The organism is Emticicia sp. CRIBPO, from assembly GCF_009905725.1.
Classification (GTDB): domain Bacteria; phylum Bacteroidota; class Bacteroidia; order Cytophagales; family Spirosomataceae; genus Leadbetterella.
Genome location: NZ_JAAAKV010000005.1, coordinates 1 through 230,686 on the forward strand (window position 1 = coordinate 1; position 230,686 = coordinate 230,686).

200 protein-coding genes and 1 tRNA gene (1 of these 201 cut by a window edge) are annotated in these 230,686 nt (G+C 42.8%); 100 read left to right on the forward strand and 101 right to left on the reverse strand.

The window, feature by feature from the left end; translation table 11 throughout:
- Nucleotides 1-453 precede the first annotated feature (453 nt).
- The 5 genes from GVN16_RS11205 to GVN16_RS11225 are packed head-to-tail and all read right to left on the reverse strand — an operon-like array spanning nt 454 to nt 7,255.
- Complete coding sequence (locus GVN16_RS11205) at nt 454-2,493, reverse strand: ComEC/Rec2 family competence protein (protein ID WP_166563992.1); 2,040 nt, start codon at nt 2,491-2,493, stop codon at nt 454-456.
- 24 nt (nt 2,494-2,517) lie between these two features.
- Nucleotides 2,518-3,333: a 3-methyl-2-oxobutanoate hydroxymethyltransferase gene (gene panB, locus GVN16_RS11210; protein WP_166563993.1), complete on the reverse strand. Its 816-nt coding sequence runs from the start codon at nt 3,331-3,333 to the stop codon at nt 2,518-2,520.
- 24 nt (nt 3,334-3,357) lie between these two features.
- Nucleotides 3,358-4,632 carry a murein hydrolase activator EnvC gene (locus GVN16_RS11215; protein WP_166563994.1) on the reverse strand — a complete coding sequence of 425 codons (1,275 nt, stop codon included), beginning with the start codon at nt 4,630-4,632 and terminating at the stop codon, nt 3,358-3,360.
- A gap of 23 nt (nt 4,633-4,655) precedes the next feature.
- Nucleotides 4,656-5,507: a DUF4292 domain-containing protein gene (locus tag GVN16_RS11220; RefSeq protein ID WP_166563995.1), complete on the reverse strand. Its 852-nt coding sequence runs from the start codon at nt 5,505-5,507 to the stop codon at nt 4,656-4,658.
- A 20-nt stretch (nt 5,508-5,527) separates the two neighbouring features.
- Nucleotides 5,528-7,255, reverse strand: a complete 1,728-nt coding sequence (locus GVN16_RS11225) for a tetratricopeptide repeat protein (protein WP_166563996.1) — start codon at nt 7,253-7,255, stop codon at nt 5,528-5,530.
- Between the two features lie 201 nt (nt 7,256-7,456).
- Between GVN16_RS11225 and GVN16_RS11230 the strand changes: the two genes are divergently transcribed.
- Nucleotides 7,457-9,460, forward strand: a complete 2,004-nt coding sequence (locus GVN16_RS11230; RefSeq protein WP_166563997.1) for a tetratricopeptide repeat protein — start codon at nt 7,457-7,459, stop codon at nt 9,458-9,460.
- Here GVN16_RS11230 and GVN16_RS11235 read toward each other — a convergent pair.
- The 7 genes from GVN16_RS11235 to GVN16_RS11265 all read right to left on the reverse strand — a co-directional run bounded on the left by GVN16_RS11235 (nt 9,457) and on the right by GVN16_RS11265 (nt 13,907).
- Nucleotides 9,457-10,284, reverse strand: a complete 828-nt coding sequence (locus GVN16_RS11235) for a tol-pal system YbgF family protein (RefSeq protein ID WP_166563998.1) — start codon at nt 10,282-10,284, stop codon at nt 9,457-9,459. The two genes, GVN16_RS11230 and GVN16_RS11235, sit on opposite strands and share 4 nt — an antisense overlap.
- Nucleotides 10,259-11,095, reverse strand: coding sequence for a lipopolysaccharide assembly protein LapB (locus tag GVN16_RS11240; RefSeq protein ID WP_166563999.1), 837 nt, complete (start codon nt 11,093-11,095; stop codon nt 10,259-10,261). The genes GVN16_RS11235 and GVN16_RS11240 overlap by 26 nt, the downstream gene beginning before the upstream one ends.
- A gap of 9 nt (nt 11,096-11,104) precedes the next feature.
- Nucleotides 11,105-11,539 (reverse strand): membrane protein insertion efficiency factor YidD, encoded by a 435-nt coding sequence (gene yidD, locus GVN16_RS11245; protein ID WP_229244138.1) that lies wholly within the window; start codon nt 11,537-11,539, stop codon nt 11,105-11,107.
- Nucleotides 11,484-12,215: a hypothetical protein gene (locus GVN16_RS11250; protein WP_166564001.1), complete on the reverse strand. Its 732-nt coding sequence runs from the start codon at nt 12,213-12,215 to the stop codon at nt 11,484-11,486. The genes yidD and GVN16_RS11250 overlap by 56 nt, the downstream gene beginning before the upstream one ends.
- A gap of 28 nt (nt 12,216-12,243) precedes the next feature.
- On the reverse strand, nt 12,244-12,705 hold the full coding sequence (locus GVN16_RS11255; protein ID WP_166564002.1) for a hypothetical protein: 462 nt from the start codon (nt 12,703-12,705) through the stop codon (nt 12,244-12,246).
- A 126-nt stretch (nt 12,706-12,831) separates the two neighbouring features.
- Nucleotides 12,832-13,263, reverse strand: a complete 432-nt coding sequence (locus GVN16_RS11260) for a hypothetical protein (protein WP_166564003.1) — start codon at nt 13,261-13,263, stop codon at nt 12,832-12,834.
- 152 nt (nt 13,264-13,415) lie between these two features.
- Nucleotides 13,416-13,907 (reverse strand): hypothetical protein, encoded by a 492-nt coding sequence (locus GVN16_RS11265; RefSeq protein WP_166564004.1) that lies wholly within the window; start codon nt 13,905-13,907, stop codon nt 13,416-13,418.
- Nucleotides 13,908-14,143: 236 nt separating this feature from the next.
- Between GVN16_RS11265 and GVN16_RS11270 the strand changes: the two genes are divergently transcribed.
- The 3 genes from GVN16_RS11270 (at nt 14,144) to gldJ (ending at nt 19,836) form a co-directional block, all read left to right on the forward strand.
- Nucleotides 14,144-15,034, forward strand: a complete 891-nt coding sequence (locus GVN16_RS11270; RefSeq protein ID WP_166564005.1) for a PPK2 family polyphosphate kinase — start codon at nt 14,144-14,146, stop codon at nt 15,032-15,034.
- 113 nt (nt 15,035-15,147) lie between these two features.
- The gene (mfd, locus tag GVN16_RS11275) at nt 15,148-18,510 is read left to right on the forward strand and encodes a transcription-repair coupling factor (protein ID WP_166564006.1); all 3,363 of its coding nucleotides are present in this window, start codon (nt 15,148-15,150) and stop codon (nt 18,508-18,510) included.
- Between the two features lie 57 nt (nt 18,511-18,567).
- A complete protein-coding gene (gene gldJ / locus GVN16_RS11280) occupies nt 18,568-19,836 on the forward strand; it encodes a gliding motility lipoprotein GldJ (RefSeq protein ID WP_166564007.1) in 1,269 nt (422 codons plus the stop codon).
- A gap of 36 nt (nt 19,837-19,872) precedes the next feature.
- Here gldJ and GVN16_RS11285 read toward each other — a convergent pair whose 3' ends face one another.
- Nucleotides 19,873-20,280, reverse strand: a complete 408-nt coding sequence (locus tag GVN16_RS11285; RefSeq protein ID WP_166564008.1) for a ComF family protein — start codon at nt 20,278-20,280, stop codon at nt 19,873-19,875.
- A 303-nt stretch (nt 20,281-20,583) separates the two neighbouring features.
- Here GVN16_RS11285 and GVN16_RS11290 point away from each other — a divergent pair, with 303 nt between their 5' ends.
- The 8 genes from GVN16_RS11290 to accD all read left to right on the forward strand — a co-directional run bounded on the left by GVN16_RS11290 (nt 20,584) and on the right by accD (nt 32,999).
- On the forward strand, nt 20,584-20,943 hold the full coding sequence (locus GVN16_RS11290; RefSeq protein WP_166564009.1) for a hypothetical protein: 360 nt from the start codon (nt 20,584-20,586) through the stop codon (nt 20,941-20,943).
- Nucleotides 20,944-20,948: 5 nt separating this feature from the next.
- Nucleotides 20,949-21,716 carry an exodeoxyribonuclease III gene (locus GVN16_RS11295; protein ID WP_166564010.1) on the forward strand — a complete coding sequence of 256 codons (768 nt, stop codon included), beginning with the start codon at nt 20,949-20,951 and terminating at the stop codon, nt 21,714-21,716.
- A gap of 11 nt (nt 21,717-21,727) precedes the next feature.
- A complete protein-coding gene (locus GVN16_RS11300; protein ID WP_166564011.1) occupies nt 21,728-25,045 on the forward strand; it encodes a DUF4175 family protein in 3,318 nt (1,105 codons plus the stop codon).
- A gap of 102 nt (nt 25,046-25,147) precedes the next feature.
- On the forward strand, nt 25,148-27,010 hold the full coding sequence (gene mnmG / locus GVN16_RS11305) for a tRNA uridine-5-carboxymethylaminomethyl(34) synthesis enzyme MnmG (protein ID WP_166564357.1): 1,863 nt from the start codon (nt 25,148-25,150) through the stop codon (nt 27,008-27,010).
- A gap of 2 nt (nt 27,011-27,012) precedes the next feature.
- A complete protein-coding gene (locus GVN16_RS11310; protein ID WP_166564012.1) occupies nt 27,013-28,614 on the forward strand; it encodes an Ig-like domain-containing protein in 1,602 nt (533 codons plus the stop codon).
- A gap of 395 nt (nt 28,615-29,009) precedes the next feature.
- A complete protein-coding gene (locus GVN16_RS11315) occupies nt 29,010-30,803 on the forward strand; it encodes a tetratricopeptide repeat protein (protein WP_166564013.1) in 1,794 nt (597 codons plus the stop codon).
- A gap of 104 nt (nt 30,804-30,907) precedes the next feature.
- Complete coding sequence (locus tag GVN16_RS11320; RefSeq protein WP_166564014.1) at nt 30,908-32,059, forward strand: M48 family metalloprotease; 1,152 nt, start codon at nt 30,908-30,910, stop codon at nt 32,057-32,059.
- Nucleotides 32,060-32,153: 94 nt separating this feature from the next.
- Entirely contained in the window at nt 32,154-32,999 is an 846-nt protein-coding gene (accD, locus tag GVN16_RS11325) for an acetyl-CoA carboxylase, carboxyltransferase subunit beta (RefSeq protein WP_166564015.1), read from the forward strand.
- A gap of 345 nt (nt 33,000-33,344) precedes the next feature.
- Here accD and GVN16_RS11330 read toward each other — a convergent pair whose 3' ends face one another.
- Nucleotides 33,345-34,265, reverse strand: a complete 921-nt coding sequence (locus tag GVN16_RS11330; RefSeq protein ID WP_166564016.1) for a DUF4249 domain-containing protein — start codon at nt 34,263-34,265, stop codon at nt 33,345-33,347.
- Nucleotides 34,266-34,269: 4 nt separating this feature from the next.
- Complete coding sequence (locus GVN16_RS11335) at nt 34,270-36,633, reverse strand: TonB-dependent receptor (protein WP_166564017.1); 2,364 nt, start codon at nt 36,631-36,633, stop codon at nt 34,270-34,272.
- Between the two features lie 380 nt (nt 36,634-37,013).
- Here GVN16_RS11335 and GVN16_RS11340 point away from each other — a divergent pair, with 380 nt between their 5' ends.
- The 7 genes from GVN16_RS11340 to GVN16_RS11370 all read left to right on the forward strand — a co-directional run bounded on the left by GVN16_RS11340 (nt 37,014) and on the right by GVN16_RS11370 (nt 47,311).
- Nucleotides 37,014-38,483: a sodium:solute symporter gene (locus GVN16_RS11340; protein WP_166564018.1), complete on the forward strand. Its 1,470-nt coding sequence runs from the start codon at nt 37,014-37,016 to the stop codon at nt 38,481-38,483.
- 44 nt (nt 38,484-38,527) lie between these two features.
- Nucleotides 38,528-41,692 (forward strand): SusC/RagA family TonB-linked outer membrane protein, encoded by a 3,165-nt coding sequence (locus GVN16_RS11345; protein ID WP_166564019.1) that lies wholly within the window; start codon nt 38,528-38,530, stop codon nt 41,690-41,692.
- Nucleotides 41,693-41,714: 22 nt separating this feature from the next.
- A complete protein-coding gene (locus tag GVN16_RS11350; protein ID WP_166564020.1) occupies nt 41,715-42,989 on the forward strand; it encodes a RagB/SusD family nutrient uptake outer membrane protein in 1,275 nt (424 codons plus the stop codon).
- 124 nt (nt 42,990-43,113) lie between these two features.
- The gene (locus GVN16_RS11355) at nt 43,114-43,872 is read left to right on the forward strand and encodes a DeoR/GlpR family DNA-binding transcription regulator (protein WP_166564021.1); all 759 of its coding nucleotides are present in this window, start codon (nt 43,114-43,116) and stop codon (nt 43,870-43,872) included.
- A gap of 117 nt (nt 43,873-43,989) precedes the next feature.
- On the forward strand, nt 43,990-44,808 hold the full coding sequence (gene murQ / locus GVN16_RS11360; protein WP_166564022.1) for an N-acetylmuramic acid 6-phosphate etherase: 819 nt from the start codon (nt 43,990-43,992) through the stop codon (nt 44,806-44,808).
- 255 nt (nt 44,809-45,063) lie between these two features.
- Nucleotides 45,064-46,983, forward strand: coding sequence for a glucosamine-6-phosphate deaminase (gene nagB, locus GVN16_RS11365; protein WP_166564023.1), 1,920 nt, complete (start codon nt 45,064-45,066; stop codon nt 46,981-46,983).
- A gap of 172 nt (nt 46,984-47,155) precedes the next feature.
- A complete protein-coding gene (locus GVN16_RS11370) occupies nt 47,156-47,311 on the forward strand; it encodes a hypothetical protein (RefSeq protein ID WP_166564024.1) in 156 nt (51 codons plus the stop codon).
- Here the strand turns inward: GVN16_RS11370 and GVN16_RS11375 are convergent.
- Together GVN16_RS11375 and GVN16_RS11380 are read right to left on the reverse strand one after the other, a co-directional pair.
- Nucleotides 47,308-48,045, reverse strand: coding sequence for an RluA family pseudouridine synthase (locus GVN16_RS11375; RefSeq protein WP_166564025.1), 738 nt, complete (start codon nt 48,043-48,045; stop codon nt 47,308-47,310). The two genes, GVN16_RS11370 and GVN16_RS11375, sit on opposite strands and share 4 nt — an antisense overlap.
- Nucleotides 48,046-48,052: 7 nt before the next feature.
- Complete coding sequence (locus GVN16_RS11380) at nt 48,053-49,204, reverse strand: 1-deoxy-D-xylulose-5-phosphate reductoisomerase (protein ID WP_166564026.1); 1,152 nt, start codon at nt 49,202-49,204, stop codon at nt 48,053-48,055.
- A gap of 190 nt (nt 49,205-49,394) precedes the next feature.
- Here GVN16_RS11380 and GVN16_RS11385 point away from each other — a divergent pair, with 190 nt between their 5' ends.
- Complete coding sequence (locus GVN16_RS11385; protein ID WP_166564027.1) at nt 49,395-51,113, forward strand: M3 family oligoendopeptidase; 1,719 nt, start codon at nt 49,395-49,397, stop codon at nt 51,111-51,113.
- Between the two features lie 360 nt (nt 51,114-51,473).
- The gene (locus GVN16_RS11390) at nt 51,474-54,437 is read left to right on the forward strand and encodes a S9 family peptidase (protein ID WP_166564028.1); all 2,964 of its coding nucleotides are present in this window, start codon (nt 51,474-51,476) and stop codon (nt 54,435-54,437) included.
- A gap of 55 nt (nt 54,438-54,492) precedes the next feature.
- Here GVN16_RS11390 and GVN16_RS11395 read toward each other — a convergent pair whose 3' ends face one another.
- Nucleotides 54,493-55,314, reverse strand: coding sequence for a CPBP family intramembrane glutamic endopeptidase (locus GVN16_RS11395; RefSeq protein WP_166564029.1), 822 nt, complete (start codon nt 55,312-55,314; stop codon nt 54,493-54,495).
- A 169-nt stretch (nt 55,315-55,483) separates the two neighbouring features.
- On the opposite strand from GVN16_RS11395, the gene GVN16_RS11400 reads away from it, so the two are divergent.
- Complete coding sequence (locus tag GVN16_RS11400; RefSeq protein ID WP_166564030.1) at nt 55,484-56,983, forward strand: M28 family peptidase; 1,500 nt, start codon at nt 55,484-55,486, stop codon at nt 56,981-56,983.
- Between the two features lie 45 nt (nt 56,984-57,028).
- On the opposite strand, the gene GVN16_RS11405 is transcribed toward GVN16_RS11400, so the two are convergent.
- Nucleotides 57,029-57,931 (reverse strand): NAD(P)/FAD-dependent oxidoreductase, encoded by a 903-nt coding sequence (locus GVN16_RS11405; RefSeq protein WP_166564031.1) that lies wholly within the window; start codon nt 57,929-57,931, stop codon nt 57,029-57,031.
- A 318-nt stretch (nt 57,932-58,249) separates the two neighbouring features.
- Between GVN16_RS11405 and ahcY the strand changes: the two genes are divergently transcribed.
- Nucleotides 58,250-59,563 (forward strand): adenosylhomocysteinase, encoded by a 1,314-nt coding sequence (gene ahcY / locus GVN16_RS11410; protein WP_166564032.1) that lies wholly within the window; start codon nt 58,250-58,252, stop codon nt 59,561-59,563.
- Nucleotides 59,564-59,656: 93 nt separating this feature from the next.
- A complete protein-coding gene (locus tag GVN16_RS11415) occupies nt 59,657-60,226 on the forward strand; it encodes a GNAT family N-acetyltransferase (RefSeq protein ID WP_205748842.1) in 570 nt (189 codons plus the stop codon).
- Here the strand turns inward: GVN16_RS11415 and bshC are convergent.
- Nucleotides 60,223-61,773: a bacillithiol biosynthesis cysteine-adding enzyme BshC gene (bshC, locus tag GVN16_RS11420; RefSeq protein WP_166564033.1), complete on the reverse strand. Its 1,551-nt coding sequence runs from the start codon at nt 61,771-61,773 to the stop codon at nt 60,223-60,225. The genes GVN16_RS11415 and bshC overlap by 4 nt on opposite strands.
- 97 nt (nt 61,774-61,870) lie before the next feature.
- Here bshC and mnmD point away from each other — a divergent pair, with 97 nt between their 5' ends.
- The 4 genes from mnmD to GVN16_RS11440 all read left to right on the forward strand — a co-directional run bounded on the left by mnmD (nt 61,871) and on the right by GVN16_RS11440 (nt 65,364).
- Nucleotides 61,871-62,503: a tRNA (5-methylaminomethyl-2-thiouridine)(34)-methyltransferase MnmD gene (gene mnmD, locus GVN16_RS11425; protein ID WP_166564034.1), complete on the forward strand. Its 633-nt coding sequence runs from the start codon at nt 61,871-61,873 to the stop codon at nt 62,501-62,503.
- A gap of 105 nt (nt 62,504-62,608) precedes the next feature.
- Nucleotides 62,609-63,304, forward strand: a complete 696-nt coding sequence (locus GVN16_RS11430) for a CoA transferase subunit A (protein WP_166564035.1) — start codon at nt 62,609-62,611, stop codon at nt 63,302-63,304.
- A 5-nt stretch (nt 63,305-63,309) separates the two neighbouring features.
- Nucleotides 63,310-63,966 (forward strand): 3-oxoacid CoA-transferase subunit B, encoded by a 657-nt coding sequence (locus tag GVN16_RS11435; protein WP_166564036.1) that lies wholly within the window; start codon nt 63,310-63,312, stop codon nt 63,964-63,966.
- A gap of 51 nt (nt 63,967-64,017) precedes the next feature.
- Nucleotides 64,018-65,364, forward strand: a complete 1,347-nt coding sequence (locus GVN16_RS11440; protein WP_166564037.1) for a sugar porter family MFS transporter — start codon at nt 64,018-64,020, stop codon at nt 65,362-65,364.
- A 67-nt stretch (nt 65,365-65,431) separates the two neighbouring features.
- On the opposite strand, the gene GVN16_RS11445 is transcribed toward GVN16_RS11440, so the two are convergent.
- Nucleotides 65,432-65,653 (reverse strand): DUF2795 domain-containing protein, encoded by a 222-nt coding sequence (locus GVN16_RS11445; protein WP_166564038.1) that lies wholly within the window; start codon nt 65,651-65,653, stop codon nt 65,432-65,434.
- Between the two features lie 166 nt (nt 65,654-65,819).
- Here GVN16_RS11445 and GVN16_RS11450 point away from each other — a divergent pair, with 166 nt between their 5' ends.
- Nucleotides 65,820-66,563, forward strand: a complete 744-nt coding sequence (locus GVN16_RS11450) for a copper homeostasis protein CutC (protein WP_166564039.1) — start codon at nt 65,820-65,822, stop codon at nt 66,561-66,563.
- Here GVN16_RS11450 and GVN16_RS11455 read toward each other — a convergent pair.
- Genes GVN16_RS11455 through GVN16_RS11465 form a run of 3 tightly spaced genes read right to left on the reverse strand, consistent with a single transcriptional unit; the run spans nt 66,550 to nt 69,016 of the window.
- Nucleotides 66,550-67,251: a porin family protein gene (locus tag GVN16_RS11455; protein ID WP_166564040.1), complete on the reverse strand. Its 702-nt coding sequence runs from the start codon at nt 67,249-67,251 to the stop codon at nt 66,550-66,552. The genes GVN16_RS11450 and GVN16_RS11455 overlap by 14 nt on opposite strands.
- On the reverse strand, nt 67,224-67,949 hold the full coding sequence (ubiE, locus tag GVN16_RS11460) for a bifunctional demethylmenaquinone methyltransferase/2-methoxy-6-polyprenyl-1,4-benzoquinol methylase UbiE (RefSeq protein ID WP_166564041.1): 726 nt from the start codon (nt 67,947-67,949) through the stop codon (nt 67,224-67,226). The genes GVN16_RS11455 and ubiE overlap by 28 nt, the downstream gene beginning before the upstream one ends.
- 29 nt (nt 67,950-67,978) lie before the next feature.
- On the reverse strand, nt 67,979-69,016 hold the full coding sequence (locus GVN16_RS11465; RefSeq protein WP_166564359.1) for a quinone-dependent dihydroorotate dehydrogenase: 1,038 nt from the start codon (nt 69,014-69,016) through the stop codon (nt 67,979-67,981).
- 292 nt (nt 69,017-69,308) lie between these two features.
- Between GVN16_RS11465 and GVN16_RS11470 the strand changes: the two genes are divergently transcribed.
- From GVN16_RS11470 to GVN16_RS11510, 9 genes are all read left to right on the forward strand, one after another.
- Entirely contained in the window at nt 69,309-69,911 is a 603-nt protein-coding gene (locus tag GVN16_RS11470) for a TetR/AcrR family transcriptional regulator (RefSeq protein ID WP_166564042.1), read from the forward strand.
- A gap of 11 nt (nt 69,912-69,922) precedes the next feature.
- Complete coding sequence (locus tag GVN16_RS11475; protein ID WP_166564043.1) at nt 69,923-71,254, forward strand: TolC family protein; 1,332 nt, start codon at nt 69,923-69,925, stop codon at nt 71,252-71,254.
- Nucleotides 71,255-71,286: 32 nt separating this feature from the next.
- Nucleotides 71,287-72,435 carry an efflux RND transporter periplasmic adaptor subunit gene (locus tag GVN16_RS11480; RefSeq protein WP_166564044.1) on the forward strand — a complete coding sequence of 383 codons (1,149 nt, stop codon included), beginning with the start codon at nt 71,287-71,289 and terminating at the stop codon, nt 72,433-72,435.
- Between the two features lie 125 nt (nt 72,436-72,560).
- Nucleotides 72,561-75,947 carry an efflux RND transporter permease subunit gene (locus GVN16_RS11485; protein WP_166564360.1) on the forward strand — a complete coding sequence of 1,129 codons (3,387 nt, stop codon included), beginning with the start codon at nt 72,561-72,563 and terminating at the stop codon, nt 75,945-75,947.
- 165 nt (nt 75,948-76,112) lie between these two features.
- A complete protein-coding gene (locus tag GVN16_RS11490) occupies nt 76,113-76,805 on the forward strand; it encodes a thioredoxin family protein (protein ID WP_166564045.1) in 693 nt (230 codons plus the stop codon).
- A gap of 27 nt (nt 76,806-76,832) precedes the next feature.
- On the forward strand, nt 76,833-77,648 hold the full coding sequence (gene mazG / locus GVN16_RS11495) for a nucleoside triphosphate pyrophosphohydrolase (protein WP_166564046.1): 816 nt from the start codon (nt 76,833-76,835) through the stop codon (nt 77,646-77,648).
- Between the two features lie 55 nt (nt 77,649-77,703).
- The gene (locus GVN16_RS11500) at nt 77,704-78,540 is read left to right on the forward strand and encodes a DUF3667 domain-containing protein (protein ID WP_166564047.1); all 837 of its coding nucleotides are present in this window, start codon (nt 77,704-77,706) and stop codon (nt 78,538-78,540) included.
- Nucleotides 78,541-78,568: 28 nt separating this feature from the next.
- Nucleotides 78,569-80,281, forward strand: a complete 1,713-nt coding sequence (locus GVN16_RS11505) for a hypothetical protein (RefSeq protein ID WP_166564048.1) — start codon at nt 78,569-78,571, stop codon at nt 80,279-80,281.
- A 213-nt stretch (nt 80,282-80,494) separates the two neighbouring features.
- Nucleotides 80,495-80,803 carry a hypothetical protein gene (locus tag GVN16_RS11510; protein WP_166564049.1) on the forward strand — a complete coding sequence of 103 codons (309 nt, stop codon included), beginning with the start codon at nt 80,495-80,497 and terminating at the stop codon, nt 80,801-80,803.
- Between the two features lie 162 nt (nt 80,804-80,965).
- Here the strand turns inward: GVN16_RS11510 and GVN16_RS11515 are convergent, their stop codons facing one another.
- Nucleotides 80,966-81,649, reverse strand: coding sequence for a helix-turn-helix domain-containing protein (locus GVN16_RS11515; protein ID WP_166564050.1), 684 nt, complete (start codon nt 81,647-81,649; stop codon nt 80,966-80,968).
- A 118-nt stretch (nt 81,650-81,767) separates the two neighbouring features.
- Between GVN16_RS11515 and GVN16_RS11520 the strand changes: the two genes are divergently transcribed.
- The 3 genes from GVN16_RS11520 to GVN16_RS11530 all read left to right on the forward strand — a co-directional run bounded on the left by GVN16_RS11520 (nt 81,768) and on the right by GVN16_RS11530 (nt 85,792).
- Nucleotides 81,768-82,769, forward strand: coding sequence for an SMP-30/gluconolactonase/LRE family protein (locus GVN16_RS11520; RefSeq protein WP_166564051.1), 1,002 nt, complete (start codon nt 81,768-81,770; stop codon nt 82,767-82,769).
- Nucleotides 82,770-83,030: 261 nt separating this feature from the next.
- A complete protein-coding gene (locus GVN16_RS11525; protein ID WP_166564052.1) occupies nt 83,031-85,157 on the forward strand; it encodes a peptidylprolyl isomerase in 2,127 nt (708 codons plus the stop codon).
- A 65-nt stretch (nt 85,158-85,222) separates the two neighbouring features.
- Nucleotides 85,223-85,792, forward strand: coding sequence for a bifunctional precorrin-2 dehydrogenase/sirohydrochlorin ferrochelatase (locus tag GVN16_RS11530; RefSeq protein WP_166564053.1), 570 nt, complete (start codon nt 85,223-85,225; stop codon nt 85,790-85,792).
- Here GVN16_RS11530 and rnc read toward each other — a convergent pair whose 3' ends face one another.
- The 3 genes from rnc to GVN16_RS11545 form a co-directional block, all read right to left on the reverse strand.
- Nucleotides 85,793-86,533 (reverse strand): ribonuclease III, encoded by a 741-nt coding sequence (rnc, locus tag GVN16_RS11535; protein WP_166564054.1) that lies wholly within the window; start codon nt 86,531-86,533, stop codon nt 85,793-85,795.
- A 58-nt stretch (nt 86,534-86,591) separates the two neighbouring features.
- Nucleotides 86,592-87,839: a beta-ketoacyl-ACP synthase II gene (fabF, locus tag GVN16_RS11540; protein ID WP_166564055.1), complete on the reverse strand. Its 1,248-nt coding sequence runs from the start codon at nt 87,837-87,839 to the stop codon at nt 86,592-86,594.
- A 93-nt stretch (nt 87,840-87,932) separates the two neighbouring features.
- Complete coding sequence (locus GVN16_RS11545) at nt 87,933-88,169, reverse strand: acyl carrier protein (protein ID WP_166564056.1); 237 nt, start codon at nt 88,167-88,169, stop codon at nt 87,933-87,935.
- Between the two features lie 134 nt (nt 88,170-88,303).
- Here GVN16_RS11545 and kdsA point away from each other — a divergent pair, with 134 nt between their 5' ends.
- From kdsA to GVN16_RS11575, 6 genes are all read left to right on the forward strand, one after another.
- Nucleotides 88,304-89,116, forward strand: a complete 813-nt coding sequence (kdsA, locus tag GVN16_RS11550; RefSeq protein WP_166564057.1) for a 3-deoxy-8-phosphooctulonate synthase — start codon at nt 88,304-88,306, stop codon at nt 89,114-89,116.
- A gap of 132 nt (nt 89,117-89,248) precedes the next feature.
- Nucleotides 89,249-91,714 carry a DNA translocase FtsK gene (locus GVN16_RS11555; RefSeq protein WP_166564058.1) on the forward strand — a complete coding sequence of 822 codons (2,466 nt, stop codon included), beginning with the start codon at nt 89,249-89,251 and terminating at the stop codon, nt 91,712-91,714.
- 78 nt (nt 91,715-91,792) lie between these two features.
- Entirely contained in the window at nt 91,793-92,437 is a 645-nt protein-coding gene (locus GVN16_RS11560) for an outer membrane lipoprotein carrier protein LolA (RefSeq protein WP_166564059.1), read from the forward strand.
- 66 nt (nt 92,438-92,503) lie between these two features.
- Complete coding sequence (locus GVN16_RS11565; RefSeq protein ID WP_166564060.1) at nt 92,504-93,178, forward strand: thiamine diphosphokinase; 675 nt, start codon at nt 92,504-92,506, stop codon at nt 93,176-93,178.
- A 358-nt stretch (nt 93,179-93,536) separates the two neighbouring features.
- The gene (locus tag GVN16_RS11570) at nt 93,537-96,008 is read left to right on the forward strand and encodes a ribonucleoside-diphosphate reductase subunit alpha (protein WP_166564061.1); all 2,472 of its coding nucleotides are present in this window, start codon (nt 93,537-93,539) and stop codon (nt 96,006-96,008) included.
- A 182-nt stretch (nt 96,009-96,190) separates the two neighbouring features.
- A complete protein-coding gene (locus tag GVN16_RS11575) occupies nt 96,191-97,534 on the forward strand; it encodes a flavin monoamine oxidase family protein (protein WP_166564062.1) in 1,344 nt (447 codons plus the stop codon).
- 62 nt (nt 97,535-97,596) lie between these two features.
- Here GVN16_RS11575 and GVN16_RS11580 read toward each other — a convergent pair whose 3' ends face one another.
- From GVN16_RS11580 to GVN16_RS11590, 3 genes are read right to left on the reverse strand one after another with little or no spacing between them, the layout of a single operon-like run.
- The gene (locus GVN16_RS11580) at nt 97,597-98,079 is read right to left on the reverse strand and encodes a hypothetical protein (RefSeq protein ID WP_205748844.1); all 483 of its coding nucleotides are present in this window, start codon (nt 98,077-98,079) and stop codon (nt 97,597-97,599) included.
- A gap of 22 nt (nt 98,080-98,101) precedes the next feature.
- On the reverse strand, nt 98,102-99,535 hold the full coding sequence (locus GVN16_RS11585) for a SusD/RagB family nutrient-binding outer membrane lipoprotein (protein WP_166564063.1): 1,434 nt from the start codon (nt 99,533-99,535) through the stop codon (nt 98,102-98,104).
- A gap of 29 nt (nt 99,536-99,564) precedes the next feature.
- Entirely contained in the window at nt 99,565-102,669 is a 3,105-nt protein-coding gene (locus GVN16_RS11590) for a SusC/RagA family TonB-linked outer membrane protein (RefSeq protein WP_166564064.1), read from the reverse strand.
- 295 nt (nt 102,670-102,964) lie between these two features.
- Between GVN16_RS11590 and GVN16_RS11595 the strand changes: the two genes are divergently transcribed.
- From GVN16_RS11595 to GVN16_RS25995, 3 genes are all read left to right on the forward strand, one after another.
- On the forward strand, nt 102,965-103,462 hold the full coding sequence (locus GVN16_RS11595; RefSeq protein WP_166564065.1) for a DinB family protein: 498 nt from the start codon (nt 102,965-102,967) through the stop codon (nt 103,460-103,462).
- 237 nt (nt 103,463-103,699) lie between these two features.
- Entirely contained in the window at nt 103,700-103,831 is a 132-nt protein-coding gene (locus tag GVN16_RS26205; RefSeq protein WP_255490265.1) for a hypothetical protein, read from the forward strand.
- Nucleotides 103,832-103,935: 104 nt separating this feature from the next.
- A complete protein-coding gene (locus GVN16_RS25995; protein WP_205748854.1) occupies nt 103,936-104,496 on the forward strand; it encodes a collagen-like protein in 561 nt (186 codons plus the stop codon).
- Nucleotides 104,497-104,575: 79 nt separating this feature from the next.
- Here the strand turns inward: GVN16_RS25995 and leuB are convergent, their stop codons facing one another.
- The 5 genes from leuB to GVN16_RS11625 all read right to left on the reverse strand — a co-directional run bounded on the left by leuB (nt 104,576) and on the right by GVN16_RS11625 (nt 111,346).
- Nucleotides 104,576-105,637, reverse strand: a complete 1,062-nt coding sequence (gene leuB / locus GVN16_RS11605; RefSeq protein WP_166564066.1) for a 3-isopropylmalate dehydrogenase — start codon at nt 105,635-105,637, stop codon at nt 104,576-104,578.
- 48 nt (nt 105,638-105,685) lie between these two features.
- Nucleotides 105,686-107,203, reverse strand: coding sequence for an alpha-isopropylmalate synthase regulatory domain-containing protein (locus GVN16_RS11610; RefSeq protein ID WP_166564067.1), 1,518 nt, complete (start codon nt 107,201-107,203; stop codon nt 105,686-105,688).
- A gap of 141 nt (nt 107,204-107,344) precedes the next feature.
- A complete protein-coding gene (gene leuD / locus GVN16_RS11615; RefSeq protein WP_166564068.1) occupies nt 107,345-107,941 on the reverse strand; it encodes a 3-isopropylmalate dehydratase small subunit in 597 nt (198 codons plus the stop codon).
- 56 nt (nt 107,942-107,997) lie between these two features.
- Nucleotides 107,998-109,395: a 3-isopropylmalate dehydratase large subunit gene (gene leuC / locus GVN16_RS11620; protein ID WP_166564069.1), complete on the reverse strand. Its 1,398-nt coding sequence runs from the start codon at nt 109,393-109,395 to the stop codon at nt 107,998-108,000.
- 148 nt (nt 109,396-109,543) lie between these two features.
- Nucleotides 109,544-111,346, reverse strand: a complete 1,803-nt coding sequence (locus tag GVN16_RS11625) for a MutS-related protein (protein WP_166564070.1) — start codon at nt 111,344-111,346, stop codon at nt 109,544-109,546.
- 84 nt (nt 111,347-111,430) lie between these two features.
- On the opposite strand from GVN16_RS11625, the gene recG reads away from it, so the two are divergent.
- Nucleotides 111,431-113,524, forward strand: a complete 2,094-nt coding sequence (gene recG / locus GVN16_RS11630; RefSeq protein WP_166564071.1) for an ATP-dependent DNA helicase RecG — start codon at nt 111,431-111,433, stop codon at nt 113,522-113,524.
- 98 nt (nt 113,525-113,622) lie between these two features.
- Here recG and GVN16_RS11635 read toward each other — a convergent pair whose 3' ends face one another.
- Entirely contained in the window at nt 113,623-114,714 is a 1,092-nt protein-coding gene (locus GVN16_RS11635) for a glycoside hydrolase family 130 protein (protein ID WP_166564072.1), read from the reverse strand.
- A 73-nt stretch (nt 114,715-114,787) separates the two neighbouring features.
- Nucleotides 114,788-116,284, reverse strand: a complete 1,497-nt coding sequence (gene glpK / locus GVN16_RS11640; protein WP_166564073.1) for a glycerol kinase GlpK — start codon at nt 116,282-116,284, stop codon at nt 114,788-114,790.
- Nucleotides 116,285-116,499: 215 nt separating this feature from the next.
- On the opposite strand from glpK, the gene nadC reads away from it, so the two are divergent.
- A complete protein-coding gene (gene nadC / locus GVN16_RS11645) occupies nt 116,500-117,354 on the forward strand; it encodes a carboxylating nicotinate-nucleotide diphosphorylase (protein WP_166564074.1) in 855 nt (284 codons plus the stop codon).
- A 79-nt stretch (nt 117,355-117,433) separates the two neighbouring features.
- Here nadC and GVN16_RS11650 read toward each other — a convergent pair whose 3' ends face one another.
- Nucleotides 117,434-118,015 carry a TIGR00730 family Rossman fold protein gene (locus tag GVN16_RS11650; RefSeq protein WP_166564075.1) on the reverse strand — a complete coding sequence of 194 codons (582 nt, stop codon included), beginning with the start codon at nt 118,013-118,015 and terminating at the stop codon, nt 117,434-117,436.
- A 104-nt stretch (nt 118,016-118,119) separates the two neighbouring features.
- On the opposite strand from GVN16_RS11650, the gene GVN16_RS11655 reads away from it, so the two are divergent.
- A complete protein-coding gene (locus GVN16_RS11655; RefSeq protein ID WP_166564076.1) occupies nt 118,120-119,214 on the forward strand; it encodes a Gfo/Idh/MocA family protein in 1,095 nt (364 codons plus the stop codon).
- Nucleotides 119,215-119,311: 97 nt separating this feature from the next.
- On the opposite strand, the gene GVN16_RS11660 is transcribed toward GVN16_RS11655, so the two are convergent.
- From GVN16_RS11660 to GVN16_RS11670, 3 genes are read right to left on the reverse strand one after another with little or no spacing between them, the layout of a single operon-like run.
- On the reverse strand, nt 119,312-120,154 hold the full coding sequence (locus GVN16_RS11660) for a DUF2911 domain-containing protein (RefSeq protein WP_166564077.1): 843 nt from the start codon (nt 120,152-120,154) through the stop codon (nt 119,312-119,314).
- A gap of 54 nt (nt 120,155-120,208) precedes the next feature.
- Nucleotides 120,209-121,003, reverse strand: a complete 795-nt coding sequence (locus GVN16_RS11665) for an HpcH/HpaI aldolase/citrate lyase family protein (protein WP_166564078.1) — start codon at nt 121,001-121,003, stop codon at nt 120,209-120,211.
- Between the two features lie 2 nt (nt 121,004-121,005).
- The gene (locus tag GVN16_RS11670) at nt 121,006-121,860 is read right to left on the reverse strand and encodes a DUF1080 domain-containing protein (protein ID WP_166564079.1); all 855 of its coding nucleotides are present in this window, start codon (nt 121,858-121,860) and stop codon (nt 121,006-121,008) included.
- 169 nt (nt 121,861-122,029) lie between these two features.
- On the opposite strand from GVN16_RS11670, the gene GVN16_RS11675 reads away from it, so the two are divergent.
- From GVN16_RS11675 to GVN16_RS11690, 4 genes are all read left to right on the forward strand, one after another.
- Nucleotides 122,030-122,893, forward strand: coding sequence for an esterase family protein (locus GVN16_RS11675; protein ID WP_166564080.1), 864 nt, complete (start codon nt 122,030-122,032; stop codon nt 122,891-122,893).
- An 18-nt stretch (nt 122,894-122,911) separates the two neighbouring features.
- Entirely contained in the window at nt 122,912-123,433 is a 522-nt protein-coding gene (locus tag GVN16_RS11680; RefSeq protein ID WP_166564081.1) for a gluconate 2-dehydrogenase subunit 3 family protein, read from the forward strand.
- A gap of 3 nt (nt 123,434-123,436) precedes the next feature.
- Nucleotides 123,437-125,143, forward strand: a complete 1,707-nt coding sequence (locus GVN16_RS11685) for a GMC oxidoreductase (protein WP_166564082.1) — start codon at nt 123,437-123,439, stop codon at nt 125,141-125,143.
- Between the two features lie 75 nt (nt 125,144-125,218).
- Nucleotides 125,219-126,931, forward strand: coding sequence for a GMC oxidoreductase (locus tag GVN16_RS11690; RefSeq protein WP_166564083.1), 1,713 nt, complete (start codon nt 125,219-125,221; stop codon nt 126,929-126,931).
- 55 nt (nt 126,932-126,986) lie between these two features.
- On the opposite strand, the gene GVN16_RS11695 is transcribed toward GVN16_RS11690, so the two are convergent.
- Nucleotides 126,987-127,841, reverse strand: coding sequence for an AraC family transcriptional regulator (locus GVN16_RS11695; RefSeq protein ID WP_166564084.1), 855 nt, complete (start codon nt 127,839-127,841; stop codon nt 126,987-126,989).
- Between the two features lie 147 nt (nt 127,842-127,988).
- Here GVN16_RS11695 and GVN16_RS11700 point away from each other — a divergent pair, with 147 nt between their 5' ends.
- Nucleotides 127,989-128,972 (forward strand): phytanoyl-CoA dioxygenase family protein, encoded by a 984-nt coding sequence (locus GVN16_RS11700; protein ID WP_166564085.1) that lies wholly within the window; start codon nt 127,989-127,991, stop codon nt 128,970-128,972.
- A 120-nt stretch (nt 128,973-129,092) separates the two neighbouring features.
- Here the strand turns inward: GVN16_RS11700 and GVN16_RS11705 are convergent, their stop codons facing one another.
- From GVN16_RS11705 to GVN16_RS11715, 3 genes are all read right to left on the reverse strand, one after another.
- A complete protein-coding gene (locus GVN16_RS11705; RefSeq protein WP_166564086.1) occupies nt 129,093-131,603 on the reverse strand; it encodes a M14 family metallopeptidase in 2,511 nt (836 codons plus the stop codon).
- Nucleotides 131,604-131,739: 136 nt separating this feature from the next.
- Complete coding sequence (locus GVN16_RS11710; protein WP_166564087.1) at nt 131,740-132,996, reverse strand: Ca2+-dependent phosphoinositide-specific phospholipase C; 1,257 nt, start codon at nt 132,994-132,996, stop codon at nt 131,740-131,742.
- A 177-nt stretch (nt 132,997-133,173) separates the two neighbouring features.
- Entirely contained in the window at nt 133,174-134,931 is a 1,758-nt protein-coding gene (locus GVN16_RS11715; protein WP_166564088.1) for a hypothetical protein, read from the reverse strand.
- A 198-nt stretch (nt 134,932-135,129) separates the two neighbouring features.
- Between GVN16_RS11715 and GVN16_RS11720 the strand changes: the two genes are divergently transcribed.
- The gene (locus GVN16_RS11720; RefSeq protein ID WP_166564089.1) at nt 135,130-136,596 is read left to right on the forward strand and encodes an ATP-binding cassette domain-containing protein; all 1,467 of its coding nucleotides are present in this window, start codon (nt 135,130-135,132) and stop codon (nt 136,594-136,596) included.
- 9 nt (nt 136,597-136,605) lie between these two features.
- Nucleotides 136,606-137,982: a glycoside hydrolase family 30 beta sandwich domain-containing protein gene (locus GVN16_RS11725; protein WP_166564090.1), complete on the forward strand. Its 1,377-nt coding sequence runs from the start codon at nt 136,606-136,608 to the stop codon at nt 137,980-137,982.
- Between the two features lie 4 nt (nt 137,983-137,986).
- On the opposite strand, the gene GVN16_RS11730 is transcribed toward GVN16_RS11725, so the two are convergent.
- Complete coding sequence (locus GVN16_RS11730; protein ID WP_166564091.1) at nt 137,987-140,266, reverse strand: FUSC family membrane protein; 2,280 nt, start codon at nt 140,264-140,266, stop codon at nt 137,987-137,989.
- Between the two features lie 193 nt (nt 140,267-140,459).
- On the opposite strand from GVN16_RS11730, the gene GVN16_RS11735 reads away from it, so the two are divergent.
- Together GVN16_RS11735 and GVN16_RS11740 are read left to right on the forward strand one after the other, a co-directional pair.
- Entirely contained in the window at nt 140,460-140,969 is a 510-nt protein-coding gene (locus tag GVN16_RS11735; RefSeq protein ID WP_166564092.1) for a hypothetical protein, read from the forward strand.
- Nucleotides 140,970-141,054: 85 nt separating this feature from the next.
- Nucleotides 141,055-141,588, forward strand: coding sequence for an META domain-containing protein (locus GVN16_RS11740; protein WP_166564093.1), 534 nt, complete (start codon nt 141,055-141,057; stop codon nt 141,586-141,588).
- A 54-nt stretch (nt 141,589-141,642) separates the two neighbouring features.
- Here GVN16_RS11740 and GVN16_RS11745 read toward each other — a convergent pair whose 3' ends face one another.
- On the reverse strand, nt 141,643-142,554 hold the full coding sequence (locus GVN16_RS11745; RefSeq protein ID WP_166564094.1) for a YEATS-associated helix-containing protein: 912 nt from the start codon (nt 142,552-142,554) through the stop codon (nt 141,643-141,645).
- 220 nt (nt 142,555-142,774) lie between these two features.
- Here GVN16_RS11745 and gcvT point away from each other — a divergent pair, with 220 nt between their 5' ends.
- Nucleotides 142,775-143,869, forward strand: a complete 1,095-nt coding sequence (gene gcvT / locus GVN16_RS11750; protein WP_166564095.1) for a glycine cleavage system aminomethyltransferase GcvT — start codon at nt 142,775-142,777, stop codon at nt 143,867-143,869.
- A gap of 75 nt (nt 143,870-143,944) precedes the next feature.
- On the opposite strand, the gene GVN16_RS11755 is transcribed toward gcvT, so the two are convergent.
- The 4 genes from GVN16_RS11755 to GVN16_RS11770 all read right to left on the reverse strand — a co-directional run bounded on the left by GVN16_RS11755 (nt 143,945) and on the right by GVN16_RS11770 (nt 147,603).
- Entirely contained in the window at nt 143,945-144,514 is a 570-nt protein-coding gene (locus tag GVN16_RS11755; protein ID WP_166564096.1) for a hypothetical protein, read from the reverse strand.
- 13 nt (nt 144,515-144,527) lie between these two features.
- Nucleotides 144,528-145,715: a molybdopterin molybdotransferase MoeA gene (locus GVN16_RS11760; RefSeq protein ID WP_166564097.1), complete on the reverse strand. Its 1,188-nt coding sequence runs from the start codon at nt 145,713-145,715 to the stop codon at nt 144,528-144,530.
- 23 nt (nt 145,716-145,738) lie between these two features.
- Nucleotides 145,739-146,857, reverse strand: a complete 1,119-nt coding sequence (locus GVN16_RS11765) for an XdhC family protein (RefSeq protein ID WP_166564098.1) — start codon at nt 146,855-146,857, stop codon at nt 145,739-145,741.
- Between the two features lie 116 nt (nt 146,858-146,973).
- Nucleotides 146,974-147,603, reverse strand: coding sequence for a hypothetical protein (locus GVN16_RS11770; RefSeq protein WP_166564099.1), 630 nt, complete (start codon nt 147,601-147,603; stop codon nt 146,974-146,976).
- 326 nt (nt 147,604-147,929) lie between these two features.
- Here GVN16_RS11770 and fabD point away from each other — a divergent pair, with 326 nt between their 5' ends.
- From fabD to GVN16_RS11800, 6 genes are all read left to right on the forward strand, one after another.
- On the forward strand, nt 147,930-148,814 hold the full coding sequence (fabD, locus tag GVN16_RS11775; protein ID WP_166564100.1) for an ACP S-malonyltransferase: 885 nt from the start codon (nt 147,930-147,932) through the stop codon (nt 148,812-148,814).
- A gap of 124 nt (nt 148,815-148,938) precedes the next feature.
- Nucleotides 148,939-149,009: transfer RNA gene (locus GVN16_RS11780), tRNA-Gln, on the forward strand.
- A 132-nt stretch (nt 149,010-149,141) separates the two neighbouring features.
- Nucleotides 149,142-150,104 (forward strand): sulfite exporter TauE/SafE family protein, encoded by a 963-nt coding sequence (locus GVN16_RS11785; RefSeq protein WP_166564101.1) that lies wholly within the window; start codon nt 149,142-149,144, stop codon nt 150,102-150,104.
- 270 nt (nt 150,105-150,374) lie between these two features.
- Entirely contained in the window at nt 150,375-151,889 is a 1,515-nt protein-coding gene (purH, locus tag GVN16_RS11790) for a bifunctional phosphoribosylaminoimidazolecarboxamide formyltransferase/IMP cyclohydrolase (protein ID WP_166564102.1), read from the forward strand.
- Nucleotides 151,890-151,918: 29 nt separating this feature from the next.
- Nucleotides 151,919-153,316 carry an MBL fold metallo-hydrolase RNA specificity domain-containing protein gene (locus GVN16_RS11795; RefSeq protein WP_166564103.1) on the forward strand — a complete coding sequence of 466 codons (1,398 nt, stop codon included), beginning with the start codon at nt 151,919-151,921 and terminating at the stop codon, nt 153,314-153,316.
- A gap of 47 nt (nt 153,317-153,363) precedes the next feature.
- Nucleotides 153,364-153,828, forward strand: coding sequence for a protein-disulfide reductase DsbD domain-containing protein (locus tag GVN16_RS11800; RefSeq protein WP_166564104.1), 465 nt, complete (start codon nt 153,364-153,366; stop codon nt 153,826-153,828).
- On the opposite strand, the gene GVN16_RS11805 is transcribed toward GVN16_RS11800, so the two are convergent.
- Both GVN16_RS11805 and GVN16_RS11810 read right to left on the reverse strand, forming a co-directional pair.
- Nucleotides 153,829-154,575, reverse strand: a complete 747-nt coding sequence (locus tag GVN16_RS11805) for an ABC transporter ATP-binding protein (RefSeq protein ID WP_166564105.1) — start codon at nt 154,573-154,575, stop codon at nt 153,829-153,831.
- Nucleotides 154,572-155,303 carry an ABC transporter permease gene (locus tag GVN16_RS11810; protein WP_166564106.1) on the reverse strand — a complete coding sequence of 244 codons (732 nt, stop codon included), beginning with the start codon at nt 155,301-155,303 and terminating at the stop codon, nt 154,572-154,574. Before GVN16_RS11810 ends, GVN16_RS11805 begins: the two co-directional genes overlap by 4 nt.
- A 274-nt stretch (nt 155,304-155,577) precedes the next feature.
- Between GVN16_RS11810 and GVN16_RS11815 the strand changes: the two genes are divergently transcribed.
- Nucleotides 155,578-157,800, forward strand: a complete 2,223-nt coding sequence (locus tag GVN16_RS11815) for an alpha-galactosidase (protein ID WP_310587429.1) — start codon at nt 155,578-155,580, stop codon at nt 157,798-157,800.
- Nucleotides 157,801-157,834: 34 nt separating this feature from the next.
- Here GVN16_RS11815 and GVN16_RS11820 read toward each other — a convergent pair whose 3' ends face one another.
- The 4 genes from GVN16_RS11820 to GVN16_RS11835 are packed head-to-tail and all read right to left on the reverse strand — an operon-like array spanning nt 157,835 to nt 160,964.
- The gene (locus GVN16_RS11820; protein ID WP_166564107.1) at nt 157,835-158,599 is read right to left on the reverse strand and encodes a bifunctional 2-polyprenyl-6-hydroxyphenol methylase/3-demethylubiquinol 3-O-methyltransferase UbiG; all 765 of its coding nucleotides are present in this window, start codon (nt 158,597-158,599) and stop codon (nt 157,835-157,837) included.
- The gene (locus tag GVN16_RS11825; RefSeq protein ID WP_166564108.1) at nt 158,583-159,500 is read right to left on the reverse strand and encodes a glycosyltransferase family 2 protein; all 918 of its coding nucleotides are present in this window, start codon (nt 159,498-159,500) and stop codon (nt 158,583-158,585) included. Before GVN16_RS11825 ends, GVN16_RS11820 begins: the two co-directional genes overlap by 17 nt.
- On the reverse strand, nt 159,500-160,588 hold the full coding sequence (locus tag GVN16_RS11830) for a DegT/DnrJ/EryC1/StrS aminotransferase family protein (protein WP_166564109.1): 1,089 nt from the start codon (nt 160,586-160,588) through the stop codon (nt 159,500-159,502). The genes GVN16_RS11825 and GVN16_RS11830 overlap by 1 nt, the downstream gene beginning before the upstream one ends.
- Nucleotides 160,536-160,964, reverse strand: coding sequence for an FdtA/QdtA family cupin domain-containing protein (locus GVN16_RS11835; RefSeq protein ID WP_166564110.1), 429 nt, complete (start codon nt 160,962-160,964; stop codon nt 160,536-160,538). Before GVN16_RS11835 ends, GVN16_RS11830 begins: the two co-directional genes overlap by 53 nt.
- 393 nt (nt 160,965-161,357) lie before the next feature.
- On the opposite strand from GVN16_RS11835, the gene GVN16_RS11840 reads away from it, so the two are divergent.
- Complete coding sequence (locus tag GVN16_RS11840; RefSeq protein WP_166564111.1) at nt 161,358-163,112, forward strand: SMP-30/gluconolactonase/LRE family protein; 1,755 nt, start codon at nt 161,358-161,360, stop codon at nt 163,110-163,112.
- Between the two features lie 52 nt (nt 163,113-163,164).
- Here the strand turns inward: GVN16_RS11840 and GVN16_RS11845 are convergent, their stop codons facing one another.
- On the reverse strand, nt 163,165-165,924 hold the full coding sequence (locus tag GVN16_RS11845; RefSeq protein ID WP_166564112.1) for a pitrilysin family protein: 2,760 nt from the start codon (nt 165,922-165,924) through the stop codon (nt 163,165-163,167).
- 200 nt (nt 165,925-166,124) lie between these two features.
- On the opposite strand from GVN16_RS11845, the gene GVN16_RS11850 reads away from it, so the two are divergent.
- The 14 genes from GVN16_RS11850 to GVN16_RS11915 all read left to right on the forward strand — a co-directional run bounded on the left by GVN16_RS11850 (nt 166,125) and on the right by GVN16_RS11915 (nt 179,877).
- Nucleotides 166,125-166,931 (forward strand): mechanosensitive ion channel family protein, encoded by an 807-nt coding sequence (locus GVN16_RS11850; protein WP_166564113.1) that lies wholly within the window; start codon nt 166,125-166,127, stop codon nt 166,929-166,931.
- A gap of 142 nt (nt 166,932-167,073) precedes the next feature.
- Entirely contained in the window at nt 167,074-167,250 is a 177-nt protein-coding gene (locus GVN16_RS11855) for a DUF6496 domain-containing protein (protein ID WP_166564114.1), read from the forward strand.
- Nucleotides 167,251-167,471: 221 nt separating this feature from the next.
- A complete protein-coding gene (locus GVN16_RS11860) occupies nt 167,472-169,025 on the forward strand; it encodes an MFS transporter (protein ID WP_166564115.1) in 1,554 nt (517 codons plus the stop codon).
- Nucleotides 169,026-169,035: 10 nt separating this feature from the next.
- Nucleotides 169,036-169,263, forward strand: coding sequence for a DUF6814 family protein (locus GVN16_RS11865; RefSeq protein WP_166564116.1), 228 nt, complete (start codon nt 169,036-169,038; stop codon nt 169,261-169,263).
- 15 nt (nt 169,264-169,278) lie between these two features.
- Nucleotides 169,279-170,445 carry an exo-beta-N-acetylmuramidase NamZ domain-containing protein gene (locus tag GVN16_RS11870; protein ID WP_166564117.1) on the forward strand — a complete coding sequence of 389 codons (1,167 nt, stop codon included), beginning with the start codon at nt 169,279-169,281 and terminating at the stop codon, nt 170,443-170,445.
- 2 nt (nt 170,446-170,447) lie between these two features.
- Complete coding sequence (locus GVN16_RS11875; protein WP_166564118.1) at nt 170,448-171,014, forward strand: Crp/Fnr family transcriptional regulator; 567 nt, start codon at nt 170,448-170,450, stop codon at nt 171,012-171,014.
- Between the two features lie 101 nt (nt 171,015-171,115).
- Nucleotides 171,116-171,538 (forward strand): hypothetical protein, encoded by a 423-nt coding sequence (locus GVN16_RS11880; protein ID WP_166564119.1) that lies wholly within the window; start codon nt 171,116-171,118, stop codon nt 171,536-171,538.
- A 197-nt stretch (nt 171,539-171,735) separates the two neighbouring features.
- Nucleotides 171,736-172,551 (forward strand): 3'-5' exonuclease, encoded by an 816-nt coding sequence (locus GVN16_RS11885; protein WP_166564363.1) that lies wholly within the window; start codon nt 171,736-171,738, stop codon nt 172,549-172,551.
- A gap of 135 nt (nt 172,552-172,686) precedes the next feature.
- Entirely contained in the window at nt 172,687-173,016 is a 330-nt protein-coding gene (gene nuoK, locus GVN16_RS11890; protein ID WP_166564120.1) for an NADH-quinone oxidoreductase subunit NuoK, read from the forward strand.
- Between the two features lie 40 nt (nt 173,017-173,056).
- On the forward strand, nt 173,057-175,009 hold the full coding sequence (nuoL, locus tag GVN16_RS11895; RefSeq protein WP_166564121.1) for an NADH-quinone oxidoreductase subunit L: 1,953 nt from the start codon (nt 173,057-173,059) through the stop codon (nt 175,007-175,009).
- Between the two features lie 31 nt (nt 175,010-175,040).
- Nucleotides 175,041-176,489 (forward strand): NuoM family protein, encoded by a 1,449-nt coding sequence (locus GVN16_RS11900; protein WP_166564122.1) that lies wholly within the window; start codon nt 175,041-175,043, stop codon nt 176,487-176,489.
- Between the two features lie 63 nt (nt 176,490-176,552).
- The gene (locus GVN16_RS11905) at nt 176,553-177,944 is read left to right on the forward strand and encodes an NADH-quinone oxidoreductase subunit N (RefSeq protein ID WP_166564123.1); all 1,392 of its coding nucleotides are present in this window, start codon (nt 176,553-176,555) and stop codon (nt 177,942-177,944) included.
- Between the two features lie 332 nt (nt 177,945-178,276).
- The gene (locus tag GVN16_RS11910; protein ID WP_166564124.1) at nt 178,277-178,453 is read left to right on the forward strand and encodes a hypothetical protein; all 177 of its coding nucleotides are present in this window, start codon (nt 178,277-178,279) and stop codon (nt 178,451-178,453) included.
- A 149-nt stretch (nt 178,454-178,602) separates the two neighbouring features.
- Nucleotides 178,603-179,877 (forward strand): pitrilysin family protein, encoded by a 1,275-nt coding sequence (locus tag GVN16_RS11915; protein ID WP_166564125.1) that lies wholly within the window; start codon nt 178,603-178,605, stop codon nt 179,875-179,877.
- Between the two features lie 4 nt (nt 179,878-179,881).
- On the opposite strand, the gene GVN16_RS11920 is transcribed toward GVN16_RS11915, so the two are convergent.
- The gene (locus GVN16_RS11920) at nt 179,882-181,126 is read right to left on the reverse strand and encodes a DEAD/DEAH box helicase (protein WP_229244140.1); all 1,245 of its coding nucleotides are present in this window, start codon (nt 181,124-181,126) and stop codon (nt 179,882-179,884) included.
- 222 nt (nt 181,127-181,348) lie between these two features.
- Here GVN16_RS11920 and GVN16_RS11925 point away from each other — a divergent pair, with 222 nt between their 5' ends.
- The 3 genes from GVN16_RS11925 to GVN16_RS11935 are packed head-to-tail and all read left to right on the forward strand — an operon-like array spanning nt 181,349 to nt 183,669.
- Entirely contained in the window at nt 181,349-182,059 is a 711-nt protein-coding gene (locus tag GVN16_RS11925) for an ATP-binding cassette domain-containing protein (RefSeq protein ID WP_166564126.1), read from the forward strand.
- An 18-nt stretch (nt 182,060-182,077) separates the two neighbouring features.
- On the forward strand, nt 182,078-182,410 hold the full coding sequence (locus GVN16_RS11930; RefSeq protein ID WP_166564127.1) for an RNA-binding protein: 333 nt from the start codon (nt 182,078-182,080) through the stop codon (nt 182,408-182,410).
- A gap of 20 nt (nt 182,411-182,430) precedes the next feature.
- Entirely contained in the window at nt 182,431-183,669 is a 1,239-nt protein-coding gene (locus GVN16_RS11935) for a DEAD/DEAH box helicase (protein WP_166564128.1), read from the forward strand.
- A gap of 73 nt (nt 183,670-183,742) precedes the next feature.
- On the opposite strand, the gene GVN16_RS11940 is transcribed toward GVN16_RS11935, so the two are convergent.
- Nucleotides 183,743-185,206 carry a tagaturonate reductase gene (locus GVN16_RS11940; protein ID WP_166564129.1) on the reverse strand — a complete coding sequence of 488 codons (1,464 nt, stop codon included), beginning with the start codon at nt 185,204-185,206 and terminating at the stop codon, nt 183,743-183,745.
- A gap of 257 nt (nt 185,207-185,463) precedes the next feature.
- On the opposite strand from GVN16_RS11940, the gene GVN16_RS11945 reads away from it, so the two are divergent.
- The 3 genes from GVN16_RS11945 to GVN16_RS11955 all read left to right on the forward strand — a co-directional run bounded on the left by GVN16_RS11945 (nt 185,464) and on the right by GVN16_RS11955 (nt 187,132).
- Entirely contained in the window at nt 185,464-186,246 is a 783-nt protein-coding gene (locus GVN16_RS11945) for a (Fe-S)-binding protein (protein WP_166564130.1), read from the forward strand.
- A 178-nt stretch (nt 186,247-186,424) separates the two neighbouring features.
- Nucleotides 186,425-186,568: a hypothetical protein gene (locus GVN16_RS11950; protein WP_166564131.1), complete on the forward strand. Its 144-nt coding sequence runs from the start codon at nt 186,425-186,427 to the stop codon at nt 186,566-186,568.
- A gap of 69 nt (nt 186,569-186,637) precedes the next feature.
- Nucleotides 186,638-187,132 (forward strand): hypothetical protein, encoded by a 495-nt coding sequence (locus GVN16_RS11955; protein WP_166564132.1) that lies wholly within the window; start codon nt 186,638-186,640, stop codon nt 187,130-187,132.
- Nucleotides 187,133-187,163: 31 nt separating this feature from the next.
- On the opposite strand, the gene prfB is transcribed toward GVN16_RS11955, so the two are convergent.
- The 6 genes from prfB to GVN16_RS11985 form a co-directional block, all read right to left on the reverse strand.
- Nucleotides 187,164-188,241, reverse strand: a protein-coding gene (prfB, locus tag GVN16_RS11960; RefSeq protein ID WP_166564133.1) for a peptide chain release factor 2 whose coding sequence is annotated in 2 segments (ribosomal slippage) — nt 187,164-188,189 and nt 188,191-188,241 — 1,077 coding nt in all. Because the reading frame shifts where the segments join, the coding sequence is not laid out codon by codon here.
- A gap of 134 nt (nt 188,242-188,375) precedes the next feature.
- On the reverse strand, nt 188,376-189,635 hold the full coding sequence (locus GVN16_RS11965) for a Na+/H+ antiporter (protein WP_166564134.1): 1,260 nt from the start codon (nt 189,633-189,635) through the stop codon (nt 188,376-188,378).
- Between the two features lie 21 nt (nt 189,636-189,656).
- A complete protein-coding gene (locus GVN16_RS11970) occupies nt 189,657-190,694 on the reverse strand; it encodes a bestrophin family protein (RefSeq protein ID WP_166564135.1) in 1,038 nt (345 codons plus the stop codon).
- Nucleotides 190,695-190,805: 111 nt separating this feature from the next.
- Entirely contained in the window at nt 190,806-191,216 is a 411-nt protein-coding gene (locus tag GVN16_RS11975; protein WP_166564136.1) for a transcriptional regulator, read from the reverse strand.
- Between the two features lie 114 nt (nt 191,217-191,330).
- Complete coding sequence (locus tag GVN16_RS11980) at nt 191,331-191,729, reverse strand: amino acid-binding ACT domain-containing protein (RefSeq protein WP_166564137.1); 399 nt, start codon at nt 191,727-191,729, stop codon at nt 191,331-191,333.
- 7 nt (nt 191,730-191,736) lie between these two features.
- Nucleotides 191,737-192,084, reverse strand: coding sequence for an antibiotic biosynthesis monooxygenase (locus GVN16_RS11985; protein WP_166564138.1), 348 nt, complete (start codon nt 192,082-192,084; stop codon nt 191,737-191,739).
- Between the two features lie 71 nt (nt 192,085-192,155).
- On the opposite strand from GVN16_RS11985, the gene GVN16_RS11990 reads away from it, so the two are divergent.
- A complete protein-coding gene (locus tag GVN16_RS11990; protein ID WP_166564139.1) occupies nt 192,156-192,842 on the forward strand; it encodes a helix-turn-helix transcriptional regulator in 687 nt (228 codons plus the stop codon).
- Between the two features lie 329 nt (nt 192,843-193,171).
- The gene (locus tag GVN16_RS11995; protein WP_166564140.1) at nt 193,172-195,601 is read left to right on the forward strand and encodes a TonB-dependent receptor; all 2,430 of its coding nucleotides are present in this window, start codon (nt 193,172-193,174) and stop codon (nt 195,599-195,601) included.
- A gap of 164 nt (nt 195,602-195,765) precedes the next feature.
- On the opposite strand, the gene GVN16_RS12000 is transcribed toward GVN16_RS11995, so the two are convergent.
- The gene (locus GVN16_RS12000) at nt 195,766-196,740 is read right to left on the reverse strand and encodes a hypothetical protein (protein WP_166564141.1); all 975 of its coding nucleotides are present in this window, start codon (nt 196,738-196,740) and stop codon (nt 195,766-195,768) included.
- Nucleotides 196,741-196,915: 175 nt separating this feature from the next.
- Between GVN16_RS12000 and GVN16_RS12005 the strand changes: the two genes are divergently transcribed.
- Together GVN16_RS12005 and GVN16_RS12010 are read left to right on the forward strand one after the other, a co-directional pair.
- The gene (locus GVN16_RS12005) at nt 196,916-197,377 is read left to right on the forward strand and encodes a YdeI/OmpD-associated family protein (protein ID WP_166564142.1); all 462 of its coding nucleotides are present in this window, start codon (nt 196,916-196,918) and stop codon (nt 197,375-197,377) included.
- Nucleotides 197,378-197,517: 140 nt separating this feature from the next.
- The gene (locus GVN16_RS12010; protein ID WP_166564143.1) at nt 197,518-197,889 is read left to right on the forward strand and encodes a DoxX family protein; all 372 of its coding nucleotides are present in this window, start codon (nt 197,518-197,520) and stop codon (nt 197,887-197,889) included.
- A gap of 29 nt (nt 197,890-197,918) precedes the next feature.
- On the opposite strand, the gene GVN16_RS12015 is transcribed toward GVN16_RS12010, so the two are convergent.
- Nucleotides 197,919-198,092: a hypothetical protein gene (locus GVN16_RS12015; protein WP_166564144.1), complete on the reverse strand. Its 174-nt coding sequence runs from the start codon at nt 198,090-198,092 to the stop codon at nt 197,919-197,921.
- A 6-nt stretch (nt 198,093-198,098) separates the two neighbouring features.
- Here GVN16_RS12015 and GVN16_RS12020 point away from each other — a divergent pair, with 6 nt between their 5' ends.
- Nucleotides 198,099-198,248 (forward strand): winged helix-turn-helix transcriptional regulator, encoded by a 150-nt coding sequence (locus tag GVN16_RS12020; protein WP_310587430.1) that lies wholly within the window; start codon nt 198,099-198,101, stop codon nt 198,246-198,248.
- Nucleotides 198,249-198,270: 22 nt separating this feature from the next.
- Here the strand turns inward: GVN16_RS12020 and GVN16_RS12025 are convergent, their stop codons facing one another.
- The 8 genes from GVN16_RS12025 to GVN16_RS12060 form a co-directional block, all read right to left on the reverse strand.
- On the reverse strand, nt 198,271-198,708 hold the full coding sequence (locus GVN16_RS12025) for a DUF5990 family protein (protein WP_166564145.1): 438 nt from the start codon (nt 198,706-198,708) through the stop codon (nt 198,271-198,273).
- Between the two features lies 1 nt (nt 198,709).
- Nucleotides 198,710-199,195, reverse strand: coding sequence for a hypothetical protein (locus GVN16_RS12030; protein WP_166564146.1), 486 nt, complete (start codon nt 199,193-199,195; stop codon nt 198,710-198,712).
- A 44-nt stretch (nt 199,196-199,239) separates the two neighbouring features.
- Nucleotides 199,240-200,658, reverse strand: coding sequence for a serine hydrolase (locus GVN16_RS12035; RefSeq protein WP_166564147.1), 1,419 nt, complete (start codon nt 200,656-200,658; stop codon nt 199,240-199,242).
- A 73-nt stretch (nt 200,659-200,731) separates the two neighbouring features.
- On the reverse strand, nt 200,732-201,307 hold the full coding sequence (locus GVN16_RS12040; RefSeq protein ID WP_166564148.1) for a Crp/Fnr family transcriptional regulator: 576 nt from the start codon (nt 201,305-201,307) through the stop codon (nt 200,732-200,734).
- A gap of 220 nt (nt 201,308-201,527) precedes the next feature.
- Nucleotides 201,528-202,292, reverse strand: coding sequence for an alpha/beta hydrolase (locus tag GVN16_RS12045; protein ID WP_166564149.1), 765 nt, complete (start codon nt 202,290-202,292; stop codon nt 201,528-201,530).
- Between the two features lie 75 nt (nt 202,293-202,367).
- Nucleotides 202,368-203,084, reverse strand: coding sequence for a hypothetical protein (locus GVN16_RS12050; RefSeq protein ID WP_205748845.1), 717 nt, complete (start codon nt 203,082-203,084; stop codon nt 202,368-202,370).
- A gap of 4 nt (nt 203,085-203,088) precedes the next feature.
- The gene (locus GVN16_RS12055) at nt 203,089-203,691 is read right to left on the reverse strand and encodes a hypothetical protein (protein ID WP_166564150.1); all 603 of its coding nucleotides are present in this window, start codon (nt 203,689-203,691) and stop codon (nt 203,089-203,091) included.
- 17 nt (nt 203,692-203,708) lie between these two features.
- Nucleotides 203,709-204,056 (reverse strand): helix-turn-helix domain-containing protein, encoded by a 348-nt coding sequence (locus GVN16_RS12060; protein WP_166564151.1) that lies wholly within the window; start codon nt 204,054-204,056, stop codon nt 203,709-203,711.
- A 120-nt stretch (nt 204,057-204,176) separates the two neighbouring features.
- Here GVN16_RS12060 and GVN16_RS12065 point away from each other — a divergent pair, with 120 nt between their 5' ends.
- Complete coding sequence (locus GVN16_RS12065) at nt 204,177-205,121, forward strand: NADP-dependent oxidoreductase (RefSeq protein WP_166564152.1); 945 nt, start codon at nt 204,177-204,179, stop codon at nt 205,119-205,121.
- Nucleotides 205,122-205,188: 67 nt separating this feature from the next.
- On the opposite strand, the gene GVN16_RS12070 is transcribed toward GVN16_RS12065, so the two are convergent.
- The 10 genes from GVN16_RS12070 to GVN16_RS12115 form a co-directional block, all read right to left on the reverse strand.
- Nucleotides 205,189-205,812, reverse strand: coding sequence for a hypothetical protein (locus GVN16_RS12070; RefSeq protein WP_166564153.1), 624 nt, complete (start codon nt 205,810-205,812; stop codon nt 205,189-205,191).
- Between the two features lie 77 nt (nt 205,813-205,889).
- Nucleotides 205,890-206,765, reverse strand: a complete 876-nt coding sequence (locus tag GVN16_RS12075; protein WP_166564154.1) for a PD40 domain-containing protein — start codon at nt 206,763-206,765, stop codon at nt 205,890-205,892.
- A gap of 31 nt (nt 206,766-206,796) precedes the next feature.
- Nucleotides 206,797-207,405 carry a hypothetical protein gene (locus GVN16_RS12080; RefSeq protein ID WP_166564155.1) on the reverse strand — a complete coding sequence of 203 codons (609 nt, stop codon included), beginning with the start codon at nt 207,403-207,405 and terminating at the stop codon, nt 206,797-206,799.
- Nucleotides 207,395-207,874 carry an RNA polymerase sigma factor gene (locus tag GVN16_RS12085; protein ID WP_166564156.1) on the reverse strand — a complete coding sequence of 160 codons (480 nt, stop codon included), beginning with the start codon at nt 207,872-207,874 and terminating at the stop codon, nt 207,395-207,397. The genes GVN16_RS12080 and GVN16_RS12085 overlap by 11 nt, the downstream gene beginning before the upstream one ends.
- On the reverse strand, nt 207,871-208,737 hold the full coding sequence (locus GVN16_RS12090) for an alpha/beta fold hydrolase (protein ID WP_166564157.1): 867 nt from the start codon (nt 208,735-208,737) through the stop codon (nt 207,871-207,873). Before GVN16_RS12090 ends, GVN16_RS12085 begins: the two co-directional genes overlap by 4 nt.
- Nucleotides 208,738-209,066: 329 nt before the next feature.
- On the reverse strand, nt 209,067-210,935 hold the full coding sequence (locus tag GVN16_RS12095; RefSeq protein ID WP_166564158.1) for a serine hydrolase: 1,869 nt from the start codon (nt 210,933-210,935) through the stop codon (nt 209,067-209,069).
- 88 nt (nt 210,936-211,023) lie between these two features.
- A complete protein-coding gene (locus GVN16_RS26295) occupies nt 211,024-212,112 on the reverse strand; it encodes an AraC family transcriptional regulator (RefSeq protein WP_166564159.1) in 1,089 nt (362 codons plus the stop codon).
- Nucleotides 212,109-212,594: a hypothetical protein gene (locus tag GVN16_RS12105; protein WP_166564160.1), complete on the reverse strand. Its 486-nt coding sequence runs from the start codon at nt 212,592-212,594 to the stop codon at nt 212,109-212,111. The genes GVN16_RS26295 and GVN16_RS12105 overlap by 4 nt, the downstream gene beginning before the upstream one ends.
- Nucleotides 212,595-212,670: 76 nt before the next feature.
- The gene (locus tag GVN16_RS12110) at nt 212,671-213,396 is read right to left on the reverse strand and encodes an Ig-like domain-containing protein (protein WP_166564161.1); all 726 of its coding nucleotides are present in this window, start codon (nt 213,394-213,396) and stop codon (nt 212,671-212,673) included.
- Between the two features lie 142 nt (nt 213,397-213,538).
- Complete coding sequence (locus GVN16_RS12115) at nt 213,539-214,147, reverse strand: PH domain-containing protein (RefSeq protein ID WP_166564162.1); 609 nt, start codon at nt 214,145-214,147, stop codon at nt 213,539-213,541.
- Between the two features lie 184 nt (nt 214,148-214,331).
- Between GVN16_RS12115 and GVN16_RS12120 the strand changes: the two genes are divergently transcribed.
- Nucleotides 214,332-216,602, forward strand: coding sequence for a glycosyl hydrolase family 95 catalytic domain-containing protein (locus tag GVN16_RS12120; RefSeq protein WP_166564163.1), 2,271 nt, complete (start codon nt 214,332-214,334; stop codon nt 216,600-216,602).
- Here the strand turns inward: GVN16_RS12120 and GVN16_RS12125 are convergent, their stop codons facing one another.
- From GVN16_RS12125 to GVN16_RS12155, 7 genes are all read right to left on the reverse strand, one after another.
- A complete protein-coding gene (locus GVN16_RS12125; RefSeq protein ID WP_166564164.1) occupies nt 216,603-217,019 on the reverse strand; it encodes a VOC family protein in 417 nt (138 codons plus the stop codon). It abuts the gene before it with no gap.
- Nucleotides 217,020-217,078: 59 nt separating this feature from the next.
- Nucleotides 217,079-217,654, reverse strand: a complete 576-nt coding sequence (locus tag GVN16_RS12130) for a Crp/Fnr family transcriptional regulator (RefSeq protein ID WP_166564165.1) — start codon at nt 217,652-217,654, stop codon at nt 217,079-217,081.
- A gap of 67 nt (nt 217,655-217,721) precedes the next feature.
- The gene (locus GVN16_RS12135) at nt 217,722-218,570 is read right to left on the reverse strand and encodes a DUF5694 domain-containing protein (RefSeq protein ID WP_166564166.1); all 849 of its coding nucleotides are present in this window, start codon (nt 218,568-218,570) and stop codon (nt 217,722-217,724) included.
- 192 nt (nt 218,571-218,762) lie between these two features.
- Nucleotides 218,763-219,536 carry a DJ-1/PfpI family protein gene (locus GVN16_RS12140; RefSeq protein WP_166564167.1) on the reverse strand — a complete coding sequence of 258 codons (774 nt, stop codon included), beginning with the start codon at nt 219,534-219,536 and terminating at the stop codon, nt 218,763-218,765.
- A 64-nt stretch (nt 219,537-219,600) separates the two neighbouring features.
- Nucleotides 219,601-220,542 carry a GlxA family transcriptional regulator gene (locus GVN16_RS12145; RefSeq protein WP_166564168.1) on the reverse strand — a complete coding sequence of 314 codons (942 nt, stop codon included), beginning with the start codon at nt 220,540-220,542 and terminating at the stop codon, nt 219,601-219,603.
- Nucleotides 220,543-220,556: 14 nt separating this feature from the next.
- A complete protein-coding gene (locus GVN16_RS12150) occupies nt 220,557-221,408 on the reverse strand; it encodes an isocitrate lyase/phosphoenolpyruvate mutase family protein (protein ID WP_166564169.1) in 852 nt (283 codons plus the stop codon).
- A gap of 23 nt (nt 221,409-221,431) precedes the next feature.
- Nucleotides 221,432-221,890, reverse strand: a complete 459-nt coding sequence (locus tag GVN16_RS12155) for an SRPBCC family protein (RefSeq protein ID WP_205748846.1) — start codon at nt 221,888-221,890, stop codon at nt 221,432-221,434.
- A gap of 172 nt (nt 221,891-222,062) precedes the next feature.
- Between GVN16_RS12155 and GVN16_RS12160 the strand changes: the two genes are divergently transcribed.
- Nucleotides 222,063-223,799, forward strand: a complete 1,737-nt coding sequence (locus tag GVN16_RS12160; RefSeq protein ID WP_166564170.1) for a M14 family zinc carboxypeptidase — start codon at nt 222,063-222,065, stop codon at nt 223,797-223,799.
- Between the two features lie 16 nt (nt 223,800-223,815).
- On the opposite strand, the gene GVN16_RS12165 is transcribed toward GVN16_RS12160, so the two are convergent.
- The 5 genes from GVN16_RS12165 to GVN16_RS12185 all read right to left on the reverse strand — a co-directional run bounded on the left by GVN16_RS12165 (nt 223,816) and on the right by GVN16_RS12185 (nt 228,253).
- On the reverse strand, nt 223,816-224,754 hold the full coding sequence (locus tag GVN16_RS12165) for an alpha/beta fold hydrolase (RefSeq protein WP_166564171.1): 939 nt from the start codon (nt 224,752-224,754) through the stop codon (nt 223,816-223,818).
- A 149-nt stretch (nt 224,755-224,903) separates the two neighbouring features.
- Entirely contained in the window at nt 224,904-226,451 is a 1,548-nt protein-coding gene (locus GVN16_RS12170; protein ID WP_166564172.1) for a right-handed parallel beta-helix repeat-containing protein, read from the reverse strand.
- A 2-nt stretch (nt 226,452-226,453) separates the two neighbouring features.
- Nucleotides 226,454-227,128, reverse strand: coding sequence for a hypothetical protein (locus GVN16_RS12175; protein ID WP_166564173.1), 675 nt, complete (start codon nt 227,126-227,128; stop codon nt 226,454-226,456).
- Nucleotides 227,125-227,736 carry a hypothetical protein gene (locus GVN16_RS12180; protein WP_166564174.1) on the reverse strand — a complete coding sequence of 204 codons (612 nt, stop codon included), beginning with the start codon at nt 227,734-227,736 and terminating at the stop codon, nt 227,125-227,127. The genes GVN16_RS12175 and GVN16_RS12180 overlap by 4 nt, the downstream gene beginning before the upstream one ends.
- A gap of 10 nt (nt 227,737-227,746) precedes the next feature.
- A complete protein-coding gene (locus GVN16_RS12185) occupies nt 227,747-228,253 on the reverse strand; it encodes a hypothetical protein (RefSeq protein ID WP_166563991.1) in 507 nt (168 codons plus the stop codon).
- Between GVN16_RS12185 and GVN16_RS26340 the strand changes: the two genes are divergently transcribed.
- Entirely contained in the window at nt 228,231-228,299 is a 69-nt protein-coding gene (locus GVN16_RS26340; RefSeq protein ID WP_409013169.1) for a hypothetical protein, read from the forward strand. The genes GVN16_RS12185 and GVN16_RS26340 overlap by 23 nt on opposite strands.
- Nucleotides 228,300-228,718: 419 nt before the next feature.
- Here GVN16_RS26340 and GVN16_RS12195 read toward each other — a convergent pair whose 3' ends face one another.
- Both GVN16_RS12195 and GVN16_RS12200 read right to left on the reverse strand, forming a co-directional pair.
- Nucleotides 228,719-229,246, reverse strand: coding sequence for a hypothetical protein (locus tag GVN16_RS12195; RefSeq protein ID WP_166564176.1), 528 nt, complete (start codon nt 229,244-229,246; stop codon nt 228,719-228,721).
- A 121-nt stretch (nt 229,247-229,367) separates the two neighbouring features.
- Nucleotides 229,368-230,686: the 3' portion of a C13 family peptidase gene (locus tag GVN16_RS12200; protein WP_166564177.1), read on the reverse strand. It continues 67 nt past the right edge of the window; only the last 1,319 of its 1,386 coding nucleotides appear in the window; its start codon lies beyond the right edge, outside the window; the stop codon is at nt 229,368-229,370.

Below are 230,686 nucleotides of genomic sequence, written 5' to 3' on the forward strand. Positions count from 1 at the left end.
TGCAAGTTCCTGACTTTTCGAAAGTCCGTCTATATCTCCAACAAGTTAATGAACTTTATCCTACTCTCTCGTAGGCTCGTTGATACTCCATGTATCTGATGTGATCACTTCTTCTTCGATCACTCTTTTCTGTTTTTCCGTTTTTGATTCGTTGTAAAAACTTATCGAAACGGATTGCAAAGTTACTGCTTAATTCTTTTCAAAACAAGAAAAATTTTAATTTTATTTTTTGTTTCTTTCTGCCGTACTTTTCAAAAAACTATCTCCGTGCTGAACGGGAGTGCAAAGGTAGAAGCTTTTTTTACAAATGCAAAACCCCGCCAAATAATATTTTGTAGCCCTTTTCCCTTATTTTCTTGTTATCAGCATTTTGCGTAAAACAGGGTGTTAATAAATACAGAAGATTCTTCGAATAATGCCATGCTTTTTTTACCGGCTGATATAAATAATGGTTTATTCCCTCCCAGAAATTATCAATGATCCATGGTCATAAAGTGAAATTAAGTCCATTTTGTAGGCCCTGGCCTGGTTTTTTAGTTTTTCCACCACCCATTTTTTGTTGGATCCATCTAAAATAATCTTCCCTCTAAAGCTAAATTCTTTAAAATCCTTCAAATCTTTAACCGCATTGTTTGAAATTAAGACAATCTGAGCAGGTACCGGGGTCCATTTTATCCGCTTAAGAATCCAGACCACGGCATGTTTTCCATCTGATATCTGATTTGCTCCCACATCCGGAACAGGTATTTTCTCTGTTTTGTGAATTCCTGCATGATCATAATAGTTCTTTAAGTGAAACTGATAAACCATGGGGTCGTTTAAAACAGAATCTGCAGCAATGGTTTTCACCTCCCTCCCGTCAATAATACTGACGGCAGAACTGTTGGGTATATAATGAATGGCCATTTCGTGTTGGGATGCCTGCCTGTAAAAACCAAAGATCTTCATCATACACAGTACGGCCGTACTAACAGAAGCCAGCTTGAGGGCACGGATGTCTGATTTCAGAAAGAAGTATGTTAATGATCCTATAAACAGGTAAAGAAGTGCGAGCCCCGGCAAGCTCATACTAAACCCTTTCAAAGAAGAAAAAGGAAGGGTTGTCGTAAAAATAACGAAATCGTTCAGCCATTGTATAAGGTATTTCAAAGCCATTCCCAGGGCATCAGCAAGGAAGGGCACCTTTGCAAAAACAATGAGGAGTAATCCGACAGGTAAAATCGGGGTGGCTAAAATGGCTACGGCAGGATTGGAAAGAAGGAAGTACGTCGGAAACTGGTGGAAATAATAGATACTTAAAGGAAAAGTAAATAACTGGGCGACAAATGAAACGACCGAGATCTCCCACAGCCACCGGAGTGCCCGGTTTTTAATCTCAAGTTGGTTGCGAATGGGATTATAAAGCATGATTATCCCTAACACCGCCAGATAGGAAAGCTGGAATCCGACATCAAACAGCCAGTTGGGATTAATCAGCAACAATACAAAAGCCGAAAACGCTATAATATTATAGGAATTGGCATCGCGGTTAAGTGCCTGGCCGATCTGAATAAGAGAAAACATAAGGGTGGCCCGGCAAACACTGGGACTTAATCCGGTATACAGGGCATAGATCCATAAGAGGCCAATAAGAATAATAGTAGGAATCAGCTTCTTGTTCTTCTCTTTGTTCAGAAAGCCTGCCATCCAGTTTAAGACCAGAAACAATATTCCAACGTGCATACCCGAAACGGAAAGAACGTGAATCGCCCCGGAAACAGAATAGGCATTGACAATGTCCTGGTCCAGTTCGCTCCTTATGCCGGCAATCAGGGCTTCGGCCACCCCCAACTGATCAGGAGTCTCCAGGTGTTTTCTAAAACTTTGGTCAGAATACCGGTTAAGACTTTGTGCCCATTCAAAAAGCGGATGAATGGTTTTATGGCCTGCCCTGACAAAATCGCCCGTTCTGAGGAAGTGGTGTGTGTATACATTTTTCCTCCGCTGATATTGCCGGTAATCAAATTCGAAGGCGTTTTTCGGGGGTTCTATTTCCCTCGGTTTTCCTCTTATTATATATACATCTCCAAAAGACGGAATACTGTTGCTGGATTTGGTGAAATAAAGGAGTGTCTTACCTTTTACTTTCTTCCACTTATTCCCGGTTCTAATGGCTTTTATTTCGGCGGTGCACTTGTAGGTCTTAGGCTTAGGCTCTGTTGCAGAATTTATGCTTACCAGGTAAGAAGAATAATCACCATGGTTTAAAAAATGTGCGGGTGATGTTCTCTCATTATGAACAACGGCCATCCAGCATCCCAGGATAAATAACATCGGAAAAAGCATATACCTCAAATAGCGTTTGCGGTAAATTATGCCGGCGATATAAACCAGTGAAAACAAGAGAAGGGCCGTCAAAAGAAATTCCGGCTGAGTGCTGCAGTATTCATTGAGGACAATTCCTGGTATAAGGAAAAGTAAATACCTCAGAAATGGGTATGGTTTAAAATTCATAGTTGTGTGAAAAGTTCGGCTTAATTAATAGGACTCTTTCTCGTTCGGGAAATCGCCTTCTTTTACATTTTTTATATATTCTGTAAAGGCATTGATCATAACGCCATACAAATCTGCGTATCTTCTTAAAAACCTTGGCGAGAAGTTCTGGTTGATGCCAAGCATATCATGAACGACCAGGATTTGTCCGTCGCACCCGGCCCCTGCTCCAATGCCTACTGTGGGGATATCTATAGAGTCCGTGACTTCCTGGGCGAGTTTTCCCGGGATTTTTTCCAGCACTACAGCAAAACAGCCTAATTCTGTTAATAGTTTGGCATTGCTTTTTAAAAGCATGGCCTCCTCCTCTTCCTTAGCCCTGACAGAATACGTTCCGAATTTATAGATAGATTGCGGGGTAAGCCCCAGGTGGCCCATTACCGGAATACCCGCACTTAAAATCCTGACAATGGATTCTTTGATTTCCTCTCCTCCTTCCAGCTTAACAGCATGTGCCCCTGATTCTTTCATGATCCTGATGGCAGACCTGAGTGCTTCCTCGGAGTTTCCCTGATAACTTCCGAAAGGCAAGTCTACAACAACCAATGCCCTCTTTACCGCCCTCACAACAGATTGGGCGTGGTAAATCATCTGGTCCAATGTAATAGGCAAGGTGGTTTCATGACCCGCCATGACATTAGATGCCGAGTCTCCGACCAAAATGAGCTCAATGCCTGAAGCATCCACAAGCCTCGCCATAGAATAATCATAGGCTGTAAGACAGGCTATTTTTTGTCCTTTTGATTTTAATTCTTTTAAGGTACTTGTGGTAACTCGTTTGATTTCAGAATGAACAGACATTGCTTTTAATTATTTTGTTGTTTCCTATCTTGAACTTAACCAGGGTTCCGGATTAAGTTTCTCAAAGTTATGCCAAATTTGAAAATTTATTTCAGAAGATCCATCTTTTCTTGCGGCAGATCCTATGATATCTTTAGCTCCCACTTTCTGATTGATTCCCACATTGACTGAGTTGAGGTTGGCATAGACGGTATAATAATCGCCATGCTGAATAGCCACAACCTTATTTAAACCCGGAATCTCAGATATATCCAGGACCACCCCATCAAAAACGCTGAAGACTGTTGCGTTTTCAGTCGTTTGGATATCTATTCCATTATTATCGATCATTACTCCTTTTAACAAAGGGTGACTTTTTACGCCAAAGTGATCCGAAACAAACCCTTCACTTACCGGCCACGGGAGTCTTGCCCTGTTGGCACGGAAACTCCCTGAAACCAGTTTTATATCAGCTTCCTCTTTAGGTGCTTTTACTACCCTGACGGCCGTTTCTTCTTTTTTCCTGTTTTCTATCGCTTCTTTTCTTGACTTCGGCGGGGTTTTCCTGCTGGCCACTTCTTTCGAAATCACAGACGAAATCAGGTTATTCAGGTCTTTAACTGCAGCACGGGTACTTTCTATCTCCTTTTTTATTTCTCCTTCTTTTTTAGAGAGCTCGTCCACAATGGCATTCTGCTGTTTTACCAGCTCTTCCAGGTTTTTCGTTTCCTGGTTGATCTCAGCGGCCAGGCCTTCTTGTTTTTTCTTTTTATCGACCAATGCCTTTTGCCTCTGGGACAGCATTTCAGAGATTCTGTTGATCTGCTGCAATTGCGACTTCCGGTTTTCTGAGTACTGCTTAAGGTACTTGTATCGCATAAAAAGCTCATTGAAGGAGCCGGAAGAAAACAAAAAGCTCAGTTTGGTAATCTTGCTACTGCTCTTGGAGGCTTTATAGATCATTTCAGCATATTCCTTCTGAAGGGCTGCCAGTTGATTTTTCAGGTCTTCCCTTGCCTTGATCAGCTCTCTCATTTCCAAAGAAATGAGCTTGACATCATCATTAATCAAAGCAATCTGCTGTTCTTTATTGGCTATCTGATGATTGAAGGCCTTTACCTGGCCCAGGGTGCTGGATTTTTCTTTCTGTGTGCTGGCAAGGATCTTCCTGGCCTGGTTGATCTTCGCAAGGTTCTGTTTCTTCTCCTTTTCTAACTGACTTCTGGATTTGGCAATCTGAGATTGTCCGAAAACAACCGAAGTCACCAGCATGAGAGCGGCTAAAAAAAACTTGCTTTTATTTAAGGTCTTAAGGGACATCCGGTAATGGGTCTTCGAATACTCTAAAATTTGATTTTCCCTTCACTATATGATTTAGGGATACTAAACGGAAACTTTAACTCCTTGTCTGAAAAATCGAACTTCGAATGTTGAAATGTTATCGTTGTGTTTTTCGGTTGTTCTCCTCCTCCTTTTACAATCACAGAGATGATCTGCGGCAGGATCTTCTCACTCACAGAGACAAACTCCTTGTACTTTATCGACATCTGAGAATTTGACTTCTGATCGTTGGCTTCGATCTCAAACAGCTGGTTATTGCTGCTGTCGAATTTGTTGTCGATGCTTACCTCATTCCTCTTCTGAGCGATTGTATTAAATGATGCCTCTTTCTTATATATATCTGTGTTATCCGGCCTGACGGGCATGTTTCCTAAAATAAGAGATTGCAGCAATCCGAAATTCAGGTCGAAATTCAGCTGCCTGCTTAAATCCGCAAAACTCAGCTTATAATATTTCCTGTTGAGTCTGTCCAGCAAAAATACAGAATCCTGGTTAATGGTCGCTCTTGCAGCTTCAAGCCCGAAAACGACGGAAATCCAGATGACACTGTCTTTCTTTATATTAATATTGGCCGGAAAAGCCTGGTTAAGCTGACTTGACCTGATATCTATCTGGGTTTTCAGTTTTGCTGTTTCAAAAGTGGTTTCAGCTACTTCGAAAAACACCTTCGGCTCATCAGAAGCATTGGTAGTATTTACGATTTCTTTCTCCGGTGCATTGGCAGAATCCTGACTGATGGTTGTGGTAGCGGTCACCGACGGTCCGACCTCCACTCTTGCTTTTTTTAGTTTCTGAGATCTGCAGGAGATAGAAAATATGACGACAAGACCGAGTATAATTTGTTGTAATCGCATTCAATGTTTTTTAAAAATTCTTATTCTATTAATTCGCCGGTGGTGATCTTTTTCCCGATAGTCTGGTTTTCCGGGCTTTTGGAAAGTGCTTTTTTCCATTGTTCAATAGCCCTGGCCTTATCTCCCAGTTTGTACAAAACATCACCATAATGATCATAAACAGCGGCACTGGAGTTTGGATTGATGGTCAGGGCCTGCTCAATGATTTTTTTGGCATTCTGGTAGTCATTTTGCTGATAAAGGACCCAAGCATGGGTGTCCAGGTATGAGGCATTATTAGGATATTTCGAAATCAGGGTTGTTGACAGTTCTTTGGCCCTGTCAAGCTTCTGCTTTCTTAAGGCCAGGAAATAACTGTAATTATTCAGTACATATTCGAAGTCAGGAGCGTCTTTTAAAACCGTTTCATAAGCCGCATCCGACTTGGTGTATTGTTTCAATTCATTCCAGGCATCGCCCAGCAGGGCATTCACATGGTTTTTCAGATCCGGGTTTCCGGATGCCAGTCTTCCGGCTTCCTGCAATGAAGCAACGGCATCTTCATAGTTTTTTAAAACATAGTTTCCCATCCCGTTCTGGTGCCACAGAAAAGCCTGGTTAGGAAAATACTCCAATGCCTTTTCTGAATGTTTCACGAGCTCTTTCATCTGGTTGAGCTTGGAATCGAGCTCTATAATGGCCAGCCACACTTCAAAAATGGAACTGTCATATTTTACAGCCTGCAGGTAGGCCTCTCTCGCTTTTTCAGGCTCTCCTTTTTTAACCAGGATGTCTGCGAGGAAAACATAGGCCTTAGCCTCCTGAGGAGCCTGTTGAATTACGCTTTCTGTCAACGAAAGCAACTGATTATAGTCTATCGGTTCTTTTCTTTCGTCAATGGAAAGGATATAATTACCCAATATCTTAAGTTTGATATCGGCTGTGAGGCTCTTGTTGGCAAATGCCTTCTGAAGTTGCTCATTACTTTTGGCGATGTCTCCCTTTTTTCTGTAAATTTCCGAGAGGAGTACATTGGCTTCGCCGATGGCAGGGTTATGTTTCAGGTTTTCTGTCAGCAAATCTATAGCTTCATTCAGCCTGTTGTTGGCCATCATGATCTGAGCCTGCTGAATTAAAAACTCCGGCTCCAGGGGTTCAGACTTCATCAGTTTATCCCCTTCTTTTAAAGCGGCATCCACCTTATTCTGATTCAGGAAAATCAACTGTTTTTGCCTGGTAATTTCTTCGTTGACGCCGATGGTCCTTTCCAGGTCATCAAAAACCTTGATGGCTTCAGAACTTTTATTCTGAACCATATAGGCGTCTGCCAGGGCCAGATAGTTTTCAATGTCTCCGGGGTGCATTTTTTCGATTTTCCGGAATACTTCAACGGCCTCTTTATATCTTTTGGATTTTACCAGCAACTCTCCGTACTGTTTCTGATAAAACACGTTTTCCTTATCTATACTCTGGGCTTTCTCAGCATATGAGGTTGCCTTATCCAGGTTATTCTGCAGGTTTTCAATCCGCGACAGCATGAAGAATGCCCCGGCATTTTCTCCGGATTTGTCAACTATCACCTTGAAGTTTTTCCCAGCATTGGCGTAATCCTCCGCAATAAAGTACTTCATCCCCTCCACAAACACCGCCTCAGTCTGAAGATCTTTCTCACTTACTGTGCCATCCTTTTTGTCAGGACGTCCCTTTTGAGCCATCCCCATCAGTGGAATAAAACACAGAAAGTATATTTTAATAATACCTGTTTTCATGTCTGGTGAGCACCTGCTAATTAGTAATTTATTATTTTTGATCTCGGTGATTTCTGGTTTATCTGAAATTAGCTTAAAACTACTTCAAAAACCATTAGAAAACGTAAAAATGAGTAATTTGTTACAAAAACACAAACTATTGCGTATTTTGTGTGCCTTATTACAAAGCCCTGATAAAGTAAAAGCTTAAAACCCTTAAAAATGGCCAAAAATAAAAAAATCTCTCAGCCTGTCATTGAGACAGCCCTGCCAATAAAGCCTTTTCAAATCAACCCGTATCTTGTCCTTTCCTTGCTTGGTGTCCTGGTTTTCATTTCGTATTCCCTGGTGTGGGACAATGGCCTCGTGTGGGATGATGAGATCTATATTCTACTGAATGATAATGTAAAAGACTTTAACCTTAAAGGCATTTTCACAGATTTTGCCGCGGGTAATTACCACCCCCTGACCATGCTTTCCCTGGCCATAGACTATACGATTGCAGGTAAAAGCCCCTCTGTCTATCATTTTACGAACATCATCTTTCATATTCTGAACTCCTGGCTGGTTTTTATTATCTTCCAGAAACTCCGTCAGTCTTTTAATGTTTCGATTTTATCTGCTTTGTTATTCGCTATTCACCCGCTACATGTTGAGTCTGTTGCCTGGGCGGCCGAACGCAAGGATGTTTTATACACGTTCTTCCTGTTGCTTTCCCTGATCAACTACCTGAAATTCGATGATAGCAACAGCAAAAAGTATTATGTCTACTCGATCCTGTTCTTTCTGGCGTCCTGTCTTTCCAAGGGTATGGCCGTTGTTTTGCCTGCTTTGCTGATTATTACAGACCTCTGGATGCTGAAGAAGCCGTTGAAACCCGCTTTGTTGATCAACAAAATCCCTTATTTCGTCCTGACGCTTATCTTTGCTTACATCGCTACAACGGCACAAAAAGATGCCGGAGCCGATGCTTCCCAGGTGATAAGCGATGCATATACCCCATTTGAACGTGTTCAAATGGTGGCGTTTGCCTTTTTGTTTTATTGGGTAAAGACTTTCTTCCCCATCAATCTTCTGCCTTTTTATCCTTATCCTACCAAGATCGACGGTGCCATGCCTTCTGTTTATGCGTCTGCTCTGGTTGGTATAGTCATTTTTACAGTCCTGGTATGGTGGCTTGGCCGAAAAAAACCAAAGGTGTTTTGGGCTGCAGCATTCTTCCTGATTGCGGTTTCCACTGTTTTACAGGTTTTCCCTGTCGGAAGTGCCGTGGTGGCCGACAGATATTACTACCTGTCTTCTATAGGACCTTTGTTTCTGATTGCTTCTGTTTTGGCAAGGTTTATTGACAAAAGCAGCTTAGGTTATATTGTTTCGGGGCTTATTATTGTGATATTATCGGTGATGTCGTTTTTCCAGGTGGGCCATTGGAAAAACGGGTTTACCCTTTTTAAGCCTGCAGAGAAATTCTATCCGGCAAGTCCCATGGTTTTAAGCAATATTGGCTGGTATTACCTGGCTCAAAAAGACTTTGTAACCACCAAAAAATACATGCTGGCTGCTGATGGTAATAATTTTCAGAACGCCGACGTTTGCCGTACCATCGGCTCTATCCTTATTGATGAAGGGGATTACAAAGGGGCCCTGGAGTATCTCCGGAAATCCGAGCAGTTTCTCCCTAAAAACAACCGTGTGTACTGGCTCATGTCACTGGCCTATTACAAAAGCAATGACTTTGATAATGCGATGAAATTCAATCTTATTGCGACAAAAAATGATCCAGACAACGCCGAATACCTCATTACCCAGGGCTCTATCCTGATGGGCCAGAAAAAGTATGACGCTGCGAGAGCTGTTTTTGACAGCATTATTAAAAAAGATCCGAAGAACTGGGACGCTCATTTAAACCGGGCCCTGTCTTTTGGTCTCGAAGGTGATGCAGCCAGAGAAGTCCGGGACCTGGAAGCCCTGATTGCCAAAAACCCGCAGTTTATGCCGGCATATAAAAACATCGGGATTTCATTTATCAATACCGGCTCAGACAGCAAAGCCATTGAGTTCTGGCAAAGGGCTGCTGTTTATGACACTACCGGTGATTTTGAATACAATATCGGGGTAAATTACGCCATCAGGAACAATGCCCAGCTAGCAAGGGAATGGCACACCAAAGCTGCCCGTAAAGGCAAGAAAGAGGCGATTGAAGCTTTAAAAGTAAAACAACCTTAATGTGATCCCGGCTGTTTTTCCAGCTCATCAAGCAACTGGTTATATACTTTATACCTTCTTTCTTTGATTTTAGTCTGGGCTATTTTTTCGGCTTTGGTAAATCCTCCGGTATAGTACCTTTGAAACCACGGTAAGGTTGAAATACCGGCCTCCCAAAACGAATTGTTCAAGCCCGCACGGATGCCGAGATAGAATAAACCACCGGTAAGGATCATCGAATTAAGTCCGTTTTTTATGTCTCCCACGTAAAATTGACCAAGGCCGGGAATGATCATGCTCAGGATTTTGGCCTTTTTGGGGCTGATGCGGCTGATCCTGTCGTTCTTTCTGAAGAGTTTGTGTATGATTGTTGTATCAGAAACCTGGCTTTTAAAGCTCTTTTCAGAGGCAGCAAACTCATCTTTTGCAAAATAAACCATCCCTTCGTAATAGTCTCTTTTCCTGCTCTGGCCTGAATACAAACTATCGGTAAGGTTAAGCAGCTCTATCTGGGCATAGTCATATTGCCTCAGAATAAGATAGCAGGAGGCCTTCAGAAAGTTAATCTCATTTTTGACACTGTCAGAGCTTTCTGAAAAAAACGCGAGTTCGTAATAATTGGCTGCGTCCTCAAATTTCTCCGTATTATAAAGACAATCGGCTATGTTTTTATAGATTTCCCGGCCGTATTCACCGTTCTGGTCAAAAAACAGCACTCTCTTGTAAACTTCCACAGCATTACTGTACTCTTTCTTTTCAAACAGAGTATTGGCAAAGCTTAACGTCTGGTCTATGGTCTGCCCATGGACGGCTACGCTGCTAATAATAAGTATTAAACAAAGCACTCGCCTCATGTTGCAACGTATTAATCTTTTTCCTGTTATAGTCATTCGCCGATTTCGCAGATCCGTAGATATTCCCGATGTAAAACCCGGTTCCGATCGTTCCATAAATCCATCCACGGGCGTCATTTATCCCATGTTTATTAAACATCCTGTAAGACTGAAACGCCATCACCCCCACAAATACAAAGGAAATCAGGCCGTCCTTCCAGTTTTTGGTATAGGCTTTTCCTGTTCCGGGAACAATCGTCGATAATGCGGCTGCCAGGAACGGGCTTTTCTTCTTGCCGTTCAACCCCCTGTCCAGGATAGATTGATAACCGGCTGCCAAAGGGTTCTGAACATTTCCGAACTGGGACAACTGAGCCTGTGCATTTTTGAATTTTGAGTCAAATATCAGGGTGGTGGTCTTCAGTAATATTTTATCTTCTGCCGGTATCGATTTGCTTTCATTCCAAAAACTTACAGCTTCTGGAAAGCTCCTTTTGTTCATCAGTATTTTGGAATACTCCATCGCATGCGGAAAGGGCATTTCAGCCGTTTCAGGATACAATTGTGACACCCTGAGCAAGCCCGTGTCAAATTTACCGGATAAACGATAGGCTTTGATAAGATTGAGTTTGAGACTGTCGTTGGATGAATTTAAAAATACCAGACGCTCATATTCTTTGGTAGCCAGGTCAAATTGCCCTGACTTAAGCAGGTATTCTCCGAATTTTTTTGAATTTTCGTAAGTATAAAGATCCTGGGAAAACCCGTTGCAAAATGGAAAAAGCAAGACAACCGTCAAAACTTTAAATAGTTGTTTTTTCATAACAAGGCACTAGTTGACGATCGAAACAATGGGTACATATTTTTTTTCTCTCGGATCATCTTTTAAAAGCATGGTCTTTTTTTCAAGTTCATAATTTGAAGGGGATAATCCGTTACACCTTGTAAGCCTGTCCATGGTCATCATACCCCCTCTGATCATTCCATACTGCTTAACCGACAATATCCCGAATTCCGAGCAGGAAGGTGTAAAAGTACAGACTGACTGATCCTGTGATGAAACGAAGGTTTTATAAAACAAAAAGAGTCCGGAGAACAGAACCTGTATTTCGTTTTTATTATTTTTTGCTTCTGTATACTCTCTTTTGACGTTTCCGTCATCAATAATGTTGCGATGACGACCGATCTCCGATTTTGTCTGTGCTTTCAGGTCATTTTTTAGCAGTAACAGACTTAGTAATAGGAATCCTGTAACGATATATTTCATCTTCATTATTTTGATCTATTAAAACGTTTTTATAGGTCGTCAATTGTGTATTGACCCTCCCGTCTTCAGCATAACTGATCATGGTCACTTCCGTTGGGAACTCCACTCCTTTTACGTTGACGTACTTCTTGAAAAACTGACGACTGACAATTTTCCCTTTGGCATTGTAAAAGATCATGGCATCCAGTTTCTTATTGATAGTCAGCATTTTGATGTCCCCAAATACCTTTTTAAATTCTTTTTCTGCCGGCACCCATGTTGTGGTCAGACCCTTCTCGTCCTTTTCCACTTTCCCGATCTTATAGATGGCCCGGTCATTGGCGGCGGCTTTTAAGCCGTAATCAGACAGTTTTCCTGTCAAAGCCAGGTGAAACACCGTAAAATCAGGGATAAGGAATGTCCTCGATGACTCAATAAGTTTATTTGTCTTGTCGATTTTAAAAAGCGTGGTATCCTGGATGACCATGGTTTCGATGTTAGGGAAATTCAGCTTATAAACGATCTTTTTGTAGAGTTTATCATAATATACTTTCCCCATCGTCAGACGGTAGGTTCCGTCTACCAACTTATCTTTCACCGAAATATCGGCTTTGAATCTGTAAAACTGCTGTGCCTGGCCATATTGCGAACCGGCAATCAACAGAAATACAAACAGGAATATTTTTATTGGATTCATTACTCTTTTTTTAAAGCTCCGAGTGTAATCAGTATGTCACACTTGCCGCTGTGGTTGCCAGAAACAAGAAATAGCCCAGATATAGTACCGCTGCTGTAGCCCCGCTTACCAGGCAGCCATAGAAGGCTTTTTTGGTTTGCTCTTTATCTTCATCGGAAAAGATATATACCAAAAGAATACCAAGACCGCCTAAACAGCATCCCCACCAAAAACTCGGAACCCCCAGAGGCAATTCATCTTTGGTATCAAATGTCATCGTTGCCTCTTGTCTCATTTCAATATCTGATAACAACTGTGGGTTTACTTTTTCAAGCTCTTTTATATCAAGGCCCTTGTTTTTCGACACGAATTCTTCGATCCGGTTAAGTTTCTCAAACTCCTGTGTCATTTGATTTTCATCATAATCAAAGGGCTGTGCAGTTTCTTTTGCAATGGAAAATAAAGAAATGGAACAAAACAATAGTACCAGGCCGGTGTATCTGATTTTCATCTGTTTTTAAAAATTATTCTTGGGATGGGGATAACGACGGGTTTCCCTTACAAATTGGGTATTTACTTATAAATAAAAATAGTCTAACCCTTTTGAAGGGTTAGACTATTTTCTGATTTCTTATTATTACCAGAACAGGCTGTTAATAAAGACCGCGTAAAGGATCCAGATACCAGTCCAGATCAAACAACCAAAAAGGGCTTTCTTGGTTTGATCTTTGTCTTTATCAGTAACAAGGTAAACGATAAGGATACCTATGATACCCAGTACACATCCCCACCAGAACGCCGGGATTCCAAGAGGAAGCTCGTCCGCCATTAGTGAAGCAGATGCATCTGCACTTAGGTTGATGCCTGAAACAAGTTCAGAGTTTTGAGATTTAAGGCTCTCTAAAGTAGTACCTTCGTTTTTCTGAACGTACTTCTCGATTTTTTCTAATTGCTTAAAGTCTGCATTGATTTTTTGTTCATTATAGTTGAACGTCTCTTTTGCTTCTTCAGCGAAAGACAATGAGATGCTTAAGCTGAATAATGCGATAAGGGAAAGAATTTTCTTCATAATTGAAAGATTTTATTGTTAAAAGAAAGTGACAATATTAAACTATTTTCGTTTGCTTTTCAAAGAAATTAATCAAAACATTTTGTCTGTTTTGAAAATAGTTCATTAAAAGACATTTTTATTTAAAAATCACTCCGGATTCTTCGCTTTTGTTAAAACTTAAGTGTTATACCTACCGTAGAAAAAGGAGAGCCAAGTTCCGCATAAACGCCCAGGCTGCCTTTCAGCTGATATCTTAAGCCCACATAACCACCCAGCATAACCCCGGTGCCTGCTCCGCTGTATCCAACATAACCATCTGTGTAAGAAACCCTTCTGAAACCACCCGTTAAACCTACATACGGATCGAATTTATCTGCATCCATTCCAAGCGGTTCTTCCAGGAATTTACCAAAGTGAACAGCTCCGCGTCCACCCAATACTAAATAGTTGTATCCGTATCCGAAGTAAGATCTTCTTGAAAAACCGGCCATCGCACCAACACTGATCAGATCTGACACCCCATAGTCAAGAGAAGCATTTGCTCCGAGACCGTAACCATAACCAACACCCACATTCAGATTTTTTGTTCCTTTATCAAATCCCTGAGCCTGAACCAAACTCACTGAAAGGCAAAAAACGGCAAAAAACAATAGTTTTTTCATAATAACAATTTGGATTAAAATTTTTGTACGTTAAAAGTTTACTCATCAGATTCCGCAAATATCCGCTTCTCTGACTCCATATGAATATTTATTCTGCAAATCAACGGAAGATTATCGAATCAAGCTATTCAAGGCCTAAAAAAAAATGATTTTTTTATTTAACGGTTGGCAAAAAAACATACATGCTGTTTTTTGTTTATTATTACATTATTGTTTTATTCCTTAAATTCTTCAACATGAAAAACCTGACCGCCGGCGACTTTAAAATTACCGGGAAAAAATCTTTTAAACTGGAAGATGAAAAAACCAAAATAAAGGATTTATACGATTCTAAAGAAGATTATGAACTGCTCCTCAGCAATCTCCAAAACGAAATGGATGAGCTGCAGAGCATGATGTATGCCCATAACCGCTATGGAATGCTGGTGATATTCCAGGCCATGGATGCTGCCGGGAAAGATGGAACCATGAAGGCTGTTTTTCAGAACGTAAACCCGATGGGACTGAGTTTTTATTCATTCAAAAGGCCTTCAGAAACCGAGCTTAATCATGATTACCTGTGGCGTTGTTTCAAAGAGCTTCCTGAAAGGGGAAAGATCCAGGTTTTTAACCGGTCTTACTATGAAGAGGTGCTGGTGGTTAAAGTGCATCCTGAAATACTGATCGCTTCACAGAAAATTCCGCACGAATTGACAGAGGATGTTGATAAAGTATGGAAAACCAGGTACAAAGACATTTCAGCTTTTGAAGACTACCTAAATAATAATGGTATAAGGGTTATCAAACTATTTCTCAATGTCTCAAAGCAGGTGCAAGGGGAGAGGCTGATCGAAAGAATCGAGGACATTAACAAAAACTGGAAGTTCGAAGAAGGCGATATCAAAGAAAGGGCTCTCTGGAACGATTATATGAAGGCTTATGAAGAAATGATTGACGAAACCTCGTCCAAAGAAAACCCCTGGTATGTCGTTCCTGCAGACGATAAAAAAAATATGAGGCTGATTGTCGCCCAGATCATCAATGAAAACCTGAAATCATTGGCCATAAGCTATCCGAAATCGGATGAAAAACGAAAAGCCGAGCTCGAAAAGCTGATTGCTACCATAAAAGAGCAAAATTTATCCTGATTGCCATTTTTTTCCGGTAATTAAACAAATCATGCTTAATTTTGTGTTCTGTATAAAGACGGCCAAGCTATTGGGCGTCTTTCATGCGTTTATTTAATATTAATCAATCATTCGTGAAAGCTTCCGATTTTCTTAAAATCTACACAGAGGATAGTTTCGTTCTGAATATTCAAAAGAAACTCGGTGACCACAAAATACTCCAGATAGAAGGCCTGACCGGCAGTCTGGACGCTGTGATGGTGGCTGCGACATTTCTGAATAAACCTCAGACACTTCTGGCTGTCCTTTCCGATAAAGAAGACGCATCTTATTTTCTTAATGATCTCCAGCACCTGATGGGGGAGGAGAGTATCGCCTATTTTCCGGCTTCATTCAAAAAACCCTATGAATACCAGGAAATTGAGAACGCTAACGTATTGCTGAGATCCGAATTGCTTAATAAACTCAATCAGCAGGAGTCTCCTTTAATTATCGTTACCTATCCGGAAGCCCTCGCAGAAAAAGTGATCAACCGGAAAAGCCTGGTTGCCAATACCTTAAAGCTGACGAAAGGGGATACCCTGGACCTTAATTTTTTGACAGAACTGCTTGTCTCTTATGATTTCGAACGCACCGACTTTGTTTATGAGCCTGGTCAGTTTGCCATCAGAGGGGGCATCGTCGATATTTTTTCCTATGCATCCGAACATCCCTGCCGCATAGAGCTTTGGGGAGATGAAATAGACAATATCCGTTTATTTGACCCTGAAAACCAGCTTTCAAATAAATCAGTAGGCTCTGTTACGGTTATTCCCGATGTGCAGCATAAGCTCACTCACGAAGAAACAGAACCTATTTTTGCGTTCCTGCCTGCCGAAACCACCGTATGGGTAAAAGACCTGAACTTCACACTTGACAGGATAGAAGAAAATTTTGGAAAAGTAATCCAGGCCCACGATGCCCTGGTTCAGAAAAGCGGCGGAATTAAGGTCATTCTTGAACCCAGCCATTCTTTCTCAGACCGCAAAGAGAGCCTTTCTCTCGTAGAAAACCATTCCATTGTGGAATTCGGCCATCGTTTCTTTTTCCGCAAAGCAGAAAGGGTCTCTTATCTTTCCAAATCCCAGCCTTCATTCAATAAGGATTTTAACCTCCTGATTGATGACATCGCCGAAAGAAAAACCAAAGGATTCAGCCCTTTTATCTGTTCGGATTCATTGAAGCAGCTGAACCGCCTGGAGACCATTTTCACAGAAATCAAGCCCGGGCTTCATTTTACACCCCTTTCGGTAAGCTTTAGAGAAGGTTTTATAGACCATCAGAACAAAATTCTGGCCTATACCGATCACCAGATTTTTGAACGTTTGCACCGTTACAACGTAAAAGACAAATTTTCCAAATCAAAAGCACTGACTATCAAGGAATTAAAGTCTCTGCATACCGGCGATTTTGTTACCCACATAGACTATGGTATCGGACGTTTTGCGGGGATGGAAACCATCGATGTGGGGGGTAAAAAACAGGAAGCTATCCGCCTGATTTACAAAGACAATGACCTGCTGTTCGTTAATATACACAGTTTACATAAAATAGCGAAATATTCCGGCAAAGAAGGTGTTCCACCTTCCATGAGTAAGCTGGGTTCCGGCGACTGGGAAAATAAAAAGTCGAAAGTCAAAAGGCAGGTCAAAGACATTGCCAAAGAACTTATTGCACTTTATGCCAAAAGGAGGGAGGCTCCCGGTTTTGCATTCTCCCAGGACGGTTTTATGCAGGCAGAGCTGGAGTCTTCGTTTATGTACGAAGACACCCCGGACCAGGCTTCTGCCATAGCCAAGGTCAAAGAGGATATGGAAAAATCTCACCCAATGGACAGATTGGTTTGTGGTGACGTAGGTTTTGGGAAAACAGAAGTGGCTATCAGGGCCGCCTTCAAAGCCGTCAACGACTCCAAACAGGTGGCCGTTTTGGTTCCGACTACCATCCTCGCCATGCAACACCACAAGACCTTCTCAGAAAGGTTGGCTAAAATGCCTGTCAATGTGGATTATATTAACCGGTTCAAAAGCAGCTCTGACACCACTGCCACCCTTAAGAAGCTTAAAGAAGGAAAAGTGGATATTATCATTGGCACACATAGACTGCTCAATAAAACCATCGAATTTAAAAACCTCGGCCTTCTGGTCATCGATGAGGAGCAAAAATTCGGGGTGAAGTCGAAAGACCGGATCAAAGAACTAAAGCTTAACGTCGATGTGCTGACCCTGACCGCCACCCCGATCCCGAGAACCCTGCATTTCTCTCTTATGGGAGCCCGGGATTTGTCGGTCATAGCCACGCCACCGCCTAACAGACAGCCTGTTACGACCGAAGTCGAGGTTTTTAAAGAAGAAATCATACGGGATGCCATAAGTTATGAACTGAGAAGGGGAGGGCAAGTCTTTTTTGTTCATAACCGGGTCAATGACATTGATTCTATTGCCAACATTATTTACAGACTCGTTCCTGAAGCCCGGATTGGTGTCGCACATGGTCAGATGGAAGGTGATAAGCTGGAAAAAGTGATGATGAGGTTTATAGAAGGTGATCTTAACGTCCTGATCTCTACCAACATCATCGAATCGGGCCTAGATATTCCAAATGCCAATACCATTATTATCAATCAGGCCCATATGTTCGGTATGTCTGACCTGCACCAGATGAGAGGCAGGGTAGGGCGTTCCAATAAAAAGGCTTTCTGTTACTTGCTAACTCCGCCTTTGTCAGGCCTTACAAAAGATGCCAGGAAGAGGCTTCAAACGCTTGAAGAGTTTTCAGACCTCGGAGATGGTTTTAAGGTCGCGATGCGTGACCTGGATATTCGGGGAGCCGGAAACCTCCTTGGATCCGAGCAAAGTGGCTTTATCAATGACCTGGGCTATGAAACATACCATAAAATCCTGGACGAGGCCGTTACAGAACTTAAAGAGACCGAATTCAGAAGTCTTTTTGAGGAAGAGCTTTCTGCCAAGAAATTCATCATTGAAGACTGCCAGGTAGAAACCGATCAGCAGATCCTGATTCCGGATACTTACATTACCAATATTTCAGAACGTCTTTCCATCTATAACAGCATCGATGCCCTGAAGGATGAAAAAGAGCTGGAAGAACTCCAGAGCTCCATCATTGACCGCTTCGGTAAACTCCCTGTTGAGGTGACAGAACTCTTTAAAGTAGTGAAGGTCAGGTGGAAAGCCGAAATCATCGGTTTCGAAAAAATAACCCTTAAAAATAATATCTTGAAAGGGTTCTTCGTTTCATCAAAGCACCAGGAATATTATCAGACGGATAAGTTTGGCAGAATTCTTGATTACATAAAATTGCATCCAAAGGTTTGCAGTCTGAAGCAGGTAAAGGAAAAACTCATATTTACTGTGGAAAATGCCCTCTCAATGGACCGGATCAGCAACTTATTTGATGATGTTATCAAACATATTAATGATTCAAAAGGTAGTTGATTATAATTTTTAATCTATTTTTGTGGTTTAAAGCGATTAACAAAATAAAACGATAAGATGAAGAGACTAGTTTTAGGTGCTTCCATGGTAGCAATGTCTTTTTTAGTTTTTTCTTCCTGTAAGAGTGGAAAAAAGAACAGCCTTAATCCGGGCAGCAAAAGTGGGACAACGGGAGTTGCCTACGCCAAAAAAGGGAAAGAAGGGTTTCAGGTAGCTCAATTCAGCGGTCAGCCGGCAGGACCCAACATGGTGTTTATTGAAGGTGGTCGTTTTACAATGGGTACTTTGGAAGAAGATGTTACTTTCTCCCGCGATAACCTTGAGAGAACAGTAACTGTAGCCTCTTTTTACATGGATGAAAGAGAAATTGCGAATATTGACTGGCTTGAATATCTATATGCCGTACAGGCAGACTCAACCCGTGAGTTTGTAGAATCAGCACTTCCTGATACTACCGTCTGGGCCAACCCGATGTCATTTAATGATCAGTACGTTGATCAGTACTTGAGATACCCTGGTTTCAGGATGTATCCTGTAGTTGGGGTTTCGTGGGTACAGGCTGTTGACTATTGTAAGTGGCGTTCTGCTACGGTAAACAATGCCATGGCTGCCAAATTTGGCGGAAGTGATAAAGGCGGTAAGAAATTATTCTCTTTCGGCAAAAAGAACAAAGGTGAGGCTCCTGCAGCTGAAACTCCGAAAGCCTCCGGCGGAAGAGTTGCGATTGAAACCGGTATTGTATTGCCCGATTTCAGACTTCCGACAGAAGCTGAATGGGAATATGCAGCCAAAGGTATGATCGGCACCCAGTACGTAGATGAAAACCAGGCCAATCAAAGGGTGTACCCATGGGATGGTTCATCCATGAGAAAATCTAAAGGAAAGTCAAAAGGAACCATGTTGGCTAACTTCAAAAGAGGTAGAGGAGACTACGCTGGTATCGCCGGAAGACAAAACGACAAAAACATCATTACTGCTGAGGTTTACGATTTCCCTGCCAATGACTTCGGTCTTTATCAGATGGCCGGAAACGTTAACGAATGGGTATATGACCTTTATCGTCCGAACTCATACCAGGACTTCAACGATCTTAACCCGATCCGTAGAAATGATTACCAGGATGAGGCCAATCTTTATGACAAAGAAAACTTCAACTCATTGATCGACAATAAATTGAGAGTTTACAAAGGTGGTTCATGGAATGATGTAGCTTACTGGCTGTCTCCGGGAACACGTAGATATCTTGATCAGGACTCATCAACAGCCACTATCGGTTTCAGATGTGCGATGATCTCGGTAGGTCCTAAAGGCAAAAGAAAGCTGTAAAAAGTTCTTAAAAATAATGATAATAGCCTCTGTATTTCAATATGCAGAGGCTATTGTTATAATATAGATTTCTGAACATCCGCTTTCCAGCAATGCTGCTCCTGCCACTTCAAGCGTTGCTCCGGTGGTCAGAACGTCGTCTACAAGGGCGATCCTCTTTCCTTCTACCTTGGATCTGTCATTGACTGTAAAAACGCCCTCAATGTTCTTAAAACGCCCGAAACGGCTTGATCTGCGGGTCTGCGACTCCGTGAAAGTATTCCGTTTCAGAATTTCTGTATCAAGCGGTATCTTCAGGGCCTCTGACAGTCCTTTGGCAAGATGATTAGCCTGGTTGTAGCCCCTTATTCTTTCCTTCTCCTTGTGTAAAGGAACGCCCGTTATAAGGTCAATCCTGTGCTCCAGTTCAAGTGCTTTCAACTCGGTTCCATACCAAAAACCCATATATTCGGCTAATTCAGGCTTGTTTTTGTACTTTAATGCATGAAGAAGCTTTTGAACTTTACCTTTTTTGGTAAACTTTAAAAATGAATACGTATTTTTAACATTTAATTTGCCCCAAAACTTTCTCTCTATCAAATCTGTTGGTAAAATGTGAGAATCCGTTTTGGGAAGGGTGTAGAGGCAATTAACACATAGATGTTTTTCAGAAGCATTCAGCACTGTTTCACATGAAACACATGTTCTGGGATATATGATGTTAAGCAGGTGGTGGAAAAGTTTTTTCATGTGTGAAAATTACGTAAAATGACAGAAGAAATCAAAGAAATACAGGAGAATTGGGATAATCTGACACGGTTTCTGAAGCAAAACCTGGGTAAAAAACCTGCCGATTTAAAAGGCGTTTTGTTTCTGATAGGGGTACAGGAACTCGGGAAAGGCAATCTCCATTTTTCAAAAGAAGAAAAACAGGATTTAATACATATAGCGGTTTGCAAGGTTTTAAGTTATGACGGATACTATGAGCTTGACGGCCATGATCAGGATGGCTGGCCTCACTGGAAACTTGTCAGGCAATTGCCGGCGTTTGATTTATTCTCACAGGAGAATCTACTCAAACATTATGTGATTCAATATTTCCGGAACGAGATTGGTTTACATATCTGATATAAATGAAAATAGTTAGTTTTAACGTTAACGGAATCCGTTCGGCCCTCAGCAAAGGCCTTAAAGACTGGTTTATTGAGCAAAACCCTGATATCCTCTGTCTTCAGGAAATAAAGCTCTCAGAGACAGAATTAGTAGAGCCGATCTTCCTTGAATTAGGGTACCATTGTTACTGGTATCCGGCCCAGAAAAAAGGTTACAGTGGCGTGGCTATCATCAGCCGTACCGCCCCAGACAATATCACCTTTGGCATGAATATTGAAAAATATGACAATGAAGGTCGGGTAATAGTTGCTGATTATCAACACTTTAGCTTATTATGTGCCTATTTCCCGTCCGGAACAACCGGCGATGAGAGACAAAGCGTAAAAATGAGCTTTTTAGATGACATCTACACTTTCATAGATCAGAAAATAAAGTCGGGAACAGGGAATCTGATTATTTGCGGGGACGTTAATATCTGTCACACTGAAATAGATATTCATAACCCCAAGTCAAACGCAAAAACTTCAGGGTTTCTCCCGGAAGAAAGAGCGTGGGTAACAAAATTCCTGGATACGGGAATGATTGACACTTTCCGGCATTTTAACAGTGATCCGCACAATTATACCTGGTGGTCATACAGGGCAGGGGCAAGGCCCAAGAATCTGGGATGGCGTATCGATTATTTTTTCAGTACAGGACAAATGATTGATTTACTGATGGATGCAAAAATTCATGCGGATGTATTTATGTCTGATCACTGTCCTATTTCGTTAGAATTAAAGATTTAAATATTACTATTATGAAAAAGGATACAGGCTTGAGTCAGTTGTTTTCAAAGATTGAAGAATATAAGAAAAAGTACTATACGAACCTGTTATTTAAAGGTTTACTGATCGGTTTTGCCCTCATACTTTCTGTATTCATATTCATCAACTTCCTGGAATTTTTTGGCCGTTTTGGTTCAGTTTTCAGAGCCACCCTGCTTTTTAGTTTCCTGGCCGTCGCCCTGTATACTTTCTTCTATCTGATCATACGCCCTGTTTTTTATCTTTTCAAAATAGGGGAGCCCCTGACCGACCAAAAAGCCGCAGAGCAAATCGGTAAGTTTTTCCCTGAGGTGAAGGACAAACTATTGAATACTTTACAACTGATGTCTTCCATCAGTTCTTCCGAAAGTCAATTGCTCGAGGCCAGTATCAATCAAAAGACCTCTGATCTGAAATTAATCCGTTTTGCAGACGCCGTAAATCTCAATGAAAATAAAAAATACTTAAAATTCATCATACCACCCATCCTCGGCATCCTTCTTATCTCTGCTATTTCTCCTTCGTTTTTTACCAAGAGTACAGAGAGGATCGTATATTTTAAGAAAGATTTTGCAGAAGATGCTCCATTCCGATTCAAAATAACCAATAAGGATCTGCAGGCTGTAAAAAATGAAGATTTTAATCTTCACCTGAAATTGATCGGTGACGCCCTTCCTGAAGACGTTTTCCTCGTTTATAATGGTCGCAAATTCAAAATGGATTCGAAAGATGCCCGGAATTACGACTTTACTTTTTCAAAGGTTCAGGACGAAATAGAGTTTCATTTCCTGGCTTCCGGTTTTAAATCCAATTCTTTCGACCTGGATATGGTTTCAAGACCAAATCTTTTATCATTTAATGTAAAACTTAAATACCCTGCCTACCTGAATAAATCGTCTGAAACCTATGATAACGTAGGTAATCTTATCGTTCCTGAAGGGACTTTAGTAGAGTGGGATTTTAAAACAGCAGATGCAGATTCTCTTAACCTTGTCTTCGACGACGTCCATAAAGCCAGGGTAAGCAAAAGCATCCTCTTCGGAGACTTCTCTTTTCAAAAGAAAATGGTGAATTCGACGAATTATCAGATCAATCTGAAAAATAGTTTCTCATCTAACAACGAGAATATTTCCTATTATATCAATGTTATTCCTGATAAATATCCGCAGATACAACTTGAACAATTAAAAGATACAGCCCTTTATTCTTATATCGTATTAGGAGGAAATATTACAGATGACTACGGCCTTTCCGATTTTAAGCTTTTTTACAGAAAGAAAAAAGAAGGAGTTGGTGAAAATGCAGATGCCTATGCTTCTATCGATATTCCTTTTAATAAAAACTCTCTCTCCCAGACGTTCATTTACCAGATGGGATTAGAGAAATTTCAACTGGACAAAAACGACAAGCTCGAATATTACTTACAGCTGTGGGACAATGACGGTGTCAATGGTCGTAAAACAACTAAAACTTCTGTACTTACCTTCTCTATGCCATCAAACAAGGAGTTTGACAAAGAAGTAGAGAAGCAGGTTAACCAGGCCGAAGACAAATTGGAAGACGTTTTAAAGAAATCTAAAGAGCTAAAGAAGTCTGTAGAAAACCTGGATAAGACCCTTAAGAGCAAAAAAGAAATAGACTTTCAGGAAAAAAAGCAAGTCAACGACCTGCTGGAAAAGAAAGAAGAGCTTCTTAAAGAGCTCAAAGAGCTCCAACAACAGTTCCAGAATTTACAGGAAAAACAAAATCGCTTCAATAAACAGAGCCCTGAACTGCAGCAAAAAATGGATCAGCTTCAAAATTTATTGAATGAACTGATGAAAAATGAAGATACGAAGGTGTATGAAGAGCTGAAAAAGTTGCTGGAAGAACAGCAAAACGAGAAAGCCATCGAGAAATTAGACAAGCTGAAAAACAGTGACAGGAACCTGGACAAGGATATTGACAGGACATTAAAGCTGTTTAAGAATCTGCAGCTTAAACAAAAGGTAGAAGAGACGGCCAAAGAGCTTGAAAAACTGGCCGAAAAACAAGAGAATTTAGCCGAGAAAACAGAGTCTGAAAAAGATCCCGGCAAGTCTGAGGAGCTGCAAAAAGAGCAGGAAAAGATTTCCAAGGAATTTGATGAGAAAAAGGAGAAGCTCAAAGAAATAGAAAAGATGAGCAAAGAGCTGAAAAAAGACGTTGATACCAAAAAAGAAAGCCAGCAGTCTGTCAGCGAAAACCAGAAGAATGCCGAAAAGCAATTGGATAATAAAGACAATAAAGAGTCTTCCAAGTCACAGAAAAAAGCAGCCAAGACTATGAAAGCGATGGCTGCTGAGATGGCCCAGTCTATGCAAAGTGCAGAAATGAAACAGCTGGACATTGACATTGATGCCCTCAGGGATATCCTTGAGAACCTTGTTAAACTCTCTTTCGAGCAGGAAAAACTGATGAAAGAATTCAGATCTATTTCATTAGTAGACCCCCGGTTTGTTAAATACTCCCAGGAGCAGTTAAAACTTTCCGATGATGCCAAGGTTATTGAAGATAGTCTGTACTCACTCGCCAAAAGGGTTCTTCAAATCGAGTCCTTTATTACAAAGGAAGTTACCGACATGAAGAATAACATGGACGAATCCATTCAATTTATCCGTGACAGAAAGCTCAATCAGGCATCTGCCAAGCAACAGTTTTCTATGACATCTATGAATAACCTGGCCCTTATGCTCAGTGATACCTTCAAACAAATGCAGCAAATGATGAGCATGCCTTCTTCCGGAAAAGGAAATAAGAAAGGAAATACACCTATGCCAGGCATGGAAGGGATGGGAGAGAAGCAAGGGGAACTTAATAAAAGAATGGAAGGTTTAGGTAAATCAGGGGAGAGTGGGCGACAATTATCCGAAGAACTGGCTAATCTTGCCAATGAACAAGCCAAGCTCAGAAAGCAAATTCAGAAAATGCAGGAGGAACTTAACGGTACAGAGCTGGGCAAAAAGATAGGAGGGCAGCTTAATGATCTGAAGAAACAGATGGATGAGAGTGAGAACGACCTTGTCAATAAAAGAATAACACCAACATTGATCAAGCGTCAAAAGGATATACAGACCAGGTTGCTTGAAGCTGAAAAAGCCATTAAAGAACAAGAGTTAGACCCTAAGCGTAAGTCAGCGACGGCTACTACCTTTAACCGTACGAGCCCACCTGATCTGGAGAAATTTACAAAGGAGAAGCAAAAACAATTAGAATTGATACGTACTACTCCTCCAAACTACACACCTTTTTATAAGAAACAGACTGATAATTATTTCAAAAGAATTAAATAAAAATATGTTTCACGTGAAACACTACCCTCATTTCTTAGTGAAATATGAGGATGGTTAAGAATCAAAACAATGTTTCACGTGAAACATAATAGGATAGAAAGCATGTTTGAAGAATACGATGTTATTGTTGTTGGAGCCGGTCATGCCGGATGTGAAGCTGCTCATGCTGCTGCAAGTATGGGATCAAAGACCTTATTGGTCACTATGAACCTACAAAACATTGCTCAGATGTCTTGCAACCCTGCCATGGGTGGTGTAGCCAAAGGGCAAATAGTCAGAGAAATCGATGCTATAGGAGGGATGTCTGGTATCATCAGTGACCACACTATGTTACAGTTCAGAATGCTGAACAGATCAAAAGGCCCGGCCATGTGGTCACCCAGATGTCAAAGCGACAGGATGGAATTCGCATTACTATGGAGAGACACCCTGGAGAAAAATCTGAACGTAGACTTCTGGCAGGAAATGGCAGTAGGTTTATTGGTAAAAGATAACCGGGTAACAGGTATTAAAACAGCCCTTGGTCTGGAGATCAAAGCCAAATCAGTAGTGCTGACCAATGGTACATTTTTGAATGGTGTGATTCATATTGGTGAAAAACATTATGGTGGTGGAAGAACTGGGGAGTCAGCAGCCTACGGAATAACTGAGCAACTGGTTCAATTAGGATTTGAATCAGGAAGGATGAAGACAGGCACTCCACCAAGAGTAGACAGCAGAAGTATTAATTACGCCGCCATGGAAGAACAGAAAGGAGATGAAGATCCTGAGAAATTCTCCTATACCGACACTCCTCATTTAAAAGAACAACACAGCTGCTGGATATCATATACCAATGAAAAAGTCCATGATGAATTGCGAAAAGGATTCGACAGATCACCTATGTTCAATGGACGTATCCAGGGTCTTGGTCCAAGATACTGCCCATCTGTAGAAGACAAGATCAACAGGTTTGCTGAAAAGAACAGCCATCAGATCTTCCTTGAACCTGAAGGTAGGTCAACCGTCGAGATGTACGTGAATGGATTCTCTACTTCCCTGCCGGAAGATATTCAATACAATGCTATCAGAAAAATACCTGGCTTTGAGAATGTGAAAATGTTCCGTCCCGGCTACGCAATAGAATATGACTATTTCCCACCTACCCAATTGAAACTAAGTTTAGAGACTCAGCTTATAGACAATCTATACTTTGCAGGTCAGATCAATGGCACCACGGGATATGAGGAAGCAGCGGCCCAAGGTTTGATGGCAGGTATTAATGCTCACCTGAAAGTGCATGAACAAGATCAGTTTATCCTGAAAAGGGATGAAGCCTATATTGCCGTACTTATCGATGACCTTGTCAACAAGGGTACGGAAGAGCCTTACAGAATGTTTACATCTAGAGCAGAGTTCAGAACATTACTCAGGCAAGACAACGCAGATATAAGACTAAGTGAAAAGGCCAATAAAATTAATCTTGCTGATGATGCGAGAGTACAAAGGGTAAAACAGAAAGTAGCAGGTTCGGACGAAATATATACTGAACTGCAGAAAATAAAAGTTGATCCTTCAGATATCAACGGATTTCTGGAGTCAAAAAATTCAGCTACCATCAGAGAACGGGCAACCTTGTTTAATCTTCTTAAAAGACCTGAAATCAATATCCAGGACCTAATAGGCGTCAATAAAAATTTAGAAACTTTAACAGCCAAGTACGACCGGGAAATAACAGAACAGGCAGAGATCAGCGTTAAGTATGAAAGATATATTGAGAAAGAGTTAGCTATGGCGGAGAAAGTCAACAAACTGGAAAACCTGAATATAAACGCTGAGTTTGATTACGAAAAACTCACTTCTATTTCTATTGAGGCCAGACAGAAATTAAAGAAAATAAAACCGCAGACTTTAGGACAAGCTTCACGCATTAGTGGGGTTTCTCCGGCTGATATATCAGTCTTAATGATACACCTAGGCAGATAATAATGAAAACAAATTACCTGGTAATTCTAAGCTCACTCTTGTTGAGTTCCTGTGCACAGTTTGTACCACCTACAGGGGGAATAAAAGACGAGATACCTCCCAAACTCCTGAAAACACAACCTCTTAACAAAACGATCAATTTCAAGGGGAGTACCGTATCACTTGAATTTGATGAAGTGATTGACGTCAGTTCCTTAAGACAGGACCTTCTGGTTATCCCTGAACAACCGGGTGCGTACACCGTCAAACAAACTTCTAAAGGAGTAAAGCTTGTCTTTGATCAACCGTTCAAAGACAGCACTACCTATACCCTTAATTTCCGGAATGGTGTAAAAGACATCAATGAAAGAAATCCGGCTCAGAATCTTAAGCTGGTATTCAGTACCGGTGACAAAATAGACTCATTGAGTGTATCAGGAAAAATACAGGATCTCTGGGCAAAAACAGAAGAACTTGATGTCACAGTCGGGCTCTACAATCTAACAGACACCATTCCAATCCTGAAGCGGAAACCTGACTACTTTACAAAAACAGATTCTTCAGGAAACTATCTTTTTGAAAATATTAAGAATAACAAGTATCGCCTGATTGCCATCAATGACAAAAACCAGAACCTGCTTTTCGATCAGAAAAATGATAAGATCGGCTTCTTAAGCGATACCCTTAATCTTACAGAAAACAAGAAGCTTGAGACCATTGAGATATATAAATCTGACCTCATTAAGAATAAGCTCAAAAGAAGTATTCCCAGGGAAAACACCTTTACGGTTCAGATGGAAAGGAACGTAAAAGAACTGAATGTTCTGTATAACGACCCAAAAGATACAATAACTTATAATGTTAAAACAAATGAATTGACTTTCTTTAACCACCCGGTACTGAAAGATACCTTATTTGTAAAGATCAGAACAGTAGATTCACTTCTAAGGGTAGATGAATTCCAGCAGAAAGTGTACTTCACCAAACCGGTTGCTTCAACTTCAACCAGGAAAAGAAGGCCTGCAGATTTACCTATCATATCCAGCATCAAAAGCGGTGAAGCAGTAACGCTTCCCTTCGAATATGTACTCAGATTTGAAACACCGATTGTAAGGATAGATACACAGAAAATCAGGCTGTATAATGATACTACCATAGGCCCCAGGCCCGCATTATCCTGGATAGATAAGAATAACACCCAGCTTAAAATAAGCGTCCCTGGCAAAGCTAAAGAAGAAGTTTCGTTGAGAATACAGTCGAATGCATTTGAAAACTACAGGGGCGATACCAGTGCCAATTACTCACAAAAGAACAAGATTCTCAAAAAGGATGATATGGGACTTATTGAAGGTTCCACCAAAATCAAAGATGGTACTAAAATTGCCCAGTTAATAAAAAACGATACCCGGGAGATCATTCGGGAAATAAGTTTTACCAATACCTTCAGATTTGATAATGTGGTACCTGATATTTACGACATCAGGATAATCATTGATGTGAACAAAAATGGTATCTGGGATACCGGTGACTTTATCAACAATATACAACCTGAAAAGATACTCTTGAGTAAGGAGCCTATTAAATTGAAAGCCAATTTTGAAATAAGGGACGTACTCATAGAATAATGTTGTGGAAAAACCTGTTAATAAGGGTGAATTAATGCGAATAACTCTGAAAATGTGTGGGGATAAGTAATGGTAAGTCATACAAAACAGGGAGGATCAGAAGAAAATGAGGACAACCTCTGACTTATAAAATTTTCTCAGCACGTTATACACCCGGGGAAAAGTCCTTAAATATATTAACATCAACAACAGCAGGTTTCCCACAAAAAATATAAATAGCTGATAAAGAATATTCTAAATGTTTATTATAATTTTAGATATCCACAGCTGGAATATATTAATCAACAAAGTATAAAAAGTAAAAGGTAGAAAGAACTCTTATCAACAAATCCACAGACATAATAATATAATAACAATAAGAATTAAATATATATATCTTTATTATTATTAAGGTCATGCTTAAAACAATAATCATTTTCTTCCTGACGGCGGCAACAATAATGGGCCAGGACGTTGATTTGGCGAACGCCTATTTTAAACAAGGCGAGTACGACAAAGCAAATGAGCTTTATAAAAAAATAAGCAAGGATAAAGACCAGGCCAGAATTATACACAACAACTATCTTCTATCGCTTCAGAAGGTGAAAGATTTTGAAGAAGCTGATAAATTTATCAAGCGTCAGATCAAGGCAAACGAGAATATTATATCGTATAAAGCTGACTACGCCCAGTTTCTGGAGTATTCCGGGAAACCTGAGCTGGCCAGAAAAGAATTTGACATACTGATCGATAATGCCTCAAAAGTGGATGCTTATGTGTATGAACTGCAGAATTACTTTTACAGAGTCAATAAAATCGACCTGGCCATCAAACTTCTTCTGACTTCGAGAGAGCGTGGCAAAGATCCTTACAGACACGATGTGCAGCTGGCCCGGGCTTATCTGTATGTCGGGCAGAAAGAAAAAATGCTGGAGGAAGTACTTGGATTCGGACAGAGAAATCAGAACCCTTCTTATGTTCAGGCCACTATTCAGGACAATATCAAGGAAGAAGCGGAGATTGAAATGCTGGAGAAAATACTATACTCTAAAATCCAGGCTAACCCGAATGAAACCTTTTATTCTGAGATACTGATATGGCACCTGGTACAGAAGCATGAATTTGCCAGGGCATTTCTCCAAACCAAAGCCATTGATAAAAGGCTGAAACTGGAAGGTATGAAAGTGTTCGAATTGGCTGCCCTGGCCTTTCAAAACGGTGATTTCAGGAATGCCTCCAAAATGTACCAATATGTGATGGAAGAATATCCTTCGGGAGATTTTTATCCTATTGCCAGAAGATTGTATATCCAGAGCAAGGAAGAACTGGTTAAAAATACCTACCCGGTAAGTCTGCCGGATATCAAGGAGCTGATCGTGGAATATGAGGGTCTGATCAAGGATCTCGGAAGATCCCCCAAGACCATCGAAGCCCTCAGAAACCTGGCTTTGCTGCATGCATTCTATTTAAATGATCATAATAAGGCGATTGAAATATTGCAATCGGCTATCCAGATTTCAGCGAATAACCCGAAGTTCAGGGATCAGTGCAAGCTCGACATGGGTGATATCTACATATTGAAAGATGAACCTTGGGAATCAACATTGCTCTATATGCAGGTGGAGAAAAACCAGAAAGAAGATAATCTGGGAGAAGTGGCTAAATTGAAAAACGCGAGGTTACAGTATTACACAGGGCAGTTTGAGCTCTCTAAAGATATTCTCGATATCCTTAAAAAAGCGACTACGAGAGAGATTGCCAATGATGCCATGCAGTTGAGTTTGCTGATTCAGGACAACATAGGACTGGACACTTCGGAAACAGCCATGAAGGAGTTTGCCAAGGTCGATCTGCTCATATTTCAGAACAAACATTACGAAGCGATAACCGCTCTGGAATCTCTTTTCCAGACGTATAAATCCCATAGCCTGGCCGATGAAATACTTTGGCTAAGGGCAAATACTTACCTGAAAATCAATGAAGTAGATAAGGCAATCCTTGACCTGAATACCATTATTAATGATTATAAATACGATATTCTTTCAGACGATGCGATGTTTACCCTGGCTAAAACCTTTGAAGAAAAGAAGGGGGATAAAGTCCGGGCTATGGAATATTATAAACAGATTCTGAAAGATTATCCGGGCAGTATTTACGGGGCACAAGCCAGGATTAAGTTCAGAGAATTGAGGGGGGATTTTGTTAACTAACTGATTACTAAATGTTTTATACGTAAGAAATATTATTCACAAATAAAATCGTATAAAATATTACTCCCCGGCCCAACGTTCTCTATGAGCATCAAAAGATAGAAATGATAAAGAAACTCTTCTTCTCAACACTCTTATTAAGTTTATCAACAATTGTATCATCTGCCCAGCAGAATGACATTATTGTGTATGGCAAGAACTATTTCGGAAATACGGTAAATGAGAGTGAAATCTGCAAAATGCTGGGTTTTACTTCGAGGCCTGAAGCCAGCAGGGCTGTTGAAAACATCGTCAGGAGATCCGGGCTGAAACAGAACTTCTATGTGATGGAATGTCCGAGCATTGACAACTGTTTTGCAGCTACCAGGAACGGCGAAAGGCTGATTGTTTATGATCCGGGTTTCATGAGAAGGATCAACGACATTACCCAGACAGACTGGGCGGCACTGAGCATACTCGCTCATGAAATCGGGCACCACCTGCAGGGGCATACCATCAAACAGGGGGGAAGCGACCATGAGAAAGAACTGGAGGCTGATGAGTTCTCCGGATTTGTCATGTACCAGATGGGAGCCACTTTAAAGCAGGCTCAGTCGGCGATTTTCAAGCTGACCAGCGATTATCCTACCAGCACCCATCCGGTGCGAACCAGACGCCTTAAATCGATAGAAAAGGGCTATAACAACGCGATGGAGCTGTATCCGAATGTCAGAAATACAATGGGGACTAAAGAGCCGGAACGCCAGGTTTCGGAGCCCGTCGCGAGTAACAGGGAAGGGGAACTGATCATCGGGGACATTGTTATCAAACCCAATCATGAAACATCTGTGTATAAATTGCCTGAACCTGAAGTAGTTAAAAAGAAAACAGGTTGTATAGATGGCGATTGCTGGGAAGGCTTCGGGGTGATGATCAATTCAAAAACCAATGAAAAATTTGCCGGCGGATGGAAAAGTGGAAAAAGAGCAGGAAAAGGGACTGAGTTTTATAACGACGGATTGAAGAAATATGAGGGAGAATACCAGAACGGGGTATTTAACGGGACAGGCACCTACTTCTTCAAAACAGGAGAAAAATATGTCGGGAAATTCAGAAACGGCCAGATGCATGGACAAAACAGTGTTTTTCATTTCAGAAATGGCGACCGGATCGTGGTGGACTATGTCAACGGGAAAAAAGAGGGCAGGGCTAAAATCATTTACTGGGATGGTGGTGAAGGCACGCGTTACTATAAAGATGACCGCGAACTCAACTGAAGTCAATAATAAAAGCAGATAAAAATATCAAGTCGGTACATTTCATGCCGACTTTCTTTTATATTTGTCAGCTCAAAAAACGAACATAAACAATATGTCTTGGTTTAGAAGAACAGATAAAGGTATACAAACCCCTACGGAATTAAAACGTGAAACACCTGATGGGTTGTGGTATCAGTGTCCTGAATGCAAAAATGTGATGCATACCAGGGAACACAAACAGAATGCATTTACCTGCATTCATTGCAATTATCATGATAAAATAGGATCGGAAGCATATTTTCAGCTTTTATTTGATGACGGAAGTTATACGGAGTTAGACAAAGATATGAGATCGGGTGACCCTTTGTCGTTTGTGGACACAAAAGCGTATCCGGATCGCTTAAAGGCAACAGAAGCTAAATCAGGCTTGAAAGATGCCTGCCGTACTGCCCACGGGAAAATGAATGGTGTTAATTTGACCATCTCCTGTATGGACTTTGGCTTTATCGGAGGTTCAATGGGATCCGTTGTAGGGGAGAAGATCGCCAGGGGGATTGACTACTCTATTAAAAAGAAAATTCCGTTTCTGATGATATCCAAATCCGGCGGAGCCAGAATGATGGAAGCAGGATTTTCATTGATGCAGATGGCAAAAACCTCAGCAAAACTTGCTTTACTTGACCAGGCCGGAATTCCTTATATTTCATTGCTTACAGATCCTACCACCGGTGGTGTTACGGCGTCTTTTGCGATGCTGGGAGACTTTAACATTGCTGAGCCTGGATCACTGATCGGCTTTGCAGGACCGAGGGTAATCAAGGAAACCATCGGTAAAGATTTACCTAAAGGATTCCAGACGGCAGAGTTTGTTCTGGAGCATGGTTTTCTGGATTTCATAGTTGACAGGAAAGATCTTAAAGATAAACTCTCGAGTCTTCTTAAAATGCTCGAAAAATAAAAAAAGCCCGGAGGAGATCCGGGCTTTTTCTTTATATAAGGGTCAGATAATGAATCGCTTTTGGCTCTGTTTTCTGAAGATAGGAGCAGAAACCTCTACACCGGCTTAAATCATTATTCTTCAGAAATAGTTTCTAGTACCTTCAGAAAACGAAAAAAAAGAAAAGATCCGGATGGCTTTCATATTGTTGAAACGCATTTTATCAGTTAAAAGAGATTTTTTATCCGGAAAACAGGCCGGCTAACCGGAAAATCATGATTGATTCCTGATTACTTAAAATTCAAAAATTCGTCAAAATTTAATAATCATAACAATTAAGGAAATTCCAACGAACTTTTGAGGCGATTATTGTTTTGGCTTTGCTTTACTTTTGTCGACGATCGTCTCAAATTTACTCACAGACGAAACGGCAAAGAATCCCAGGGCTTTATTCTTCGAAGAAGAGTTCAATGTAAAGATATTGGTAGGGATATTGGCCGGAGGAGTTCCGAAAATACCACCATTGGACGATTCCTGGCGAACCTGAAGCAAGAAGTAAAAAGCCTCATTGCTTATGGAACGAAGTTCAACGTTAATAGTGTCTTTGTCATAAAATATATCATCAAAACCACCATTGATGGATTGCCTGACAGGAAGAATGAATAGAAGTCCGTCAGATTTTGAGCCCGGAGAAAACCCGGCATCATAAGCGACTGAAATTTGGGAAGGAAGGTTTCTCTCCTTGCCGTTTTTCTTTGACTTTACCCAATAAGTATCTCCTTCTCCCACAGGGTCCTTAGCGTAGAACTGGGCCAGAAATCCGTCTCTTGGTTTTCCGTTTTCCGGGGCAATCGGCAGGCGGAATTCTTCATAAGTGAGAGAATCTATTTTGGGAACGCGAGGAAGCGTTGATATAGAATAGTATTCCTCATTTTTGTATTTGATATACAGGGCATGTCTTTTACCCAGCTTCAGAAAGGACCCTTTAACCGGCGTAAAGCTATAATTTCCATCGTTGTTCTTGTCTGTAAAAGTATGAGCAGTACTGTCTTCTTCGAAAACAATGACTGTGGCACCGAGAGCAGGCTTTACTGGTGAATTATCAAAATAGGGTTGAGAGAGGGTTAATTTGATCGTTTGAACACTGTTTTCATCGGTAAGCCAGGCATCAACGACCAGTTGCTCAACACCGTCTTTGACAGACAGGTCTATTACATCTTCACAGCTGAAGAAGAAAGGCGTTAAAGCAAGAGAAAGAATCGGAAGTATTATTTTTTTGAAGTTCATTGTCTTAGAATTTAAAATTGTAGGTAACTGCAGGTAAAACGGACGCAAAAACAGAGTAGCGGATAGCTTCTGTGATGGCCGGATTATCTTCATTTTGTCTTACATAAACAGAGAACGGGTTGCGTCGGTTGTATATATTATAAACAGAGAATACCCACTCACTTTCTCCTTTGCCAAAAAGGGCATGTTTGTTTTTCCTGGTGGCCGAAAGATCAAGGCGATGCGAGGCCGGAATCCTGTAATTATTTCTTTCGTCGTAATAATTGTGTGGAAGAGCAACGCCCTGCCATTCAAATTTGTTGGTCGGAAAACTGGCCGGGGTGCCGCTGGCAAAGCTGAAATTTCCGGAAAAAGACCATTTTTTGCCGGGATCGTAAATCAGAACGGCCGAGAGGTTGTGAAGCTTGTCGATGCGGCTCGGAAACCATTCGAAGTTATTCAAACCCTCCACTTTACGTTCTGTGCGGGCCAAGGTATAGCTGATCCAGCCGTTAAAAACACCTTTGTTTTTCTTGATATAAAATTCGGCCCCGTAAGCCCGTCCCTGGCCTGAAAGAAGGTCTGCTTCAACATAAGGGTTGAGCAACAAGTCGGCGTTTCTTACATAATCGATCTGATTCTGCAGGCTTTTGTAATAGACTTCTACAGAAGATTCGTATTCATTATCCGCAAAATTTTTGAAGTAGCCCAATGCAACCTGGTCAGAAAGCTGCGGTTTTATATTATTGCTGCTGGGTGTCCAGACATCAAGCGGAGAAGAAGCGGTCGTATTCGAAAGTAAATGAATGTACTGAGCCAGGCGGTTGTAGCTGAGTTTTAAAGAAGATGAATTGTTCAGGCCGACATTCAGAGCAAAACGAGGCTCCAGATTGCCGTAAGTCTGAATGTTTTCTCCTTTGCCATAAGTTTTAACGTCTTTTACAGATTTTCGCTCTCCGGGCTTGCCGCTTTCATCCAGGATAACAGCATTTCCTTTACCGAGATAGTGATAATCAGAATATCTCAGACCATAGCTTAATGAGACTTTCTCATTGATTTTTTGCTCGTTACCCACATAAACGGCAGATTCAACGGCATATTTTCCATCCAATCCTATGGTCTGGCTTTCTCCTCCCGAAACGGCCGTGGCCTTTCCCGGGTTAAACGAATAGTAGATCACCTGGCCTCCGAATGAAAGTGTATTTTTGGTATTTATATAGTAGTTAAAATCGGGTTTTATACTATAATTCACGATGTTTGACTTCCACTCGAAAGAGTCCTGATCGTTTTCGTTTTTAGTGTCAGAATCAAGCGAATAATCATAATTCGAATAGAAAACGGTTGTGTTCAGAAACAATTTGTCATTAAATACATGATTCCATCTGAACGTGGTGGTGGCATTGCCCCAGTTGAAGCCGAAGTCGGCACCGAAGACATCACGCCCGAAATATCCGGAAAGAAAAACAGTATTTTTATTGTCGATTTTATAGTTGGCCTTGGCGGTGAAATCGTAGAAATAGAACTTTGACCCTTTCAGGTCTGAATTCAGAAAAGGCTTGGCCAACAAGTCGATATAAGACCGGCGAAGGGCCACGATAAATGAACCCTTGTCTTTCACAAAAGGCCTTTCGTAGGCAAACCTGGAAAAAATTGTCCCTAAACCTCCGGTAAACTCCGCTTTCTTGGAGTTTCCTTCTTTCATTCTGACATCGAGAATCGAAGAAACACGGCCACCATAAGTGGCGGGAATCCCACCCTTGATGAGTTTAACGTCCTTAACGACATCCGGATTAAAGACGGAGAAAAAACCGAACAGGTGGGAAGAGTTATAAACAGGAGCTTCATCCATCAGGACGAGGTTTTGGTCAATGGCCCCGCCTCTGACATTAAATCCCGAAGCTCCTTCGCCCACTGAGCTTACTCCGGGCAAAAACTGTATACTTCTGATCACATCCACTTCACCCAGTAACGCCGGCATTTTGCGAATGGTTTTCATTTCGACTTTGTTGACGGACATCTCCAGGTTACGGACATTATCGTCTTCTTTTTTAGCGGTTATTACGACTTCGTTAAGGGTTTTTCCTTCTTCCGAAAGCTCAAAATTGACCACGAGATTGGTATTCAGATCAATTTTTCTGCTGAGAGGTTTGTAACCGATATAGCTCAGTGAAAAATTGTAAGAACCGGAGGGCAGGGTGATGGAATAGAATCCGTAGACATTGGTTTGCGTACCCAGCTTGGTTTCGGGGTTATAGACCGTTACCCCGATCAGGCCTTCACCATTGGAAACGTCTTTGACATAACCGCTGAGTGTGAATTTTTCTTGGGAAGTAGCTGCGAAACTGATAAATAAGAGGAAAATAAAAAATTTCCCGGTTTGTTTTTTCATGAAAATCATCATTAATAAATGTAAAGAATAGCTTGTATTTTGTTTTTAAAAGTTAAAATAGAAAACCCCAAAGAGCGGGTTTTGTTTTTGATTAATATGGATAACGACAGCTAATGGGCATAAATTCTGACTATCGCACGGTAAAATTAAAATTAACAAATACATAAAACAGGCATTTTGATTTAAAAGGCTGCTATCATGCATGAACGGGAGGCGAATCGTTTTAAAAGATTCTGACGATGTCCGCCGGCAATTTGCAATAATTGCAACAACAGACTACAAAACAGAAGCTTTTTTTGCATTATTTTGAAAAATAATTGGGAAACCTGCTTGAAAATAGAAATTTATTTGCAATTTTCGCAAATAAAACCCTACAATTGATGAAAGAAATCAGTCCATCCAGTATTTTAACCGTAATCGTATTGCATCTCCTGCTGATTATGGTGATCTCTTACTTTACCAGCAAAAAAGCCAACAACGCCTCTTTTTTTATTGCAGGGAGAAAGGCTCCCTGGTGGTTGGTTACCTGGGGTGTGATAGGAGCAGTTATTTCAGGGATTACTTTTATTTCTGTTCCGGGTGCAGTAGGGGTAAAGGGAGGGAATGAGCATTTTTCCTATTTTCAGTTGATTTTAGGTAATTCGGTAGGATATATTATTATCGCACTGGTGTTGCTGCCCACTTTTTATAAAATGAAACTGGTTTCCATTTATGGTTACCTGGAACAACGGTTCGGAGGTACAGCCATGAAAATCGGAGCAGCCTGCTTTACGGTTTCGAGGGTTTTCGGTTCCTCGCTGAGGCTTTTTCTGATGGCTTTGGTCCTTCAGAAGTTTGTTCTGGCCCATTATGGTATCCCGTTTTGGGTAACCGCCATTATCGTTCCCGGACTGATCTGGTTATACACATTTAAAGGGGGTACAAAAACAATAATAGTTACTGATTCCATACAAACTGCATTGTTTATTCTGGCCATTATTATGACCATTTATGATATTGCAGGACACATGAATACGAATGTCGGAGGTCTGGTAAGTACGATCTGGAGCAGTGAATATTCCGAGACGTTTTATTTCGGAGACTTTTCTGATCCCAACAATTTTACAAAACAGTTTTTTGGCGGTATCCTGGTGGCCATAGGCACGTCGGGACTTGATCAGGATGTGATGCAAAAGCACCTTTCCTGTAAAAATCTCAGGGAATCACAAAAGAATGTTTTTACTTCCACAGCGGCACTAATTGTGGTCAATCTGCTTTTTCTGATCCTCGGAGCGGGACTGTACCTGCTGGCAAAACAGCAAAATGTTACCTTACCTGAGCGGGCAGATGAAATGTATCCGTTAATGGCCTTTAATCACCTGTCGGTACAGACCGGGATTATCTTCATCATGGGTCTGGTGGCTTGCAGCTACTCCAGTGCTGATTCGGCCCTTACAGCTCTGACGACTTCTTTTTGTGTTGATTTCCTGGGATTTGAAAAAAAGAAAGAAGTGGTTTCGGAAGATAAACTCGGCAGACAAAGAAAGCTGGTGCACCTTGGTTTTACAGTAGCTTTTATGCTGATCATTATCCTGATGAATGTTTTAGGGAACGAAAGTATCCTGAATGTGCTTTTCAAGTTCACCGGATACCTTTACGGTCCTCTCATCGGGCTTTTCTCCTTCGGATTTCTGACCAGGTATGAGATAAAAGAGAAGGGGATTGCCTATGTGTGTATATTGGCTGTGGCAGCAACGGTTCTTCTTGACTATGCGGTTCCATTGCTGTTTGATGGCTTTCAACTGGGCCTTTACATCTGGGGAATCAACGGCATTCTGGCTTTTACAGGACTTTTTTTAATACGGAAGTAAAAATTTTACAATCAATTTTCTAACAATCAAACCTTTTACGAATTATGACCAAAATTCTAGACAAATTAATTATCCCTTTAAAATGGCGTTTCCTGGCTGTTCTGACAGCGATTTGCGTTTTTGGAGGGGTAGATGTTATGGCACAGCAGGTGTATAACATCAGTGGGAAAGTGAGTGATGCTACCGGCGGTGTTCCGGGTGTAACTGTGCAGATTCAGGGAACTACAGCCGGAACATCTACCAACATGGATGGGGTTTATCAATTGAGTACAACCCTTAAACCAGGCACATACAAACTACAGGTTTCTTCCATTGGTTATGCATCAGCTTCCCAGACCCTTGTTTTGGGAAATCAGTCATCCATAACTGTGGATTTTACCCTTAAAGATGATGCTACCAACCTGGATGAGGTGTTGGTGGTTGGCTCTACGGTAAAAGAAACAAGACGTCAGCTGGGTAATGCCATCAGCTCTGTTAAATCAGAAGATCTGCAAAAATCGGGTACAAATAACCTGGTTTCTGCCCTTCAGGGAAAAGTGCCCGGGGCACAGATTACCCAGAACTCGGGAGACCCGTCAGGCGGGATCACGATCCGTTTGCGTGGGGTGAAATCAATACAGGGAAGTTCAGATCCTTTGTATGTGATTGACGGTGTGATTGTAAGTAACAACACCTCGAACATTGCCCAGACAGCGGTTTCAAACCAGGTAGGTACGGCGGCCAAAATAGGGAGTAACAGGTTAGCGGATATCAACCCTAACGATATCGAAAGCCTGAACATCATCAATGGTGCAGCGGCAGCGGCACAATACGGTTCAAGAGCAGCCAATGGTGTGGTGATCATTACGACTAAAAAAGGTAAGACGGGAGCACCAAGGGTCAATTTTACAACGAGTTTTAACACCAACGAGCTTCGTAAGAAGCTTTATATTACCAAATATGGTAAACAATTTGGTTTTGCGGGATTGAGACTCCATACCATCGGAGCGATTTCAGCAGCACAAATTGCAGCAAATCCGGGCGTGACTACCGTAGGAATCAACAGAAATGGTGAAGCTAACACGATCCTTGCCTCCAACCTGGTGGATGTAACGCGTTATGATTACCAGGATCAAATCTTCAGAACAGGTTATGGCACAGACAATGGACTGTCTATCAGCGGTGGAACGGAGAAAACGCAGTATTTTGTCTCTTTGAATTACTCTAAAAACGAAGGAATTGTTAAAGGCACCGATTTCTCAAGATATGGACTGAGAGCCAGAATAGATCAGAGACTGAACAATTGGGCGAAACTTTCGGCCGGATTGAGTTATACCAACAGCTTTGCGAATGAGAAAGCAAACGGTAACGTATTTTACAGCCCGATCAACTCGATCAACATCACCAACAACATCTGGGATATCACCCAAAGAGATGCTGCCGGAAACCTGAAAGCGGTAGAGCCTACCCGTGTCAACCCTTTGACAACGGTAGAGGCCATGAAATTTAATCAACAAGTTAACAGGACCATCAATGACTTGCAATTGAACCTGACTCCATTTAAAGGATTCGCGGTAGACTGGATTGTGGGGGTTGATGCCTATTCACAAACAGGAACCAACTATATTCCGCCTTATCCATATCAGGCCGAAGCAGGTTTGCCATTGGAGCGTTATCCTCTTGGATTTGCGTCTTCGATCACAAATACAGCCATGTTTTTGAATACAGATCTGAACATATCTTATGAAAACCAACTTACAGATGACCTGAAACTGAACCTGCTTGCGGGAACCAGCTATCAGTACAGCACCTCAGACCTTTTGAGAGGTAGCGGAGAGAGCCTGGCACCTTTTATCGAAACACTTAACGGCGGATCTACGATTACCGCGGGTTATGGTCTGGACAGATACAATCTGAGCGGACAGTTTGCCCAGGCAACGATCGGCTATAAAAACATTGCGTTCTTAACGGGAGCAATCAGAAGAGACAGAAGCTCTAAGTTTTCCGCCTCTGAAACCAACCAGGTCTACCCTAAAATATCGGGAAGCTTTATCCCGTCAGACCTGAGTGCCTGGAAAAACAGCAAACTCAGTGATGCATTCAGCTCACTTAAGCTTCGTGCCTCTTACGGACAGGCTGGTAACCTTACCGGTATCGGGTCATACGACCGTTTCTGGCAGTATAACCCGATCTCTTACCTGGGTAAAAATACGATTGTACCAAGCAGCCAGCTTGCCAACAACCGTGTACGTCCGGAGCGTATGACAGAAACAGAATTTGGTCTTGACGCCTCGTTCCTGAAAGACAGAATCGGATTGACCTTTACGACGTATCAGCAACATATCAAAGACCTGGTTGTTAACGCAGTTTTGGCGGCTACGGCCGGAGGAACCAGTATTGTCAACAACACTGGAGAAATGTCTAACAAAGGGATTGAAATCGGACTCAACCTGAACCCGGTGAAGACAAAAGACCTGAACTGGAATGTTTCCGTGATCTTTAACAGGAACAGGAACAAAATTGAGAAACTTGGAACAGCTTTGCTGGCGATCAACAACGTAGCAGGAGCTCCCGTTTTCCTTATCGAAGGACAACAGGCGTCACTTTTCTATGGTATTCCTTATGCCAAAGATGCCAACGGACAGCTGATTCTGAATGCCCAGGGATTCCCGCAGAGAGAGCAGGGGATACAGAAAGTAGGTTATTATGAGCCGCAGAGAGATGATAAAGGCCAGCCAACCGGCGGGTTTGTCAATGGTGTTATCGGTAATCCGAACCCAAAATGGACAGGATCAATCTCAAGTTCATTGGATTACAAAAAATTCGGTTTCAGATTCCTGCTTGATGCAGTGCAGGGCGTAGACGTTTTCAATGCGGATTTCAGGACCCGCCAGGGAGTTGGCGTTGGTGAAATAGCTGAAGCGGAATTGAAAGGGGAGGTAAAAAGAGGATATATTTTCTCTAATTACCTGATCGAAGAATGGAGAATTGACAATGGTTCATTTGTAAAGTTGAGAGAAGTAGCCCTTACTTATCAGTTGCCGCAATTCAAAGGCATCAAATCATGGAGCTTGTCTTTGATCGGCCGCAACCTGGTTTCGTGGGATAAATACAGAGGATATGATCCGGAAACCAATGCTGGTGGAAATAGTGATTTGTTCAGAGGTGTTGATTTTGGAAACGTTCCGATTCCAAGAACCTATCAGGCACAGTTAAACGTATCATTTTAATCAACATTAGAATTTAAGAATCATGAAAAAACAAATAATTTATATCAGTGCTGCCCTTATGCTGGTGGTTTCATCTTGTAACAAAGATTATCTTAACCCAAGCACAGCCAGTGAAGAACAGGTAGTTAAGGACCAGACAGGTCTGATTGCGATGGTCAACGGGCTTCAGCAGAAGTTTACGATATCGAGAGCCGGCGTGATGTATTCTTATATCACAGCAAACGGCCTTACAACCAAAGAACTGGTTAACCTTAACGTAGGAAACACAGACGAGGCTAACCTGCAAACAGGAACAACGGCCGTACAGGGTAATAATTCTGTAGTAAGCAACCTGTGGAACCAGGCACACCTGGTAAAAGCGAACGCGGACATTGTGATTAAAAATATCGCAAGTGCACAGGATCCGGCTGTAAAATCGGGAATTCTGGCTTATGCTCATTTCTACAGGGCTCTGTCTTTGGGAACTGTTGCCCAGTTTTTTGAGCAAACGCCTATTGCTGTAGGAACGAATGCCGCATTTGTTAAGAAAGAAGATGTGCTTAAAGACGCGGTTAATTCCCTGACGATTGCTGCAAAAAGCCTTAATGACCAGGCCCCTTCTGCAGCATTTACTGGAAGTGTGGTGATGCCGTTAGCCAGTGTGAAGAATGGTATCCAGGCCCTTTTGGCCAGATATAACCTAATGCTTGGCAATTATGATGCGGCTTATGCTGCAGCAAATTCTGTAGACCTGACCGTGAAAGCCGGGTTTACCTTTGACGACATCAGCAGAAACCCGATGTTTGAAACCAGTTTCAGCAACAGGAACGTAACAGAAGCGACGCCGGATTTCGGACTGCCTGCAACCCTGGCTTCTGAGGCGACAGATGGCAGAAAGGCGTTTTATTATAACACCACTGCAGGAGCAAATGCATCGAGAGCCAGTTTCTTTACGGCAAATAATGCAGCGGTGCCTGTATATCTGCCTGGTGAAATGCTTCTGATTAAGGCAGAATGCAAAGCCAGAACCGGGGTATTGGCAGAGGCGGTTACTGAACTGAACAAAGTCAGAACCAAAAAGAATGATGCCTGGGGTGTAAATGCCGGTCTTGCCGAGTATAGCGGAGAAGTGACGGCAACCGCTGTCCTGACTGAGATTTTCCGTCAACGTTGTATCGAATTATTCTTGTCTGGGTTACGCCTGGAAGACAGTCGCAGATTGTCAAGACCAGCAACGGAAAGAACCAGAAACCATTATCCTTACCCATTGTCGGAAAGGAATAATAACACCAGCACCCCTGCTGATCCAACTTTGTAAAAAAAGGGACTAATAAATCCGGGTAATAGAAATTATTCGTATTTTTCGAAAGAAATAACGGGAAATCTTTATAGTTTTTATTATCCGGATTATATATCAGACATGTTCAACCTGAACGGCTAAAATGGCAAATCTGTTAAAAAAAGAGCGGAAAAACATCATTCTGAAGCATATCAATATTCACTCCAGAGTGACGTTCGACGAATTAGCACAGCTTTTGAATGTGTCGGAAGATACCATCAGGCGTGACCTGAACGAGCTTTCCGAAAAAAACCTGATCAGCAAGATCAGGGGAGGGGCCATGGCCCGGGCAAATCAATACATACCTTCTTCTTCAAAATCGAGCTACGCCTATGAAGACAAAAGAATAATCGCTAAAAAAGCCATTTCATTGCTCAAAGACGGCATGCTGGTGCTGGTTGGCGGAGGTACAACCGTCCGGGAGTTTATCAAGATGATCCCGGAAAACCTGAAAGCGACCTTTGTAACGGCCAATCCGATGACCAGTATCGAACTGCTCGAAAAACCGAATATAGAAACGATTATCCTGGGGGGAAGAATCTCAAATTACAGCCAGACCGTGATAGGAGGAGACGCCTTTTTAAAGCTGGCTGAAATTAAAGCAGACCTGTGTGTGCTTGGAACTAATGCCATAGATTTTAATGAGGGGATAACCGACCTTGAATGGGAAACCGTAGAAATCAAGAAGGCGATTTTTAAAGCCTCAAAAAAGGTGGTTATTCTGGCAATATCTGAAAAACTGAATACTACCATGAAGTTAAGGGTCTGTCCTATCAACGAGATAGATTACCTGGTTACAGAACTTTCACAGGATCACCCGCTTTTGAAAGCATATCAGAGCTCAGGAATAAAAATAATCTGAAAATGATGCCGTATCGGCATCATTCAAAAAACACAAAATAGCCTTTAAGACACATATCATATTTCTTTGGAGAAATAACAACATTACCAATCATTCAACAAGAAAACATTTACTGCAATGACAACAATGACTGAATCTCACTCGAGTTATGACCACCTGGAACTTATGTCGGTCAGTGAGCTGGTTCAAAATATCAATAAAGAAGATCAGACGGTGGCATTTGCCGTGCAGAAAGAGCAGGATTCCATTATCCGCCTGATCGAAAACATAGTTCCTAAAATCAAAAACGGAGGCAGACTTTTTTATATCGGGGCCGGAACAAGCGGCCGGCTCGGGATTCTGGATGCTTCTGAGTGCCCACCTACCTATGGTGTTCCGAATGATCTGGTTATCGGGATCATTGCGGGCGGAGACACCGCCATCAGAACAGCTGTTGAAAATGCGGAAGATGATGACCAGCAAGCCTGGAAAGACCTGGGCAAGTTTCATATTGATGAAAATGACTTCCTGATCGGCATCGCCGCTTCCGGAACCACCCCTTACGTAATCGGAGGGCTCAAAGAAGCACGTAAGCATGGCGTTTTAACGGGATGTATTACCAATAATAAAAACTCTCCTTTAAGCAGGGAGGCTGATTTTCCCGTTGAGGTGGTGGTTGGCCCTGAGTTTGTGACCGGCAGCACCAGGATGAAGTCGGGAACGGCCCAGAAAATGGTGCTGAACATTGTGTCTACCTCAGTGATGATACAATTAGGGCGGGTTAAAGGAAATAAGATGGTAGATATGAAACTGTCTAACTCCAAGCTGGTAGACAGGGCCATCAAAATGGTCATGCAGGAAACACCGCTGGATTATGAAACAGCCGCTAAATGGCTTGAGAAATCAGGAAGTGTCAGACAAGCCGTCACAGCTTATCAGGAGAGCCTGAACGTATAAACATTTTTGAACAGAAAGGCCACAAAGACGGCCCTCGCCTCTGAAATATATTAGGACTATTTTGACAAATAGTATTAAATTGTAAATCAGGATGTATATTTATATCCAAATCTAAAATAGGTATTCAGAAAAAGAACTTTTGCCGGAACAGGCAGGGTATTTCAGGAACACATTATTAAAAAAAATTAAAATATCGCCCGACTTAATAAATTAATTGAATAGATTTGTAAAATATTTAAGAATTAAAATTTTATCATGGAGAACCTTCAGGTCAAAGAACCCATCGCTTACGAAAAGATACCTACCAGAATCTATCAGGATCCGAAACAAGCATCAAAGTCTGTAGCGGTTGAAATCGCAGCATTGATTCGATCAAAAGCAAAAGCCGGCCAAAACTGTGTTTTGGGTTTGGCAACCGGATCATCACCTAAGACCGTTTATGCAGAATTGATCAGAATGCACCGGGAAGAGGGCCTGAGCTTCAAAAACGTGATCAGTTTTAATCTTGATGAATATTATCCTATGGAGCCTGACGCTGTTCAGAGCTACTGGAGATTTATGAAAGAGCAACTTTTTGACCATGTGGATATCCCTAAGGAAAACTACTTTATTCCGGACGGAACCCTTCCGCAGGAATTGGTTGCTGATTTTTGTAAAGAATATGAAAGAAAGATAGATAACCTTGGTGGTCTGGATTTTCAACTGCTGGGAATAGGAGGGAACGGTCACATCGGTTTCAATGAGCCGGGTTCTTTAATCAACTCGAAAACCAGGTTAATGATGCTGGATCACTCTACGAGGGCTGCAGCCACCATGGATTTCGGCGGAGAACTTCCAAAAGTGCCTAAAAAGGCCATTACGATGGGGGTTTCTAAAATTTTGAGTGCTAAAAGAGTTGTTTTGCTGGCTTGGGGAGAGAGAAAAGCGGGTGTTATTGCTGAAGCCGTTGAAGGTTCTGTAACAGAACATAACCCGTCATCTTATTTACAGACCCATCCGAATGCCTTGTTCATCGTGGATAATGCTGCCGCAACAGAACTTAAGAGGGTGAAAACACCTTGGCTGGTTGAAGATGTGGACTGGAGCGGGCCGATGGTTAAAAAAGCCGTGACGAGCCTGTCATTAAGTCTTCAGAAGCCGATTTTGAAGCTTACAAATAAAGATTACAACGACAATGGATTAAGCGATTTGCTGGCCAGACACGGACAGGCTTATGAAATCAACATAGATGTATTTAATCAGCTGCAGCACACGATCACAGGCTGGCCTGGAGGGAAACCTAATGCAGATGATTCAAACAGACCAGAGCGTGCCCAGCCGGATAAAAAAAGATGTATTATCTTCAGCCCGCACCCGGACGATGATATCATCTCAATGGGTGGAACTTTCCAGAGGCTGGTAGATCAGGGTCATGAGGTACATGTGGCTTACCAAACATCCGGAAACATCGCTGTGGCAGATGACGAGGCCCTGAGATTCATTGACTTTGTGGTTGACTATAACCAGCAATTCGGGATCAGCAGTCCGCAGGCGGAGGTGATCTTTGAAAACGCTAAAAAATTTCTTCAGAACAAGAAAGACAGCGAACTGGATTCTGAAGATGTAAGATATGTTAAAGGCATTATCAGAAGGGGAGAGGCCAAGGCGACGTGTCGTTTTGTAGGTATTCCTGTAGAAAATGCACACTTCCTTAACATGCCTTTTTATGAAACCGGAACAGTGCAGAAGGCTCCGATAGGCGAAAGAGACGTGCAGATCATTGTAGACCTGATAGAAGAAATTAAACCTCATCAGATTTATGCTGCAGGTGACCTGGCGGATCCGCACGGAACGCACAAGGTTTGCCTCGATGCTATTTTTGCTGCCGTTGAGCGTGTAAAACATAAAGACTACATGAGCGACTGCTGGTTGTGGCTGTACAGAGGAGCATGGGCTGAGTGGGGTATCCATGAAATTGAGATGGCTGTTCCGATGAGTCCTGATCAGGTGCTTCAGAAAAGATTCGGGATATTCAAACACCAGTCTCAGAAAGACGGCGTGGTATTCCAGGGTTCGGATTCAAGGGAGTTCTGGCAGAGAGCTGAGGAGAGAAACCAGGGCACTGCAGAGCTTTACAACAAGCTGGGTCTTGCAGAATATGAAGCGATGGAGGCTTTTGTCCGCTGGAAATTTTAAAGAACGGGAGTAATTCAGCCTGAACTATAGACTTAGTGAAAGTTTTTTGATTCCCTTTCGAACTGACATTGTACAATAAGTGTTTTTTTTATAATTTTAGCAAGACAATAACACATTGATGTTGCAACATATACTTGCAATTTTTATATTTGATGTGTTGACTCTAACCAATATGAAAAAAATAAATGTGTTTATGACAGTGCAATGGCTGATATTCATGCCTTTGCTTTTGCCTCTTGGTATTGTTACCGGAGCTTTTGAGGGAATCAAAAAAACGTTTGATCAGGCTGCATCAGACATTTTTGAGAACCAGGAAATTATTTCTTAATGTAAGAAACCCAGGTTCTCAACTTTTATTTCTTCTTTATCCAATTCTAAAAATTCTTCCCAAAAAGGATTTTCAGGAACCGCTGCCTTACATAGAACCGGTTCTTTCTTCACAGGATGAATAAAGTAGACACGTCTTGCATGAAGATTGATAGAGCCGTCAATATTGGCTTTTGAATAACCATATTTTACATCTCCCCTGATCGGACAGCCCATTGAGGCCAGTTGTACCCTTATCTGATGTGGTCTTCCTGTAATCGGATCAACTTCGATCAGATGATGCTTGTTCAGCGTACCGATATATCTGTAGTGTAATTCTGCTTTCTGAGAATCCGGAACCTCCTCGTCATAGGCCTTAACCGTATTTCTATCATTGTTTTTAACCAGCCAGTGGGTTAGTTTTCCTGATTTTTTCTCAGGCTTGCGGTCTGTAATGGCCCAGTAGGTTTTTTGAATATCTCTTTTCCTGAAAAGCTCGTTCATCCTGGTCAAAGCCTTGGAAGTCTTCGCAAAAATAACAATGCCGCTTACAGGCCTGTCGAGGCGGTGTACAGTGCCCAGATAAACGTCACCGGGCTTGTCATATTTTTCTTTGATGTATTCTTTGACATAATCCTCCAGGGTTTTATCCCGGGTGATGTCTTCATGTACCAGCACCCCTGATGCCTTATTGACGATGATCAGGTGGTTATCTTCATATATAACATGAAATGGTTTTCGGTTTCTTGTTGCCATGGCAATATTAAATTATTTGTTCTAGTGCAAACGCACGGGTTTGACGATCAGTTTCAATATAGTCTTCTAATGTGGGGTTTTGGACAAAATTAATTTTGTTCATGCACTTTTCAATCACCTCAGACATGGTCAGAAACCCGACTTTGTCTTTCAGAAAGGCATCCACAGCAATTTCATTGGCGGCATTTACAACACAAGCCATGTTTCCTCCGGCTTTCAGGGCTTCAAACGCAAAGCCGAGATTTCTGAAAGTAGCGATGTCCGGTTTTTCAAAGGTCAGAGAAGGATAATGGATGAAATCGAAACGCGGGAAGTCTGATTTCAGACGATCAGGGAAGCCCAGGGCATACTGTATCGGCAGTTTCATATCCGGAAGTCCCATTTGGGCTTTGAGGCTGCCGTCTTCAAATTGCACCAGCGAATGGACGATACTTTGAGGATGGACAATGACTTCTATCTGATCAGGGGTGAGTCCGAATAACCATTTTGCCTCAATGACTTCAAGGCCTTTGTTCATTAATGAAGCCGAGTCAATTGTAATTTTGGCTCCCATTTCCCAGTTGGGGTGCTTCAGGGCTTGCTCTTTTTTGACGGATTTCAGAAAATCGGTGTCTTTACCTCTGAACGGGCCGCCGGAAGCGGTGAGTATGATTTTCTCTATCGGGTTGTGAAACTCACCTACCAGGCATTGGAAAATCGCGGAGTGTTCGGAATCTACAGGAAGAATATTTACCTGGTTTTCTTCGGCCAGGCGGGTAATCAATTCTCCGGCTACAACAAGCGTTTCCTTGTTGGCGAGGGCGATGTGCTTTTTAGCTTTAATGGCGTGAATGGTCGGAATTAATCCCACATAGCCTACTAAGGCTGTTAACACCATGTGGATATTCTCGTTTTCCACAACAGAAGCGAGCGATTTTTCACCACAATATACTTTTATATCTAAAGGATCAAGGGCTGAAAATACCTGGTCGTAAAGCGACTCGTTGGTGATGACAACCGCATTTGGTTTGAACCTGGCGGCTTGTTCAATTAACAATCCGGCGTTGTTCTGAGCAGTTAAAACTTCTACTCCAAACAAGTCGGGATGGGCCTCAATGACTTCAAGTGCCTGCGTACCGATGGAGCCGGTTGACCCAAGAATTGCAATGTTTCGTTTCATTAAATCGGGAAGTAAAAATAAAGAGCGAGCTCTTCGTTCTTTCAAAAAGAATGCAAAGGTGCAAAAAAATGCCCTATTTAACTAAACTATTGTCATTGAACCTTTTCTATAGAATAACTCGTCTGTCTGTTCATAGCGGTTAATATCTAAATCTTCCTATTTTTGTGAAAAATAAAAAAGAGATTTAAATATGGAGATACTGGAAAGAAAGAAGCGGATTTTTTTGCCTGAAAACTTTGAATTGCTTTCATGGGAAGAGGTCAGGCCTTTTTATGAAAACCTCGTAAACCGTGAATTAGCAGATAAAGAAGCTCTTGAAAAATGGTTTCTCGACAAAAGTGAGCTGGAATCGTATCTTTCTGAAAACATGGCGTGGAGGTATATTCACATGACCTGCGATACATCTGACGAATCATATCAAAAAGAATATCAGTTTTTTGTGGAGGAGATACAGCCTCATACAGCCACCTATGGTGATCAGCTGAATAAAAAGGCACTTGATTGCCCTTATCTTGACGAATTGACGGATCCTGGCTATGCCATCATGATCAGGGGAATGAGGAAGGCGGTTGAGATTTTCAGAGAGGAAAACATTCCTCTTGAAACCCAGATACAGCTGAAACAGACAGAATATCAGGCCATCATCGGTGGAATGACTGTGGAAATCAATGGGGAAGAAGTCACCATGCCTAAAGCCGGCACCTATCTGCAGTCGGTCAACAGGGTCCTGAGAAAAGAGGCGTGGACGAAAATATCAGAAAGAAGATTCAGTGAAAAGGATAAGCTTGACGGAATATTTGACGAATTGAGATCCCTGAGAAACCAGGTGGCCACCAATGCCGGGTTTGATAATTTCAGGGATTATATGTTTGCAGCGATGGGAAGGTTTGACTATTCCCCGGCAGATTGTTTTGATTTTCATGATGCTGTAGAGCAGGCGGTTGTTCCGCTTCTAGACGAGATGTTTGCAGCAAAAAAAGAGAAACTGGGAGCGGCAGTCCTGAAGCCCTGGGACGCCAAGGCAGATGCAGACAAAAGACCCGCTTTAAGACCCTTCAAAAACGGAGAAGACCTTTTGGACAAGACCGAAATCTGTTTTGATAAAATAGATCCTGAATTGAGCCGCTACATCAGGATCATGCGTAACATGAAGCATTTTGATGTGGAGTCGAGAAAAGGAAAGGCTCCGGGAGGTTATAATTATCCGCTGGAAGAAATTGGCGTGCCGTTTATTTTTATGAACGCAACAGACAGTTTGAGAGATCTGGTAACGATGGTCCATGAAGGAGGTCATGCCATACACTCTTTCGAAGTCAGGGATTTGCCGGTAAATGCCTTCCGGAATACGACATCAGAAGTAGCCGAACTGGCCTCTATGAGTATGGAGCTGATCTCGATGGAACACTGGGATGTGTTTTTCAAAAATGAAGACGATCTGAAAAGGGCCAAAATAGAGCATCTGGAAGATATTCTTACCGTTTTACCATGGATCGCTACTGTGGATAAGTTCCAACACTGGGTTTATGAACATCCTTTGCACACCGTTGAAGAAAGAAACGATGCCTGGGATAATATCTTTAAAGCATTCTCAGACAGTATTACCAACTGGGGCGGGCAGGAGAAATTCCGGACTTATACCTGGCAAAAGCAATTGCATATTTTTGAGTTGCCGTTTTATTATATAGAATATGGAATGGCACAGTTGGGAGCTATCGGAGTCTGGAGAAACTATAAGAAAGATCCCCAAAAAGGACTTCAGGGATATCTGAATGCTTTGAGACTCGGATACACTGCAACGATAGGGGAGATATACGAGGCAGCAGACGTAAAATTTGATTTTTCAAAGGAAAATATTTCTGAATTGATGGCCTTTGTGGGAGAGGAATTAAATGTCCTGAGAAATAAATAAGTAATCTTAAAAATTGATACCAATGAAAAAATGCGGCCTCTTATTTGTCCTTTTGTTATCCGGGATTTCTGTTTTTTCACAAAAACTGACGCCGAAGTGGAAAACCGGCAGTTTATAAAAACAGTGTGATTGCGTATACCATAAAGTAAAAACGGAAGATCACTTTTAAAAGTCAGGTTGCGGAGATTAAACCGCAACCTGACTTTTTTGTCTGCGAATATTGGTAAGCGTAGAATATTCTTTTACGTTATGTTTTGAAATAGGGCAAAACGGGACCCTTTTTAAGAGTTTTGTATTCGAAACAGCACATTATATCAGAAAAACACTTATTTTTATCCCAAACTTCTCTTATAATAAAATATGAAAAAACTCTTCATCTTCTACCTCCTATTTATTTCATCATTTGCATTTGCCCAGGATAAAACCAAGCCCCCGCTGACGTGGAAGGATGTGGCTTCCTGGAAATCCATCCCGACATTCGGAGGCACCCAGCTTTCTGCTGACGGAGCGTGGTTTGCCTACGTTATTACTCCCAATGAAGGAGATGCCGAACTTATTGTCAGGAAAACGGCCGACACCACGCAATTGAAGTATCCGGTCGGATCCGGTTCGTTCTTTTCTTTCAGTTTTTCGGAGGACTCCAAATGGATAGCCTTTAAAGTTTATCCGAAAGACAAGGACAAAAAAGCGGCAGCTAAAAACCCTGCCGGAAAGCCGTTGACCGATAAGGTGATTCTTGTGAACCTGACGAACAAAAAGAAAACGGAATTCGAAAGGGTAAAGAATTTTGCTTTTAATGAGGACAAGTCGTCTGTCCTGGCCCTGCACCTGACCGGAGCTGCTCCTGCCGGGGGTAGACCTGGCGGACCGTCGGACGGGCCGAAAGGAACCGACCTTTTGCTTTTTGACCTGGCGGGAAGCAAGACTCAGAATATCGGAAACGTGGCTGAATTTGCCTTTAACAAAACCGGGGAGTGGTTGGCTTTAAGTATCGATGCCACAGAAAAAGCCGGAAACGGAATCCAGGTCAGGAATATGAACACGGGCATCATCACCATTCTGGACAGTGATAAAGCGAGCTACAAATCGCTTAACTGGACAGAAAAAGGAGACGGGCTTGCTTTGTTGAAAGGAACCAAAGATGAAAAATACAAAGAAGACCTTAACAGTGTTTTAGCCATCAAAAGTATCGGATCAAACCCTGAGATCGTCAGTTATGAACCGAAGAAAGACACACTGAATTTTCCAAAGGGAATGACCGTGAGTGGAAACAGAACCCCTTATTGGTCTGAAGATTTAAGCAAGGTGTTTTTCGGCATATCGAAACCGGAATTGGTGAAAAAAGATGCCAAGAAACCGGAAGCTAAAAAAGACACTGTAAAAGCCGGAGGAAGCGATCTGGATAAGCTGGCCAAAATCAAAGCGGATACGACCATCAAAACCCTGGAAGACCTGACAAAGGCCCTGGCTAAAATTAAAGCAGATACCACCAGGAAAACCGGGGCAGTTACACCGGATGCCGATAAAGACAAACCGGAAATGACGATCTGGCACTGGCAGGACAAAAGATTGCAGTCAAGACAGGAAGTGCAGGAAAGACAGGACAAAAATTTCAGCTTCCTGGCGACCTATATTCCGGCAGACAAGAAATTTATCCAGTTGTCTGACAGCACCATCAGGAGTGTCAATGTGGCTCCGAAAGAACTTTACGGCGTTGGTCAGGACATTTCAAATTATGAACTGGACATAAACCTGGATGGTCAGCAATATGCAGATTTCTATGCCATAAACCTGTTAACCGGAACAAAGACTAAAGTACTGGAAAAACAATACCTTCCTAATTTCTGGGCATCGCCGAATCCGTCCACAGACGGCACTAAATTTTTATATTGGGTAGATGGAAACTGGATGGTTTATGATTTTAAAAGCAATCAATCGGTCAATATTTCGGCCAAAGCACCTACTTCATTTATCAACATTGACGATGATCATAATGTGAAGAAGCCGCCATTGAATATATACGGATGGACTTCTGACAGCAAATTTGTATTGGCCAGCGACGGCTGGGATGTGTGGCAGCTGTCTGCCGATGCTTCCTCAGCCCCGGTTAATCTGACCGGAAGCGGCAAGAAAGACCAGGTGCGTTACCAAAACAGGTATGTGTTTGACGAGGAAGAAAAAGGCATTGACCTGAGCAAGCCTCAGTATTTTAAAACTTACGGAGAATGGACCAAGAAAAGCGGCTTTGCGGTTTTGGAAAATAAGGCGGCTAAAAAATTGTTGTGGGACGATGTGACCTTCGGTAGTTTGAGTAAGGCGAAAAAAGCAGAAGCATTTGTTTATACTTCTCAGACATTCAAAAATGCTCCTGAATATTACTTGTCCACATCTGCATCACTTGAAAGTCCGAAGAAGATCTCCCAGAATGCACCTTTGCTGGAGAAATATGCCTGGTCGCCATCGGTAAAACTGATCGATTATAAGAGTGATAAAGGCGATAAACTCCAGGGAGCGTTATTCCTGCCTGCCGGATATGAAGCAGGGAAGAAATATCCTACGATCATTTACTATTATGAAAAGCTGTCACAAACGCTCAACAATTTTGCGAATCCGGGATATTCGGGAACAGGATGGAATCCGAGCGTTTATACTTCAAACGGCTATGCGGTGTTTATTCCGGATATTGTGTATAAGATGAACGACCCGGGAATGTCGGCCGTCTGGTGTGTGATTCCGGGAGTAAAAGCGGCGATCAAAACGGGTGTAATTGATGAAGCAAAAATCGGTATCCACGGCCACAGCTGGGGAGGATACCAGACCAGTTTCCTGATTACCCAGACCAATATGTTTAAAGCTGCTGCTGCGGGAGCCCCTTTGACAGATATGATATCGATGTATAACCTGATTTACAAAAACAGTGGCTCAACCAACGGAGCTATTTTTGAAGCCTCGCAGGGCCGTCTGGTAGCACCTTGGGATAACTGGGAAGCATATAACAGGAACTCGCCGCTATACCATGTGAAAAAAGTGAATACACCTCTTTTGATGCTTCACAATGATGCGGATGGTGCAGTGGATTTCACCCAGGGGATTGAATATTACAATGCCCTGAGAAGACTTAAAAAGCCGGTGGTACTGATTCAATATAAGGGAGAAAACCATGGACTGGCGAAGTTGCCGAACAGAAAGGACTATGCGGTAAGGATGATGGAGTTTTTTGATTATCATCTGAAAGGAAAGCCGGCTCCGGATTGGCTCAACAAAGGAGTTGACCGCCTGAACCTGGATGATCACCTGGAAAACCGGGCGATGGGGCAGGAGTAAAGAAGGTGCAATTTTACAGAAGGGGGCCGCTGCATTGTATGCAGCGGCCTTTTTTTTATTGCAGCGGTTTCACGGGAAACATTCTTCTCCAGAGCAATGCAAGAGCTACACCGAAAACCAGCGAGAAAAATCCTGAAGAAGATTCTGAAGCAATGACAACGATGGAAAAGTTGAAAAAGGCGTGACAGAAAACCGTGAACCAAATATTCCTGGTAAGCAGGAAAATAACGGAATAGACCACACTATTCGTAAACAAATAGCCGGAATTATTCCAGAAGTTTATAAAGTTGGAATCGAACCGCAACAGGTCCCGGGGGATATGCGAGATCCCAAATATGAATGTGCTGACCAGGATAGCCAGTATGATGGATATTGATGGACTTTTGAGCTTGGCATTAAAAATCAGGTAGAGTTGCGGCAGCAAAAATGCCCGGAAGGAAAGCTCTTCGATAAAAGCACCCGGAAGAATATTAAAGACGAATACCCCCAGGGTCTGAGTCGTTGCGGACAGACTGTTAAACTTACCGGAAACGGAAAAGCCCTTACCAATATTATGGGCAAAAAAGATAAACAGAATATTCAGAAGGATAAACAGCAAAGAGGCTCCTGTTAAAGCCTGTTTTAAATGAAGGGGTGTGAGGGTCAGGTTTTGAAAAGTGAGCCCGGCTTTTTTTAACAGGGCGAAAATGAAAATCAGCCATAAAGCATAAATGAAAGCACCGAAAGAAATGAAAAAGAGTTTGTTTTCGAAGAAAGGTTTCCATGACGGAATCTGGAATAGAAGATTTACGCCCAGGATAACAGCGGTATTCATCAGGATAAAGATGACCAGATATATGCCTTTGCTTTTCGGGAAGTTGTTCAGAAAGTTATACATAGAATAAATGAAAAGTTTCTCAAACCTACTTAAGAAATCCGGAAAAGCCTGTAATCAATATGACAAAGGGATGATAAAAACGGTTAAGCGGAGAAATACTAAAAGGGTCATAAGGAAAACAAAATTTGTTTATCTTTGGATTTTACATTTTATCATTAAATAACCATTTATGTTAAAGAAAATAACTATTACTTCTGTCGCTGTAGCCATGGCGATAAGCTCAAATGCCCAGAAACTAAAAAAAACGCCGGAGTATTTACTGACCCCAAGTTTTACCGAAACCCACATCCGTTTTCTCGCATCAGATGAGTTGCTTGGAAGGAGGACCGGAGACCAGGGGAACAAAGTGGCGGCACGGTATATAGCCGAACAATTCAGAAGCTTGGGTATTAAGCCGGTAAATACCGGGGACTATTTTCAGAAAGTTGAACTTGAGTCAGTAACCCCTCCTGCAGGAGCTACGATTACCACTCAGGAAGGCGTGGCAAAAATAGGAGAGGATTTTGTCCTGATGTCAGGAGATGGTCTGACCAACTCGTCTGCAGAAGTTGTTTATCTTGAGTATGCCTGGATAGACGCAGAAAAGGGATATGATGATTATAAAGGGGTGGATGTAAAAGGAAAAATAATTGTGACGAGTGCCGGGACGCCCGATACCAAGTCGCCTCAGCAGATGTTTTCGACCATTGGTCCGAAACAAAAGATTGCTAAGGAAAAAGGAGCCCTGGCGATCATCGAAGTGTTTAATTCGCCTGTACCGTGGAGAAACATATCCAATTATTTTGGAAGAAAGGGCATAAAACTCAAAACCGCCGGAGAGACCAGCGGAGGGCCTACCCATCTTTGGATCAGCTCGGCATCGGCAAAAATCCTCGCCAAAAACAAGATCAGTAAAATAGACCTGAATATTCCCAAGAAACAAACCGAAGAAGTTAACTCATCCAATGTAGTAGGTGTGCTGGAAGGCTCAGATCCGGTACTTAAAAATGAATACATTGTGCTTTCTGCTCATTATGACCATATCGGTTATGGAGCAGCCCGCGGGAACGTAGCTTCCGGGGATACTATTTTTAACGGAGCCAGGGACAATGCTTTCGGAGTAACAGCTGTGCTTACTGCCGCAGAATCATTTGCCAAATTAAAACCAAAAAGATCAATTCTTTTCATTGCTTATACGGGAGAAGAACTTGGGATGCTGGGAAGTAAATATTATTCTGAGCACCCGTTGATCCCAATGAAAAATTGTGTTTTTAACCTGAATTGCGACGGTGCAGGATATAATGATATGACAAAGATCACGGTAATAGGCCTGAGCAGAACAGATGCCAAATCGGAGATCGTTGCAGCAGCCACGGCATTCGGATTAACGGCTACCGATGACCCTGCTCCCGAGCAGAATTTATTTGACAGGTCGGACAATGTGAGTTTTGCCGCAAAAGGAGTCCCTTCTCCAAACTATGCTCCCGGGATGACGGCATTTGATGATGCGATCAATAAATACTACCACCAGTCGGCTGATAACCCGGAATCTGTGGATTTTAATTACCTGTTAAAATATGCCCAATCATATACTTATGCCGCCCGCCTGATTGCCAACAGAGCCAAAGCTCCGGCCTGGATAGCGGGTGACAAGTATGAAAAAGCGTATCAGACGCTGTATGGTAAATAAACCCCAAAAAAAACCGACGCCAATAACCGGCGTCGGTTTTTTATTTTAAAATGCTTCTTCAATCATTTCTGCGTTGATAATAGCTCCCGCAACACTTCCGGCTGCAATGGCCACCGAGAGTGACCGCATCATGCTGGTGTTATCCCCGGCCGCAAAAATCCCCGGGATGCTTGTTCTTTTGAAATCATCTGTTTTGATAAATCCATCTGCTGTGATTTCACAACCTGCTTTCTGAGGCAGGTCACAATGTTGAGTGAACGGCAGACGGGCAAATACGGCTGTGAGGAGCTGGCTGGTTTTATCCTCAAAAACAAGGTTTTTGATTTGGCCCTTATCATGATCAAACGCCGCAACCGGCTTTTCAACAATTCTGATCCCTTTTGATTGTAGTTTTTGGGTTTGCTCACCGTTGAGTTGTGAAACTCCGTTCGTAAACAGGCTCAGGTCTTTTGACCAGTTGTTGATCAGCGTGGTCATGTGATACCCCACGTCTCCGTTCGCCAGGATACCAAGCGGCTGGTGGCTGACTTCATACCCATGACAATAAGGGCAATGTAAAGCCGAAACGCCCCAGCATTCAGCGAACCCGGTGATATCCGGCATCTGGTCCTTAACCCCGGTTGTGAACAAGACCTTTTGGGTTTTGTAAATCATCCCGTTTCCGGTTTCTATTTCAAAAGCCTTGTTTTGACCTGATAACCGGGTGGCTGTTCCGTATTCAAAAGAAACGGAAGGATAGTTTAACACCTGTTTTTTTGCTTCAGCAGCAATGGAGGAGGGTTTTTCCCCATCGTGTGTAATCAGGTTGTGAGCATGCGGGGTTTGCCGGTTGCAAGGCAGGCCGGAGTCTATGATCAGCACTTTTCTGTGAGACCTGCCCAAAGCCATAGCAGCTGAGAGTCCGGCGAAACTGCCTCCGACGATAATGACATCAAAAGTATTGTTCATTCCATTTGTTGTTTTGAAGTAATCCATTGAAAAAAGCGGGGAAAGATTGATTAACCCGGTATACTTTAAGAATAATCTTCTTTTGAGGAACACTGTTTTTCTGAGCAAAGATAAGAGGCGGATTTATTATTTGCAACATTGTTGCAAATAATAAATAATACGCTGAAATGAATATTCCGGAAAATCAGAAAGCTAATTGCTTATAAATAAGATAATAATCCTACAAAAGTTTTAATTTGTAGAGAGGATATATTAATTTTGTTGCAGAATTAGACAAATGCTATAATTACAGACATTTTTATAGATAAAATAACTTTTATGTCAGCAACAAAAACATATTTGCCTTACAAGGTAAAAGACATCTCACTGGCCGAGTGGGGTCGTAAAGAAATTAAACTGGCTGAGGCCGAAATGCCGGGTTTGATGGAAATCCGTAAAGAATACGGTCCTTCAAAGCCGTTGAAGGGTGCAAGAGTGGCAGGATGTCTGCACATGACCATTCAAACCGCTGTTCTGATTGAAACATTGGTTGAGCTGGGTGCAGAAGTTACCTGGTCGTCATGTAACATCTTCTCTACCCAGGATCACGCTGCTGCTGCTATCGCTGCTGCAGGTATCCAGGTATATGCCTGGAAAGGACAAACCGCTGAGGAATTTGACTGGTGTATCGAACAAACGCTTTGGTTTGGAGAAGATCAGCAGCCATTGAATATGATCCTTGACGATGGTGGTGATTTGACCAACATGGTATTTGATGTGTACCCTGAGCTGGTAGCTGGCATCAAAGGTCTTTCTGAAGAAACAACCACCGGTGTTCACCGTCTTTATGAAAGAAAGAAAAACGGAACATTGCTTTTACCGGCAATCAATGTGAATGACTCGGTTACAAAATCGAAATTTGATAACAAATACGGCTGTAAAGAATCGTTGGTAGATGCTATTCGCAGAGCAACCGACTTAATGCTTGCCGGAAAAGTAGCGATGGTAGCCGGTTATGGTGATGTAGGAAAAGGTTCTGCTGAATCTTTGCGTGGGGCCGGATGTCGTGTGCTTGTTTCTGAAATTGATCCGATTTGTGCCCTTCAGGCTGCCATGGACGGTTTCGAAGTAGTTACAATGGACGAAGGAGCAACGAGAGCAAATATTTTCGTAACAGCTACCGGAAACGTGAACATTATCAAGGAGCGTCATTTCCTTAAAATGAGAGATAAAGCCATAGTATGTAACATCGGTCACTTTGACAACGAAATCGATATGGCCTGGCTGAATAAAAACTATGGTCATACCAAATCTGTGGTTAAACCTCAGGTAGATATGTACACCATTGAAGGTAAAGATCTGATCATCCTGGCAGAAGGACGTCTGGTAAACCTGGGTTGTGCCATGGGTCACCCGTCATTCGTGATGTCATGTTCATTCTCAAACCAGACACTGGCTCAGCTCGAACTATGGACTAACACAGATCAATACGAGAAAAGTGTTTATGTACTTCCTAAGCACCTGGATGAGAAAGTTGCGGCTTTCCACCTGAGCCACGTAGGAGCGAAGCTTGAAAAACTGGAGAAAGAACAGGCTGATTATATCGGGGTATCTGTTGATGGTCCGTTTAAGTCTGAGATGTATCGTTATTAAGAAATTTTTCTTTAGATTTGATTTTATAGATACAACCATCCCTGAGTTTTTCAGGGGTGGTTTTTTTGATGGATATAATTAAAACGCATGAAAATGATTGAAATCACAAGAGTGTCTTCTCAAAAAGACCTTCAGGGCATACTTAAACTGCAGCAGAAAAATCTCAGGAAGAATTTAAGCCCGGAAACGGCCGCTACACAGGGCTTTCTGACGCTTGAGCACAGTATGGATGTCTTAGCTAAAATGAACGAAGCAGAGCCCTCAGTCATCGCTCTTGAAGATGGAGAAGTAGTGGGCTATTCCCTGGTTATGCTGCCATCATTCAAAGATGAGATTCCGCTTTTGGGAGACCTTTTTAGAGCCATTGAAGCCTTAACGTATGAAGGTCAGCCGATTTCACCGGAGAGCTATGTGGTTGTCGGGCAGCTTTGTGTTGGTTTTGAACAGAGAGGACAGGGGCTGGTTGAGAGACTTTATGGTCATTTCAGGGAAAGTCTTCATGATAAATATGAATATCTGATCACCGACATTTCATCCAAAAACCCGCGATCACTTAAAGCCCATCAAAAGACAGGCTTTAAAGCCATCCATACTTTTTACGACAGCTTCACAGACGAAGACTGGAATATTGTACTCTGGGACTGGAGAAAGATACCTTCTTAAACGTAAAGAATATTAAACCTGAAATCCAGCGGATCGAAGGCATTAAGAAGTTTTTCCAGGAACTGAGGGTCATTCAGGTAAAAATTGAGGAGGTTCTCTTTTCGTTCCTGTAAGCCACCACCTGGAAACAGCTTTTCGCGGAGATTTAAAAGCTGGGTAACGGAGGTCTCAAAATGTCTTTCTTCTGCTTTTTTCAGTTTCTTTTCAAGATTTTCGAGGGCATTGCTGAACTTGGCATTTTCTGCGTCTACAGCTGGTTTCAGGGTCTGGTCAATGGCCTGAGCTTTGAGGGCGATTCTCCGGAATACCTCGGAAATCTCATCGATTTCAAAAGCAAGACTCAGGGAATTTTCTGAATTTCTTTCCACAAACCTTTTTCTGAGGGATACTTCGTCGTCAAACAGCTCATCAATGGCAACACCCAGTTTTTCGGCTTTTTTATACAATCCTGCATTGACAATAAGGGCAAAGTTTCTCGGCATTAAAATCGGGAAGTTTGTTTTATAATGGTCAAACACTCCTTTAAGCTGCAGCCAGTAAGGCACTTCGGAAGGGCCCCCGATATAAGCCAGGTTAGGAAGGATGGTTTCCTGGAATAATGGCCTGAGTACTACATTGGGGCTGAATTTCTCCGGTTCGTTTTCTATCAGATTTAAAATCTCCGCTTCAGTAAATCCGAGGGGAGAGTTAACTACTTTCCATTGGTCTCCCTGGCGTTCGATTCTTTCGCGGATACCCTCATCAAGATAGAAAAAGTTTATCTCTCTCGGATGAATCTGCGTTTTATAGCCTAATCCATCCAGTTTGCCTGAAACCTCTGTTACGGTTTTAACGGCAGAATGTTTAAAAAGGTCATCTTTAATCACCTCTTTAAACAATGATTTGAGGTTGCGGTCATCGGCGTCGATGGAAATTAATCCTTCGGCACCGAAAAGTTCATGCATATAATGGCGGACGGCATCGGCCAGGCAATGGCTGTTCAGATAAGCATTTTCAAAAATAGCCGGCTTTTCCCTGAGAACGTCCAGTATTGAACGGAGCTCGCCGGGATGCATCCTGCCTACGGCACCTCGTTGTTCGGTTTCCCAGACATGCTTCTGTCCGAATAAGTTAAAATAGGAGATTTCCTCAAAGTCATGATCTTCGGTGGCCATCCAGTAAACCGGCACGAAGTTATACTCAGGAAATGCCTTTTTAAGTGACTTGGACAGGTTAATGATGCAGACAATCTTATAAATGATATAAAGAGGGCCGGTAAAAATATTCAACTGATGCCCGGTAGTGACGGTGAAAGTCCTCGGATCGAGGAGGAGGTCAATATCAGGAATATTGGTTAAATCCTTGTATTGTTTTTTAAGTGTATCGACTAAAACGGTACGTTTTTCAACAGAAAAAGAAGCAGAATTCAACTGATTTTTAAAACCATCCAGATCAGGGAAGTTTCCGTAAAAGTCTTCTAAGCTTGTTTTTTTTGATATATAATCCAGGAATAATTTTGGAAAAGCACCCGTATTGATAAGGTCTAGTTTTTGGCAATTCGACTCCACTATGAAAATTTTAAAATTTATCTAAAAACTCTTAACAAAGAAAACGGGTATTGGGTTTCATGGATTATTTTTGAGGAGGATTAAATTTGTTTATAAGATGTTAAGGACAACAGCGGACGGGTCAAAGACCCTGTATTCTGAAAAATTTGGCCAGCATTATCATTCGGTGTTCGGAGCCGAAACGGAGTCTCTGGAAGTTTTTATACAATTGGGACTGCTTGAAGCCACCAGGAAATTTAAGGAAATAAATCTGTTTGAGTTAGGCTTTGGTTCGGGTTTAAATGCTCAGCTTTCTGCCCGGTTTGCACAGGAAAAAGGGATATTGGTAAAATATACAGGCATTGAGGCCTATCCCGTTGAGGAGGCGTTTACCTCATCATTACCGGAAGAAACAGCAGCTTTACATGCTTTATCCTGGAATGAACCCCATCAGATTAACCCATGGTTCCGGTTCAGAAAAATAGAAACTTTCCTGGAAGAGTTTAGCTCTGAAGAAAGATTCAACCTGATTTATTTTGATGCCTTTGCCCCCGAGTCCCAGCCGGAACTCTGGACCGTTGAAGTCTTTGAGAAAATGGCAGGGCTCATGGTGGAAGAAGGCGTATTGACCACATACTGCTCAAAAGTTTCTGTTCAGAGAAATATGAGGGCAGCTGGCTTTAAAGTAGAAAAACATCCGGGCCCACCGCACAAGAGAGAGGTTTTAAGGGCTGTTAAAATGGCACTGTAAATTAGAAAAGCACAAAATATTGTTGTTTTAACAACAATTCCTGTAGCAAACCGGAGATTCTTCAAGTTAATTAGTTAGGTTTGGTCTACAAATAAATGCATAGATATGATCAATAAAGTAATCAACGGACCCGATGAAGCGGTAGCAGATATTTTTGACGGAGCAACACTTATGCTTGGTGGTTTTGGGTTATGCGGAATTCCTGAAAATACCATCGACGCCTTATTGAGAAAAGGAGTAAAACGCCTGACCTGCATTTCCAATAATGCCGGGGTAGATGATTTTGGCATAGGCCTGATGCTCAAGACCCGCCAGGTTGTTAAAATGATATCCTCTTATGTGGGTGAAAACCAGGAGTTTGAAAGACAGTTGCTTTCCGGGGAGCTGGAAGTGGAATTGTTGCCACAGGGGACCCTTGCGGAAAGAATAAGAGCCGGCGGAGCCGGGATTCCTGCTTTTTTTACACCGGCCGGAGTCGGAACAGAAGTGGCGGAGGGCAAAGAAATCCGGGAATTCAATGGAAAAAAATACTTGCTGGAAAGCTGGCTCAAAGCAGACTTTTCAATAGTGAAGGCCTGGAAAGGAGACACGGCCGGTAACCTCATATATAAAGGAACGGCCAGGAACTTTAATCCCATGATGGCTACTGCCGGAAAAATCACGATCGCTGAAGTGGAAGAGCTCGTACCTGCAGGAGAGCTCGATCCCAACATGATTCATACCCCCGGAATATTTGTTCAGCGGATATTCCAGGGAAGTCATTACGAGAAAAGAATAGAACAAAGAACCACCAAATCCTGAAAATCATGTTAGATAAACACCAGATCGCCAAAAGGATAGCCCGTGAATTAAAAGACGGATATTATGTCAATCTCGGGATAGGCATTCCCACGCTAGTGGCTAATTATATCCCTCAAAATATCAATGTTGTGCTTCAGTCGGAAAACGGCTTGCTTGGGATCGGACCGTTTCCGGCAGAAGGAGAAGTGGATGCTGACCTTATCAATGCGGGCAAACAAACCATTACCATGGTTGACGGCTCTTCTTTATTCAGTTCGGCGGAAAGCTTTGCGATGATCCGCGGCGAACATGTTGACCTGACTATTCTCGGAGCTATGGAAGTTTCTGAAAACGGAGACATTGCCAACTGGAAAATCCCGGGCAAAATGGTCAAAGGCATGGGTGGTGCGATGGATCTGGTAGCATCCGCCAAAAACATCATTGTGGCTATGCAGCATGTGAACAAGGAAGGGAAATCCAAATTACTGAAGGAATGCACACTTCCGATCACCGGGTTGCATTGTGTCAAAAAAATCGTCACAGAGCTGGCTGTACTGGATGTTTTACCGGAGGGTGGCTTCAGGTTGCTCGAAGTGGCTCCCGGGGTTACCGTTGAAGAGGTACAAAATGCCACGGAGGGAAAACTGATCGTGGGAGGAGAAATAAAAACCATTGAAGTATAGCCCGCGTAGATTTTTAAAGTATAAATTTGACCCTTAAACCTTAACCAGCCCATGAATAAAAATCTCCTTATTACCTTTATTGCCGGCATTGCTGCTACCGGCGGATTACTTTTCGGCTTTGATACAGGCGTTATAAATGTGGCATTGCCCACACTCAGAAAAGCATTTGATCTTACGCCGGAGCTGGAAAGCTGGGTGGTGAGTGCGGTGCTGGCCGGCGGGATGGTCGGGCCGTTTGTCAGCGGACCTCTGACAGATTATCTTGGCAGAAAGAAAATCAATATTCTTGCCTCTCTTATTTTTGTTATCGGATCTATCCTGACAGCCATAGCACCTAACGTGGTTTTTTTGATCGGAGGGCGGCTATTATTGGGCCTTGCCATTGGAATAGTGGCGTCTACGGTGCCTTTGTATATTGCTGAACTTGCACCAAAGGAGAAAAGAGGCCAATTGGTTACTTTTTTTCAGCTGGCCATTACATTGGGAATATTACTTTCTTATGTGGTAGGTTACCTTTTTGAAGGTCAGGAAAATGCCTGGAGACTAATGTTCTGGACCGGATTTATCCCCGCGGCGGTCTTGTTTACAGGAATGTTCTTCGTTCCGGAAAGCCCGAGATGGCTGATTTCCAAAGGACGTTCTGAAGAAGCCCTTCTGGTGCTGAATAAACTCAGAACCCCGGAACAGGCCCTGGAAGAATTAAAGGAAACAGAGGAGATTCTAAGCGAGAAAACATCAGGAAAGGGGGATTGGAAAATACTGTTTACCAAGAAATTAAGAATCCCGTTATTCATCGGAATCGGGATTTTCTGTATCCAGCAGTTTTCAGGAATCAATGCGATTATTTATTATTCAACAGATATTTTCAAAAAACTTTTTGATGGCCCTACGGCTACATTGGCGACAGTGGGTGTCGGGGTGATCAACACTTTTGCGACTTTGCTGGCGATCAGACTCCTGGACAAAATAGGAAGAAAGCCGCTTTTATATATCGGACTGATTGGAACGGCTTTTTGCCTGGGTACAGTAGGGTTGGCGTTTTATATGAAAGACAGCTTGCCTGCGGCATTGCAACAATGGATGCTGGTGGGAGGGATTTATACCTATATCATATTTTTTGCGATCAGCCTTGGGCCACTGGGCTGGTTATTGATTTCAGAGGTTTATCCTTTGAAAATCAGGGGCTTTGCTTCGAGCATGGGGAGTTTCAACCATTGGTTTTTTGATTTCTGGGTGGCGTTTTCGTTTCCAAGACTGGCGGCAACCAGTTTGGGTGACAATGGTGGTATTTTCGGAATTTATATGCTGGTGGTTTTGCTGGGCCTGTTTTTTGCCAGATATGTAGTGTTTGAGACAAAAGGCCTTAGTCTTGAGGATATTGAAAAAAAGTGGAAATAAAAAAAGAACTTTCCAGAAATTACGCCTGGAAAGTTCTTTTTTCTGAGGATTTTAAGATGAGTAAAATTTAGTATTCATCTTCATTGAAGAAGAAATCTTCTTTTGTGGGATAATCTGGCCAGATCTCTTCTATGTTTTCATAAGGTTGACCATCATCTTCCAGCTCGGATAGATTTTCAATTACCTCATTTGGTGCACCTGAACGGATAGAATAGTCAATCAATTCGTCTTTTGTGGCAGGCCATGGTGCATCTTCAAGATACGATACTAATTCAAGTGTCCAATACATATTTCGCCCGATTTTTAAGTGTACAATCCAAAATTGGCTGCAAAAGTAAAAAAATCTTTTACACTTAAACGAATTTAAACAAAAAAAATACATAAAATACAGAAAAATTATAGGAAATCAGGTAATTATCTGAATTACAGCGAATTAATAATTGTAAATATTTAAAATGGGAAAAAAAGTTAAACTGGAATTGTGTTCTTTTTCTTTGAATTCTTCTTTAGTGGCTCAGAACGACGGTGCGGACAGGATTGAACTGTGTGGTGGTTTTTTAGAAGGGGGCACAACCCCGTCAATCGGATTAGTAAAAAAGACACTTGAATCTGTGGAAATCCCGGTTTATGTGATGATCAGGCCCAGGGGCGGGGATTTTATTTATGACGATACAGAATTCCAGGTCATGAAAGAGGATATTGTTGAAATAAAGAAGCTGAATCCCGGAGGTTTTGTTTTAGGATTACTTACAGCAGAGGGCAAAATAGATACGGTAAAAACCAAAGTATTGATGGAATTAGCCCATCCTTGTCCGGTTACTTTTCACCGGGCTTTTGATGTTTGTGAGGATCCCTTTGAAGCCATTGAAGACCTGATAGTATTAGGAGTTGAGAATATCCTTACTTCAGGACAGCAAAATACAGCAGAAGCAGGCATAGAGTTACTCAGACAGTTGGTAATCAAAGCAAACGGCAGGATAAACATCATGGCTGGCAGCGGAGTGGGAGAAAGCAATGTCCTGAAATTTCTGGAGGCCGGGGTTGATGCCGTTCACTTTACGGCGAAAAAAGCCATCGAAAGCAACATGGTTTTCAGAAAAGAATCCGTAAAAATGGGAGATGATCATATTGATGAATACATCAATTATGAGGCGGATCCTGAAAAGGTGAGAAAGGTTAAAAGTCTTATTCAAAGTTAAAAAACAGCGTAACAGTATGGGTCCGGAGTTTTTCTATCCGGCCCAGTGGTGACGTACCGGTGATAACAGGCTCTACCATATTAGTAAGGCCATGAGAAAAATGAAGCTCGGGGGCAAACTTGAAATATTCGCGGAAAAGCTCGAGGCCCAGGCCATATTCTACCGAGAAATCCGTATTTTTTGTGGATAAGGCAGAAGGGCTGCTGCTTCTGTTTCTGAATGAAATAACATTGGTCTCCATGCCGAACCGCATTCCGCCAAACATGTACATCCTCACATTTCCCCTTCGTTCTGATTTATATTTGAACATAACAGGTATTTCAAACCAGGCTTTGTCATTTTGTTTTAGGTTATTGGTCGTATCAATCGTCAGTACTCTTGAGTAAATGGATACGGTTGGCAAAACCCTGAAATCAAAGTAATCATTAAGGGAAAAATTTACGAGGCCACCCATTCTGACATGATAAGTCGTGGGGGAAGTTATCGAAAAAAAAGCTGATTGATTGACGAAAGAACGGTTGTGTTTTACATTATAATTGCTGCTGCTAATCCCTACAAGATACCCGAAACGCATCTTTTTTGCATCATACGCTGCCTGATACTTCATCTTGTTCTGAGAGAAAGCATTCGTGATCAGTAATAAGAAACAAAAAAGGGAAACTATTTTTTTCCAATGTAAACCGAGCATATCCCAAATGTTAGGGTCTTGATGATAATATTTTTGAATCCGGCCTCTTCAAATACTTTAGCAAAATCTTTTCCATCAGGGAAAGCCTTCACCGATTCCGGCAAATAACTGTAGGCGGAGGCATCTTTCGAGACCATCCTTCCGATCAATGGAAGAATTTTTGTGGAATATACCCAATAGAGTTGTTTAAAAGGAAACAACACAGGTTTGGAAAACTCAACCACCAGGCAGGTTCCGCCCGGTTTCGTAACCCTGTTCATATCCGTCAACCCTTTCAGTAAATTTTCAAAATTCCGTACGCCAAATGAAACGATAACCGTATCAAAAGTATTGTCTTCGAAAAGAAGTTTCTCCGAATCCCCTAACCGCATCTCTATTTTATTCTCAAGATTCAGGGCTTTGATTTTCTGGCGACCCACACTCAGCATCCCTTCAGAAATATCCACACCAATGATTTTATCCGGATTAAGTGTCTTGACCGCCTCAATGGCTAAGTCCCCCGTACCGGTAGCGATATCAAGAACAAGGTTGTTAGGCTGTTTCGCAATCATTTTCAGTGCTTTTTTTCGCCAGTAAACATCTACTCCGGCACTTAAAACACGATTAAGTAAATCATACTTCGGTGAAATGCTGTCAAACATCTCAGTTACCTGCTCTTTTTTTCCGCTGTCCTTGTCTTTATAGGGTAAAACCGCCATCTTGATTGAAATGATATAAACGCCTGAGATCAGGGTTTTGAATTGAGAATGCCTTTACAAATGTCTTTTATTAAGCCCGGTCCTTCATAAATAAACCCGGAATAAATCTGAACCAGACTTGCTCCCGCTTTTATTTTTTCCAGGGCATCATCGGCCGAATGTATTCCGCCTACGCCGATAATAGGAAAAGCTCCGTTGGATTTTTGGTGAAGATAAGCAATGACTTCCGTCGAGCGATCTTTGAGCGGTTTACCCGAAAGTCCCCCGGCTCCGATCTCGTTGATCTCATTCTGATCCGAAGTCAGCCCATCTCTTGAAATGGTAGTATTTGTAGCAATAACCCCTGAAATATCAGTGATTTTAACAATATCAATAATGTCGTCCAGTTGAGAATCCGTCAGATCCGGAGCGATTTTCAGTAAAATCGGTTTCGGTTTTGATTGACGGCCATTTTCTCTTTTGAGGGTTTTGAGCAAATGAGTCAGCGGTTCTTTTTCCTGTAAATCCCTCAGTCCGGGGGTATTGGGAGAGCTCACATTGACGACAAAATAATCCACGTGAGGATAGAGGTCCTTGAATGTCTTCAGATAATCATAAACCGCTTCAAAGTTTTCTGTCAGTTTATTCTTGCCGATATTTCCTCCTACGATGACCTTCGACTTTCTTTTTTTCAGGTTTTCAACAGCTTTGGCAGAACCATTATTGTTGAATCCCATACGATTGATAAGTGCTTCGTCCTGTTTGAGTCTGAATAATCTTGGTCTTGGATTTCCGAGCTGGGATTTTGGAGTGATCGTTCCGATCTCGATAAAACCAAATCCGAGGCAGGATAACTGGTCTATCCATTGAGCATCTTTATCAAACCCGGCGGCCAGGCCGATCGGGTTTTCAAACCTGATCCCAAATACATTTCTTTCCAGTTTTTTGTCGCGGACTTCCAGGATTGACCTGAGGATGGTTTCCATGAAAGGCACTTTCAGAGCGTAGTTGAGAACATCCATTGTGAAGTAATGGACTTTTTCAGGCTCATACCTGGAAAGTAATGGAAAAATGAACTTTTTATATATTGACATTGATTATCATAATTCAGGAACAAAGGTAGTTCTTTAATGCATTATAATCAAAAACAGGGTGATTTTGATCTGTAAATAAAAGAGACCCAAAACGCCAAATAAGAAAAATTATATTTTTTGCTAATATTTTACCACAAAGAAACACGCTCATATACCATTATAGAGGTTGATTACCAGATCAATCTTCCCATATTTCACATCCCAGTCAAAATCTCCCCCATTTTCAGCTTCTAAAAAAAATGATAGAAACTTTGAACTTTTTAAAAGTTTCCCAAGTTTTCTCATCGTGGAAGTAAAAGAAAGAATATTACTGATTGCCAAAGAATTGTTTTTCAAGTATGGCATAAGGAGCGTTACGCTTGATGAAATGGCCAGGGAACTGGGCATTTCGAAGAAGACTATTTACCAGCATTTCAAAGATAAAAATCATATCGTTCATGAAGTAATAATGTTCTTTCTGCAAAAGGACAGGGAGTATTCTGAAGCCATTTACAAAAGTGCGAAAGACCCCATTCATGAAGTAATTGAAACGACGGTTTGTATCAGAGAAAATGTTTCAAATGTTCATACGAGTCTTTTTTATGATATTCAGAAATATCACCCGAAGGCATGGAATTTGTATCTTGAACAAAGACAATTCTATTATGAAATTATCAGGAGAAACCTGAAAGAAGGGATGGAGCAGGGATATTACAGGGAAGACATAAATCCTGACATACTCGCTCTTCTGCGTCTGGCCAGTATCGAGCTGGGCTTCGGTTCTGATTCGTTTACCAAGAAAAACTTTGACTTCATGGAAATCCAGGCCCAGACCATCGACCATTTTATACGGGGTGTAGTAACAGAAAAAGGAAAACAATTATATACAGAGTACTTAAATTTAAAATAAATAGAAAAAGCATGGAAAAAAAACTTCTGATTATTCTATTAATAATCAATGCGTTTAGTCTGAATGCACAACAAACTTTCTCGATACAAGGGGCAGTGGATTATGCATTAAAAAATCACGCAAACATCAAAAATTCTCAGGTAGATATGAGGGATGCTGAACTTCAGATCAAAGAGATAAAAGTAACAGGCCTACCACAGATTAACGGCCAGTTCCAGTATACCTACAATGCCATCGTACCGACACAATTACTTGATGCCAAAAACTTTGACCCTACCGCGGCTGAAGGAGATGTGGTAAAATTCAAGTTTGGTGTGCCTTGGGCAGGGCAGGCAGGTGTCGGTTTAAACCAGCTGATCTTTGATGCCACATGGCTGGTGGGCCTCAGGGCAGCAGATACTTACAGGAAGCTGGCGTCCCAGAATTATGAGCAGACAAAGATAACGACAGCAGAAGGCGTGATAAAAGCTTATTACTCAGTGTTGGTAGCAGAAGAAAGATCAAAACTTCTGGATCTTAACATCACCAGGCTGGATTCTATCATTCTTGAAACAAAAGAATTTTTCAAACAGGGTTTTGTAGAAAAGATAGACATCGACAGGCTGGAAGTGCAGAAAAACAATGCCATCACTGAAAAACAAAAAGTGGTTAACCTTATCGCCTTGTCTTATCAGCTCCTGAAGTTTCAGATGGGATTCTCTCAGAAAGGAGACATTCTTTTGTCGGACAAGCTGACGACTTCTGATATCAGAGGATTGCAGGCATTGCCTTACAGGGCCGTGGATTATGACAACCGTGTCGAATACACCACTTTGCAAACCCAGAGGAAACTGACAGAGCTCAATATTGAGAGATACCAGAAAGCGTATTATCCGACAGTTGGCTTTGCCGGGAGCTTGGGTATAGGCCACAGTAACCCGAAGTTTAACCCTTTTGAGAGATGGTTCCCATCGTCTGCTTTGTCATTGAATGTCAACATTCCGATATATGACAGCGGAATGAAAAAGACGCAGATCGAAAGACAAAGACTGAGTCTTATTAAAATTGATCAGAGTGCTGAAATGCTCAGAGAGTCTTTTGAGCTGCAAAATGACCAGGCCATGATTAACCTGAAAAACGGACTTCAAAGTCTGGACATTCAAAACAGGAACATGGAACTTGCCCAGGAAGTGGTAAGGGTTTCGAAAATCAAGTATCAGCAAGGTACCGGTTCAAACCTGGAAATCATCAATGCAGAGTCTGATCTTAAACAAGCACAAACCAACTATTTTGCCTCTCTGTATGACGTCCTGATTGCAAAAGTGGATCTGGATAAAGCTCACGGCAAACTGTTAACTAAATAAAAAACATTCAAGAATTACAAAAAAACAAGAAAATGAAAAACATTTTTATACCTGTAACAAAATATTCTTTGATAGCGGCGATGGTTCTGATCGCTGTGGCCTGCGGAAAAAAAGAGGATAATTCCTTGGCTGGGAAAAAAGCCAAACTGGCCGAACTTCAGAAAACACAAAGCACATTATCGGCTGATATCAAGAAACTGGAATCTGAGATTCATAAACTTGATCCGAACAAAACAGAGAAAGTAAAGAACATCTCTGTCAGCCCGTTAGCGGCAAGAAACTTCCAGCACTTTGTAGAGGCTACCGGAAGAATCGATGCTGAAAACAACGTTTTCGTGAGTCCTCAGATGGGCGGTGCGATTACTCATTTATTTGTGAAGGAAGGTGATTTCGTTTCTAAAGGACAGAAGATCGCTACGATTGACAATTCCGTAATGAGAAATACGATCCAGGAAATTCAAACGCAACTGGAAACAGCCAAAACGCTTTTTGAAAGACAGAAGGCTTTGTGGGATCAGAAAATAGGGACTGAAATACAGTTTATCCAGGCTAAAACCCAGGTTGAATCATTGGAAAGAAGAATTGCAACCCTGAAATCTCAGGATGCTTTGAATATCGTGGTTTCCCCGATCGCCGGTTATGTGGACGAAGTAAGACTCAGAGCTGGCGAAATGGCCTCTCCGGGACTTGGAATTGTCCGTGTGGTTAACTTCGCCAACCTTAAAGTGGTGGCTAACATTCCGGATACTTACGCAGGAACCATCTCGAAAGGAGACATCGTAAAAATCAAACTTCCTGATCTTCAGAAAGAAGTGAATGCTACGCTGAGCTTTGTAAGCCAGACCGTAAACCAGGTTTCAAGAACATTTTTGGTAGAAGCCAAAATCCAGAATTTTGACAAACAACTGAAACCAAACCTTACTGCGATTCTGAATATCAATGACCAGTCAAGAGCTTCGGCGATTGTTATTCCTCAGAACTATATCCAGAACACCGAACTGGGCTCTGTGGTTTTCGTTGCTGTGACTGAAGGCAACAAAAAAGTAGCCAGAAGCCGCGAAGTAAAAGCAGGTCTTTCTTATAACGGAGAAGTGGAAATTCTTTCTGGCCTGACTGCCGGTGATTTAATCATTACTGACGGATATCAGGATTTAGTGGATGGTCAGCCGATCAGCTACTAACAGGTCTGTTTTCAAAAAATATTTAAAAGAAAGTAAACTTTAAGTTTATCATGAAAGAAGAAAAAAACGAAAACGCTATAGACGACTTAAGCCACAATAGCGGGTTTATATATAATTTTATCGGCATGCTGTCGAAAAACAGGACGACGGTATACCTGATAACGATTTTGCTGACGGTAACCGGGTATTCTATTTTCAATAACCTGCCTAAAGAGCAGTTTCCTGAGATCGTTATTCCCCAGATTTATGTCAATACGGTGTATGCAGGAACAGCTCCGGCTGATATAGAAAACCTGATCAACAAACCGCTAGAAAAGCAGTTGAAGTCTGAAAAAGGAGTTAAAAACGTAAAATCGAATGCCCTGCAGGACGTTTCGATCATCCTGATCGAATTTGAAACAGGGGTGGATGTCCAGGTCGCTAAAGAAAGGGTTAAAAGTGCCATCGATAAAGCCAAAAGAGACCTGCCGAAAGACCTGACCCAGGACCCTACGGCCCTGGAAGTTAACTTCTCGGAGTTCCCGATCATGAACATTAACCTGGCCGGAAATTACTCCCTGGAGAAATTGAAATTAATGGCCGAAGATATTCAGGATGCGATCGAAGCCCTTCCGGAAATTACCCGTGTGGATATTGTCGGAGCTCTTGACCGTGAAATTCAGATCAACCTGGATTTGCAGAAAATGAAATCTTATGGCATCACTTTCGGAGATATCCAGCAGGCTGTTCAATATGAAAACGTCAACATTTCAGGAGGTGACCTGAGCGTAGATAACGTCAGAAGGACCCTGAGGGTGAAAGGAGAATTTAAAACCATTGAGCAGCTTCAGAACGTGGTCATCAGGTCAGGTCAGGGAGCAACGGCCCGGTTGAGCGAAATCGCAGACGTGGTTGACTCCAATGCGGAGGTTCAGGATTTTGCAAGATTAGACAATAAATCCGTTGTTACGCTTAACGTTATCAAAAGAGGTGGAGAAAACCTGATCATAGCATCCGAAAAAATCGAGCACTTGCTGGAAGATTTCAAAGAAAACCGTCTGCCTGAAGGCCTTGACATCAGGATTACCGCCGATCAGTCTGAAAGAACCAAGGCCGATTTGAATGACCTGATCAATACTGTGGTAATGGGTTTCATTTTCGTGGTTTTCGTACTGATGTTTTTCATGGGTGTGAGAGACTCGATTTTTGTGGGTCTTTCGGTGCCTTTATCAGCCTTCCTTGCGTTTTATCCTTTGATGCTGATGGGTTTTACGCTGAATACCATCGTACTTTTTGCCTTCCTGCTTGGTCTCGGGATTGTAGTGGATGATGCCATTGTGGTTATCGAAAACTCGCACAGGATATTTAACAAACATAAGCACCTTCCGATTACAGAAGCCGTTAGAATTGCAGCCTCAGAAGTTTTTGTGCCGGTACTTTCCGGAACATTGACCACCATTGCTCCGTTCTTCCCGTTGTTATTCTGGCCGGGTATTGTAGGAGAGTTCATGAAGTATCTGCCGTTTACGCTGATCTTTACACTGACAGCCTCTCTTATTGTTTCATATGTAATGAACCCGATTTTCGCGATCACTTTCATGAAGCGTGAAGAAGAGGATAAGTCAGCCAAACCGACTTTTGGTGAACTGAAGAGACCATTGTTAATTCTGGGAGGAGCAGCCGTGTTTTTCTACTTCCTGAATGCCGTAAGTGGAAACTCGACTTACTTCGGAATTGCCAACGTCGTCATCCTGATCCTGATATTGTATGTATTTAATCATTATATACTGACACCTAAGCTGATCATTCCATTCCAGGAAGTATTACTTCCGAAACTAATCGGAGGATACAAAAAAATGATCTCATGGGTACTGACAGGCTGGAGACCGGTTTGGGTAGTTGTTTCAACTTTCGGATTATTGATATTTACCTTCATTTTGATGGGTATTGTTAAACCACAGGTGATTTTCTTCCCAAGTGGTGACCCGGATTATGTTTATATCTACAACGTTTTACCGGTAGGTACAGACGCCAGAAAAACGGATCAGGTAACAAGAGAAATTGAGAAAAGGGTATTTAAGGTAATCAAAGACAACAAAGCGGAGCATGCCATTAACTCGGTGATTTCGAATGTCGGTAAAAATGCCGGTGACCCGATGAACCCGGACAGGGCAGCGACTCCGAATAAATCTAAAGTAACCGTTGCCTTTGTTAAGAAAGAGGAGAGGGGTGAAATTTCGTCAACAGAGCTGTTGGGTAAAATCAGGGATGCCGTAAAAGGAATTCCTGCAGCCGAAATTGCTGTAGAGAGAGAAAGTAACGGACCTCCTACCGGAAAGGCGATTACCCTGGAAGTGGTAGGTGAGGATTTTGATCAGCTGATTGCGATCGAGAAACAGGTTTATGCCAAGATCAATGCTGCAGGTATCCAGGGCATCGACGAATTGAAGTCTGACCTTGTAACCAATAAGCCGGAAATAATCATTGATGTGGATCGTGAAAAAGCTTCAAGGGAAGGAATCAGCACCGCACAGGTGGCCTCAACCATCAGAACGGCTTTATTTGGTCTTGAAGTATCAAAATTCAGAGACAATAAAAACGAATATCCGATACAGTTGAGACTGAAGGCAGACGACAGAAGTCAGATCGAGAAATTACTGAGCATGAATATCACCTACCGGGATATGAACATGGGTGGCGTTTTAAGAAATGTTCCTCTTTCAGCAGTAGCCAACATCAGTTATTCGACCACTTTCAGTCAGATCAACAGGAAAGACAATGAAAGGATCATTACGATTAGCTCGGACGTAACGCCTGAGTTCCTTGAGAAAGCAACGGAAATTAACCAGCAGATTCTTCAGGCAGTTTCGGAAATCGAACTTCCGTCAGGTTACACTATCCGTCAGGGTGGTGAGCAGGAAGAGCAAATGGAAGCCATGTCATTCCTGAGTTCAGCGTTTTTGATAGCCCTGGCTATGATTTACCTGATCCTGGTGGCACAGTTTAACTCTATCATCAAGCCGGTTATCATCTTTGTAACCATTATCCTCAGTTTGATCGGTGTGTTACTCGGTTTTATGATCTTTGGTAAAACGTTCTCAGTGATCATGTCGGGTGTGGGTATTATCGCCCTGGCCGGGATTGTGGTTAAAAACGGTATCCTGATCATTGAGTTCATTGACGAGCTTCTGCACCAGGGACTCCCGTTGAAACAAGCGATTGTTCAGGGTGGAGCCACCCGTCTGACACCGGTATTGCTGACTGCTTCTGCAGCGGTGTTGGGTATGATCCCGCTGGCATTTGGTCTGGCCTTTGATTTCGGAGCCTTGTTTATTGATCTAAGATGGGCCTTAACGATCGGCGGAGACAGTGCAGTATTCTGGAATATCCTGGCCTGGACCATCATCTTCGGTCTGATATTCTCTACTTTGCTTACCTTGATCATTGTGCCTTGTTTGTATTATCTGAATGAGACGGCAAGAGCGAGAATAGCTAAAAGGAGACTGAAAAACGCCAACGCTGAAATAGCCTGATTAAAGGTATCGTCATAGATTTTAAAGCCCCGTATGGTTATCGTAAGCCGTGCGGGGCTTTTTGTTTTAAGGAAAATGCCTGAAAACTCCTACATTAAAGCATTCAACAGGGGAACCGATTGTTAATTTGCTTATCTTTGTCACAAGCATACCTGACTAATCACGATGAAGAGGCAAATAGGAATACTCATTGTTTTATCGGCTTTACTGGCAGTTTTGGGATCCTATATTTATAAAAAGGAGGATGCTGAAACTATTACTCCGGCTGAAACTCCCGAGGTGGCAGAATCATCTTCTGAGGTGATTGTAGCAGCCCCGCCATATGCCATCGGCGATGCCGTCAGGGATTTTTCGCTTCGCAACATCAACGGAAAGATGGTTTCATTGGCCAGTTACCCTTCAGCCCGGGGATTCATTATAGTATTCACCTGCAATCACTGCCCGTTTTCTAAATCGTACGAAGATCGCTTATTGCTGCTCGATAAAGAGTTTGCTTTTAAGGGCTACCCGGTTATTGCGATTAATCCCAATGACCCGGAAGCCTATGAAGAAGATAGTTTTGAGAATATGAAATTAAGGTCAGAGGAAAAGAAATTCACTTTCCCCTATCTTCTTGACGATCGGCAGGTAGTTGCCAGGGCTTTTGATGCCCAAAGAACCCCGCACGTTTTCCTGGTCAAAAAAGAGGACGGTAAAAACATCCTTAAATATGCCGGGGCCATTGACGACAACCCCCAGGACGCCAACGGGGTTTCTAAAAACTACATTCAGGATGCACTGGGTTATGTGATCGGCAACAAGCCGGTTGTGACCCCGACATCAAAGGCTGTAGGTTGTGCTATTAAATGGAAAAATTGATTTTTCGAGTAAAATATTAATATTAGGATGTCTGTTAAATTACCTGCCTTATTTTCTAAAAACAGATCTGCCGAGCTGGCGGCTTTTGACAGATTGCTCACCATCATGGACGACCTCAGGGAAAAGTGTCCCTGGGATATGAAGCAAACCATACAAACCCTGAGGCATTTAACCATAGAAGAAACCTACGAGTTATCTGATGCTATTCTGGAAAATGACCTCAACGAAGTCAAAAAAGAACTGGGGGATATCATGCTTCACCTTGTTTTTTATGCTAAGATCGCTTCAGAAACCAATGATTTTGATATTACGGATGTATTGAACGGAATTTGTGAAAAGCTGATCTCCAGGCACCCGCATATTTACGGAGATGTGGTGGTTGAAAACGAGGAGGATGTAAAGAAAAACTGGGAACAACTCAAACTCAAAGAAGGCAATAAGTCTGTTCTGGCAGGAGTACCTGATTCACTGCCCGCACTGGTTAAAGCCATGAGGATCCAGGAGAAAGCCAGAGGAGTAGGTTTCGACTGGGAAGAAAAAGCCCAGGTATGGCATAAAGTGGAGGAGGAGATGCAGGAATTTAAAGAACATTTTAACGCGGAATCAAATGAGATAATGGACAAGGAAAAGGCTGAAGGAGAGTTCGGGGATTTGCTATTTTCTCTAGTTAATTATGCCAGATTCATAGACATCAATCCGGAAACAGCATTAGAGAGAACAAATAAGAAGTTTAAGAAAAGATTTCAGTATCTTGAGTCCAAATCAAAAGAACTGGGAAAGGAGTTAAAGGACATGACATTGGCAGAGATGGATATTTTCTGGGAGGAGGCCAAGTCACTGTAATTCCAAAAGGCAGGTTTTGTAATTATTTTAGCATAGATTCTAACTTATCCGAAAAATGAGCCATGTCACAAGTTGCCTGAATTGTGAAGAAAACCTGTCGCCCGAAGCTAAGTTCTGTTCTGAATGCGGACAGAAAACAGACACCCATCGCCTGACCCTCGGGCACTTTTTCCATGAAGTTTTTCATGCCTTCACCCATGCCGACAAAGGCATATTTTACCTGATCAAAGGCCTGGCTTTACATCCGGGAGTAGTTGCGAGAGAATACCTGGCGGGCAAAAGGAAAAAGTACTTTAACCCGTTTACTTTTTTCCTGTTATTAATGACCGTATACGTGCTGTCAGACACATTATTTCAAAAGAAAAAAGAAGAGGCCATTTCTTCCGCGGAACAGTTTAGTCAGATGCCGGAAGGCCCTGAAAAAACAATGAATATCGCCAGATATGATAGGGGGATAAAGGTAAAAGAGTTTGGCACAAAACACGGAAATATGATTGCGATGATAGCAGTGCCCTATTTTGCATTTTTGTTCTGGGCTGTTTACCGGAAAAGGAAATACAATTATGCAGAACACCTTACTTCCGCAGTTTTGTTTATCGGTTTTTCCAATATGGTTTTTACCCTGGTGGTCTTTCCGCTGGCATCTCTGTTTGGCGGAACGATAAAAAATATGATGCCTCTTCTGGGGCTGGTTTTTCAGATTGCTTATTTTGCCTGGGCCTACAATTCCCTTTTGAGTTCAAAAACAATCGGTCAGAAACTGGGCGTATTTGTTACCAGTTTTACAGGCGTTTTACTTTGGAGTATTTTAACCTTTACGGCATTCGCCATCTATATCTATCAAAGCTGGGACTTTCTCGATTTCTTTAAAAGAATGGGAGGAAGAGGCTGAAAAATTCACTTTAATCAAAAACAACTAAATGAAAAAACCATTACTCCTTATCCTGTCTCTTTTATGTTTTAAAGGCTTTGCCCAGCAGCAGTTCGTTGTCGGCACAGGTAAAAGCCAGAACACCAAATTGCTGGACGGCAGGCTCCTCGTCATGTTGTCGACCAATGAAAAACGGGAACCGAGATTCGAAATCACAGACGCTCTCAATACCCAGATCGTTTTTGGAAAAGACGTCGAAAACTGGGCTACGGATCAGCCGCAGGTCCTGAATAATGCCAACAGCACCGGTTACCCGCTCGCTCAGCTGAAAGACGTTCCTGCCGGAGAATATTATGTACAGGTGTTACTTCATAAATACGAGACCTTTCACCGGAAAGACGGACATACCGTAAAGCTTCCTATGGACAGGGGAGAAGGCCAGCAGTGGAATCTTGCTCCCGGAAATCTTTACTCAAAGCCAGTCAAAGTCAGAATTGACCCGAAATTGAAGAATATTATAAAACTGAGCCTTGACCTTGAAATTCCGCCCGTTGAAGAGCCAAAGGACACCAAATATATCAAACACATTAAAATTCAGAGCAAGTTGCTGACTGAGTTCTGGGGCCGTCCGATGTTCCTCGGGGCACACATTTTATTGCCGGAAGGCTTTGACGAAAACCCGAAGGTTAAATACCCCCTGGCCATATTTCACGGACACTTCCCTTCAGACCTTGAGGGCTTCAGAACGGTGCCGCCAGATACCGGACTTCCGAATAACTATAATGCCAGGTTCAAAATTTACGGATATGAAAAAATAGTCCAGCAGGAAGCCCACGACTTTTATAAGCAATGGACAGGCCCGGATTTTCCAAGGGTTATTGCTATCGAAATCCAGCATCCATGTCCTTTTTATGATGATTCTTATGCTGTGAATTCTGCTAACATCGGGCCTTATGGCGATGCCATTACTTATGAGCTCATTCCTGAAATAGAAAAGCGATTCAGAGGGATCGGGGAAGGTTGGGCCAGATTTACCTACGGCGGCTCCACCGGCGGCTGGGAAGCCCTCGCCGTGCAGGTGTTTTACCCCGATCAGTATAACGGAAGCTACGCGGCCTGTCCCGACCCGGTAGATTTCAGGGCATTCACTACCGTAAACATTTATGAGGACAAGAATGCCTATTGGTATGAAAGCCAGTTTAAAAAACTGCAGAGACCAGGTCACAGAGATTACCTGGGGCAGGTGTCCGCTTCGGTAGCTGAAATGAACCAGCGGGAGCTGGCCCTGGGAACCAAAACCCGGAGCGGTCAGCAGTTTGATATCTGGGAAGCGGTTTATTCGCCTGTCGGAAAAGACGGATACCCCGAAAGGATATGGGACAAACAAACGGGTGTGATCAATAAGAAAGTAGCTGAATACTGGAAAGAAAATTATGACCTGGCTTATATACTGAAAAGAGACTGGGCAAAAAACGGGGAAAAATGGAAAGGCAGGATACATATTTACTGTGGAGATATGGATAATTACTATCTCAATAATGCGGTTTACCTGGCAGAAGATATGCTCAAAACACTTTCAAACCCAGCCTATGACGGCGTTGTGGACTACGGCGACAGGGCAGAGCACTGCTGGAATGGAGATCACACCCAGCCTAATTATATATCCAGGCTGAGGTATCACCAGATGTTTATCAAAAAGTGGGTAGAGGATCTGAAAAAAACGGCCCCTGCTCATGCAGATCTTAAAAGCTGGAGATATTAACGGAAATCCACAAAAAGTGCTAAAAAATCGTTCCTTTATACAAATAGCGAAATTTTTCTACAGTTTGAGTAAATTTTTGAAATAAAATAGACGCTCTTTAATGGTAAAGAAAGGCATAATTTGCTGACTGTCAGCAAATTATGCCTTTCTGCTTTTCAGGGTATGCCTTTTTTAGTTTAATAGACATAATTTAATAATTAAACTGAAGAAATAATGAAAAGCTTAATCATCGGATCAATCGCACTGGCATTAGTTTCTGTATCAGGACTTAATGCACAAATTAAACCGGCCCAGGCCGTTAACTTAACTGTTTCTCAATTCGACAAGACCCCTGTCAAACCCGAAGACCTTCCGGCACCAATCAAAACGGTTCTGGCAAGCGAAGCCTTCAAAGGATGGGAAGTCACAACAGCCTACCTGGTGTCAGAGGACGGAACGGAATATTACGAAGTAAATCTTACAAAAGGACCGGACAGGCAAACGGTTAAATTCGATAAAAACGGAAAAATATTGAATCCGTAACAGGATTTGGTAAATGTTGTTCATCCCTTAGCACAAGCCTGATCAAAATGATTTGTTCCTACAAATCCGATGGTTTTAAGTGACCAGCAAACATTCAGGAGATTTTATCGGGATCATCAACATAAAAAGGAAAGGAGGGGAAACCCTCTTTTCTTTTGCTTTTTATACAGCAGAAAGAACATACAGGTCCTCGCTTTCATGCGGAAGGACCTTTAACACACTGGTGAGGACGAGAAGGACCAGGGTCCGGCTGGCGAGTTTCCTGGGAATATCTGCGATCTGGGAAAATGTATTAATGGTAATATGTTTATGCGAATCCAGGTATTCCATCAGAACCTTCTCTTTTTCTCCGAAAGTAAATTTCAGGTCCCTTGACCTCCTTTCTCCTTTCATGATTTCTCTCACCTCTTTACTGGCCTGGATAGACTTGTCGTCAATCCTGACATACGCTTTGCGATGCTCCGGCTGACCGTCAAGGTCGACATAATGCGGTTTAAAAGGACTGGGTTTGATATCGTAAACCAGCACTTCCCTCTCATCTTCCACTTTTATTTTGCGGATGGTGTAGTCAACGGCAGGATAAATAAATTTTTCAATGTTTTTGGTAATGACATATTCATCCTCATCAATGTACTTGAGGCCTTTGATGTGTTTGTCGTCACTAATACCTATCAGGAGTTTTCCGCCGCTTGAATTCGCAAAGGCTACTACCTCACGAATGATTTTTTCGGGATGATTGCTTTTCAGCTTAAATTCGAGGTGTAGCCCCTCGCCTTGTCTTACCAGATTTTTTAGTTCCTTAAGGTCAGTTTGTGAATGACCTATAGAGTGATATCCAAAAATCATTTCAACCGGATTTATCGTGTTGAATATAAATATACAAATTTCAGGTCTAAGAACAATGGAAAGCAGATTTAAAATAAAAAATTCTCTATTTTTACATTTGATAAGTAATATTCAACCCATGAAAAAGACAATTTTTTTATTATTGACCATGATTGAAACGTATTCCGGTTTTGGACAGACCAAAACCACCGGCAAATTGGTAGAGTCAGACCCCGAATTCCGGCAGCTCATTGACATTACATCACCCATAGAAGTCATCGCCGAAGGCTTTGACTGGTCTGAAGGACCTGTCTGGATTAAATCCCAGGGCTTTCTTCTTTTTTCTGACGTTCCGCAAAACGTCATTTATAAATGGAAAGCAGGAGAAAAGGTGGTTGAATTCCTCAGACCATCGGGCTATACCGGTATTTTGCCTTACAGTAATGAACCCGGCAGCAACGGACTGACCCTTAGCAATGACGGGCAGCTGCTGGCATGCGAACATGGCGACAGGCGTGTGACCAAAATGCCGTTCAGCGGCGGAGGGAAGTTTGCGATGGCAGACAATTATCAGGGTAAACGGTTCAACAGCCCGAATGACCTCGTTCAATCTAAAAAAGGAGATATTTATTTTACAGATCCTCCATACGGTTTACCCAAATATGATCAGGATCCTACACAGGAAGTGGAGGGTTTTGGTGTTTACAGGATTTCAAATGACCGTAAAGTAAGCCTTGAGATTGCAGACCTTACCCGTCCGAACGGCGTGGCCCTTTCTGTAGATCAGAAAACCCTGTATGTGGCTCAGTCAGACCTTGCCAAAGCCTGGATCCTGGAGTACCCGATTCTTGAAAACGGAAGCCTCGGTAAAGGAAAAATATTTTATGACGCCACACCACTGGCTCAGCAGGGATTGATCGGAGCTCCTGACGGTTTGAAAGTCGATGAAAAAGGCAATGTTTTTTCTACAGGCCCGGGAGGGGTGCTGGTTATCAATGCCAAAGGAAAATTGCTGGGGAGAATAGAAACAGGACAGGCTACGTCCAACGTCGCCTGGGGTGAAGATGGGGGTACCCTTTTTATCACTGCAGATGTGTATTTATGCAGGATCCGGACCAAAACAAAAGGGGCAAACTTCTGATATTCTTCATAAACAGACCAAAGATTTGACTGAAATGTTAGTTTTTGGGCAGATAAAATGCATTGAAAACATAATTTTTCTAAAAAAATTAATGGTTTCATAGCTAAAAATCAGCAGAATGGGCAGTTTCTTGATAAAAGTTTCATTTTCAGATTTGGAATTCTTTGATAATCAATAGGAATCTGCTTATTTTTGCACCTCTAAAAAAATCAGGGCGGGAATGCCCGTAAAAAAGTATTCAAAAAGTTTTAAAAAAATAAAATGGCAATCGTTAACAAAATCAGAGAAAGGTCAGGTATTGCAGTAGCCGTCATCGCCGTTGCTTTATTGTTATTTATTGTAGGAGGAGATATTTTCTCTGGTCGTAGTTCTTTATTCGGTGATAGTAATAAAGTAGGTGAGATCGCCGGCCATCAGATTGACGCCCAACAGTTTGCCGGATTGGTAGACGCTCAGAAAACACAGTATGAAATGTCGACCGGAAGGTCTGCTAATGAGCAGGAACTGGCTCAGATCCGTGAGCAGGTTTGGGAGAAACTGATTTTTGAAAATGCCTATCTTGGAGAATTCGAAAAACTGGGTCTTACTGTTACTAACGAAGAGCTACGCGAGCTGATCCAGGGAACGAAAAACATGCACCCGTATGTTCGCCAGTTTTTCTCAGATCAAAGCGGTGCTTTTAACGAAGCCCAGCACAAAGAGTTTATCAATGCTGCCGCTAACAACACCCTTCAGGAAGGACAAAAATCTGTTTGGGAAAACTTCAAAAAAGAATTGCTTCAGGTAAGACTGAGAGAGAAATATCAAAACCTTATCAATGCTACTACTTATGTTACAGCTTTGGAGGCTAAAAACGAATATGTAGCTCAAAATGAAAAGGCAGATGCAAAATACCTTTATGTTCCTTTCTACAGTATTCAGGACACGACAGTAAAAGTTTCTGACAGCCAGATTTCTGATTACTATGCTGCTCATAAAGACGAATACCAGGGATACGACAGCCGTTCCATTGAATACGTGACTTTCCAGGTTGTACCGACTAAAGAAGACAGTGCTGCCCTGAATGATGAGATCCGTAACCTGGCTAAAGGCCTGGCTGCAGCTCAGGATCCTCAGGCGTATGCCAACCAGAATTCAGATATCCGTACGCCATATCTTAAATCATACAGCGAATTGAGCGATGTGGTAAAACAAAGCATTTCGACAGCTATCCAGGGTGCCATCATCGGGCCATTCAAAGAAGGTAATGTTTATACCATTCATAAATACGAAGGAACTTCTACAGATTCATTATATACTGTAAGAGCCAGCCATATCCTTTTCAGAGCCGATAAAGCAGCTCCGGACAGTGTGAAGGCTAAAGCAAAAGAAAGTGCACTGGCCGTTTTGAAGCAAGTTAAGGAAGGAGGAGATTTTGCTACCCTAGCCCGTCAGTATGGTCAGGATGGTTCTGCCCAGCAGGGTGGAGATCTTGGTCCATTCCAGAATAACGGACAAATGGACAAAACATTCCAGGATGCTACCTTTGCTTTCTCAGGAACAGGTGTATTGCCTAATCTGGTAGAAACCGATTTCGGTTTCCACATCATCAAAGTAACAGAGCCGAAAAGCAATCTGAAATACAAACTGGCAACGGTCAGCAAAGAACTGAGCGTGGGTGAAGCTTCTTCAACAGAGGTTTACCAGAAAGCGGATAACCTTCGTGCAAGTGTTAAAAACCTTAAGGAATTTACAGAAGCCGTTAAGAAAGACAATTCATTGGCACTGTTGACAGCTGAAAGAATTGCTCCGCAAGCCACTTCAATCAACACCATTCAGAATGCAAGAGAAATCGTAAGATGGGCTTTTGATAAAAACACTGAAGTGGGTGATGTTTCTGAAACTGTATTTACCATTGGTGATACTTATGTTATAGCAGCTGTCAAAGCAGCTTCTGACAAAGAAGATCCGAAAGCGGAAGATTTCAAAGATCAGATCACATACAAAGTGCGTAACGACCTTAAGGCAGAGAAAATTCTTGCGAAACTGGGTGATGGCAAAGGAGATCTTACGGCTGTGGCCAACAAATACGGAGCAGGAGCTTTGGTTGAAGAAGTAGCAGATATCAACTTCTTTAGCGGTATGCTTAACAGTGCCGGAATCGACCCGATTGCTTTGGGTGTGGTGTTCGGACAAAAAGCCGGAAAGAGAAGCAAGCCTTTGAAAGGAGAATCAGGTGTGTTTATCATCGAAACATTGAAGAAAACAGCCGCTCCTCAGATTGCAGATTACTCTATCTACAAAGACCAGGTTTTACAAAGAGTTGGTGGCGGACAGGCTGGCTTTATTGCTGAGCAGATTTTGAGAGACAAAGCAAACATTGAAGACAACAGGGCGAAATTGTTTTAATCAGTCCTTTCGATCATAATATTTAAAAGGGTACTTTTACAGTACCCTTTTTTGTTTTTAATACCATGAACAATTTATTTCCTGTATTCCTCAAGACAGAGATTCTCGACGTACTTATTATCGGCGGTGGAAACGTAGGCCTTGAGAAGCTCGAGGCAGTGCTTAAAAACGCCCCTGAGACGCAAGTAACCATTGTGGCACCACTTATCAGGCAGGAGATATCAGAGCTCGCTCAGAAGCACCGTTTGACGCTTATTCATGAAGAGTACCAGCCCGGGCATCTGACGGGCCGTGATATTGTCATTGCTGGCACGGATGATAAGGAAGTGAACAGGCAGGTATACCTTGATTGTAAAAGAGAAAAAATACTGATCAATGTGGCTGATACCCCCGACCTCTGCGATTTTTACCTGAGCTCAGTGGTCAGAAAAGGAGATCTGAAAATTGCGATCTCAACTAATGGAAGGTCGCCGACGTTTGCCAAAAGATTCAGGGAGATACTGGAAGAGATCATTCCGGAATCCATACAGGAAACGTTGGATAACCTGCAGGCCATCAGAAACAAGCTGAAGGGGGATTTTCAGTCTAAGGTAGACAAACTCAATGAGATCACTAAAGTAATGAAAGAGAAGTAATTACATTTCGATCAGAAGGGCCTCACAGGCTCTTCTTGCGGCGTCTTGTTCGGCTTTTTTCTTGTTCCAGCCACCACCTTCGCTTACCCTTTCACCGTCAACGGATACCTGGGCAATAAACTCTTTACTGTGATGTCGGCCTTTTTCCTGAACAATTTCAAAGTCCACTTTTTTGCCTTCTGCCTGAGCCCAGCTTAAGATGATACTTTTGTAGTTGGTGTTATTCTGAATGACCTCATCAAGGTCATAGTAATTGGAGATCAGTTTTTTAACAATAAACCTTTTGGTAAACCTGAAGCCTTTGTCGAGATAGATAGCCCCGATAAGAGCTTCCATAGCATCGCCATACATCGAAGTACGCTGATGGGCTACCCTTTGACCGTCAAATTCCACAAGTTTATCGAGGCCTATTTTACGGGCAACAAGATTTAAGGATTCACGGTTAACTATTCTGGATCTTATTTCGGTAAGAAAACCCTCGTCTTTGAAAGGGTATTTTTTGAAGAGGTATTCCGCAATGACCATACCCAATACAGAGTCCCCAAGATATTCGAGACGCTCGTTAGATTCTTTAAAGCCGGAAATTTTGGTCTTTTTTGAGGCGGAAGTATGGCGGAAAGCCAGTTGATAGAGCAAATCATTCGTCGGCCGGTCACCAATGATTTGTTCTATGGACTTTCTGAAATCCCTCAGTTTGGAATCTCCTGTAAAAAACTCAATAATAGATGTTCTTACGGCCATGAAAAACTTCCTACATTATCTTTTCCATCTCTTCCGGACGGAAAAAAGCATGTTAATGTTATATTTTTTTGAAAATAAGTGTCGCATTGTGACCACCAAAACCGAAGCAGTTGCTTAACACCACGTCAATTTTTCTTGCTTTTGGTTTGTTTGGCGTCAGGTCGATACCCGGATTGATTACCTCATCGATGTTAAACAAGTTGATCGTTGGCGGAACAATTTGTTTATCAAGAGCCAGGATCGCAGCCACAGATTCCACAGCACCGGCACCACCCAGAAGGTGTCCTGTCATTGATTTGGTTGAACTGACACTCATTTTATAAGCATGTTCACCAAAAAGCTGTTCGATTGCCTTGATTTCCTGGGGATCTCCCAACGGGGTTGATGTTCCGTGAGTATTGATATAATCAATTTCGGATACATCCATCTGGGCGTCTTCCAAAGCGTCTTTCATCGAAAGATAAGCTCCATAGCCTTCAGGATGCGGGGCGGTAATGTGATAGGCATCTGATGAAAATCCACCACCTACCAGTTCACAATATATTTTGGCTCCTCTTGCTTTGGCATGCTCATACTCTTCAAGAATCAATGAAGCACCGCCCTCACCAAGAACGAACCCGTCTCTGTCTTTATCATAAGGTCTCGACGCGGTTGCAGGATCATCATTTCTTTCTGACAAAGCCCTTAATGCATTGAAACCACCAACACCAGCCTGTGTAACAGCTGCCTCAGAACCACCGGTAACACAAGCGACCATTCTGCCGAGACGGATATAATTGAAAGCATCAATTACCGCGTTGTTGGTAGATGAACATGCAGAAACAGTGACATAATTAGGTCCTCTGAAACCATATTTGATAGAGATCTGGCCGGAAGCACTGTCTGCTATCATTTTAGGAATAAAGAAAGGATTAAATCTCGGGGTTCCGTTTCCTCCTGAAAAAGCGATTACTTCTTCTTCAAAGGTTTTCAGACCACCGATACCAGATCCCCAGATCACACCGATTTTATCTTTGTTGACTTTATCCAGGTCGAGTCCGGAATCAGCTACGGCCTCATCAGCAACCACCACGGCGTACTGCGTAAAAAGGTCCATCTTTCTGGCATCCTGACGAGGAATAAAATTAGTTACCTCAAAGTTTTTGACTTCGCAGGCAAACTGCGTTTTGAAAAGACTGGGATCAAACTTTGTAATCCTTGCAGCCCCGCTAACACCGTTATACAATCCCTCCCAGTATTCCTGAGCTGTATTTCCAATAGGGGTTAAAGCACCTATACCTGTAACAACGACCCGCTTTAAATCCATAAAGTAGTTTAAATTAAAAATTCAATATCCAATTGAGAATGAAATATAACATTAGTCAATTGAATATTGAACTTACTTAATGAGAAAAAACAATTACTTAGAGTTCTCTTCCAAATAAGTGATGGCCTGTCCAACAGTCTGAATATTTTCAGCCTGATCGTCAGGAATAGATACATTGAATTCTTTTTCAAATTCCATGATTAACTCAACGGTATCCAAAGAATCCGCTCCAAGATCATTTGTAAATGATGCTTCTGCGGTAACTTCTGACTCATCAACGCCAAGCTTCTCAACAATAATTTTCTTTACTTTCGATGCTATATCTGACATTTTAAAAATGTAGTTTGGTGAAAAACAATGCAAAGAAATAGATTTTAAATGAAACCAACAAAAACAAGCATGTTTTTTTGAATGACAAATTGTTCCGATATTTGTATTTTATTTATAAAACCAGTCAAAAACGCATGTTAAACATTCAAAATATAGCGAATTACGGCACTAAAAATTTTTTCCTGATTGCGGGTCCCTGTGCCATTGAAGGCAGAGACATGGCTTTTGGAATCGCCGAGAAAATTGTGAAGCTTACCACAGATCTCAAAATACCATACATTTTCAAAGGAAGTTACAGAAAGGCCAATCGTACAAAACTGAATAGTTTTACAGGGATTGGAGACGAAAAAGCACTGAAGATATTACAGGAGATCGGTCAGACATTTAACATCCCGACAGTCACAGACATCCATGAATCACATGAAGCCGCTCTGGCTGCTGAATATGTGGATGTTTTACAGATACCCGCATTTTTATGCAGACAGACCGAACTTCTGGATGCTGCTGCCAAAACCGGTAAAGCCGTCAACATCAAAAAAGGACAGTTCCTTTCCGGGGCATCCATGGGTTTTGCAGTAGAAAAAGTAGAGAGCGTTAATCCCAATGCCCAGGTAATCCTGACAGACAGGGGAAACAGCTTTGGTTATTCTGACCTGGTAGTTGACTACCGGAATATCGTTGATATGGGCAAGTTTAATGTGCCTGTGGTGATGGATTGTACCCATTCTCTTCAAAAACCAAATCAGACTTCCGGCGTAACAGGCGGAAATCCTGAAATGATATCCACGATTGCAAAGGCCGCTATTGCCGTCGGGGCAGACGGGCTGTTTATTGAAACACACCCCAATCCGGCGGAGGCAAAATCTGACGGAGCCAACATGCTTCACCTGGATAAACTGGAAGAATTACTGATTCAGCTGGTCAGGATCAGGGAAGCAATTGCATAATCTGAAGGCAGAGTTGAACGGCACTACTTTTTTATAAATTGGAAAGAAAAAGAATTGAAAGCATTAAAAAGTAAAGCGTACAAAATTAATTAACTTTGTACCTTAACAATTTGCTTTCCCAATAAATTAAAAATGTCTAATTCATTCAGAAAAAAAAAGAAATCAACCCAAAGCCGGAATACCAAAACATCTTCAGAGTCTGACTACTCATCGGAGGGTTCTATTTTTCCGTCGACTTTTGGCCGAGACCAGTTTTCTCTTGTTTTTGGAGTGTTTTTGCTGGCACTTTCCTTACTCCTGCTGGTTGCTTTTGTCTCCTATTTGTTCTCAGGTTATGCAGATCAGGATATTATCCAGCATAAACTGAGTGATACGCTTGCTTCTGAAACCAAACGTCCTTCAAACTCTCTGGGGTTGTTCGGGGCATATCTTTCTCATTGGTTTATTTTTAAATGGTTTGGTATTGCTGCTTTTTTTATGCTTCCTCTCCTGTTTTTCTCAGGATTCAGGTTGGTATTTGGTGAAGACCTGTTCAAAATTAATCTGAACAGGCTGGCCATCGGGAGCATCTTCTATCTTTTCTTTGTTTCTGTTTTTCTTGGGTTCTGGGTTTACACCTTTGACTTCAGCGGAAGCGTTCTGGCCGGTGGAATCGGATTCCAGGCGAATGAATTCCTGTTCAGGCTGATGGGCTGGGGGAGTATCATCCTGATTTTACTCGTTCTGTTTATCTGGATGGTTTTTTTCCATGGTATGACGCAGATCGATGACTATTTTCTGGGCAAATATTTCCCGAAAAAACCAAAGAAATTTCAGTTTGAACCTGATGCTGACCTGGAAGAGGTTTCAGACCAACCGGTTTTTACGCCTGTTAAGCCTGAAGTACCGGCCAAAGCAGAGGTAATAAATCACAAAGCAGAAGAAGAGGTTTTTGAACCCGTATCCCTGGCAAAAGAGCCATTTAAAGGAGGGATTTCTTTTACTATTGAAAAAAATCAGGAAGAACCGTTGGTGCTGAAAATCGAAGAGGCGGCCAGAACATCTGCTTTTGAAGAGGATAATAACGATCAGCTTCTGGATGAATTCGGCCCTTATGATCCTAAACTTGATTTGTCAGGGTACATGTATCCGCCGATCAGCTTACTGCAGGAATATAATTCTACCGGGTCGAAAGTAACCGAAGAAGAGCTTGAAGCCAATAAAGACAAGATCATCAAGACCATCAATAACTTCCAGATCGGGATTGCCTCTATCAAGGCAACCATCGGGCCTACGGTTACGCTGTATGAAATTGTACCGGATGCCGGCGTAAGGATTTCAAAGATCAAAAACCTGGAAGATGATATTGCCCTCAGCCTTGCTGCTTTAGGTATCAGGATTATCGCCCCTATGCCCGGCAAAGGGACGATCGGGATTGAGGTGCCGAATAAAAACCGCGAAATGGTTTCTATCAAATCGGTGCTCTCATCCGAAAAATTCCAGAAGTCAACTTTTGAACTGCCCATCGTTTTAGGGAAAACCATCTCCAACGAGCTTTATATTGCAGACCTGGCAAAAATGCCCCACCTGCTGATGGCAGGGGCCACAGGACAGGGAAAGTCAGTAGGACTTAATGTGATCCTGGCGTCGTTGCTCTATAAAAAACACCCGGCAGAAGTCAAGTTTGTGCTGGTTGACCCGAAGAAAGTGGAGTTAACCCTGTTCAACAAAATAGAACGTCATTTCCTGGCGATGCTGCCTAATGCAGAGGAAGCCATCATTACCGATACGAAAAAGGTTATCAATACCCTTAATTCGCTTTGTATCGAAATGGACAACCGTTATAATTTGCTGAAGGAGGCGGGTGTCAGGAATATTAAAGAGTATAACGCCAAGTTTACCCACCGGAAACTGAATCCTGAAAAAGGGCATAAGTTTTTACCCTATATCGTGCTGGTCATTGATGAGCTGGCTGACCTGATGATGACCGCCGGAAAAGAAGTAGAGCAGCCTATTGCCAGACTTGCACAGCTGGCCAGGGCCATCGGGATACATTTGATTGTAGCTACCCAAAGACCTTCGGTTAATGTTATCACTGGTTTGATCAAGGCCAACTTCCCGGCCAGGCTTTCCTTTAAAGTGACCGCCAAAGTAGACTCCAGAACCATCCTGGACACCGGGGGCTCCGAGCAGCTGGTCGGAAACGGGGATATGCTTTTATCAACCGGATCGGATATGGTCAGGTTGCAATGTCCTTTTGTGGATACGCCGGAGGTAGAAAGTGTTTGTGAATATATCGGAAGCCAGAGAGCATATGAGTCGGCCTATCTTTTACCTGAGTTTTATGGCGACGACGAACCGGATGGCCTGGATTTTGACCCGACCGAACTGGATCCGTTGTTTGATGATGCGGCCAGGTTGCTGGTGATTCATCAGCAGGGAAGTACTTCACTGATCCAGAGAAAAATGAAACTGGGGTACAACAGGGCAGGACGGATCATTGACCAGCTGGAAGGAGCCGGGGTAGTAGGACCGTTTGAAGGCAGTAAAGCCCGTGAGGTTCTTATCAAAGACCTGGAGCATCTCGAAGAGGTTCTGCGAAGCCTGAAGCGTTCTTAGGAACACTTTTTTAACAGTTAAATTAAACCATTGAATTTTTTTTACATCTAAACAGTTAATTAACAAAAGGAGGACAAGATGATGAAGCGAACCATTTTAAGTATATTATTTTCAAGTTCTGTATTGTTTTCATTTGGTCAGGATAAAAAAGCCGAAAGCATTTTAGATCAGATGAGTCAGAAATATCAGAAACTGAATACCTTCAGTGCTTCATTTACTTACGGAGTTGAAGGGGCCAATTCAAGCCTGACGCAGGCATTTAAAGGCAATGTGACGGTAAAAGGCCTGAAATTTAAACTGAAAATGGCCGGACAGGAGATTTTCAACAATGGCAAAGAGATCTTTACCTATGTGAAAGAAACCAACGAAGTAAATATTACGGATTTTAACCCGAATAATGATTCTGATTTTTCTCCGACCAAAATTTACTCAATCTATAAGAAAGGGTATAAGTATGTTTTCAAAGAAGAGCAGAAAGTAGGAAGCCAGTTTTATGAAGTGGTGGAGTTGTCGCCAACCAGTGCCAAATCAAATGTGAATAAGGTGCAGATCACGGTCAATAAAAAAGACAAAACGGTAAAGAGCTGGAAAATCTGGGATAAGGCAGGAAAGAAAACGGTTTTTAAAGTGGAAGACTTTGTACCGAATGTGGCTGCAGCAGATAATGTTTTCACTTTTGATGCTAAAAAATATCCTGGTGTTGAGGTAGTTGACTTAAGATAAATTGTTACATATATACTTTTTTTAAGGCCCGAAGTGATCTTTTGCTTTGGGCCTGTTTTTTTGATTATGTCGTCACATCACATTGTAAGAGAAAAACAGGAGCCGGCATTGATCATTGCCAATGGTGAGGCCTGTTCAATGGATTTGCTGGAGCAGCTGCTTGAGTGGAGCCCGCTCGTGATTGTCCTTGACGGGGCAGTAGAGAGGGTGCTTGACCTGGGAATTAAGATCGACGTTCTGTTCGGTGACTTCGACGGACTAAGCATCCCGCTGGATGAGATAAAGCGGCGGCAATATCCGATAGAAATCATTCATGCCCCGGACCAGGAAAAGACCGATCTGGAGAAAGCGATTGACTATCTGATTTCGCGGGAATTTCCGGCGGTCAACATTGTCTGGGCTACCGGAAGGAGGGCTGATCATACGCTCGCCAACATCACCAACCTGGTCAAATATCGTGAGCAGATCCAGGTAAAAATGATTGATGATTATTCGGTGATTTTTCCTTTGTCGCCACTCCCAAACGTGTTCAGTAAGTGGTACAAGGCCGAAACACCCATTTCTCTGATCCCTGTAGGGGTAGCAGAAGGCATAGAAACGGACAACCTGACTTATCCACTATACGGTGAGTCGCTGACGTTGGGAGCACGCATCGGAAATAGTAATTCTGTGGAAAAAGATGGGATTATTACTATAAAATACAAGAAAGGAGAAATGTTGATAATGGAATGTAGAGATTAATAATGAGATTGTTACGTGTTGATAAGTTTTTAACTTTTTCTTTTTTTTATCAAATCAGAAATTTACATTTGTAAAACGTTGGCCATTTAAACTATAGAAATTGTAATAGTAAAACCGGTTGATAAAATGTGGATAACTTTAAAATCTGATTTTAATAGTACTTTTCCAATGTTCTAAATCGACAAGAGCTTGATTATAAGTAATAACAAATCACGCGATCTATTACGATATTAAAAAATTGTTAAATCCAAAGAATTTTCCCGGTTTTTAAATAATTTTTTTTGCTCTATTTTTGAACTAACAACGGATCAAAAATCTTAAACACAAAAGGGCACTCCTTAAACCCCCCAAGGCAAATATGTACGTTATTAAAAGAGACGGTCGAAGAGAATCGGTTAAATTCGACAAGGTTACCGCACGGATCGAAAGGTTATGTTATGGACTTGACCTTGCTTTTGTTCAACCTGTAGAAGTGGCAATGAAAGTTGTATCAGGTATTTATGATGGAGTTACAACCTCCGAGCTTGATAATCTGGCCGCTGAGACAGCTGCCTCTATGACTACCAAGCATCCTGATTATGCCACATTGGCTGCGAGGATTGCGATATCCAATCTCCATAAAAACACGCTTAAGTCGTTTTCCGGAACCATCAAGATGCTTTATCAGTATGTTGATCCGAAAACAGGGGAAAATGCTTCATTGATTTCCAAGGATGTCTGGAAAGTGGTTCAGAAAAATGCCGCTTTGCTTGACTCAACCATTATCTACGACAGAGATTACGGATATGATTATTTTGGTTACAAAACCCTTGAGAAATCATATTTGCTGAAACTGAACAATAAAATTGTGGAAAGACCCCAGCACATGCTGATGCGTGTGGCGGTAGGTATCCATGGTGAGGACATTGAAAAAGCCATCGAAACTTATGATTTGCTTTCGGAAAGATGGTTTACCCATGCTACACCAACTTTGTTTAATGCAGGAACACCAAAACCTCAGTTGTCGTCATGTTTCCTTCTGACCATGAAGGATGACAGCATCGAAGGTATTTACGATACACTGAAACAAACCGCTAAAATTTCGCAGTCTGCGGGAGGAATCGGGTTGTCAATCCATAACGTAAGGGCAACAGGCTCATACATCAAAGGAACCAACGGAACGTCCAACGGGATTGTACCGATGCTGAGGGTTTTCAATGATACGGCGAGATATGTTGACCAGGGCGGTGGAAAACGCAAAGGATCTTTTGCGATCTATATCGAACCATGGCATGCGGATATATTCGATTTCCTGGATCTGAAAAGAAACCACGGGAAAGAAGAATTGAGAGCAAGGGATTTGTTCTACGCGATGTGGATCTCGGATTTATTTATGAAGAGAGTAGAAGCCAATGATGACTGGTCATTGTTCTGTCCTCACGAGTGTCCGGGACTGGCAGATTGCTACGGTGATGAGTTTGAAAAACTATATGAGAAATATGAGTCTGAAGGCAGAGCCCGCAGAACGGTAAAAGCTCAGGAGCTGTGGTTTGCCATGCTTGAGTCGCAGGTAGAAACAGGAACACCTTATATCCTGTATAAAGATGCGGCCAACAAAAAATCAAATCAGAAAAACCTGGGTACGATCAAATCATCGAACCTTTGTACTGAAATCATCGAATATACTGCCCCTGACGAAGTAGCGGTATGTAACCTGGCTTCTATTGCTTTACCAAAATATCTGTTAACCAATGATTTTGGCGAAGTAACCAGCTTTGATTTCAAAAAATTATATGAAGTTACCAAGGTAATCACCGGTAACCTGAACAAGATCATTGACGTTAACTACTATCCTGTAGAAGAAGCAGAAAGGAGTAACAAGCGTCACAGGCCGATCGGAATCGGTGTGCAGGGTCTTGCAGATACTTTCATGCTGATGCGTATGCCTTTCGAGTCTGAAGCAGCACAGAAACTGAATAAGGATATTTTTGAGACGATCTATTTTGCAGCCATGGAGGCTTCAATGGAGCTGGCTATTGCTGAAGGACCATACCAGACCTGGGAAGGGTCTCCGATTTCAAAAGGTATATTCCAGTTTGATATGTGGGATGTTACTCCGGAATCAGGTTTGTGGAACTGGGAAGATCTTCGTGAGAAAGTGATCAAAAACGGTGTAAGAAACTCTCTTCTTCTGGCTCCGATGCCGACAGCTTCAACCAGCCAGATCTTAGGAAACAACGAGTGTTTTGAACCATATACTTCTAATATTTACACCAGAAGGGTATTATCAGGAGAATTTGTAGTGGTTAACAAGCACCTTTTGAGAGATCTTGTAAAAGTGGGCTTGTGGAATGACACCATGAAAAATAAACTGATTGCAGCCAACGGCTCTGTTCAGAATATCCCGGAAATTCCTGAAAAGCTGAAAGAACTTTATAAAACAGCCTGGGAAATCAAACAAAAATCATTGATTGACATGTCTGCAGACAGAGGAGCGTTCATCTGTCAAAGCCAGTCACTTAACATATTTATGCAGGATCCTAATTTCGGAAAACTTACCTCTATGCACTTCTATGCGTGGAAAGCCGGTCTGAAAACAGGGATGTACTACCTGCGTACTAAAGCAGCTACTGATGCGGTTAAATTTACAGTGGATCGTCAGGCTATCGCTGAAACGACTCCTGTAACTGAAAAAATCGAAGAAAAGCCATTGGATTATGAAGCATATGCTAAAGAAAACGAGGCTAAAATAAAAGCTGCAGCCACATTTGCGAACGAAGAGGAACAGAAATATGCAGCAATGCAATGTTCGCTTGACGATCCGGAAGGATGTGAAATGTGTGGTTCTTAAGGGTTCCGACTTACTTAAATGCTATTCTTTTTTGACAACAAATACCACCTCACTTTTGGGGTGGTATTTGTTTTTTATACCAGGTTGGGTTTATTCTTCTGCATTAGCCTGAAAAATAAATTTTCCTTCCGTGCGGTTTTCTTCTTGTGATAAGAGTAAATTGAAGGTTAAAATCAACCGAAATGCAAAACTATGATGTGATCGTTGTTGGTGCAGGTTATGCGGGACTGACCGCGGCGAGAACCCTGGTTGACGCCGGCAAAAAAGTGTTGGTACTGGAAGCCCGCGACAGGGTCGGAGGGAGGGTATTCACGCAGCATTATCCTGAAGGCTTTTACCTTGATCTGGGAGGAGCTTGGGTAGGCCCTACACAGGACAAGTTTTATGACCTCATCAGGGAATCCGGGATTTCTACATTTAAAACCTATGCAGAAGGAAAAAGCACGCTTCTGTACAAAGGGAAACTAAAACACTACAAAGGTCTGATACCCCCATTGCCTGTCGGAGCCTTATTGAGCCTTGATTTTGCCATTAAGAAAATGAATAAATTGTCAGCAGGCATTAACCTCGAAAAACCCTGGCTAAGTCCTGATGCCGCAAAATACGACGCCATGACGCTGTCCTCCTGGATGGATAAGCAAATGTCATTTGATACGGCTAAAGTCATGTTTAAAATGGCCGCAGAAGCCATTTGGGCGGCTGACCCCTCAGAGATATCCTTTTTACATGCTTTGTTTTATACCAAATCAGGGCGAAATCTGGATACCCTGATGAACGTGGAAAACGGAGCACAGGAAGAGCGAATATCAGGCGGGGCTCAGGGGCCGGCCTTAAAACTGGCAGAAAGAATAAAAGAGAATATCCGGTTAAATGCTGTGGTCACCCACGTCGACCAAAGCGGGGAGCAAGTGATCGTTAAAGGTCCTGACTTTGAATTTAAGGCGTCTAAAATAATCATTGCTTTACCTCCTCATCTGACGGGAAAAATAAGCTATTTACCTGCCATGCCTGCCAATCGCGAACAACTTGTACAGCGGGTTCCTATGGGTACGGTTACGAAGACTTTTGCTGTTTATGATAAACCTTTCTGGCGTGAAAAAGGGCTTAATGGCCTTTGTGCTACCAATGAAGGTTTTACGACGGTGACGTTTGATAATTCACCCCCGGATGGCAGCAAGGGAATCCTGATGGGTTTTGTACTGGCCAATCAATCGAAGGCATTCATAGAACTGGACCATGAAGTCCGCAAGGCAGAAATTCTCAGATCATTTTCGTCGTTTTATGGGGAAGAGGCTCTGAACCCGATCCGGTATGTTGACCATAACTGGTCGCAGGAAGCATTTTCGGGAGGTTGTTATGCTGGATTTATGCCTACCGGGGTCTGGACAAGCCTGGGAGAGTCACTCAGAAAACCTGTAGGAAATATCCACTGGGCGGGAACAGAAACGTCCGATATCTGGAACGGATACATTGAAGGAGCTATAAGATCAGGAGAAAGGGCTGCGGGGGAGATAACAGGTGCTTAATGTCATTAAAAAGGAAAAGGGGATTATCTGAAAAGACAATCCCCTTTTCTATGAAATTCCGGTCACGGATTCGTAGTCAGAATGGCTGATTTCTGAGCAGAAACCAAACCATTGTCTGTAACGATTTCTGCAAAGAAAACCCGGGTGGTCTTTTTGGTCTCCTGGGCCTTAACCGGCACTTTAATGACATAGTTCCTCAGGTTGGCATCATATTGCTGTGTTCCTGCAGGAATGGTCGCTACAAGGGTTTGTGCCCCCGTAGCAGTAGCAGCCCAATACACCCTGAATTCTTTAACTGGCACCAATGTGGTGTATTCAATATTAAAGAGGGTGTTTGCGGAAGCGTCTACCGTCTGACCTGTAATTACTGAAGTATTGGCGGTAATGAGACGTGTTGGCCCCAACCAAACCACTGAAATCTGGGCTACTTTTCCTTTGCTGACGGTGATGTCACTGATAAGATCCGGCTCTTCATAACATCCCGACAGAAAGCATGAAGACAGGCTCAATAATGAAAGGAGAAGGATTCTGATATTTTTATTCATTTCTCTTAAATTTTTAGATTAATTATTTGGTAAACAGCCACATCGAGGCCTCCGGGTCCTTAAAGTTCGCTTCAACATTTTTGGAGTTCCTTGTAGATTCAGACGCCGGATATTTCATCCTTTGTATTCTCTTTCCTTCAAGTTCCGGGTTGGCGTTATTAGGCATCGGGAAGTCCAGGTAGTTGTACTTCCTGATGTCTGTCCAGATGTCTCCGATAAGGAACTGGGCCTTGTATTTTTCCAGAATAATTCTTTTAAGGGTAAGTTCTGCTGCCCCGATATTGATAAGGGGAGAGTTTAAATAAGCATTGATATTGTCATTGCTTACACCCAGTTTCTGCATATTGGAACGGGCAATTTCCAGGTAGGCACTGTAAGCCTCAGGGGTTGTTCCTTTTGAAGAAATCGTGCCGTTGTTAAGTAAAAACTTAGCTTCCGCTTCCAGGGCTTTGGTTTCAGAATAAGTCACCATCACTATCGGAGAAGTAATGCTGGAATGCCAGGCCTTTACGTTAAAGTCAACCGTAGAGCCGGCTCCCGAACCAGGAACAACACCCTGATAAACTGTTTGGTTGTTTTTTAAAGTAACGACGATAGGAAGACGGGGGTCTACCACTCCGTGTGTTTTACCATTCAACAGGTCTACATAAGTGCTTCCGTAAGTGACAGACAGGTTAGAGGTGCTGTTGGCCAAAGCCACGCGGCTGTACCACGGGCTCAGGTTTTTAGAGTTATAAGGCAACTGAAAGTCATCAGCATTGCTTTTCATACCATTCTGAAGGGCAGCTGCGGCAGTTTGAGCGGCAGTCTGTGGGTTCTGAGCAGAAAGATGCAGGGCAAAACGGGCCTTCAAAGTGTAAGCCAGCCGTGTCCATTTGCCAAGATCTCCTGCATAGATCATGTCGTCAGAGCCAGGTTTTGTTCCTGAATTTTTACCGAGCTCGGCAATTCCTTCATCCAGCAGTTTCTGAATAGAAGCATAAATGGATTGCTGCGTATCATAGGCAGGCGTAAAGTTTTTCTGATCTGCCTGAGAGTAAGGAATGTTCTCCCAGTTGACAGCCGCTATACCAAGGTTATAAGCCATCATGGTTTTGGCGATACCGACATAGGCCGGAGCACCATCTTTTTCGCCTTTTTGAATCAGGAGATTCAACTGAGGAATAACATACAGATATAAGCTTGACCAGCCTGTGGCGTTTTCAGCTTCTGCATAAGAGTCTGTCCCGTTTGTCCCAAGGTTACTTCCAAGTTGCTGGGCATATTGACAAGCCACATAAGCCTGCTGATAACTGACTTCACTGGTATACAGCTGGGCTGTCGGTAATAATTCCTGCACGGTAGCATCACCTTTTAAAGTCGGGTCCACATTAACATCCAGAAAAGTGTCACAGCCAGACAGGACAGTCATGGATATGGCCAGTATTAAGGTGTATATATTATTTAATTTTTTCATATCAATTGTAATTTTAATAATTATCCGGATTAAAAATTAGCCGTTAAACCTACCTGGAAACTTCTGGTTGAAGGGTTATTTCTACCCACAAAACCAATCAGGTTGGTTCCTGAACCGAACGTCAGAGCTTCCGGGTCATATCCTCTGAACGGTGTGTTAAGGAACAGGTTGGTGCCTGTGGCATTGATTCTCACACCACCTTTGAACACGGTATTTCCGATCAGGCTTTTTGGCAATGAATAATTCAGACTCACTGTCCTGATTCTGAACCATGATCCATCTTGGATATTAAGTTTAGACCATCCGTTGAACCGGGTAGAAGTAGACGGGTTATAAAGTAAATCATCAAGATAAACAGTTTTGGTATTTGGAGTATAGGTTGATTTTCCATCTGAGCCTTTAGTTTCAACCACGCCGTTAAATATTACTTGTTCGTAACGTCTTTCAGTAAGCTTGATAGAGCCGCTTCTGAGAGCGTTTCTTTCTCCAAGGTCTATAACGTCACCACCCTGACGCCATTCCATCAGCACAGAAAGCCCAAGGCCCTTATAATTGAAGGTATTGGTCAATCCGCCGATCCAGTCAGGCAAGGCATTGCCGTATTGGGTCAACACGGTGCTGGTTACAGGAAAGCCGGTAGTCGCATTGATGATCATTTGTCCGTCCGGAGCTCTTAAATAATCATAACCCCAAAGGTCGCCGATTCTGCTGCCTTGTTTTACTTTCAAAGTACCGACAGTGTTGTCATAATAAGAGATCTCCTGAAGTTCGGCTGGCATTTCAATTACTTTACCGGACATTTTTGACCAGTTCAAAGCCAGATCCCAGGTAAACGCCTTGGTCTGAACAGCTTTTCCGGTGATCAGTAATTCAACCCCCTTGTTGCGGATTAAACCGATATTGGTATAATAGAAAGAATATCCTGAAACATTGGAAACCGGGGCACGCACGATCTGGTCGCGGCTGTCCATGGTGAAATAAGTGGCATCCACCATGATGCGGTTTTTAAGGAAACGTAATTCCGTACCGAACTCAATAGAGGTTGTACGCTCAGGCTTAAGATTAGGATCGGCGGTGGTTGACCTTCTGATGTAACCCGGAACGGTATTGCCGAACGGGAAATTGCTCGTAATATCAAAATAAGTACCTGCCACATAAGGGTCAGTACCTTTACCCACCTGTGCCCATGAAGCCCTTAGCTTACCATAAGAGAAGGCGTTCTTGTTGCTGAAATGCTCGCTGAAAACATAGCCTAAACTAAAAGAAGGATAGAAGAATGAATTGTTGGCCTGCGGAAGCGTCGAAACGATATCGTTCCTGCCTGTGGCATTCAGATAGAGAATGTCTTTATAACTCAGTTTGGCATCTCCGAAGAAACTGACAATTCTGTAGTGTCCCGGGGAATAAGGTCTCTGTTCCACATTTCTGTAACTCGAAATATCGTCGGAGAAAGGAGCTTTCCAGCCTTCGCCACGGACATAATAGCTGTCAGGACGTTCGCTGTTGACCAGTGAATTTCCGACCATCAATGAGCCGCTCCAGCTTGGACTAAAGTCTTTTTTGGCTGTTACATAAAGGTTGGAGTTCAATTCTCTGTAGTTTAAAAACTCATTGACCATGAACCCTTTTACCTGGATACCCACATCAAAGGTACTGTCAACCTGTCTGTGACGGGTTTCATTATAGGTATCGTAAGTCAGCTGATATTTGGCAGAAAGCCAGTCGGTAAATTTATAGCTCACCGTCGCATCGGCGATATATCGGTTGATTTTGTCAACCCTTGGGCTTTTTTCTACCAGGTATCTCGGGTTGTCTGTAAAACCCGGAAGGATATTTTTCTGGGTCCCGTCAGGGTTCAGATAATCATTCACATCATAAGTATTCGGCCAGTAGCCCAGGGCACTGAAGATAGACTTATCTCCGGCAGGAGGTCTTTTACCACCTGAATTGATGTAGTTGAATGATCCGGAAACAGTCAGCTTTTCTGTGATATTATATGCACCGGCAAGTTTGGCGGAAGTCCTTCCGAAATCAGTATTGGGAACAATACCCGTCTGATAGCTGCGTCCTAAAGAGAAATAAATGTTGCCCTTATCATTGCCTTTGGTGAGGGTAATGTTATTATTGGTTCTGTACCCTGTTCTGTAAAACCCGCGGAAGTTGTCATAAATCTGATCCGTGGTGTTGCCGGGTTCAAGAACCGGTCCGAAAGACTGATACGGCGTTCTGCCGGGTCCCAGGGGAATGAATTCACCCAAACGGCCTTGCAGATAAGTAGTCTGTATAGAAGGGGATTTTCCTAAAACATCCACACCACCTGAAGTGGAAACGGTGATGTTCAATTTGCCGGATTTTCCTCTTTTAGTAGTAATGATAATGGCACCGTTTGAAGCACGAAGACCATAGAGGGCCGTTGCGGCAGGACCTTTAAGTATTGAAATACTTTCCACGTCATCAGGATTGATATCTGCGGCACGGTTGGTGTTGGCAAATTGTTCAGATGCCCCCGGCGAGTTACTTCCTGCACTTGGAAGCGGATTTCCTGCACTGGTGGCATTACTGATGATAATACCATCGATCACAAACAAAGGCTGGTTGTCAGCACTACCACTTAAAGAGGTCACCCCTCTCAAAATGATGTTTACCCCCGCACCCGGAGCTCCTCCTGAGCCTGTAATAACAGCACCCGCAATTTTTCCCTGCAATGCACCTACAAGATTTTGTTCTCCCGAGTTCTTTATTTCTTCAGATTTCAGGGATTGGATAGAGTAGCCTAAGCCTCTTTTTTCAACGGATTGGTTTAAAGCTGTAACGACTACTTCATTCAAAAACGCCGCTGACGGCACCAGCTTGACGTTGATAGTAGACTGGTCACCGACCCGTATGGTTTGGGCGTCCATTCCGACAAAGCTAAAGATAAGATCGGAGCCTTTTGGTGCAGAAATAGAGTAATTTCCATTGGCGTCAGTCATGGTTCCTACTGTTTTACCTTTGACAAGTACACTTACACCTGGCAAAGCCATTCCATCATCAGATGACGTAACGGTTCCTTTTACTGTGGAGGTCTGTGCAAAAACCCCGGCAGAGAAAAGAAAACAAAGGAAAAAGGATAAGTTTCGTAATGTTTCTTTCATAGAGTTGATTTGTTAATGATTACAAAGGCGTAAAAATAGTAAAGGTATCAAAACATCCTAACATTTTTATACAAATGGTACTATATCAAGCGTAAATTTAACTAAACGGTTAGTTTTTAGAGGGGCAGACGTTAAAAATCCGGGATGTGCTTCAAGCCGCCGGAGGCTTTCATGACAGGCTAAAAACGGAATTCTTTTTTGTTGAAAAAAAAGTTTTCTTTCTTCAAAACACGCTGACATAGGGTTGTCAGTGGGGCATATTTACTTTGTAACATAAACTAAAACAAAAACAATTATGTCAGCTGTTATCGAATTATTTCAGAACCAATTAGAGCAGGAAGCTCAGACTACCCGTCGTATGTTATCTGTTATTCCGGATGATAAATTCGGATGGCAACCGCATCCGAAAAGCATGACCATCAAAAGACTTGCTACCCACATTGCAGAACTACCTTCATGGATCAAAATGGTTTTTACTACCTCAGAACTGGATTTTGCACAAAACCCATACAAGGTGGAAGATGTGAATACGACGGCAGAATTGCTTGACTATTTTGAAAGAACGTTGGAAGACGGCAGGAAGTACCTTAAAGAAGAATATGAAAGTACACTTAACGATCCATGGACATTAAGAGAAGGTGCGGTAATTTACAGCACTGAGCCCAAAATCGATGTTTTAAGAATGTCAATGAGCCAGATCATTCACCACAGGGCACAGCTGGGTGTTTTCCTCAGACTACTGGATGTGCCGATTCCGGGCAGCTACGGACCAAGTGCGGATGAGGGTTTTTAAGGCGTTTTATTTAAATTTTCTTACACAAAAAGAGAAAGCAGATCAAACCTCATTTTGAAGAGAAGAGTGAAACTGACGGCAAGAGCAGATTCACTCTTCTTTGTTTTTGTGAGAATCCAAATAAATCCAAAAACCTACCTTTTACTAAGAAATCTATACCATTCGTTAAAATGAGATTTCATAAATAAGAACGGACTTCTATATTTCCACTTTAAATCCTGTTTATCAATAATTTAAATGAAAACTAATAAAGATTCACGAACCCGTCATAATAACGAAAGCGGTTTTTATCCCATTCTGAAAGCTGATATCCCTTCTACAGGTATTCCGGTTATACAAGGTATCGTATCTGTTCCGGAACGTTTATAAGAGTCCAATTAATATTCAGGCTAAAAGCAATCCAGATTCCGGAATAAACCGGAAAATAACATCGTATTCGCAATCATACTCATAATTAATTAAACTTTTAAATCATGAAAAACTCGAGAATTCTTTCCGTTTTATCACTTGTCGTTTTATTATTTACAGTACTTACTTTCAGCGGTTGTAAAGATGGAGAAGCCGGAGCTGTCGGCCCTTCCGGTCCAGCCGGAGCAACTGGTCCTGCCGGACCCGCCGGCCCTACAGGAGCTACTGGCCCTGCCGGGCAAAATGGGAATGCCAATGTTATACAGCTGACTTTTGGTTCAAAAGTTCACACAGGTACAGAAATCAGCTATAGTCTGACAGGCGTAACGCAGGCTGTTCTGAATCAATCTGCTTATTTTACTTACGTTAACCCATCGGGATCATTCTGGTATTCACTTCCGGGCACTACCTCAGGAGGATCAAAAGAGTACAGAACTTATGTGCAGGCACAGGCTTCAGGTACACCTTTGCTTTATGTGAACAGGGTGGCAGGTACCGGTTCGGAGACATTTGCTTCCACTCGTGTAATTATTATACCGGCAAGTGTCTTAACCAACGCCAAGTTGTCGGCTGACTTTTTTAACGACTATGAAAGGGTTAAAAAACATTTTAATCTGGCTGATTAATCCAGCGGATAATCCTCATAAAAGAAAAAGCCCTTTACAGAAAATTCTGCGAAGGGCTTTTTCAATATATGACCGGATATTATTTGATCTGACTTGCCAGCCAGTCACCTACCTCAGAAGTGCTGTAAGACTTTCCGCCGTCGGCAATATCTACCGTAACGATTCCCTCAGCAAGAGATTTGTCAACGATAGCCTTGATTTCATTGGCTTCATCAGTCAGTTTGAAAGCATATTCAAACATCATAGCTGCCGAAAGGATGGTTCCCAGCGGGTTGGCGATGTTTTTTCCGGCAGCCTGAGGATAAGAACCATGGATAGGCTCAAATACCGAAGTATGCAGACCGATAGAAGCAGATGGCATCAAGCCCATTGAACCTGAAATAACAGAAGCTTCATCGGTAAGGATATCTCCGAACATGTTTTCTGTTACCATGACGTCAAAGCCTTCAGGCCACTGGATGATTCTCATCGCGGCAGCATCTACAAAAAGGTATTCTGTAGCCACTTCAGGGAATTCCTTTTCCAGTTGCTGACCCACTTCACGCCATAATCTTGAAGTTTCAAGGACGTTTGCTTTGTCAACAATACATAATTTCTTATTTCTGGCCATGGCATACTGATAAGCCAGGCGAATGATTCTTTCTACTTCAGGTTTGGTATATTCACAAACATCCCAGGCTCTGTCTCTTGTTTCGTTTCTGCCTTTGTCACCAAAATAAATACCGCCTGTAAGTTCTCTGATACATACAAAATCAGCATTTTCGATCAATTCTCTTCTTAACGGAGATTTATGTAAAAGAGAAGGGAAAACCAGTGTAGGTCTGATGTTGGCATATAAACCGAGTTTCTTACGCATAGCCAGAAGGCCTTGCTCCGGACGCACTTTGGCTGAAGGGTCATTGTCAAATTTTGGATGACCGATGGCACCGAAAAGCACGGCGTCAGCGTTCATACAAATCTCATGTGTTTCATCCGGATAAGGATTTCCTACGGCGTCGATCGCAGCAGCTCCTGTAATGGCCGGAGTAAGGTTGATTTCATGATTATATTTCTGGCCGATAGCATGAACTACTTTCAGGGCTTGGTCTATTACCTCCGGTCCGATACCGTCACCCGCTAATACTGCAATGTTTAGTTTCATTTTTATGAGCGTTCGACTGTCAAAAAACAGCCATTTTATGGTTTGTATTTAAATTAAATTCAACATTTTCTGAGTGGCAATGATCGCCGATACCGTCTGGTCAGAATCAAGCCCTCTTGTCTTCAGGTCCTTGTTTTTGATTTTCCAGGTAATGATGGTTTCACACAAGGCATCCGTTTTTCCTCCCGGGGGAATCCTCACCGCATAATCTGTCAGCATAGGAAGTTCGATCTTCTTTTTGACATAAATCTTCTTCAAGGCATTCATGAAGGCATCGTATTGTCCGTCGCCCTGGGCACTTTCTTCAAATACCTCGTCCCCGAAAGAAATCTGCAAGGTGGCAGAAGGTTTCAGGTTTTTGGAGTGTGTCAGTACATAATTGATGATCTTGACATTTTCCTGGATCCTGCTGCTGTCCAGCACATCCGAAATAATGTAAGGAAGGTCATCCTGGGTTACCGCCTCTTTTCTGTCGCCCAGCTCGATGATCCTCTGGGTTACTTTTTTCAGATCTTCGTCAGAGAGCGTGATGCCCAGGTCCCGGAGATTGTTTTCAATGTTAGCCTTACCCGATGTTTTTCCCAGAGCATAAGAACGCAGTCTTGCGAAACGCTCCGGCATCAGCTTGCTGAAATAAAGATTGTTTTTCTTATCCCCGTCGGCATGAATACCGGCGGTTTGAGTAAATACATTTTCTCCGACAATAGGCTTGTTCCCCGGAATTCTCAGTCCTGAAAATGTCTCAACGATCTTACTTACGGTATACAAAGAATGTTCGTTAACCGAAGTGATTATTTCAGGGTGAAAATCATTGATGACCGCAATTGTGCTGGCTAACGGAGCATTACCGGCTCTTTCGCCCATGCCGTTGACGGTCAGGTGAAGTCCGTGAGCTCCTGCCCTCAGGGCTTCCATCACGTTGGCGATACTCAGGTCATAGTCATTATGAGCATGAAAATCGAAATGGTGATCAGGATATTTATCTACGATTTCCTTAACAAAAAGATACGATTCCGATGGTGTAAGCACCCCCAGCGTATCAGGAAGCATGATTCTTTTCACGGGTTGAGTACTCAGGAATTCCAGGATCTGGAAAACATATTCTTTGGAATTCCGCATACCGTTGCTCCAGTCTTCCAGGTAGACATTCACAAGAATATCTTTTGAAACAGCCAGCTCAATAACCTTCCGGATGTCTTCAAAGTGCTCGGCAGGGGTTTTCCGAAGCTGATGGGTAAGGTGGTTGATCGACCCTTTGGTCAGAAGGTTCATCACTTTTGCCCCGGTTTTGATCATCCAGTCTACAGACGACAAGCCATCTACAAAAGTCAGAACTTCTACCTTATCCAGGTACCCGTTTTCAGCGGCCCAAGCCGTTATTTTTTCAACAGCCTGAAACTCTCCCTCAGAAACCCTGGCAGAAGCCACTTCAATCCTGTCAACCTTAACTTCCTGAAGTAGCAACTGGGCTATCGTCAGTTTTTCTGACGCAGAAAAAGACACTCCGCTGGTTTGTTCACCATCCCGGAGTGTCGTATCCATTATTTCAATATTTCTGATGGTCATCAATCAGTTGGGTTGGGGTTAACTGCCGGCTTTCAATGCATCAGACCTGGGTCTGATCATCGAAAGGGCAGGTAACCTTTGGCCTTTTTGTTATACTTCCTAAACTATTTATAAAGCGTTATATTTTTTGAGCAAAACAAATCAGAAAATTCTTTCTTTTTCGAAAGCTCCGATTTCTTCTTTCATAGCCTGAAGATAATCGATATCGTCATAACCGTTAATCAGGTTGTCTTTTTTGTAAGAATTGATTTCAAAGCCTTCAGATTCTCCGCTGGCAACAATCGTTACGGTTTGGGAAAGAAGATTGACTTCGATTTCAGCCTTTGGATCAGCATAGATAGCCGTGAAAATCTTTTCCAGGAATTCAGGGCTTACGGTTACCGGAAGGATACCGATGTTGATGGAGTTTCCCTTGAAAATATCCGCAAAGAAACTCGAAATCACACATCTGAAACCATAATCATAAATAGCCCAGGCAGCGTGCTCACGGCTTGATCCGCTACCGAAGTTACGACCGGCAACCAGGATTTTTCCGGAATAAGTCGGGTTGTTCAGTACAAAATCTGCTTTAGGGGTATTGTCAGAATTATATCTCCAGTCTCTGAAAAGGTTATCTCCAAAGCCCTCTCTCTTGGTGGCTTTAAGAAAACGGGCAGGGATGATCTGGTCAGTATCCACGTTTTCAAGTGGAAGAGGTACAGCAGTGCTGGTGTGTACCGTAAATTTATCGTATGCCATTTTTATAAATCTTTTTTTGTTAAACGCTGTGATCCTCAAACAGAGAACCAATTATATTACATCAAATCTCTTGGATCAGTAACCACACCGGTCACAGCTGCTGCTGCAGCCACCAACGGAGAAGCCAGAAGGGTTCTCGCTCCCGGGCCCTGACGTCCTTCAAAGTTTCTGTTTGAAGTCGAAACAGCATATTTTCCGGAAGGGATCTTGTCTTCGTTCATCGCAAGACAAGCCGAGCATCCTGGTTGACGAAGGGCAAAGCCCGCCTCTGTCAGGATATCAAAAATGCCTTCCTCTTTGATCTGAGCTTCCACAATGTGAGAACCCGGAACCAGCCATGCTGTGATATTGTCCGCTTTTTTACGTCCTTTGATGATAGAAGCAAAAGCACGGAAATCTTCAATACGGCCATTGGTACAGCTTCCGACAAAAACATAATCAACCGGTTTTCCGATGATCTGCTCGTCTTCTTCAAAGCCCATGTAGCCTAAAGATTTTTTGTAACTTGCTTCACCGTCTTTAACATCAGCCGCTTTAGGGATATTTCTTGAGATACCGGTTCCGAGACCAGGGTTAGTACCATAAGTAATCTGAGGTTCTATATCAGCAGCATCAAAATTCAGCTCAAGGTCAAACTGAGCACCTTCGTCTGTTTTCAGGGTTTTCCAGTAAGCCATGGCTTTTTCCCAGGCTTCTCCTTTCGGAGCCTGCTCACGGCCATTCAGATATGCAAAAGTTGTTTCGTCAGGAGCGATCATCCCTCCACGGGCACCCATTTCGATACTCATGTTACAAACCGTCATACGGCCTTCCATGCTCATGTTTTCAAACACGTCACCGGCGTATTCTACAAAGTAACCTGTAGCACCACTGGCTGTGATCTGTGCAATAATATAAAGGGTAACGTCTTTCGGAAGTACTGCTTTGCCTAATTTACCGTTCACATTGACACGCATTTTTTTAGGCTTAGGCTGCATAATACACTGTGAAGACAAAACCATTTCTACTTCTGAAGTACCGATACCAAAAGCGATGGCACCGAAAGCTCCGTGGGTAGAGGTATGTGAATCACCGCAAACGATAGTCATACCAGGAAGGGTAATGCCGTTTTCGGGCCCAACCACGTGGACGATACCATTTTTCTGATGACCCAGTCCCCAGTGAGAAATACCGTATTTGGTAGAATTAGACTCAAGGGCTTTCAACTGGTTGGCTGAAAGGGGATCAGCAACAGGTAAATGCTGATTAATTGTAGGCGTATTGTGATCGGCCGTAGCAAAAGTACGCTCCGGATACATCACAGTAACACCCCTGGTTTCAAGACCAAGAAAAGCTACCGGGCTGGTAACCTCATGAATAAAATGACGGTCGATGAAAAAAACATCAGGGCCATCTGCTATTTTCCGAACCACATGGGCATCCCATACTTTGTCGAACAGTGTTTTTGCTTCCATACTTCTTATTGATTTCTGGATACAAAATTGAAAATAATATTTGGATTGAATTAGATAAAATCCGACCAAAAAATAGCGAAATCAGTCCATTTGTGCGAAATGGGCGAAAAAGACATTATTTAAAATGTCTCTAGATAAGAACTTGTTTTCAGCTATTTAGCTCTAAACCAATGGATTTTAACAATAATGAAGCATTAAAACTCTTGCAAACACCATTTTTTATCTGATAATCGAACAATAATTCACCGTTTTCGGTAGAATATTCAAAATAGTAATTTTTGATTTTGTCTGGATATTTGTCGGAAATCTCTGTCATTCTCAGATCATGGGTGGCCACCATGGCAAAAGCGTCTGACCGGGCTATTTTTTCAAGCAGGGCCATTGACCCCGCCAGTTTGTCTTCAGAATTGGTTCCTCTCAGCATTTCGTCAATCAGGAAAAGCGAATTTTCATGAGCATTTATAGCCGCCAATACCAGTTTGATCCTTTCTATTTCAGCCTTAAAAGTAGAAGCATTTTGCTGAATAGAGTCTTTGATCCTCATATAACAGATCAGGTGTATGCCCGGACTGACTTTCAGATGACTCGCAAAAACAGGGGCTCCGGCATAAGAAAGAACGATGTTCAAGCCGATGGTTCTCAGGAATGTACTTTTGCCGGACATGTTTGAACCTGTGATCAGCGTCAGCCGGTTGGTATCATCAAACCGGAAGTCATTGCAAACCGTTTCGTGACCTCTGATCAGCGGATGCCCGATTTGTGTTCCTTCCAGGCTGAATTTTCCGGTTTCGTTAATTTCAGGGAAAGACCAGTCAGGTTTATTAAAGCTCAGAGTACCCAGGCTCGAGGAGGCTTCGAACACGCCGATGGTGTCAAAAATTTTAAGAAAGAAATCGGGGTGCTCCTGAAGCCATTTTCTCAGCCTGATCAGCTGAACCGGTTCGAAAGGGGAGGCCAGGTATAGAAAGATAGAAGCAAACTGATTTCGCCTCATGTCCAGTTTTTTGAGGATTACCACAAAGTCGTCAATCGGGTTCTTACTATTAAGTTTGGAAATGGGCATGCTTTCATAGGACTCCTTCAATATTTTTGAAGTCCAGTTTTCCTGCACAATCAACGCCGTGGCGAGGCCATATTTTTGCATGATCCTACCCGCTCCTGAAACGGTGTTGAAATAATCTTCCGTGGGCTTTTTGTTGATCAGTACAAAAAAGTAATTGATCATAAACAGTACTGCTGCAGCGTAACCGGCAAAAGTCAGGGACTTAAAATAAGAAGAGGCCGCAACCCCGATCCATAAAAAAGGCAGAACCATATTATATATGGAAATCAGACCTTCGAATTTTATAGGCGGAGGCTCTTCAATCCTGCTCAGGATGCTTGTAACGCCACGTTCTTCGTTAGACAATTTGAACATTGACGCCAGAAAGTTTAAACGCCACTCTGTTTTGGATTTAAGTTCTTTTGCTGCTTCCTGCTTTTCCGAAATAGTATAATGCTGATCCTCAGACAATAAGTTTTTAGCCAGGTAATCATTCCCGGCCTTGCTCTTTGTGCGGTTGATCAGGTGGAAAAGCGAAGATTCTCCGAAAATATCCAGATCGTCGCTGAAATGATGTAACGGACTGTTATACTCTGAACCATTGTAATAAACATTGGAATTTCCGGCCAGGCAGGCCAGTTCATTCCTGATCAGTTCGATCGTCGTAATGTGCAGATCAATATCCAGCTCAATTTTTTCGTGGTATTTGACGAGGTAATAAAATCCGGCAACTCCGCCGGCAACAACCGCAACCCCGGCCAGGTAATGAATCGAAAATCCTTTGTAAATCAAAAAGCCGAGGGCAATAATGAGGAATAGCCGTAAAGCGGCAACGCGGTCGTTTTTCTTTTTAAGTAGGGTGGTTTCTTCTGTTATTTCGGCGATTTTTTGCTTGTAATATGCTTCCATTCGTAATGTTATTGTCCACAAAAGTAACCAAGATAGGACAGGTTTAATTTCATATTTATAAACAATATTACTTAGATTTGCCCTATGTCATCGTTTTTTGATACAAAAATAGAATTCTTAAAAGGAGTAGGGCCCCAGAAAGCCGAGTTGCTGAACAAAGAACTTGGTCTGTTCACGTATGGCGACCTCCTTGATTATTACCCTTTCAGGCACGAGGACCGCTCTAAGTTTCACAGAATTTCGGAACTGGAAGAGGAGATGTTTGCTGCCCAGATCAAAGGGAGACTGAAGTCGCTTGAAGTCATAGGGGAAGGCCGTAAACAAAGAATGATTGCAGATTTTACCGACGGATCAGGCACAATAGAACTGGTCTGGTTTCAGGGGATATCCTGGTTTCAGAAATCGCTGAAGGTCAACAACGAATACCTGGTATACGGCAAACCCGCTTTTTTCGGGGGCAAATACCAGATCACCCATCCGGAAATTGAGCCCTTGGTTCAGAACGCCTCCCAGGCAGGACACTTTCAACCAATCTATTCACTAACAGAAAGACTTCGCAAGAAATACATAGAGAGCAAACAGATCAGTAAATGGATGAGGACCCTCCTTGAAATGTCCAATCCATACATCAGCGAGACTTTGCCGCAGAGCCTTATGCAGAAGTTTCGCCTATGGCCGAAGAAAAATGCCCTTTGGGGTTTGCACCTTCCCAATACTTATGAAGATTTGCACCAGGCACAGCGGAGGCTGAAATTCGAAGAACTGTTTTATAACCAGCTGCGGTTATTAAAACAACAACTCCTCAGAAAAACGGATTATCCCGGACAGGTATTTAACAAGGCCAGGCTCATCACCGAGTTTTATGAAAACCACCTGCCGTTTGATTTGACCGGGGCACAGAAACGGGTCATCAAGGAAATATTCGGAGACCTGAAATCCGGTAAACAAATGAACCGCCTGATCCAGGGGGATGTGGGAAGCGGAAAAACCATCGTTGCTTTTATTTCTATGCTCAGTGCGATTGACGGAAATGCCCAGGCATGCCTGATGGCTCCGACAGAAATCCTGGCCTTTCAGCATTTCAATAACCTGCAGAAATACTCAGAAAAGCTTAACCTGAAGATAGCAATACTGACGGGCTCATCCACCAAAAAAGCCAGGACAGAAATCCATGAAGGTCTGCTCAATGGTTCCATAAACATCATCGTAGGCACCCATGCCCTGCTTGAAAACATTGTACAATTTAACAACCTCGGGATATGTGTTATTGACGAGCAGCACCGCTTTGGTGTAGCTCAGCGGGCCAGGCTCTGGGAGAAAAACAAGTACCTGCATCCGCATATCATGGTCATGACGGCCACACCGATCCCGAGAACGCTGGCGATGACTTTATATGGCGATCTTGATATTTCAGAAATTGACGAGATGCCCCCAGGCAGAAAACCCATCAAAACGGTTCACCGGTATGATGCCAACAGGCTCCAGGTTTTCCAGTTTATGCGGGACGAAATCGCTAAAGGGCGGCAGATTTATGTGGTCTATCCCCTGATTGAAGAATCGGAAAAGCTGGACCTGAAAAATCTTTTTGACGGATACGAAAGCATTGAGAGGGCTTTCCCCAACAGTGCCATCAGCATCGTACATGGCAAAATGAAACCGAAAGACAAGGATTTTGAAATGGCCAGGTTTAAGAAAGGGGAAACTGACATCATGGTGGCTACGACAGTGATCGAAGTGGGAGTGGACGTTCCCAATGCCAGCGTAATGGTCATTGAAAATGCGGAAAGATTCGGATTGGCCCAGCTTCACCAGCTCCGGGGCAGGGTAGGACGGGGAGCGGACCAGTCTTATTGTATACTGATAACAACCTACAAACTTTCAAAAGACACCAGGAAGCGGATTGAGACCATGGTGATGACCGAAAACGGCTTCGAAATTTCCCAGGTTGACCTTGAGTTGAGAGGTCCGGGCGACATGGCAGGAACCCAGCAGAGCGGGCTCGTCGATTTAAGATTAGCCAACCTCGCCAAAGACGGAGAAATCCTGAAAATAGCCAGGGAAACAGCCATCGAAATTTTAAGCCAGGATCCCAACCTTGACTTTGAAGACAACTTACCGATCAAAAGGCACATTGATAAAATTAAAAACAAGGAAATGAGCTGGAGCAGAATTAGCTGATACAGTTTTTGTTCTTGAAAAAGTAAGGGCATTAAGGAGATCAACTTAATGAAATTTTAATGCCCTTGACTCCTTAATGTTTTATTTTTGAACAGGGTTTACTCTTTTATCGCCAGACCTACCATCGAATCGGCAGTGCCGTAATACATAAACCATTTGTTTTTATAAAAAACGAGGCCTTCTGTAAAAGTCGTCCCCGCCTTATACTGTCCGCTGATTTCATGCGGCAGGTCCGGTTTGATATAATAGCTTTGGGACTGCTCAATAAGCTTCGCCGGATTTCCGGCATCAAACAAGGCCTGGGCTCCGGTATAAGTATTGGCCGCTAATTTCTTATCAGCCTTTTCGTCTCCGCTGTTTTTCCCGTTATAGAAAAGAATGATTCCGTCTTTGGTTAACAGGGCAGGAGGGCCGGGTTCTGTAAGGTCGCTGTCAAAATAGCCGGGCCTTGTTTTCATTACCTGCAGCAACTCACCTTTATCATCCAGTAACGGCGTCCAGTTGATCAGGTCGGTTGAATGAGCCACATTCACGAATTTTTCGCCCCAGTACATCCAGTATTTACCATTGATTTTAGCTGCTACGATCTTATTACCTTTAAGTTTTGTCACCACCGACCCTGATTTAGACCAGAAGTCTACAAATTTGCCGCCATAAGCTTTCTGAAAAACAGGACCGTGTTTTTTCCAGTTAAACAGGTCTTTTGAACTGGCAACCGTCAGTCTCGCCAATTTGGTATTCCAGCTGGTGTAGGTAATAAAGTAAGTCCCGTCTTCAGATTCCACAATCCTCGGATCTTCACACCCGCCCGGGAAATCCCATTTTTCAAACCCGTCCTTTGCCGGATAAAGCACCGGTTTATCGTGTTTCTTGAAATGAATACCATCCGTACTTTCGGCAATGCCGATTCTTGAAGTTCTTCCTCCCAGGATCGCCTTGGGATTATCCTCAGCCCTGAACAACAGATAAACTTTTCCGTCTTTCACAATAGCCGCCGGGTTAAATACATCTGCTTTCTGCCATTTCACTACTTTCTCAGAAGCCGGGCAAAAGAAAGTATAGGAAGAATCAGCACTCATGATGGGGTTAATGGCTGTCTTTTTAAATACACCCAATTGCCAGCCATCCTTTGGCTTAAAAGAATAAACAGCAACACTCACCAGGCAAATGCCTAAAATAATTTTTTTCATAGGTTTTATAGCATAATCGCTTTGAGTACATTTCATCCCTTGTCCTTTTTCCGTTCTCCCTTTTCCATGTTAATTAATCCTCCCAATTCAAAGACCGCTCAATCGCCTTTTTCCAGCCATGATAGTATTCTGTTCTTTTTTCGGCTGGCATATCCGGTTTCCATTGTTTGTCAACGCCCCAGTTTTGCACCAGGTCTTCAAAGTTCTGCCAGAACCCTACGGCCAAACCGGCCGCATAGGCGGCTCCCAATGCCGTGGTTTCAATCATTTTCGGCCTGATCACCGGTACATCCAGCATATCTGACTGGAATTGCATAAGAAGTTCATTAACGGTCATCCCACCGTCAACACGAAGGGACGAAATTTCAATGCCCGCATCCTGTTCCATCGCCTCAAGGACGTCTTTAGTCTGATAAGCCGTAGCCTCCAGTACCGACCGGGCAATGTGCCCTTTGTTTACATAACGGGTCAGACCGGCAATAACGCCCCTGGCAGAATTTTGCCAGTAAGGGGCATAAAGTCCGGAAAACGCGGGCACGAAATAGACACCGCCGTTATCTTCCACACCTTCGGCAAGTTTCTGAACTTCCTGGCTGTTTTTGATCAATCCGATATTATCCCTGAGCCATTGGACCAGGGCTCCGGTCACAGCCACTGAACCTTCCAGGGCAAAATGCACGGGTTGGTTTTCAAACTGATAGGCTACAGTAGTAAGCAATCCGTATTTTGAAGGGATCGGTTTTGTTCCTGTATTCAGCAACATGAAACAACCCGTACCATAAGTATTTTTCGCTTCGCCTGGATTAAAGCAGGTCTGGCCCACCAGTGCTGCCTGCTGATCACCGAGGATTCCAGCCAGAGGAATGCCTTCCATTACTTCTGAAGTGATATTTCCATAAACTTTGCTGCTCGGCTGGATCTCCGGTAAAATCTGTTTCGGGATATTCAGCTTTTCCAGGATCTCATCATCCCATGTTTGGGTATTCAGGTTCATCAGCTGGGTTCTGGAAGCATTCGTAACGTCAGTAATGTGAAGCCCTCCTTTGACGCCACCTGTCAGATGCCAGACAATGTAAGTGTCCATATTTCCGAAAATAGCATCGCCTTTTTCGGCATCTTCTCTCACACCGGCCACATTGTCAAGCACCCATTGGATTTTCAGTCCGCTGAAATAAGTAGCCAGCGGAAGCCCGGTTTTTTGTCTGAACCAGTCGCTTGAGGTTGATTTTTCAAGTTCATCAACAGTTTTTCCTACGCGGGTATCTTGCCACACGAGGGCATTATAGTATGGTTTTCCGGTTCTTTTATTCCAGATTACTGTGGTTTCTCTTTGATTGGTGATGCCGCAGGCTCCGATGTCTTTGATGGAGATCCTTTTTGAAACCCGGCACTGTGCAATAACTTCAAGCGTGTTTTGCCAGATTTCCTCAGGATCGTGCTCTACCCAACCTGGTTTAGGGTAAATCTGCTTATGTTCTTTTTGTGCTATTGAGACGATATTTCCTTGTTTGTCGAAAAGAATACAGCGGGTACTGGTGGTCCCCTGGTCAATAGAAGCGATGTATTTCATCTTTGTTTTCTGCTTTTTTTAAGGTTGATTCGCCAAATTAAGGAATTGCATCAATTTAACCCAATTTTTTCTTTAAGGAATTATAGGAGGCCGGTTTGATCAAAGGTATTATGAGCATTTTGTAAAATGAGCGATATCTTTAATAATGCCGTCCGGTTTTTGTTAAACAGACGGAATCCTTTGCTAATTTTGTGCATCAAAATAAAAAAGACTACATGGTAATCGACGAAAAGCAACTGGAAGAATTTATTCAAAACGCACTTGACGAGGATATCAAAGACGGTGACCATACCTCTTTGTCAACGATTCCGGCTGAAGCCATCGGCAAGGCCAGGCTTTTGGTAAAAGATGAGGGTATCCTGGCAGGGGTTGAGCTGGCCGAAAGAATATTTAAAGCAGTAGACAAGGACCTTAAAGTAGAGGTTTTACTAAAGGATGGTTCACCTATTAAATATGGTGACATTGTATTGTTTGTAGAAGGAAGCGACAGGTCTATTCTTACCGCAGAGCGGCTTGTGCTTAATTGCATGCAACGCATGAGTGGTATTGCGACGGTGACGAATGGAATAGTTAAAAAACTGGAAGGCACCAATTGTAAAGTGCTTGATACCCGTAAAACCACGCCCGGTTTCCGGATGATGGAAAAATGGGCCGTGAGCATTGGCGGCGGAGTGAATCACCGCATCGGTTTATATGATATGATCCTGATCAAAGACAATCACGTGGATTATGCAGGAGGAATCAAACAAGCTCTTTGGGCCGCTCAGAAATACCTGGTTGAGAAAGGCAAGGATTTACCCATTGAAATAGAAGTAAGAAACCTGAAGGAACTTGCCGAGGTGCTTGAAGTAGGTGGGGTGATCAGGATAATGCTTGATAATTTCAGTTTCGACAACATCCGTGAAGCCCTTAAACTCATTGATGGTCGCTTCCCTGTGGAGGCCTCCGGAGGCATCACCCCTGATAATGTCCGTGAGTATGCGGACTGTGGCGTAGACTATATCTCTATGGGCTATTTAACCCATTCCGCTAAAAGCCTAGACCTGAGTCTGAAGGCCGTAAAGTCCTGAGAACCAATCTCCGGATAAGCAGATTGTTCCAAAAACATAAGAAAGGATAATCAAAAGAGAAACTTAAAAGGGAATAAACTCAGATTCCCTTTTTCTCCAGCCATTTCATTACAGGAACAGGCTCGTAATTTTCCATTTTGATAAACAGATCTTCAATATTATCTGAGATGACCATCAGACCTCTGTTTTCCATCCTTAAAAAGCCCTCTTTAACCATCATATCAATCTGGGCGATCAAAGGATCATAGAAGCCGTTGATATTCAATAAGCCTATGGGTTTCTGATGCAGGCCAAGCTGGGCCCAGGTCAGGATTTCAAACAATTCGTCCATACTGCCGAAGCCTCCGGGTAGGGTTATAATCCCATCGCAGAGTTCCTGCATCAGGCTTTTACGCTGGTGCATCGTATCTACCCTATGGATTTCCGTCAGGTCGGGGTTTCCAACTTCCATTTTATCCAGGAAATTCGGGATAATCCCTGTCGCTTCGCCGCCGTTTTTCATGACGGTATTAGACACAACGCCCATTAATCCTAAGCTACCGCCACCATAAATCAGGCGGATTTTTCTTTTTACAAGGGCAAGGCCCAATGCCTCCGCCGTTTCCCTGTACACCGGGTTGGTTCCGGGACTTGCTCCGCAATACACTAAAACAGATTCCATATAGCCTTCAATATTCATTTTATTGGCCCGCAAAATTATGATTATTTCTTCGTAATATTGAGAACTATTATTTATTCCCCTCTATTTAAATTATCTGTAATGCTATGAAACAAGGACGCCGTTCTTTTATAAAGACCGCCGGGACATTCGGCCTGGCCCTACCCCTGGCGGGGACTTCATTTTTTAAACGACAGGCAGACCAGCCGCTTGGAATTGCGGTCATCGGCCTGGGCTCTTATGCTAAAAACCAGATTGGCGTAGCCCTGGAAAACTCTCCGGAATGGAAACTGGTCGGAATCGTGACCGGAACAGCTTCTAAAATACCGGAGTGGAAAAAACGTTTCCCGTCCATCAAAGACGAGAACGTATTCAACTATGAAAACTTCGACAATATCGTCAATGCCAAGGACATCGACGTAGTTTACATCTGCTTACCCAACGGCCTTCATCCTGAATTTACCATCAGGGCAGCCAAGGCCGGGAAGCATGTGATCTGTGAAAAACCGATGGCCAATACTGTGGAAGAAGCTGAACAAATGCTGAATGCCTGTAACAAAGCCGGGGTAAAGCTGGCCATTGGTTACAGATGTCATTTTGAGCCTTTCAATCAGGAAGTAATGCGGTATGGCAAGGAGAAAACGTTCGGAAAGATCAACTTCATGCAAACCAATTTCGGTTTTAAAATCGGTGATCCGACACAATGGAGATTGAAGAAAAAAATGGCAGGAGGGGGTCCCCTGATGGATGTCGGTATTTATTGCGTGCAGGCGGCCAGGTATACGTTAGGAATGGAGCCAATTTCCGTAACGGCCCAATTCGGCCCGGTAACAGATCCAACGAGATTTGCCGAAGTAGAAGAGAGTGTTTCGTGGCAACTGACATTTCCGGAAGGAATAACGGTCAATGGTTTTTCCAGCTACAAAACCAATGTTGAAACCATGTTTGCTTCATGCGATAAGGGAAACTTTGAAATGTCCCCGGCCTGGAGTTACGGTCCGCTGAAAGGAAAGACCCCGAACGGAGAAATGAAACTCCCTATTGTTCACCACCAGACTTTCCAGATGAATGGCATGGCCCCTTATTTCAGATCAAAAGATCCGCTACCCGATCATTTTTCCGGAGTAGAAGGGCTAAAAGACATGAAGATACTTATGGCCATTTACAAAGCCGCCAAAACCGGGAAGTCGGTAAAATTGTAAAACAATAGCATAAAAAAATCCCCTGAAGATATCATGTCTTCAGGGGGATTTTTTTATAAGAGTCCTTTTTCCGTTTTCCTTTTTCCGTTTTCCTTCCTTACTTCTTACACTTCGCAAACACAGCTTCATTCAGCTTGATGTAAGCGTCATCACCCGCTTCTTTAGCCAGCGGCATTGATTTTTCTGCATTCGCAAGAGCCACATCACATTTTCCCATTTTGGCAGCAATTCTGGCGGCCAGTTGGTAAGTATAATATTTCTGATCTTTTTCAATCACTTTCTGGGCCCAAACCAGGGCTTTGTCCAGCTCAATGTTGTTCTCATAATAATAATCGGCAGCACCCATGAGGGTTCCCATATTGGCATTAGGATCAGCCGTTTTTTCTTTGATATCAGCAAGGATACGGTCTTTTACGTCATGTTCAAGTTTGAACTTAACAGCCGTGTTTTCCCATGAAATCTGAACATTGGTAGTCGTCGGTGTAAAATCAACAAACGCGATAGTCATGTTTTCAACCAGGTCTTTCAGCTTGATGGCCGGAACCTCAAAGCTGTAAACATCTTTGGCCGGGTCGTAGGCATAAGCACCCCATTGCTTGTCGTCAGAGTTGAAAATGATCTTCCAGGTTTTTTCTCCCGGCACGGTATAAAGGCCGTAACTTCCGGCTTTTAACGTTTTGCCGTTTACCAGAAGATCTTCTCCAAATTTGATAGAAGTAATCTGATTGGCTCCGGTTCTCCATACTTTACCATAAGGCGTAAGGTTTCCGAAAATTTTCCTGCCTTTTACAGAAGGACGGTTGTAAGTAATGCTCACCGAAGTAAGACCGACGCCCTGAGTAATGGTAGATGCCGGGCTCGCCGGAGGTGTTTTGATTTGTGCATTGGCACCGAAAGCCATCAGGCCTGAAACAACAAAAGAAAAGAATAGTTTTTTCATGTTTGAAATGATTGATTAAAAATTCACAGGTGGTTTGTAAAAATTTTCTCCGTATTAATACGAATCGTTACTTCGGGATAATCCTTTTTTCTGCTTAAAAGTTTCAAGTTGCTCTGCAGCAATTTTTTTCAGGCCAGCCGAATCGCTGAAAGTGGTTACAAAACGAAATCCCATGTCCGACATTCTTTGAGATATCTCAGGGGTCACTGAATGGATCCCGGCAAAAATGCCGTTTTCGGCAGCGGCGTCTAATATTTCCTGAAGAATACCTAAAAAGGAAGGATCATCAAAATCAGCTATTTTCTCATAACCTAATGAAATGCTGAGATCCCACGGACCCACATAAAGCCCGTCAAGATCAGGTGTGGAAGCAATTTCTTTCAGGTTTTTTATCGCATCGGAGGTTTCAATCATCGCCATCGTAATGACTTCATCATCAGAGGCTGTAAAATAATCATCTCCATAAATAAGGGATGCCCTCAGCGGGCCAAAACTCCGGTTTCCTTTCGGATAGAACCGGCAGGCCCGTACAAATTTTTCGGTTTCTTCCCGGTCGTTGATCATCGGGCAGATAATGCCCATCGCCCCCGCATCAAGCATACTCATCATGAAAGCCGGGTCGTTTTGTGGTACCCTGATCAAAGGAATCGTTTTTGTTCCTTTGATGGCCTGAAGCATGGGCAGGATCACAGAAAGGTCTCTGGCCAGCCCATGCTGGGCATCAATGGTCATCGTATCATAGCCTACATGAGCAATTACCTCTGCCGCCCATGCGTCTGGAATACTGATCCAGGCATTGATAGCGGTTTCGTTGTTTTGCCAGAGTTGTTTGATACGGTTGGGCTCCATTTTTAGAATTTACAGGACGCGTTATCTTCTTTAACGTAATAATCCTTATAATTTTTGGCCTTTGGATTCATACAACCCACCAGGTTTAATAATTCCACTTTTCTGAATTCGATCGGGTGGCTTTCGCTCTGAAGAGAAATAGAACCTTCTTTCAAAGCTTTTCCGTCAGGTGCAAAAATCGGATCATGTCCGCTTACGTTACCTCCACCGATGCTCGGATGAGTATATTCCATTACCTTTTCGTTATTGATGTAATGCTGGATCAGCGAATCGCCCAGAACCAGGATTTCAGCCCTTACCCATTCGCCTTTCGGAAATGACTTTGATTTGGAATTGATACAGTGACGCTTGTCGAATTTATTCTCATACACCACGTTTGTTCCCGGAGTACAAAGATTACAGGTCGTTCTTTCTTTTGCCGGATCAATCTGGCCCAGTAACTGCACCTCAATAGAAACCGGGAAATCCTGGTTTTTACCCATGCTTTCAGCCGGTTGTCCGTGAATCATCACACCGCTGTTTAAAGTAGCCCACCCTTCTCCGCCTTTGGCTTGTTCACCTATAAAACGGTACTCGACCGCCACGCGGTAATAAGAAAAAGGTTGTTTGTAGAAAATGTGTCCGTACTGCTGTTTGAATGCATCATATTTGTCGTAGTTCACCACAAGATTCTTGTTTTTAACACTGAATGTGTTGCCGAAATTGTCGTTCAGGTCAAATCCCCTGATTTTTACAGCCCAACCGTCAAGATTCTTTCCGTTGAATAATTGTTTCCAGTCTTTTTGAGGAACCTGGCGTAACTGAGCAGAAGCGAAGAGGCCTGAAAAAAGGAAGAAAGCTAAAAATAGTCTTTTCATTATAATTGTTTTGATTGAATAAATGGAGGGAGGAATAACAGGATTTTATCCGATTATTATACCCATAATTAAAAAATAAAGTTCAGACCTGTAAATAAACAAGAAAACTATTTCAAATAAAAAAATAAGCGTATTTTTGAAGATTATTCAACCGAAATTAGCCTTAAAAATGAAATCAAAAAACCTTTATTCTTTGCTGCTGCTTTTATTTCCCGCTCTGCTGTTTGCTCAGTCGGGAAAAGTCCTGGACAACCAGAGTGTCCCGAGTAAAATCCTGAAAGGAGATCGTAAATACGCTATTTACCTTCCGCCTGATTACGAAACTTCACAAAGAAGTTATCCTGTCTTGTACCTGCTTCACGGTGCCGGGGATGACCAGACCGGTTGGGTGCAGTTCGGAGAGGTTCTGAGCATTACCGACAAAGCCATCGCAGAAGGGAAAGCCACTCCCATGATCATTGTTATGCCTGATGCCAATACCGGCACAAGGGGCTATTTTAACAGTGTCAGGGGCGACTGGAATTATGAGGATTTCTTCTTCAAGGAATTTTTACCGCAAATAGAAAAAACATACCGTATCAAGTCAGAAAAAAGATTCCGTGCAGTAGCCGGTCTTTCTATGGGTGGTGGCGGCTCATTCATGTATGCCTTGCATCACCCTGAGCTGTTTTCTTCCGCCTGCCCTTTGAGTGCGTACATCGGACCGATCAACATGGAGGAGGCTGACTCAAGATTAAAAAGAATGCTGCCGGATGCCAAGCCGGAAGAGGTAAAGACCTTTTTCGAGACACAAAGTGCTTTAAGCCTCGTTAATAATATCGCAGATGATCAGAAGAAAGCCGTGAAGTGGTATATCGACTGTGGCGATGATGATTTTCTTTATGAAGGAAACTCGCTCATTCACATTGCGATGAGAAAAAAAGAAATTCCTCACGAATTCAGAATCCGTGAAGGAGGCCATACCTGGAGCTACTGGAGATCAGCTCTGCCCGTGGTTTTATCTTTTGTCTCGGACACTTTCCATCAGAATTGAAATTTAGAAAACAGATAAATGAACAGAAGAAAAGTATTACAAAACCTTTCTATGGGTTTTGGAGGGATCGTTGCTCTTCCCGCCTGGGCAAATGCCTGGACGCCCGGAAAGCTTGACCAGGGATTGGCCCTGACTGTGGCGGAGGGTGATTTATTGACCGATCTTTCAGAGACCATCATTCCCGAAACAAGCACTCCCGGTGCCAAAACACTGGAAATAAGCAAATTTATCAAAGTGATGATCTCTGATTGTTACGATGCCAAAGACCAGGAGAGATTCAGAAAAGCTTTGGCCAGGGTAGACGAGGTATCCGGACTTATTTATGGTAAATCATACCAGGAAAGCACCAAAGAACAGAAACTTCACCTTTTGCAAGGGTTGGAGATGAGTTCAGATGCCGACCAGAAATGGTTTTTCGGTGTAGTAAAGAGATTGACGACACAGGGTTATACTTCCTCGGAATATTTTCTGACGAATATCGCAAATTTTGAATTTGCACCCGCCCGTTTCCATGGATGTGTACCTGTAAATAAAGCATAAGAGATGTTATCTGTAGATAGTAAAAAGAAAAGAACGTTTGAAGCCATCGTCATAGGTTCGGGTATCAGCGGAGGATGGGCCGCGAAGGAATTTACCGGGAAAGGACTTAAAACCCTGGTGCTGGAAAGAGGAAAAGACGTAAAACATATTGTAGATTACCCCACCACCATGCTTCAGCCATGGGAAATGGAACACCGCGGGCAAATGCCCCTGAGTGTACGAAATGAGAATCCGATTGTCAGTAAATGTTATGCATTTCATGAAGGGGCCGCTCATTTTTTTGTAAAGGACAAAGAACATCCCTATATCCAGGAAAAACCGTTTGACTGGATCAGGGGTTATCAGGTAGGTGGAAAATCCCTGCTTTGGGCCCGTCAGACCCAGCGTTGGAGTAAATATGACTTCGAGGGCCCTGCCCGCGACGGCTTCGCCGTCGAATGGCCGATCGGTTATGACGACATTGCCCCTTGGTATTCTTACGTAGAGAAATTTGCAGGGATTTCCGGTAATAAAGATGGCCTGGACAGTCTTCCGGACGGAGAATTTCTCAAACCTCACGAAATGACCTGTGTCGAGAAATATTTCAGTGAGAAAGTCTCTCAGAAATACAAAGACCGTCACATCATTATCGGACGTGCCGCTCACTTAACTGAGCCGAAACAGATTCATTTTGACCAGGGAAGAGCCCAGTGTCAGAACAGAACCATTTGTGAAAGGGGTTGTCCCTACGGAGGATATTTCAGCAGTAATGCTTCTACCATTCCATGGGCGATGCGGACCGGAAAGCTGACTTTAAGGCCCGACTCTGTCGTTCACTCCATTATTTATGACGAAAAGAAAGGCAAAGCCAGCGGCGTGAGGGTAGTGGATGCTCACACCAAAGAAATGATTGAGTATTATGCAGACATTATTTTTGTAAACGCTGCAGCCATCAATACCAACCTGATTTTGCTGAACTCTACTTCCAACAGATTCCAGAACGGTTTAGGTAACGATAGCGGTGTTTTAGGAAAATATGTAGCCTTCCATAACTACAGAGCCAGGGTAAACGGAGAATATGAAGGATTCCTTGACCAGACCACAGACGGGAAAAGGCCGAACAGCAGTTACATTCCTAGGTTCAGAAACCTCTACAAACAGGAAACCAATTTCTTAAGAGGTTATGCCGCCGGATTTGGAGCCAACAGAATCACTTATAACAGCAACCAGGGATTGGGAGAAACCTTAAAGGATAATCTCGCCAAAAAGCAATATGGCAACTGGTCGGTCGGATCACATATCATGGGAGAGACCATTCCGAAGGAAAGTAATTTTGTGGCTTTGGACAAAGACCTGAAAGACCCGTTCGGTGTTCCTCAACTGAGAATTTCCGTTGGATATGACGACAATGATGAGAAAATGGTCAAAGACTATATTGAGCAGATCACCGAAATGTTTGAAATGGCCGGCTTCACCAACATCAAGGCCTCAGACAGCAAGCAGGCTGCCGGTTTGGACATTCACGAAATGGGAGGAGCCAGAATGGGCAAAGATCCCAAAACGTCCATTTTGAACGGATTCAACCAGATGCATGCCTGTAAAAATGTTTTTGTAACCGACGGTGCCTGTATGACGTCAACTTCAACACAGAACCCGTCGCTGACTTACATGGCTTTGACAGCCAGGGCTGTCGATTATGCGGTAAAAGAAAGGAAAAAAGGAAACTTGTAATACTACAGAAAAGGAAACGGAGCCTCTGTTTCCTTTTCTGTTTTTCCCCCAAAAAAACAACCTTAAAATATAAACATGTCGATTTTCAACATCAATGCTAAAAAGGCCCGCACTTTTGACGCCATTGTCATAGGGTCCGGTATCAGCGGAGGCTGGGCTGCCAAAGAGTTATGTGAAAAAGGCCTGAAAACATTGGTGCTTGAGCGGGGCCGGGATGTAAAACACATTACGGACTACCCGACTTCGATGAAAAACCCCTGGGAATTCGAACATCTCGGACAGGTTCCGGATAAAATAAAGGAAGAATACAAAATCCCGTCAAAACATTATATTTTCAGTGAAAGCACCCTTCATTTCCTGGTTAAAGACAAGGAACAGGAATACGTCCAGGACTTGCCGTTCGACTGGATGCGTGCTTACCAACTGGGTGGAAGGTCATTGTTATGGGCCAGACAGACGCAAAGGTGGTCTGATTTTGATTTCGAAGGCCCTGCCCGCGACGGGTTTGCGGTCGACTGGCCCATCCGTTATGCAGACATTGCCCCATGGTATTCTTATGTAGAAAAATTCGCCGGGATTTCAGGTAACCGTGACGGACTTCCTCATTTGCCCGATGGTGAGTTCTTGCCGCCACATGAAATGACCTGCGTTGAAAAACATTTTAAGGAAAAAGTTTTACAAAAGTTCCCCGACCGTCATGTGATCATAGGCAGGGCAGCTCACCTGACAGCCCCCCAGCCCATCCACTTTCAGCAAGGACGGGCTCAATGCCAGCACAGGACTATTTGTGAAAGAGGTTGCCCTTATGGCGGATACTTCAGTACCAATGCATCGACCATGCCATGGGCTGAAAAAACCGGTAATCTTACACTCCGGCCCTTCTCTCTTGTTCACTCCCTGATGTATGATGAGAAGAAAAACAAAGCCTCGGGCGTAAAAGTAATCGATACAAACACCGGGGAAGAGATCGAATTCTTTGCCGACATCATTTTTGTCAACGGATCAACGCTGAACAGCAATCTTATCTTATTAAATTCAAAATCTCACCGTTTTCCGAATGGTTTGGGAAATGACCATGATATTCTCGGACGCTACATTGCCTTCCATACTTACCGTGGAAGAATCGCTGCAGAGTACGACGGACACCTGGATTTCACGACAGATGGCAAAAGACCCAACGGAAGTTACGTTCCTAGGTTCAGAAATGTGTTCAAACAAGAGACCGATTTCCTCAGGGGATATGCCGCCGGATTCAGTGCGACAAGGTCATTTGTTCAGAACAATAATGGTCTTGGAGAAGACCTTAAAGCCAACCTGGCGAAGCGAAACCTGGGCCACTGGCAGGTTGGTTCACACATGATGGGAGAGACCATTCCTAAGCATGAAAGTACCCTGAAACTTGATCAAAAGCTCACAGATAAGTACGGAATCCCTCAATTAAGGGTATCTGTGGCGTTTGACGACAATGATGACAAAATGAAGAAGGATTTTCATGAACAGTTTTCAGAGATGTATACCGCCGCCGGATTCAAAAATATTCAGCTGATAGATACCCAGAGAATGCCCGGAAGTGAGAACCATGAGATGGGTGGCGTGAGGATGGGAAATGACCCGAAGACCTCTATGCTGAACAAATGGAACCAGCTTCATGCCTGCAAAAATGTGTTCGTTACAGACGGAGCCTGCATGACTTCAACAGCTACTCAAAATCCGTCACTTACCTATATGGCTCTGACAGCCAGGGCTGTTGACTATGCTGTAAAGGAGAGAAGAAAGAAGAATTTATAGTCTTTGCGGGGTTAAAAATTCGTATAACTATATTCCTTTATAAGTTTTCCGAAACTTATGCCTTCTGTCCATTGTGCCGGTTTTTGAATGCAAGCGGGTTTTCTCCCGTTATTTTCCTGAAAGTCCTGTTAAAATAGGAGAGGCTCATGAACCCGGATTCCAGACTGGCCTCCGTTACATTCTTATCGGTCATCAGTAATCGCTGGGCCTGGCTTACCCTGTAGTGGTTAAGGAACTCAATAAAAGTAAGCTTGGTCATTTTCTTGAAGTACCGGCAAAAAGCAGCTTTCGAAAGATGACACATCTCCGCCACATATTCCAGTTCAACAGAATTCATATAGTTTTCATCAATGTAGACATACACCCGCTTTAACCTCTCTCTTTCTCTTTTGTGGTATTGGTTTTCTACAGGCTTGCTGTGAAGATACTGAAAGTCGCTCGTTTCAGAAAGTACCTGCAGAATCTTCAGCACATCAATAAACCTTCCGAACGCATCTTTACTTTCAAGACCCTTTATTAACCCGGACACTTTGTTTTTGGCATCCTGCCCGAAACGGATGCCGTATTTTGACCTTTCAAAAAGGTCGGAAATTTGTATCAGCTCGGGTGTTTCCGGTAAGGCGTGATGGAGAAAGTCGGATTTGATCTGAAGCACCAGGTGCAGATAATCCGATTTCACCCCGTAGTCAAAATTGAGGTGAGGAATATTTGAGCCGATAAACGCCATATCGCTTCCGTCATACCTGGAGATAAATTCCCCCACATGACAAGGACCACTGTCCGCTTCAATATAAACCAGTTCAAGTTCCGGGTGAAAGTGCCAGTAAAACAGGTTGCTTAACCTGGGATTGACCAGCAGGTTAAAAGAGCTTGATTCGCCGGGATCAATGCGTTCTAACTGTATTTTCATGTACAAAAGGATTCATATTTACAAATATGATAAAATATCGGATAATAAATATCAATATTGTTCAAATTCAGAGCACTATCGAGGTAGTGAGGAGATATAATTTGCTACAACTTTGTATCATTATTTCAACATTAAATATCACCCATTATGGAAAATACAGTTCAAACCATGGCTCCAACGATGATTCCTAATCAGAATCACAAGGACATTCCCGGAAACCCTTCTACCTCTACTACCAGTAAAATCAGCTTAAATGACAGGTCAAACGGGAAGCCGTTGAGGGTTTTATCGGAGGAAGACTGGAAGTTCTGGATTGAAAACGGATATGTCATCGTCAAAAATGCAGTGTCAAAAGAACAAGCTGCAGAAACAGCTGCTTTTTTGTGGGAGTTTGAAGAAAAGAACCCGGACGATCCCGAGACCTGGTATGCGGCACCGCAAAAAGAGATGCAGATGAAAGAGCTGACCGGAAGCGGCATGGTGGAGGTGTACAACAACCAGCACCTTTGGAACAACCGCCAGAGCCCGAGGCTTTATGATGCCTTTGTAGATATCTGGGGCACTGAAAAGCTCTGGGTAACCATAGACCGGGCCAACCTGAATTTCCCGATGTGTCCCGGTCACATATTTAAAGGATTTATTCACTGGGACTATGACCCCGAAACCCGTCCGCAAAATGTGCAGGGTGTGTTAGCTCTCGCTGACCAGACGGATGTCAACATGGGCGGTTTCCAGTGTATACCGGAACTCTACAGAAATTACGATACGTGGAAACTCACTCAACCCGAAGACAGGGACAGATTCAAACCGGATGTGAGTGCGTTTGAAGGAAAAATCGAAAAAGTGAAACTGGAGGCCGGAGACCTCCTGATTTTTAACAGCACCACCCCGCATGGTATCCGCCCGAATACCTCAGAAAATAAAGTGAGGATAGCTCAGTATATTTCGATGATGCCGGCGGAAGAAGACAATGAAGCTTTGAGAAACTGGAGAGTAAATTCCTGGAAAAACAGGTTAGCCCCTGAAGGATATGCGTTTCCCGGAGACCCACGTGAATGGGAAAAAACCAGGTACGAAACTGCGGAATTATCAGACCTTGGCAAAAAGCTTCTGGGCCTGGAGAATTGGTAAAATATCGTAAAGTCAGATATAAAAAAACGGCCCGCTTGTTTTCACAGGCCGGCCGTTTTTTCTTTTTCCATTCTCCTTTTTCCGGGAATGAAAGATTATGACGAACAAGGATATCTTAAATCATATCCCTTTTCCAAAAAATAAGGCATTCAAAAACAGCTTATTGGTACCATACCAGAAAGCTCTGAAATTCGGATTGTCCGAGAAACTAATGACTTTCCCAGCCCCCGATCTTTGAGCAACTGCCGTTGGCGTATTCTTAAATCTTTCGTAGTTTTTCGGATGAACATAGCCTGCAATCAAAGGATTTGAAGTAAACATCAGCGGCGTATCATAAGGATTCTTGGTATCTTCAAAAGCAATGTTATTCACTTTAAACACTGGTAGGAAATCCTGTTTGTATCCGTAACACAAAGGATGTGAAATGTCAATTTTCGTTTCGAAGATGGTACCCGCAGTTTCCAGGGCACCATCATAAACATTCTTTAATACATAAGGACGTTTCTCATTACCATTGTTCGACACGCCAGGTTTGATGCCCACAGAACTGATTTTCTTCTGAGATGCCCATACAGCACCTTCTCCCAGAGCAATAAGCACCCCGCCCCTCTGAACATAGTTCCTGATAGCATCATCAGACAAGTCACCATATCTGCCATTGTTCAGGATAATATGCGTGTATTTGCTAAGATTCATTCTGTTAACCTGGGAAATGTCGGCGAAAGCTAAAGGATAATTAACCCTCTGATCCAGCAGGTGCCAGACCTCTCCCGCATCATTATAATCTACCCCGTCACCTGTGATCATTAAAGCTACAGGAACATCCATCACCCTGAATTTCTCACTTCCGAAGTCGATTCCGGATGGGGTGAGTCCTGTGGTTTGGGCATAAAACGTTATTCCGTCTCTTTTAGCTAATGTTTCAAGTAAAGCTGCCGGATCATTGCCCTTGCAAATGATCTGAACGGTTCCATAGCCGAATTTCTTTTCCTGACCATTTACTACCGCTGAAAAGGGTTCAGTAGCATATTTTAATACAAAACCCTTGCTCAGTAGTTCGTATGCGGCACGTGAAACATAATATCCGTCCCATTCGAACAGGTAACCATAAGTAGATTTTCCTAGGACAGTACCTTCAGGAAAAAGATTTTCCTGAACTTTATCTCCCAAACTTAAGGAAACCTTTGATTCTGAGAATGGAATGTTCATACACAAAGGCACCGTCCATGCCGATACATCATAAAAGGCACTGTCCTTGAAAGTCGTCCTTTTTTCAAACATCGAGGTAATTAACCTGTGTTTTGGCTGAGACAAAGGCACAACATAGGAGGTTTCTTTCTCGAAATCTGTGTTATTCACCTTTTCATTCTTACCCAACTTATAAACTTCAATCTGATTTCTTCTTAAAATATTAACGGTTTCCCACACTCTCACCCTATCATTACCGCCACCAAACACATAAGCCTTTACATCATCCTTTGGTTTTTCGGCATAAAAATCACGAAGGTGGGTCAGTAATTCTTCCCGCATGTCTTTACCTGCTCTCAGGGTTGACAAGGTACAGGTAAACTGATTCCTGATCGTGAACGGAAAACTCAACGGGCCGTTGACGGTTTCCTGCAGATGACCTCTTGAAGAAGCCTGTTCAAATAAAATACCTATAGACCCATTCACGTCAGGGAGGGTTGAGCCCTTGCCATAATAAAAGTCATCATAGCTCTCCTGGGTAAAATACTGCGAGCCGATTTTGTCCAGGGCAGCAGCATGATATTTGCCGATTTTTTCGGTCAGGTTAATGTTACTCTGCGGAGTCATCGGGTGAGTCCTTGAAGGCACGCCCGGCTGGAAAAAGAAAGAAGAATTGCTTCCCATTTCATGGTGATCTGTCAGGATGTTCGGCTGCCATTCGTAAAACTTGACAAGCCTGCCACGGCTTTCCGGAAGCTGCTGATACAGCCAGTCACGGTTAAGGTCAAACCAGTAATGGTTCGTTCTTCCGCCAGGCCAGGTTTCTTTAAACTCACGGCTGTTGGCGTCAGATACCAGGGCCGAACTCCTGTTTTGGTTTACCCACGAAGAGAAACGCGTACCACCATCCGGGTTGATACAAGGATCGATAACAATCACCGATTCATTAAGCAAAGAATCAATTTGTTTTCCTTCAGCTGCCGCCAGGTAATAGGCTGTTAGCAGCGAAGAGTTGGTGCCGCTGGCTTCATTGCCATGAACAGAGTATCCTAGCCAGACCACGACAGGCATATCTTTAATTTTCAGGCTGCCGGACTTTGATGGATCTGTCAGTTTTTTATGATCGTCTTTAAGTTGATCAATTTTCGAAAGGTTGGCCGGAGAACTGATTGTGACAAACAATAATTCACGGTTTTCAAAGGTTTTGCCATAGGGCTCTATTTTAAAGCGGTCGCTTAATCTGGCTACTTCCTTCCAATAAGCATTTATTTCGTAAGGGCTGGCATGCATTTCACCGACGTCGTAGCCAAGGAACTGCCTCGGAGTAGGAATTTTCTGGTTATAGGTCACATTTTTGGGGAGATAATAATCGAGCCCGGACTGGGCGAAAGTACCCCATGAAAAGACGAGTAAAAAAGAAAGAAGTAAATGTTTAAGCTTCATCTGGTTTGTTGAAATTTAGGTCAGAATAAATGATTAATCAAAAGGGGAAATTAAATGATAATCATTAAAACACCTAAAATTAAAAGTCCTTTTCATGACAAAACCATGAAAAGGACCTTCGGAGCATTTAAATTGCTCAGGTAATTGACCTGATCAGGTGTTTTTCATTGCTTCCGGGGGTGCCATCGTGAAGTTTGGAGGCCCGTTTCGTCAGATATTTTCCGTTTTCCTTATTTTTGATATAAAACTCATCAGCCCCGCCGGTGGGGATCAGCTCCCATCGTTGGCAATTGCCGTTGTTGGTGGGTGACATATTCGTAATGTTGCATTGAAGATACTCGTTGTTTTTGGCATTTCTGAATGCATATACATTGTTTTCCTGGTGCTCAAAAATAAAAACGCATTCGGGGTTTTTAAAGGTATCACTCATGTGTGTGGCCCTGTCAGTCCGGTACTCGTTATTGCCCAGATTTTTAATAAACCGTTTATCCGGCTTCCCGTTTTTTAGTTTGTAAACATGGGTGTCCGACACCTTGGCCCAGCTGTGATGGCTGATCTTGTTAGTTGAAATGGCACTCACGTTGGCTTGCAGACAAGACCTCCAGTTATCTTCTGAGTCTACATCATACGTTCTGACAATAAGATTTTTATTTGTAAAAGGAGGGACGGTATTCATCCACACGCCCCTGTGATCATGGAATATATGAAAATTAAAGAAAACAAAATTGCCGCTTTCCGGTGGAGCCACTGATTTGTCATCATCCGGTTTGTCCGAATCGCTGAAGCAAAAACGTTCGGTAAGCAGGTCGTGCATGGTATACTCAGTTTTCCAGCCCTTATTTCCGCTGAGGCAGAAAATAAATTTTCCTTTCATGTGACTCATGGTAGGCCACCCGTTTTTTACCACTTCTCCGCAAAGGGTATCTCCGGCCGAAATGGTGGAATTATTCAAAGCAAAAATATCCTTAGGCTTTAATATCCAGGATTCATCAAAATAGACTTTCAGGTAAGTGTCAATTTCCTTATGAAAATCATCGTAGCCATCTTCTGAGCTTTTTATGTCAAGTGAGATCAGAATGACTTCGTGCTGGCTATTACCATTGTGCCAATCCCTGAGCCTGTCGAGGTAATGTTTCAACGTTTCTCCCAGCGGAGGCCATACATGAGGGGAGCTGTGAAATACCCTGAAAAAATTTTCGTCAATTTTAACACCGTTTTCATATGGGGAAGTTTTTCTCCAGATGTCGAATTCAAGACCCAGACACCCACCGTTATACGGTTTTTGAGAGTTAAAGGTAAGCTGTTCAGCGGTACTTTCGTCTCTTTCATAAGAATTGTGAGATGCCTTAAAGGCAATCTGGCTGTAGGTCGGATCATTTTCTGATGGCTGCATTTTTTGTCATGTTTAAAGGTTGAATCAGCTGATTTAAAAAGTGTTAATATCCCGGCCGGTTTTATGAAACCGCAAATCCGGGCTTATCATCAGCGAATATGTTGTTTGGAAAAAGAAAACGCAAGCTACCGGGTAGGACAAAAAACGGACAATTAAATCAGCAAATGGAGCATGGCTTTATTTTGTTGTTTTTTCGCTTAACTCTTTGAGGTATTGTGCCAGAGACGTGGCTTCCGGAATGTTAAGATGATGCTTAAAGCGACGTTTGCTGCGGCCTACGCTTTCCTTGCTGATGCCGAGGCGACAGGAAATTTCATGGTCATTGAGTCCCAGGTAGATCAATGTTGCCAGACGTTCTTCAGCAGGCGTAATTTGCAAATGCAACTGGTGTAAAGTGTAAAGATAGTCGGGATAAGCCTTTGAAAAATCAAGACGGAATTGTTCCCAGCTTTCGTCTGTGAGTAAATTGAACTTCAGCAAACCTTCTCTCGCAATCTGCTGACGGCATCTGGCGGTATTTATCTGGTTTTCCATCCATTTAAGTTGTGAATCCTTTTCCATCAGGTGGTTTGTCACTGCTGTAATTTTTTCTCTTGCTTTTTTTGCCTCAGCTTCCGCCATTTCCTGCCGGACTTTTATGAGGCTTTGTTTACGTTTTTCTCTCAGGCGATAATTTCTGTTCAAAAAAAAGCTCACAGGTATCAGCAGCAGAAATCCTGCAATGATGCTATTCCTGATCTTTCTTTCTCTGGCAAGTTTTATTTCCTTCTGATCAAGCGAGATAAGAAGGTCGTCAAAGGCTATTTTAGCTTTCAGGGCAGACAACCTGTTGTTGTACAGTAAGATGTTAAGAGAGTCTTTATGCTGATGGTAAAGGTCATAGTAGTAAAATGCCATTTTATGATCTCTCTTCAAGCGATAGGCATCTCCAAGACTCTTACATACCTCCATGCAATTGTCCCACAAGCCGAATTCTTTAAACGATAAGTGTGCTTTTTTCCACAAATTAATGGCTTTGGGAAAATCTTTCTTTTTAAAGTAAACAAAGGCCAGGGCCTGTTCAGCAAGGCTGATATTGAGAGGGTCTCCAAAAAAAAGACTGTTTTCCAGGTATTCTTTAATCAATGGGATCGCGTCTTCATATTTTCCCTGCAAGGCTAATGAATGACCGATGTTGCCTTTTGCAATACCCATCCAAAGTTTTTGTACCCTGGCATCAGGGTCCGGTTTTGCAGACAGGGTATCAAGTATCTGTTGATAGTAATAACGGCAACTGTCATAAGCTCCCGTTTTTTTATATGCCGCCCCGAGAATATCGAGCTGAAAAATATATACCCGGGCATCCCAATGCAGGAGGTCTGTATTTTTAAATTTAAGGCACGCCTTCCCATAGGCAATACTTTGTCTGTAGTCTTTTGACCGGTACAAAGCACTGCTTACGCTGAAAAAGCGGTTATGAACATACGGGAAATGAGAGAAGCCTGTCTGTTTTTGAAGTTCTATGGCTTTGATATTATACAAAACGTAGTTATAATCATTATAGCTGAACAACTCAGCATAGAGGCTGTATATCTCTGCCAGGAGTTGTTTGTCCTCCAAAGCCGTCGCAATTTTTATAGCCTTTTGCATTGGCTTTATGTAAAGAGCTCTTTTATAGCCAAACTCCATGGCTCCGAGCGTCATGTATTCGATAAGCCGGGCTTCTACTCTTTTATCCGGCTTTTCTCTCAGGTATTTATTCATTTTTGACAAAACCCGGAGATATTCCTGTTCGTTTTTATGGCGACTCAGATGATCATAAATGACCTGGGCTTTATGAGTCTGTGAAGTATCGGTCATTTTCCAGCTTTCCAGGAGCGGTTTAATGAGTGGATCCTGTGCGTGGATGTTAACCGGAATAAACAGCAATAAAAGAAAAGTTAAAGAAGGCTTCATTTCATGGATAAGGTTAATTGTGTTAACTTAATAACCAATATTTAAAAATCCTTTTAATTATCCAAGAGCTTCAGGGGGCTGATGCGGGCGATCCCGGGATAAAGTTATCGAGCAGTATTAAAATTAATGCGGTATGCTTTTCTCATTTCATAAAATAGTTTCATTTTTACATTTTACGAAACTTAACAATTGTTGGCAATGCTCTCTTTTGACCACGTCTCTATTTCAAAAAACGACCATCTTATATTATCAGAAATTAACTGGCAGGTTGCTCGGGGGGAAAACTGGGCAATTATCGGGGAAAGCGGTTCCGGTAAAAGTACGCTGATCGACACCATTGCAGGCAAGGTATTTCCGCTGAAAGGAAAAATAAGCAGGGACAAAGACAAGCGGATTGAGCTTGTTCCGAGAGATTACAGTTTTCATAAAATAGTAGGGGCGGCCTATCAATATTATCAGCAACGTTATAATTCCTATGATTCGGAAATCGGCCCGACGGTGGAAGAAATCCTGCAGGGCAGGGTAAAGCCGATCTGGACGGTCAATGAAAACTCTGTAGAACTGGCCCCGCCGCTTTATGAAAACGACTGGGTGATTGAAGTCAGCCGCCATCTGAGGATTGACCATCTGTTACAAAGGAAAATCACGTCCTTGTCTAATGGTGAAACGAGGAGAACGCTCCTCACCATCTCTTTGCTGAAGAAACCGGACATACTGGTTCTTGATAATCCTTTTACAGGCCTCGACAAAGAAAGCAGGAGGCTGCTTAAAGAAATTCTGGATGAATTCAGCACTAAAGGTATCCAGGTCATTATAGCTCTGAATATGCAGGACTTGCCGGATAGCATTGATCATATATTGGAACTGGAAGAAGGGAAAATAAAAGCAAGTCATATAAAGCCGTTTAGAATAGAAGAAAATAAAAGCAATGTTTCGGGATTAAAAATTCCTGAAGGGTTTCATTCAATTGCCGGCAATAAGAACGAAGACTTTGAAACAGCCATCAAATTTAACAAAGCCACGGTTACTTACAGTGGCAAGCGGGTGCTGGACAGTGTAGACTGGGAAGTGAAAAAAGGAGAACGCTGGGCATTGATGGGGCCAAATGGTTCCGGCAAAAGTACATTGCTCAGCCTCATCACCGGAGATAACCCACAATGTTATCAGAATGATTTTGTTTTGTTTGACCGGAAGAGGGGAACAGGTGAAAGTATCTGGGACATAAAAAAGAAAATAGGATTTATTTCTCCCGAATTGCACCTTTATTTTAACAGGACTATAGAAGTGTGGAAAGTGGTGGCATCCGGATTGTTTGACTCGGCAGGCCTTTTTAAGAAACTTACCGACGAGCAAATGGACACCGTTAAAACTTATATGGAGTTAATCAACCTCCGGAAGTTTGAAAACAGAAGATTGATCCATTTGTCTTCAGGTCAGCAGAGACAGGTTTTCCTGGCCAGGGCTTTGGTGAAAAACCCACCTCTACTTTTGCTCGATGAGCCTTGTCAGGGACTTGATTATAATCAGATGGTGTACTTCAGGGAATTGCTGAACCAGATCATTCTCGGGCTTAATAAGACACTGGTTTATGTTACGCACTATGAAGACGAAATTCCGGCCTGCGTAACCAGGAGGATTAATTTATCAGAGGGAAAATCGATTTAAAAATATAAGATGATGAAAAAGCTGTCTGTTCTTTTCCTGTTGGTTGTTTTACCCATTATTAAGGTGTATTGTCAGAATGCCCCTGAGTTTGATTACTACGTTACGACGCCGGACAGAAAAAGTCTTCTTACGCATAATCCTGAAATTGAACACGATTTTGACGAACAGAAAGCTTTCACGATCAATGTGGATGAAAAAATAAAATACCAGACTGTAGAGGGGTTTGGTTATACATTGACAGGAGGGAGTGCTTATCTGATCAGACAGAAATTAACGGAATCTCAAAGGAAAAGTCTTTTGAAAGAGCTGTTTTCAGAAAAAGAAGGAATTGGCTTGCAATGGCTGCGGATAAGTGTGGGAGCATCAGACCTGAGTGCTTTTCCGTTTACTTACCAGGAAAAGCAAAAGGATATTTTTAATCTGAGTCATGACAAAACGGACCTGATTCCGTTATTACAGGAAATTGTAAAAATCAATCCGAAGATTAAGTTGTTGGCAACCCCCTGGTCGCCTCCGGTCTGGATGAAAGATAACGGCTCTTATATCGGAGGAAGTCTTTTAAAATCACACTATGGCACTTATGCTGCTTATCTGGTAAAATATGTCAGGGCCATGAAAACCCTCGGCCTGACGATACACGCACTGACGCCTCAGAATGAACCGGAGAATCCCCACAACAATCCAAGTTTGCTGATGACGGCTGCCGAACAAAGTGATTTTATTGCCAACTATCTTGGACCGGCATTCAGAAAAGCAGGAATAAAAACGAAAATTATCCTGTTTGACCATAATTGCGATCATCCGGAGTATCCGATAGAAATTTTAAAGAATAAGAAGGCCAATCCATACATTGAAGGATCGGCTTTCCATTTATATGCCGGAGAGATCTCTGCTTTGTCGAAGGTTCATAATGCTTTTCCTGATAAGAATATTTACTTTACCGAACAGTGGACTTCTTCGGAAGGACAGTTCGGGGGTGATCTTCAGTGGCACATCAGAAACGTAATCATAGGGTCGTTACGCAACTGGAGTAAGGTGGCGATGGAATGGAACCTGGCGAATGATAAGGAGATGAGACCGCACACAGAGGGAGGCTGCGATAAATGTCTTGGGGCCATCACGATTGACGAGAACGGACACAATCCCAATGTTGCTTATTTTGTCATTGCACATGCCTCACAGTGGATACCACCGGGCTCTGTACGTATCAAATCAAATGAAAGTGCTGATTTTCCCAACGTGGTGGTGTTGAGGCCGGATGGTAGAAAGGCCATGATCCTGATGAATTCAAAAAATGAAACACAGGATTTTATCATTTCCGATAAGAACAGAAACAATAAACTATCGCTGGAAGCAGGAGCTGTAGCAACGGTCGTCTGGAAATAATCACTTAAGCCTTTCCGTCGTTGTTGATTTCCGGAGACGGAAACCGTTTTCCGTGAATTTTGATATAAGAGTTGACCGCATTTTTCAGACTTGAAGAAAGAGAAAGTAACAGGCGAAGCTGATCAGTGATCATCCTGGCTTCCTGCAGGTTCAGTCTCATTTCGTGGCTGATGGAATGTATACCGTCTTCAATTTCCTTATCCCTGATTTTGACAAGTTCCTTAAATTTGTTTTCAAGATATTCCTCGGCCTTGACTAATTCTTCTTTACGGTTGGTTTCTGTAATTTCTTCATAGTTCAGCATTTCCATGGCATTGATCAGGTTATCATTTGTTCCTGAAATAAAAACCTCAAAGTGACGGGACGCTTTGGTGGTTTTATGGGCTCGCATAAATGTTCCTAAAGAGGCTGCTGCTGAAAGAAAAGTATTGTTGAGCGTTACGATCTCATACACATAAGACAACTCCTTTTGTTTTGACTTAGGTTCTTGTGTCATCCTTTGAAAGGCAGCATTCAGGTTTCCTATCGCCAGAAATGCCTGTTTTCTGGATAACTTGTAAGAGGTTTCCAGTGTTTCTTTGTTATGATAATACCGGTCGATTTCGATCAGGTACAAGCTATTGGCTTCGATGGCTTCCACCATGTCTTTCCGGATGTTAAGAAACTGCCACGAGGGCCAGAAGAGAAGATTGGCAAAATAGGAAAGAGTAGCCCCGATAAAGGTGTCAATAACCCGGTATTTGACCAGTTCGAGAGCATTCTGTACCAAAATTGAATAAAGAAAGATAATGCTCAGGGTAATGAACATTGCAGCGGCCTTGTAGTTCTTTTGCAGGAACGAGAACGAAAGAAGCAGGGAAGCAATAGCCAGGATACTGTATACCATTGTATTCTGCGTCAGAAAAATGATGGAAACCGCAATCGCCGCCCCGATGAAAGTCCCGGCAATTCTGTGCTTTGTCCGCTCTTTGGTCAGGCCGTAGCTAGGCCGCATAATGACCACAATAGTCAGTAATATCCAGTAGAAATTTTCAAGATCCAAGGCCTTGCCGATCAGGAAACCTAAAATAATGGTAAGCGTCAATCGCAGCGAATGTTTATAGCTGGGGGACTTAATGCTGAAGTTTTCACGGAAAGTTTTAAAATCGTAATCCTGGTGGGTAATAAACCTGGCCCTTTCTTTATTCTCAGATTGAAGCCCCTCGTTGAGGTTATTGAGGATACGCTCTATTATGGTTACTTTTTGTACCTGCTTTTCCTCGTAGTCGTACAGGTTTCTTAAGATCAATGAACCCTTACGGGCCTTTGGCAGGCCTACTTCCTTTACATAAACTTCAATGTTTTCCTGTGCTCTTTTGAGCAAAGTCTCGAGATGATTTTTGAATTTGAGCGGCTTGTTGTTCCTGATGGCTTCAGAGATCTTTTTCATCCTGTCGGCCATCTCGCTGTTGATTTTTTTGTAGGGTTCTATTTTCTCTTCATGGCCATGAAAAATCTCGTCAATTTTGTAAAGGTTGTCCGTGTTGGCAATGGCCAGTTCAAGCATGTCAACCAGTTCTATAAAAATCAATAATTGTTTTCTCTGGTAATTGGAATGTCCCGATTTCTGGCGGTCGCTCATCAGGATTTCGCGAAGGGTCTCCAGTTTTTCATTGATGTCGGTTTGGAGCGTGAACATCTTTTTTTGAAGCGTGTCTTTGTCTGCTTTTTCAACGGCGAATTCTCCCCGGGTAGCCAGATAGTCGGCGGTAAGTTCAATGCAATCGGCCAGAAGAAGTTCTGTCGTTTTTTTATGGATAAAAATATTAAAGACAAAGGAGAGGACGAGATACCATATTCCACCCAGGCCGATCAGTCCGGCATGATGTAAAATCTCCATACCTGAAACAGGATGTGCAAAACTCAGAACTACAGCAGATAGTCCGGAAAAGGAAACCAGGGAGGCCCTGAAACCAAATACAGAAATATAAGAGATAAAGAAGACAAGAATACCTAGTACCGGAACCAGTAACCAGGGAGAATAATTGGACGCAATAGTCATCAGTATCGTGACAACGACACTTAAAACAATCGCAAATCCTATACCATACATTTTGTGCCTGATAGTACCCTGAACATCCGGAGAAGAGGAGAAAATAACACCCAGGGCGATGGTCAGACCCAATTGCGACTGATCCATGTAAAAGCCAAGATAAACCGGCAAAACGATAGCAAAAGTGAGGATAAAGCCTTTGAAAAATTCAGAGCTTTCAAAAAAACGTTTTATGGCTTGGCGGTCAATCATATGCTTGTAGAAATGGCTGCACAAAAATTAAACAATAAGCTTTAAATAGCAAATTTGAGACCCTTTTTTGACAGAGAGCAAACAAACGCAAATCATCGTCCGCAAAAATCATAAGGAGAAGCTGAACGCTGATGCAACGAATCGACAAATGTTTGCATCTCACTGTTAACAAATCATTTAAACATTGATCATTATGAAAAAGACCAGCTATCTGTTACTTATCTGTATTTTGCTGACAGCAAAAGTTACTATGTCACAAACCCTTGAAAAAAACACCCAATGGCTGAGCGGCCAGTTAAACAACCTGGTGAAAGATGAAAACAAAAAACTGAAGGTAAATCAAAAGGAAAGTTTTCCCACGTTCAACTTCAAAGGTTGCCAGATGAACATGGACATTGATGCCAAAGACAAGGATTTTGATTTCGGCATGAGGCTTTCGTGGCTTTTAAAAGATGTGAAGGGAGTTACTTATGCCAGGGAGAAAAACGGAAATTATGAATTGAACCTGAACGTCCCGGCTGACAAAATGAAAGTGAAGCTGGATTTCGGACGTGAAAATTCCATAGGAGGCTCATTCAATATTAAGGATGATGACAAGGACGGAAAAACGAACTTTACCCTGCATACAGCCGATGAAACCCTCGTTAAGCAGATGGTCGTGCGTTTTGAGGAGTCGGTTAAAGTTTGCCGGAATATGAAATGAGAGAAAATAAATCTTATCTTTAAATTTGTGGAATACAACCTTTTTGTCTGAAACAGAGTCTAAGGGATATTAAATAAAATTCGAAATGATAAGAATAGCCCTGGTTTTATTTTTAGTGCAATTTTTAAAGATAGATTCATGTACTACTGTGGAGGCAGAATCTTTAAAAGCGGATGCCGTTTCATTAAGTGGTGAATGGGTATTGAAAAGTGTTTTTCTGGGAGACGTCATTGATACGCCATGCGGCTGGGAAGCCAAAGATCCGAGGCAAATGACATTGAACATTACCACCACCGCTACAGAAAATGACTCGAAATCATTTATACTGAACGGTCAGTCGGCAGTCAATCAGTTTTTTGGTTCATACGCTATCCAATCTTTTGATAAGATAACCAAAAAAGGAACCATCAAAATGGGAGCGATAGGAGGGACTAAAATGGCAGGTCCGGAAGCCATGATGAATTGTGAAACAAGATACTATACGCTTTTAGGTGACGCTGTTGATTTTCAACTGGTAGAAGGAGAAAACGGCCCGGTGTTGCATCTGGGAAGATTAAAGAAAGATAATACCCCTTCAAGAGATGGGGGTACTTACCTGATATTTGAGAAGGGTAAGTAAGAAAAATAAACAGAAGAGGCCCTGGCGGAATTATCTGCCAGGGCCTTTTTTGCGTTAGCGTCGTTTAAAATCATCCGGAAGATCGGGTTCATCTCCCAGGTCAAGTTCGAGTTTTGTTCCTGTATTAAGAATTTCTGCCCCGATAGTAAATGCTCCCCAGGCAATTTTTTCAAGTCTTGCGACCCCGTTTATGGCCTCAATGATTTCAACTTGTGGCTTAAATGTATTGTGGAGATAGAACTTCACTCCGCCTGTCAGTTTTTTATCAGAATCTTTGGCTTTAACAGTATAAATCAGTTTATACCAATCTTCAAGACCTTTTACAGGACGAGAATCTACAGAGATGATGAATCCGTCTGCCTCCCTGCTTCCTCCGAACCGGCCTTTGTTATGATCGATGTCAGGGGTATCCGGATCAACGGAGGATTTATAGATAGAAACATTTTTATCCGTTACTGTTTTGTTGGGAAAAGGATTCATTTGCTGGGTTGCTTTCGCTACTGCATTGGCCTTTTCATTGGCTTCCTTTGCTTTTTCCTTTGCTTCATCAACCTTTTTGAGGATAGTATCAGAAACAGAACTGATAAACCGGGTAGAGCTGATTCCTGCCAGGACACAGAAGCTGATGAAAAGGATATGGTCTTTTACATTATTTTTGAGCAGTCCGTCAAAAATATTACTTTGGGTAATAGCCAGAAAAACGGGAACCAGCAACGCCGCTCCCAAACCCATGAAAATGGAGTTTTTCAGCGAGGGGGAATCATCGTCGGGCACTTTGTTAGATTTACCGTAATGATAATTGACAAATCCACCTAAAAGACCGGACAAAATAATCATAAGAAGAATGGTACCAAAAACCGGCCAGTCAAATGTTTCTTTTGGTAAAGGAGTAGCAGCAACTTTCTCATAAGCAGCAAGAAGCTTATCAAGAGAATCTTTCGGAATTATGAGTGTATCTGGTGACATAATTAACAGGGATTTAAAATCAGGGAATATTTTATACAAAATTGACTTTTTGTGACAACCTGTTTTATGTGAAAAAGCCCCGTTCTGCGACCGTATTTTTCCCGTATAGCGGTTTACATTTTAAAAATTATCCTCCTGCCACTCGTAATATCTCTTTCCGGGATTACCTTTGCAAAAACATTCATCATACTGCAGACCAGGTCTGTGTTAACCTTATAATATGGAATTAAAGCAAATCCCCCTGAACGATCTCCACGAAAAAATCGGTGGTAAAATGGTGCCTTTCGCAGGATATGTCATGCCTGTCAGATATTCATCGGACATTGAAGAACACAAATGCGTGCGTGAGGGCGTTGGTGTTTTTGATGTTTCCCACATGGGTGAGTTTTATGTGAAAGGACCTAAATCCCTTGATCTGATTCAGAAAGTATCAGCCAATGATGCTTCTGTTTTGTTCGACGGGAAAGTTCAGTACAGCTACCTTCCGAATGCGACCGGAGGCGTGGTGGATGATTTGCTGGTTTATAAAATGGCTGATGAAGAGTATTTCCTTGTGGTCAATGCTTCGAACATTGAAAAAGACTGGAACTGGATCCAGAGCCATAATGCCGAAGGTGTGGAAATGCAAAATGTGTCAGATGACTTTTGCCTGTTCGCTGTTCAGGGTCCAAAGGCTTTGGACACGCTTAAGAAACTAACGGATTCGCCGATTGAAGCCCTGGATTACTATACTTTCACAAAAGGCACACTGGCGGGAGTTGATGATATTATTATTTCTGCCACCGGATACACCGGAGCGGGAGGGTTTGAATTGTATGTACCGAATGCAGCAGCTGAAGAAGTCTGGACGAAGATTTTCGAAGCAGGGGCTGAGTTTGATATCAAGCCTATCGGCCTCGGAGCCAGGGATACATTGAGATTAGAGATGGGTTATTGTCTATATGGCAACGATATTACCGATGAGACCTCTCCTTTGGAAGCCGGATTGGGCTGGGTGACTAAATTCACTAAATCGTTCATAAATAGCCAAGATTTACTGGCTCAGAAACAAGGGGGCTTAAAAAATAAACTGGTGGGAATCGAAATGATCGACAGAGGGATTCCCCGCAGTCATTATGAGATTTGTAATGCAGAGGGAGAAAAAATAGGGGAAATTACCTCGGGAACGATGTCTCCGAGCCTCCAGAAAGGAATAGCCCTGGGATATGTGACATTAGCCAATGCCAAAAACGGGACGGAAGTTTTTGTTAAAGTAAGAGACAAACTGATTAAAGCACAGGTTGTAAAGCCGCCTTTCGTAAAACCCGGTGTGTAATAACAAATAGAGATTTAAAAAGGCCTTGCAGATTATTTTCTGCAAGGCCTTTTTAGAATAAGGTAAATGATGACATTAATCTTTCCATCCCCACGGAGATGCCGGTTTTTCAGGCAAGGGTTTTGCGAGGTCAAACTTTACGGTAAACAATCTGTCGGTGCCGATTCTTTTGAGGTTGTAGGTAAAGAAGTCGTTGTTGATTGTCATCCACCAGACGTTAGTGGCTGCTAATGGGATCAGAACGGCTGTTTCCTGGTCTGCAGGGAAAACCTGGATTTCCGGCAGGCCGTCATTCGTCGTCCATCCACCATACTGCGTTACTTTGTCTTCTGACCCGTCTTCGTGACGATGATCATGCTTCAGCAGAATTCTTTGATTCTCGTATTTTAAAACCCAGGTCCTTGATTTATTTTCTCCGACAAAGAAAGGTATCCTGATCCTGTCCTGTTCGCAAGACTTCACGTGCATGATCAGCTTTTTGTCTTTAAAGGCAGGGTTGTCAGCTCCTTCAGTAATAATTCCTTCATAGGCATTTCCGCAATGAAGTTTCAGCTTACTCCAGAACAATTCTGCACCTGACTGGGCGTGTGCAGTGAGGCAAAAACAGGAGATGAGCACCAGAAATGAATGCGAAAAGATTTTCATGTTGTTATTTGTCTTAAAAATTCCAGAATTTAAAAACTTCTCCTTTTTTATAGAGAGATTCGTCCTTTGAAGGAAGCTCCAGAAAGCCATCAGTACTCACCATGTTGACAAAATCACCTGAGCCTCCTCCGGTGATGGGAAGGGCTACGCGGCAGGCCTTGTCTTCTGATATTTTAACCTGCAGAAAATAGCTCAGTGTCGGATTAAAAGTGTAATCTTCTGATAAAACAGCCCATGAATGATCTTCAGGGTTCTGATGAAGCGTTTTTTTCAACCAGGGGATCAGGTACCTTCTGGCACAAAAGAAAGTGGAGACGGGGTTACCTGGAAGGGCAAAAACAACGGTGTTTTTGCGTTTTCCGAACCAAAAAGGTTTTCCGGGCCTTTGGTTAACCTGGTGAAAGAGCTTCTCGACACCCGCATCCTCAAGAGCCTGAGGTATAAAGTCTTTTTTGCCTTTGGACACACCGCCGCAAAGCAGGATGACGTCATACTCAAGCAAAGCCGCTTTTATCTGAGTGACTGAAGCGTCTTTATCGTCTTTGATATGAAGCTTGCCGGCCACTATGCCGTGCTGTGCCAAAAGAGAGGCAATACAATAGGCATTTGAATTCCTGATTTCAGAAGGAAGGGGATCTTTGTCAATCTCAACAATTTCATCCCCGGATGAAATAATGACTATTCTGGGTAGTTTGCGAACAGTCAGTGCAGTTGCTCCGACACTCGCCGCTACGGCTATTTCGGCTGGTCTGAGACAGGTATTTTCTTCGACAAGAACCTGACCGGCTTTGGCGTCGGAGCCTTTGAAATGTATATTCTGACCTTTTTTACAAGGCACTGTGACTTCAGCAATAGTTCCGCTAATGAGCAGGTCTTCATACCTGACGATACAATCAGCGGTGCTGCTCAACACGGCCCCGGTCATGATCTCGATACAGTCTGCTTCTGCTTCAAGGTCAAGCGGAGAGGCTCCGGCAAACTGAATGCCTTTAATATTGAATTTCCTGATGCCATTTTGGTAGTCCTCCCAGCGTATCGCAATTCCATCCATGGTTACCCTGTTAAAAGGGGGTAAATCACGATCTGCAACGATGGCTTTAAGCAACACACGACCGGTCGCTTTTTCAATGGATATTGTTTCCGGGCCGGAATCCGGTGTGTTTTCCAGCACTATGCGGGTAGCCTCATCTACTGAAACCATAAGTATAAATTTTTTAAAATGGATTATCTTTCATGAATAGACAATGGGCGAAGCCGGAGATAAGAGCCGTCACGTTTTGAAAAATCCGCCCTGATTTCTGCAAGAATCGACAAGGCAATTTCTTCAGGACTTACTGCCCCGATGTCCAGTCCAACGGGAGCATGAATCCGCTCCATGTCTTTCAGGGTGATGGAGAAACCTTCTTCTGAAAGTTCTTTGAAGATCCTTTCTGCACGCACCCTGGGACCCAGCATTCCGATAAAGGGTACCTCTGTCTGCAGGACTAGCTTCAGGTTTTGCCGGTCTGTTTTCAGGTCGTGAGACATCAGGATAATGGCCGTGTAAGCATCGGTCAGTAAGCTTTCTGACTGATCTGGAGTAATTACGGCATTGGCAGTCTGGTGTATTTCTTTGTTTATTTTCAGGGGATTGGCTACGACAGTAGTTTTAAAACCAAGCTCCCTTGCCAGTTTTGTCAGCGGCAGGATATCATATTGGCCTCCCATTAAAATCAGGTGGGTTTCAGGCGGCAGAATCTCTATAAAAAATTCTATTTTCTGATTTTCGACTGGCTCAAACGCTTTGGGAAGGGACTTACCCAGGATCTTGTAGTGTTCAACCCGTTCAGAGACCATGTCTGCAAGGACGGGTTGGTTGAAAATATCAAGACTGCTTCTATCTACATATTTAAAAGTCTGACCCTGTGAAAAATCCCCTGAAAATCCCTGAAGGGACGTGACCGTCAGTAAAATATTGGTTTTCCGTTCCCCTTCAATACACTTTTTGAGAACTTCAACGGGGTTATCCGGGTCATCCCTGTCGAGCGGAGAAAATAGTACATCAATAATGCCATTGCAGCCTAAGCCCACACCTATCTGGTGTGAGTCATCTTCCGAGGTGTCATAAGTTACCAGGCTGGGCTCTGATTTGGCAATGGCGTATCTTGCTCGCTTGAGGGCATCACCTTCAAGGCACCCTCCACTTATTCCTCCAAAGAAAAGTCCATTTTCCAGCACAAACATCCGGGCACCGACCCTCCGGTAAGAAGAGCCCTCAACTCTGACCACCGTAGCCAGGGCAGCTTTAATGCCTGACGGCTCAAAATCATCATAGGCTTTTAAAATGGCTTTTATTTCCTTCATAGATATTCTTTAGAAATCAAAAATAAGGAGTTTATGGTAATTCCGGAAGGTATATACAAGAAAAAGCCCCGGAAGAAATTTCCCGGGGCAGTATAAAAGACTTCAGATTAACAAACTCATTTTTTATAAGGCAATGTCCCGATCAGATTGTCAGCAGAGCGGTTGGCCAGGTACTGCGGTGTATCCATCCTGTTGCTGATAGATTGGAAAGATTGGTTTGACCAGACCATTTCCCGGGTTTCGGCATCAAATATTTTAAAAGTAGTAGTGATGCCATTGTTCATAGGCATTTTGAAAGTAGAGTAATCCATTTCGGATTCTCCCCAGATGACAGCATCCACACCCAGGATACGGGCAAGTGTTCCTTTTTCAAATGACCTTAGCTGAGAAAACCTTATACCTTCTTTTTCAAGGGTTTTATTGGTGGTGATAAAATCCTGTATGGTAAAGTCAAACTTCCCTTTGTTGATTTTTTTGGTCAACCGGAGGAAAGTATTCTTTTGAAGATCAATTCCCGCCAGTCTTTCCTGCTCAGTCCAGTATTCCTGTCCTTTTGAGCGGTTGCCGAATTGCGTCTTTTTGTAGTCTTCGCTGATGCTGACGTAAAATGGAAGAATAGCAATCCTATGATGTTTGGCAAGGATTTGTGCTGCTCCGTCGGACATAAAAGGCTTGTGAACACTGCAAGAAGTCACTATGACCAAAACAAAGGCCAGCCCTAAGATAAAATTTATTGATTTGTTCATGACAATGTATGTTTGAGTCAGAGAAAATTTTAAGAACCAGGCCTCCTCTTCCCTGTTTCACCTGCAATTTATTCATCAAACGGAAGAAAGGAAAGCACCTGAGTCTTATAACATATATTAAACTATAATTACGTAAATTTATTTTAGATCAGGGGGATTATTTACAAGTTATTAATACAGAAAAGGATGGATATTTCTGATTTCAATGCCGGAGATTTTATCGCTTGAGACAGAAGTGCTTCCCGGTCGGGAGGGGATCCTTTTTAACAGGATATCTTTATAATGATAAATTCTCCTTAAATTTGTGCAAAAAATCAATTGATTATATGAAAGCATACGTTTTCCCGGGACAGGGAGCACAGTTTAGCGGAATGGGCAAGGGTTTGTATGAAACCTCTGAAAAAGCAAAAGCCCTTTTTGATCAGGCTAATGAAATCCTGGGATTTGACATTACCAAAATAATGTTTGAGGGTACTGATGAAGAACTCAAGCAAACCAATGTTACCCAGCCTGCCGTGTTTTTACATTCGGTGATTATGGCCTCTACTATTGAAGATTTCAAGCCGGAGATGGTGGCGGGTCATTCATTGGGAGAGTTTTCTGCTCTGGTGGCTGCGGGGGCTTTGTCGTTTGAAGATGGTCTCCGGCTGGTAGCCAAAAGAGCTGCTGCGATGCAAAAGGCATGTGAGCTTAACCCTTCAACCATGGCGGCCGTTTTAAACCTGTCAGACGAAAAAGTGGAAGAAGTTTGTGCACAGGTGGCTGCTGATACCGGTGAAGTGGTTGTGGCTGCCAATTATAACTGCCCGGGCCAGCTGGTGATTTCAGGAAGTATCGAAGGTATCAATATTGCCTGTGAAAAAATGAAAGAAGCCGGAGCCAAAAGAGCTCTTGTATTACAGGTTGGCGGAGCATTCCATTCTCCGCTGATGGAGCCGGCACGTGAAGAGCTGGCCGAAGCCATCAAAAATACAGCGATTAAACCGCCGGTTTGTCCGATATATCAGAACGTAAATGCACAGCCATCTCAGGACGTGGAGGTGATTAAGGCGAATCTTATCGCCCAGCTGACTGCCCCCGTTAGATGGACACAGTCGGTTCAAAACATGGTTTCCGGAGGTGCAACATTGTTTACAGAGTGCGGTCCGGGCAAAGTTTTGCAGGGTCTCGTAAAAAAAATCGCTCCGGAAGCAGAGACAGCGGGAGTTTGAGAGTGTTGATTTTCAGGGCTTTTGGAAAAAGAGATAAAAAAAATGAAGTTTTAATAACATTTTTTTGAAATTCTGTTTGGAAAGAAGCGAATAACGACATAATTTTGCACCCACATTTCAGGATTGGCCTGTGGTGTAATGGTAACACAGAAGTTTTTGGTACTTTTATTCAGGGTTCGAGTCCTTGCGGGCCAACATCAAGAGTCGTCAATTTTTTGACGGCTCTTTTTCGTTTTAAGCATAATTGCAAGATTATTAATCTATTAATTTGGTAGATTAATATTAAAAAGATACTTTTGTAATCCGAATGACAAAAATTTCAGGCATATGAGTTTAATTTCATCAGAAGACACTTCAGTGGAACCAAAAGAAGAAGCACAACCAAAACAGGAACAGGCGGAAGATAAAAAGAGCTCTGTAAAAACTTATATTTACAGGGCTTTGACGGCTTTAGGGTGGATGATAGGCGGGCACATTCTCTTCAGTTTTTTACCATATGATTATTTTGGCGAGAAAATCGTTCAGCTTTGGGGCAGCCTGGATTCACAGATTCTGATCTTTATGCTGGGTGGTTTTGTAGCACAGATGATTGATGGGGCTCTAGGGATGGCTTACGGTGTAAGTGCTACCACTTTCCTGTTGTCGTTTGGTATCAGCCCGGCAGCGGCCAGTGCCAGCGTTCACGCCTCGGAGATTTTTACCAGTGGCGTTTCGGGTCTGAGTCATTTGAAGTTTGGGAATGTCAATAAAAAACTTTTCAGACACCTGTTGCTACCCGGCGTGCTGGGGGCCATTATCGGGGCCTATGTCTTGTCTTCTTTTGAACAGTACAATCAATACATCAAACCGGTTGTGGCGATCTATACGCTTTATCTGGGGATCAGGATCATCAGAAAAACACTGATCAAGAATATCAAAAAGAAGCCGATCAAGAGAATCGGCGTTTTAGCCTGGTTTGGCGGATTCCTGGATTCTATCGGTGGCGGAGGATGGGGCCCTATTGTGAGTTCTACCTTAATCGCAAACGGAAGAAACCCGATTTACACGATCGGTTCTGTGAACCTGACCGAATTTTTTGTAAGCCTTGCAAGCTCCCTCACCTTCATTGCTTTTATCGGATTTACCCACTGGCAGGTTATCCTGGGTTTAATCCTGGGTGGTGTTATCGCGGCACCTCTGGCGGCTTACCTGGTAAGGAAAGTCCCGGTAAAACCATTGTTTATTTTTGTAGGGATTGTCGTGATCATCGTTAGTTTAAGAATATTATATAAATCTATTGAAAGCTGGTAACCTACCGGCAGAGTGATAAAAAAGGCCCTTCAAAGGGCCTTTTTTATTGGGTAAAATCCACAGATCTCATTCGTTATACCTCTGCAGATTTTTATTGACTTTATTTCAGGTCGAGATACGGGGAGACAATGCTGTGTTCAATCAAGACCGCAATCAGACTGCCCTGAGGGGCTTTTGGGCCGGTATTTCATAATCTTTTAAGGTATTTGATAGTAAGGCCGTTAAAAACCCATATTTTTGCAAAAAATTTTTGAAAATAATATTCTTACGATGACCAAAAAAATACAGTCGGCTCTTATCTCAGTTTACTACAAGGACGGGTTAGATAAAATTGTAAAGCTTTTACATGAGAACAATGTTGAAATCTATTCAACAGGCGGAACGCAATCATTTATTGAAGAACTGGGCATTCCGGTCATCAGGGTGGAAGACCTTACTTCTTATCCTTCTATATTCGGAGGAAGGGTTAAAACACTTCACCCGAAAGTTTTTGGTGGTATTCTGTATCGTCGCGACAATGCAGATGACGTAGAAACGGCTGCTAAATTTGAAATTCCTTCTATTGACCTGGTTATTGTAGACCTTTATCCGTTTGAAGAAACGGTGGCTTCAGGAGCTTCGGAAGATGATATTATAGAAAAAATCGACATCGGGGGTATATCGCTGATCCGCGGAGCGGCTAAAAACTTCAACGATGTTCTGATCGTTTCATCCAGAAATCAATATGACGAGGTATTCAATATTCTGAGCGAAAAAGGCTGTGCAACAGACCTTGAAGACAGAAAAAGATATGCCAAGGAAGGCTTCGGTATGAGTTCTCATTATGATTCTGCTATCCATGCCTATTTTGCGGGTATTGACGATGGCGGAAACTTCAGGTCTCAGAAACAGACGCCTTTGAGATACGGAGAGAACCCGCACCAGTCAGCGGCGTTCTACGGTGACCTGGAGGCCATGTTTGAGCAGATACACGGCAAAGAGCTGTCGTACAACAACCTGATGGATGTAGACGCCTGTGTGAAGCTTATTGAAGAATTTGAAGCCCTGACATACGTTATCGTAAAACATAATAATGCCTGCGGTGTGGCTTCTGCCGAAACTTCGAAACAAGCCTATCTGAATGCCCTGGCCTGTGATCCTGTTTCTGCCTTTGGCGGTGTGATCATTACCAATGCAAAAGTTGACCTGGCTACAGCAGAGGAGCTGCACCAGCTATTCTTCGAAATACTGATAGCTCCGGAATTTGATGAAGACGCCCTGGCAATTCTTAAAAAGAAGAAAGACAGAAGACTTTTGATCAGGAAATCGGTAAAGACTTCGAAAAAACAATTCAGAACCTTGTTGAATGGTGTTCTGGAGCAGGATAAAGACCTTTCGACAGAAACGGCGAACGATTTTACAACCGTAACCAATATCGCCCCTACAGAAGAACAGGTTAAGTCACTTGAATTTGCCCTTAAAATCTGTAAGCACCTGAAGTCGAACAATGTGGTTCTGGCTAAAAACGGACAGATGCTGGCTTGCGGAGTGGGACAAACCTCGAGAGTGGATGCCCTGAAACAGGCTATCGATAAAGCTAAGGAATTCGGCTTTGACCTTAATGGCGGTGTAATGGCCTCAGAGGCATTTTTCCCTTTCCCTGATTGTGTGGAAATTGCCAAAAATGCGGGTATTGCTGCGGTGGTTCAGCCGGGAGGTTCTATCCGTGACCAACTTTCTATTGATTATTGCAACGAAAACGGCGTGGCTATGGTAACTACCGGAGTCAGACATTTTCTACATTGATATCGCAACAAAACCAAAAAGACACATAAATGAAAGTACAATTTTATGGGGCCGCTCAACGGGTAACCGGTAGCAAACACCTGCTCACTACTGCCAAAGGAACTAAAGTTTTATTGGATTGCGGGTTATTTCAGGGTATAGATACCAGCCAGTTGAATCTGAACTTCGGATTTAACCCCCAGGAAATTGATTATTTGATTTTGTCTCATGCCCATATTGACCACACAGGACTTGTTCCGCGTCTGATCAGAAAAGGTTTCAAAGGCACGATATATAGTACCGCTGCTACGAAAAGCCTTTGTGAGATCATGCTGCTTGATTCTGCCAAAATCCAGGAAAAAGACCTGGAGCGGGTAAATCAGAGAAGGGTTAAAAGAGGAGAGGAAGCACTGGAGTTGCTTTATGATGAAGAAGATGTCGCTGCGGCGATGAGTCTTTTCCAGACCATGCCTTTAAACGAAGGGTTTTTTCTTGAAGAGGGTTTCAGATTAGAATTTTACAATGCAGGACATATCTTAGGGAGTACGGGGATAATGGTAGATTATGAAGAAAATCATATTACCAAACGACTGTATTTTACCGGAGATATCGGCAGACCCAACGATAAAATACTCCGCAGCCCGGATAAATTTCCACAGGTTGATTACCTGATCTGCGAGTCGACTTACGGAGACAGGCTCCACGAAACAGAACTGGACATGAAGTCCCATTTGCTGGACATTGTGTATAAAACCTGTGTCGGTAAAAGAGGCAAGCTGATCATACCGGCATTTGCTGTTGACCGTACGCAGGAACTTGTTTTTGCCCTGGACCAGCTGGAAAGTGAAGGGAAACTGCCTCGTATCCCGGTTTATGTTGACAGCCCCTTGTCTGTCAAGGCCACCTATGTCATGAAAAAGCACCGGGAAGATTTTAACAAAGATATTCTTAATTATATTGAAAGAGACGGCGATGCTTTTGGTTTTGAAAACCTGCATTACATTACGGAAGTAGAGCAGTCCAAGGCTCTTAACCTCTCAGAAGAACCTTGCATCATTATCTCTTCGTCAGGAATGGCGGAGGCCGGTAGGATAAAACATCACATTGTCAATAATGTAGACAATCCTAAAAATACGATCCTGATCGTCGGGTACTGCTCTCCGGGCTCTCTGGGAAATGAACTGAAAAGCGGAAAGAAGACCGTAAAGATATTCGGACAGGAAAAAATAGTAAGGGCAGGAGTGGAGATAATGGATTCGTTTTCTGCTCATGCAGATTACAGCGAGATCCTTGAATTGCTGACCTCATGCCAGGACCCTTCAAAAATCAAGCAGCTGTTTTTGGTTCATGGAGAGATAGACACACAGCTTGTGTTTAAAAAGCACCTGGAAGATGCAGGTTTCAGAAACATTATTATTCCTCAGCAGGGAGAAGGCTTTGAAGTATAGATAATTTTCGGGTATACGTCACCTTAATATTTAAAAATTAAAGAAGTATGAAAAAAATCGCATTCCTGTTGATTTGTTTAATAGTTTCGGTGAGTTCTTTTGCACAAATCCAGAAGCCTTCCAAATGGACATTTTCTGCTCCGTCAGCCAAAGCTAAAGTGGGGGAGACCATAGACCTGGTTTTCACGGCGAAAATTGACCAGGGATGGTATATGTACTCTTCAGAACTTAAAGTAGAGGGACCTATGCCGACAGAAGTGGTATTTGTGGCTGACAACTCTTTTAAGCCTGTTGGTAAACTTGTAGCTGTGAATCCGAAAGAAAAGTATGATGATGTATGGAACGGTAAAATCAGCTATTTCGTAAAAGAGGCGAAATTCATTCAGAAAGTAAAGATTCTGAAGGCAAATCCTAGAATAGAAGGTAAAATAAACTGCTACACCTGTACCGAAAAAAGCGGAACATGTGTACCCAGTAAAGATAAGTTCAGTTTTGATGTAACTACGATCTGATCAGCCTCGGAGTTTTTTCAGGGCGTGATTGGAGAACACAAACTCATCCAGTTCCTTTATGTCTGAAGAAAGAATAGTCTGGCTGTCACCCTCCCAGACTTTTTTGCCTTTATAGAGGAACATGATGTAGTCACCAATCGAAAGAACAGAGTTCATATCATGGGTAATGATGACCGTCGTGATTTTATATTCGTCGGTAATTTCCTTGATCAGCTCATCTATTTTGATGGAAGTCAACGGATCAAGACCACTGTTAGGCTCATCACAGAAGAGGTATTTAGGGTTCATCACAATGGCCCGGGCAATGCCAACCCTCTTTTTCATCCCACCGGAAATTTCTGAAGGCATTCTTTTGCCGGTCCCTTCCAGTCCGACACGTTGCAGACAAAACTCTACCCGGTCTTTTTTCTCGGATTCCGGCATGTTCGTCAGCATATCCAAAGGAAACTGTATGTTCTGATGCACCGTTTGCGAATCGAATAAAGCCCCGCCTTGGAAAAGAACGCCCATTTCACGGCGTATGTCTTTTTTATCTTCTTCTTTCTGATTCAGGAATTCGCGATTGTCATAAAGAACCTTTCCTTTTTCGGGTTGAACAAGGTCCAGCATACATTTAAGCAGTACACTTTTACCTGTTCCTGAAGCACCAATCACGAGACTGGTTTCGCCTTTCTTAAAAACACCGCTGATATCGTCCAGTACAACACGGCCATTGAAAGCCTTACTGATATTTTTTATTTCGATCATGTCAATAATTCTGCTAGTAAATAATCTGCAATCAATACCGCGATACAGCTGTTGGTTACAGCTGCGGTACTTGCCTGTCCTACTTCCAGTGCCCCGCCTTTTGTATTGAAGCCTTTATAAGCAGAAATAGTGGCTATTAAAAATCCGAATACAATAGACTTGATGATGGCAATCGTGACGTTAAAAGGGATGAACGAGAACCGGATTCCATAAATGTATTGTTCAGGTGTCAGGATTCCCGAGAGTGTTCCGGCGAGGTAGCCTCCCATAATTCCCAGAAAACCTGAGAGTATTGCCAGTAAAGGAAAAGTAAAAATAGCGGCTAAAACCTTGGGAAGGACCAGATAAGAGGCAGAGTTGATCCCCATTACCTCCAGAGCATCTATCTGTTCGGTGATTCTCATGGTGCCGAGTTCCCCGGCGATGTTGGATCCGACTTTTCCGGCCAGAACCACGCACATGAAGGTAGAAGACAATTCCAGCAGGGTCATGTCCCTTACAATATTACTTACGATATATTTCGGAATGATAGGGCTGACGAGGTTGGCATAGGTCTGAACACAAACCACAGCCCCGATAAATAATGCAACGATAGAAATGATATTAACCGAACCGATACCGATACTTACACATTCATCAATAAATCTTTTCCAATACACTCTTGAAGATTCACGTCGTATGAACAGGCTGCCGATGAATATAAAAAACTTCCCAATAATGGAGAACATATTCTTTTGAGATTTACAATTTGTGCAAAGTTAATGATAAGGAGGTCTTTGCGGCCAAACTCTTTTGATTATTTGATGAATAACAATTTAAATTTAATTATAATTTGCTGTTAAGCCTAAAAATCTCAGGTCTAAATGATTTTACACGGATCTGATGCAGGAATTACCTGAAGGAAGAGTAACGCAAGCGGTTTTTGAATTATCTTTGTTTTACGGGTTTTTGAGCGATTCACCTCCTCAAAGCTTTCATTTATTTCAACCATTCTTATAAAAAATGACAAGATTAAATCTCAGAAAAAACCAGCAGTGTTACTTTTTTAGTCTGCTTTTCTTTACCGGAGTGATGATTTCCGCCTTTCCGGTTTTTTCCCAGGCCAATGTGATTATCCCCATTGAATCAAAAAACAACGCGATTGTATTAAAAACAGATGCGGATGGCAGGCCCGGCATTATTTATTTCGGCAAAAAAATCTCCAATGTTTCTGAGTACCAGCTCATTCCGAAATCATTCAGAAGGGGAGATGATTATTCCGGAATCCTTAATTCTGCCTATACCCCTGCAGGTTCAAGAAACCTGGTTGAACCCGCCATCCAGATAGCTCATACGGACGGCAACTTATCTCTTGACCTGGTGTATGTGGTTCATTCGACTGAAAAAACAGATGACAATGTTTCTATTACAAAGGTGATACTGAAGGATTCGAAGTATGCGGTAGAGGTGACGCTTTACTATAAGGTTTATGCCAATGAGGATGTTATTGAGCAATGGTCGGAAATAAAGAATAAAGAAACCGGCAATATCAGGATGCAGAAATATGCTTCGGCAAATTTGTACCTGACGGCAGAAAATTATTACCTGAGGCATTTCCATGGCGATTGGGCTAAAGAGATGATTCCGGAAGAAACGAGGCTGACGTCAGGCATCAAAGTACTTGACTCAAAGCTCGGAACAAGAGCCAATCTTTATCAGCCGCCGACGTTCATGGTTTCGCTGGACAAAACGGCGTCTGAAAACGAAGGGAAAGTTCTATTGGGATCCCTTGAATGGTCCGGAAATTTTAAGATAGATCTGGAGGTTGATCCGTTGAATAACCTGAGGGTAATTGCCGGGATTAACCCGTTTGCGTCTGAGTATACCCTTAAGCCGTCTGAAAGTTTTGTAACGCCGGCATTCTTATACACCTATTCTGAAAACGGGAAAGGAGAAGCCAGCCGTAACCTGCACAACTGGGCCAGAAAATACAGGATTCTGGATGGAAACGGATCAAGATTGACACTTCTTAATAACTGGGAAGCCACTTATTTTGATTTTACGGAAGCCAAACTGGCTGAACTGATCAAAGATACCAAAAAACTGGGTGTAGATATGTTTTTGCTGGACGACGGGTGGTTTGGAAATAAATATCCGAGAAACAATGACAGGGCAGGACTGGGAGACTGGCAGGAAAACGTTAAGAAGTTGCCTAGCGGTATCGGTTACCTGGTAAAAGAAGCTAAAAATAACGAAGTCAAATTCGGGATCTGGGTAGAACCGGAAATGGTAAGTCCTAAAAGTGAATTGTATGAAAAGCACCCTGACTGGGTGATTAAACAACCCGGCCGGTCAGAGCATTTATATCGTAATCAGCTCGTTCTGGACTTAAGTAATCCCGAAGTCCAGAACTTTGTATACGGTGTTCTGGATAATATCCTGGTTAAGAATCCCGAAGTGGCTTTCTTTAAATGGGACTGCAATGCGGTGATTTATAACGCCTATTCAGGTTATTTGCAAAACCAGTCTCATTTTTATGTAGAATATGTCAAAGGACTGTACAAGGTTTTGGAGAAACTGCGAGCAAAGTATCCTAAACTACCGATGATGCTTTGTTCCGGCGGAGGTGGTCGTGTGGATTACGGTGCCCTGAAATATTTTTCAGAGTTTTGGCTGAGTGATAATACCGATCCGCTGGAAAGGGTATTTATTCAGTGGGAATACTCGTATTTTTATCCGGCGATAGCCCATTGTAATCATGTGACTGATTGGGGTAAACAACCGATCAAATTCAGAACGGATGTGGCCATGATGGGTAAACTCGGTTTTGATATTGTGGTAAGTCATCTTAATGAAAAAGACCTTAAGTTTTGCCAGGAGGCGGTGGTGACTTATAAGTCGATCAGTGATGTGGTCTGGCATGGTGACATGTTCAGGCTGGCAGATCCCCGTGAGAATGACTTTGCCTCATTGATGTATGTGAATGAGGCTAAAAGCCGGGCGGTCATGTTTAATTACCTGGTGGAGAGCCGGTACGGTGACGGGACGCTCTCTCCGATAAAGCTTGGCGGTCTGGATCCTAAAAAGAAATACCAGGTTAAGGAAATTAACTTATATCCGGAAAGCAGATCGAGATGGACAAATCCACAGTCGTTTTCAGGAGAGTATCTGATGAAAATAGGGGTAAATCCGGATGTTAATACCAGGAGAACAAGTGTGATCCTTGAAATTACGGAAGAGAAATAAGTTAAGTAAAAGGCCGGGAAATATTTCCGGCCTTTTACTTTTTCTTAAGAATGAGAAACAAAGAACTTCCGAAAGGAGCTCTTTTAAACAGTCTTTCTTCCAGCTTCACAATGTTATAGAGGATGGAATTGACCAAAGTAGAGGGCATTTCCACGTCAGACTTTATGTTATCAAGATCTACAAGTTTTAATTTTATCTGAAGCCGCTGAATACTTCGTATCAATAATATCAATGGAGAGAGGAAAAGACTCCAGTAAGTATGGCTATGGACATTAAAAACCCCCGATACATTGGAATAGCCTGTAAAATCATCAAGGCGAAACCTTTTTTTACTACCTACAGCTATGTCATGTGTTCCGGAAAATATTTCAAACGCATTATTGTTGGAAATCAGGAAGCCCCCGGGAGATAGTTTAGAAAATAACCCCTTAAAAATTCCAGAGATCTCAGAGTCTTCAAACTGATACAAAACGTCATTGCAGATAATGATATCGAATACCTGGTCCGTGAAATATTCAGAGATTTTAGTAATATCAATTTGCGAGACATCAAAGCCCCTGCTTCTGCTAAGGGAGACGGCATCTTCAGAAAAATCAAATCCTTTGCAATGATCGTATCCGTTGTTTCGCAGGAAGGCAATCAGGCCGCCCGTTCCGCACCCCGCATCAAGAATTTTGATGTCTTTGGATAATTGTCTGGCCTGGATAAATGCCAGGACTTTTTCATGAAGAATTTTATACCACCAAAGCTTTTCTTCGGCATCAAACATGGCCTGGTATTCACTACTGTTGATCAGCATGGGTATGGAAAATTTTCTCTTTGATCACAAATTGCGGAAGCCCGCTGATATTCATATAGGTTTTACCAATGTACTCGCCCATAACAGAAATAGAACATAAAAGAACGCCGCACATGAATATAACTACTGGAGAGCCCCATTCTTTGATGATGTTTAGAAAATAAAGAGCCATGATTCCTAATGAAAAAAAGATGGAGAAGAGGCCTGCAAAAAGGGTAAGTCTTAAGGGTATAAGGGAGTATCCAAACAGAATGGTTAAAAACAGGGAAATCAGTTTGCGGGCTGAGTAATTGGATTCGCCATGTAACCTCTCTTTGTGCTCAACCAGCACCTTTCCGATGTTATTGGTTACCTGGAAGATCATCCCGTCAATATAAGGATAGGGGTTTTTATATTTGACAATCTCCTGTACCACTTCTCTTGAAATCAGCTTGAAACTGGACAGGTAAAGGTTTTTATCCTTTTTAAGCAGGTAAGTAGTCAGATAATTAATCATCACGCTGCCCATATTCCTCACAAAAGAATGCTCCTTCTGAGTATAGTAACTGTAAACAACGTCATGATTTCCTTCAATGGCTTTATTGTAGAGTTTAATAATTTCGGAAGGAGGATTCTGGAAGTCGTCGTCAATGATGACAGCATACCGGCCACGGATATAATTCAGACCACATATGACCGCATTGAATTCTCCGAAGTTTTTACGGAGGGTTATAAAGTTAATATTCTCATGGTTCCGGGCCAGTTCTCTGCAGACATTTTCAGAATCTTCCGGACAACCGTCTACTACGAGTATGACTTCATATTTCAGGCTGTCAAGCTCCTGCTGGAGTGATTTTACCAGGTGGCCAATACTTAAATGACCTTTGTAAACAGGAATAACGACAGAGAGCTCGGTGTTCATCAATATTGATTTAAAGTAACTATGATATAGTTGATTTCTTCATGACTTAAATAAGTGTTGAGTGGAATACTGGTAACTTCAAGATGGATTTTTTCGGTAATTGGAAGGGTAAGGTAGCTGAATTCTTCCAGGGCTTTTTGCTGATGTGGCGGAATGGGATAGTGAATATCAGATTGTATTCCCGCATTTTCAAGATATTTTCTGAAATGTTCACGGTTTTCTGTTCTCACAACAAATAAATGCCAGGCATCTTCGAGGATAGTATCGGCAGGGGGGAGGACAATCTTAGGGTTGTTGATGTGAGTCAGATATCTCTTGGCGATGCTTCTTCTCTTAGCGTTTTCCTCGTCCAGGCGGGATAATTTTAAAGACAGTATGGCTGCCTGAAGTTCATCAAGCCGGCTGTTCAGGCCTTTTTGAGCAAAATGGTATTTTTGAGAAGAGCCGTAGTTTCTTCTTTCGGCTATTCTATTGGCCAACGCCCGGTCATTGGTTACGACTGCCCCGCCGTCTCCCAAAGCACCCAGGTTTTTAGTAGGATAAAAACTGAAAGCCGCGGCATCGACAAGTCCGGCAGATTTTTGGTTTTTGTACAAAGCCCCATGTGACTGGGCTGAATCGGAAATCAGTTTCAGATGGTACTTTTTACAAAGGGCTTTTATGGAGGTCAGTTCACAGCTCTTTCCATACAGCTCAGTGACCAGAACAGCCCTGGTGGAAGAAGTGATATTTTCTTCTATTTTATCAGGGTCAATAAGATAAGTGGATAGCAAGGGCTCTACAAAGACAGGTCTGTACCCTGCCTGAATGACGGCGAGAATTGTTGCAAAATAAGTATTGGCAGGAACAATTATTTCCGATCCTTCCGGGAATTCAAAACATTTTAAGATCAGGTGAATGGCATCAAGTCCATTGGCTGTGCCAACACAAAAATTACTTTCACAGTAGTCGGCAAACAGTGTTTCAAATGCTTTTACTTCGGGACCCAGAATATACCAGCCAGAGGCCGAAACCCTTTCAAAAGCTTCCGAAATCTCAGGAAATAAAGGCGTGTTGACGAGCTTTAAATCTAGAAAAGGAATTTTCATTTTTGGCTTTAGGATAGGGAGTATCTATATAATCGGCTTTGTCGTAAGTTTCATTGGCAATGACGAGCAGAATAGAGCCTTCGGAGAAGTTGTCCATTAAGTGCCAGTCTTTAGGTTCCAGAATAAGGCATTGATTGCTTGAGTTTAGCTGATAAAACTCTTCAGAAGATCCATTGTCAACAAATACGCGGCATTCTCCTTTAAGGCATACCAAAGCCTGCCAGGTTTTGTGATGTCTGTGTCCGCCTCTTACAGATCCTGAGGGAACATCGCAGATGTAGAAAACTCTTTTAATCGCAGTTGGGAAGATTTTTTCAAGAACAGTTAAATCTCCGGATTCCGATTTAAAAGAATCGAGTTGTAATAACGTCGCCATGGGGTGGTAAGTTAAGGTATTATATTATTTTTAGTAAGTGACGAAAGCAAAGGCAACATCATTTTATCGCCTTTTTATTTAGTAAAACGGATGATGAATGTAATCAAATTATTATTAGTAAAATCACAGCAAACTAAAATACAAAAAAAAACTTCTTTTTTAAACTTTAGATGAATTAAAATAAGAAAAATAACAAAAATTACATGAAAAGTAATAAAATTTTTACAATAAATCTTTTCAAAAAGGTTTTTAAAGTATTTTTGATAAAATAATGAAGCGTGTAGTCGTATAGCCATGTTTAGTCGTCGTAATATTTATAGTCGGCTGGTCGATTGTAATATACGAATAGTTGAAATAATTTCTTTCTGTCATTTCTCAACCTTAATTATAATCATGAAAAAACTCTTACTAACAGGGCTGTTGCTCTGGCAATTTGTTTCGTTTGCCCAAACCCCCGCCGAAAATTATCCTCAGGACCCCGCTTCTATTGAACAGGCTGGTGTTCCGAAAGGAGAGATTCTCAAGTTTACGTTTGAAAATTCGAAAATTTTCCCGGGTACCTGGAGAGAATACTGGGTGTATGTTCCGGCTCAGTATAAACCCGAAAAGCCGGCGTGTGTCTATGTGAATCAGGATGGAATCCAGTGGCAGGCACCAACTGTTTTTGATAACCTCATTCATGCCAAGGAAATGCCTGTAACCATCGGTGTCTTTGTGATGCACGGAAGGGTTAAGGCGGCAGACCCTGAAAAAGCACTCGACAGGTTTAACAGGAGTTTTGAATATGACGGATTGGGTGATGCCTATGCCAGGTTTATTCTGGAAGAGATTTTGCCGGAAGTAGAAAAACAAAAGACAACAGACGGGCGGCCTATTAATTTATCAACGAATGCAAACGACCGGGCCATCGGAGGCTCAAGCAGCGGAGCAGTATGTGCGTTTACGGCGGCCTGGGAGCGGCCTGACGCTTTTTCAAGGGTCTTCAGTGCTATCGGGACCTATGTGGGCCTGAGAGGGGCGGATCATTATCCTACGTTGGTAAGAAAATATGAACCGAAACCTCTTCGCCTCTTTTTACAGGATGGAACAAATGATCTGAATATTTATGCCGGTGATTGGTGGAAAGCCAACGAACTGATGGAACGGGCCTTGATCTTTTCAGGGTATGAAGTAAAACATGTATGGGGAGAGGGCGGACACAATGGAAAACATGGGACGGCGGTTTTTCCGGAAGCCATGAGGTTTCTCTGGAAGGACTATCCCAAGCCTGTTGGCCTAGGGAAAACCAAAAATCCTTTTTTAAATGACATCCTGATAGACAAACAGGGGTGGGAGCTGGTAGGGGAAGGCTATTCATTTACAGAAGGTACGGCGGTAAATGCCTCAGGGGAAGTCTTTTATCAGGATATTCCGAATTCGAAAACCTATAAAGTCAGCGTCGACGGGAAACTGACAGTGTTGGATCTTGATGCAAAAAAAGCCAGCGGAACGGCATTTGATGATAAAGGAAGAAGATACACTGTGGCCGGAGGTACTAAACAGATTTTAAGATATGATGCCTCAGGAGAAACCGTTTTAGCCGATAACCAGACAGGAAATGACATTGCTGTGGCAAAAAACGGGAATGTTTATATTACCTCGCCTGACGGCAGAGAAAAGCTCGGAAGATTATTCTTAATAAAACCTGATGGAACAAAAACCGAGCTGGATGAAGAAATAAAATTCCCCAACGGCCTGACACTATCTCCGGACCAGACCCAGCTTTATGTGACAGAATCTACCTCTCACTGGGTTTGGGCGTATCAGGTTCTGCCCGACGGAAGGCTGGCACATAAACAGAAATTCGGGTGGCTGCATGTCAGGGATGTAGACGAGAATGCCTGGTCTGACGGGCTTAAATGTGACCGGGACGGAAGAATTTATGTAACCACTTTGACGGGAATCCAGGTTCTGGATCAGACCGGACGTGTCAATGCTATTCTTCCTGTTCCCAAAACAAAAGGGCAGGTGTCCAATCTTTGTTTCGGAGGACCGGATTTTGATGTCATGTACATTACGGTTGCGGACAAAGTTTACAGAAGGAAAGTAAAGGTAAAAGGGGCTAATTCATTTGAAAATCCGGTAAAACCCGCAGCCCCCAGGTTATAAGCAAAAAGCCCGCTGACTTTCATGGTCAGCGGGCTTTTTTTATCTGCAATTCTTATTTCTTGTTGAAATCCCCGGCATAGATAATGGCCAGTTTGTCAAGGCTTAGGTACTTTTTCAGAATAGTGTTGACATCACTCACATTCAGGGCTTTAACCTTTGTTTCAAGATCGGTAAAGTCATCCAGTGAATTGCCGTTATAAAGCACACCGTTGACCAGATTGATCAGGAAGTTATCAGCTCCCAGATTGGTTTTTCTGCCAACCAGCCAGCTGTTTACATTGGTTTTAAGCTCTTCAGCGGTGAAGCCTGCAGTTAATGCTTTCTGAATTTCATCCTTCAGAGCAACGTCCACTTTTTCCTGAACAGTAGGATTGAAAAACGCATAGGCCGTCCAAACAGAAGCATCGTTGTCATAAGGAATATTGATAAAAGAGCCTGCTCCATAACTGATACCTTCTTTCTCTCTCAATCTTGTAGGAATCCTTGCTGTCAGGAATCCACCGCTTCCCAGCATTTCATCCGCAATGGTCATGGCAGGATAGTCAGGGTGTTTTCTGTCCAGTTTGAAAGTTGTGGCGGCCACAACTCCGGCATTTTCTTTATCCGGTGTAATGACCTTCTCAGATCCGGCTTTGGTAGCAAAATATTGAGGAGCCACCTTTTCATATGGCGTTTTGGCTGTCCAGCTTCCGAAGGTGCTGCCTACAAGTTTATCTACATCTGCCTGGCTTACATCTCCTACTATGGTGCCGTAACCGTGGTTGCCACCGAGAATATTGATATAGAAATCTACGACCTGCTGTCTTGTAACGGCATTAAGACTTACAATCTGTTCATCCGGGGAAGGGGTGTACAAAATATGATCTTTCGGATAATCACTGGTTTTACGGTTGATCTGCGTAAATACGATATTCTGAGGATCATTTTTATACGATTCGATACCTGTCCTTTTTTCGGTGATGGTTTTATTGAATTCGTTATCCGGGAAAACAGACTCCGTAATAAGGTCTTTAAGCAAAGTCATTGTAGAAGGAAGGAATTCTTGATAAGTAGACACGCCGATGATCATAGTCTGACCTGAAAAACCGAAGCTGATCTGGGATTTGGTCTGATCCAGTTTATCCTGGATCTGCTCTTTCGTCTGAGTTTTGGTTCCTGCTTTCATCAGTGATGCCATTACAGAGGCCACCTCACTTTTGTTGGACAATGCTTTCAGGTTTCCGACGGGGATTCTGAATTGTGCCACCACTTTCTTGCCTTTGATACCTTTTTTAAGGAAGGCATATTTAAAGCCTGATGCAAGGGTATTGATTTTCAGGTTTTTCTTCACGTTGTCAATACTGGCCTCAAATGCAGCAGCATCTTCTTCCACCGCTTTGCCTTTATACGTACTTGTCAGTTTCTCAATATCGGCATCACTTACCTCAGCTGATCTGGTTCTGTCCCCGTCTTTTACCGGGATAAACACTCCGTAGGTTCTGTTACTTGGTTTGAAGTAATTTTCAGCAACTCTTTTGATGTCGGCGACGGTTAGTTTTTCAACCGCATCGCGATACAAAAACGCAAGGCGGTAATCCCCCGAACCAATGATCTCGGTTAAATTGATGGTCAGGCCTATGGTGTTATTTTTGATATTTTCAATGCCTTTCAATAGTTTTGATTTGGCTCTGTTCACATCCTGCTCGGTATAACTGGTCGTAGCAATTTTATCCAGTTCAGTCAGGAATGTTTTGCGGGCTTCATCCAGGCTTTTGTCTTTAGGAACTTCAACGCTCAGATACAGGAACCCGGCATCACGGACATTTGGTTGCCATGAATACATACTCGAGGCTTTTTGTCCGTCAATGAGGGCTTTATAAAGGTAACCAGACGGATTGGAAGTCAGGATTTCAGCAAGTGCATCAATCGCCGCAAAGTCTTTGTCGGCATAAGGGGCGGTATGATATGCTGCAGCTACGATCTGAACGTCTCCGTTTCTTTTCAGTTCAACATATCTTTCGCCATCCTGAGGAGGTTCTACGGTATAGGTTTTTTCCAATACCCTCGCTGGTCTTGGAATGACTGAGAAATATTGTCCGATGTATTCCAGGATTTTTTTCTCATCAAATTTTCCACCCACAATCAGGGTGGCATTATCCGGCTGATAATATTTCTGATAGAATACTTTGAGACGGTCGGCTTTAACCCTTTCTATGTCTTCTTTAGAACCGATAGTGCTGTTGCCGTAGTTGTGCCACAAATAAGCTGTGGAAATGATTCTTTCGTTCAAAACACCATCCGGATTATTTTCACCGATTTCGAACTCATTTCTTACTACCGAAAACTCTTTGTCAAGGTCTGACTGAAGAATGGTGGCATTGATCATCCTGTCGGCTTCCATTTCAAGACTCCATCTCAGGTTTTCTTCGTTTGAAGGGAAAACCTCGTAATAATTGGTACGGTCAAACCATGTTGTTCCATTGGCATTGCCCCCTTTCTCGGAAAGCATTTTTTTGATATCACCCAGGTTTTTTGTGCTTTTGAAAAGCATGTGCTCCAAAAGGTGGGCCATTCCTTTTTCTCCGTAACCCTCATGTCTTGAACCGACATTGTAAACAATATTGACCACCACATTGCTTTGGCTTGGATCTGGTATGAGAAGTACTTTCAAGCCATTTTTAAGCTTGTATTCCTTAATGCCTTCAACGGAGGTTACAAATTCCGGAGACTCTTTTTTTACAGCCGGCTTGGCGGCCGGAGCTGGCTTTTTGGTCTGTGCCCCGGCGAATACCGGACCCAGAATGATTAATGTAAACAGAAATAGTTTTTTCATATCAATGTTATTTTTTTGGCCCAAACGTAATCATAAAAAAAATCAAATGCAAGGACATAAACACGAGTGGTAAACCTGTATAACAAGCTATTTGACAAGCATACGGGGCGTTTTTTGAAAATAGCCCTGACAATATTCATGTTACCTTTTGAAGATAAAACGGTCTAAAGGATAATATACAAACTTTAAAATCACATATCATGCAAAATTATCTTTCTACATGGCTTGAAATGGCTGCCGGCTACGCTCCCAAGGTTCTGCAAGCTATTATTACTTTGATCATAGGGTTCTGGATAGCCAACAGGCTGTCTGGGATGGTTTCAAAAATTCTCGGAAAAAGGAAGGTCGACCCTACGGTAATCCCGTTTCTGGTCTCCATTGTTTCCGTATTGTTCAAGGTACTTGTTCTGATCAGCGTTGCGGGCATTTTCGGTATTGAGACCACCTCATTTGTCGCAATTCTGGCATCTGCCGGGCTTGCAGTTGGTCTGGCCTTGCAGGGAAGCCTCGGACACTTTGCCAGCGGGGTTTTAATCCTGACTTTCAGGCCCTATAAGACCGGCGACCTGGTTACCATCGGTGGATTTACCGGTGAAGTGGAGCAGATCCAGGTTTTTAATACCGTGCTGAGAACCCCGGACAACAAAAGAATTATCGTACCGAACGGAGTTGTCACTTCCGGCCCGGTAACCAACATTTCGGGTCAGGGTACCATCAGGGTGGACATGCAGTTTTCGGTTTCTTCATCTGAAAGTATAGACAAAGTCAGGGAAGTTATCAGGGAAGTATCGTCATCCAGCGGGTTTGTGCTGACCGAGCCTGCAACGGATATCCTGGTGAACGGGCAGGAAACAGGCGTCATCAAATTTGATGTAAGACCCTGGTGCAAAAGCGAACATTACTGGGATACTTATTATGAAATGCAGGAAAATATTAAAAGACAGTTTGAATTAAAAGGAGTAAAGCCTCCTAAACCCGCCATGGACCTTGCCGTTACCAACGGCTGATCTTCAGGGCGGGGATTTTTGATGAATGAATACCACTTTTGTTTGATGTCTGTGTGTCAATGAGTTATGAATCTCTCTTTTTCAGAGCAAGGAACACTTTTTTAAGGTTGATACTTAGATTATTCACCTAAAGTGCAGAGAGATGGCAAAGTATTCAAAAAAAGCGTCTGAAAAGGTAGAGAAAGCCGTGCACGAAATGAAAGAAGGCGATCTTAAAACCGGAACAGGGAAGAAAGTTACTTCCAGAAAACAAGCCATTGCAATAGGCTTGTCGCAAGCGAGAAAGGCCGGGGCAAAGGTGCCCAAAGAGAAGGCTTGAAAACGATAAGAGAGGCTGTAAGCCTCTTTTTTTGTTTCGGAAATACCCGCTCCCCGAAATTAACGGGGCGTTTAATAAAAAGGAAGTACAAGTTAGTTCCAATAAAATAATCTTTTGCATGAACGGGCATTAATCACTTTTTTTGTAGCTTTGGCTGGAGAGATACTTATTTCACGAAATCCTGCCATAGAAAATTTATTCAACCTTAAAAAAGCAAATTAATGTCTCAAAAGAAACAGAGCCTTGGCTATATCATCGGGGCTTCATCCGTAGGAACACTCATTGAATGGTATGACTTTTATATTTTCGGAAGCCTGGCTACCATACTCGCCAGCAAATTTTTTCCCACAGACGACCCGACTGCCGGGTTTCTGAATACCTTAGCCACTTTTGCTGCAGGTTTTGTCGTCAGGCCATTCGGGGCATTGTTTTTCGGCCGGCTCGGCGATCTGATCGGCAGGAAATACACATTTATGGTCACCCTTATGCTGATGGGTGGGGCTACTTTTATGATCGGGCTTATCCCTGGTTATGAGACTATCGGGGCACTGGCTCCTATCCTGGTTTTGATTCTGCGGCTTTTGCAGGGACTTGCCCTTGGTGGCGAATATGGTGGGGCGGCAACCTATGTGGCAGAACATTCCCCTGCCGAAAGAAGAGGTTTCTGGACTTCCTGGATTCAAACCACTGCCACGGTCGGCCTTTTTGTTTCACTGGCGGTGATTATGCTGACCAAAAGCATGATGAGCAAAGAAACCTTTGACGACTGGGGGTGGAGGGTGCCTTTCTGGGTGTCTATCATCATGGTGTTTGTTTCTTTCCTGATACGTAGAAATATGTCGGAATCTCCCCTCTTCGAAAAAGCTAAAGCGGAAGGAAAAACGTCTGCGAATCCGTTGAAAGAGTCGTTTGCCAATAAACTGAATTTTAAATTCGTACTGCTCGCACTTTTCGGGGCTACCATGGGCCAGGGGGTCGTGTGGTATACCGGGCAGTTTTACGCACAGAATTTCCTGCTGAAAACCTGTAACCTGGATGACATCCAGGCCAACAGCATCATGATGTGGGCCCTGATCCTGGGAACGCCGCTTTTTGTAGCATTTGGAGCTTTGTCTGATAAAATCGGCAGAAAAGGGATCATGCTAACCGGCATGTTGCTGGCTGTGATATGTTACCGCCCCATTTTTGACACCATTTATAACACGGTGGATGTCAGCCACAAAGAAATTGTTGCAGGTTCCGGACTTCCAGATGTCAAAAAAGAATTGGTTGCAGGAAGTTCCTCGGATTCGTTGATTGTGACCACCACGCAGAAGTCTTTTACGGATGGATCGAAATATCTGGAGGTAAAAAAGGAAACGATTTCAGAAAGTAAAATCATTCATTCAGAAGTAAAAAAGACCATCTGGATCAATAGTTCTGATAAATGGACGCTTATCGGCCTGGTTTTCTGCCTGATTGTTTTCGTGACGATGGCTTACGGACCTATTGCGGCTTTCCTGGTGGAAATGTTCCCGACAAAAATCAGGTATTCGTCTATGTCGCTGCCATACCACATCGGAAATGGTGTTTTTGGTGGTCTGATGCCTGCGATCGCCACTTTTCTGGCGACACAGGCGAATGAAGCCAATAAGAAAGCAGAGGAATTAGGACAGGCTGCCGTTTTTGCAAAGCCTTATTTACAAGGATTATATTATCCGATGATTATCGCCGGGATCTGTTTTGTGATCGGCCTGATTTACATTGACGGTAAAGACAGAAGTATAGAAGATTAACATTAAAAATATGAATGCGATTAAAAAAATATTAGGTGTTTTATGGATACTGATCGGCTTGTATGCCGGTTATTATCTGATCATTAATCAGGCCGTGCCGCTTTGGAAATCGGGAGGCAATGATCTTGTTCCGGCCATCATTTACAGCTTTATCCTGGCCCCGATCATTACGTTGGGAATGTCTGTATTTGGATTATATGCCATACAGGGGGAATTTTCGGCTAAAGAAAATGAATAATACAGTAAAGGAGTAATGATATCGTTCGGAGCCGAGGAAATTATCCTTCAAAATCCTCTGTGGAAAAGCAAAAGGCTGGGATTGATGACCAATCATGCAGCTGTCACTTCTCATGGGAAACCGGTGAGGCAAGCCCTGGTTGAAGCAGGGTTTAACCTCACAAAGCTCTTTGCTCCGGAACATGGCTTGTTTACCACCGGAGCAGACGGAGCATTTATGGAGGACGATACGGATGAACTGACTGGCTTGCCGGTTATCAGTCTTTATGGTCAGAAACTGGGACCTTCAACCGTCGATCTTCAGGATCTTGACATGGTTCTTTTTGATATTCCGGACATCGGCACCCGCTTTTATACTTATTTGTGGACGATGACACACGTCCTTGAATCCTGTGGCAGAGCCGGCATTCCTCTCGTGATATTCGACAGACCCAATCCAATTTCCGGCGTAATGGACCTGGCGGAAGGCCCGGGTTTGGATGAGGACCACTGTTCCAGCTTTATTGGCCGCTGGGATATCCCGCTCAGGCATAGCTGTACCATGGGCGAGCTTGCTTTTTATTTTAATGATAAAAAACAGATCAATGCAGAGCTTAAAGTAGCCAGGTGCAAGGGCTGGACAAGAGAAATGTTTCATCCTGACTGGGGGACTGATTTTGTGCCGGCCTCCCCGGCTATGAGAAGTTTTACCACAGCATTGTTATATCCCGGAACAGGGCTGCTTGAAGCCACCAATATCAGTGAAGGAAGGGGTACAGATTCCGCATTCGTAAAATCGGGAGCTCCCTGGATAGATCCGGAATTGCTTTCTGAAAAACTAAAACAGCACCTTATTGGTATGCATTTCAGGCAAACTGAATTTATACCGGAAGAAAGCAAATATGCGGGGGAGCTGTGCCGTGGAATAGAGTTCATTCCGGAAGGGAATGATGAAGTAAAAGCAGTATTCAACGGATTGATATTTATCAGGTGTATTAAAGATCTGTTTCCCGCTCATTTTGAGTGGAGACCATATCCTACGAATGTCAATCCAACCGGGAAACAACATCTTGATAAATTATTGGGTATATTTGATAGTGAAAAGTTGTTTGAATTGCCTTTTGAAGACTTTGTTGCAAGCATCTGCGAACTTACCCAAACCAATCGCTGGAAAGAGGATGTAAAACCCTATTTGCTTTATTGACCATGAAAGAGGATCTCTTTAATCATTTTGCACAATACATAAAGCTTAGCGATAAGCTTAAAGATGAACTGAGCAACAGGGTGACGTTCCAGAGTTTCAGGAGAGGAGAAATGGTTCATGATGCCGACCAGATTTGTACCACCAGTTATTTTGTTACGAAAGGGTTGCTGCGGACCTACTTTTTAAAGGACGGTAAAGAAATATGCGAGTACTTCAGTGCTGAAAATGAATGGGTGAATTCTCCGAGAAGTTTTATGCAGAGGAAAAAAGACATCTATTATATTGATACCCTGGAGCCTACAGAGGCTTTTTGTTTAAATGTAAATGACCTGGTCTATTTATTTGAGCATTTTCCTGAAATGGAACGCTACTCAAGACTTTCCATGGGACATTTATTCGGCCACCTTATTGAACGCATCACTTCTTTGAGATTCACAACCGCCAGAGAAAAATACGACCACTTCTGTATCGTTTACCGGGATATCTATAACCGTCTGCCGCTGGGAATGATTGCCTCTTATCTCGGAATCGCCCAGGAAACACTCAGCCGGATCCGGTCTGAAAAGTAATTTTTCTGGATGTTGTCTTTTAATTAAAAATGAAGTTCACAGATTAAAAGAGCTATTTTTGAGAACATTAAGATGACAAAGCGAAACATTCAAAATATACAATGAGATTCACAGTGCTTTTCCTCCTGGTTTTTAGTTTATTTTCCTGCGGCGATAAAGATCAGAAACCTACTGACCAGCTTCAAAACGGCACCTGGAAAGCCGCTATGAAAGATGGTAACCCCTCCAGCAATCCTACAGGTTCGTCGTCAGTAGTTTATTATGCGTGGGATTTATGTCAGCAGGATGATATTTATACCTTTAAAAATGGGAAACGGTATATTGATAAAGGAGTTGTGAGCTGTGGCATAGCCGAGCAGGCGTCTGAAGTAAATTATCAATACAATCCGCAAAATCAAAAGCTGGTCATTGGAGAAACCAGTTTTGATGTAGCTGAACTGAATGAGAACCGCCTGAAATATTATGTCAAAACACCTGGTCCGGGAGGCTCTTCCTTTTTGATTTTTATTTTTGAGAAGAAGTGATGCAGTCAATTTTTTCTGCTGAAATACTGTCATTGGAAAAAACACGGTTGTTTTTTGAAAACCCGGTGAATTTAATGCCGGATTCTTAAGCCCAAAACATTCTCTCCCAAACCCTGCCCATCATCCAAAGCTTTTTTTTACCTTTGCCATCGGATTAAACGCTTTGTCAACTTCATTACCTAACAGCAGCTCCGATGATGACTCATTCTCTGAAACTGAAAAAACCTGTGGCTTTTATTGACCTCGAAACTACGGGCATCAATGTGTCACGCGACAGAATCGTTGAGATTTGTATTGCCAAAGCGAAAATCGACGGGACTGTAGAGGTAAAGACGAAAAGGATAAATCCGGAAATGCCCATTCCCCTTGAGTCAAGTCTTATCCATGGTATTTATGACGAAGACGTAAAAGATGAGCCGACTTTCAGACAGGTAGCCAAATCGATGGCCCAGTTTCTTGAAGGTTGCGATCTTGCCGGTTTCAATAGCAACCGCTTTGATGTACCCATGCTCGTTGAAGAGTTTTTAAGGGTTGATACCAGCATATTTGAGGTTAAAAACCGTAAACTGATAGATGCACAAAGGATTTTCCATATGATGGAACCCCGTACCTTGTCGGCCGCCTATAAATTCTATTGTAATAAATCGCTTGAAAACGCCCACAGTGCGGAAGCCGATACCCTGGCAACCCTGGAAGTGCTTTGTGCCCAGGTGGAAAAGTACGAGGGTGTTAAACTCAAAAACGAGGCAGGAGAAGAATACGAGCCGATTAAAAATGACATGGAAACCCTTCATGGTCTTACTTCCAGCCAGATTGTCGACTTTGCCCAAAGAATGGCCGTCAATAAGAGCGGAGAAATCGTTTTCAATTTTGGAAAAAATGCCGGTAAAAAAGTCACCGACGTGTTGAAAAAAGAGCCTCAGTATTATGACTGGATCATTAATAATGATTTTCCGCTCGACACCAAAAGAAAACTGACCGAGATCAAGCTCAAGATGATGAATGAGAAATAAGGTGGTTTAATTCCGGAGGTCTTGCCGTTTTTAGCCTCCTGATATGTAATTTAAAATGTTTCTAAGGAATAATTAGTTTAAATCTCTTAATTTTGCCAAAATTTCATTTTTACAAGAATGTTTCAAAACGCTGTCATGTCAGAAATACCGGAGGTAATTAAGCAAATTCCCCTGATAAACTATGTGCTGCTGGCCACTATGCTCTTTATTATCGGGATAGTTGGTGTGCTCATACGTCGCAATGCGATCATTGTTTTTATGTCAATTGAGCTTATGCTTAACGCTGTCAATGTCCTTTTGATAGCTTTTTCGGCTTACAGGTCTGATCCGCACGGACAGGTTTTTGTATTTTTCATCATGGCCGTGGCTGCTGCTGAGGTTGCTGTTGGTTTGGCCATCATTGTGATGATCTATCGTAACATCAGGACCATAGACATCAGTTTACTAGATAAATTAAGAGGATAAAACTTCATACTTACCGAAATCAAAATAATTCGTTTTAGTTATGTCAATACTTACTCTAATTCCCCTTTTTCCGCTGATTGGTTTTCTGATTAATGGATTAGGGTTTAGAAAAATACCGAAAAGCCTTGTAGCCCCGATTGGTATAGGTGCTTCCCTGCTTTCATTTATTGCGGTAGTGATCGTTTATTTGAATTTCAAAGAAAATCCGCATGTCATTGTTGAGCAGGTTTTTGACTGGTTTGTTGTCGGCGACTTTAAAGTAAGCCTTTCTTTCCAGCTGGATCAGCTTTCAATCATCATGTTGTTTATCATCACCGGTGTCGGAACTTTGATTCACCTGTATTCTGCCGGATACATGAGCCATGATGAAGGTTATGGAAAATTCTTCGCCTATCTGAATCTCTTCCTTTTTGCCATGCTTTTATTGGTAATGGGTTCCAATTACCTGGTTATGTTCATCGGATGGGAAGGCGTGGGACTTTGTTCTTACCTGCTGATCGGATTCTGGAACAAGAACCCTGACTACGGCAACGCTGCCCGTAAGGCATTTATCATGAACCGTGTCGGTGACCTTGGATTCCTGATCGGTATTTTCCTTATTATTCAGAATTTCGGAACGTTAGAATACCTTGAAGTTTTCGAAAAAGCCAAATCTTTCGAGTCAGGAAGCGGTATCATAGTGGCCATTACTGTGTTCCTTTTTGTAGGAGCTATGGGTAAATCAGCTCAGATTCCGTTGTTTACCTGGTTACCAGATGCGATGGCGGGTCCGACCCCGGTTTCAGCCCTGATTCACGCCGCTACCATGGTTACCTCGGGTATTTATATGATTGTCAGATCTAATGTATTGTTTACATTGGCTCCTGCCACGCTTGAATTTGTCGCCTGGATAGGATTGGCAACGGCTTTACTCGGTGCTACCATCGGTTTGTTTCAGAATGATATTAAGAAAGTACTGGCTTATTCAACAGTATCTCAGTTAGGTTATATGTTTTTGGGCCTCGGTGTAATGGCCTATACTTCGGGATTCTTCCATGTGATCACCCACGCTTTCTTTAAAGCCCTTTTGTTCCTTGGTGCGGGTAGCGTCATTCACGCTATGAGCAACGAACAGGACATCAGGAAAATGGGAGGTCTTTGGTCAAAAATAAAGATCACCGCCATTACCTTCCTGATAGGTACTATCGCGATATCGGGTATTCCTCCTTTTGCCGGATTTTTCTCTAAAGATGAAATATTTGCTCATGTGTATACCCACAGCAAACTGATGTGGGCACTGGCTCTGTTAGGTTCTTTCATGACAGCATTTTATATGTTCAGATTGTTTTTCCTGACCTTTACCGGTAGTTTCAGAGGAACAGACGACCAGGAACATCACCTGCACGAATCGCCTTCCAGCATGACCATTCCCCTGATAGTCCTTGCTGTACTTTCGATAGTGGGTGGTTTTATCGGTTTCCCTGAAGTATTCCATTTACCTCATGGTTTAGCGACCTTCCTTGAACCGGTTTACGAAGGATCGAAAGCTGTTCTTCCGACTTTCGGAGAAGTGCATCTGGATCACAACACCGAGTGGCTTCTTATGGGAGTATCTGTGGCAGTGGCGGCAGCGGCCATTTTACTGGCTTATTCTATTTATGGAAGAGGAAAAGGAATTCCTGCAGAAGACAGCGAGATCGGCGGACTGAAAAATGTGGTTTATCAGAAATATTACATCGACGAAATCTATACGGCGATTTTCATCAAACCGGTGTTGGCCTTTTCGTCCTTTCTGGGAAATATTTTTGATACTAAAATATTAGACGGCCTGGTTGATGGTGTAGGAAAACTGGTCAACTGGTTAAGTAAGTATGTCAGAAGAATCCAGACCGGAAGTATTGCATTCTATTTATTCTTGATGACATTTTGTATTGTTTTAATACTGGCTTTCAATCTGTATCCCTTTTTAATGGAAGCAGCAGCGAAACCGGAAATTCAAATACCGGGAAAATAATTTATTTATTCAAAATTAGCAAACTGCTTATATGATAACGCTTTTACTGATTTTATTGCCTTTGATCGGAGCATTCTTATTACTTTTTTTAAAGGGCAGGCCTCAGAGTTTTACTAAAAATGTAGCCCTCGTTCTGGCCCTGTCGGAGTTTTTGATATTTATCTATGCGGCTTGTGGTTTTGCCAAAAACAAAGGCCAGCTTCTTTTTTCTGCCGATTGGGTGAAAGAACTGGGAATTAAGTTTCAGGTAAACCTGGATGGCATCAGCCTGCTGATGGTCGGACTTACTTCATTCCTGATACCCTTGGTTATCCTTTCATCTTACAGGGTCGCTTACAAAAACGCCTCAGTATTATATGCACTGATCCTGTTTACACAATCGGCTTTGGTCGGTGTTTTTGCAGCAGACGATATCTTCTTGTTTTATTTTTGCTTTGAAGCGGCTTTGATTCCTGTTTATTTCCTTGCTACCTACTGGGGCGGGGAAAGAGGTCCGAAGATCACATTCAAAATGTTTGTTTACACCATGTTTGGAAGTTTACTGATGCTGGTGGCTTTTGTTACATTATATATGAGAGGACAAACTGCCGACATTGCGGCCCTTAAACAAACGGCAGTGCTTTTACCTCCGGCTCTTCAGCATCTTTTATTCGGAGCTTTTTTTATAGCATTTGCGATTAAAATGCCCGTTTTTCCTTTTCATACCTGGCAACCGGATGCTTATACAGAATCACCGACACCTGCTACCATGCTTTTGTCAGGGTTGCTTTCAAAAATGGGCGTATTCGGTTTAATCAGAATACTTCTTCCATTGTCTCCTGCAGGATTTAAAGATTATGCTACCATAGCTATAGTACTTTCTCTGATTGGTCTTGTGTACGGTTCGATCATTGCGATCAGACAAAATAACATCAAGCGGATGATTGCTTATTCGTCTTTCGCTCACATGGGTCTGATGTCTGCGGGTGTATTTACCGGAAACCTTTCAGGAATTCAGGGAGCCATTTTGCAGATGCTTGCTCACGGGATCAATGCTGTCGGTTTATTTTTTATACTTAAGATCATATATGACAGAACCGGGAGGAGAGACCTTCCTTCTTTAGGCGGGATTACTCAGAAAGCACCTGTTTTGTCTGTATTATTTATGATCATCCTTTTGGGTAGTGTGGCTTTACCGCTTACCAACGGCTTTATCGGTGAGTTCCTGTTATTGAAAGGTGTTTTTGATTTCAATCCTTATTTCGGAGCATTTGCCGGTCTGACCATCATTTTGGGAGCTGTGTATATGTTAAGGCTGATGCAGAGATCTATGTTTGGGAATATTACCCATAACACAGAGAACTTCACGGACCTTAAAACCAGTGAAGTCCTGGTGCTGGCTCCGATCGCAGCAGCGGTGATCCTGATGGGTGTTTTTCCAAACTTTTTCCTGAAAATTAGTGAGCCGGTTGTTCTCAACCTGCTTCAGTTAGCTAAATAAAAAGAACATTAAATTTTCTGAAAGGGCTTTTCCTTAGGAGAATCAAGATAAATTTTAATCTTTATGTATCCAATTGTTATACTGTCAATAACAGGTTTAATTACATTATTTTTAGGATTCTTAAAGTCCCGGAAAATTCTATTGCCTGCCACCATCCTTTTTCTGCTGATTGCGGTGGCTGCCGGTTTTCTGGATTGGAATAAACCGGGTTTGTATTTTAATGCCATGATTGACATTAATAATACTTCCATCATTTTCGGAGCCATCATCCTGATCACGGCAATATTGATATTGCCTCTGTCAGCAGGGCGTTTTGATGACGAAACAGCCCATCCGGCTGAGTATTACGCCATCATGCAAATGTCGCTTGTGGGAGCCATCATCATGGTGAGTTTTCAAAATCTGATCATGCTTTTTGTAGGTATTGAAATACTCTCTGTGGCTTTGTATGTTCTTACAGGAAGCGACAAAAGGAATCTGAGAGGAAATGAGGCGGCATTGAAATACTTTTTAATGGGGTCTTTTGCTACCGGTATTCTTTTGTTTGGTATAGCGATGTATTACGGAGCTACAGGCTCATTCAATATATCAGCTTCAATGGCCCTGATTAAAAGCAGCCATGAAGGTAAAATATTTTTCTGGATCGGTATATTTTTTATGCTGATAGGCTTGCTCTTTAAGGTTTCGGCTGCTCCCTTCCACTTCTGGACAGCGGACGTTTACGAAGGAGCTCCCACGTTCTTCACCACCTTTATGGCAACTGTCGTGAAAACGGCCGGTTTTTATGCCATTTTTAAACTGATCAGCGTGTCTTTCTCTTCTGAATTTGCAGTCTGGTCAAATCTCATTATCGGAGCCATTGTATTAAGTCTTTCTATAGGAAACATTTCAGCCGTTTATCAGAGCAGCTTTAAAAGACTGCTTGCGTTCTCCAGTATTTCGCAGGCAGGTTATATGTTATTAAGTGTGATCGGAATGAGTAACCAGTCGGAAGAATCCCTGGCGTTTTATTCTGTCAGCTACTCCCTGGCTTCTATCTCTGCTTTCGGGGTACTGATGGTAGTTTCGAAAAATACGCTTGAAAACGGCAGACCGAATGAATCTATTTCGGTATTCAACGGCCTTTTAAAGAAAAGCCCTTTCCTGGCTGTTATTTTAAGTATCTCATTGTTCTCGTTATCCGGGATTCCTCTGACGGCCGGTTTCTGGGGTAAGTTTTTCGTGTTTTCAGATGCGGCTTACAGAAACCTTACCTGGCTGCTTGTTTTTGCGGTGATCATGTCTGCTGTGGGTATATATTACTATTTCAAACCAATCATTGCAGCCTTATTTAAGGATACAGAAAACAGCAATACGATTGAAATTTATCCGGCCGTTAAGGTTTGTTTATTCCTTACCACACTTGGGACCATCATTTTCGGCTTATTCCCTAATCTTGTCAGAAGTTTCTTCTAAGCCTCAGGGATAAGCCCTCATATAAATAGCCAGGAAAATCAATCGGTTTCCTGGCTATTTTGTTTTCAGGCGTTTCCGGCCATACAGTGGGGCTATGCATGGATAAACCATAACAAGCTTAAAGCTCTTTTAGATATTCTTAAGGCAGAAACGGAACTTATTTATGATGAAATTAAGGTCAGAAAGGCTTAAAATAGGATAATTCCCATTTTTTAGACCATTTTTAAATGATTTTTAAAGAAATTTTAATTTATTTTTAAGAAAACTTGCATCTATTCTTAAAATTCCCTTAAATTTGAACTGTATTTGTAACAATAAACAAATTTAAAGAAATGAAAAAAGTATTTGCAATCTTATTCGTAGCCGGAATGGCAACTTTCGCAGCTTGTACATCAGCTGAAACTACTGAAGCTACTGAGTCTGCTGACACTCTAGCTGCTGCTCCAGAAGTTGATACTACTGTTGCTCCAGTTGACACTACAGCTGCTGCTGACACTACTAAAAAATAATTTTTAATTATTTTTTTGAAAGAGCCTTGTCTTACCGATGAGGCTTTTTTGTTGTTATATACTTCACCAGATACCGATTGCTGATTCTTTCCGGAAATAAAATTCGATTCCTTTAGAGAATTGATTATTTTTGAATTTAACTTTTGATAATGCTCAACAGAACCCAGGTCCCCGAATTCTTTTCATCCCAAAGTGTAAATCTTAAATCCATACAGAAACAGGTTTTAAGTAACGGAATAGAACTTTACCTGCTACCCGCGGAAAACCTTGAAGTCTTTAAGATTGAATTGGTTTTTGATGCAGGATCGCTTTATGGGAGTAAATTCGGACAGTCATTCTTCACCTCTAAACTGATGCTGGGCGGGACCAGCCGTATGTCTGCTCACCAGGTGCTGGAGTATTTTGATCAATATGGCGGGTTTGTGGAGGTTTCTCAAAACCAGGAGAGGCTTTATGTTATTTTACATGGTCTTACCACACATTTTGAAAGATACCTGGAGCTGATCGCAGAGCTGATTGATGACTCTGTCTTCCCCCAGGAGGAGCTTTCTACCCAGAAGAGTATCAACCTGCAGTCTTTTAAGGTTAATAAAGAGAAAACGGCTTTTCTGGGCAGTATGGAGATCAGGAAACTGATCTTCGGAGATCATTATTTCGGAAAATCACTTGATACAGATGAAATCAATGCTGTTGAAAGGCAGGATATTGTTGATTTTTACGGCAGCCAGGTGTCCGGGCAGTTGTTTAAGATATTCTTCTCAGGGAATTTTACAGAGCAGAATATCCTTTCGATTTCAAAAACATTGGGGACGAAGAGCCTTTCAAAAAATACACAGGTAATCTCATCTGAAATACCAGGGGCTTATACCCCCGAATCAAAAGTAGTGGTTAAAGAAGAAGCCCTGCAGTCTTCAATCAGGATCGGTCAGAGGATGTTTAACAGGAAGCACTCTGACTTCTATAAATTTGTGGTTCTTAATACGATCCTGGGAGGGTATTTCGGAAGCAGGCTGATGAAAAACATCAGGGAAGAAAAAGGCTTTACCTACGGCATATCTTCATCGCTGGTTCCATTGGTAGATACCGGTTATTTTATCATCGGCACAGATGTAAAAGCAGAAAATACACAGGAAACTATAGACGAGATTCATAAAGAGATCAGGGAACTTCAAATCAACCCGGTTACAGAAGAAGAACTGGGTCTTGTTAAAAACTACATGGCGGGATCGCTGATCGGAGGAATAAACACGCCTTTTGAAGTAATGGACAAGCACAAAGCCATTATTTTCGAAGGACTGGACGGGAACTTCTACGCTGACTTTATTCCCAGGATACAAGCTGTAACGTCCGAAGACTTGCTTGAGGCCGCCAATGTGCACCTCAGACTGGAAAACCTCTCACAGGTGGTAGTAGGAAGCCTTTAAGCGGTCAGGAAGGGGTGTTTTTGTTTTCGGCGGGTCTTCTTTTCTTAAAGTTCTTCTTTTGCTTGTTAAATACCTTCTTCTTTACATCTCCGCGGTTCTTAGACGGGTCGTATTCCGGCCCTTTGCCCAGTGATTCTGGGATTTCAAGCTTCGGTATGTCTTTGCCTATCAGGCTTTCAATCCTGAAGAATTTACGCTGGTCTTTTTCGTTGATAAAAGTAATGGCAGTGCCCTGGCTTTCAGCTCTGGCTGTTCTCCCGATCCTGTGAATATAATCCTCCGGGTCAGACGGAGTGTCATAATTAATGACCAGATCTATGCCTTCCACATCAATCCCTCTCGAAAGAATATCCGTTCCGATCAGAATTCTTGTTTTCTTGCTTTTAAACCCGATCATGATTTTTTCACGTTCCGACTGGTCAAGGTCTGAATGGAAACCTTTCACTTCAAAATCCTGGTAAACCAGTTCTTTTTCGAGGGTTTTAACATTTTCTTTGGTTGAAGCGAAGACAATGATACTTTTGAAGTCGGGGTTACTGAGGATGTTTTTGAGGAGATTTTTCTTCTGGTTTTCGTAAACCACGTAGGCTTGCTGATTAATGCCCTCTGCAGGTTTGGAAATCGCTATGTTGACTTGTTTAGGATCTGTCAGGATTTTTGAGGCCAGCTTCCGGATATTGGGTGGCATCGTGGCAGAGAAAAGAATGGTCTGCCTTTTGGCCGGAAGATAGCTGATGATTTTCAGGATATCGTTGAAAAAACCCATATCCAGCATCCTGTCGGCTTCATCCAGGACCAGGTGCTGAAGATCATTGAATTTGATCTGGCCAGAATTCAGCAAGGCAATAAGGCGGCCTGGTGTGGCAATCACCAGTTCAGCTCCCTGTTCAAGGGCCCTTTTTTGCTGAACAAAAGTTTCACCGTCTCCACCTCCGTAAACCGGGATAGAGCTTACACCCAGAAAATAGCTCAATCCTTCCACTTGCTGATCAATCTGCAGGGCCAGTTCCCTGGTAGGGGCAATGATAAGCGTATTTAAATGTCTTTTATCAGAACTGAAAATCTTATGTAATATCGGTAACACAAAGGCGGCGGTTTTGCCTGTTCCGGTTTGAGCACAAGCTATTAAATCCTGGTTATCCAGAATGAGAGGGATGGCTTGCTCTTGAATGGGGGTAGGTTTTTCGAAACCCATGGCGTCCAGACCATCGAGTAGTTCAGGGACAAAACTAAAATCTTTAAATGTCAAAGGGAAATCTGTTAAGTTTAATATTTATATAAAAATACGACAAAAAAACCCTTTCGTTGCCAATTTTAGAGAAAATAGTTTTTGAACCGGTTAATTTCGGATAAGAAATCCTTATTATGAGCGTTTTGTCTGAAATTTGAAAAATCTAGCAAAATTATCCGTAATTTTGTATATTCTTTCAAAATCCGATTTTGAAAAGTATTACTGAAACCTGATTCTGAAATGTCAATAAAAATACAAAACCTTACCAAAGTTTACGGGCAGCAAAAAGCCTTAAATAACATAGGTTTTGAGATCAGCAAAGGAGAGATTGTAGGTTTTCTGGGGCCCAATGGTGCCGGAAAATCCACCACCATGAAGATATTGTCCGGCTATCTTAAGCCGACCGGAGGCACAGCGACGCTTAATGGCGTGGACGTAGATACAGAATCAAAAGAGATAAAGAAGCACATAGGGTATCTGCCGGAACACAATCCGCTTTATCTCGATATGTACGTGGAAGAGTTTCTGAATTTTGTGGGATCGCTGTATGGTTTCAGTAAATCGCAGCTGAAAGAACGGACTGAAGAAATCATTAAAAAAGTAGGCTTAGGCCCTGAAAAGCACAAAAAGATAGCTCAGCTGTCAAAAGGATACCGCCAGAGGGTCGGATTGGCCCAGGCTTTGATTCATAATCCTGCTGTGTTGATTCTGGATGAGCCGACTACCGGACTGGACCCGAACCAGCTGGTTGAGATCAGGGAACTGATCAAACAGGTCGGGAAAGACAAAACGGTCATTCTCAGCACGCATATTATGCAGGAGGTAGAGGCTATCTGTGATCGTGTGATCATCATCAACCACGGAGAAATAGTGGCAGATGCCGCATTAAGTGAAATAAAAAAAGAAGGAAACTCGCTCGAAGCTATTTTCAGGAAACTGACTTCGGCTTGATTTAAACAGAATAAAGCAATGGATATTTTTGTAGGAAGCATACCTTTCAAACTTACAGAAGCTGGCCTCAAAGAGATATTTGAGAAATATGGCGAGGTCAGTGCGGTTAAAATCATCATTGACAAAGCCACCAGGCAAAACAAGGGGTTTGGTTTTGTGACCATGCCCGATGAAGCCAGGGCCAAAGCAGCTATCAAAGCCCTTAACAATTCGGAACTTGATGGCCGTAAAATAGTGGTAAGTGTGTCTGAAAAGACCGGCGATAACAAAAAACAAAAAGAAAAAAAAGCTCCACCAAGAGACTGGTATAAAGGCAAAGGCGGGAAAAACGACGTTATAACCTGGGGATAATTTAACCAAAAAACATTTTTATGCGGTTTGAAGACTACAGGATTTCCCCATTTATCAAGCAGAGCCTCGCGGAACTGGGCTTTAAACGCCCGACAGATATTCAATACAAGGCCATCCCGTCTATTCTGAAGAGAGAAGATGTGCTGGCCATCGCTCAGACAGGTACAGGCAAGACCGCAGCCTTTGCCATTCCTGTTATTAACCTGATCAACGAACAGAAAAAATCTGTAAAACCGGAAGGAATAAGGGCGGTAGTTATGGCTCCGACGCATGAACTGGCCATTCAGATTTCCGAAGCTTTTCAGCAATTCGGGAAATATACCAAAGTCAAAACCTTTGCTATTTTCGGAGGCACAGAACAGGACCCGCAGATTGCAAGACTGATCAAAGGGGTCGATGTGCTGGTGGCTACACCGGGCCGGCTTTTTGACCTCAGGAGCCAGGGTTTTATCGACCTTTCTACTGTTGAAGTACTTATTCTCGACGAAGCCGATCACATGCTTGATCTGGGTTTTATAAAAGACATCGAAGACCTGATCCGCTATCTTCCTAAAAACAGGCAGACGCTTTTCTTCTCTGCGACCATCAATGAAAAGATCAAGAAACTGGCCTATTCACTGGTTAAAAACGCCATAAGAATACAGATTTCGCCGGATGACCCCGTTTCCAAGAACATCACCCATGCCGTTACTTTTATCGGGATGGATGATAAGAGGTTTTTCCTGGAGCGTATCATCAAAGAGAATCCGGACAGCAAAATGGTCGTTTTTGTAAGGACCAAAGTCCGTGCAGACCGGGTCGTTAGTGCCATGGAGCGAGTGGGCATCAAGGCGATGGCGATACACAGCGGCAAGGAACATAAGGAAAGAAAGCTGGTGATGGACAGCCTGAAATCAGGGGAGTTGAAAATACTGGTGGCTACAGATGTCAGTGCCAGGGGGATAGATATTCCCAACGTGGATTTTGTTATCAATTATGATATACCGGAAGAGCCGGAAAATTACGTCCACAGGATCGGCCGTACCGGCAGGGGAATGCAAAAGGGCCAGGCTCTTTCATTCTGCAGCACAGAAGAGCAGGTTTTGCTGTCAGAAATAGAAAAATACATGGGTAAGTCTATAGAAAGGCTTGAAATTTCTAAAGAAGCGTATGATGAAACGCTCATCTTTACGGATGAAGAGAATCATACCTGGAAAGACGTCTTCAAAGAAATTGAGATGGCCGAAAACTACAAGCCCAAAAAGAAGAAAAAGAAGTAGTTCATCAGCGGAGCAAGAATATAACGATCATTCAGATCTGTTTTTCCTTCCTCCTTCCTCCGTTTTCCAGCTATCAGGCATAAACATTAAGAGCGGCAGCCACTTCTCTCACTCCTGCATGAACCATATTGCAAAGGTGCGTTTCCACGTTTTCTGCAAAGCCTTTCAGCTCGAGTAAATCTGCTCCCCAAAGTTCTTTATTGGAAAGCACAGCACTGACAACCTCATTGAAAGAGTGATTGGTCCAGACTTCACTGAAATAAGCGGCAGCATCACAGTTGACCGGATAAGAAACACCATTGGATTCACCATAATATTTACCGTCTTCTCCTTTCGTAGATTTCATAAAAAGGATATAAGCCGCAAAACAACGGGCGAAGTACTGAGGAACGGTTTCAAATACCTGGTAATAGTTGAGAAGCAAAGGAATGGCCCTCATTCTCATTTTCATGGTATACTGGAAGGTGATGCTGATCCAGTGGTGCTTCAGGAACGGATTTCTGAAGCGGTCGATCACCTCACGGCCGTATCTCTGGGTAGTTTTGGTTTCAAGATGCAGAGGGATTGACGGCCCGAGTTCTGTCAGCATCAGAATCGTGATGTATTTCTCCATCATTTCGTCATTGATCATATCTTTGACAGTCTCAAAACCAGATAAAAACGCCATGCCGCACAGCAAAGTATGAGGGGCATTCAGCAAACGGAGTTTAAGCTCTCTGTATTTTTCAATATTTTTTTCGATTTTGACACCAAGGTCTACCTCATAAAACGAAAGAATGTCTTTCACGTGTTCATCTCCTTCAATGGCCCACAGCCTGTAAGCTTCGGCAATAGTGAGTAGGGAGTCTTCATAACCCAGTTTTTCGTAAAGTTGGGTAAGTTCTTCGCCTCTTGGTTTGCCCGGTACTATCCGGTCAACCAAAGAGCTGCAAAACTTCACTTTTTCGTTAAGCCATTGAGTAAATCCGGCTTCGAGACCATTGGCTTCCACATGTTTTAATACCAGATCTTTTAACACAGGACCATTGTCCACAATCAGTTCGGTGGGAATAACGACCACTTCAACCTGATTTTTTTGGTAACGGTTATACAGCCAGGCGGTAAGTTTGCCCGGAAAAGATACCGGGGGAGTCGCAAGAATACTTTCTGCATGGTATTGAAGCCCTACCTCGGTGGTATTGGAAATGACAATTTTCAGTTCTTCGTTTTCGGCCGTCCTGAGGATCTCTTCCCATTCCTGCTGGGCAGATAAGACACGGCTGATACACTGGATAACATGGTCTTCTTCTACAGTAGCTCCTTTTTCAAGGCCTCTGACGCATACTGTATAAAGATTATCCTGGTTTTTAAACTCATCTGTCTCTCCCGAAGTAGACTTTACGATCACAACGCTACCATTAAAAATCCCTTTTTTATTGGCCTTGTCAATGAAAAAATCACACAATCCTCTTAAAAGAACACCGGTGCCAAATTGCAGGACTTTTTCAGTTAGTGGAGGTTTTTCAGAGATTCCAATGGTATTTGCGGTCAAAAGCATAGTTTTTTTGGTTAAGAGAGATAAAAATCAAAATTAGGGGAAAATGTTGGGCTAATCTACTTAATTTCCGTCTAAAACTTGCATTTTTTTGATGGGAATTATATTTAATCCAAGGGAACGATCTCCTCGTTTTGAACTTAAAACAAATATGGATTTAAAAAACAGATCAAAAACTTGTAGATGTTATGCAAGCATACTATTTTTGTTTTAAGAGGGATTGCTCATCAATACTCAGTATCAAAATAATCAATCGGAATATGGAATATAAAGTACCAACTATGGCAGAAATGGCCATGAACGGAGAAGAACCTGAAATTTTATTCTGGGTGGGCTGTGCCGGTTCCTTTGATGACCGGTATAAAAAAGTTACTGTGGCATTTGTGAAAATACTGAATAAGATAGGGGTGAAGTTTGCGGTTCTGGGAACGGAAGAAGCCTGTACGGGTGATCCTGCCAGAAGAGCGGGCAATGAATTTACATTTCAGATGCTGGCTCAGCAGAATATACAGGTGCTGAACGGTTACGGGGTGAAAAAAATCGTGACAGCCTGCCCTCATTGTTTTAATACCCTGAAGAACGAATATCCAGAACTGGGAGGAAATTATGAGGTCATACACCATTCTCAGTACCTGCAGCAACTGATTGATAATGGCCAGCTCAAAGTGGAAGGAGGGTCTTTCAAAGGACAAAAAATAGTTTATCATGACTCCTGCTACCTGGGAAGGGCTAATAACATTTATGAAGCTCCCCGCGATATGATCAGGGCTCTTGATGCTGAGTTGGTCGAGATGAAAAAATGTAAGACCAACGGCCTGTGTTGCGGTGCCGGCGGGGGACAGATGTTTAAAGAACCTGAAAAAGGTAAAAAAGATGTCAATATCCAACGGATCGAGGATGCTTTACAGACCGGGGCAGGGACTATTGCTGTAGCGTGTCCGTTTTGTATGGTCATGATGTCTGATGGCGTCAAAAATAAGGAAAAAGAACACGAAGTAAAGGTTTATGACCTGGCCGAGTTGCTGCTGACTTCTATGAATTAAAGCGTATCGAATCGAGGATTTTTATAGCTAAAGCACCCGGATCACCCGGGTGCTTTTTCGTTTTTTTACAATCTCAGCCGCCTTCTTTCCTCTAACTTTGTTTCATCAATAACGGAAGACCTTATGACGTCCGCCGCTATCTGATGGGTTTATTTATCAAATTAAAAAAACAAACAAAATGGAAAGGCAAACAACATTCGACAAAGCAGCGTACAAGCCTTTGGTATTCAAATCGTACAAAATCCTTAAAAAAGCAGTAAAATATATTTTTTACCTGGCCATTATTTATTTTGCTTACGAGGGTTTTATGGCCTGGGAATAAAATCAGCGGGGCTGGTTTGAATCATTTGATAAGATCGGACGTTTTAAAATCTGAATATAAGCAAATATTATGTATACAGATTTTGAAAATTTACATCCTGAGTCACGTGTCTGGATTTATCAGACCAACCGCGAACTTACTGAAAGCGAGAAATCTGAAATTAACGGATACCTGACACAATCTGTAGAAACCTGGGCAGCTCATGGTGTTCCTTTGAAAGGTTCTTTCAAGATAGAATCAGACAGAATTGTGGTGGTGGCAGCAGATGAGTCCTTTAATAACCCGAGCGGTTGTTCGATCGATGCATCTACCCATTGGTTTAAAGACCTTGGACAGACACTCAACATTGATTTCTTTGATCGTTCACAGGCTTATCTTGAAGGAGAAGAGCTTAAGTTTTTCCCGGTTTTACAAGGGAAAAAATATGTGGAAAGCGGGGTAATTACAGCTGATACCATTCTGATCAATAATATGGTTACGGACCTGACCGCATACCATCAGAAAAGAAAGGTGAAAGCATCTGAGTCTCATCTCAAAAGATTTTTTGTCAATCAGACAGCATAAAAAAGCTCCCGGTTAAGGGAGCTTTTTTGTTTTAATCCATCATCAGATAAGCCTTGATGAAGTCGTTGATCTCTCCATCCATAACCGACTGAATATCTGAAGTTTCTTCCCCTGTTCTGGCATCTTTAACCAGTTTGTAAGGATGGAAGACATAATTCCTGATCTGCGAGCCCCATTCGATGTTTTTCTTGGAGGCCTCTATATCTGCACGGGCAGCATTTCTCTTTTCTACTTCAAGTTGGTACAGCCTTGATTTCAACATAGCCATAGCATGCTCACGGTTTTTGAGCTGGCTTCTTTCAATCTGGCAAACGATCACAATTCCCGTAGGTTTGTGGGTAAGCTGAACCTTGGTTTCCACTTTGTTGACGTTCTGTCCACCGGCACCACCTGACCTTGAGGTCTGGATTTCGATGTCGGCATCTTTTACTTCAATTTCGATCGAGTCATCCACCAATGGATACGCATAAACCGAGGCAAAAGAAGTATGACGCCTGGCGTTGGAGTCAAACGGCGAAATACGCACAAGGCGGTGAACACCATTTTCAGATTTCAGATAGCCGTAAGCCATCGGACCGTCGATCTGCATTGAAGCGGATTTGATTCCGGCCCCGTCACCATCCTGCCAGTCGATCTGAGTCACTTTATAGCCTTGCTTCTGTGCCCACATCAGGTACATGCGGTAAAGCATGCTGGCCCAGTCCTGGCTTTCAGTTCCTCCTGCTCCGGAGTTGATTTCAATAATGGCAGAAAACTGATCTTCTTCATTCGAAAGCATTTTCTTTAATTCCAGTGCTTCGATGATAGCCAGGGTCTTTTTGCCTTCTGCTTTCATTTCTTCTTCAGTAATTTCATCGAGCTGATAAAATTCGTGAAGGGTTTCCAGGTCACTCATGGAGTTTTCGGCTTCTTCATAAGCCTCCGTCCAGTTTTTCATCACCTGAATGTCTTTAACCACTTTTTGGGCCAGTTCCGAATCATTCCAGAACTCTGGTTGTGCCTGCTGATTTTCTAGATCTCCGAGTTTTTCTTTTCTGCTATCGTAGTCAAAGATACCTCCTCAGTGCCGTCACTCTGGCTCTCAAATCTTTCAACGCTTCTGTTGTCATGATTTCCTTAAAATGTTAATAAATTGATTAATTTGAATATTCCGGAACAGGTTTTCAGGGGTATTCACAACGAAATTCTGTTTCAGAAGCCGCAAAGTTACGTAAAAAAGCCCGGAATTCTCTTTCAGTCTTCTTTATTCCTGCTGAGGGAATGTCCCGGTAAGCTTTTTAACCAGCCATGGAAGGGTAAGTCCCTGCCCGATGAGCGTAAATAATACGACTGCGACGGAGATAAAAATGATCTCGCTTCGCAGTGGAAAGGGATCTCCGTTGCTCAGTGTTTTCGGCAACCCGATGGCCACCGCCAGGGAAACGATGCCTCTCATGCCTGACCAGCTGATGATCAAACTGTTTTTTACATCCAGCAGCGTGTCTTCTGTGACGTATTTGTGATTTTTCTGAAATGCCCTCTGAAGCGTGTTTTTCTGCCAGAATACCCTGAACATCCTCAATATCAAAGCAATTACGGTGATGAGGAAAGCATAGGCGATATAAGCGGGAATCTGTGAGGCATGTATGCTTTTAAGGACGTAGGGGAATTCCAGTCCGATCAGGATAAAAATCAAGCCATTGAGTAAAAAGATGATGATGTCCCAGATGGTCTTGGACTGTTTTTTAAGGATTTCAGGGAAAATCTTCCGGCTGAAGCGGGAAATAGCCAGCCCCTGCATCACCACCGCAATCACCCCCGATACATTCATTTCCTCAGCCACCAGGTAGGTGATAAAAGGCATCAGCAGCATAAAACTGATGGTAATCAGGCTGTCTTTGTGCACACGCATTAATATAAATGCCAGGATTTTGCCCATCACAAAACCGACTAAAAAACCTCCGGCCATCAGGATGGCAAAATCGAGCGTCGCTTTCCAGAAAATAAAGGCGGAACCTGTTACGGCCGCCACGGCAAAACGGTAGGTTATCAGGGCGGAAGCGTCATTGATGAGACTTTCTCCTTCCAGGATCGTGGTTGTTTTATGCGAAAGGCCGAGTCCTTTGGTGATGCTCATCGCGGCTACCGCGTCGGTGGCAGAAAGAATGGCTCCAAGCACAAAAGCCAGTGGCCAGGTCATTCCCGGGATGGCATAATACGCGAAAACCGCAATGCCCGAAGCCGTCAGGAAAACCAGAGAGATGGCTAAAGTGCTGATGGTGTTCATATGTGTCCTGAACTCCTTAAACGATATGTTGAAGGCCGCATCGTACAACAAAGGTGGGAGAAACAACAGGAAAATTACCTCCGGGTTTATTTCGATTTCCGGTATGGAAGGGATAAAGCCTATGGCGATACCTGCCACAATCAATAAAATGGGATAGGGCAGCTTGACTTTATGGGCAATCGATGAAAGCCCGATCATAACGGCCATGATAAATATTACAATACTATAGTTTTCCATTCTTTAATCTCTGAAAGTCAGTTACATTAAAACTCCTTTTTTTGCTTCGACTGCACCCGGAATGTCAGTTTTACCCATCATCTGGAGCAGATCGATTTCAATAGTGCGGCAAATGGAAAACATGGGAACATCGTTTTCCAGGCCTTCGAAAGGGTTTTCAGAATAATCGCCGATAAGTTCCATGACCACAAATATCCATCCTGTCATGATACAGAAAGGTACGGATAACCAGATGCCCCACTCGCCAAGTTTGTCAAATTCTGAAACCATACCAAAAGGCAGCATAAAGATAAAGATACAAACGAAAATAAAGCTCATGCTTCCATACTGACGGGGCAAAGGAAATTTCTTGATCCTTTCGGCACGTCCCTGATGATCATAAAAATCGTTTAATATCTTTTGAAGCTCTATATGGGTCAGTTCGTTGAGCAGGCCTTTTTCATGAATGGCGGCCAGTTCCTGTGCCTGCTGATCAATAAGCCGGGTGGCTGGGTTTCTGAACTGTGTGAGGCCGGTGAATTCTTTTTCAGACAAATACTTCTTCAGGTGTGTTTCAGGGATGTCTTCATCAAAAGCCCCTTTTCCATATCTTTTTCTTCTTTTTTGGCCGACTTTCCCAAATTGTCCGCTCAGACTGGCGTGTTCCCATTGTGTGGTTACCAGCAGCTGTTCTCTGAGCTGGTAGGTCCAGGCGATGTGCCGGTTGATCAGTGACTCCTTCAATTGATCCAGTTCGGCTTCTGTCAGGTCTTGCGAAGAAGGGGTGGTTCTTATAAATGATCTTACGGTGCTTCCCCACGACCGGCTGCTGTTGATAATGGCTCCCCAGATCTTGCGGGCTTCCCAGAGGCGGTCATATGCCTGATTGTTTTTAAAACCCACATAGAACGCCACAGAAGTACCGATAACCGAAAGCGGAAGCCATGGGATACTCAGCCATTTCCAGTCGGTAAAATAGTAGATGGAGGCCACCAGCAGAGCCCAGGCCGACAGCCATATCAGGTGACCGCCGGTGATGGCCATGATGTTTTTAAAGGAGAAGTTCTTCTGGACGAACATGCAGGTATTTATTAACGGGTCAACACTTTGAGAACCAAAAATATTAACCTAAAAATAAAATCTGCAGATTTTGACGGATTTATTTACAGAAATGCCATCCGGACTCAGTTTTTAATCTTCAAGCCGGATCATGCATTTAACATCCTTTTCATTATAATATAATTCCACACAATAACCCTGAGGGTCAATTCCCGGCTGCTCAAGCAATTCCCGGAATGCCCTTCCGACACTCTGAACGTCTTTCATAAAGTCTTCAATGGTGAGGCTGATATACCTGCCCTTTTTGAGAACGAGGGTATCCAGTTGCAAAGAGGCCGCTTCACCGGGACTCAATTCTTCGGCCGCTGCCCTGTAAACAATGGAATAGCCGTTTTCCGGACGGGATACGCCATAGTATTTCCTGTCTGTTGAAAAGGGAACAAACGCGTGCAGGGCTTCATGTGCAGCCATGACCCCTTCAGGAAAGGAGCCGGCGGTCTTGTACATTATCGTAATGTCTTCTTCAAAATTTGTCGTTTCCATGGTTCTGAAAGGTTTGATTTATATTACAAAGATAGACAACACCATACGGATTTAATGTGGTGTAAAACGACAATGTAAGGGGGTGATTGCGACTGATTTTTCTTCCATCATACATCAGGACGGCCACCATTCCTGCATCCATTGCTCAGAAACCGCTTTGCCTTTCTCAAAATCGTCCGTTACAACAATCAGCTGACGGTCATGATCACTGTATTGAACAAGAATGTTGACATCGGCATCTGCCAATCTCCTGCAAAACAAACCTAACTGTCCCGGTACATTCTGCCTGAGTTTCTGAACGATTATCTCATTGATTTTAACCACCTTTATTCCTGCCTTCGCCAGCAATTCTTTTGCCTTGTCCGGTTCTGAAACCAGGAAATGGGCGATGGAAACCTCCCCGTTCTGAAATACCCCGCCGCCTTCCAGGCTGACGTTGTTTTTACCCAGAATTTCACCCATCAACGCCAGTTGACCCGGTTTGTTTTCTAAAATGATTTCGAGATCTTTCATCTGTTTTTTATTTATCGTGTAAGTTTTTACTGTCTGCAGGTGCTTCTGCCCTTTGATTCATGCCATAATCTCTGAGTACGTTTGCTACCCTCAGCCGGTAGTCGTCAAATACAGATTTACGGCCTGATGCCTGAGCTTGTCTGTGAAGTTCCAGGTTTCGCCATTGAATCACACTTTCTTCATCTTTCCAGAAAGAAAGCGAAAGGACTTTTCCCGGGGTTGAAATACTCTCAAACCTTTCGATGGAGATAAAACCCTCTATTTTGCTTAACTCAGGCCGTAGCCCCGCTGCAATGTCCAGGTATTCGTCCCATTTACCTTTAGCCGGGAAAGCTTCAAAAATTACTGCTATCATGATTTTTTGTTTTATGTTGAGCAAAATAAATGAATCGATTACATTTATATTTCATTTAACACTGAACTGTAATGGGAGAAGATAAATTTATTGTTTTATCTGCCTTGATATGTGAACCCGCAAGGGCAAAAATGCTCTGGAACCTGCTGGATGGCCGGGCTTACACAGCCGGAGAACTGGCCATAGCTGCCGATATCTCGCCAACTTCAGCAAGTAATCACCTGGTGAAACTGCTGGAAGCAGATTTGTTAAAAGTAGAATCGCAGGGCAGACACCGGTATTTTTCATTTTCGAGACCTGAAGTAGCTTATGTCGTAGAGTCTCTGGCTAACCTCGCCAATCAGCAAGCGGATAAGATCAGGAGCAGAGAGGGAGCAGTTAAAACCGGCGTAAAATATTGCCGGAGCTGTTATGATCACCTTGCCGGACAGGTAGGTGTGCAGATCACGGATGCATTTGAGTATAAAAACTGGATTATCAAAGACGGATCTTTTTATCTGGTTAATGAAGCAGGGTGGAAACATTTGAAGGACCTGAATATTTCCGAAAATGATCTGACCGGAAAAAGAAGGCCGGTAGCCAGACAATGCCTCGACTGGAGTGAAAGGCGTCCGCATCTGGCCGGACAACTCGGAGCCCTGGTGTTGAACAGGATGCTGGAAAAGCAATGGTTCAGGAAAGTACAGTTTTCGAGAGAACTTATCCTGACAGACAAAGGCAGGCTGGGGCTTTACGACCTGCTGGACATCCGGATTTAGAATTTACCGGGGCGGGAATAAAACCAAAATGATAACTTAAATCAAAGTTCCGTATATCTGCTTCTGTAAGATTATATATTGTGTCTTTTGACTTCCACTGGTCTATCATTTCTTTTGAAAGGAATGTCAATGCCACCTCTGTGCAACTGCGTAGTGACCTGACCTATATCGCACGCTCATTCCGGTACGGATTTGCTGTACTCCCCCTGGCCGGATTCTTATACAAATGTGCATGCCCCTCCCCAAAAATAAATGTGCCAATTCATTGTAACCTTTTTAAAAATCAGAGGTATCCAGCTATATATTTTTACAATTGATACTATCTGAAAATGAAAAAGCTATTTACACTGTTCTTAATCACAATTACTATTGATTTATCTGCCCAATCCATTTCCGGCATTGTCGTGGATGATAAAGGCGAAAAAGGTGAATTTCTCTCTGTTGTATTATTGAATGCTAAGGACTCAACATTAGCTAAAGGAGCAATTACCGATGTGCAAGGCAAATATGAACTGAAAGGTATGCCAGCCGGAAGTTATTTTATTTCGGTAACCGGCGTTGGTTTTACCAAAACCACCTCCTCAATTTTTGAATATAAGCTTGATAACCATGTCGTTGAGACTATTTCAATGAAGAGTTCCGATACCAATTTGAAAGGCATAACCGTCACTGCAACAAAACCGATGATTGAAGTGCAAGCCGACAAGCTGATTGTAAATGTCGAAGGAAGTATAAATTCGACAGGGCTTACCGCATTGGAATTATTGCAAAAATCGCCGGGAGTACAGGTGGACCAGGATGATAATGTAGTGATTGAAGGTAAACAAGGGGTTAGAATTTATATAGACGGCAAGCCGTCGCCACTCTCGGGCAGAGATTTGGCTTCTGTTCTGAAAAGTATGCAATCGTCTGATATTGAGGCGATAGAAATTATCACAAATCCATCGGCCAAGTATGATGCTGCAGGTAATGTGGGCATTATTAATATTCGTCTCAAAAAAAATAAAAAGCTTGGAACAAACGGTAACATTAATTTAAATCCATATGCCGGAATGCTTATGATTGAACCGTACCGCAAATTTGAGCCTAAAATTGACGTGTCGGGTAGCCTGAACTACCGTAATAAAAAATGGAATTTGTTTGGCAAATACGGGGCGGGGCAAGGTATTTACAATAACTTCAGACAAAATGATAAAATATTAAACGGTACTTCGTTCAATAATTCGATAAAAGGGGAGTTTCATAACAGATATCAAAATTTTAAGGGGGGTGCAGATTATTCATTAGATGATAAAAATACCGTTGGTTTTGTGGTAAACGGTAGCTTCGGCAACTACAATTCTATTTCGAACAGTAAAACCCTGATAGGAAAATCAACAGAGGCTGTTTTAGATTCAGCGATATTATCCTCTAATTCAAGTTCACCAGGTACAAGCTTAAACCTGAACTACAATTTAAACTACAGATTTGCTGATACAAAAGAGCATGAACTGACTATAGATGCCGATTATGGCACTTATACGGGCAGATCAAATTTGTTCCAACCTAACACTTATACGTTTGGTGATCCGGCGATGCAGCCAATTATCAGAAATTACCGGCAGTCAACCCCAACAGATATTACCATACTTTCATTTAAGGCTGACTACGAGCAGCCTTTTTATAAAGGTAAATTGGGCTATGGTGTAAAAGCATCGGACGTAAAATCAAACAATGTACTTGAAGCATACATTATTAAAGGTGATATCGAGGAACATGATATTGACAAAAGCAATACTTTTACCTACTCTGAAAAAGTCTTTGCGGGCTATATCAACTACAACAAAACTTTTAATAAAAAATGGAGCTTGCAATCGGGTATTCGTGCCGAGCACACTATTTCGCATGGGAATCTGGTGAGTTATAAACAAAACGAGCTCGACAAAGTGGATAGGTCCTATTTGAATTTTTTCCCGAGTTTTGCTTTGACCAACAATTTTTCAAAAAATCTGTCTTTTAACTTAAACTATAGCCGCCGTATAAACAGGCCGAGTTATCAGGATTTAAACCCGTTTGAATACAGAATTGATGAGCTCACTTACTACAAGGGTAATGCATTTATAAAACCCCGCTATACCGATAGAATAAAACTGTCAAATACGTTTAAGTCAGTATTAACCACTTCATTGTCATACTATTACACTTCGGATGATTATAATAATATTTCCAGGATAGATGGGAATAAAATATACAATACTCTCGAAAACTTTTCCAATTCCAAAGGCTTAAGCTTGAACGTTTCTTTAAATACATCCATCACAAAATGGTGGGAAATTAACTACAATTATTTTTACCAGCGAACTTCAATATTTGGCAAATTCAAAGGAGAGGGTGATTATAATGTAGCCAATAGGAATTTTGGGTTTAACGGGTCAAACAATTTTAAGTTGAACAAGACTACCACTTTCGAAATATCAGGCTATTTCCGCTCCAAATTCAATTGGATTTATGTAAATAAAGCACAAGGACAGGTGGATATCGGATTGAAAAAGAACTTATTTAAAGATAAAGCCGATATAAAATTATCTATGAACGATATCTTCAATAATGTAGGCTTTAGTGCATTATTTGTTCACAACGACATTTATCAGAATATTACCGGGGTTTACGAAGCCCGCCGGTTTGGTATCAATTTTAACTATCGTTTCGGCAGCAATGAAATAAAAAGTGCCCGTGAGCACAAAGGAGGTGCTGAAGACGAATCGAGTAGGATAAAATAAGTAAAACTTTAGTACTTGCCTTGAAATAGTCATCCGGATTTTCAAATGATAAAAAAGGCATAAATCAGATAGCAGTAACTTCATGGTTACTGCTATTTTTTGACAATATACTGCCGAAATTTTGTTGCAAGCTCAGATCTGTTTTACCTCGCACCGGGCCTCCACTACTCAACCCACCCTGAACTCGCCGCAATAACCAGGTCTTTAAAAACCACCATTTCTATGGCCGGAAATTTCGCTGGCAGTCCGTTGGAATACTTCAGCCATTGTTGTGTTCCTGTCATTTTATAGACACCATCCCACTGACCGGCCAAGGTGGTGTTGTGACTCTGAATGACGTGAAAAGTGTATAATCCTTTAGGAAGACCTTCCTGGATGTTCTTCCAGGTTGCTCCTTTGTCGGCAGACACCATTAAATCGCCGTATACCATGGCATAAATGTTTTTGCCGATGCTGTTGATGTTATGCAATGCTTTACCCTGAAAGACAGGTTTCCAGCTATCTTCTTTTCCTGTGTTTTTAAAGATACCACGGGTGGTGCCGGTGTATATTTCACCATCAGGGGCAGTAATGCTGTTGATCTGTATTGACGGGTGCTCTTTAACCAGCTGCCATTTATTTTGCCGGAGTATATACAAACCTTCGTTGGTGCAGGCCCATACCTGGTTCTGAATAGCAACCAGCCTTCTGATAACCAGATTTTGAAGGCCTTCATTAAGAGCTTTCCAGGATTTCCCTTGATCGGCAGAAACGAAAACACCGTCGTTTTGAGTTCCGGCCCATATTTTACCTTCATGCAACAGCAGGTCATCCACATTTTGGCTGGTAGGGGGCGACATCGCTGTTTTTTGCCATGAATCAGACCTGAAATCATAAAAAAAGACATCATGTTGTTTGGTGGAAAGTGCCAGTAAGTCACCGTCAGTGGCAAGATCGGTAAGGAAAATTCCGTCTGGCAAACCTTTACTTTTGTTTTGCCAGAACGCCCCGTCATTGGCGGAAAAATAAACGATACTCCTGATTTTGCCTTGTCGTGCAGAGTTTGCTGCATTTTGATTTTCAGAGACCGCAGTGTCGTGATTACTGACTTTGTCGGCCTGCATAACGGAAAGCAACAAAAATGCGATAAAGATCTTCATAATGGCTTTTTCTTTTTCACAAACATAAGACATCGGAGTTTTGCGGAAAGTAAAAAAGTGTAAAACGGCTATAAACTTTGTCAAAATAGCTTTTCGGGACGTCTGTGACGAATACAAACCTCCAAGTCTTCGAAAGCCGGCACTTTTTTTATATTTGTAAACAAAAACCTTAAACATGGAAACCTCAAAAATCACATTTACAACCATTTTGCTGACAGCCAAAAAGACGGCAACAGGCATTGAAGTGCCGGAAGAGGTGGTTGAACAATTGGCAGCCGGTAAAAAAACGGCCGTTAAAGTCACCATCAACGGTCACACTTACCGCAGCAGTATCGCCTCCATGGGAGGCGTCTACATGATCGGGGTCAGTGCAGAAGTCCGTGAAAAAGCCGGGGTAAGTGGGGGAGATTCCCTGACTGTTGAGCTTGAACTGGACACGGAGGTTCGTGAAGTGGAACTGCCGGAAGACTTCAAAGCAGCCCTCGAACAAAACCCTCAGGCCAAAGCCTTTTATGAAAGTTTATCTTACAGCAACAAACGGCGGTATGTCGAACCCATCGGTCTGGCTAAAACCGAAGAAACCAGGGCCAGAAGGATTGAAAAGGCGGTTGCGGACCTGGCGGAGTATAAAAAGTGAGGCTGTGTTGGAGAAAGGACAACGGGAAAAGAAGACTTTGTGTCTCTTTATCGCTTGTTGAACAGGTTTTAAATGAGTAACTTACGATATCGTTTTAACTCCTCAGAGACCATTTTTTTAATCTCGTAAACCAATCAGCCATGAAAATTATTTATTGGGTGTCTACTGCACTGTTGTCTGTGATCATGCTGGGCTCAGGCCTGACGAATTTAGTGATGACCGACCTTTCTGTCCAGGGACTACACACCGAACTGGGTTATCCTACCTACATTATTCCTTTTATCGGTCTGGCCAAAGTTCTTGGCGTTGTGGCCATTCTCGTTCCGCGGTTTCCACGCCTCAGAGAATGGGCTTATGCCGGTTTGTTTTTTGACCTGGCCGGGGCGTTATACTCCGTTATTGCGAGCGGTGGAGGCATAGCCAAGTGGGGCATTAATGCCATCGCACTGCTCATTTTTGCGGTGTCTTATGTCTATTATCATAAGGTACATCAGCCGAAAGTTCAGAGCTGAGTGTAGTCACACCATGGTTAAACAGACCATCATCCGGTAATCCGCAGGGAAATGATTTCAGAATCCCTGATTTCAACATGATATTGCAGTTTCAGCGGACTGCCTTCAAATGTACCCGAAACCATCGTTTTGAGGACTATTTTATTGCCTGATTGAATCAGCCCTAAGGGTTCGAGCTGTGTCTGAATGAACTGGAACGGCACGAACTGGTGTACAAGGTTGTCTATGCGGAAATACCATTAAGAGTAGAATACAAACTGACAGAAATAGGAAAAAGCCTGATCCCTGTCATTTCAAGTCTGGGTCAATGGGCCGATGAACATGAGGATCACTTAAGGGAAGTGATTATGAAAAGATAACGACAGCGTCATTACCAGAAGGCTATTTTCCGACAGCCCACCCGTCAAATGGTTTCACCGTTGCGTAATTCGGAGAGCCGTTTTTGCCTGTTCCGGGGACTGTCGTGGTCAGAATGTTTCCGGGATCGGCAAGCAATTGTTCAATCATTTCCCGGGTAATTCCTCTTAAAGGCACTTTAAGACGGCCCGCATAAAAGGAGTCTCTCTGACCCGCATAAGTGCCGATGTCAACGTATACAAACCGCCCGCCCGCAGGCCCCTGAACCACAGGCCCTGCAAAGTCCGGAAGCCCCTCTTTATCGGTTTTTAAATGGATTGTAAATTCAAAACGCAAATTTTCGTTTACTGACCTCTGTTTCTGTAAGGTTTCATATACAGCTCCGCTGCCTTTCTGAATACCATAATCTACTCCGCGAGGCGGACTTTCCAAAGTTATTCTTAAGGTGATTTCCTGTTTCATCTTAATGTAATTTAGTGTAAACCATATAGGTATGCAAATTATGAAAAATCAGGAATAAAACAGAGAAGAGGGCAAAGAACACACGTCTGTAAGAAAAATGAAAATAAGACGAATCCCCGATGAGGGCTATGCCGCCTAACCAGAAAAGCGGGGTGTAAGCAGGGGCCATGAAGCCGAAGAGGCTTTGGCTCCATTCACTATCAGGTAAAAACATGAGCATCAACCAGGAGCCGAAATAAATGACCAGGCCAAGAACATAGATGATCAATCCCTGCTTCTGAATCGGGCTTACTATTTTAAGCGGCATAAACAGCATCAGGGCGAAAATCAGGACCCGGAAAATATTTTCACCATAAGTAATGTGAGAGGGGATGTCCGTCAGAAACGTTTCGGGTTGAAAAGCCTCGGGAAGTTTACCGGTCAGGGCTATATTCCAAATTAAAACCGGGATCACCAGCAGAAAGCAATTAAACAGGTATTTTTTCATTTTCATGGTTTATTAAGAGACCTCAATATACTCAAAAGAAAGCACTAAGAAGCTTTTAACCTGTAAATTCTGGCAGCCACAATGATCACATTCAGAACCGCTACGATGGACAACAAAATAACAATAGAAGGCATGGCCCAGAAAATCCTGTCCCAGCTCAGCACGCGGCCGGACATGGAAGTGCCGATCTGCGGAATAGACAAAAGAAGTATCATGGGCGTCAGCCTGAATATTAACCAGAGCCACGACAGGAATTTCGATCGGGAGGCATATTTCTTTTCCCATTGTTTTGTACGGGTGAGGCGTCTGCAGCTCATGAAGATAGCAAGTATGGCAATTACCGCTATCAGAACTTCATAAGCAATCGTAGGGAAAATGGAAATCTCAGGATTGTTGCCGTTTATGATGTCAGTAATTCCGCGTGTGAATGAGCCGTAATCCTGGAAGGCACTCAGGCCGCTATTGAATAAAATGACAATACCATAATTTTTATTTTTCAAAATAATCTGTTCTGCCTGGCTTGTCCATAAAATACCGTTGTGTCTTACCAGAGTACTGTCACCCGCAATCCAGCCCATGGCATAGGAGCCTCCCGGATAGGGGGTCTGCATGGCCTGAATACCCTGCGGACTTAAGACCTGATAGTTTTCAAATGTCCCTTTGTTCATATTGGCGATCAGCCAGTGGGCCATGTCAGTGGATGTAGAAACCATACCGGCCGATCCCTGGATAAACCAGTCAGGTTCTTTTTTCTTTAAGGGATAACCAAACAGAAAAACATGCCCCGGAGTATAATTCACCCCGGGAACATTATAAAAATCTTTAGTCCCGGAAACGCTTACGGTATTAGACATATTTAAGGGAATAAAGATATTTTTATCCAGATATACGGGAAATGACTCGCCGGAAACCACTTCTACCAATCTGGCCAGGACTTGATAATTGGGGTTGTGATAGTGGAATGCCTCACCCGGTTTGCTGACAAGTGTGACATTCTTCATCCTTTCAATGGCTGACTGAAGGGTACGCGGCTGATCATGAAAAGCAAGTTCGGAGAACGTGAGGTCAGAATAGCCACTGGTCTGGTTCAGTAGTTGTCTTACAGTTATTTTAGTGCCGTTTTCGCCTAATGAAGGAAGATAATCTGATATGGGCGAGTCGATTTTTATCTTTCCGGTTTCAACCAGCTGCATGACAGCCATGGCTGTGAAACTTTTGCTCAGAGACGCAATAGCGAAGGGAGTATCGGCATTAACGGGTTTATTATCCCCTGTTCTGCGATATCCTTTTGCAAAAATGGTTTTACCTTGATGTACGATGGCAATCGAGAATCCGGGAATATTTCCCTTCTCTGATTTCTGCTGAAGGAATGCGTCAATTTTTTGCAACACCCTATCCTGCTGCCCAAGGGCGATGGTGAGATTGAGAAGGATTAAACAACCTATCAAAAAGAGCTTCTTCATTTTAGTTTTTATCATTTAAAATGCAAAGGTCACGGCAGGCATCTGAAATTCCTGTATACCTATGTAAAGAAATTCAGGGCTGCATTAATTTTTTCCTGATACGACTCAGCTGGGTCGGACTTATCCCGAGATACGAGGCAATGTGTAGCTGAGCAATCTGGTTTTCAAGGTCCGGGTGCTGTTTTCTGAAATTCAGATATCGTTTATCTGCATTCTGCAGAACGATCTCAATTTCTTTTTTCTCATTGGATACAAAATAATTCTCAGCAAATTTTCTGGCCAGCCTCTCAAGGTCCGGGTGCTGATCATAAAGCCCGGTAAGCTCATCGTAATCTGCAGTCAACAATTCACAGTCGGTCAGTGCCTGTTGTGAAAACAAACTCGGGCCTGCGGTAATGAGGGAAGAATAACTACCCGCTATCGATGGATGGATAAAGAATCGTTTGTTATATTCGGTACCCGCCTGATCTGTATAAAAAGCCCTGATAATGCCGCTTTTTACAAAAACCAATTCTTTTGTGTATTTTCCCTCTTGAATCAGAAAAGCTCCTTTCTTTATTTTTTTATCGCGAAATATAGCTTTTAATATGTTCCAGGTCTGTGGATAAACCGGATATATTGTGTCTAAGTATTCTTTTAGGTTTTCCATCGTAAACAACTTATAGTGAGCTCTTTTCTGAATATATTATGAATTTATTCGATTTTGCCGGACGGTTTTATTAAAACCGGGGTCTCTTTAAAGAAACGCTTGGTTAAAACGAATAAAAGTAGCTTGTTACAGCCAGAAATAGTGATTAAATCCAGTAATTCAGGATATATTCGTGCAGATTTGTTTCATTTAATGAGCGGGATTCAATCCGTATGAAATATCAATCCCGTAAAAAGACTAAAACATAATCATTGATTTCTTTCCTCTGCATTTCATTGGCATCGTCGTCCATTTCATTATGTTTGGTATTGCCCAGCTTGACGATTTTCATTTTGTATTTCTTCGTCTCTTCCGTATCGGGTAATACCCCCTCATCGGCAGGCTGGTCGCTTGAGCGGATCGAATAGACTTTTGTTTTACGGATACCTGACAAGGCCTTTCTGCGGTTGTCCAGGGTAATAATTTTATAAGCCAGGCCCGGATGTTCATGAGCGAATAATGCGGTCATGTCCCCGCCATTGGAATGACCGATCAGGGTCAGGTGTTTAAAATCCAGGTTGGGGTTTGATTTTTTGAGTTCATTCAATACGAAAAGAATGTTGGTTGAGCCGCGTTCCCAATTGGTTCTTCTCGTTATCTGCGGAATACCGGTCATGGGCAGGAGGCTGTCGGTGCTCAGTTCATGTTGTATACTGGCTACGAAATAACCTTCAGAAGCGAGTTTTTCATTGAGATACGAATAAATAAGGTTATCTCCACCTTTGTTTTCTCCATAGCCATGACTGAAAATAATGATTTGCTGATTCCTGATCTTTGTTTCGGGAATGTACAGAGCAACCGGCACTGAGCGGTTCCTGGCGGCGTCGGTCAGGTCCAGGTTTTGGATTTTTACTTTGAATCCCGTGCCGGCGGGTTGAGAACTGGCTGTCATCAGAAAAGCCCCTGAAAAAAGAAAGAGTATGGAAATGCAAAAAATCCTGTTCATGAATCTGAATGTGTTTAGAAGTCAAATTTACATAAAAAACACGTCAAACAGGAGGGGTTTAAAGCCTTCTTTTTGTCAGATATCAAAAGTGACGATGAGGGGTTTATGATCACTGTATTTTGTCCAGTCGGCGTAAGTGCCTATCTCCACATTCCGTAGCTTTTCTATGAAATCAATGGAAGCGAAGCAGTAATCCAGGTGATAGGGTTTGTCTTCGTGGCGATACATAAACTGGGTCATATGGGCTTCTTTGCCTTGTATCTGGTCATGAAACAGGTGATAGGTACTGAATATTTTCCGGGCTTCGAGTTTTTCCACGACATTGGAATGGTTGCCGGTCCTGCGGGGCCTGTCCCAGATGGTATTGCTGTTGAAATCGCCCGCCAGGATCGTTTTGCTTTCTGAAAGCATGGTGTCATAATACTGGATGGCCTTCCAGACCTGGGTGACGTAGGCTCCGTCTTTGTCCTGAGGATTGTTGGCCCAGACAGCAAAAAGGGTAAAGTCAAAAGAGCCGCCCGTAACGGACAAGGGCAGAATGTATCTGAAATCCGGATTATGTGTTTCTGATAAGCGGAATTTATAGGGTCCGTAGGAAAACACCCCGATGCCTTTGTGCGGATTGGTGCCGTACCAGAAAATATCGGACGGAACGGGCGTTTCTTTCCCGAATTTGAGTTTGTCGGGATGCTCACACTCCGGAACCACCAGGATATCGGGCTGACAGGCGAGAATGACATCCGCTTTCTTGCGGAATGCCATGTTGCAGTTCCAGGCGATGATTTTTAACATATGCTCAGTCGTCCTTTTCTTTGATTCCGGTTTCCAGTTTATTAATGATCCGCACGATCATGCTTTCCAGCTCTTCTGTGGCCGGACTTTCCTTGAGCATACCGTTTAGATGCTCTTTCCAGAGATTGTAAAAATCATCCTGATGATATCTCACTTTTCCGAAATTACCCTTTTTGTCCACGTAGAGATAGTAAGCCTCTTCAAGGCCCCAGTCATAACGGTAATGCCCGATAGACTTATAATTGTTATTAAGAAAGTCTATTTTGCTTTTCTGAATTTCGTCGAATTCAGGCCTGTCATTTCCCCATGAAAACCTGATGTAGTCAATAATGCCCAGGGAGCGGCAGAGATAGTATTTTTCTTTTTCCTGAAGTTTTTCCAAGAGATAAGAAACGGGCTCAATATTTAAGACAAACTCTTCGGAATCACCGGTGACGGATCCGGTTTCACGGTAAAACCAAGTCAGACTTAAAGGAATGGGGAAGTCAAAATAAGGAGCTATGGCTTTCAGTTCTTTTTCAGAAGCCTGACCTGAGCAGGTCAGATGATAATATTCATCTTTGATATTATTGTTGAATTGCTGAATTCTTTCTTTGATGGAAATCATATGCAGTTTTGTTAAAATTATACTGATTCCAGGGCTTTCTTCTGCTTTATCTGTTTGTCGCCCCAGGCTTTCAGGTGACAAATGAACGGAATCAGTTCCATGCCGATTTCAGACAGGTTGTATTCTACTTTGGGAGGTACCTCATGATACACTTTGCGGACAATCAGTTCGTCGTTTTCCAGTTCTCTCAAGGTTTGGGTGAGCATTTTGGTTGTAATGTCCGGTAAAGTCCTTTTCAGTTCACCGTACCGCAACACAGCGTCGGTGTGCAGGTGCCATAAAATCCGTCCTTTGTATTTTCCTCCTATCCTCCGGAAGGCGTAATCTACGGAACATGCAGGGGCATCTTTATTTTTTTTTGCCATAATTGAAAATTTAAATAGCTGATAATCAACAATAGATTATTTTTAGTAGGTAAGATACAAAATTGTACATACTTGCCATAAAGATATATATAAAATAGCTTTGCATCAAAAAACGAGAATATGAAAGCATACATTTTGAATGAAGCGGGTGGCGTCGACCATCTTAATCTGACAGAAATTGAGAAGCCCGTAATTAAAGAAAACGAAGTGCTGGTGAGCGTAAAAACTATCGCCATTAATCCCGTGGATGTAAAGTCAAGGGCCAGTGAAGGCACTCTGTCTTGGCTTTTGGCCCAGAAAAGACCCGTGATCCTGGGCTGGGACATTGCCGGGGAAGTGGTGGAAACGGGTGCCGGAACGTCCGCTTTCAACGTTGGCGACAAAGTATTCGGTATGGTCAATTTCCCGGGGCAGGGCAATGCATATGCAGAATATGTGGCTGTGCCTGCAGATCAGCTGGCGTTGATACCTCAAAATATCTCTTTTGAAGAGGCCGCAGGAGCAACTTTGGCGGCCCTTACGGCTTTGCAGTCACTGAGAGCAGGTAAAGTTAAGAAAGGAGACAAGGTCCTGATCCACGGAGCTTCCGGCGGGGTAGGGCATTATGCCGTTCAGCTGGCGAAATGGCTGGGTGCTTATGTGGTCGGGACATCGTCTGAAGGAAACAAGGATTTTGTTCTGGAACTGGGGGCAGATGAGCACGTGGATTATGCGGCGGCCCGGTTTGAATCGGCCGGAGATGACTTTGATTTTATCCTGGACAGCAAAGCAGGCGAAACCCTCAGCAGGTCTTTAAAGATCACGAAAAAAGGAGGCACTGTGGTTTCAATTCCCTCTTCTAATCTGCCGGAAGGCGACCGCAAAGCGGCGGAGGAACTTGGAATTCACCTGATTCCGGTCCTGGTTTCATCCAGCGGTGAAGATATGAATGTTCTGGCAGGATTGCTGACTTCCGGTAAGCTGAAAACACACATCCACCAGGTCTTTAAATTTGAAGAGCTGAGAGACGCTCACACAAGCCTGGAGCTTGGAAAAATAAGAGGGAAAATTGTTATCGGATTATGACTTTAAAACAAAACAGGCGGTTGACTCAACCGCCTGTTTTACTTAATATCTTTTGATAAAGACCTCACTAATCAAGGTCGGGTAAAACCAGTTTATCCCTGTTTTTAGCACCCGTTTCCAGTTTGTTGAGAATCCTGATGAGCATGTGTTCCAGGTCTTCGGAAGCGGGACTGGCAACGAGCATGTCGTTCAGGAATTCTGTCCAGACATTTTCAAACTCTTTCTCATGGTACCGCACTTCACCGAATTTCCCCGCTTTATCAAAATAGAGGATGTTGGCTTCAGTAAGGCCGCAGCTGAAACGGTAATGCCCAAAACAGCGGTAGTTTTCGTTGAGGTAAGCGATCTTTTCAGGGTCAAAACTTTCAAACTCCGGCCGGTCATTCCCCCACAAAAAGCGAAGATAATCTACAAAACCCAGTGAGTCGCACTTAAACCATTTATTGGGCTCATTGAGTTTTTTGAGCAGATAGGGGATGTTTTCAATATTCATAACGAACTCGTTGGAATTGCCGGTGATTCCCCCTATTTCGCGATAAAACCATCTTAAACTGATGGGGATTTTTGTTTTATAATATCCCTGAATCTTACTGATCATAACCTCAGAGGCGGGCTTGTCGAAAGTCAGATGATAATATTTGTCTTTTATGTGCAGGTTAAATTGTCTTACCCTTTCTTTGACGGACTTCATATAACGGCGAATTTTCTGAAAAACTAATTTGGATATAAAGTTAACGAATGTAGGTAAGAGAAAGTGAATGTTGGGGGTTATTTATCTCTCAGTTTTTCTATATCAAGTGAAACGGAGTAAAGGTTTTCGATGAAGCGGCCTTCTCCTTTAGTTTGTCTGGCAAAGTACAGCCGCTTTTCTCCGGTATGATAAAAAGGGCAGAATTCGGCTGCGATGGTGTTAATGGGTTGGCCCAGGTTCAGGGGAGCAGACCAGGTATCTCCCTTTTTAAAACTGATATATAAATCAACTTCTCCGTGTCCTTCAGGGCGGTCTGAGAAATAGATCAGGTAATCTCCTTCAGGAGAAATGAACGGGTTGGATTCCCTGTTCCCGGTATTTACAGGAAGGCCTAAATTTCTTGGTGCCTGGTACGCCCCGTTGATTTTCTCAGAAATATAGATGTCTGATTTGCCCAAACCATCCTGGTTTTCCTTCATGAAATAGATTTCGCCTTTCCGGGTCATTGAGGCGTAGGATTCGGAGTCATCTGTGTTGATGTTGTGGCCTAAATGAAACGGTGCTGACCAGCCTTTTTTTGATTTTTCTACGGCCCAGATGTCAAAACCTTTTCTGTCTGGACGTCCGGGTACCGGCCTGGTGGATTGAAACAAGACCAGTTTTCCATCGGGACTAAATACGGGGTCAATGTCTTTCCATTTGCCATCTGCTGAAGAAAATGTGGCTACGACAGGAGGCTGCCATTGTCCTTTTACTTTGACAGATTCCATAACAATCAGGGTGTCTCTTTTACCTTTTGATTTTACCCAGAGGGCTGTTTTGGAATCTGGTGAAACGGTCAGTCCGAACGTCCCGCCGTCTGCTGTTTCCCCGGGGCTAAAAAGTGTGGGTTCACTTTGTGCCGCAGAAATAAAGGGGGTAAAAATAAAAAGTAAAGGAAATAGTTTTTTCATGTTTTCCGGCGATTAAATCTTCAAACGTATATCATTTTAAAGTATTGTTCTGAAGTGAAGCTATGATATTGCTGATTTTTGCAGCTTCCTGGCGGGCCTCTTTTCTCTTGATGTAAAAAGTATGATAAACCGCCCAAAGAATATAGGTGATCCAGACCCATTTGACATAACTGATGTATTCCGGGGAAAGATTCCGGTGCAGCACTCCGATGACAGGCCGCAGGTACAAATAAACCCCTGTACTTAATATGATCACGTAGATCAGCTGGCCTTCGGTCAGTAAAAACTGGTTGATCCTGTTGTACTTTTTAATTCTTTGAAGCACTTTGAGGGCTGTGTCGGTCAACCTGATTCTACGCAGCTGCATGTACACGAAAAGTCTTGTAGAAGTATAGTAAAAGGAACAGCCCAGCAAAATATAAAACCCGGCTTGTGAAGTTTCTATTTTTTGTGAAGATACCAGGTGGATGTAAATAATGGCGATAGTGGTAGCAGCAAAAATCAGGATTTGTTTCATTTGCTTTTTTCTGAGCGTGGCGGCAAGGGTTCCTGCTTTTGTAAGCAATTCATTTGCCGGACTTAGCCGTGAAGCCTGTTTTTGCTTCCATAGGTTTTTGTATTGATCCAATTCAGAGTTCATTTTTTAAAGTTCTTTTGATCCTGTGTACTTTGACGCCAACGCTGTTTTCACTGATGCCCATTACATCTCCGATTTCTTTGTAAGACATGTCCTCAAGTACCATGGAGATGATGGCCCGTTCTGTTTCCTGGAGTTTTTGAATGGCCCTGTAAAGGTTTTCTATGGATTCTTCTTTATTCGCATTTTCATCTTCCTGGTATGGAATATCTTTATCTATATATTCAAAACTTATTTTCCCAGACCTGTTTTTCCGCAGATAGAGCAGGCAGTTGTTGACGGCGATGCGGTAAATCCAGGTGCTGACGGACGATTCGTTTCTGAACGAACGTATGTTTTCCCAGACTCTAATGAAACAATCCTGGGTCAGATCAGAAGCAAGTTCCGGATTCCTGGCATATCCGTAGCAAAGCCGGAAGATTTTGTCCTGGTATTCGGAATATAGCTGTTCAAATATTTCCTGTTCCTTCATTTATTCTGGTTTAAAAACTCGTCGAGGCGGGCTGTGAACCAAACGGGCTGGTCTATCGCAATAAAATCCTTGGCTTCTTCTGTCACGGCATGGGTAACATTGGGTGTATGCTTGTACATTTTCTGAAGCGTTGCCTCTGATGCTGAAAGGGGCATTTTTTTGTAGGTCCTCGCAAAATACCAGGTGGAAAAAGCCAGTACAGGTATTTTATTCTCTTTCAGTTCAGGCAACAGGTTATCACTTAATTGTTCGCAAAGCGTTCCGGCCAGTGTCTGACGGTCGGAATTATTTTGCCATTCAACAAATTTATCAATGTAAGTTGTATTTATGAAATTCATGCCTGAGGCCATTTGTTTCTGGTAGTTTGAGAAGTTAAGGGAGTCGGTTTCAAGGGTTGTTTTTACAATGCTCTTTTTAATGATCTCCAGCTTTTCTGCCGTCATGGCACTGTCGAGGACCATGCCCAGATTGGGATAAAAATCTGAAACGACCACCCTGCTGACAACTGAAGGGTTTTGCAGGGCGACTTTCATGGCGATATAGGCTCCGTAGTTCTGTCCCACGAGCGAGATATTTTTAAGTTTGTTTTCTTTGATAAAGCCGTTTAGGGCAGAGATATACTGTTCAGTGAAAGGGGCTTCAACCGGCTTCATTGTATCGAAGCCCGCGAAATCTACAAGATAACAGGTGTAATTCTTACTATAATGCTGGCTTATCTGCTCCCACATATCAGACGAACACCCGATGTGTGGAAGAAAGATCATGGGTCTTCCGGACCCGGTTTTTTTAACCTGAATGGCTTTTTGAGCGTGGGCAGTTAATGAGAATAAGATAGATACAGTAACGATTTTGAGAGCTTTCATGAGCTGAAGTTTTAAGTTTTCTCTTTAGATACAGAAAAGGCTCAAATCTTACAGGAATTTTGTTTTTTTGTTAAGTGTGTGGAAACTTAGTATTCATTACTTCACCGAATTTTCCGGTTTTATCAAAATAGAGGATGTTGGCCTCCGTCAGGTCGCAGCTGAAACGGTAATGTCCGAAACAGCGTTAGTTTTCGTTTAGGTAAGCGACCTTATCAGGAGAATGTAGCGGGTTATTAATCTTTTCTATATCAGGCGAAACGGAATACAGGTTTTCGATGAATACACACTCACTTTTTTAGGTACAGAAAGCCATAAAATATTGCTTTTTATCATGGGTAAAAGTGATTAGCGATCAATAAGGCTAACACATAACAGCAGGAAATGCAGACTGAGCCAAGGTATATTTTTAAGACTCTGCTCCCCAGGTGTTTCCATTTGATAAGGAGCAGATATAAAAAAACGACCGAAAAAATAACAAAGATGTACTTGCCGCTATGCCACAAAAGCCTGGAATAAAACATGTCGCTGGCTTCACGCATGTGTTCAAAGAGGTCTGGGATGGTTATAAGAATGATTAAAAGTCCTGAAGTAGCGAAAGCGGGAGCTAATTTGAGTGGCAACTCTGACAAACGATTCTTCCTGAGGAGGAAAGTCAGCAGACAAATACCGCCGAAGAAGTGCGTTGAGATTAATACAATAAAACTGAATATCAGGAAAATGAGCGGAAGCCATGCTTCTGCAGCAGTAATTTTGCTGAAATAAAGAGTACCATCGGCAATAGAAAGTTTGTTGTCTTCGTCTTTAAGAAAAACGATTTGTGAAGTTGCTGCGTTTTTATCCCTGTACCGTAAGCCCGAATGATCAGCAGCTTTCCAGATCATTGAACCTCTTAAAATAATGTCGACTTTTAAGGCATTTCCAGCAGGCCCGATATGAAAGGTATTTGTCAGACTTTCAAAAAAACCTGAATAAAGCTGGCTGGGGTTGCTCAGTCTGTAATAACCCCGGTAGCGTTCTGCGATGGCTTTTTTGACCGGGATTTCAGCGGTGGTTTCGTGTTTTCTTTTGTTTCTCAGCAGAAAGTGACTGATAAGCTGGTCGGCATAATGAAAGAAAGATTCGTTGTGGGTATTGAGACTGAAGGCATAAGCAACCCCAGTTTCCCGGCTGTAAACAAACCTGGACAGATAGCCCCCGATGGCTCCGTTATGTCCTCTGAAAATATGCCCGTTTATATTAAAGCATTCATTACCATAAGCGTAAGTATTTTTTAATCCGGCTTTTGCGGAGAGATAATGATGTGGTGTTTCAGTATCATTCAGCATGTCTTTGGAAAGGAATTGTCCGTTTGGCGTTTCTCCAGTCAGAAAATATTTCAAAGCAAGGCTGTAGTCTCCGGCACTGGCGTTTAGAGCAGAGTAACCGGCGTTGAAAGGAGGTTGATGAGGAACAAGCCTGAACCGGTTGTTTTTCCATACATATCCTTTGCTGTAAAGGCCTGTCTTTCCGGGAGTTAAAAGCAGGTTTGCGTTTGACATTCCTAACGGAATAAATACTTTTTTCTTCAGATATTCATCAGAAGATACTCCGGAGACTTTTTCAATAACATAAGCCAGAATAGCATAGTTAACGTTAGAATAGCTGTGCCTTTCTCCCGGTTTCCATCTTGAAACCATGAATTTCCGGAACACTTTAAGGGCTTCCAGAGGGTTTTTTTTCTTTCCCGAAAAATTGTATTCTTCAAAAGGAGATTTATCACTGAAGGCGGTGGTATGCTCCATTAAATCTCCTATGGTAACTGGATGAGTTTTTTCCCATTTGTTTTCAAACGGAATTTCAGGAGCAATTTCTCGTAATTTCGTATTTACCGAGAGTTTTCTTTCTTTCACGAGTTGTGTAATGCCTAATGCAACAAAGATTTTCGTAACAGAGGCTTGCCTGAACAGGTGATTTTTTGTGACGGATTCTTGTGACTCTATGTCAGCGAGCCCCAGCCCGCCTGTAAATAATACGGAGTCTCTGGTAACGATGGTCATCATCATGCCGGCTACATGTTGCTTTTCCATTTGAATACTTAGTTCTTTTGTGAGCTCTGTAATATTCTCCGGGAGGCGTTGTGCAGAAAGATCTGAACCGGAAAATAAGGTGTAAAGCATAAATAAGGCAAGGGCCGGGATTTTCATTTTTTGGAAGTCCATATACTCAATGATTAAAGTTTGATATTATGGCTCAAAATTGAAAACCAGATCGGAACAAAGCGTTCCGTTATATCCAAGTGAACATATTTTATCTTTGAGATTTTACGTAATCGGTAGGAGATAAGCCCGTGTGCTTCTTAAAGGTGATGTTAAATGTTGTTTTGGAATTAAAACCCGATTGAAATGCGATACCCAGGATATTCAGATGATTGAATTTCTCTGACAATAAAAGGCTTTTAGCTTCTTCAATCCTGTATTTGTTGATGAATGAGAAAAAATTTTCATTGTAGGCATGGTTGATAAGGAACGACAGGTCGTGAATAGAAGTATTCATTTCCGAAGCCAGGACAGGCAGAGTCAGGTCATTTTCTAAGTATATCCTGGTTTCTTTCATTAATTTTTCCAGTCTATTTTTCAGCAGCAGAATCTCATCATCTGACAGTCTTTTTTGTTTTGTGGTTTTGGGATGTATTATTTTTTCTACTTCCTCCAGCTGTGCAGAATTAAAAGCATATACCTCCCGCTGACCTAAAGAAAAATAGGCCAGGAAGTATACACTTGCCAGGTAAATGAAAGGGGTAAAGTTATATAAAGGCTTAAAATTGAAGAAAGCAAGATTGAGCCAGATCAGTACAACGACAACGAGGACGACCAGGAAGTTTTTTAACCAGGAAAGGTCCTGGTATTCCGTCGAAGAGACAATTTCCCGGAGATTTTGGCTGTGTTTTTTTAATCTGACAAAGCATAAGATAATATAAATGACGGTTTGAAGAGGCAACGATCCTTTGATGACCAGGAAGGCGAACGTCGTAAATGGACCGGGGCTGAGTTTCGGCTCACAGAGATTCAGCGAAAAGAACAATAAGAAAGGTAAGAAGTGCCACAGGTACCGGTAATGGAATTGTTTGACAGCGGAAGTATAAAAAACAACACTCAGAAAAAGGGCGGGGGCTGATAAAAAGCGACTTGCTTCAACAGAACTTAATCCAAACCTGTATTTTTCCTGAAGGTTTACGGTATGAATGAAAATTTCCAGCATAGCACAACCCAGTGTCGCCACAAATATTCCAAGCCATTTGCTGGCCAGGAGGTTTTTTTTCTGTGGATGACTAAACAGGACAAATGAAAGGAGAAAGGCTCCTCCGGTCGTCAGGCCTATCAGCAATGGGTTATTCACAGTTGGTTTTTTATAATTGGCAGTTTATTTTCATTCAAAAAGGACTTCATTTTGTCAGGCATGGGATAGTAGCCATTCTGACGCAAGAATAATATGATTTCACCTAAATGAAAAGACAAATGAACTGTAAGTTCCTGCACTGTTTTTAGTTTGAACTCAATGTCTTGGGTTTCAATAGTCCAGCCAGATATCTCTGTTTTAACCTGGTGGTTCAGTTGGTGAAAACGAGCAATGCCGTCATCAAGAAGGGCCTGATCATCGATGTTCTTGTCTTTCAACCAGGTATCTGTTTCTCCAATATCTGCAGTATTAACGCCTTGTAACTTTTCCAATTGACAGGCTTGCCAGATGATCAGGTGATTCAGGATTTGCCAGACACTTTTCGGAGAATTGAAATTCGTCAAACTAGCCTGATTAATGTCAAGGTTGTCAAACACTTTAAAGGTATCAAAAGAATCAGCGTAGATTTTATTAATATTCATTGGATTTTGGAGTAAATAACTGATTAAAAGCGATAGATATTACTCTCAAAAATAGATAAAAACTTTCGTATGCCTTTTAAAAGCTTCTTTTCTTTAATTCTTTTATAGCGTCATTATAATCAGACAAAGAAACCCTTGCAGATTTTGTAACATTCAGGTACAGGATAAGCAACCCGAGGGTTTTGTCATTGCCAATGGTTGGCGTGATGTTTTTGCCATTGCTGAAATAAGAGACGGATTCGGCTGTTCCGACAAAGGTGTAGCGTTCTTTGAGAAACGTGGTGGCGTTCGGAATCAGGGTGTTGTCGTTTTTCAGTAAAATCGCTGCATTATCCATTTTCCCGTTTTTCATGGTATAAATAATGGCCCTGATGTTGGCATTTTCGCCTTTGAAATGAAGCCCGTCGCCATCTTCTTCTACCAAGGTCCTGGTTTCCTTTGATTTGATGGCTGTGCTGGTCAGTCCGAATTCAAGAACAGGCTCTTTACAAAGGGTAATGTAAGGTTTAATGGTAACTTCGGCACTCACTTTGGATTTCCCGCTGGAGCCTGTAATGGTGGTGATTCCGATTTTTTTACCTTTGAATAAGCCCGACGCATCCACCGTGCCCACTGCCGGATTAGAAGAATTCCAGCTGAAATTGGCCGCATTCTGCCTGACATTGGCCTGTGATACTTCAAACTGGTGTGTTTGGTTGTAGTAAAGCTGCAATTCAGGTTTATTGATTTCGTAAGGGGTTACGTTGTCGCCGCATGCCCATATAATCAGCCCGAAGGCCATGGCCGGTAGTATTTTTTTCATCTCAATATTAGTTAGTTACGGCAATTGAGATGCAAAAATCATGCCTTCGGATAGAGTAGGTAATATTAAATTTGGAGGGAGGAAATGGTATTCATTGAAGCTATGGTTTAGAAAACATAGCTTCAACTTATTGTGGTACGCTTTATATCCTGGATAATACTTCTGCTTTCTTGGCTTCAAACTCCTGCTGGGTGATCAGACCGCTGTCGAATAGGCTTTTCAGCTTTTGCAGGGCTGTCACCATCGGATCCTCGGGAGCCGTGGGGGCATGTGTTTCCTGTACCTGTTTTTCGGCGGCTACCGATATATTGCTGGCTTCCGCACGTTTGGTTTCCAGTTCAAGCTGCCGTTTGATTTCCTGCTGCAGCTGTTCCTGCTCCTGGGCATAGGCATAAAGTTTACGGGCCTGTGTTTTGGGCAGATAGTCAATCTGGTTTTCGAGTCCTTTGGTTGTTCTAAGGTAAAACTCTGCCCCGAGAATGCCTTCCTTCACATGACATTGCAAAACGTCTTTCCAGTAATAATCCTGAAATTCCATAGACAAGCCGAGATTTTTAGGGCGGCAAAAGATGACTCGCTTGTTGGTTAAGGCAATGGCATCCGGAGACAGGTTAACGGCAGGTTTTTTCTGAACAGCTATGTATTCTATTTCTTCGCTGCTCATGAGCACACCGTTAAGCTTAGACACGATTTTTTCAATGGCTTTCGGGTCTTGTTCTTCGTTTAAAAATCTTTTAAGATTGTCGATCATTTTGATGGCTTGAAATAAGGGTGATGAAAATCGGATATGCGAATGAAAAACACCTGCACATTCTCAAAAATAGCTAAAACCTTGTATACTATAAAGTTAAAAGGTGTTTTTTAAGACGATTGACGGAAATTGAAAATTCTGCTTATCTTAGAACGGTAAAAACTGGAATCAAGAGATAAAAGTCATGCATAAATTTATAACCAGCATTGTTTTTTCAGGATGTATCCTGATGGGCTGCGGCGTTACGGCCCAGGTAAAGCCACAGCATAACCTGCAGTTTTCAGAGCTAAGTAAAAAATGGGATGAGGCTGTTCCGCTTGGTAATGGTATGCTCGGAGCACTGATCTGGGAGAAGGCCGGGCGGCTGAGACTTTCGCTGGACCGGGCCGATCTTTGGGATGAAAGAAAAGCAATGGACATCACTAAGTTCAATTTTAAGTGGGTGGAGGAGCAGGTCCTCAAAAAGAACTACCAGGACGTTCAGAAGCTGGGCGACTGGCCTTATGACAACATTCCCTACCCGACCAAACTACCCGCCGCGGCCCTGGAGTTTGACATCGCGGCTTTCGGCAAAGTCATCTCGAACGAACTGGACATAAAAACAGCATTGAATACCGTGAAATTTGAAAGCGGAATTACTTTCAGGTCTTATATTCATGCTTCACAACCACAGGGATTTTTCAGTTTTGAGAATGTTTCTTCCGCTCAGCTGATCAGTTCAATGGCTCCGAAGCTTTCAGTTCATAATTACAGCAACGGAAAAAAGGCTGAGAATGATAACAGCCATGCCGGAGAAGGCCTTCAGAAACTGGGGTACATCCAGGGACAAGTTGTTTCTTCCCCTAATTCAATAAGGTATAAGCAGCCCACCTATGATGGAAGATATTATGAAGTGCTGGTCAGCTGGAAGGAATTCCCGGGCAATAAGCTGATAGGAAGCTGGACGATTTCGAACAACCAGCCGGCAGTATTGCCTGCTTTGATAACTACTGCCAAAGAGCCTACACAATGGGATTCGCACGTGAAATGGTGGTCGGAATTCTGGTCTAAGTCGTCTGTCAGTTTACCGGATGCAGTCATTGAAAAACAATATTACCTTGAATTATATAAACTTGGATGTGTGTCGCGAAAAGGTACTCCGGCGATTACACTTCAAGCCGTCTGGACGGCTGATAACGGCAGCCTGCCTCCGTGGAAAGGAGATTTTCATAATGATCTGAACACACAGTTGAGTTACTGGCCCGCTTACACCGGGAATCACCTGGATGAGGCGGCTACTTTTACGGATTGGCTGTGGAAAATCAAAGCGAAGAACCACGAGTATACCAAAGCCTATTTTGGGGTGGAGGGTTTGAACGTTCCGGGGGTAGTTACTTTAAACGGCGACCCGATGGGAGGGTGGATACAATATTCGCTTTCGCCGACAGTGAGTGCCTGGTGTGCACAGCATTTTTACTGGCAGTGGAAATATTCGCTGGATGCGGATTTCCTTAAAAACAGGGCTTATGTTTATATTCATGATGCGGCTACTTACCTCGAAAACATCACGCGGCTTAAAGACGGGGTAAGAAGCCTGCCGCTGAGTTCGAGTCCAGAATATAACGACAACAGCATTGACGCCTGGTTTTTGAAATGGAGCAATTTTGATCTTTCTCTTGCGAAATTCCTGTTTAATGCTGCTGCTGAAGTGGCGGAGGCATCAGGAAAGCCAGGCGAGACAAAACACTGGCAGGAAATACTATCCCAGCTTCCGGATTACGAGGTGAATGAGACAGGGTTTACGATAGCCCCAGGTCAGAATCTGAATGAATCGCACCGGCATTTTTCGCAGTATATGGCCATTTATCCGCTTGCATTGCTGGATGTAAACAAGCCACAGGACAAAACCGTCATCGAAAACTCCCTGAAAAGGATAGAAGAAAAAGGGACCAGGGCCTGGTGCGGGTATTCTTTCAGCTGGATGGCATCTATGTATGCCAGGGCCTACCAGGCAGACAATGCAGTGAAGCAACTGAGTATATTCGCCACTAATTTTTGCTCGCCTAATAGTTTCCACCTGAACGGAGACCAGAAAGGCGGACAATACTCCGGATTTACCTACAGGCCGTTTACATTGGAAGGTAATTTTGCTTTTGCACAGGGGGTTCATGAATTGCTTCTTCAGAGCCGAAGCGGGTATGTGGAGGTGTTTCCTGCTGTGCCTGACAGCTGGAACAATGTTTCGTTCAATACGCTCAGGGCAGAAGGAGGTTTTGTGATTTCCGGAACTAAGGAAAACGGGAACTTTAAGACCATTAAGATAAAAGCTGAAAGAAAAGGGCTTTTGAAAATCAAAATACCCTTTTCTGACTTTGCCCTGTCTGATGCCATGAAAAAGTACCAGGTCAGAGACGGTATTGTGGAAATCGAAATGAACGGACAGGAGCAGATAACGATACTGAACAAAAAACGGTGATCAGTTTTCTGCATGCAGCCCGATACGGTTGCCTTCGGAATCGAGAATGACGGCTATAAAACCGGCGTTCATTTGTGTTTTGGGGACCATAGTTTTTCCTCCGGCCTGTTCCGCTTTGTCGAGTACCGTCTGGATATCAGGACTGGCGTTGATATAGATCAGGGTCCCTTCTTTTGAGGGTTTGGATTTATCAGACCTGCTTAGCACGCCGGTTACCCGGCCTGAAGTGGCCTGAATGACATCAGGGTTGTAAGGAAAGAAGGTAAGTTCTTCGTCCGTTTCAGGAAAAGCCCTTGTGGCCATTTGAATATCAAGGATAAATTCATAAAATTTCCTGGCTCTTTCTGTATCCAGTACCGGAATTTCAAACCAGGTAAGGATGTTGGTCTCGGCATCGATCTTTTTTAACTTTTGCATGATGTTTTATTTTTTATGCAAAGTTCGGGAGTAAATTTTGCCTGCACCTGTGACAATTCTCACAAAATGCGGGTCCGTTCTTTCCGGATCCTGCTGAGTGTTTCCCTGGCTACCCCCAGGAATGAAGACAGTTGGGAAAGAGAAACCCTTTGCAGCATTGGAGGGTAATTTTTCTCCAGATACTCCAGCCGCTCTTTGGCCGAAAACAAGTGGAAAAGCTTCGAAAACTCCTCCTGCCTGGAAGCGAACAGGCGGATACAATTTTTACCCAGGGTATCAATCTCCGGGGACTGCGTGGAAGCTTCAATCAGTTTTTCTTTATCAAAAATGATTACTGTGAGTGGTTCACAAGCGATGATGTTGTAGTCGGATTTTTGTCCGCTACCGAAACTATGGAGATTGGTCGCGATCTCATTTTCGAAGAAGAACGCTGTATTTTTTATGTTTCCGTCTACCTCGTAAAAACTTTTACAGAAACCCTTGTCTATGAAAAACAGCGATTGGCAAACCTGGCCTTCCTTCAGCAGGTATTCTCCTTTTTTAAACTGCTTTTTTGTCAATGCCGGCAGAAGAGCCTCCCAGCTGGTTTCAGAAAAACTGTTTAAAGAATAGATGTATTTGAGGAGGTTTTCCATTTTCAAACGCCTGCTTTTTTCATTTCAACTTTGGGTTCAGAAGCAAAGAAAAAAAATGATATTAAGCTTATTTCAGACTATCAAATTCTATAAAATCATATTCAGGAGAACTTTCGAGTAGTTGCCTCAGCACTGCGGCATGGCCATTGCCGAAAATAACCAGAATTCTGTCTTTGGGACTTTCGGTGATTTGCTGAAGTTTTCTGAATATCCTGAGATTCCTGTTGTACCACCAGATAGAAAGAATATCAGCCCCTCTTTGATCGTCAAGCTTGAAATCACCGATGAGGTAGGCACCGTAATTCAGTCGATGTGATTCTCTTGAGTTGGCTGTTTTGAGGTGTTTCAGCAAATTGGTTTTAGCAGGCTGTTTGTTTTCATAGTCAAACCATTTGGTAAATATCTCCTGGTATTTATCAGTGCTTTGAAAATCAAAATCTGTGAACAGTTTTTGAAAATAGGCGGAATCAAGTTTTACGAGCTCGTTGTCGAAAGATTCGGCGTCGATGCTGTAAATAGTGTCCATTTTCATTTCATGGGCGATTCGCATACCCAACTGATATCGTTCATCTCTTTTTTCTCTCAATTCCCCCGCCTTGTATTTTCTGAGTTTTTCCCCGGCTTTCCATTCGGGAGATGCTTCGATGGCGATCTTGGTGGGCATGAATTTTTTAATGTAGTTAACGAGTTCTGTCACTTCTGATTTTTTGGGTTCTGTCAAAACATCCACTTTGTCCTTATCCAGGGTTTTGCTTACGTCCAGGTTAGGATAGTCAAAATGGAAGGTTCCCACGATCATTACTTTGGCCCTTTCTTTAGGGAAAAAGGAGGAGGGTGAAGGCCTGTCGTCTTTAGATTGTCCGGAAACGCAAAGGGTGTTAAGGAAGGTCAGAATAAGTAAAATGGCTTTTTTCATTTGTATTAGCTTTTATTATCCAAAAGTAATCAAAATGAAGAACAAGCTAAGCCGGATCAAAAAATAAAAGCTGTGGTATTTAATAAGAAATGTAAAGACTTTAACTACCGGGCATTGATATATCCCTTAAACAAAAAAAGATCCACCATACCGGTGAATCCTTTCCTATTATTTATTAGTCAAAAACCTGAATTACTTTGGGGGGATCACCAGGCCCTGGCCGGGCACCCACTTGTCGTATTCCATATAAAATGCTACCTGTTTAGCCATTTCTTTGCTGTGAAGTTTTTCGACGAGGTGTAATGCCCCGTCAATCCCGGCTGAAATCCCTGCAGTAGTAATTATTTTTCCGTTATCAACATACCGGGCATCAGACAATACCTTGGCTGTCGGAACAGCTTTTTTCAGGCTTTCGATGCTTTCGTGAAAAGTGGTTACCGTCAGATTGTCCAGTAAACCCGCCTTGCCGAAAATAAACGCCCCTGTACAAACTGAAAAGTAGTACTGAGTGGTCTTTTCGCGTGCTTTTATCCAGGAAACGACCTCCGGATCATTGGATGCATTGCCGGAATTTCCTCCGAACACGGCTAAGATATCATACTCAGGGGCATCAGTGATGTCATAATCCGGGATGATTTTTAAAATGCCCTGTGATTTAATAGGTGTTCTGGTTTTGGAAACGGTAAAGATCTTCGCTCCTGAATAAGAAAAGACTTCCATCGGCCCGGCAAAGTCCAGAACCTCCACACCATCCTGCAGGTAGAAGCAAATGGTCATGGGTTTTTTATTTACCGCTGATTTTTTGATGAGGGTCATGTTACAATGGGGGCAAACACCCTCTTTCTCAAAAGTGAGTTTGTCGCAGGCGTTGTTACATGGCGGACAAACATAAATTTCTCCTTCTTCTTTCTGGGCCAGGCCAGGGAGAGAGATGAGGACAAGACAACATAAAAGGTACTTTTTCATTCTTTGTTTTTCTTACAAAACTAACAGGGGAATAAATGACGCAAAAGGACATTTATAGTCGGAATCAGGACAAATTACGAAGCTCTTTGGGTAGCTGCCCTTTGTGCTTTTTAAGCAGGCTGATCAGCTGATTGGTATTCCTGAAGCCACACTGCTGAGCTACTGAAGCTACCTTTTCATTTTGTTTGAGCAACTGAGAAGCTTTTTCCACCCTCAGGTTTTCAATGTATTCACCGATTGTAATCCCCGTTTTGGATTTGAATAGCCTGGTCAGATTACGCGGGCTCATGTTCACTTTTTCGGAAAGGTCTTCTATTGTGATTTTGGTGTGGAGATGATGAATGATCCAGTCCTGTACCTCATGCACCTGGTAATTGATGTGTTGCCGGAACTGCACAAAAACACTTTCCTGCGTATCTGCACTGTCTCTGCGGATGTAAACGACCAGTTCTTTGGCGAGTTTATATGCAAAATTAGCCCCATGCCTTTCCTCCATAAGGAATAGTGCGAGGTCGATGCCCGTGGTGATGCCTGCCGAGGTAAAAATGTGACCGCTTTTAACGAAAAGACGGTTTTTCTGGACTTTCAAAGCCGGGAAATACTTTGGCAGGGCATCCAGGTATTTCCAGTGGGTGGTGCATTCGCGGCCATCCAGAATACCTGCTTTTGCCAGGGCATAAATACCGGTACAAACTGTGCAGATGGTGATTTGATTCTTATCAGCTTCATGAAGCCATTCAAAAAACACAGGGTCGAAACGGTGATTCATGTCAATACTGAAGCCCGGAATAAAAAGAATGTCACCGGGCTGAAGTATGATGTCATAAAAAGGTGTGAGTTTCTGAGAGAAAAGCCCGGAGGAAAACCGTTTTTCACTTTCGTCGGAAACATAAATGATTTGATAGGGAATGCCGTATTCACCCGACTCATAAAAGACCTGGAGAGGGCCGGCGAGGTCCAGGATATGGACGTCGTTTGAAAGATAGAAAATGACCCTGTTGCTCACTTTTAAGATAGAGATCAGTAATTTTTGTTGACCAGGTTTCTTACATATTCCGTTGTCACGTCGTTTTCGGTGATGACCGATAATCCGTTGTTTTCCCTGAGCTGCAAAGCCAGGTTTTTCATGGATTGTATAGCCACTTTCAGGAAAGAAGGCCCGAGACTTACCCTGGCTACGCCCATTTCCTGGAGTTCGTTGAGTTCAGGAATGCCTTTGAAGGCAAGTACATTGAGGGGCATACCGAGGTTTGATACCAGTTTACTGATGTGTACGGCATCTGTTATCAAAACAGGAAAGAAACAATCTCCCCCCGCTTCTTTGTAGGCCAGTCCGCGTTTTAAGGCTTCTTCATATTTTGCTTCGGGAGTTTCAAAAATCTTCCCGTTTAGATAGACGTCGGTGCGGGCATTGATAAAAAGAGGGACGTTCATTTCTGCCGCCACTTTTTTAACGAGCCTGATCCTCCGGCATTGAATTTCGACAGGGTAAAGGCTTTTATTTTGTTTGTCGGTGTCTTCCAGATTGATGCCTACAACACCGGTTTCGATCACTGCCCGGATGTTTTCAGCCAGCCGTTCATCGGTTTCTGCATAACCACTTTCTATATCGGCAGTTACCGGGATATCAACACTTCCGGCGATTTTCTTCAGGATTTTCAATAAATCACCGAAGGGGATGTTCTCGCCGTCGTCGTATCCATTCGTAAAGGCAATGGAGGCACTGGCCGTAGCAATGGCAGGATAACCCAGACTTTCAAGCAATTCTGCTCCCAGCGGTTCCCAGATATTGGGCAGTACCAGCAGTTTGCCCGAATGATGAAGTTTAAAAAGGTCTTCTGCTTTTTCTTTTTGTGTTTTGGTGTTGACCATGGCTCCGTTATTAAAAGATAAAATTATTTGCCGCCTGCAAACTTGTCACCGATGAGGTTTAGTCTCAGGCCATGTTCGAGCCAGGCTTTCAGGCCATCCAGTACTGTGGTGAAACCGCCGGTGTTGTCTATGATGACACTGATGAGTTCTTCGCCTTCCTGTTTAAAACCATAACTTCTGATGATCACATAAGTAGTATCATCTTTCCTGTCGTTGAACTCAAATTCAACCGTGGTAGCCGGATCACCCCATTCTATCCTGATCAGCTGATTATCTACAATTTCTTTAACAGAAACCGGGGCGGAGGCTCCGTACATTTCCCATTCCCAGGTGACAGACTGCCCTGCGGTCAGCGAACCGCTGGATTTGGTAAACCAGAAATTGGTCGTAACGGAAGGGTCAATGAAGGCATTGAAAACTTCGCTGGCTGGTTTTCTGATGAGCATCTGGCAGGTGATGACCGGACCCGTAATGTTTGTCATGTTAAGGTAAGTTTGAATTTTATGCTGAAATTAATACGAAATGCGTACTGAAACAAACAGAGTTTTCCGACCAGGCATCTGAGCGATTGAAATATGAGGCGGAGCATCTTTACTGCCTGTTTTTTGCTTAATTTGCATAAACAAACTCTAAACTATATTTAAGCCGCTTATTATGAAAATCAGGCAATACGTTTTACTTCTCAGTTTCTCATTTATTCTTGCTTTTACGTCTCATGGACAGGTTACGCCTTTTGAAAAAGATACCGACCAGACGGCTACCTACGCTGAAACGATAGCGTTTTACCAGGGACTTGCGAAAAAATACCCGCAATGGTTTAAACTTACGGCTACTGGAGATACCGATGCAGGAGTTCCGTTGCATGTAGGTGTGTTGTCATTTGATAACACCTTCAGTCCGGAACTGGCCCGGCAGAAGAAAAAGCTGGTGTTTTTTGTTAACAATGCCATCCACCCGGGCGAACCGGAAGGCGTGGATGCGACGATGATGCTGATCCGGGATTTCCTGATCAGGCCTGAGAAACGGGATATCCTGAAAAATACAGTACTTGTTTTTATTCCTTTTTATAACATCGACGGCGGATGGAACAGGGGACGTATCAGCCGGATCAATCAGAACGGGCCGGCGGCCTATGGTTTCAGAGGAAATGCAAAAAACCTGGACCTGAACAGGGATTTTATCAAGGCAGACAGTAAAAATGCCCGGACATTCAACCAGGTGTATGCCCGGTGGCTGCCGCATATTTTTATGGATAATCATACGTCTAACGGAGCAGATTACCAATACACCATGACGCTCATTGCCACGCAGAAAGATAAACTCAACCAACATTTGTCGGAATATCTGCAAACCACCCTGATGCCGAAACTGAAGACTGAAATGAAATTCAGGACCTGGGACCTCAGTCCCTATGTCAATTTTGAAGAGAAAGTGGAGGGCGGTTTAATGGCCTTCCCGGATTTACCGAGATACTCTTCGGGGTATGCTGCTTTGCATAATGCCATTGGTTTTATTCCTGAAACCCACATGCTGAAGCCTTTCCCGATGCGGGTAAGGGCCACCTATGACCTTATGGAAAGTATGCTGAAAATAACCAACGCTGATCACCAGAAAATATTGGAGGCTTATGCTAAGGCAGTGAAGGACGTGGAGACAAAAACACAGTTTGATCTCAGTTGGAAACTGGATATGTCCAGAAAAGACAGTATCTCTTTCAAAGGATTTGAGTCTGGGTATAAACCGAGTGAAGTCAGCGGACTGCCCCGTTTGTATTACGACCGCAGTAAGCCTTATGAACGGATTATTCCTTATTATCCTCATTATATAGCGACCCAAAGCATTACCAAACCAAAATATTATGTGGTTCCGAAAGCGTATGAAGCTGTGATCGAAAGATTGCAATGGAATGGAGTGAAGATGACACCTCTGGCTAAAGACACCTTGCTGGAAGCTGAGTATTATATTATTGCCGATTATAAATCGAGCCCGACGCCTTACGAAGGACACCATCTGAACAGGGATGTAAAACTGGAGGTAAAGTCATTCAAAAGGAAATATTACAAAGGAGATTTTCTGATTCCGACCAGTCAACCGGCAGCCCGTTATATCATTGAAACACTGGAGCCACAGGCACCGGACTCGTTTTTTGCCTGGAATTTCTTTGACGGGGTATTGAACCAGAAAGAGTATTTTTCGGCTTATGTGTTTGAAGACGCTGCTGCAGAACTCCTGAAAAAGAACCCGGAGCTGAAGAAAAAACTGGAAGAAAAAAGAGCAGCTGAGCCCGCTTTCGCGGCTTCCGCTTCAGCCCAGCTTGATTTTGTATACAGAAATTCGGAGTACTATGAGCCTTCTCACAAGTTATATCCTGTGGCCAGAATTATGAAGTGAGTTATCCGAAGATAACTCACTTCATCTTAAGCCATCCGGCAACGCCGTCCAGGAAGACTTCCTGCTGATCAACAAAAAAGTAATGAGAGGCTTTGTCTACATACCGGAGGTTATTCGGTCCTAACAAGGTTTGGAGCTTATTGATTTGAGTAGCTGAAAAAATGGCGTCCTGTTTGCCGTAAAGGGCATATATTTTTACATTCTTTTGTTTCAATGATTTCAATTCGGGACTGACCTCCGTGTTTTTCCGCGGTTCGTTCTGATAGAAAAGAGCCGGAGCATTTTTATTCCGGACGTCGTTTTTATAAAAGGCACTTGCATAGTAATCAGCCCATCTCTTTTTTGCATCTGCTGTAGGGTCTGCCACTTTAAAGAACCCGTTTTCAGAACCCTGGTCGAAGCAGGCTTTCCGGTATTCTGCAGTATTTTTATCCATGGCTCTTATTTCGGCCACTTTTTTTAGTCTTTCAGCATCTCCTTTCTCTGTATAAATTTTTGTAACAGAATCCAGGATGTGGTCATAGGTTTCCTGTTGAGAAATCAGGGCACTGGTCAGGATCAGGGCATTGATTTTATCAGGATACCTGGCAGCAAACTGAGTTGCTACGAGTCCTCCGAAGCTGAAACCGATCAGACCGGCTTTTTTGAGACCATATTGTTTGTAAATGCCGTTCAAATCATGAAACGCTTCCTGGTAAGTGATTTTTGCATCGGGATCCGGAGAACGGCCTTCGCCACGCCTGTCGTACAGGACGACGTAAAGTCCTTTGTCAGCCAGTTGCTGAGCGGCAGTGGCTTCAAACATGATGGCGTTTCCGCTGGGTCCTCCATGAATAAAAATGACTGCGGGATGGTTTTTATTTCCAAAGGCCTTGGAATAAAGGGTTTGTGAAGAGGTGTTTAAAAAAGAAACGGATAAAAAACCTGTCAAAAGTAAGCGGAGAACAAAACGCATGGGTTGATGATTTATAAATGGTGGTGAAGACGATACTATCTGCCGTTACAAAAGTATAATACAAAGAGTGTTTTTCATGTGACTGTGTATAAAAAAGCCACAGAACAGAATCCTGCGGCTTTCAATGCAATCATACATTTACTAAACTTTCAATTTCCACCGGTACCTTTTGTACCCAGGGGCAAGACCACCGGAGGCACGGAAAGAGAAGTGCCATTATTCGACTGATCAGCCCCGATGTCGGTATTTCCGCTTCTGGGCCCTCCGTCATAATCTTTTTCGAGTAAACTGCCCAGGGCTTTGCCTTTGCCGATACAAGGACTGTCGCCTGACAGGTGGTGCTGGCTGTTTAACCTGGGGTCTGCGTTCGTACTGGTGCCGTCCATTTTTGACTTTGTTTTCCAGTTCGCAAAACCGTCAAACTCCTCATAGTCATCTTCATTTTTATCAATCCGGAAAGTCATACTGCCGTTGCGGTAATAGAAATTGTTCCCGATTTCATTGTTGCCGTCCGGAGCAATTCTCAAACGGGCCATATTCCCTTGTGCGGAGCCAGCCTGGATAAAAATATTGTTAGACACCTTCAGGTCTTTGCATTTGGGATGTTTGTCGCCTGCGGGAGCACCATATATTTCTCCCCTTGAAATCATCAGAGCGGAGCTGCCGTCGTCGCTGGCGGCATTGACAATGGTGTTGTTATACACCTGGGCTCCTATCGCTGCATACAGCCCGATACCTTCCCGTTTTACATTCACGACGATATTATTACGAATAATGATGTTGATGCTTTCATAATAGTTGGGATTCGTAGTGGTATTGAACCACTCGGCGTCCGTGTCAAGATATCCGGCCACCAGTCCGCCTTCGCCACAGTTCATGATCAGGTTTTGCTCAAAAACACAATCCTTCGCTCCGCCTTTGGCATACAAGGCATTGGTGGCGATATCGTGAAAGTAGCAGTTTCTGACGATCATCTTGTCTGCGTTGACATTGTCAATTCCTTCTGCATTCTGAGCTTCTTTGTTCGCAATACCCACACCTGATCTGTAGATCTCGCAATTGAGTATCTGGATGTCTTTGCATCCCGGTGTTATCTTGATACAGTCTCGACCGGTGTCATGGATTTTACAATTCATGATTTTTACGTTGGAGATGCCTTTTCTGTCAGCAAAAGGCACACTTCTGTCATCGTCCCAGTTACTTTCCAGTTTAATGCCGTAGTAATATCCGCCGATGATTTCGAGGTTTTCGAGGGTGATGTTGGAAGTTCCCGGTTCACGAAACCACAGACAGCTGGAAACGTCCTCCACATCAGTCCCGGCTTTGATGACGGCCCATTCTCCCGGATAAGAATGCATATAAATGTTCGAAGTCCTGAATTTGATTTCTTTACTTTCATAGGTGCCGCCTCTTAAAATGATCTCGATGCTTTTAGCCGGATCGGCATTATTGGCGGCTGCCTGTATGGTTTTGAAAGGTTTGCTTTCGCTGCCATCATTGGTGTCGCTGCCTGAGGGCGAGACGTATACTTTTCCGCTTAGCGTGCCTCCGGTTCCTTCTCCATCACAATCGGGTGGGGCTTCGGGGCAGCCACAGGCGGTCGGGTCGTCCGAACATTCTTCAGATTCCACCTCATTTTTCTGGCAGGATGAAAAGGTCATCCATAAAATGAACAAAAAGTATGATAGGTTTTTCATGGCTATTGTTGTCTGAGATAAGTGTATGCTTCTTCTACCCGTGTTGGTTTTGTGAACAGGTCTTTTGCGTAAACCATATTCCCGATCATCAGTTTTTCGGTAATAAAGACACCAAAAAACGTTGCTTTAAAGGAGGCTCCGAAATGCCCGTCAACTCCGTTAACGACAGATCCGTTCAACTGGTAAGTGATGCTTCCGCCATCTGTCACGCCGTTACCCTGGTTTTTCCGGAACTGGAGAGACTTCGCCTGTTTGGAAAAGGTCAGGTCCCACTGCTTTTCATTCAGCCATTTTGAATCGTCGAGGTCTTTGGGAGTTGAAGCAGCCTTGTCCAGTTGTTTGATGGTCCAGTGGTCATGGTTGATGTTGCTGACTTCTTTAAGCTGATTGCCGTTAAAGGTCAGGTGGGTTTTGATGCCGTTCGAAGTGAAGGTGATGATAATACCTCCCTGTTCGGCCACTTCCCATTTGCCGATGTATTTTCCGGAAATATCCTCCCAGACAAAATTATTCTGGTCATCAAGGCTCAGGGCAAACACCCTGTTGACGGTTTCAGCTTTGTAAGTGATTTTGCCTCCCCATACCGTATTTTTGTAAGAGGCTGCGGGGTCATCGTCTTTCTGTGCACATCCTGCCAGAAAATACAGCAGGCTGAGCAGGATAAAATAAGTTCTCATTTTGTTTTTCTTTTTAACGTTAATTGTACTTTTTTATCATGCCTCGGGTCAAGACTGTCGTAGTGGCTGTATCCGGAGGCCGTGTTGTAACCAAAACTGAGTGTGATCGTCAGAACATCGCCCTCCCAATGTCCCGCCGAACCTCCAAGCAGTGTGAAATTTGGCAGAATCCTCTTTTTTTCATCTTCGGGTCTGAAATGAAAACTGAAATCATGGAAATCTTCTTTGCTTACGGATCCGTAGATTTCGTAGTTTTCCTGTCCGAGTCGGCTGATGACAGTCGCATTTCCGTCAAAACCCCTTTTATCTTTTGAACGGATGCCCTTGCGGTTTTTCCATTTTCTGCCTGCCTTTTTCTCCCGTTCTTCTTTGCTTACGGGTTCATAGATTTCCAGACGGATGGTTTTGGATATATTGTCCGGGTCTTTAAAAGAGCCTTCCCAGGTATCTACCAGCAGAGGGGCGTTTTCATCATCGTTGTATGCCCACGGTCTGTCTCTAAGGTCAGACCAGTAGCTGTAGGCGTATTGGCATTTGTAAATTCCCCAGCTGATGCCGATTCCTATCACCAGGAATAGCAGACATCCTTTTGCTTTTTTAGCATCCATGAGATAGTATTTAAGGTTTTTCGAGTACCCATATGGAATCCCAGTAGTTTGGGTCCATTATCCCGATGCTTAGGGTCGAACTTCTGCCGTAACACGTGTAACAGCTCACCAGGTATGAGGAGGGGTTGGCTACTGACTGGATGTGATAGCGGTCTGAGCCTTCGCTGATGGGCACAAAGGTGAAAAGGTCGGCATCTGAACTTGAAAATGCAGTGGCCATAATATAAGTATATATGGATCCGGTCGTACTGAGATACATATCGATGTTTTCTTTGGCGACAACGTAGTACTGGCCGGGTTTCGGACCTGAAAGCACCTTCATCACAGTCGAATTGCCTCTGCCGATGTCAAAAGCGGGCCTATTAGCATCATCCGTAAAAGCCAGGTATTGCTTGCTTTCCACGTTTTTTAGTTTCCAGTCACCGGCAAGCGGATGAGCAGGTTCATTGTTTTTCTTCCCGCAGGCAATAACCATGACGGAGAGAAAGAATACGGTGATTTTCAGCAGCTTTTTCATAGTTTTTGAAATTCCTGGTAGAGTATGTTCTTTTTATAATTGCTGATTTTTGTAGCATCTACTTTTGTGGTCAGCAGTGTGCCGGCACCGGATTTTGAGGAGGTTTCTATCTCAAACACCAGATCACCATTTTGTCCCACGGCCTGTGAAAGCTCCCTGGCCCAATCTCCTGAAATAATCAGTTTATTACCATTGACTTTCCACCGGCCCAGTTGTACGGGAGACTTGCCGTCGGTTGCGGAGAATTTGCCGTCTCCGAAAAATTCCCAGATAACCAGCATGCCTTTGGCCTTTATTTCAACCCTGGGCTGAAGCTGGGTGCCGTCCTGTTTGGTAATGTTGTACCCGCTGCGGATCATCTGCCATTTGCCTGCCAGATTCTGAGCGTTTGAAAGGGTAGCAGATCCCATCAAAATAATTACTGCAACAGATATTGTTTTTAGGATATTAGCATGTCTCATTTCTTTATTGTTTAATATACTGATACTCAATTATTGTATTTAGCTTATCATCTGTGAAGTCCTTGCTTTGTATTAAGGCAATAAAATAGAGCTTCCCTCCATCTTCTCCCTGGGTAATGATATATTCGAGCTTTTCTTTTCCAAAAACCTGTGCAATCTCTTTGGTCCAGGATCCGGTTAGCGTAAGTATCCCTTCATCGATATAATTTGCCGTTGATTTTTGTACTTTCAATGACCAGTTTCCGGTTTGCCTGTTCCCTTTATTGTCGTGGGAAGTAAACCCGCCATTTTTCTCAAATTCCCAAACGACATCAATCGTACGATCTTTAGCGTAGTTAGAGCTGTTTTTATATGTGCCGTTTGATTGCTCCTGACGCGTCGTTATCCGGTCTAACTTCCATGTGCCCAGCATCAACTTATAGGTATCTCCTTCCGCTTTCGGATCATCGTTTTCAGAACTGCAACCTGCTCCGCAGTTGATCAGTACAACTGCTGCCAGTACCATTGTTTTCAGAATTGTGTACGTTTTCATAAATGTTTAATTTTGAATGATAGAATGATGAATGATAGAATGAGTGAATGATGAATGACTGGGAGGGATGAATTGACCGGACCAATTCCTTTTTCCATCCTCCTTTTTCCTTTCTACAGAACTACAATGTTATTTTAGAACCGAAACCTGTGTCCGAAGGGTTGTTATGCTTTCCGTCGCCGTCGTCATCGTAAAGGGAAGTGCTCTTCTGGCTGGGTTTTTCCTTGTTGTAAATCTCTTCGGCGACTTTTGCTCCTTTGAATATTTCGTTCATCTGCATCAGGCCGTCCTTATTGAGATCGAAGAGGTAAGGAGGGATGGTAGATAAGGTGATCGGGTACAGAAAATGAGTCAGGTAAGCATCCAAGTCATAGGAACTTCTGCCCCAGCTGTATTCATATTCAGTCGTAGCTGAAATCAACACCCGGTTCGGGCCTCTCATGTCATGGATAAATCCACCGGAGAAACATTGAAGGAACAGCCCTTTTAAAACCACAAAGGGCAGGGAATTTATCTTTTTGGCAAAATCGTCGTCGCTGAGAGTCTGTGACTGGTTGTAATAACTCAGCACTTCATCGAAATCAGTTGATGCCCCTGTCGGCTCATCGTTGTTGAGGTCTGCATTGGCTCCGTAATTTACTTTTTCAACACTGTGATACCCACCGCCATGGTTCGTGGTCATCACGAATAACTCTGCTTTCTGACCGGCCATGATTTTCTTCAGGTAATTTATGGCATCGTCGAAACCTGAAGGATTGGCAGCGTAGTTTACAGGTATCTGCGGGTATATTCTCGGAACTGTTATGATGGAGCTTGGAATCAGGGTTTCCGGTTTGCCGTCCTTGTAAACCACTACGATGTTTTCATCTGCATATCCTTGTCTGAGGAGGAGGTTGTACATCACTTGAATGTTATTGTAATAGTGGGTGTATGCCCCCACAGCATCAATTCCGCCGCTATAAAGCAAGGCAAATTTGGTCCTGTCTTTGGGCAAGGCCCTGACGACGGCCAGGTCCAGGTATTCGGATGTGGCAATCTGCATTTTCTGGGCTGACAGAGCCAGCGGCATGGTGTTCAGCACGATGGTGGCCAGGTGCTTCTCGCCGATCAGTTTGGAAGCCGCCATGATCGATTCCCCGGCAACATTTTTAGCCTGGAACATGGAGAGCTTTCCTGTGGCCTTTATCTTCTGTCCGTTCATTTCTCCCAGTTTGGCAAACTGGTTAAAGGACGAAGCTCCGGAAGTGGTTTGGACGAGAATGTAATTCTTCTGGTCCAGAAAGGTATTCAGACTGGCGAAGTTGCTGTCATTGACAATCTTGAAAACATTTTCGCTGACCTGGATAAGATAGCCTTCAACGGTAATTTCCTGCCCGATCTTGCTTTTCCAGTCGTCCGATTTAATGTTGGAAAAATCTTCAAACTCGGGTTCAATGGATT

Bases quoted from the DNA above. Each gene is read 5' to 3' on its own strand.
- GVN16_RS11205 (WP_166563992.1), bottom strand. From the start codon at position 2,493: ATGAATTTTAAACCATACCCATTTCTGAGGTATTTACTTTTCCTTATA.
- panB (WP_166563993.1), bottom strand. From the start codon at position 3,333: ATGTCTGTTCATTCTGAAATCAAACGAGTTACCACAAGTACCTTAAAA.
- GVN16_RS11215 (WP_166563994.1), bottom strand. From the start codon at position 4,632: ATGTCCCTTAAGACCTTAAATAAAAGCAAGTTTTTTTTAGCCGCTCTC.
- GVN16_RS11220 (WP_166563995.1), bottom strand. From the start codon at position 5,507: ATGCGATTACAACAAATTATACTCGGTCTTGTCGTCATATTTTCTATC.
- GVN16_RS11225 (WP_166563996.1), bottom strand. From the start codon at position 7,255: ATGAAAACAGGTATTATTAAAATATACTTTCTGTGTTTTATTCCACTG.
- GVN16_RS11230 (WP_166563997.1), top strand. From the start codon at position 7,457: ATGGCCAAAAATAAAAAAATCTCTCAGCCTGTCATTGAGACAGCCCTG.
- GVN16_RS11240 (WP_166563999.1), bottom strand. From the start codon at position 11,095: ATGAAAAAACAACTATTTAAAGTTTTGACGGTTGTCTTGCTTTTTCCA.
- yidD (WP_229244138.1), bottom strand. From the start codon at position 11,539: ATGAAATATATCGTTACAGGATTCCTATTACTAAGTCTGTTACTGCTA.
- GVN16_RS11250 (WP_166564001.1), bottom strand. From the start codon at position 12,215: ATGAATCCAATAAAAATATTCCTGTTTGTATTTCTGTTGATTGCCGGT.
- GVN16_RS11255 (WP_166564002.1), bottom strand. From the start codon at position 12,705: ATGAAAATCAGATACACCGGCCTGGTACTATTGTTTTGTTCCATTTCT.
- GVN16_RS11260 (WP_166564003.1), bottom strand. From the start codon at position 13,263: ATGAAGAAAATTCTTTCCCTTATCGCATTATTCAGCTTAAGCATCTCA.
- GVN16_RS11265 (WP_166564004.1), bottom strand. From the start codon at position 13,907: ATGAAAAAACTATTGTTTTTTGCCGTTTTTTGCCTTTCAGTGAGTTTG.
- GVN16_RS11270 (WP_166564005.1), top strand. From the start codon at position 14,144: ATGAAAAACCTGACCGCCGGCGACTTTAAAATTACCGGGAAAAAATCT.
- gldJ (WP_166564007.1), top strand. From the start codon at position 18,568: ATGAAGAGACTAGTTTTAGGTGCTTCCATGGTAGCAATGTCTTTTTTA.
- GVN16_RS11285 (WP_166564008.1), bottom strand. From the start codon at position 20,280: ATGGGTTTTTGGTATGGAACCGAGTTGAAAGCACTTGAACTGGAGCAC.
- GVN16_RS11290 (WP_166564009.1), top strand. From the start codon at position 20,584: ATGACAGAAGAAATCAAAGAAATACAGGAGAATTGGGATAATCTGACA.
- GVN16_RS11295 (WP_166564010.1), top strand. From the start codon at position 20,949: ATGAAAATAGTTAGTTTTAACGTTAACGGAATCCGTTCGGCCCTCAGC.
- GVN16_RS11300 (WP_166564011.1), top strand. From the start codon at position 21,728: ATGAAAAAGGATACAGGCTTGAGTCAGTTGTTTTCAAAGATTGAAGAA.
- mnmG (WP_166564357.1), top strand. From the start codon at position 25,148: ATGTTTGAAGAATACGATGTTATTGTTGTTGGAGCCGGTCATGCCGGA.
- GVN16_RS11310 (WP_166564012.1), top strand. From the start codon at position 27,013: ATGAAAACAAATTACCTGGTAATTCTAAGCTCACTCTTGTTGAGTTCC.
- GVN16_RS11315 (WP_166564013.1), top strand. From the start codon at position 29,010: ATGCTTAAAACAATAATCATTTTCTTCCTGACGGCGGCAACAATAATG.
- GVN16_RS11320 (WP_166564014.1), top strand. From the start codon at position 30,908: ATGATAAAGAAACTCTTCTTCTCAACACTCTTATTAAGTTTATCAACA.
- accD (WP_166564015.1), top strand. From the start codon at position 32,154: ATGTCTTGGTTTAGAAGAACAGATAAAGGTATACAAACCCCTACGGAA.
- GVN16_RS11330 (WP_166564016.1), bottom strand. From the start codon at position 34,265: ATGAACTTCAAAAAAATAATACTTCCGATTCTTTCTCTTGCTTTAACG.
- GVN16_RS11335 (WP_166564017.1), bottom strand. From the start codon at position 36,633: ATGAAAAAACAAACCGGGAAATTTTTTATTTTCCTCTTATTTATCAGT.
- GVN16_RS11340 (WP_166564018.1), top strand. From the start codon at position 37,014: ATGAAAGAAATCAGTCCATCCAGTATTTTAACCGTAATCGTATTGCAT.
- GVN16_RS11345 (WP_166564019.1), top strand. From the start codon at position 38,528: ATGACCAAAATTCTAGACAAATTAATTATCCCTTTAAAATGGCGTTTC.
- GVN16_RS11350 (WP_166564020.1), top strand. From the start codon at position 41,715: ATGAAAAAACAAATAATTTATATCAGTGCTGCCCTTATGCTGGTGGTT.
- GVN16_RS11355 (WP_166564021.1), top strand. From the start codon at position 43,114: ATGGCAAATCTGTTAAAAAAAGAGCGGAAAAACATCATTCTGAAGCAT.
- murQ (WP_166564022.1), top strand. From the start codon at position 43,990: ATGACAACAATGACTGAATCTCACTCGAGTTATGACCACCTGGAACTT.
- nagB (WP_166564023.1), top strand. From the start codon at position 45,064: ATGGAGAACCTTCAGGTCAAAGAACCCATCGCTTACGAAAAGATACCT.
- GVN16_RS11370 (WP_166564024.1), top strand. From the start codon at position 47,156: ATGAAAAAAATAAATGTGTTTATGACAGTGCAATGGCTGATATTCATG.
- GVN16_RS11375 (WP_166564025.1), bottom strand. From the start codon at position 48,045: ATGGCAACAAGAAACCGAAAACCATTTCATGTTATATATGAAGATAAC.
- GVN16_RS11380 (WP_166564026.1), bottom strand. From the start codon at position 49,204: ATGAAACGAAACATTGCAATTCTTGGGTCAACCGGCTCCATCGGTACG.
- GVN16_RS11385 (WP_166564027.1), top strand. From the start codon at position 49,395: ATGGAGATACTGGAAAGAAAGAAGCGGATTTTTTTGCCTGAAAACTTT.
- GVN16_RS11390 (WP_166564028.1), top strand. From the start codon at position 51,474: ATGAAAAAACTCTTCATCTTCTACCTCCTATTTATTTCATCATTTGCA.
- GVN16_RS11395 (WP_166564029.1), bottom strand. From the start codon at position 55,314: ATGTATAACTTTCTGAACAACTTCCCGAAAAGCAAAGGCATATATCTG.
- GVN16_RS11400 (WP_166564030.1), top strand. From the start codon at position 55,484: ATGTTAAAGAAAATAACTATTACTTCTGTCGCTGTAGCCATGGCGATA.
- GVN16_RS11405 (WP_166564031.1), bottom strand. From the start codon at position 57,931: ATGAACAATACTTTTGATGTCATTATCGTCGGAGGCAGTTTCGCCGGA.
- ahcY (WP_166564032.1), top strand. From the start codon at position 58,250: ATGTCAGCAACAAAAACATATTTGCCTTACAAGGTAAAAGACATCTCA.
- GVN16_RS11415 (WP_205748842.1), top strand. From the start codon at position 59,657: ATGATTGAAATCACAAGAGTGTCTTCTCAAAAAGACCTTCAGGGCATA.
- mnmD (WP_166564034.1), top strand. From the start codon at position 61,871: ATGTTAAGGACAACAGCGGACGGGTCAAAGACCCTGTATTCTGAAAAA.
- GVN16_RS11430 (WP_166564035.1), top strand. From the start codon at position 62,609: ATGATCAATAAAGTAATCAACGGACCCGATGAAGCGGTAGCAGATATT.
- GVN16_RS11435 (WP_166564036.1), top strand. From the start codon at position 63,310: ATGTTAGATAAACACCAGATCGCCAAAAGGATAGCCCGTGAATTAAAA.
- GVN16_RS11440 (WP_166564037.1), top strand. From the start codon at position 64,018: ATGAATAAAAATCTCCTTATTACCTTTATTGCCGGCATTGCTGCTACC.
- GVN16_RS11445 (WP_166564038.1), bottom strand. From the start codon at position 65,653: ATGTATTGGACACTTGAATTAGTATCGTATCTTGAAGATGCACCATGG.
- GVN16_RS11450 (WP_166564039.1), top strand. From the start codon at position 65,820: ATGGGAAAAAAAGTTAAACTGGAATTGTGTTCTTTTTCTTTGAATTCT.
- GVN16_RS11455 (WP_166564040.1), bottom strand. From the start codon at position 67,251: ATGCTCGGTTTACATTGGAAAAAAATAGTTTCCCTTTTTTGTTTCTTA.
- ubiE (WP_166564041.1), bottom strand. From the start codon at position 67,949: ATGGCGGTTTTACCCTATAAAGACAAGGACAGCGGAAAAAAAGAGCAG.
- GVN16_RS11475 (WP_166564043.1), top strand. From the start codon at position 69,923: ATGGAAAAAAAACTTCTGATTATTCTATTAATAATCAATGCGTTTAGT.
- GVN16_RS11480 (WP_166564044.1), top strand. From the start codon at position 71,287: ATGAAAAACATTTTTATACCTGTAACAAAATATTCTTTGATAGCGGCG.
- GVN16_RS11485 (WP_166564360.1), top strand. From the start codon at position 72,561: ATGCTGTCGAAAAACAGGACGACGGTATACCTGATAACGATTTTGCTG.
- GVN16_RS11490 (WP_166564045.1), top strand. From the start codon at position 76,113: ATGAAGAGGCAAATAGGAATACTCATTGTTTTATCGGCTTTACTGGCA.
- mazG (WP_166564046.1), top strand. From the start codon at position 76,833: ATGTCTGTTAAATTACCTGCCTTATTTTCTAAAAACAGATCTGCCGAG.
- GVN16_RS11500 (WP_166564047.1), top strand. From the start codon at position 77,704: ATGAGCCATGTCACAAGTTGCCTGAATTGTGAAGAAAACCTGTCGCCC.
- GVN16_RS11505 (WP_166564048.1), top strand. From the start codon at position 78,569: ATGAAAAAACCATTACTCCTTATCCTGTCTCTTTTATGTTTTAAAGGC.
- GVN16_RS11510 (WP_166564049.1), top strand. From the start codon at position 80,495: ATGAAAAGCTTAATCATCGGATCAATCGCACTGGCATTAGTTTCTGTA.
- GVN16_RS11515 (WP_166564050.1), bottom strand. From the start codon at position 81,649: ATGATTTTTGGATATCACTCTATAGGTCATTCACAAACTGACCTTAAG.
- GVN16_RS11520 (WP_166564051.1), top strand. From the start codon at position 81,768: ATGAAAAAGACAATTTTTTTATTATTGACCATGATTGAAACGTATTCC.
- GVN16_RS11525 (WP_166564052.1), top strand. From the start codon at position 83,031: ATGGCAATCGTTAACAAAATCAGAGAAAGGTCAGGTATTGCAGTAGCC.
- GVN16_RS11530 (WP_166564053.1), top strand. From the start codon at position 85,223: ATGAACAATTTATTTCCTGTATTCCTCAAGACAGAGATTCTCGACGTA.
- rnc (WP_166564054.1), bottom strand. From the start codon at position 86,533: ATGGCCGTAAGAACATCTATTATTGAGTTTTTTACAGGAGATTCCAAA.
- fabF (WP_166564055.1), bottom strand. From the start codon at position 87,839: ATGGATTTAAAGCGGGTCGTTGTTACAGGTATAGGTGCTTTAACCCCT.
- GVN16_RS11545 (WP_166564056.1), bottom strand. From the start codon at position 88,169: ATGTCAGATATAGCATCGAAAGTAAAGAAAATTATTGTTGAGAAGCTT.
- kdsA (WP_166564057.1), top strand. From the start codon at position 88,304: ATGTTAAACATTCAAAATATAGCGAATTACGGCACTAAAAATTTTTTC.
- GVN16_RS11555 (WP_166564058.1), top strand. From the start codon at position 89,249: ATGTCTAATTCATTCAGAAAAAAAAAGAAATCAACCCAAAGCCGGAAT.
- GVN16_RS11560 (WP_166564059.1), top strand. From the start codon at position 91,793: ATGATGAAGCGAACCATTTTAAGTATATTATTTTCAAGTTCTGTATTG.
- GVN16_RS11565 (WP_166564060.1), top strand. From the start codon at position 92,504: ATGTCGTCACATCACATTGTAAGAGAAAAACAGGAGCCGGCATTGATC.
- GVN16_RS11570 (WP_166564061.1), top strand. From the start codon at position 93,537: ATGTACGTTATTAAAAGAGACGGTCGAAGAGAATCGGTTAAATTCGAC.
- GVN16_RS11575 (WP_166564062.1), top strand. From the start codon at position 96,191: ATGCAAAACTATGATGTGATCGTTGTTGGTGCAGGTTATGCGGGACTG.
- GVN16_RS11580 (WP_205748844.1), bottom strand. From the start codon at position 98,079: ATGAATAAAAATATCAGAATCCTTCTCCTTTCATTATTGAGCCTGTCT.
- GVN16_RS11585 (WP_166564063.1), bottom strand. From the start codon at position 99,535: ATGAAAAAATTAAATAATATATACACCTTAATACTGGCCATATCCATG.
- GVN16_RS11590 (WP_166564064.1), bottom strand. From the start codon at position 102,669: ATGAAAGAAACATTACGAAACTTATCCTTTTTCCTTTGTTTTCTTTTC.
- GVN16_RS11595 (WP_166564065.1), top strand. From the start codon at position 102,965: ATGTCAGCTGTTATCGAATTATTTCAGAACCAATTAGAGCAGGAAGCT.
- GVN16_RS26205 (WP_255490265.1), top strand. From the start codon at position 103,700: ATGAAAACTAATAAAGATTCACGAACCCGTCATAATAACGAAAGCGGT.
- GVN16_RS25995 (WP_205748854.1), top strand. From the start codon at position 103,936: ATGAAAAACTCGAGAATTCTTTCCGTTTTATCACTTGTCGTTTTATTA.
- leuB (WP_166564066.1), bottom strand. From the start codon at position 105,637: ATGAAACTAAACATTGCAGTATTAGCGGGTGACGGTATCGGACCGGAG.
- GVN16_RS11610 (WP_166564067.1), bottom strand. From the start codon at position 107,203: ATGACCATCAGAAATATTGAAATAATGGATACGACACTCCGGGATGGT.
- leuD (WP_166564068.1), bottom strand. From the start codon at position 107,941: ATGGCATACGATAAATTTACGGTACACACCAGCACTGCTGTACCTCTT.
- leuC (WP_166564069.1), bottom strand. From the start codon at position 109,395: ATGGAAGCAAAAACACTGTTCGACAAAGTATGGGATGCCCATGTGGTT.
- GVN16_RS11625 (WP_166564070.1), bottom strand. From the start codon at position 111,346: ATGGAAGCATATTACAAGCAAAAAATCGCCGAAATAACAGAAGAAACC.
- recG (WP_166564071.1), top strand. From the start codon at position 111,431: ATGTCATCGTTTTTTGATACAAAAATAGAATTCTTAAAAGGAGTAGGG.
- GVN16_RS11635 (WP_166564072.1), bottom strand. From the start codon at position 114,714: ATGAAAAAAATTATTTTAGGCATTTGCCTGGTGAGTGTTGCTGTTTAT.
- glpK (WP_166564073.1), bottom strand. From the start codon at position 116,284: ATGAAATACATCGCTTCTATTGACCAGGGGACCACCAGTACCCGCTGT.
- nadC (WP_166564074.1), top strand. From the start codon at position 116,500: ATGGTAATCGACGAAAAGCAACTGGAAGAATTTATTCAAAACGCACTT.
- GVN16_RS11650 (WP_166564075.1), bottom strand. From the start codon at position 118,015: ATGGAATCTGTTTTAGTGTATTGCGGAGCAAGTCCCGGAACCAACCCG.
- GVN16_RS11655 (WP_166564076.1), top strand. From the start codon at position 118,120: ATGAAACAAGGACGCCGTTCTTTTATAAAGACCGCCGGGACATTCGGC.
- GVN16_RS11660 (WP_166564077.1), bottom strand. From the start codon at position 120,154: ATGAAAAAACTATTCTTTTCTTTTGTTGTTTCAGGCCTGATGGCTTTC.
- GVN16_RS11665 (WP_166564078.1), bottom strand. From the start codon at position 121,003: ATGGAGCCCAACCGTATCAAACAACTCTGGCAAAACAACGAAACCGCT.
- GVN16_RS11670 (WP_166564079.1), bottom strand. From the start codon at position 121,860: ATGAAAAGACTATTTTTAGCTTTCTTCCTTTTTTCAGGCCTCTTCGCT.
- GVN16_RS11675 (WP_166564080.1), top strand. From the start codon at position 122,030: ATGAAATCAAAAAACCTTTATTCTTTGCTGCTGCTTTTATTTCCCGCT.
- GVN16_RS11680 (WP_166564081.1), top strand. From the start codon at position 122,912: ATGAACAGAAGAAAAGTATTACAAAACCTTTCTATGGGTTTTGGAGGG.
- GVN16_RS11685 (WP_166564082.1), top strand. From the start codon at position 123,437: ATGTTATCTGTAGATAGTAAAAAGAAAAGAACGTTTGAAGCCATCGTC.
- GVN16_RS11690 (WP_166564083.1), top strand. From the start codon at position 125,219: ATGTCGATTTTCAACATCAATGCTAAAAAGGCCCGCACTTTTGACGCC.
- GVN16_RS11695 (WP_166564084.1), bottom strand. From the start codon at position 127,841: ATGAAAATACAGTTAGAACGCATTGATCCCGGCGAATCAAGCTCTTTT.
- GVN16_RS11700 (WP_166564085.1), top strand. From the start codon at position 127,989: ATGGAAAATACAGTTCAAACCATGGCTCCAACGATGATTCCTAATCAG.
- GVN16_RS11705 (WP_166564086.1), bottom strand. From the start codon at position 131,603: ATGAAGCTTAAACATTTACTTCTTTCTTTTTTACTCGTCTTTTCATGG.
- GVN16_RS11710 (WP_166564087.1), bottom strand. From the start codon at position 132,996: ATGCAGCCATCAGAAAATGATCCGACCTACAGCCAGATTGCCTTTAAG.
- GVN16_RS11715 (WP_166564088.1), bottom strand. From the start codon at position 134,931: ATGAAGCCTTCTTTAACTTTTCTTTTATTGCTGTTTATTCCGGTTAAC.
- GVN16_RS11720 (WP_166564089.1), top strand. From the start codon at position 135,130: ATGCTCTCTTTTGACCACGTCTCTATTTCAAAAAACGACCATCTTATA.
- GVN16_RS11725 (WP_166564090.1), top strand. From the start codon at position 136,606: ATGATGAAAAAGCTGTCTGTTCTTTTCCTGTTGGTTGTTTTACCCATT.
- GVN16_RS11730 (WP_166564091.1), bottom strand. From the start codon at position 140,266: ATGATTGACCGCCAAGCCATAAAACGTTTTTTTGAAAGCTCTGAATTT.
- GVN16_RS11735 (WP_166564092.1), top strand. From the start codon at position 140,460: ATGAAAAAGACCAGCTATCTGTTACTTATCTGTATTTTGCTGACAGCA.
- GVN16_RS11740 (WP_166564093.1), top strand. From the start codon at position 141,055: ATGATAAGAATAGCCCTGGTTTTATTTTTAGTGCAATTTTTAAAGATA.
- GVN16_RS11745 (WP_166564094.1), bottom strand. From the start codon at position 142,554: ATGTCACCAGATACACTCATAATTCCGAAAGATTCTCTTGATAAGCTT.
- gcvT (WP_166564095.1), top strand. From the start codon at position 142,775: ATGGAATTAAAGCAAATCCCCCTGAACGATCTCCACGAAAAAATCGGT.
- GVN16_RS11755 (WP_166564096.1), bottom strand. From the start codon at position 144,514: ATGAAAATCTTTTCGCATTCATTTCTGGTGCTCATCTCCTGTTTTTGC.
- GVN16_RS11760 (WP_166564097.1), bottom strand. From the start codon at position 145,715: ATGGTTTCAGTAGATGAGGCTACCCGCATAGTGCTGGAAAACACACCG.
- GVN16_RS11765 (WP_166564098.1), bottom strand. From the start codon at position 146,857: ATGAAGGAAATAAAAGCCATTTTAAAAGCCTATGATGATTTTGAGCCG.
- GVN16_RS11770 (WP_166564099.1), bottom strand. From the start codon at position 147,603: ATGAACAAATCAATAAATTTTATCTTAGGGCTGGCCTTTGTTTTGGTC.
- fabD (WP_166564100.1), top strand. From the start codon at position 147,930: ATGAAAGCATACGTTTTCCCGGGACAGGGAGCACAGTTTAGCGGAATG.
- GVN16_RS11785 (WP_166564101.1), top strand. From the start codon at position 149,142: ATGAGTTTAATTTCATCAGAAGACACTTCAGTGGAACCAAAAGAAGAA.
- purH (WP_166564102.1), top strand. From the start codon at position 150,375: ATGACCAAAAAAATACAGTCGGCTCTTATCTCAGTTTACTACAAGGAC.
- GVN16_RS11795 (WP_166564103.1), top strand. From the start codon at position 151,919: ATGAAAGTACAATTTTATGGGGCCGCTCAACGGGTAACCGGTAGCAAA.
- GVN16_RS11800 (WP_166564104.1), top strand. From the start codon at position 153,364: ATGAAAAAAATCGCATTCCTGTTGATTTGTTTAATAGTTTCGGTGAGT.
- GVN16_RS11805 (WP_166564105.1), bottom strand. From the start codon at position 154,575: ATGATCGAAATAAAAAATATCAGTAAGGCTTTCAATGGCCGTGTTGTA.
- GVN16_RS11810 (WP_166564106.1), bottom strand. From the start codon at position 155,303: ATGTTCTCCATTATTGGGAAGTTTTTTATATTCATCGGCAGCCTGTTC.
- GVN16_RS11815 (WP_310587429.1), top strand. From the start codon at position 155,578: ATGACAAGATTAAATCTCAGAAAAAACCAGCAGTGTTACTTTTTTAGT.
- GVN16_RS11820 (WP_166564107.1), bottom strand. From the start codon at position 158,599: ATGCTGATCAACAGTAGTGAATACCAGGCCATGTTTGATGCCGAAGAA.
- GVN16_RS11825 (WP_166564108.1), bottom strand. From the start codon at position 159,500: ATGAACACCGAGCTCTCTGTCGTTATTCCTGTTTACAAAGGTCATTTA.
- GVN16_RS11830 (WP_166564109.1), bottom strand. From the start codon at position 160,588: ATGAAAATTCCTTTTCTAGATTTAAAGCTCGTCAACACGCCTTTATTT.
- GVN16_RS11835 (WP_166564110.1), bottom strand. From the start codon at position 160,964: ATGGCGACGTTATTACAACTCGATTCTTTTAAATCGGAATCCGGAGAT.
- GVN16_RS11840 (WP_166564111.1), top strand. From the start codon at position 161,358: ATGAAAAAACTCTTACTAACAGGGCTGTTGCTCTGGCAATTTGTTTCG.
- GVN16_RS11845 (WP_166564112.1), bottom strand. From the start codon at position 165,924: ATGAAAAAACTATTTCTGTTTACATTAATCATTCTGGGTCCGGTATTC.
- GVN16_RS11850 (WP_166564113.1), top strand. From the start codon at position 166,125: ATGCAAAATTATCTTTCTACATGGCTTGAAATGGCTGCCGGCTACGCT.
- GVN16_RS11855 (WP_166564114.1), top strand. From the start codon at position 167,074: ATGGCAAAGTATTCAAAAAAAGCGTCTGAAAAGGTAGAGAAAGCCGTG.
- GVN16_RS11860 (WP_166564115.1), top strand. From the start codon at position 167,472: ATGTCTCAAAAGAAACAGAGCCTTGGCTATATCATCGGGGCTTCATCC.
- GVN16_RS11865 (WP_166564116.1), top strand. From the start codon at position 169,036: ATGAATGCGATTAAAAAAATATTAGGTGTTTTATGGATACTGATCGGC.
- GVN16_RS11870 (WP_166564117.1), top strand. From the start codon at position 169,279: ATGATATCGTTCGGAGCCGAGGAAATTATCCTTCAAAATCCTCTGTGG.
- GVN16_RS11875 (WP_166564118.1), top strand. From the start codon at position 170,448: ATGAAAGAGGATCTCTTTAATCATTTTGCACAATACATAAAGCTTAGC.
- GVN16_RS11880 (WP_166564119.1), top strand. From the start codon at position 171,116: ATGAGATTCACAGTGCTTTTCCTCCTGGTTTTTAGTTTATTTTCCTGC.
- GVN16_RS11885 (WP_166564363.1), top strand. From the start codon at position 171,736: ATGACTCATTCTCTGAAACTGAAAAAACCTGTGGCTTTTATTGACCTC.
- nuoK (WP_166564120.1), top strand. From the start codon at position 172,687: ATGTCAGAAATACCGGAGGTAATTAAGCAAATTCCCCTGATAAACTAT.
- nuoL (WP_166564121.1), top strand. From the start codon at position 173,057: ATGTCAATACTTACTCTAATTCCCCTTTTTCCGCTGATTGGTTTTCTG.
- GVN16_RS11900 (WP_166564122.1), top strand. From the start codon at position 175,041: ATGATAACGCTTTTACTGATTTTATTGCCTTTGATCGGAGCATTCTTA.
- GVN16_RS11905 (WP_166564123.1), top strand. From the start codon at position 176,553: ATGTATCCAATTGTTATACTGTCAATAACAGGTTTAATTACATTATTT.
- GVN16_RS11910 (WP_166564124.1), top strand. From the start codon at position 178,277: ATGAAAAAAGTATTTGCAATCTTATTCGTAGCCGGAATGGCAACTTTC.
- GVN16_RS11915 (WP_166564125.1), top strand. From the start codon at position 178,603: ATGCTCAACAGAACCCAGGTCCCCGAATTCTTTTCATCCCAAAGTGTA.
- GVN16_RS11925 (WP_166564126.1), top strand. From the start codon at position 181,349: ATGTCAATAAAAATACAAAACCTTACCAAAGTTTACGGGCAGCAAAAA.
- GVN16_RS11930 (WP_166564127.1), top strand. From the start codon at position 182,078: ATGGATATTTTTGTAGGAAGCATACCTTTCAAACTTACAGAAGCTGGC.
- GVN16_RS11935 (WP_166564128.1), top strand. From the start codon at position 182,431: ATGCGGTTTGAAGACTACAGGATTTCCCCATTTATCAAGCAGAGCCTC.
- GVN16_RS11940 (WP_166564129.1), bottom strand. From the start codon at position 185,206: ATGCTTTTGACCGCAAATACCATTGGAATCTCTGAAAAACCTCCACTA.
- GVN16_RS11945 (WP_166564130.1), top strand. From the start codon at position 185,464: ATGGAATATAAAGTACCAACTATGGCAGAAATGGCCATGAACGGAGAA.
- GVN16_RS11950 (WP_166564131.1), top strand. From the start codon at position 186,425: ATGGAAAGGCAAACAACATTCGACAAAGCAGCGTACAAGCCTTTGGTA.
- GVN16_RS11955 (WP_166564132.1), top strand. From the start codon at position 186,638: ATGTATACAGATTTTGAAAATTTACATCCTGAGTCACGTGTCTGGATT.
- GVN16_RS11965 (WP_166564134.1), bottom strand. From the start codon at position 189,635: ATGGAAAACTATAGTATTGTAATATTTATCATGGCCGTTATGATCGGG.
- GVN16_RS11970 (WP_166564135.1), bottom strand. From the start codon at position 190,694: ATGTTCGTCCAGAAGAACTTCTCCTTTAAAAACATCATGGCCATCACC.
- GVN16_RS11975 (WP_166564136.1), bottom strand. From the start codon at position 191,216: ATGGAAACGACAAATTTTGAAGAAGACATTACGATAATGTACAAGACC.
- GVN16_RS11980 (WP_166564137.1), bottom strand. From the start codon at position 191,729: ATGAAAGATCTCGAAATCATTTTAGAAAACAAACCGGGTCAACTGGCG.
- GVN16_RS11985 (WP_166564138.1), bottom strand. From the start codon at position 192,084: ATGATAGCAGTAATTTTTGAAGCTTTCCCGGCTAAAGGTAAATGGGAC.
- GVN16_RS11990 (WP_166564139.1), top strand. From the start codon at position 192,156: ATGGGAGAAGATAAATTTATTGTTTTATCTGCCTTGATATGTGAACCC.
- GVN16_RS11995 (WP_166564140.1), top strand. From the start codon at position 193,172: ATGAAAAAGCTATTTACACTGTTCTTAATCACAATTACTATTGATTTA.
- GVN16_RS12000 (WP_166564141.1), bottom strand. From the start codon at position 196,740: ATGAAGATCTTTATCGCATTTTTGTTGCTTTCCGTTATGCAGGCCGAC.
- GVN16_RS12005 (WP_166564142.1), top strand. From the start codon at position 196,916: ATGGAAACCTCAAAAATCACATTTACAACCATTTTGCTGACAGCCAAA.
- GVN16_RS12010 (WP_166564143.1), top strand. From the start codon at position 197,518: ATGAAAATTATTTATTGGGTGTCTACTGCACTGTTGTCTGTGATCATG.
- GVN16_RS12025 (WP_166564145.1), bottom strand. From the start codon at position 198,708: ATGAAACAGGAAATCACCTTAAGAATAACTTTGGAAAGTCCGCCTCGC.
- GVN16_RS12030 (WP_166564146.1), bottom strand. From the start codon at position 199,195: ATGAAAAAATACCTGTTTAATTGCTTTCTGCTGGTGATCCCGGTTTTA.
- GVN16_RS12035 (WP_166564147.1), bottom strand. From the start codon at position 200,658: ATGAAGAAGCTCTTTTTGATAGGTTGTTTAATCCTTCTCAATCTCACC.
- GVN16_RS12040 (WP_166564148.1), bottom strand. From the start codon at position 201,307: ATGGAAAACCTAAAAGAATACTTAGACACAATATATCCGGTTTATCCA.
- GVN16_RS12045 (WP_166564149.1), bottom strand. From the start codon at position 202,292: ATGAACAGGATTTTTTGCATTTCCATACTCTTTCTTTTTTCAGGGGCT.
- GVN16_RS12050 (WP_205748845.1), bottom strand. From the start codon at position 203,084: ATGTTAAAAATCATCGCCTGGAACTGCAACATGGCATTCCGCAAGAAA.
- GVN16_RS12055 (WP_166564150.1), bottom strand. From the start codon at position 203,691: ATGATTTCCATCAAAGAAAGAATTCAGCAATTCAACAATAATATCAAA.
- GVN16_RS12060 (WP_166564151.1), bottom strand. From the start codon at position 204,056: ATGGCAAAAAAAAATAAAGATGCCCCTGCATGTTCCGTAGATTACGCC.
- GVN16_RS12065 (WP_166564152.1), top strand. From the start codon at position 204,177: ATGAAAGCATACATTTTGAATGAAGCGGGTGGCGTCGACCATCTTAAT.
- GVN16_RS12070 (WP_166564153.1), bottom strand. From the start codon at position 205,812: ATGAAGTCCGTCAAAGAAAGGGTAAGACAATTTAACCTGCACATAAAA.
- GVN16_RS12075 (WP_166564154.1), bottom strand. From the start codon at position 206,765: ATGAAAAAACTATTTCCTTTACTTTTTATTTTTACCCCCTTTATTTCT.
- GVN16_RS12080 (WP_166564155.1), bottom strand. From the start codon at position 207,405: ATGAACTCTGAATTGGATCAATACAAAAACCTATGGAAGCAAAAACAG.
- GVN16_RS12085 (WP_166564156.1), bottom strand. From the start codon at position 207,874: ATGAAGGAACAGGAAATATTTGAACAGCTATATTCCGAATACCAGGAC.
- GVN16_RS12090 (WP_166564157.1), bottom strand. From the start codon at position 208,737: ATGAAAGCTCTCAAAATCGTTACTGTATCTATCTTATTCTCATTAACT.
- GVN16_RS12095 (WP_166564158.1), bottom strand. From the start codon at position 210,935: ATGGACTTCCAAAAAATGAAAATCCCGGCCCTTGCCTTATTTATGCTT.
- GVN16_RS12105 (WP_166564160.1), bottom strand. From the start codon at position 212,594: ATGAATATTAATAAAATCTACGCTGATTCTTTTGATACCTTTAAAGTG.
- GVN16_RS12110 (WP_166564161.1), bottom strand. From the start codon at position 213,396: ATGAAAAAAATACTACCGGCCATGGCCTTCGGGCTGATTATATGGGCA.
- GVN16_RS12115 (WP_166564162.1), bottom strand. From the start codon at position 214,147: ATGATCGACAATCTTAAAAGATTTTTAAACGAAGAACAAGACCCGAAA.
- GVN16_RS12120 (WP_166564163.1), top strand. From the start codon at position 214,332: ATGCATAAATTTATAACCAGCATTGTTTTTTCAGGATGTATCCTGATG.
- GVN16_RS12125 (WP_166564164.1), bottom strand. From the start codon at position 217,019: ATGCAAAAGTTAAAAAAGATCGATGCCGAGACCAACATCCTTACCTGG.
- GVN16_RS12130 (WP_166564165.1), bottom strand. From the start codon at position 217,654: ATGGAAAACCTCCTCAAATACATCTATTCTTTAAACAGTTTTTCTGAA.
- GVN16_RS12135 (WP_166564166.1), bottom strand. From the start codon at position 218,570: ATGAAAAAAGCCATTTTACTTATTCTGACCTTCCTTAACACCCTTTGC.
- GVN16_RS12140 (WP_166564167.1), bottom strand. From the start codon at position 219,536: ATGAAAAAGTACCTTTTATGTTGTCTTGTCCTCATCTCTCTCCCTGGC.
- GVN16_RS12150 (WP_166564169.1), bottom strand. From the start codon at position 221,408: ATGGTCAACACCAAAACACAAAAAGAAAAAGCAGAAGACCTTTTTAAA.
- GVN16_RS12155 (WP_205748846.1), bottom strand. From the start codon at position 221,890: ATGACAAACATTACGGGTCCGGTCATCACCTGCCAGATGCTCATCAGA.
- GVN16_RS12160 (WP_166564170.1), top strand. From the start codon at position 222,063: ATGAAAATCAGGCAATACGTTTTACTTCTCAGTTTCTCATTTATTCTT.
- GVN16_RS12165 (WP_166564171.1), bottom strand. From the start codon at position 224,754: ATGCGTTTTGTTCTCCGCTTACTTTTGACAGGTTTTTTATCCGTTTCT.
- GVN16_RS12170 (WP_166564172.1), bottom strand. From the start codon at position 226,451: ATGAAAAACCTATCATACTTTTTGTTCATTTTATGGATGACCTTTTCA.
- GVN16_RS12175 (WP_166564173.1), bottom strand. From the start codon at position 227,128: ATGAGAACTTATTTTATCCTGCTCAGCCTGCTGTATTTTCTGGCAGGA.
- GVN16_RS12180 (WP_166564174.1), bottom strand. From the start codon at position 227,736: ATGGATGCTAAAAAAGCAAAAGGATGTCTGCTATTCCTGGTGATAGGA.
- GVN16_RS12185 (WP_166563991.1), bottom strand. From the start codon at position 228,253: ATGAAAAAGCTGCTGAAAATCACCGTATTCTTTCTCTCCGTCATGGTT.
- GVN16_RS12195 (WP_166564176.1), bottom strand. From the start codon at position 229,246: ATGAAAACGTACACAATTCTGAAAACAATGGTACTGGCAGCAGTTGTA.